This is a genomic window from Mycolicibacter engbaekii (assembly GCF_002101585.1).
In the GTDB taxonomy this organism is placed as follows: domain Bacteria; phylum Actinomycetota; class Actinomycetes; order Mycobacteriales; family Mycobacteriaceae; genus Mycobacterium; species Mycobacterium engbaekii.
Genome location: NZ_LQOT01000069.1, coordinates 1 through 228594, shown reverse-complemented (window position 1 = coordinate 228594; position 228594 = coordinate 1). Strand labels below are relative to the sequence as shown.

General features: G+C 68.1%; 221 protein-coding genes and 2 pseudogenes (1 of these 223 only partly in view). 85 read left to right on the top strand and 138 right to left on the bottom strand.

The features are described 5' to 3' along the window. Both AWC02_RS17650 and AWC02_RS17645 read right to left on the bottom strand, forming a co-directional pair. Positions 1 to 720, bottom strand: the 5' portion of a protein-coding gene (locus AWC02_RS17650) for an alpha/beta hydrolase (RefSeq protein WP_085129993.1). The gene continues 396 nt to the left of window position 1, outside the view; only the first 720 of its 1116 coding nucleotides appear in the window; it begins with the start codon at positions 718 to 720; the stop codon falls past the left edge of the window. Positions 721 to 726: 6 nt separating this feature from the next. Next, complete coding sequence (locus tag AWC02_RS17645) at positions 727 to 2340, bottom strand: flavin-containing monooxygenase (protein WP_085129992.1); 1614 nt, start codon at positions 2338 to 2340, stop codon at positions 727 to 729. Positions 2341 to 2427: 87 nt separating this feature from the next. Between AWC02_RS17645 and AWC02_RS17640 the strand changes: the two genes are divergently transcribed. The 3 genes and pseudogenes from AWC02_RS17640 (at position 2428) to AWC02_RS17630 (ending at position 5277) form a co-directional block, all read left to right on the top strand. Continuing rightward, a complete protein-coding gene (locus tag AWC02_RS17640; RefSeq protein ID WP_085129991.1) occupies positions 2428 to 3423 on the top strand; it encodes an aromatic ring-hydroxylating oxygenase subunit alpha in 996 nt (331 codons plus the stop codon). A gap of 43 nt (positions 3424 to 3466) precedes the next feature. Next, a pseudogene (locus tag AWC02_RS17635) lies at positions 3467 to 3640 on the top strand (cysteine hydrolase); the annotation flags it as partial. Continuing rightward, a complete protein-coding gene (locus AWC02_RS17630; RefSeq protein ID WP_085129990.1) occupies positions 3628 to 5277 on the top strand; it encodes an acyl-CoA synthetase in 1650 nt (549 codons plus the stop codon). The pseudogene AWC02_RS17635 and the gene AWC02_RS17630, both read left to right, overlap by 13 nt. Here the strand turns inward: AWC02_RS17630 and AWC02_RS17625 are convergent. Both AWC02_RS17625 and AWC02_RS17620 read right to left on the bottom strand, forming a co-directional pair. After that, positions 5274 to 6701: an aldehyde dehydrogenase family protein gene (locus AWC02_RS17625; protein ID WP_085130115.1), complete on the bottom strand. Its 1428-nt coding sequence runs from the start codon at positions 6699 to 6701 to the stop codon at positions 5274 to 5276. The two genes, AWC02_RS17630 and AWC02_RS17625, sit on opposite strands and share 4 nt — an antisense overlap. A 17-nt stretch (positions 6702 to 6718) precedes the next feature. Continuing rightward, positions 6719 to 7537, bottom strand: coding sequence for an NAD(P)-dependent oxidoreductase (locus AWC02_RS17620; RefSeq protein WP_085129989.1), 819 nt, complete (start codon positions 7535 to 7537; stop codon positions 6719 to 6721). A 119-nt stretch (positions 7538 to 7656) separates the two neighbouring features. On the opposite strand from AWC02_RS17620, the gene AWC02_RS17615 reads away from it, so the two are divergent. The 3 genes from AWC02_RS17615 (at position 7657) to AWC02_RS17605 (ending at position 11024) form a co-directional block, all read left to right on the top strand. Then, the gene (locus tag AWC02_RS17615) at positions 7657 to 8442 is read left to right on the top strand and encodes an SDR family oxidoreductase (protein WP_085129988.1); all 786 of its coding nucleotides are present in this window, start codon (positions 7657 to 7659) and stop codon (positions 8440 to 8442) included. 18 nt (positions 8443 to 8460) lie between these two features. Then, the gene (locus tag AWC02_RS17610) at positions 8461 to 9738 is read left to right on the top strand and encodes a cytochrome P450 (protein ID WP_085129987.1); all 1278 of its coding nucleotides are present in this window, start codon (positions 8461 to 8463) and stop codon (positions 9736 to 9738) included. A gap of 74 nt (positions 9739 to 9812) precedes the next feature. After that, the gene (locus AWC02_RS17605) at positions 9813 to 11024 is read left to right on the top strand and encodes a cytochrome P450 (protein WP_085129986.1); all 1212 of its coding nucleotides are present in this window, start codon (positions 9813 to 9815) and stop codon (positions 11022 to 11024) included. Positions 11025 to 11056: 32 nt separating this feature from the next. Here the strand turns inward: AWC02_RS17605 and AWC02_RS17600 are convergent, their stop codons facing one another. Next, positions 11057 to 12520 carry an aldehyde dehydrogenase family protein gene (locus AWC02_RS17600; protein WP_109561066.1) on the bottom strand — a complete coding sequence of 488 codons (1464 nt, stop codon included), beginning with the start codon at positions 12518 to 12520 and terminating at the stop codon, positions 11057 to 11059. A gap of 182 nt (positions 12521 to 12702) precedes the next feature. Between AWC02_RS17600 and AWC02_RS17595 the strand changes: the two genes are divergently transcribed. Beyond that, positions 12703 to 13917, top strand: a complete 1215-nt coding sequence (locus tag AWC02_RS17595) for a CaiB/BaiF CoA transferase family protein (RefSeq protein ID WP_085130113.1) — start codon at positions 12703 to 12705, stop codon at positions 13915 to 13917. Here AWC02_RS17595 and AWC02_RS17590 read toward each other — a convergent pair. After that, entirely contained in the window at positions 13914 to 14717 is an 804-nt protein-coding gene (locus AWC02_RS17590; RefSeq protein WP_085129984.1) for a thioesterase family protein, read from the bottom strand. The two genes, AWC02_RS17595 and AWC02_RS17590, sit on opposite strands and share 4 nt — an antisense overlap. Then, positions 14714 to 15730 (bottom strand): NAD-dependent epimerase/dehydratase family protein, encoded by a 1017-nt coding sequence (locus AWC02_RS17585; protein WP_085129983.1) that lies wholly within the window; start codon positions 15728 to 15730, stop codon positions 14714 to 14716. Before AWC02_RS17585 ends, AWC02_RS17590 begins: the two co-directional genes overlap by 4 nt. Before the next feature lie 82 nt (positions 15731 to 15812). Here AWC02_RS17585 and AWC02_RS17580 point away from each other — a divergent pair, with 82 nt between their 5' ends. From AWC02_RS17580 to AWC02_RS17570, 3 genes are all read left to right on the top strand, one after another. After that, positions 15813 to 16226: a Zn-ribbon domain-containing OB-fold protein gene (locus AWC02_RS17580; RefSeq protein WP_085129982.1), complete on the top strand. Its 414-nt coding sequence runs from the start codon at positions 15813 to 15815 to the stop codon at positions 16224 to 16226. A gap of 10 nt (positions 16227 to 16236) precedes the next feature. After that, positions 16237 to 17385 carry a thiolase family protein gene (locus AWC02_RS17575; RefSeq protein ID WP_085129981.1) on the top strand — a complete coding sequence of 383 codons (1149 nt, stop codon included), beginning with the start codon at positions 16237 to 16239 and terminating at the stop codon, positions 17383 to 17385. Positions 17386 to 17463: 78 nt separating this feature from the next. Continuing rightward, complete coding sequence (locus tag AWC02_RS17570; RefSeq protein WP_109561064.1) at positions 17464 to 18693, top strand: amidohydrolase family protein; 1230 nt, start codon at positions 17464 to 17466, stop codon at positions 18691 to 18693. Between the two features lie 66 nt (positions 18694 to 18759). Here AWC02_RS17570 and AWC02_RS17565 read toward each other — a convergent pair whose 3' ends face one another. Next, positions 18760 to 19533 (bottom strand): SDR family NAD(P)-dependent oxidoreductase, encoded by a 774-nt coding sequence (locus tag AWC02_RS17565; RefSeq protein WP_085129979.1) that lies wholly within the window; start codon positions 19531 to 19533, stop codon positions 18760 to 18762. An 82-nt stretch (positions 19534 to 19615) separates the two neighbouring features. On the opposite strand from AWC02_RS17565, the gene AWC02_RS17560 reads away from it, so the two are divergent. Further along, positions 19616 to 20851 (top strand): cytochrome P450, encoded by a 1236-nt coding sequence (locus AWC02_RS17560; RefSeq protein ID WP_085129978.1) that lies wholly within the window; start codon positions 19616 to 19618, stop codon positions 20849 to 20851. A gap of 11 nt (positions 20852 to 20862) precedes the next feature. Here the strand turns inward: AWC02_RS17560 and AWC02_RS17555 are convergent, their stop codons facing one another. Genes AWC02_RS17555 through AWC02_RS17525 form a run of 7 tightly spaced genes read right to left on the bottom strand, consistent with a single transcriptional unit; the run spans position 20863 to position 28282 of the window. Beyond that, positions 20863 to 21354 carry a nuclear transport factor 2 family protein gene (locus tag AWC02_RS17555; protein WP_085129977.1) on the bottom strand — a complete coding sequence of 164 codons (492 nt, stop codon included), beginning with the start codon at positions 21352 to 21354 and terminating at the stop codon, positions 20863 to 20865. After that, positions 21347 to 21769, bottom strand: coding sequence for a Zn-ribbon domain-containing OB-fold protein (locus AWC02_RS17550; RefSeq protein ID WP_085129976.1), 423 nt, complete (start codon positions 21767 to 21769; stop codon positions 21347 to 21349). Before AWC02_RS17550 ends, AWC02_RS17555 begins: the two co-directional genes overlap by 8 nt. 5 nt (positions 21770 to 21774) lie before the next feature. Next, positions 21775 to 22983, bottom strand: a complete 1209-nt coding sequence (locus AWC02_RS17545; protein WP_085129975.1) for a thiolase family protein — start codon at positions 22981 to 22983, stop codon at positions 21775 to 21777. Between the two features lie 11 nt (positions 22984 to 22994). Further along, entirely contained in the window at positions 22995 to 25214 is a 2220-nt protein-coding gene (locus AWC02_RS17540; RefSeq protein ID WP_085129974.1) for an acyl-CoA dehydrogenase family protein, read from the bottom strand. Next, the gene (locus tag AWC02_RS17535; protein ID WP_085129973.1) at positions 25211 to 26125 is read right to left on the bottom strand and encodes an IclR family transcriptional regulator; all 915 of its coding nucleotides are present in this window, start codon (positions 26123 to 26125) and stop codon (positions 25211 to 25213) included. The genes AWC02_RS17540 and AWC02_RS17535 overlap by 4 nt, the downstream gene beginning before the upstream one ends. Before the next feature lie 51 nt (positions 26126 to 26176). Then, entirely contained in the window at positions 26177 to 27001 is an 825-nt protein-coding gene (locus tag AWC02_RS17530; RefSeq protein ID WP_085129972.1) for an SDR family oxidoreductase, read from the bottom strand. Between the two features lie 18 nt (positions 27002 to 27019). Beyond that, positions 27020 to 28282, bottom strand: a complete 1263-nt coding sequence (locus AWC02_RS17525) for an amidohydrolase family protein (RefSeq protein ID WP_085129971.1) — start codon at positions 28280 to 28282, stop codon at positions 27020 to 27022. A 25-nt stretch (positions 28283 to 28307) separates the two neighbouring features. Between AWC02_RS17525 and AWC02_RS17520 the strand changes: the two genes are divergently transcribed. Next, positions 28308 to 29141: an AraC family transcriptional regulator gene (locus tag AWC02_RS17520; RefSeq protein WP_085129970.1), complete on the top strand. Its 834-nt coding sequence runs from the start codon at positions 28308 to 28310 to the stop codon at positions 29139 to 29141. Here AWC02_RS17520 and AWC02_RS17515 read toward each other — a convergent pair. The 8 genes from AWC02_RS17515 to AWC02_RS17480 form a co-directional block, all read right to left on the bottom strand. Continuing rightward, entirely contained in the window at positions 29128 to 30306 is a 1179-nt protein-coding gene (locus AWC02_RS17515) for an acyl-CoA dehydrogenase family protein (protein WP_085129969.1), read from the bottom strand. The two genes, AWC02_RS17520 and AWC02_RS17515, sit on opposite strands and share 14 nt — an antisense overlap. A 14-nt stretch (positions 30307 to 30320) precedes the next feature. Beyond that, on the bottom strand, positions 30321 to 31391 hold the full coding sequence (locus AWC02_RS17510) for an acyl-CoA dehydrogenase family protein (RefSeq protein ID WP_085129968.1): 1071 nt from the start codon (positions 31389 to 31391) through the stop codon (positions 30321 to 30323). Between the two features lies 1 nt (position 31392). Further along, a complete protein-coding gene (locus AWC02_RS17505; protein WP_085129967.1) occupies positions 31393 to 32235 on the bottom strand; it encodes an amidohydrolase family protein in 843 nt (280 codons plus the stop codon). Then, positions 32232 to 33857, bottom strand: a complete 1626-nt coding sequence (locus AWC02_RS17500; protein WP_085129966.1) for an acyl-CoA synthetase — start codon at positions 33855 to 33857, stop codon at positions 32232 to 32234. Before AWC02_RS17500 ends, AWC02_RS17505 begins: the two co-directional genes overlap by 4 nt. A 2-nt stretch (positions 33858 to 33859) precedes the next feature. After that, on the bottom strand, positions 33860 to 35110 hold the full coding sequence (locus AWC02_RS17495; RefSeq protein ID WP_085129965.1) for an amidohydrolase family protein: 1251 nt from the start codon (positions 35108 to 35110) through the stop codon (positions 33860 to 33862). Positions 35111 to 35124: 14 nt separating this feature from the next. Further along, positions 35125 to 35916, bottom strand: a complete 792-nt coding sequence (locus AWC02_RS17490; protein WP_085129964.1) for an enoyl-CoA hydratase — start codon at positions 35914 to 35916, stop codon at positions 35125 to 35127. A 160-nt stretch (positions 35917 to 36076) separates the two neighbouring features. Continuing rightward, positions 36077 to 36874 (bottom strand): SDR family NAD(P)-dependent oxidoreductase, encoded by a 798-nt coding sequence (locus AWC02_RS17485; RefSeq protein ID WP_085129963.1) that lies wholly within the window; start codon positions 36872 to 36874, stop codon positions 36077 to 36079. 16 nt (positions 36875 to 36890) lie between these two features. Further along, on the bottom strand, positions 36891 to 37652 hold the full coding sequence (locus tag AWC02_RS17480; RefSeq protein ID WP_085129962.1) for a crotonase/enoyl-CoA hydratase family protein: 762 nt from the start codon (positions 37650 to 37652) through the stop codon (positions 36891 to 36893). A 154-nt stretch (positions 37653 to 37806) separates the two neighbouring features. On the opposite strand from AWC02_RS17480, the gene AWC02_RS17475 reads away from it, so the two are divergent. After that, positions 37807 to 38562: a TetR/AcrR family transcriptional regulator gene (locus AWC02_RS17475; protein ID WP_085129961.1), complete on the top strand. Its 756-nt coding sequence runs from the start codon at positions 37807 to 37809 to the stop codon at positions 38560 to 38562. 6 nt (positions 38563 to 38568) lie between these two features. Here the strand turns inward: AWC02_RS17475 and AWC02_RS17470 are convergent, their stop codons facing one another. Genes AWC02_RS17470 through AWC02_RS17460 form a run of 3 tightly spaced genes read right to left on the bottom strand, consistent with a single transcriptional unit; the run spans position 38569 to position 41367 of the window. Next, a complete protein-coding gene (locus AWC02_RS17470) occupies positions 38569 to 39744 on the bottom strand; it encodes a thiolase family protein (protein WP_085129960.1) in 1176 nt (391 codons plus the stop codon). 49 nt (positions 39745 to 39793) lie between these two features. Next, positions 39794 to 40681 (bottom strand): enoyl-CoA hydratase/isomerase family protein, encoded by an 888-nt coding sequence (locus AWC02_RS17465; protein WP_085129959.1) that lies wholly within the window; start codon positions 40679 to 40681, stop codon positions 39794 to 39796. 11 nt (positions 40682 to 40692) lie between these two features. Next, positions 40693 to 41367 (bottom strand): hotdog family protein, encoded by a 675-nt coding sequence (locus tag AWC02_RS17460; RefSeq protein WP_085129958.1) that lies wholly within the window; start codon positions 41365 to 41367, stop codon positions 40693 to 40695. A gap of 68 nt (positions 41368 to 41435) precedes the next feature. On the opposite strand from AWC02_RS17460, the gene AWC02_RS17455 reads away from it, so the two are divergent. Genes AWC02_RS17455 through AWC02_RS17425 form a run of 7 tightly spaced genes read left to right on the top strand, consistent with a single transcriptional unit; the run spans position 41436 to position 49239 of the window. Further along, positions 41436 to 42275: an enoyl-CoA hydratase/isomerase family protein gene (locus AWC02_RS17455; RefSeq protein ID WP_085129957.1), complete on the top strand. Its 840-nt coding sequence runs from the start codon at positions 41436 to 41438 to the stop codon at positions 42273 to 42275. A gap of 17 nt (positions 42276 to 42292) precedes the next feature. Next, positions 42293 to 43099 (top strand): enoyl-CoA hydratase/isomerase family protein, encoded by an 807-nt coding sequence (locus AWC02_RS17450; protein WP_085129956.1) that lies wholly within the window; start codon positions 42293 to 42295, stop codon positions 43097 to 43099. Next, the gene (locus AWC02_RS17445) at positions 43096 to 43884 is read left to right on the top strand and encodes an enoyl-CoA hydratase/isomerase family protein (RefSeq protein WP_109561054.1); all 789 of its coding nucleotides are present in this window, start codon (positions 43096 to 43098) and stop codon (positions 43882 to 43884) included. The genes AWC02_RS17450 and AWC02_RS17445 overlap by 4 nt, the downstream gene beginning before the upstream one ends. After that, positions 43884 to 45353: a class I adenylate-forming enzyme family protein gene (locus tag AWC02_RS17440; RefSeq protein WP_085129955.1), complete on the top strand. Its 1470-nt coding sequence runs from the start codon at positions 43884 to 43886 to the stop codon at positions 45351 to 45353. Before AWC02_RS17445 ends, AWC02_RS17440 begins: the two co-directional genes overlap by 1 nt. Beyond that, complete coding sequence (locus tag AWC02_RS17435) at positions 45343 to 46863, top strand: class I adenylate-forming enzyme family protein (RefSeq protein WP_085129954.1); 1521 nt, start codon at positions 45343 to 45345, stop codon at positions 46861 to 46863. Before AWC02_RS17440 ends, AWC02_RS17435 begins: the two co-directional genes overlap by 11 nt. Then, positions 46856 to 48421, top strand: coding sequence for a class I adenylate-forming enzyme family protein (locus AWC02_RS17430; RefSeq protein WP_085129953.1), 1566 nt, complete (start codon positions 46856 to 46858; stop codon positions 48419 to 48421). Before AWC02_RS17435 ends, AWC02_RS17430 begins: the two co-directional genes overlap by 8 nt. Beyond that, positions 48418 to 49239, top strand: a complete 822-nt coding sequence (locus AWC02_RS17425) for a mycofactocin-coupled SDR family oxidoreductase (protein WP_085129952.1) — start codon at positions 48418 to 48420, stop codon at positions 49237 to 49239. Before AWC02_RS17430 ends, AWC02_RS17425 begins: the two co-directional genes overlap by 4 nt. Positions 49240 to 49757: 518 nt before the next feature. On the opposite strand, the gene dapA is transcribed toward AWC02_RS17425, so the two are convergent. Continuing rightward, complete coding sequence (gene dapA, locus AWC02_RS17415) at positions 49758 to 50717, bottom strand: 4-hydroxy-tetrahydrodipicolinate synthase (RefSeq protein ID WP_085129950.1); 960 nt, start codon at positions 50715 to 50717, stop codon at positions 49758 to 49760. A gap of 71 nt (positions 50718 to 50788) precedes the next feature. Here dapA and AWC02_RS17410 point away from each other — a divergent pair, with 71 nt between their 5' ends. Continuing rightward, positions 50789 to 51676, top strand: coding sequence for a LysR family transcriptional regulator (locus tag AWC02_RS17410; RefSeq protein ID WP_085129949.1), 888 nt, complete (start codon positions 50789 to 50791; stop codon positions 51674 to 51676). Between the two features lie 46 nt (positions 51677 to 51722). Here the strand turns inward: AWC02_RS17410 and AWC02_RS17405 are convergent, their stop codons facing one another. The 11 genes from AWC02_RS17405 to AWC02_RS17360 all read right to left on the bottom strand — a co-directional run bounded on the left by AWC02_RS17405 (position 51723) and on the right by AWC02_RS17360 (position 61321). Continuing rightward, on the bottom strand, positions 51723 to 52106 hold the full coding sequence (locus AWC02_RS17405; RefSeq protein ID WP_085129948.1) for a hypothetical protein: 384 nt from the start codon (positions 52104 to 52106) through the stop codon (positions 51723 to 51725). A 15-nt stretch (positions 52107 to 52121) separates the two neighbouring features. Continuing rightward, complete coding sequence (locus AWC02_RS17400; protein WP_237160511.1) at positions 52122 to 52820, bottom strand: hypothetical protein; 699 nt, start codon at positions 52818 to 52820, stop codon at positions 52122 to 52124. Next, entirely contained in the window at positions 52817 to 52945 is a 129-nt protein-coding gene (locus tag AWC02_RS22930) for a hypothetical protein (RefSeq protein ID WP_024441860.1), read from the bottom strand. The genes AWC02_RS17400 and AWC02_RS22930 overlap by 4 nt, the downstream gene beginning before the upstream one ends. 17 nt (positions 52946 to 52962) lie before the next feature. Continuing rightward, positions 52963 to 53748 (bottom strand): CbbQ/NirQ/NorQ/GpvN family protein, encoded by a 786-nt coding sequence (locus AWC02_RS17395; protein ID WP_085129947.1) that lies wholly within the window; start codon positions 53746 to 53748, stop codon positions 52963 to 52965. Positions 53749 to 53767: 19 nt separating this feature from the next. Continuing rightward, complete coding sequence (locus AWC02_RS17390; RefSeq protein WP_085129946.1) at positions 53768 to 55276, bottom strand: nitric oxide reductase activation protein NorD; 1509 nt, start codon at positions 55274 to 55276, stop codon at positions 53768 to 53770. A 138-nt stretch (positions 55277 to 55414) separates the two neighbouring features. Beyond that, positions 55415 to 56113: a hypothetical protein gene (locus AWC02_RS17385; protein ID WP_085129945.1), complete on the bottom strand. Its 699-nt coding sequence runs from the start codon at positions 56111 to 56113 to the stop codon at positions 55415 to 55417. A gap of 59 nt (positions 56114 to 56172) precedes the next feature. Then, entirely contained in the window at positions 56173 to 56802 is a 630-nt protein-coding gene (locus AWC02_RS17380; protein WP_085129944.1) for a TetR/AcrR family transcriptional regulator, read from the bottom strand. An 82-nt stretch (positions 56803 to 56884) separates the two neighbouring features. Further along, entirely contained in the window at positions 56885 to 57067 is a 183-nt protein-coding gene (locus tag AWC02_RS17375) for a (2Fe-2S)-binding protein (RefSeq protein WP_085129943.1), read from the bottom strand. A 6-nt stretch (positions 57068 to 57073) separates the two neighbouring features. Next, a complete protein-coding gene (locus AWC02_RS17370; RefSeq protein ID WP_109561053.1) occupies positions 57074 to 58543 on the bottom strand; it encodes a FadD3 family acyl-CoA ligase in 1470 nt (489 codons plus the stop codon). A gap of 1 nt (position 58544) precedes the next feature. After that, a complete protein-coding gene (locus AWC02_RS17365) occupies positions 58545 to 59735 on the bottom strand; it encodes an amidohydrolase family protein (protein WP_085129941.1) in 1191 nt (396 codons plus the stop codon). Positions 59736 to 59770: 35 nt separating this feature from the next. Next, complete coding sequence (locus AWC02_RS17360; RefSeq protein WP_085129940.1) at positions 59771 to 61321, bottom strand: AMP-binding protein; 1551 nt, start codon at positions 61319 to 61321, stop codon at positions 59771 to 59773. Positions 61322 to 61378: 57 nt separating this feature from the next. Between AWC02_RS17360 and AWC02_RS17355 the strand changes: the two genes are divergently transcribed. Beyond that, positions 61379 to 62122, top strand: a complete 744-nt coding sequence (locus AWC02_RS17355) for an enoyl-CoA hydratase/isomerase family protein (protein ID WP_085129939.1) — start codon at positions 61379 to 61381, stop codon at positions 62120 to 62122. Here AWC02_RS17355 and AWC02_RS17350 read toward each other — a convergent pair. Beyond that, positions 62119 to 62772 carry a TetR family transcriptional regulator gene (locus AWC02_RS17350; RefSeq protein ID WP_085129938.1) on the bottom strand — a complete coding sequence of 218 codons (654 nt, stop codon included), beginning with the start codon at positions 62770 to 62772 and terminating at the stop codon, positions 62119 to 62121. The genes AWC02_RS17355 and AWC02_RS17350 overlap by 4 nt on opposite strands. Positions 62773 to 62911: 139 nt before the next feature. Here AWC02_RS17350 and AWC02_RS17345 point away from each other — a divergent pair, with 139 nt between their 5' ends. From AWC02_RS17345 to AWC02_RS17330, 4 genes are read left to right on the top strand one after another with little or no spacing between them, the layout of a single operon-like run. Beyond that, positions 62912 to 64210 carry a cytochrome P450 gene (locus AWC02_RS17345; RefSeq protein ID WP_085130110.1) on the top strand — a complete coding sequence of 433 codons (1299 nt, stop codon included), beginning with the start codon at positions 62912 to 62914 and terminating at the stop codon, positions 64208 to 64210. Positions 64211 to 64244: 34 nt separating this feature from the next. Then, a complete protein-coding gene (locus tag AWC02_RS17340) occupies positions 64245 to 65447 on the top strand; it encodes a cytochrome P450 (protein ID WP_085129937.1) in 1203 nt (400 codons plus the stop codon). 36 nt (positions 65448 to 65483) lie between these two features. Further along, positions 65484 to 66323 (top strand): mycofactocin-coupled SDR family oxidoreductase, encoded by an 840-nt coding sequence (locus tag AWC02_RS17335; RefSeq protein ID WP_085129936.1) that lies wholly within the window; start codon positions 65484 to 65486, stop codon positions 66321 to 66323. A gap of 47 nt (positions 66324 to 66370) precedes the next feature. Then, positions 66371 to 67396: a phosphotransferase gene (locus AWC02_RS17330; protein ID WP_207568079.1), complete on the top strand. Its 1026-nt coding sequence runs from the start codon at positions 66371 to 66373 to the stop codon at positions 67394 to 67396. Positions 67397 to 67408: 12 nt separating this feature from the next. Here AWC02_RS17330 and AWC02_RS17325 read toward each other — a convergent pair whose 3' ends face one another. From AWC02_RS17325 to AWC02_RS17290, 8 genes are all read right to left on the bottom strand, one after another. Next, positions 67409 to 69811, bottom strand: coding sequence for a CaiB/BaiF CoA-transferase family protein (locus AWC02_RS17325; protein WP_085129935.1), 2403 nt, complete (start codon positions 69809 to 69811; stop codon positions 67409 to 67411). 4 nt (positions 69812 to 69815) lie between these two features. Continuing rightward, complete coding sequence (locus AWC02_RS17320) at positions 69816 to 70781, bottom strand: enoyl-CoA hydratase/isomerase family protein (protein ID WP_085129934.1); 966 nt, start codon at positions 70779 to 70781, stop codon at positions 69816 to 69818. Positions 70782 to 70844: 63 nt separating this feature from the next. Further along, a complete protein-coding gene (locus AWC02_RS17315; protein WP_085129933.1) occupies positions 70845 to 72026 on the bottom strand; it encodes an amidohydrolase family protein in 1182 nt (393 codons plus the stop codon). Positions 72027 to 72050: 24 nt separating this feature from the next. Then, entirely contained in the window at positions 72051 to 73229 is a 1179-nt protein-coding gene (locus tag AWC02_RS17310) for a cytochrome P450 (RefSeq protein ID WP_085130108.1), read from the bottom strand. Between the two features lie 47 nt (positions 73230 to 73276). Continuing rightward, positions 73277 to 73474: a ferredoxin gene (locus AWC02_RS17305; protein WP_085129932.1), complete on the bottom strand. Its 198-nt coding sequence runs from the start codon at positions 73472 to 73474 to the stop codon at positions 73277 to 73279. Further along, complete coding sequence (locus AWC02_RS17300; protein WP_085129931.1) at positions 73471 to 74163, bottom strand: TetR family transcriptional regulator; 693 nt, start codon at positions 74161 to 74163, stop codon at positions 73471 to 73473. Before AWC02_RS17300 ends, AWC02_RS17305 begins: the two co-directional genes overlap by 4 nt. 21 nt (positions 74164 to 74184) lie before the next feature. Beyond that, positions 74185 to 75015 carry an SDR family NAD(P)-dependent oxidoreductase gene (locus AWC02_RS17295; protein ID WP_085129930.1) on the bottom strand — a complete coding sequence of 277 codons (831 nt, stop codon included), beginning with the start codon at positions 75013 to 75015 and terminating at the stop codon, positions 74185 to 74187. Positions 75016 to 75097: 82 nt separating this feature from the next. Further along, entirely contained in the window at positions 75098 to 76018 is a 921-nt protein-coding gene (locus AWC02_RS17290) for a TIGR03619 family F420-dependent LLM class oxidoreductase (RefSeq protein ID WP_085129929.1), read from the bottom strand. A gap of 55 nt (positions 76019 to 76073) precedes the next feature. Here AWC02_RS17290 and AWC02_RS17285 point away from each other — a divergent pair, with 55 nt between their 5' ends. The 4 genes from AWC02_RS17285 to AWC02_RS17270 are packed head-to-tail and all read left to right on the top strand — an operon-like array spanning position 76074 to position 79973. Further along, positions 76074 to 76688, top strand: a complete 615-nt coding sequence (locus tag AWC02_RS17285; protein WP_085129928.1) for a TetR/AcrR family transcriptional regulator — start codon at positions 76074 to 76076, stop codon at positions 76686 to 76688. A 37-nt stretch (positions 76689 to 76725) separates the two neighbouring features. Beyond that, a complete protein-coding gene (locus tag AWC02_RS17280) occupies positions 76726 to 78210 on the top strand; it encodes an aldehyde dehydrogenase family protein (protein WP_085129927.1) in 1485 nt (494 codons plus the stop codon). Then, positions 78207 to 78647, top strand: a complete 441-nt coding sequence (locus tag AWC02_RS17275) for a nuclear transport factor 2 family protein (protein ID WP_085129926.1) — start codon at positions 78207 to 78209, stop codon at positions 78645 to 78647. The genes AWC02_RS17280 and AWC02_RS17275 overlap by 4 nt, the downstream gene beginning before the upstream one ends. 60 nt (positions 78648 to 78707) lie before the next feature. Further along, on the top strand, positions 78708 to 79973 hold the full coding sequence (locus AWC02_RS17270; RefSeq protein ID WP_085129925.1) for an HNH endonuclease signature motif containing protein: 1266 nt from the start codon (positions 78708 to 78710) through the stop codon (positions 79971 to 79973). A 28-nt stretch (positions 79974 to 80001) separates the two neighbouring features. On the opposite strand, the gene AWC02_RS17265 is transcribed toward AWC02_RS17270, so the two are convergent. From AWC02_RS17265 to AWC02_RS17230, 8 genes are read right to left on the bottom strand one after another with little or no spacing between them, the layout of a single operon-like run. Beyond that, positions 80002 to 80802: an alpha/beta fold hydrolase gene (locus tag AWC02_RS17265; RefSeq protein WP_085130107.1), complete on the bottom strand. Its 801-nt coding sequence runs from the start codon at positions 80800 to 80802 to the stop codon at positions 80002 to 80004. Positions 80803 to 80845: 43 nt separating this feature from the next. Continuing rightward, positions 80846 to 81835, bottom strand: a complete 990-nt coding sequence (locus AWC02_RS17260) for a cyclase family protein (RefSeq protein WP_085129924.1) — start codon at positions 81833 to 81835, stop codon at positions 80846 to 80848. Further along, entirely contained in the window at positions 81823 to 82662 is an 840-nt protein-coding gene (locus AWC02_RS17255; protein ID WP_085129923.1) for a coniferyl-alcohol dehydrogenase, read from the bottom strand. The genes AWC02_RS17260 and AWC02_RS17255 overlap by 13 nt, the downstream gene beginning before the upstream one ends. Then, the gene (locus AWC02_RS17250; protein WP_085129922.1) at positions 82659 to 83972 is read right to left on the bottom strand and encodes an LLM class flavin-dependent oxidoreductase; all 1314 of its coding nucleotides are present in this window, start codon (positions 83970 to 83972) and stop codon (positions 82659 to 82661) included. Before AWC02_RS17250 ends, AWC02_RS17255 begins: the two co-directional genes overlap by 4 nt. Next, positions 83969 to 85657 carry an FAD-binding protein gene (locus AWC02_RS17245; RefSeq protein ID WP_237160524.1) on the bottom strand — a complete coding sequence of 563 codons (1689 nt, stop codon included), beginning with the start codon at positions 85655 to 85657 and terminating at the stop codon, positions 83969 to 83971. Before AWC02_RS17245 ends, AWC02_RS17250 begins: the two co-directional genes overlap by 4 nt. Before the next feature lie 47 nt (positions 85658 to 85704). Beyond that, positions 85705 to 86634, bottom strand: a complete 930-nt coding sequence (locus tag AWC02_RS17240; protein WP_237160510.1) for a 3-carboxyethylcatechol 2,3-dioxygenase — start codon at positions 86632 to 86634, stop codon at positions 85705 to 85707. Further along, entirely contained in the window at positions 86591 to 88354 is a 1764-nt protein-coding gene (locus tag AWC02_RS17235) for a bifunctional 3-(3-hydroxy-phenyl)propionate/3-hydroxycinnamic acid hydroxylase (RefSeq protein WP_085129919.1), read from the bottom strand. Before AWC02_RS17235 ends, AWC02_RS17240 begins: the two co-directional genes overlap by 44 nt. Position 88355: 1 nt before the next feature. Continuing rightward, positions 88356 to 89219 (bottom strand): alpha/beta fold hydrolase, encoded by an 864-nt coding sequence (locus AWC02_RS17230; RefSeq protein ID WP_085129918.1) that lies wholly within the window; start codon positions 89217 to 89219, stop codon positions 88356 to 88358. A gap of 141 nt (positions 89220 to 89360) precedes the next feature. Here AWC02_RS17230 and AWC02_RS17225 point away from each other — a divergent pair, with 141 nt between their 5' ends. The 5 genes from AWC02_RS17225 to AWC02_RS17205 all read left to right on the top strand — a co-directional run bounded on the left by AWC02_RS17225 (position 89361) and on the right by AWC02_RS17205 (position 93647). After that, complete coding sequence (locus AWC02_RS17225; protein ID WP_237160509.1) at positions 89361 to 90047, top strand: IclR family transcriptional regulator domain-containing protein; 687 nt, start codon at positions 89361 to 89363, stop codon at positions 90045 to 90047. A gap of 20 nt (positions 90048 to 90067) precedes the next feature. After that, positions 90068 to 91684: an FAD-dependent oxidoreductase gene (locus AWC02_RS17220; RefSeq protein WP_085129916.1), complete on the top strand. Its 1617-nt coding sequence runs from the start codon at positions 90068 to 90070 to the stop codon at positions 91682 to 91684. Between the two features lie 125 nt (positions 91685 to 91809). Further along, complete coding sequence (locus AWC02_RS17215; protein ID WP_085129915.1) at positions 91810 to 92235, top strand: hypothetical protein; 426 nt, start codon at positions 91810 to 91812, stop codon at positions 92233 to 92235. 93 nt (positions 92236 to 92328) lie between these two features. Then, complete coding sequence (locus tag AWC02_RS17210) at positions 92329 to 93078, top strand: hypothetical protein (RefSeq protein WP_085129914.1); 750 nt, start codon at positions 92329 to 92331, stop codon at positions 93076 to 93078. Beyond that, positions 93075 to 93647, top strand: coding sequence for a twin-arginine translocation pathway signal (locus AWC02_RS17205; protein WP_085129913.1), 573 nt, complete (start codon positions 93075 to 93077; stop codon positions 93645 to 93647). Before AWC02_RS17210 ends, AWC02_RS17205 begins: the two co-directional genes overlap by 4 nt. Positions 93648 to 93662: 15 nt before the next feature. Here the strand turns inward: AWC02_RS17205 and AWC02_RS17200 are convergent, their stop codons facing one another. The 12 genes and pseudogenes from AWC02_RS17200 to AWC02_RS17150 all read right to left on the bottom strand — a co-directional run bounded on the left by AWC02_RS17200 (position 93663) and on the right by AWC02_RS17150 (position 105705). Next, on the bottom strand, positions 93663 to 94121 hold the full coding sequence (locus AWC02_RS17200; protein ID WP_085129912.1) for a hypothetical protein: 459 nt from the start codon (positions 94119 to 94121) through the stop codon (positions 93663 to 93665). A gap of 28 nt (positions 94122 to 94149) precedes the next feature. Beyond that, a complete protein-coding gene (locus tag AWC02_RS17195) occupies positions 94150 to 94560 on the bottom strand; it encodes a hypothetical protein (protein ID WP_085129911.1) in 411 nt (136 codons plus the stop codon). Positions 94561 to 94575: 15 nt separating this feature from the next. Next, positions 94576 to 95082, bottom strand: coding sequence for an Rv2253/PknI dimerization domain-containing protein (locus AWC02_RS17190; RefSeq protein WP_085129910.1), 507 nt, complete (start codon positions 95080 to 95082; stop codon positions 94576 to 94578). A 13-nt stretch (positions 95083 to 95095) separates the two neighbouring features. Beyond that, positions 95096 to 96670, bottom strand: coding sequence for an MCE family protein (locus AWC02_RS17185; protein WP_085129909.1), 1575 nt, complete (start codon positions 96668 to 96670; stop codon positions 95096 to 95098). Then, positions 96671 to 97834 carry an MCE family protein gene (locus AWC02_RS17180; RefSeq protein WP_085129908.1) on the bottom strand — a complete coding sequence of 388 codons (1164 nt, stop codon included), beginning with the start codon at positions 97832 to 97834 and terminating at the stop codon, positions 96671 to 96673. It lies immediately after the preceding gene. Further along, entirely contained in the window at positions 97831 to 99288 is a 1458-nt protein-coding gene (locus tag AWC02_RS17175) for an MCE family protein (protein ID WP_085129907.1), read from the bottom strand. The genes AWC02_RS17180 and AWC02_RS17175 overlap by 4 nt, the downstream gene beginning before the upstream one ends. After that, on the bottom strand, positions 99285 to 100379 hold the full coding sequence (locus AWC02_RS17170; protein ID WP_085129906.1) for an MCE family protein: 1095 nt from the start codon (positions 100377 to 100379) through the stop codon (positions 99285 to 99287). Before AWC02_RS17170 ends, AWC02_RS17175 begins: the two co-directional genes overlap by 4 nt. A gap of 40 nt (positions 100380 to 100419) precedes the next feature. Then, a complete protein-coding gene (locus tag AWC02_RS17165; protein WP_085129905.1) occupies positions 100420 to 101448 on the bottom strand; it encodes an MCE family protein in 1029 nt (342 codons plus the stop codon). After that, on the bottom strand, positions 101445 to 102743 hold the full coding sequence (locus AWC02_RS17160) for an MCE family protein (RefSeq protein ID WP_085129904.1): 1299 nt from the start codon (positions 102741 to 102743) through the stop codon (positions 101445 to 101447). The genes AWC02_RS17165 and AWC02_RS17160 overlap by 4 nt, the downstream gene beginning before the upstream one ends. Before the next feature lie 60 nt (positions 102744 to 102803). Beyond that, positions 102804 to 102982 (bottom strand): annotated as a pseudogene (locus tag AWC02_RS22670) (thiolase family protein); the annotation flags it as partial. 30 nt (positions 102983 to 103012) lie between these two features. Beyond that, the gene (locus AWC02_RS17155) at positions 103013 to 104218 is read right to left on the bottom strand and encodes a CaiB/BaiF CoA transferase family protein (protein ID WP_085129903.1); all 1206 of its coding nucleotides are present in this window, start codon (positions 104216 to 104218) and stop codon (positions 103013 to 103015) included. Continuing rightward, complete coding sequence (locus AWC02_RS17150; protein ID WP_085129902.1) at positions 104215 to 105705, bottom strand: aldehyde dehydrogenase family protein; 1491 nt, start codon at positions 105703 to 105705, stop codon at positions 104215 to 104217. Before AWC02_RS17150 ends, AWC02_RS17155 begins: the two co-directional genes overlap by 4 nt. A gap of 236 nt (positions 105706 to 105941) precedes the next feature. Between AWC02_RS17150 and AWC02_RS17145 the strand changes: the two genes are divergently transcribed. From AWC02_RS17145 to AWC02_RS17130, 4 genes are all read left to right on the top strand, one after another. Continuing rightward, positions 105942 to 106643, top strand: a complete 702-nt coding sequence (locus AWC02_RS17145; RefSeq protein WP_085130106.1) for an SDR family NAD(P)-dependent oxidoreductase — start codon at positions 105942 to 105944, stop codon at positions 106641 to 106643. 56 nt (positions 106644 to 106699) lie between these two features. Beyond that, positions 106700 to 107560 (top strand): mycofactocin-coupled SDR family oxidoreductase, encoded by an 861-nt coding sequence (locus AWC02_RS17140; protein WP_085129901.1) that lies wholly within the window; start codon positions 106700 to 106702, stop codon positions 107558 to 107560. A 78-nt stretch (positions 107561 to 107638) separates the two neighbouring features. Further along, positions 107639 to 107833 (top strand): ferredoxin, encoded by a 195-nt coding sequence (locus tag AWC02_RS17135; protein ID WP_085129900.1) that lies wholly within the window; start codon positions 107639 to 107641, stop codon positions 107831 to 107833. Beyond that, on the top strand, positions 107830 to 109224 hold the full coding sequence (locus AWC02_RS17130; protein ID WP_085129899.1) for a cytochrome P450: 1395 nt from the start codon (positions 107830 to 107832) through the stop codon (positions 109222 to 109224). Before AWC02_RS17135 ends, AWC02_RS17130 begins: the two co-directional genes overlap by 4 nt. Positions 109225 to 109263: 39 nt before the next feature. Here the strand turns inward: AWC02_RS17130 and AWC02_RS17125 are convergent, their stop codons facing one another. Continuing rightward, the gene (locus AWC02_RS17125; RefSeq protein ID WP_085129898.1) at positions 109264 to 110439 is read right to left on the bottom strand and encodes an acyl-CoA dehydrogenase family protein; all 1176 of its coding nucleotides are present in this window, start codon (positions 110437 to 110439) and stop codon (positions 109264 to 109266) included. Continuing rightward, on the bottom strand, positions 110423 to 111445 hold the full coding sequence (locus tag AWC02_RS17120; protein WP_085129897.1) for an acyl-CoA dehydrogenase family protein: 1023 nt from the start codon (positions 111443 to 111445) through the stop codon (positions 110423 to 110425). Before AWC02_RS17120 ends, AWC02_RS17125 begins: the two co-directional genes overlap by 17 nt. A gap of 265 nt (positions 111446 to 111710) precedes the next feature. On the opposite strand from AWC02_RS17120, the gene AWC02_RS17115 reads away from it, so the two are divergent. Genes AWC02_RS17115 through AWC02_RS17100 form a run of 4 tightly spaced genes read left to right on the top strand, consistent with a single transcriptional unit; the run spans position 111711 to position 115245 of the window. Further along, on the top strand, positions 111711 to 112799 hold the full coding sequence (locus AWC02_RS17115; RefSeq protein WP_085129896.1) for an amidohydrolase family protein: 1089 nt from the start codon (positions 111711 to 111713) through the stop codon (positions 112797 to 112799). 28 nt (positions 112800 to 112827) lie between these two features. Continuing rightward, entirely contained in the window at positions 112828 to 113970 is a 1143-nt protein-coding gene (locus AWC02_RS17110; protein WP_085129895.1) for an amidohydrolase family protein, read from the top strand. Further along, on the top strand, positions 113971 to 114363 hold the full coding sequence (locus AWC02_RS17105) for a Rieske (2Fe-2S) protein (protein WP_046315783.1): 393 nt from the start codon (positions 113971 to 113973) through the stop codon (positions 114361 to 114363). It abuts the gene before it with no gap. Between the two features lie 15 nt (positions 114364 to 114378). Beyond that, the gene (locus AWC02_RS17100) at positions 114379 to 115245 is read left to right on the top strand and encodes an alpha/beta fold hydrolase (RefSeq protein ID WP_085129894.1); all 867 of its coding nucleotides are present in this window, start codon (positions 114379 to 114381) and stop codon (positions 115243 to 115245) included. A 5-nt stretch (positions 115246 to 115250) separates the two neighbouring features. On the opposite strand, the gene AWC02_RS17095 is transcribed toward AWC02_RS17100, so the two are convergent. Beyond that, complete coding sequence (locus AWC02_RS17095; protein WP_085129893.1) at positions 115251 to 115721, bottom strand: hypothetical protein; 471 nt, start codon at positions 115719 to 115721, stop codon at positions 115251 to 115253. Between the two features lie 29 nt (positions 115722 to 115750). Here AWC02_RS17095 and AWC02_RS17090 point away from each other — a divergent pair, with 29 nt between their 5' ends. From AWC02_RS17090 to AWC02_RS17060, 7 genes are all read left to right on the top strand, one after another. Continuing rightward, a complete protein-coding gene (locus tag AWC02_RS17090; protein WP_085130105.1) occupies positions 115751 to 117064 on the top strand; it encodes an NADH-ubiquinone oxidoreductase-F iron-sulfur binding region domain-containing protein in 1314 nt (437 codons plus the stop codon). Beyond that, positions 117061 to 117270 (top strand): ferredoxin, encoded by a 210-nt coding sequence (locus AWC02_RS17085; RefSeq protein ID WP_085129892.1) that lies wholly within the window; start codon positions 117061 to 117063, stop codon positions 117268 to 117270. The genes AWC02_RS17090 and AWC02_RS17085 overlap by 4 nt, the downstream gene beginning before the upstream one ends. After that, complete coding sequence (locus AWC02_RS17080) at positions 117267 to 118916, top strand: thiolase C-terminal domain-containing protein (protein ID WP_085129891.1); 1650 nt, start codon at positions 117267 to 117269, stop codon at positions 118914 to 118916. Before AWC02_RS17085 ends, AWC02_RS17080 begins: the two co-directional genes overlap by 4 nt. A gap of 10 nt (positions 118917 to 118926) precedes the next feature. Continuing rightward, a complete protein-coding gene (locus tag AWC02_RS17075) occupies positions 118927 to 119808 on the top strand; it encodes an alpha/beta fold hydrolase (protein ID WP_237160508.1) in 882 nt (293 codons plus the stop codon). Beyond that, the gene (locus AWC02_RS17070; protein WP_085129890.1) at positions 119808 to 120626 is read left to right on the top strand and encodes an NAD(P)-dependent oxidoreductase; all 819 of its coding nucleotides are present in this window, start codon (positions 119808 to 119810) and stop codon (positions 120624 to 120626) included. Before AWC02_RS17075 ends, AWC02_RS17070 begins: the two co-directional genes overlap by 1 nt. A gap of 112 nt (positions 120627 to 120738) precedes the next feature. Further along, a complete protein-coding gene (locus AWC02_RS17065) occupies positions 120739 to 121941 on the top strand; it encodes a cytochrome P450 (protein ID WP_085129889.1) in 1203 nt (400 codons plus the stop codon). Between the two features lie 8 nt (positions 121942 to 121949). Beyond that, on the top strand, positions 121950 to 122159 hold the full coding sequence (locus tag AWC02_RS17060; RefSeq protein ID WP_085130103.1) for a ferredoxin: 210 nt from the start codon (positions 121950 to 121952) through the stop codon (positions 122157 to 122159). Here the strand turns inward: AWC02_RS17060 and AWC02_RS17055 are convergent. The 4 genes from AWC02_RS17055 to AWC02_RS17040 form a co-directional block, all read right to left on the bottom strand. After that, positions 122156 to 122464, bottom strand: a complete 309-nt coding sequence (locus AWC02_RS17055; protein ID WP_085129888.1) for a DUF1330 domain-containing protein — start codon at positions 122462 to 122464, stop codon at positions 122156 to 122158. The genes AWC02_RS17060 and AWC02_RS17055 overlap by 4 nt on opposite strands. After that, entirely contained in the window at positions 122464 to 122670 is a 207-nt protein-coding gene (locus tag AWC02_RS17050) for a ferredoxin (protein ID WP_085129887.1), read from the bottom strand. The genes AWC02_RS17055 and AWC02_RS17050 overlap by 1 nt, the downstream gene beginning before the upstream one ends. Beyond that, a complete protein-coding gene (locus AWC02_RS17045; protein WP_085129886.1) occupies positions 122667 to 123962 on the bottom strand; it encodes a cytochrome P450 in 1296 nt (431 codons plus the stop codon). Before AWC02_RS17045 ends, AWC02_RS17050 begins: the two co-directional genes overlap by 4 nt. A gap of 110 nt (positions 123963 to 124072) precedes the next feature. Next, positions 124073 to 125353: an amidohydrolase family protein gene (locus AWC02_RS17040; RefSeq protein ID WP_085130102.1), complete on the bottom strand. Its 1281-nt coding sequence runs from the start codon at positions 125351 to 125353 to the stop codon at positions 124073 to 124075. A gap of 265 nt (positions 125354 to 125618) precedes the next feature. Between AWC02_RS17040 and AWC02_RS17035 the strand changes: the two genes are divergently transcribed. The 7 genes from AWC02_RS17035 to AWC02_RS17005 are packed head-to-tail and all read left to right on the top strand — an operon-like array spanning position 125619 to position 131366. Next, a complete protein-coding gene (locus AWC02_RS17035) occupies positions 125619 to 126164 on the top strand; it encodes a carboxymuconolactone decarboxylase family protein (protein WP_085130101.1) in 546 nt (181 codons plus the stop codon). Between the two features lie 4 nt (positions 126165 to 126168). Further along, positions 126169 to 127446: an aromatic ring-hydroxylating oxygenase subunit alpha gene (locus AWC02_RS17030; protein ID WP_085129885.1), complete on the top strand. Its 1278-nt coding sequence runs from the start codon at positions 126169 to 126171 to the stop codon at positions 127444 to 127446. Next, entirely contained in the window at positions 127430 to 127753 is a 324-nt protein-coding gene (locus AWC02_RS17025) for a hypothetical protein (RefSeq protein WP_085129884.1), read from the top strand. The genes AWC02_RS17030 and AWC02_RS17025 overlap by 17 nt, the downstream gene beginning before the upstream one ends. Positions 127754 to 127755: 2 nt before the next feature. After that, complete coding sequence (locus AWC02_RS17020; RefSeq protein WP_085129883.1) at positions 127756 to 128985, top strand: metal-dependent hydrolase family protein; 1230 nt, start codon at positions 127756 to 127758, stop codon at positions 128983 to 128985. Beyond that, positions 128969 to 129391 (top strand): nuclear transport factor 2 family protein, encoded by a 423-nt coding sequence (locus tag AWC02_RS17015; RefSeq protein WP_085129882.1) that lies wholly within the window; start codon positions 128969 to 128971, stop codon positions 129389 to 129391. Before AWC02_RS17020 ends, AWC02_RS17015 begins: the two co-directional genes overlap by 17 nt. Continuing rightward, positions 129388 to 130560, top strand: coding sequence for an acyl-CoA dehydrogenase family protein (locus AWC02_RS17010; RefSeq protein ID WP_085129881.1), 1173 nt, complete (start codon positions 129388 to 129390; stop codon positions 130558 to 130560). Before AWC02_RS17015 ends, AWC02_RS17010 begins: the two co-directional genes overlap by 4 nt. Positions 130561 to 130562: 2 nt before the next feature. Continuing rightward, positions 130563 to 131366, top strand: coding sequence for an acyl-CoA dehydrogenase family protein (locus AWC02_RS17005; protein WP_237160507.1), 804 nt, complete (start codon positions 130563 to 130565; stop codon positions 131364 to 131366). A gap of 45 nt (positions 131367 to 131411) precedes the next feature. On the opposite strand, the gene AWC02_RS17000 is transcribed toward AWC02_RS17005, so the two are convergent. Continuing rightward, the gene (locus AWC02_RS17000) at positions 131412 to 132584 is read right to left on the bottom strand and encodes an acyl-CoA dehydrogenase family protein (RefSeq protein ID WP_085129880.1); all 1173 of its coding nucleotides are present in this window, start codon (positions 132582 to 132584) and stop codon (positions 131412 to 131414) included. Positions 132585 to 132805: 221 nt separating this feature from the next. On the opposite strand from AWC02_RS17000, the gene AWC02_RS16995 reads away from it, so the two are divergent. The 3 genes from AWC02_RS16995 (at position 132806) to AWC02_RS16985 (ending at position 136139) form a co-directional block, all read left to right on the top strand. After that, the gene (locus AWC02_RS16995; protein ID WP_085130099.1) at positions 132806 to 133492 is read left to right on the top strand and encodes a TetR/AcrR family transcriptional regulator; all 687 of its coding nucleotides are present in this window, start codon (positions 132806 to 132808) and stop codon (positions 133490 to 133492) included. Positions 133493 to 133593: 101 nt separating this feature from the next. Beyond that, positions 133594 to 135051, top strand: coding sequence for an aldehyde dehydrogenase family protein (locus tag AWC02_RS16990; protein WP_046318996.1), 1458 nt, complete (start codon positions 133594 to 133596; stop codon positions 135049 to 135051). Positions 135052 to 135053: 2 nt separating this feature from the next. Continuing rightward, positions 135054 to 136139 carry an NAD(P)H-dependent amine dehydrogenase family protein gene (locus tag AWC02_RS16985; protein WP_085129879.1) on the top strand — a complete coding sequence of 362 codons (1086 nt, stop codon included), beginning with the start codon at positions 135054 to 135056 and terminating at the stop codon, positions 136137 to 136139. Here AWC02_RS16985 and AWC02_RS16980 read toward each other — a convergent pair. The 10 genes from AWC02_RS16980 to AWC02_RS16935 all read right to left on the bottom strand — a co-directional run bounded on the left by AWC02_RS16980 (position 136127) and on the right by AWC02_RS16935 (position 144446). Beyond that, complete coding sequence (locus AWC02_RS16980) at positions 136127 to 136420, bottom strand: cytochrome C oxidase subunit IV family protein (protein WP_085129878.1); 294 nt, start codon at positions 136418 to 136420, stop codon at positions 136127 to 136129. The genes AWC02_RS16985 and AWC02_RS16980 overlap by 13 nt on opposite strands. Before the next feature lie 6 nt (positions 136421 to 136426). Next, a complete protein-coding gene (locus AWC02_RS16975; protein WP_085129877.1) occupies positions 136427 to 137020 on the bottom strand; it encodes a cytochrome c oxidase subunit 3 in 594 nt (197 codons plus the stop codon). 16 nt (positions 137021 to 137036) lie between these two features. Beyond that, complete coding sequence (locus tag AWC02_RS16970; protein ID WP_419179287.1) at positions 137037 to 137789, bottom strand: hypothetical protein; 753 nt, start codon at positions 137787 to 137789, stop codon at positions 137037 to 137039. After that, positions 137786 to 138541, bottom strand: coding sequence for a hypothetical protein (locus AWC02_RS16965; RefSeq protein ID WP_085129876.1), 756 nt, complete (start codon positions 138539 to 138541; stop codon positions 137786 to 137788). Before AWC02_RS16965 ends, AWC02_RS16970 begins: the two co-directional genes overlap by 4 nt. A 105-nt stretch (positions 138542 to 138646) precedes the next feature. Beyond that, complete coding sequence (locus tag AWC02_RS16960) at positions 138647 to 139243, bottom strand: TetR/AcrR family transcriptional regulator (protein WP_085129875.1); 597 nt, start codon at positions 139241 to 139243, stop codon at positions 138647 to 138649. 21 nt (positions 139244 to 139264) lie between these two features. Then, positions 139265 to 140134, bottom strand: coding sequence for a methylmalonyl Co-A mutase-associated GTPase MeaB (gene meaB / locus AWC02_RS16955; RefSeq protein WP_085129874.1), 870 nt, complete (start codon positions 140132 to 140134; stop codon positions 139265 to 139267). A 7-nt stretch (positions 140135 to 140141) separates the two neighbouring features. Beyond that, positions 140142 to 140909 (bottom strand): enoyl-CoA hydratase/isomerase family protein, encoded by a 768-nt coding sequence (locus AWC02_RS16950; RefSeq protein ID WP_085129873.1) that lies wholly within the window; start codon positions 140907 to 140909, stop codon positions 140142 to 140144. A gap of 138 nt (positions 140910 to 141047) precedes the next feature. Beyond that, complete coding sequence (locus AWC02_RS16945; protein ID WP_085129872.1) at positions 141048 to 142148, bottom strand: acyl-CoA dehydrogenase family protein; 1101 nt, start codon at positions 142146 to 142148, stop codon at positions 141048 to 141050. Further along, positions 142135 to 143040, bottom strand: coding sequence for an acyl-CoA dehydrogenase family protein (locus AWC02_RS16940; RefSeq protein ID WP_085129871.1), 906 nt, complete (start codon positions 143038 to 143040; stop codon positions 142135 to 142137). The genes AWC02_RS16945 and AWC02_RS16940 overlap by 14 nt, the downstream gene beginning before the upstream one ends. Next, the gene (locus AWC02_RS16935) at positions 143025 to 144446 is read right to left on the bottom strand and encodes a class I adenylate-forming enzyme family protein (RefSeq protein WP_085129870.1); all 1422 of its coding nucleotides are present in this window, start codon (positions 144444 to 144446) and stop codon (positions 143025 to 143027) included. Before AWC02_RS16935 ends, AWC02_RS16940 begins: the two co-directional genes overlap by 16 nt. 70 nt (positions 144447 to 144516) lie before the next feature. Between AWC02_RS16935 and AWC02_RS16930 the strand changes: the two genes are divergently transcribed. Next, positions 144517 to 145518: a ferredoxin--NADP reductase gene (locus AWC02_RS16930; protein WP_085129869.1), complete on the top strand. Its 1002-nt coding sequence runs from the start codon at positions 144517 to 144519 to the stop codon at positions 145516 to 145518. A gap of 16 nt (positions 145519 to 145534) precedes the next feature. Here the strand turns inward: AWC02_RS16930 and AWC02_RS16925 are convergent, their stop codons facing one another. From AWC02_RS16925 to AWC02_RS16905, 5 genes are read right to left on the bottom strand one after another with little or no spacing between them, the layout of a single operon-like run. Continuing rightward, positions 145535 to 146962, bottom strand: a complete 1428-nt coding sequence (locus AWC02_RS16925; RefSeq protein ID WP_085129868.1) for an aldehyde dehydrogenase family protein — start codon at positions 146960 to 146962, stop codon at positions 145535 to 145537. A gap of 17 nt (positions 146963 to 146979) precedes the next feature. Further along, entirely contained in the window at positions 146980 to 147939 is a 960-nt protein-coding gene (locus AWC02_RS16920) for an SDR family NAD(P)-dependent oxidoreductase (RefSeq protein WP_085129867.1), read from the bottom strand. A 49-nt stretch (positions 147940 to 147988) separates the two neighbouring features. Further along, positions 147989 to 149833 (bottom strand): flavin-containing monooxygenase, encoded by a 1845-nt coding sequence (locus AWC02_RS16915; protein ID WP_085129866.1) that lies wholly within the window; start codon positions 149831 to 149833, stop codon positions 147989 to 147991. Beyond that, positions 149830 to 151212, bottom strand: a complete 1383-nt coding sequence (locus tag AWC02_RS16910) for an aromatic ring-hydroxylating oxygenase subunit alpha (RefSeq protein ID WP_085129865.1) — start codon at positions 151210 to 151212, stop codon at positions 149830 to 149832. The genes AWC02_RS16915 and AWC02_RS16910 overlap by 4 nt, the downstream gene beginning before the upstream one ends. Further along, on the bottom strand, positions 151212 to 152087 hold the full coding sequence (locus AWC02_RS16905; protein ID WP_085129864.1) for an SDR family NAD(P)-dependent oxidoreductase: 876 nt from the start codon (positions 152085 to 152087) through the stop codon (positions 151212 to 151214). Before AWC02_RS16905 ends, AWC02_RS16910 begins: the two co-directional genes overlap by 1 nt. A 369-nt stretch (positions 152088 to 152456) precedes the next feature. On the opposite strand from AWC02_RS16905, the gene AWC02_RS16900 reads away from it, so the two are divergent. The 5 genes from AWC02_RS16900 (at position 152457) to phoU (ending at position 158386) form a co-directional block, all read left to right on the top strand. Continuing rightward, positions 152457 to 153041, top strand: coding sequence for a TetR/AcrR family transcriptional regulator (locus AWC02_RS16900; RefSeq protein ID WP_085129863.1), 585 nt, complete (start codon positions 152457 to 152459; stop codon positions 153039 to 153041). Positions 153042 to 153148: 107 nt separating this feature from the next. Next, positions 153149 to 154150: an acyl-ACP desaturase gene (locus AWC02_RS16895; protein WP_085129862.1), complete on the top strand. Its 1002-nt coding sequence runs from the start codon at positions 153149 to 153151 to the stop codon at positions 154148 to 154150. 41 nt (positions 154151 to 154191) lie between these two features. Next, positions 154192 to 155349, top strand: a complete 1158-nt coding sequence (dusB, locus tag AWC02_RS16890) for a tRNA dihydrouridine synthase DusB (RefSeq protein WP_109561051.1) — start codon at positions 154192 to 154194, stop codon at positions 155347 to 155349. 250 nt (positions 155350 to 155599) lie between these two features. Next, positions 155600 to 157663, top strand: coding sequence for an LCP family protein (locus AWC02_RS16885; protein WP_237160506.1), 2064 nt, complete (start codon positions 155600 to 155602; stop codon positions 157661 to 157663). 54 nt (positions 157664 to 157717) lie between these two features. After that, a complete protein-coding gene (gene phoU, locus AWC02_RS16880; protein WP_046321270.1) occupies positions 157718 to 158386 on the top strand; it encodes a phosphate signaling complex protein PhoU in 669 nt (222 codons plus the stop codon). On the opposite strand, the gene hrpA is transcribed toward phoU, so the two are convergent. The 7 genes from hrpA to AWC02_RS16845 all read right to left on the bottom strand — a co-directional run bounded on the left by hrpA (position 158375) and on the right by AWC02_RS16845 (position 167999). Beyond that, positions 158375 to 162289: an ATP-dependent RNA helicase HrpA gene (hrpA, locus tag AWC02_RS16875; protein ID WP_085129860.1), complete on the bottom strand. Its 3915-nt coding sequence runs from the start codon at positions 162287 to 162289 to the stop codon at positions 158375 to 158377. The genes phoU and hrpA overlap by 12 nt on opposite strands. 61 nt (positions 162290 to 162350) lie before the next feature. Continuing rightward, on the bottom strand, positions 162351 to 163127 hold the full coding sequence (gene pstB / locus AWC02_RS16870; RefSeq protein WP_085129859.1) for a phosphate ABC transporter ATP-binding protein PstB: 777 nt from the start codon (positions 163125 to 163127) through the stop codon (positions 162351 to 162353). Positions 163128 to 163175: 48 nt separating this feature from the next. Further along, entirely contained in the window at positions 163176 to 164090 is a 915-nt protein-coding gene (gene pstA, locus AWC02_RS16865) for a phosphate ABC transporter permease PstA (RefSeq protein ID WP_085129858.1), read from the bottom strand. Further along, a complete protein-coding gene (pstC, locus tag AWC02_RS16860; RefSeq protein ID WP_419179286.1) occupies positions 164087 to 165025 on the bottom strand; it encodes a phosphate ABC transporter permease subunit PstC in 939 nt (312 codons plus the stop codon). Before pstC ends, pstA begins: the two co-directional genes overlap by 4 nt. Before the next feature lie 85 nt (positions 165026 to 165110). Beyond that, positions 165111 to 166229: a phosphate ABC transporter substrate-binding protein PstS gene (gene pstS / locus AWC02_RS16855; protein WP_085129856.1), complete on the bottom strand. Its 1119-nt coding sequence runs from the start codon at positions 166227 to 166229 to the stop codon at positions 165111 to 165113. 109 nt (positions 166230 to 166338) lie between these two features. Beyond that, a complete protein-coding gene (mshD, locus tag AWC02_RS16850; RefSeq protein WP_085129855.1) occupies positions 166339 to 167241 on the bottom strand; it encodes a mycothiol synthase in 903 nt (300 codons plus the stop codon). Next, positions 167238 to 167999, bottom strand: coding sequence for a winged helix-turn-helix transcriptional regulator (locus AWC02_RS16845; protein WP_085129854.1), 762 nt, complete (start codon positions 167997 to 167999; stop codon positions 167238 to 167240). Before AWC02_RS16845 ends, mshD begins: the two co-directional genes overlap by 4 nt. 81 nt (positions 168000 to 168080) lie before the next feature. Here AWC02_RS16845 and lmeA point away from each other — a divergent pair, with 81 nt between their 5' ends. The 7 genes from lmeA (at position 168081) to AWC02_RS16815 (ending at position 172010) form a co-directional block, all read left to right on the top strand. Then, positions 168081 to 168851, top strand: a complete 771-nt coding sequence (gene lmeA / locus AWC02_RS16840; protein ID WP_085129853.1) for a mannan chain length control protein LmeA — start codon at positions 168081 to 168083, stop codon at positions 168849 to 168851. After that, entirely contained in the window at positions 168848 to 169267 is a 420-nt protein-coding gene (locus AWC02_RS16835; RefSeq protein ID WP_085129852.1) for a thioredoxin family protein, read from the top strand. The genes lmeA and AWC02_RS16835 overlap by 4 nt, the downstream gene beginning before the upstream one ends. Before the next feature lie 29 nt (positions 169268 to 169296). Then, on the top strand, positions 169297 to 169386 hold the full coding sequence (locus AWC02_RS23055; protein ID WP_372509022.1) for a putative leader peptide: 90 nt from the start codon (positions 169297 to 169299) through the stop codon (positions 169384 to 169386). A 92-nt stretch (positions 169387 to 169478) separates the two neighbouring features. After that, positions 169479 to 169934 (top strand): DUF4395 domain-containing protein, encoded by a 456-nt coding sequence (locus tag AWC02_RS16830; RefSeq protein ID WP_085129851.1) that lies wholly within the window; start codon positions 169479 to 169481, stop codon positions 169932 to 169934. 40 nt (positions 169935 to 169974) lie between these two features. Continuing rightward, entirely contained in the window at positions 169975 to 170808 is an 834-nt protein-coding gene (locus tag AWC02_RS16825; protein WP_085129850.1) for a sulfurtransferase, read from the top strand. Between the two features lies 1 nt (position 170809). Next, a complete protein-coding gene (locus AWC02_RS16820; protein ID WP_085129849.1) occupies positions 170810 to 171112 on the top strand; it encodes a DUF1416 domain-containing protein in 303 nt (100 codons plus the stop codon). Positions 171113 to 171332: 220 nt separating this feature from the next. Beyond that, complete coding sequence (locus AWC02_RS16815; RefSeq protein WP_085129848.1) at positions 171333 to 172010, top strand: heme-binding beta-barrel domain-containing protein; 678 nt, start codon at positions 171333 to 171335, stop codon at positions 172008 to 172010. Positions 172011 to 172050: 40 nt separating this feature from the next. On the opposite strand, the gene AWC02_RS16810 is transcribed toward AWC02_RS16815, so the two are convergent. Beyond that, positions 172051 to 172920 (bottom strand): aminodeoxychorismate lyase, encoded by an 870-nt coding sequence (locus tag AWC02_RS16810; RefSeq protein WP_085129847.1) that lies wholly within the window; start codon positions 172918 to 172920, stop codon positions 172051 to 172053. Positions 172921 to 172955: 35 nt separating this feature from the next. Between AWC02_RS16810 and ygfZ the strand changes: the two genes are divergently transcribed. Beyond that, positions 172956 to 174029: a CAF17-like 4Fe-4S cluster assembly/insertion protein YgfZ gene (ygfZ, locus tag AWC02_RS16805; RefSeq protein ID WP_085129846.1), complete on the top strand. Its 1074-nt coding sequence runs from the start codon at positions 172956 to 172958 to the stop codon at positions 174027 to 174029. 135 nt (positions 174030 to 174164) lie between these two features. Continuing rightward, positions 174165 to 174332, top strand: coding sequence for a DUF3073 domain-containing protein (locus tag AWC02_RS16800; RefSeq protein WP_085129845.1), 168 nt, complete (start codon positions 174165 to 174167; stop codon positions 174330 to 174332). Positions 174333 to 174395: 63 nt separating this feature from the next. Here AWC02_RS16800 and purM read toward each other — a convergent pair whose 3' ends face one another. The 8 genes from purM to AWC02_RS16760 all read right to left on the bottom strand — a co-directional run bounded on the left by purM (position 174396) and on the right by AWC02_RS16760 (position 181826). Next, positions 174396 to 175481 carry a phosphoribosylformylglycinamidine cyclo-ligase gene (purM, locus tag AWC02_RS16795; RefSeq protein ID WP_085129844.1) on the bottom strand — a complete coding sequence of 362 codons (1086 nt, stop codon included), beginning with the start codon at positions 175479 to 175481 and terminating at the stop codon, positions 174396 to 174398. 58 nt (positions 175482 to 175539) lie between these two features. Continuing rightward, positions 175540 to 176769, bottom strand: coding sequence for an acyl-CoA dehydrogenase family protein (locus AWC02_RS16790; RefSeq protein ID WP_085129843.1), 1230 nt, complete (start codon positions 176767 to 176769; stop codon positions 175540 to 175542). Then, positions 176766 to 177908: an acyl-CoA dehydrogenase family protein gene (locus AWC02_RS16785; RefSeq protein ID WP_085129842.1), complete on the bottom strand. Its 1143-nt coding sequence runs from the start codon at positions 177906 to 177908 to the stop codon at positions 176766 to 176768. Before AWC02_RS16785 ends, AWC02_RS16790 begins: the two co-directional genes overlap by 4 nt. Before the next feature lie 24 nt (positions 177909 to 177932). After that, complete coding sequence (locus AWC02_RS16780) at positions 177933 to 178778, bottom strand: TauD/TfdA dioxygenase family protein (protein ID WP_085129841.1); 846 nt, start codon at positions 178776 to 178778, stop codon at positions 177933 to 177935. Between the two features lie 40 nt (positions 178779 to 178818). After that, positions 178819 to 179154 (bottom strand): hypothetical protein, encoded by a 336-nt coding sequence (locus AWC02_RS16775; protein WP_085129840.1) that lies wholly within the window; start codon positions 179152 to 179154, stop codon positions 178819 to 178821. Further along, positions 179151 to 180383: an aromatic ring-hydroxylating dioxygenase subunit alpha gene (locus AWC02_RS16770; protein ID WP_085129839.1), complete on the bottom strand. Its 1233-nt coding sequence runs from the start codon at positions 180381 to 180383 to the stop codon at positions 179151 to 179153. The genes AWC02_RS16775 and AWC02_RS16770 overlap by 4 nt, the downstream gene beginning before the upstream one ends. Beyond that, on the bottom strand, positions 180380 to 181138 hold the full coding sequence (locus AWC02_RS16765; RefSeq protein ID WP_085129838.1) for an SDR family NAD(P)-dependent oxidoreductase: 759 nt from the start codon (positions 181136 to 181138) through the stop codon (positions 180380 to 180382). The genes AWC02_RS16770 and AWC02_RS16765 overlap by 4 nt, the downstream gene beginning before the upstream one ends. Before the next feature lie 85 nt (positions 181139 to 181223). Then, the gene (locus tag AWC02_RS16760; protein ID WP_085129837.1) at positions 181224 to 181826 is read right to left on the bottom strand and encodes a TetR/AcrR family transcriptional regulator; all 603 of its coding nucleotides are present in this window, start codon (positions 181824 to 181826) and stop codon (positions 181224 to 181226) included. A 101-nt stretch (positions 181827 to 181927) separates the two neighbouring features. Between AWC02_RS16760 and AWC02_RS16755 the strand changes: the two genes are divergently transcribed. From AWC02_RS16755 to AWC02_RS16745, 3 genes are read left to right on the top strand one after another with little or no spacing between them, the layout of a single operon-like run. Beyond that, positions 181928 to 183082: a spirocyclase AveC family protein gene (locus tag AWC02_RS16755; protein WP_085129836.1), complete on the top strand. Its 1155-nt coding sequence runs from the start codon at positions 181928 to 181930 to the stop codon at positions 183080 to 183082. A gap of 5 nt (positions 183083 to 183087) precedes the next feature. Beyond that, complete coding sequence (locus AWC02_RS16750) at positions 183088 to 183906, top strand: CbbQ/NirQ/NorQ/GpvN family protein (RefSeq protein WP_085129835.1); 819 nt, start codon at positions 183088 to 183090, stop codon at positions 183904 to 183906. Beyond that, entirely contained in the window at positions 183903 to 185591 is a 1689-nt protein-coding gene (locus tag AWC02_RS16745) for a nitric oxide reductase activation protein NorD (protein ID WP_085129834.1), read from the top strand. Before AWC02_RS16750 ends, AWC02_RS16745 begins: the two co-directional genes overlap by 4 nt. On the opposite strand, the gene AWC02_RS16740 is transcribed toward AWC02_RS16745, so the two are convergent. The 10 genes from AWC02_RS16740 to AWC02_RS16695 all read right to left on the bottom strand — a co-directional run bounded on the left by AWC02_RS16740 (position 185592) and on the right by AWC02_RS16695 (position 197210). Beyond that, positions 185592 to 186044, bottom strand: a complete 453-nt coding sequence (locus AWC02_RS16740) for a MarR family winged helix-turn-helix transcriptional regulator (protein ID WP_085129833.1) — start codon at positions 186042 to 186044, stop codon at positions 185592 to 185594. A 14-nt stretch (positions 186045 to 186058) separates the two neighbouring features. Continuing rightward, positions 186059 to 187318, bottom strand: a complete 1260-nt coding sequence (locus tag AWC02_RS16735; protein ID WP_085129832.1) for a metal-dependent hydrolase family protein — start codon at positions 187316 to 187318, stop codon at positions 186059 to 186061. Beyond that, entirely contained in the window at positions 187315 to 187653 is a 339-nt protein-coding gene (locus AWC02_RS16730) for a hypothetical protein (protein ID WP_207568075.1), read from the bottom strand. Before AWC02_RS16730 ends, AWC02_RS16735 begins: the two co-directional genes overlap by 4 nt. Then, entirely contained in the window at positions 187650 to 188915 is a 1266-nt protein-coding gene (locus tag AWC02_RS16725) for an aromatic ring-hydroxylating oxygenase subunit alpha (RefSeq protein ID WP_085130096.1), read from the bottom strand. Before AWC02_RS16725 ends, AWC02_RS16730 begins: the two co-directional genes overlap by 4 nt. 114 nt (positions 188916 to 189029) lie before the next feature. Then, positions 189030 to 190547 carry an amidophosphoribosyltransferase gene (gene purF / locus AWC02_RS16720; RefSeq protein WP_085129830.1) on the bottom strand — a complete coding sequence of 506 codons (1518 nt, stop codon included), beginning with the start codon at positions 190545 to 190547 and terminating at the stop codon, positions 189030 to 189032. Between the two features lie 51 nt (positions 190548 to 190598). After that, positions 190599 to 191003 carry a sterol carrier family protein gene (locus tag AWC02_RS16715; protein WP_085129829.1) on the bottom strand — a complete coding sequence of 135 codons (405 nt, stop codon included), beginning with the start codon at positions 191001 to 191003 and terminating at the stop codon, positions 190599 to 190601. Position 191004: 1 nt separating this feature from the next. Continuing rightward, positions 191005 to 191847 (bottom strand): alpha/beta fold hydrolase, encoded by an 843-nt coding sequence (locus AWC02_RS16710; RefSeq protein WP_085129828.1) that lies wholly within the window; start codon positions 191845 to 191847, stop codon positions 191005 to 191007. A gap of 78 nt (positions 191848 to 191925) precedes the next feature. Further along, entirely contained in the window at positions 191926 to 193617 is a 1692-nt protein-coding gene (locus AWC02_RS16705) for an alpha/beta hydrolase (protein WP_085129827.1), read from the bottom strand. 10 nt (positions 193618 to 193627) lie between these two features. Then, on the bottom strand, positions 193628 to 195934 hold the full coding sequence (purL, locus tag AWC02_RS16700; protein ID WP_207568074.1) for a phosphoribosylformylglycinamidine synthase subunit PurL: 2307 nt from the start codon (positions 195932 to 195934) through the stop codon (positions 193628 to 193630). A 10-nt stretch (positions 195935 to 195944) separates the two neighbouring features. Then, on the bottom strand, positions 195945 to 197210 hold the full coding sequence (locus AWC02_RS16695; RefSeq protein WP_085129825.1) for a M18 family aminopeptidase: 1266 nt from the start codon (positions 197208 to 197210) through the stop codon (positions 195945 to 195947). Positions 197211 to 197261: 51 nt separating this feature from the next. On the opposite strand from AWC02_RS16695, the gene AWC02_RS16690 reads away from it, so the two are divergent. Then, complete coding sequence (locus tag AWC02_RS16690; RefSeq protein WP_085129824.1) at positions 197262 to 198275, top strand: Dyp-type peroxidase; 1014 nt, start codon at positions 197262 to 197264, stop codon at positions 198273 to 198275. Further along, the gene (locus AWC02_RS16685) at positions 198272 to 199069 is read left to right on the top strand and encodes a family 1 encapsulin nanocompartment shell protein (RefSeq protein ID WP_085129823.1); all 798 of its coding nucleotides are present in this window, start codon (positions 198272 to 198274) and stop codon (positions 199067 to 199069) included. Before AWC02_RS16690 ends, AWC02_RS16685 begins: the two co-directional genes overlap by 4 nt. A gap of 34 nt (positions 199070 to 199103) precedes the next feature. Here the strand turns inward: AWC02_RS16685 and AWC02_RS16680 are convergent, their stop codons facing one another. From AWC02_RS16680 to AWC02_RS16660, 5 genes are read right to left on the bottom strand one after another with little or no spacing between them, the layout of a single operon-like run. Beyond that, a complete protein-coding gene (locus tag AWC02_RS16680; protein ID WP_085129822.1) occupies positions 199104 to 200093 on the bottom strand; it encodes an aromatic/alkene monooxygenase hydroxylase subunit beta in 990 nt (329 codons plus the stop codon). A gap of 3 nt (positions 200094 to 200096) precedes the next feature. Continuing rightward, positions 200097 to 200405, bottom strand: a complete 309-nt coding sequence (locus AWC02_RS16675; RefSeq protein WP_085129821.1) for an MmoB/DmpM family protein — start codon at positions 200403 to 200405, stop codon at positions 200097 to 200099. Further along, positions 200405 to 200737 (bottom strand): Rieske 2Fe-2S domain-containing protein, encoded by a 333-nt coding sequence (locus AWC02_RS16670; RefSeq protein WP_085129820.1) that lies wholly within the window; start codon positions 200735 to 200737, stop codon positions 200405 to 200407. The genes AWC02_RS16675 and AWC02_RS16670 overlap by 1 nt, the downstream gene beginning before the upstream one ends. Next, entirely contained in the window at positions 200724 to 200975 is a 252-nt protein-coding gene (locus AWC02_RS16665; RefSeq protein ID WP_046319159.1) for a toluene-4-monooxygenase system B family protein, read from the bottom strand. Before AWC02_RS16665 ends, AWC02_RS16670 begins: the two co-directional genes overlap by 14 nt. A 4-nt stretch (positions 200976 to 200979) precedes the next feature. Then, on the bottom strand, positions 200980 to 202488 hold the full coding sequence (locus tag AWC02_RS16660; protein WP_085129819.1) for an aromatic/alkene/methane monooxygenase hydroxylase/oxygenase subunit alpha: 1509 nt from the start codon (positions 202486 to 202488) through the stop codon (positions 200980 to 200982). A gap of 351 nt (positions 202489 to 202839) precedes the next feature. Between AWC02_RS16660 and AWC02_RS16655 the strand changes: the two genes are divergently transcribed. Next, a complete protein-coding gene (locus AWC02_RS16655; protein ID WP_085129818.1) occupies positions 202840 to 203358 on the top strand; it encodes a MarR family winged helix-turn-helix transcriptional regulator in 519 nt (172 codons plus the stop codon). 42 nt (positions 203359 to 203400) lie between these two features. Here AWC02_RS16655 and purQ read toward each other — a convergent pair whose 3' ends face one another. Both purQ and purS read right to left on the bottom strand, forming a co-directional pair. Then, the gene (gene purQ / locus AWC02_RS16650; RefSeq protein WP_085129817.1) at positions 203401 to 204075 is read right to left on the bottom strand and encodes a phosphoribosylformylglycinamidine synthase subunit PurQ; all 675 of its coding nucleotides are present in this window, start codon (positions 204073 to 204075) and stop codon (positions 203401 to 203403) included. Continuing rightward, a complete protein-coding gene (gene purS, locus AWC02_RS16645; protein WP_046319145.1) occupies positions 204072 to 204311 on the bottom strand; it encodes a phosphoribosylformylglycinamidine synthase subunit PurS in 240 nt (79 codons plus the stop codon). The genes purQ and purS overlap by 4 nt, the downstream gene beginning before the upstream one ends. Positions 204312 to 204394: 83 nt before the next feature. Between purS and AWC02_RS16640 the strand changes: the two genes are divergently transcribed. Further along, complete coding sequence (locus tag AWC02_RS16640) at positions 204395 to 205033, top strand: MBL fold metallo-hydrolase (RefSeq protein ID WP_085129816.1); 639 nt, start codon at positions 204395 to 204397, stop codon at positions 205031 to 205033. A gap of 11 nt (positions 205034 to 205044) precedes the next feature. On the opposite strand, the gene AWC02_RS16635 is transcribed toward AWC02_RS16640, so the two are convergent. From AWC02_RS16635 to AWC02_RS16610, 6 genes are all read right to left on the bottom strand, one after another. Further along, complete coding sequence (locus AWC02_RS16635) at positions 205045 to 206700, bottom strand: FAD-binding dehydrogenase (RefSeq protein ID WP_085129815.1); 1656 nt, start codon at positions 206698 to 206700, stop codon at positions 205045 to 205047. A gap of 19 nt (positions 206701 to 206719) precedes the next feature. Continuing rightward, positions 206720 to 207433, bottom strand: a complete 714-nt coding sequence (locus AWC02_RS16630) for a DUF2334 domain-containing protein (RefSeq protein ID WP_085129814.1) — start codon at positions 207431 to 207433, stop codon at positions 206720 to 206722. 68 nt (positions 207434 to 207501) lie between these two features. Next, positions 207502 to 208839 (bottom strand): DUF2254 domain-containing protein, encoded by a 1338-nt coding sequence (locus AWC02_RS16625; RefSeq protein ID WP_085129813.1) that lies wholly within the window; start codon positions 208837 to 208839, stop codon positions 207502 to 207504. Then, positions 208839 to 209327, bottom strand: coding sequence for a glutathione peroxidase (locus tag AWC02_RS16620; protein ID WP_085129812.1), 489 nt, complete (start codon positions 209325 to 209327; stop codon positions 208839 to 208841). The genes AWC02_RS16625 and AWC02_RS16620 overlap by 1 nt, the downstream gene beginning before the upstream one ends. 10 nt (positions 209328 to 209337) lie before the next feature. After that, a complete protein-coding gene (locus AWC02_RS16615) occupies positions 209338 to 211464 on the bottom strand; it encodes a S9 family peptidase (protein WP_085129811.1) in 2127 nt (708 codons plus the stop codon). Beyond that, the gene (locus AWC02_RS16610) at positions 211461 to 212357 is read right to left on the bottom strand and encodes a phosphoribosylaminoimidazolesuccinocarboxamide synthase (protein ID WP_085129810.1); all 897 of its coding nucleotides are present in this window, start codon (positions 212355 to 212357) and stop codon (positions 211461 to 211463) included. Before AWC02_RS16610 ends, AWC02_RS16615 begins: the two co-directional genes overlap by 4 nt. 128 nt (positions 212358 to 212485) lie before the next feature. Here AWC02_RS16610 and AWC02_RS22925 point away from each other — a divergent pair, with 128 nt between their 5' ends. Continuing rightward, a complete protein-coding gene (locus AWC02_RS22925) occupies positions 212486 to 214642 on the top strand; it encodes a cellulase family glycosylhydrolase (RefSeq protein WP_085129809.1) in 2157 nt (718 codons plus the stop codon). 47 nt (positions 214643 to 214689) lie between these two features. After that, a complete protein-coding gene (locus AWC02_RS16600) occupies positions 214690 to 215325 on the top strand; it encodes a hypothetical protein (protein ID WP_085129808.1) in 636 nt (211 codons plus the stop codon). A 14-nt stretch (positions 215326 to 215339) separates the two neighbouring features. Here AWC02_RS16600 and AWC02_RS16595 read toward each other — a convergent pair whose 3' ends face one another. The 6 genes from AWC02_RS16595 to AWC02_RS16570 form a co-directional block, all read right to left on the bottom strand. Then, the gene (locus AWC02_RS16595; RefSeq protein WP_085129807.1) at positions 215340 to 216563 is read right to left on the bottom strand and encodes a cytochrome P450; all 1224 of its coding nucleotides are present in this window, start codon (positions 216561 to 216563) and stop codon (positions 215340 to 215342) included. A gap of 5 nt (positions 216564 to 216568) precedes the next feature. Next, complete coding sequence (purB, locus tag AWC02_RS16590) at positions 216569 to 217987, bottom strand: adenylosuccinate lyase (protein ID WP_207568073.1); 1419 nt, start codon at positions 217985 to 217987, stop codon at positions 216569 to 216571. 76 nt (positions 217988 to 218063) lie between these two features. After that, positions 218064 to 218591, bottom strand: a complete 528-nt coding sequence (locus AWC02_RS16585) for a hypothetical protein (RefSeq protein ID WP_085129805.1) — start codon at positions 218589 to 218591, stop codon at positions 218064 to 218066. A 267-nt stretch (positions 218592 to 218858) separates the two neighbouring features. Beyond that, the gene (gene pntB, locus AWC02_RS16580) at positions 218859 to 220280 is read right to left on the bottom strand and encodes a Re/Si-specific NAD(P)(+) transhydrogenase subunit beta (protein ID WP_085129804.1); all 1422 of its coding nucleotides are present in this window, start codon (positions 220278 to 220280) and stop codon (positions 218859 to 218861) included. A 35-nt stretch (positions 220281 to 220315) separates the two neighbouring features. Next, on the bottom strand, positions 220316 to 221839 hold the full coding sequence (locus AWC02_RS16575; protein WP_085130095.1) for a Re/Si-specific NAD(P)(+) transhydrogenase subunit alpha: 1524 nt from the start codon (positions 221837 to 221839) through the stop codon (positions 220316 to 220318). 127 nt (positions 221840 to 221966) lie between these two features. Beyond that, positions 221967 to 222584, bottom strand: a complete 618-nt coding sequence (locus AWC02_RS16570) for a TetR/AcrR family transcriptional regulator (RefSeq protein WP_085129803.1) — start codon at positions 222582 to 222584, stop codon at positions 221967 to 221969. A gap of 134 nt (positions 222585 to 222718) precedes the next feature. On the opposite strand from AWC02_RS16570, the gene AWC02_RS16565 reads away from it, so the two are divergent. Then, a complete protein-coding gene (locus AWC02_RS16565) occupies positions 222719 to 223501 on the top strand; it encodes an alpha/beta hydrolase-fold protein (RefSeq protein ID WP_419179292.1) in 783 nt (260 codons plus the stop codon). A 37-nt stretch (positions 223502 to 223538) separates the two neighbouring features. Here AWC02_RS16565 and AWC02_RS16560 read toward each other — a convergent pair whose 3' ends face one another. From AWC02_RS16560 to AWC02_RS22050, 3 genes are all read right to left on the bottom strand, one after another. Then, positions 223539 to 224204: a hypothetical protein gene (locus AWC02_RS16560; protein WP_085129801.1), complete on the bottom strand. Its 666-nt coding sequence runs from the start codon at positions 224202 to 224204 to the stop codon at positions 223539 to 223541. A 29-nt stretch (positions 224205 to 224233) separates the two neighbouring features. Further along, positions 224234 to 225502: a phosphoribosylamine--glycine ligase gene (purD, locus tag AWC02_RS16555; RefSeq protein WP_085129800.1), complete on the bottom strand. Its 1269-nt coding sequence runs from the start codon at positions 225500 to 225502 to the stop codon at positions 224234 to 224236. A 116-nt stretch (positions 225503 to 225618) separates the two neighbouring features. After that, the coding region (locus AWC02_RS22050) for a PE family protein (RefSeq protein ID WP_165757928.1) at positions 225619 to 228594 on the bottom strand (2976 nt) is incomplete at its 5' end.

Below are 228594 nucleotides of genomic sequence, written 5' to 3'. Positions count from 1 at the left end.
CGGACTGCCCAGCGAGATGCCCGACACCGCCAGAGCGCTGGCCTGCGGACGCAGCCAGCGCACCACCGCGCGCACCTCGGAGATGGCCCGCATCATGCCGGCGACGTTGGCCAGTGGATCGTGGCCGGGGTAGGCGGGCCAGGCATGGCGACGCGGCCCGTGACCGGGCTGGATCGGCAACGCCACGTTGAACCCCAGCCGGTGCAGTCGCTGCGCCCGTGCCACCAGCAGATCCGGCCCGCCGCCCTGGCCCGCCCCGTGCACCCACACCAGCCAGGGCCGCGCGGCGTCGTGGTGGTGTTGATACAGGTGTACCGCCGCGGACGCCGGCCCGCCAAGGCCTTCGGCCTGCAAGGTTGCGGGCAGCAGCGGATCGTGGTCGAAGATCAGCCGCTGATAGCTCAGTCGACCGAACCGATGCGACCGGATTGACTTCTCCTGCAACGGTTGCGGCGCGGTATGTGCGCCGTCGATGCCCAACGCCGACAGTTCATCGGCGGCCGCGACGCAGGCACTCAGCGGCCGCCCGAGGACGGGCGCCGGGGCCAGCAGGGTCATCGCGGTCAAGGTGAGCTCGTCGGCGACCACCTCACCGAGTTGGCGTGCACCGCGCGGTGAGACCCCGGGCCAGTCCGCCGAAGAGCGCAGTGCGTCCAGCGAACGGGGCAGCACCCCGGTCAGACCACGCAGGATCTGCGGCACGCGGTGCGTCGTGGCCATCATCGATCACCCGAGCCGGAATCCGGTGTAGCCGGCGGCGGCGATCTCCGCGCAGCGCCGGCGGTATTCCGGGATACCGCCGGTGTAGCCCATGTACATCCGTTTCTTGCCGGGCACGTTGCCGCCGTTGTACCAGGAACTGCAGGTCGGGTGCGCCAGCACGGTCGGTGCGACCAGCGCGGTGGTGTGCTCGATCCAGTCGTCTTGGGCGGCCGGCGACGCCTCGATGGTCCGCACTCCCCTCGCCCGCAGATCGGCGATGCAGTCACCGATCCACTCCACGTGTTGCTCGAGTGCGGCGACGAAATTCGTGGCCGCACTGGGACTCCCCGGCCCCTGAACGGTGAACAGGTTGGGGAACCCGGCCACCTGCAATCCCAGATAGGATACCGGGCCCTGGTCGGCCCAGGTCTGACGCAGCGACACCCCGTCCCGGCCGCGGACGTCGATCCGGGACAGCGCCCCGGTCATGGCGTCGAACCCGGTGGCGTAGATGATCACGTCGAGGTCGTAATCATCTCGGCTGGTGCGGATCCCGAACGGTGTCACCTGTTCGATCGGTTCATGCCGCAGGTCGACCAGGTTGACGTTGTCGCGGTTGAACGTCTCGAAGTAGCCCTGGTCGATGATCGGCCGTTTGCAGGCGAACGGATGGGTGGGCACCAACGCGGCCGCCGTCTCGGGGTCGTGCACAATCCGGGCGATGGCCTCGCCGTAGAGCCGGGTGGCCCGCTGATTGGCCTCGATGTCGAAGAAGAGATCGCCCCAGTTGAGCGCCCCCAGCACGCCGTGTTCGTCGATGGCGCGCAGTTGGTCTTCACGGCTGGCGGACTTCAGCGGCGGGCGGCTGAGCATGTCGAGCAGCACCGAGAACGCCGAGAGACGCGCGGCGCCCACCGGGTGTTCGCGTTGCGCGGCACGGATCGTGTCGTAGTCCGCTTTGAGTTCGTCGAGTTCACCCGGCGCGAACGGGCGGACCTGCCACGGCAGCGTGTAGGCCGCCGAACGCTGAAAGACGTACAGCTGTGCGGCTTCTCGGGCGACCACCGGGATCAGCTGGACACCGGTGGATCCGGTACCGATCACCCCGACCCGTCGGCCGGCCAGTTCACAGCCCGCTTCGGGCCATCGGCTGGTGTGCAGCGAGGTGCCGGCGAAGTCCTCGATTCCGGCGATGTCGGGTTGCAGCGGCACCGACAGAATCCCGGTGGCCGCGACGACGAAGGACGCGGCGTAGCACTCCCCCGCCGCGGTCTGCACCCGCCATGCGGCGTCGTGCTCGTCGAAGCTGAGCGCGGTGACCTCGGTGTCGAAGGCGATGTCGCGGCGCAGGTCGAGCCGGTCGGCGACGAACCGCAGGTAGGCCAGGATCTCGGGTTGGGCCGGCATCGTTTCGGTCCAGCACCACTCCTGCTGGATCTCGTCGGAGAAGCTGTAGGAGTATTCGATGCTTTCGATATCGCAGCGCGCACCCGGATACCGGTTGACCAGCCAGGTTCCGCCGACGTCGCCGGCGGCCTCCAGCACGCGGGCGCGGATTCCCCGTTCGCGCAGGTAGTGCAGCGTGTACAGGCCGGAGAACCCAGCGCCGACGATCACCGCGTCGAGGGCCTCGGTCATCGTGCGGCCGCCTTCCCGGACTGACGGGTATTCCTATCGATGGGTTTACGGTACGTTATTCAGTTAGACGCCGCGGGAGGAAACGCGATGAAGGTTCCATTCACCTGGAAGGTCACCGGCTGGTTCATGATCGGCTGGTCACCGGAGTTCGTCGCCGGCCGGACCCGCGCCCTGCACTACTTCGGCGAAGACCTGGTCGCCTACCGGGACGACACCGGCGGCCTGCACGTCATGGAGGCGCACTGCAAGCACCTGGGCGCCCACCTGGGCCAAGGCGGCAAGGTCGTCGCCGACCGCGTCGAATGCCCGTTCCACGGCTGGCAGTGGGGCCCCGACGGGTGCAACAAATTCATCCCCTACCAGCCCGACCGGCCCAACAAGGCGTTGCGACTTCGGGTCTACCCGGTGCTCGAGCAACACGGCTGCGTGTTCATCTGGCATCACCCCGACGGCGCGGAACCGACTTGGGAGATGCCCGATATCTTCGGCAAGTTCCCGCAGTTCACCACCGGGCCGCGGGACTACTACCGGGCCTACCCGGAGTTCTCCCGGCGCCTGGAGGGTGAACCGGTGCACCCGCAGATCGTCGCCGAGAACGCCGCGGACAGTGCACATTTCCAGTACGTGCACCATGCCAGCGTGACGCCGCAACTGCTCGAGTGGGAGATGGCCGACCAGGAGTGGCATTTCGTCGCCGGCTTTCCCGACGCACGCGCCGACGACCCGGAACAGATGGCGCTGCGCTTCCACTCCCACCTGTTCGGGCTGGGCGGGGCGATCAGCATCTTCGAGGGCGTGCAACAGCACCGGCTGATCTTCACCTGCACGCCGGTCGACGAGGGCCGCTCGGATCTGTTCTATTCGATCTGGTGGCCGCGACTGCCCGGAGACGAGTCCGAGGCCCCGCCGGAGGAGGTGCGGGAACGGGTGGAGAAGCAGTTCCTGTCCACCGTCGAAGACGACCTGGGCATCTGGCGTTATCAGCGCTACATCGAGAATCCGGCATTGTCGAAGGTCGACGCAAAGCCGTTTATGACGTTGCGGAAATGGGCGACGCAGTTCTACGACGTGCCGCCGCACTGACATGAGGATGCCGCTGCCGGAACTGGCGGCGCCCGCGCACACCGCGATCCCGAACCTGGTCATGGATGCGGTCAACGCCGGCTACCGGGTGGTGCCACCCCGCGACGCGGTGGCCGGCGTACCCGCCTAGTACGGTGCTGCCATCATCGACAACACGCTGTCCCTGCTGGCGACGATCACCACCACCGAGGAGTTGATGCACACGTGGCGCCCCTGACCCAGTTCACCGTGCCGGAGGTCACCGCCGCGGTGGCCGCCGCGATTCCCGACCGCGATCTGATCGTCCAGGGCGACCGTCGCTTCACCTACGCCCAGATCGTGGAACGGTCGAATCGGCTGGCGTCGTATCTGCACGCGCGGGGACTGGGATGTCACACCCCCCGGTCGGAGCTGTCCCAGCACGAGACCGGCCAGGATCTGCTGGGGATCTACGCCTACAACGGCAACGAGTTCATCGAGACCCTGCTGGGCAGTTTCGCCGCGCGGGTGGCGCCGTTCAACGTCAACTACCGCTATGTGAAGAACGAATTGGCCTACCTGCTGGCCGATTCCGGCGCCACCGCACTGGTGTATCACGCCGCGTTCGCCCCCACCCTGGCCGAGGTGCTGCCCGAGCTGCCGCAGCTGAAGGTGCTCATCCAGATCGCCGACGACTCCGGCAACGCGCTGCTCGACGGGGCGGTCGACTACGAGACCGCGCTCGCCGAAAGCTCCCCGCAGCCGCCGCCGGTACAGCCGGACCCCGACGACCTGTATGTGCTCTACACCGGCGGCACCACCGGGATGCCCAAGGGTGTGCTGTGGCGTCAGCACGACATCTTCATGGGCTCGTTCGGCGGCCGCAACCTGATGACCGCCCAGGAGGTCAGCTGCATCGACGACATCGTCGGGCCGGCCACCGAGAACCCGGGCGTCAAGCTGATGATCCTGCCGCCGCTGATCCACGGCGCCGCGCAGTGGGCGGTGATGACCGCGCTCAACACCGGCCAGACCCTGGTCTTCCCCTCGGTGGTCGACCATTTCGACGCCGACGACGTGGTCCGCGCCATCGAGCGCGAGAAGGTGCTGTCGGTGACCGTGGTCGGTGACGCGATGGCCCGGCCGCTGCTCGACGCGATCCGCAAGGGCGACGCCGACGTCTCGTCGCTGATGGTGGTGGCCAACGGCGGCGCGCTGCTGACCCCCTACGTCAAGCAACAGATCGTGGAGACTCTGCCCGGGGCGATGGTGATCGATGGAGTCGGCTCCTCGGAGACCGGCGCCCAGATGCGGCACATGTCGACATCCGGGGCGGTCTCGACGGGCACCTTCGCCGGCGGCCCGGACACCTGCGTGGTGGCCGAAGACCTCAGCCACGTGCTCGAACCCGGCCACGACGGACTGGGCTGGCTCGGCCAGCGCGGTTATGTCCCATTGGGTTACAAGGGAGATGCCGCCAAGACCGCGGCGACGTTCCCGGTGATCGACGGCGTGCGCTGCGCGGTCCCGGGCGATCGGGCCCGGCACCTGGACGACGGCTCGATCGAGTTGCTGGGCCGGGATTCGGTGACGATCAACTCCGGCGGGGAGAAGATCTTCGCCGAAGAGGTCGAATCGGCACTGGCCTCACATCCGGCGGTGGTCGACGTGGTGGTCGCCGGCCGGCCCAGTGAGCGTTGGGGCCAGGAGGTGGTGGCCGTGGTGGCGCTGACCGAAGGTGCCGCTGCCACCGCCGCCGAACTCATCGAGCACGCGGGTGGGTCGCTGGCGCGTTACAAGCTGCCCAAGGCGGTCGTGTTCCGCCCCGTCATCGTGCGCAGCCCGGCCGGCAAGGCCGACTACCGGTGGGCGCGGGAACAGGCCGAGCAGGGCTAACCCCGTTTCAGCCGCCGCCGGGCCTTGTTGCGCGCCCGGCGCAGCATGGTGTCGGTATAGCGCTGCATCCCGGGTTTGAACGGCGGTGCGGCACTGCCGGTCAGGCTGAACGGCAGATCCGAGCCGACCACGGTCCGGTAGTGACTGAACGCGTCGAAGCCGGCCTTGCCGTGGTAGGCGCCCATGCCGCTGCGGCCCACCCCACCGAACGGTGCTCCGGACGGCACCATCTGCGCCGCGAAGTCGTTGCGGGCCACACCGCCGCTTCTGGTGCGCCGCACGAACTCTCGGAAGTCCCTGCCACCGGGTCCGAACCAGTAGGCCACCAACGGGGCCGGGCGCGCATTGATCGTCTCGATCGCGTCGTCGAGCCCGCGGTAGCCCTGCACCATCAGCACCGGGCCGAAGATCTCCTCGTCGGCGATGGCCATGCTCGCGTCGACGTCACGCACGATGGTGGGGGCGATCTTGCGGGATGCCCTGTCCGGCAACACTTCGCCGTCGGGCGCGACGGCCTCCACGACCGCGCCGCGGCGCCGGGCGTCGTCGATCAGTCCCACCACCCGGTCGAAGTTGGCGTCGTTGACACTCGAGCAGTAGTCCGGGTTGGCCAGGATCGTCGGGAACATCTCCCGCAGCGTCGCTCGGGCCACGTCGACGAAGGCGTCGACGTCGCGTTCGGGGACCAGCACATAGTCCGGGCAGACACAGACCTGGCCGCCGTTGACCATACGTGCCGAGGCAATGCGCCGTGCCGATCGCGTGATATCGGCGTCGGGTGCCACCACCACCGGGTTCTTGCCGCCCAACTCCAGAGTCACCGGGACCAGGTTGTCGGCGGCGGCGCGTTGCACCAGCGCCCCGACCGCCGGCGACCCGGTGAAGAACAGGTGATCGAAGGGCAGTCCGGCAAAGGCTGCGGCCACGTCCGCGCCGCCGGTGACGACGGCCAGTTCATCCTCGGCAAAGTAGTCCGGCGCCAGCTGCCGCATCAGTTCGCCGGTGCGCGCGGTGATCTCGGACATCTTGATCATCACCCGGTTGCCGGCCGCGAAGGCCGCCGCCGCGGGTACCACCACCAGTTGCAGCGGGAAGTTCCACGGGCCGATGATGCCCACCACGCCGAGCGGACTGGGCTGCACTTCGGCGCGCAGCCCGACCAGGCGGGCCGCCCGCATCAGCTTCCCGGACCGCATCCATTTCTTGAGGTTCGATCGGGTGTGCTCGATCACCGGGATCATGCCGACCATCTCGGTGGCCAGCGACGCCGCCCGCGACCGGGTGCCGAAGTCCTGCTCCATCGCCTCGGTGAAGGCGTCGATGTTGTCGAGCACCATCGCCACCAGCCGGTCGATGCGGTGGCGCCGGACGGCGACGCTGGGCGGCCCGTCGGCGACGAACGCCTTGCGTTGCCGCTCCAGCAGATCCGCCAGGTCGGTGGTCACGACAGGTCCAACGGCCCGTTCTCGGCCACGGTCCGCAGCTGCCCCAGGTCCACGCCTCGGTCGGCGGCGGCCTCGATACAGGCCGCGACGTCCTTGCGCATGAAGGGCGCCACCACCTTTCCGAACTTCTCCACCCCGCCGGCGGACTGCACATAACCGGCCGCCCGACTGCCGCCGCTGCAGTGGGACAGCGCCTCGAACAGGCTCGTGTCGCGTACCCCGAGATTGCCGGCCAGTTCGACCGCGGCGGCCACCAGTTGGGCGTTGGCGGCGAACAGCACGTTGTTGATCAGCTTAAGGTTGAGTGCGGTGCCCAGCTCTCCGGTGGTGATGATCGGGTCGGCGTAGGCCGCCAGCACCGATCGTGCCCGGGTCACCGCGTCGTCGGGCCCGCCGAGCAGCACCGTCAGTGTGCCGGCGGCGATGTCGTGGGCGCCGCCGCTGACCGGTGCGTCCACCAGCAACGGCCCGTTCGGGTATTCCGCCAGCAAGGTGGTCAGGGTGCTCACCGTTCCGGTGGTGTGCGAGACCACGACGGTGCCGGGGGCGGCGTTGGCCAACAGGCCGTCGGAACCGCGGGCGACCTCGAGCAGTTGGGCGTCGGAGAACAGGCAGCTGATCACCACACCGGCGTCGCGGGCGACCGCGGCCACCGAATCCACCGGCACCGCACCCGCGGCGGCAAGCCGATCGCGCACCTCGGGCCGCCTGGCATAGACCTGCACCCGGTATCCGGCGTCGGCCAGGCGCACAACCATCGGTTCACCCATCTGGCCGGCTCCGACGAACCCGACGACCGGGCTTGTTGTGGTCATTCTCGGCTCCTCATGGCGGCTTTCCCGTAGCGCCAACCGTAGCATTGTCCGTAGCCGCCGAATTCGTTACAGTCACGCTTACTGTCGCCTATTCGGGTACGCCGGAAGACTGGTGAGCGATGAACAACTCGCCACGCAGAGTCGTGGTCGTGGGCGCCGGCTCGGGGATCGGCGCGGCAACCGCCGCGCACTTCCACCGGCGCGGCGACTACGTGCTGGCCGTCGACGTGCGCCCGCAGGACACCCCGGCGTCCCAGCACGCCTGCTGCGACCTGCGCGATGCCGCCGCCATCACCGAGTTCACCGGGAGCATCGGGGCGGACTGGGATGTGCTGGCCCACGTCGCCGGCGTGCCGGGAACCGCACCGGCCGCCGATGTGCTCACGATCAATTACCTGGGGATGCGGCTGATGGCCGAAGCGATGCTGCCCCGCCTGCGCCGCGGCGGCGCGGTGGTCGCGGTGGCATCGACGGCCGCGCTCGGCTGGGAGCAGCGCGTCGAGACGCTCAACGGGCTGCTGGAGGCGACCGACGCCGACGCGGTGCTGCGCTGGCAGACCGGTCAGGATCCGGCTTTCCCGGTCTACACCACGTCCAAGCAGGCGATGATCCTCTACACCAAGCGGCGGGCGGCGACGGCCCGCGCCGAGTTCGACGTGCGGATGAACACGGTGAGTCCGGGCCCGGTCGAGACACCGATCCTGCCCGACTTCGAGCAGTCGATGGGCAAAGAGATGCTCGACACCGTGCGCGCCTCGGTCGGTCGACACGCCGGGGTCGACGACATCGTGCCGGTCATCGACTTCTTGGCTTCGCCGGCGTCCGGATGGATCACCGGCCAGGACGTTCTCGTCGACGGCGGATTCATCACCTCGATCACCGCCGGCACACCGATCACCGCATAGCGCCACCGAGAGGAAACCATGACCGCGGATTCATCGACCACCACGGCATCACCGCACGCCTACCACCGGCTGGACATCTCCGACACCGCCTTCTGGGGCAAGGAATTCCGGACCCGAGACGAAACCTTCGCGACGCTGCGCAGCGAGCCGGGGCTGACCTGGCACCGCCCGATCGACGCGGTGTTCCCGCACCAGGAGACCGGGTACTGGGCGGTGACCCGGCACGCCGACGTCAAGTTCGCCAGTCAGCACGAAGAGCTGTTCTGCTCCCGCGAGGGCGTCAGCGTCGACCCGATGCCCGCCGAGATCCAGCGCAACATGACGTTCTTCCTGGCGATGGACCCGCCCGAGCACACCCGTTACCGCAAGCTCATCAGCTCCGGGTTCACCCCGCGGCAGGTCCGCCGCATCGAAGAGCAGATCAAAGCCAACTCCCGCGACATCGTCGACAAACTGCTGGACCAGCTGCGCAGCGGTGAGCAGATCGATTTCGTCGCAAGCTGTTCGGGCCAGTTGCCGATGCGCACCGTCTCCGACATGATCGGCATCGACCCCGCCGATCAGGCAAAGGTCGCCTACGCCGCGGAGTGTCTGTTCAGCGGCAGCGACGACGAGTACGCGTCGCTGGAGGAGCGCGCCGTGCACGTCATGACGCAGCTGGGAGTACTGGCCGGCTCCGGGGTCGAGCTGGCACAGCGCCGCCGCGCCGAACCGCATGACGACCTGATGACCGGGTTGGTCAACGCCGAGGTGGACGGCCATCGCCTCACCGACGAGGAACTCGGTTCCTTCATGGTGCTGCTGGGTTCGGCGGGCAACGACACCACCAAGCAGACCACCACTCACGCGTTCAAGGCGCTGATCGAACATCCCGAGCAGCGCGCCTGGTTGCTGGCCGACTACGACAACCGGATCGGCGGCGCGGTCGAGGAATTCGTCCGCTGGTCCACCCCGGTCCTCGCGTTCGCCCGGCACGCGGTCACCGACACCGAGATTTCCGGCACCGAGATCAAGGCCGGTGAGAAGGTCGCGTTGTTCTACTGCTCGGCCAACCGGGACGAGACGGTCTTCGATCGGCCCCACGAGTTCGACATCACCCGCGACACCAACCCGCACCTGGCCTTCGGCGGCGGTGGTGCGCACTACTGCCTGGGTACCCATGTGGCCCGGATGCAACTGCGACACCTGTTCTACGAGCTGCTCACCCGCCTGCCGGAGGTACGGCTCGGCGAGCCGGAGTACCTGCAGAGCACCTTCGTGCACGGCATCAAGCGGATGCCGATCAGCCTGGCGTGACGCTGGCGCTACCATGACTTAGTCATTTACTGTAATCATTACAGTAACTAACTCCGCCGAACGGGAGGTCAACCGTGGACAGTCAGGTTGACGACGTCGCCGCCGCTCTCGACAAGCCGGCCGACTTCATCCGCAACCCCTACCCGTACTTCGCCGACAAACGCGGCGGGGCGGGGATCTTCCCCGGCACGGTCATGGACTTCTCCAAGACCCCGCCGGCGCTGCGGCCGAAAACACCGTTCGCCGCGGTCTCCTTCGAGGCGGTGAACCAGGTCTTCCGCGACTCCGATTCGTTCAACTCGCGCATCTACGACATGACGATCGGCCTGTTTCTCGGGCCGACCATCCTGGCCATGGAGGGCGAACCGCACCGCAAGCACCGCAACCTGGTCTCGTCGGCATTCAAGCGCAAGTCACTGGTGCACTGGGAACCCGACATCGTCCGGCCGGTCTGCACCGCACTGATCGACGAGGTCATCGACGCCGGCACCGCCGACCTGGTGTCCGACTTCACCTTCGAGTTCCCCACCCGGGTGATCTCCAAGCTGCTGGGCCTGCCCGAAGAGGATCTGCCGTGGTTCCGGCAACGGGCGATGGAACTGATCAGCTACACCGTCGACCACGAACGCGCGTTCACCGCCTCGACGGCTCTCAAGGACTACTTCCTGGCCCAGATGGACAAGCGCAAGTCGCGTCCCACCGCCGACATCATCGGCGATCTGGTCACCGCGGAGGTCGACGGCGAGAAGCTCACCGACGAAGCCATCTTCTCGTTCCTGCGCCTGCTGCTGCCGGCCGGACTGGAGACCACCTACCGGGCCACCAGCAACCTGCTGTTCCTGCTGCTCACCCACCCCGACCAGTTCGCCGCGGTGCGCGCCGACCACGATCTGATCGGCGCCGCCATCGAAGAGGGGCTGCGCTACGAGACCCCGCTGACCACGGTGCAGCGCACCGCGATCCGCGATACCCAGGTCGCCGGCGTGGCGGTTCCCGCCGGCGCCGTCGTCGATGTCTGCATCGGGTCGGCCAACCGCGACGAGAGTCGCTGGGAGCGCGCCGAGGAGTTCGACATCTTCCGCAAGTGGATTCCGCACATCACCTTCGCCGCCGGCGAACACACCTGCATGGGGCTGCACCTGGCCCGGATGGAGATGCGGGTCGCGATGGAATGCCTGCTGGAACGCCTCGACGAGATCACCCTGGTCACCGACGGCGACCCGCACATCTACGGCCAGCCGTTCCGCTCGCCGCGGTCGCTACCGGTGACGTTCAGCGCCAGATAACGTCCAGCGAAGGCCGAACCGCACGGTCCGCCTCACGCCCCGCGGGGCCTGCGGTGGCCGATCGTCTTGGTCTCCAGGTACTGCGAGAACCCCTCGATCCCACACTGTCTTCCCCAACCGCTGCTCTTGTAGCCGCCGAACGGCGCGTCGGCCCCGTAGTACATGCCGCCGTTGACACCGATCGCCCCGGTACGGACCCGACGGGCCACCGCCATGGCCCGCTCGGTGGATGCCGAGACCACCGCACCGGCCAGCCCGAAGGCACTGTCGTTGGCGATCCGCACCGCCTCGTCGTCGTCGGAGAACGGCAGCATCACCAACACCGGCCCGAACACCTCGTGCTGGGCGATCGCGGCGCTGTTGTCGACACCGGCGATGACCGTCGGCTGCACGTAGTGCCCCCCGGCCAGCTCCGGCGGAAGCCCGACGACTTCCCCGCCGCCGGTGGTGATCTCGGCACCATCCCGGCGGGCCTGGGTGTACGCGTCGAGCACACGTTGCTTCTGCGCGGCGCTGATCAGCGGGCCGACCAGGGTCTGCGGCAGTGCCGGGTCCCCCACCGATACCGCGGCGAAGGCCGCGGTCACCGCCGCCAGCAGCTCGTCGAAGAGCGAGACGTGGACCAGCATCCGGGTGGTCGCCGCGCAGGCCTGCCCGGCGTGGACGCACACCCCGATCGCCCCGGGCAGCACCTTGGCCGGATCGGCGTCGTCGAGCACGATCAACGCCGATTTGCCGCCCAGCTCCAAGAATGTGCGCTTCATGGTGTCGGCACCGTTGCGGGCCAACATCTTTCCGACCGCGGTGGATCCGGTGAACGAGACCATGTCCACTCGGGCGTCGGTGCCCAGCATCCCGGCGACCTCGTTGGACGGCGTGGGCACCACGTTGAGAACCCCCGCGGGAATGTCGGTGTGCTCGGCGACCAGCCTTCCCAGCCGGGTGGCGTTCCACGGGGTGTTCGGGTCCGGTTTGAGGACGACGGTGTTGCCGGCGGCCAGCGCCGGGCCGAGCTTGTTGAGGATCACCTCGACAGGAAAGTTCGACGGCGTGATCGCCGCGACCACACCGACCGGTTCCTTGACGACCGTGCGGACGTTGCGCTCACCGAACAGCCCGCCGCCCTCGAGTTGCCGCTCCCATTCGAACTCGTCGATCAGCTTTCCGGGGTAGCGCAGCCCGTCGACCAGCGGCCAATCCAATTGGGCCAGTTGCGTTGTCATGACCGGACAGCCGACCTCGGCGATCAGCTCGGTACGCAGCTCCTCCTGCTCGGACTCCAGCGCGGACTGCAGTTGCGCCAGGCAGCGCTTGCGCAGCTCCCGATTGGTCGACCAGTCGGTGTCGTCGAACGCTCGGCGCGCGGCGGCGATCGCCGAGTTCATGTCGACCGCATCGGCGGCCGCCGTGGTGCCCAGCAGTCGTCCGGTGGCCGGGCTGTGGTTGTCGAACTCCGCGCCCGAAGCCGCGGCAACCAGCTTGCCGTCGATCAGCATGCGCGACTCCGCCGCCGCGGCGGCACGCTCGCCGATCTCCACACTGGTGACCTGTTGCCGACCGTCGCTCACCTGGCCCCCAACCTTTTCGGATGCCCAACCGTAACCATTACAGTAGAATACTTCAATTGGTTCTGGATCGGTTCGCACGGCGGCAGGAGCACGCTGAGTTGATCAAAGTCATGGACGGCTTCCGGGTGCTGGAAGTCGCGCAGTTCACCTTCGTTCCGGCGGCCGGCGCCATCCTGGCCGATTGGGGCGCCGACGTCATCAAAGTCGAGCACCCGGTGCGCGGCGACACCCAGCGCGGGTTCATCAAAATGGGCGGGTTCGAACTCAACCCGGACCGCCATCCGCTGATGGAGCACCCGAACCGGGGCAAGCGCAGCGTCGGGATCGACGTGTCGACTCCCGGCGGGCAACAGGTGCTCTACGAACTGGCCGCCACCGCCGACGTGTTCTTGACCAACTATCTGCCCCGGGCACGGCAGAAGAACAAGTTCGACGTCGAGCACATCCGCGCCGCGAACCCCAACATCGTCTACGCCCGCGGCAGCGCGTACGGGGACAAGGGGCCCGAACGCGACATCGGCGGATTCGACGGCACCGCGTTCTGGACGCGCAGCGGGGTCGGCCATGCGCTCAGCCCCGAGGAACTGGGCGCGCCACTGTCGCAGGGGATTCCCGCGTTCGGCGATTCGGTCGGCGGGATGAACATCGCCGGCGGGATCGCCGCAGCACTGCTGCACCGCGAACGCACCGGGGAAGCCCTGGAGGTCGACGTGTCGCTGCTGTCGACCGCATGGTGGGCGGCCGGCGCCAGCGTCACCCAGGGCATGGACACCGGCGAGGCCATGCGGGCGACGATGCCGGAATCCGGTGGATCCCCGGCGAACCCGTTCCTGGGCAACTACACGACATCCGACGGCGGGACCATCAATCTGTGCATCGTCAGCCCGACCGGCTATATCCGCGACACCTTCGAGCACCTGGGCATCCCCGAGGCGGCCGATGATCCGCGCTTCTCCGAGGTGTTGCCGCTGATGCAGAACGCCGAGGCGGCCAGCGCGTTGATCGTCGATGCGATCGGCGCCAAGCCCTTCGAGTTCTGGCGCCAACACCTCAAGACGATGAAGGGCCAGTGGGCACCATTCCAGAGCCTGGTCGACCTGGGCTCCGATGAGCAGGCCATCGCCAACGACATGATCGCCGAGGTCGAGCCCGGCGACGGCGGGCCGCCGTTGAAGGTGGTGCGCGGCCCGGTGCAGTTCAACCACGAACCGCTGGAGACCACCCGCGCCCCGCAGGCCTCCGAGCACACCGAGATCGTGCTGATGGAACTCGGCTTGGACTGGGACCGCATCGAAAAACTCAAGGAGTCCGGCGACATCGCCTAACCGGCCGCGAGCCCATTGCCCTGGCCGGCGGCATCGAAGGTGAAGTTCGCGATCGCGGTGGACACCCCAGTGCCGATCGGGCCGCTGCCGTCGAACAGAGCGGCGCTACCGGTCGCGACGCCGGCGTCGCTGTAGTGGGTCAGCGCCGCCATCCCGATGTACGGGCCGATCGGCAGCCGGCTCAGCGTCAGGGTGTAGTCGGCGTTGATGAAGGCCAGCCCCTTGGTGCTGAAGTTCGTCATCGACGCGGTGACGTCCACGGCCATCGCCGCCCGCACGAACGGCGTCAACTCCTCGCCGTCGACCAGGTCACGGATCTCACGCAACCAGGCGTAACGCGGTCCGGCGGTCTGCCAGGGGATCCCGTTGCCGTCGTCGTCGCCGTAGGTCCGGATGAGCATCGGAACCGACTCGTCCAGCTGCGCGGGCTCTTCCGGAACCGGCGGTAGCGCAACCTCGGTGGTGAAGAAGTCCCCGTCGGGCTGGGTGCCGCGACGCAGGTACAGCGCCGAGGCACGGGCGACCCGCTCCCCGCCCTGGGTCATCTCGGCGTCGACTGCCCGCATCCGGGAACCCGAGCGCACCACCGACGCGCTGACCTGAAGCGGCGCACCGGCCACCCGACGCAGGATCTCCACGGTCAGGCGGGCCGGTTGCAGGTCGGCATCGGGCACCTGCTGCTCGACGGCACGGGCCAGCAGACCGCCGACCACCTGTCCGCCGAGTGTCGGCCCCCAGCCGCCGTGCGCGATCGGGTTGGGCACCAGGTCGTCACCGCGACGAACCACGAACGGGATCATGAGTTGCGCTCCACATAGAACCGGGCGGCACGGCAGATGGAATGCTCGGTCGGCTCCGGATGCCAGCCCAGTTCCCGGGTTGCCTTAGAATGATCGGCGGGCGACGTCAACGCCAGCAGTCGAGCGCCGGTCGCATTGAACGGGATGTCCCGGCGCAGCACCGCTCCGACCGCGCCGGCGAGGTGCCCCATGGCGTGCATGACCGCTATCGGTATGCCGATACGCGGCGGTTTGGCGCCGACGGCTTCGGCGGCGACGGTGAGCATGTCCCGTTGGGTCATGTAGCGCTCGGAGATGATGTAACGCTCACCGACTCGGCCCCGCTCGGCGGCCAGCAGCAGCGCCTGGGCGGCATCGTCGATACCCACCACCTCGGCACCGATCCCGCGCACGTAGCACGGCATCTTGCCCAGCGCCGCCGCCTGAATCAACGCGCCCTGCCGCGGTTGCCAATCGGGTGGGCCGTAGGGGTTCGACACATTGGCGACGACGGCCGGGACCCCCCGCTCGGTGACGTAGCGCAGCACCAGTTCCTCGGCGGCCCGGCGGGAGGCGATGTAGTCCCCGCCGCGGTCCGCCCAGTTGAACGGCGTCGTCTCATCGACCGTTTCGCCGTTGAGGCCGACGGCGATGGTGCCGATGGTGCTCAGGAACACGAACCGGTCCAGGTCGGCCTGCGCGGCCACCTCCAGCACGTTACGCAGCCCCTCGACGTTGGTGCGGTACAGCGGCGCGGAGTCGCGCAGCTCCATCCGGGTGTCGACGACGCAGTAGTAGACGACGTCGCGGTCGGCCATGGCGGCCGTCACCGCCTCGGTGTCGAAGATGTCGCCGTAGCAACGCTGCACCTCGAGCCCGTCGATACCCCGGGTGGAGCTGGACCGGCGCAGCAGCACCCGCACGTCGTCGCCGCGGGCCACCAGATGCCGGGTGACGCACGCGCCGACGTTGCCGCTGGCGCCCATCACCAGCGCGCGCCGTCGCGTAGTCGGCGATCCGTTGCTCGCAGTCATAACTGAACTCCCCGCCCGCTGGTCAAGTCCTGCGATCGTACATTACTGTAAGCATTACAGTTAGGACACACACGGAGGATCCATGCAGAAGGCGCTCGCACCAGAGATATCGACGTGGCCGGCCGAAGACCCGCAGTTGATCGGCAGTCGCTGCGGCGCCTGCACCGCCACGGTGTTCCCCGTGCAGCCGCGCTGCCCGAACTGCAGCGGCGATCAGATGAGCGAGGAATTGCTGCCGCGCACCGGCACGCTGGTGGCCTGGACCACCCAGGGTTTCCCGCCCGGGGCACCGTATGCGGGCCCCACCGGCAAGGATTTCGTGCCGTTCGGCGTCGGGCTGGTGCAGCTCGGCGACGTCATCCGCGTCGAAGGCCGACTCACCGAGAACGACCCGGAGAAGCTGGAATTCGGCATGCCGGTGGAGCTGACCATGGTGCCGTTCACCTCCGACGCCGACGGCAACGAGGTCATCACCTTCGCGTTCCGGCCGGTATAGGAGACAGACGATGGTCAACGACGTAGCGATCATCGGGGTCGGCCTGCACCCGTTCGGCCGGTTCGAGGGCAAGTCGGCGATGGAGATGGGGGTGGACGCCATCTTCGCCGCGGTGGCCGATGCGGGCGTGGACTGGAAGGACATCGGCGCAGCGACCGGCGGTAGTTGGACGGTGGCCAACCCGGACGCGATCGTCGGGATGGTCGGGTTGTCCGGTATCCCGTTCACCAACGTGTTCAACGCCTGTGCGACGGCGGCCAGCGCGGCCAAAGTCTGCGCGGACGGGATCCGGTTGGGCGACTACGACATCGGTATCGCCGTCGGGCTGGACAAGCACCCGCGCGGGGCGTTCACCGAGGATCCGGCACTGGTCGGCATGCCGCGGTGGTACGCCGAGAACGGCCAGTACCTGACCACGCAGTTCTTCGGCATGAAGGCCAACCGCTACCTGCACGACCACGGCATCTCCCAGCAGACCCTGGCCAAAGTCGCGGCGAAGAACTTCCGTAACGGCGCGCTGAACCCCAATGCGTTCCGGCGCAAACCGATCTCCGAAGAGGAGATCCTCGGATCGACGATGCTGAACTACCCGCTGACCCAGTACATGTTCTGCGCCCCCGACGAAGGCGCGGCGGCGGTGGTGATGTGCCGGGCCGACATCGCGCACCGCTACACCGACAAGCCGGTGTACCTGCGGGCGGTGGAGGTCCGTACCCGCCGCTACGGCGCCTACGAGGTCAACACCACCTTCGCCCCGGTCGCCGAGGATGTGGCGCCCACGGTGTACGCCGCGCGTGCCGCCTTCGAGAAGGCCGGCGTGGCACCGGCCGACGTCGATGTCATCCAGTTGCAGGACACCGACGCCGGGGCCGAGGTCATCCACATGGCCGAGTGCGGGTTCTGCGCCGACGGCGACCAGGAGAAGCTGCTGGCCGACGGGGCCACCGAGATCGGCGGGTCGCTGCCGATCAACACCGACGGCGGGCTGATCGCCAACGGCGAACCGATCGGCGCCTCCGGGCTGCGCCAGATCCACGAGCTGGTGCGCCAACTGCGCGGCGAGGCCGGCGACCGGCAGGTGCCCGGTGCACCCAAGGTCGGGTTTGCGCAGCTCTACGGCGCGCCCGGCACCGCTGCGGCCACCATTCTGACCCGCTGATTTTTCCCGGCGAGCAGACGCAGACTCGCATGTCGCGCAACCCGGAAAGTGTCTGCTCGCGGTAAGGAGATGAACCCGATGAACCAGTTCCGCGACGCACCGATCTTCGATGCCGACCAGCACATGTACGAAACCGCCGAGGCCCTGACCCAGTACCTCCCGGAGAAATACTCGCGGGCAGTCCAATTCGCCCAGATCGGCCGGCAGACCCGGATCATCATCAACAACCGGGTGAGCGACTTCATCCCCAACCCCACCTTCGAGCGGGTCGCCGCGCCGGGCGCACACGAGAAGTTCTTCGCCGGGGAGAACACCGAGGGGCTGACCCTGCGCGAGATGCAGGGTCCGGCGATCGAGGCGCCATCGGCCACCCGCAACCCCGCCGACCGGGTCGCCGAGCTGGACCGCCAAGGTGTGACCGAGGCGCTGAACTATCCGACGCTGGCCAGCCTGGTCGAGCACTCCAGTGCCGACGACCCCGAGCTCACGCTGGCCATCATCCACGCGTTGAACCAGTGGATGGCCCAGCACTGGAGCTACAACTACGACGGCCGGGTGTTCTCCACCCCGATCATCAACCTCTCCGAGGTCGACGCCGCGCAGCGGGAACTGGCCTACATCCTCGACCGGGGTGCCGCGGTGGCGTTGATCAAACCCGGACCCGTCAACGGTGTGCACGGCTGGCGCTCCCCCGCGCTGCCGGAATTCGACCCGTTCTGGCGCGACGTCGAGGCCGCCGGGCTGCCCATCGTGCTGCACGCCAGCTTCCCGCCGCTGGACGATTACGTCGGGAAATGGGAGCCGCCGTACACGCAGAACTTCATGACACAGAGCGCCTTCCGCTGGATGGTGCTGGGCCACCGGGAGATCGCCGACATGATCACCGCGTTGATCTGCCACGGCACGCTGACCCGCTTCCCCAAGCTGCGCATCGCCAGCGTGGAGAACGGCAGCTCGTGGATCCGGCCGCTGTTCGACGACTTCGGCGACCTGTACAAGAAGATGCCGCAGAACTTCGAAGAGCATCCGCACGAGGTGTTCCGGCGCAACATCTGGGTCAGCCCGTTCTGGGAGGGCTGCATCTCCGACGTGGTGGACACCGTGGGCTGGGACAAGGTGCTGTTCGGGTCGGACTACCCGCACCCGGAGGGCCTGGCCGAGCCGAAGGGCTTCTGGAAGTACGCCGAGGGCATGGATGTCCGGCGCACCTACGACTTCATGGGCGACAACGCCCGCCGGTTCATGGGGCTGCCGATCGCCAACCCGGACCCCTCGGCTTCGAAACCACCGGTTCCCGCCGGGTCCTGACCGGCGTTGCAGTCAGGGCGGTGTCGCAACGCGATTCACCGCCCTGACTGCAGCCTCAACGAGGGGTTACTTCGGGGCGAAGCGCTGGCCGGCGTCCAGCCGGATGCACTGGCCGTTGAGCATCGGGTTCTCCACCATGGCGGCGGCCAGTTTGGCGTACTCCTCCGGGCGGCCCAGCCGCTTGGGGAACGCCGCATCCTTGGTCAGCACCGCGGCGAACTCGTCCGGGATGCCCTGGGTCAGGCCGGTGGCGAACAGGCTGGGCGCGATCGCGAGCACCCGGATGCCGACGCCGCCGAGATCGCGAGCCATGGTCAGGCACATCCCGGCGATCGCGGCTTTGGATGCGGTGTAGGCGATCTGGCCGATCTGGCCCTCGAACGCCGCGATCGACGACGTATTGATGATCACGCCGCGCTCGTCGTCTTCGGGCTCGTTGGTGCTCATGTGCCAGGCGGCCAGACGGCTGACGTTGAAGGTGCCGACGACGTTGAGATCCTGGGTGGACCGGAACGCCTCCAGGTCGTGCGGGCCGTCGCGCTTGATGGTCCGCTCCCCGATCCCGCCGCCCGCGGTGGTCCCGCCGGCGGTGGTGACCGCGATGTGCAACCCGCCCAGAGCCTCGACCGCCTCGTTGATCACCTGTTCGATGCCGGCGAAGTCGGTGACGTCGGCTTCGAAGAACTGACCGCCGATCTCGGTGGCGACCTCGGCGCCCTTGGACTGCGGCCGGTCCAGGATCGCGACTTTCGCGCCGCGCTTGGCCAGCAACTCCGCGGTCGCCTTGCCGAACCCCGATGCGCCACCGACGATGATCGCGCCCTTGCCTTCGATCTCCACGAATACTCCCCTTGGTTGGATCGGTCACTTCCGGACTATCTCCCGGCGACTGTACTATAGCCCTTCCCGTAAGCTATTCGGGATGACCGCATCGCACCTGAACGACTCCGCCGATCTGCTCGCCGACCCGGTCGCCTACACCGACGAGCCGCGACTGCACGCGACGCTGGCCCGGCTGCGCTCGACAGCACCGGTGTCGCTGGTGAATGTGCCGTCCTACCGGCCGTTCTGGGCCGTCACCAAACATGCCGACATCCTGGCGATCGAACGCGCCAACGACGTGTTCATCAACGCCCCGCGCCCGGTGCTGATGCGCACCGAGTACGAGGAACAGCAGGCGCAGATCGGGGTGCGGACCCTGATCCACGCCGACGATCCCGAGCATCAGGCGATGCGATCCATCGGGGCCAACTGGTTCCGTCCCAAGGCGATGCGGGCGCTGCAGGGCCGGGTCGACGACCTCGCCAAGACTTACGTGGACAAGATGCGTGCGGCCGGAGGCAGCTGTGATTTCGCTCGGGACATCGCGGTCGATTACCCGTTGTTCGTGATCATGTCGCTGCTCGGGCTGCCGGAGGCGGATTTTCCGCGGATGCTCAAGCTCACCCAGGAACTGGTCGGCGCCGACGATCCCGAGATGCAGCGCAGCGGAACCCCCGAGGAGCAGATGTATGCCCTGCTGGAGATGTTCGAGTACTTCAACGCGCTGACCGCATCCCGGCGGGAGAACCCCACCGACGACCTCGCTTCGGCGATCGCGAACGCCCGGATCGACGGCGAGTACATGTCCGACATCGACACCGTGTCCTACTACGTCATCGTCGCGACCGCGGGCCATGACACCACCAGCGCGGCCATCTCCGGTGGGATGGGCGCCCTGATCGAGCACCCCGATCAGCGACAGCGGTTGCGCGACGATCCGGGCCTGATGTCACTGGCCGCCGAAGAGATGATCCGCTGGACCACACCCGTCAAGGGCTTCATGCGTACCGCGACCGAAGACACCTCGGTACGCGGCGTGCCCATCGCCGCCGGCGAGTCGGTGCTGCTGTCCTATGTCTCGGCCAACCGGGACGAAGACGTCTTCGACGAACCCTTCCGATTCGATGTCGGCCGCGACCCCAACCAGCATCTGTCCTTCGGGCACGGCGTGCACTTCTGCATGGGCGCGGCGTTGGCGCGCATGGAGATCCGCAGCATCTTCGCCGAACTGCTGCCGCGGCTGGAATCGGTCGACTTCGACGGCGAACCCGAACTGACCGCGACGACGTTCGTCGGCGGACACAAGCATCTTCCGCTGCGGTATTCGCTGCGGTGAGTGCTACGCGCTCACTTCATCAACCGCCCGGCGACTCTGCCCACCGCGGCCCGCACCCGCGGTGACAGATACACCGCGAACAGTCCGTTGAACACGTCCTCGCGTAGCCGGGTCAGCTTCGAAGATGAGATCCGCCACTCGCCGCCGGCCTTTTCGTAGGTCTCGCTGTAGTGCCCGTAGCCGCGCAGGTTCACCCCGGGGCCGAACCGGACCACGTCTTCCAGCGCCCACACCCCGTGCGCGGTGGTCGGCGAGTCCAGCTCGATGTCGGGGGCGTGCACCTGGTGCACGGTGGCCTGGTCACGCAGGCTCTTGCGGGTGAAGGCCACGAATTCGTCGGCGCCGGTGATGATCTTGCCGCCCGCACTCGCGGTGTCGCTGAGGAAGTCGTCGGTGAACAACCCCCGCCAGGCCGTCCAGTCCTTGGTGTCCAGATACCGGCAGTAGCGGGACTTGAGGCGTTTGATCGCTTCGATCTCGGCCAGTTCGGTCACATCAGACATCGCGCACCTCCGGTTCATAGCGCAACATCGTGACGTCGTGGTCGGGGTAGTCGCAGAACACCGGCCGCACCCGCATGCCGACCGTCAGGTCGGCGGGGTCGACGTTGACCAGTTCGGTGGAGAACCGGGGCCCCTCGTCCCATTCCACGATCGCCAGCAACTGAGGCACGGCGTCGGCGAAGTGCGGGCCGACGGGACGCCGGGCCACGGTGAACGAGTACAGCGTGCCCATCCCGGAGATCTCGCGCCACTCCAGGTCGTCGGCAAGGGTGCGCGGCGCCCGAACCCGCGGGTAGAACACGTAGCTGTCGCAAGACGGCGAGTACTGGATGACGATGCGGTGCTGGGCCAGCGCATCCCAGAACGGTGCGGTGGTAGGGGTTTTGACCGGCATCGGCCGTTCGAAGCTCAGCATCTGCGCTAGTCCCCTTCCAGGATGAGGGTGGTCTGTTCGCTCAGGATCCCGCCGTTGCCGGAGACGAACGCCCGGTTGCAGTCGGCGACCTGCGCGGCACCGGCCCGGCCCATGATCTGGCGGGTGGCGTCGCAGACGTGGTGCATGCCGCCGGCCAGGCCGGCTTGGCCGAATCCGAGTTGCCCGCCGGCGGTGTTGAGCGGGAAGTCGCCGCGGAAGGTCAGGTCGTGATCGGCTAGGAACTGCATGCCCTTGCCCTTTTCGCAGAACCCGGCGTCTTCCAGCGACAGCAGCACGGTGATCGTGTAGCAGTCGTAGATGGAGACCATGTCCATGTCGGCCCGGGTCAGATCCGTCATTGCGAACGCGGTGTCGGCGGCTTCGCGGATCGGGGTCGCCAACAGGTCGGCGGCATAGGTCGGGGTCTTGAACGGCACGTGCTCGCCGAATCCCTTGACCCATACCGGCCGGTTGCGGGCCCGCTTGGCGACCTCGGCGCTCGCGATCACCACCGCCGCTCCGCCGACACAGGGCATCACGATCTCGAGCATGTGCAGCGGGTCGGCGATCACCGGGCTGGCCAGTACGTCGTCGACGCTCAGCGGGGTGTCTCGCCAGATCGCACCGTCGGTGTGGTTGGCGTTGACCCGCTGGTCCACGACGAGTTTGGCCATCGCGCGCTCGTCGTAGCCGTAGACGGCGCCGTAGCGGGTGGCGACCTGTCCGTAGGGGCCGTTCTGCCCGAGGTTGCCGTAGGGAATCTCGAATTCGGCTTGCGGCGAGCCGTATTGGTTGCTCGACGATCCGAAGAACATCGCGTCGACCAGTGGCTTGGGTTTACGTTCCGACATCGGGGTGATGTAGCGGGCCGGCAGCGCGCACAGCACCACATCGCAGATGCCGAGTTCGATCGCGGCCGCCGCCCGCCAGACCATGGCCGCCGCGCTCGCCCCGCCCAGGTCGACGATCTCGGCGAACCGTGCCCCGACACCGAGGTATTCGGCGATGGTGGAGGGCACGAAGATCTCCGATTCGGCCAGGTGCGAGGTGACGATACCGTTGACCGATTCAGCCGACAGTCCGGCGTCGGCCAGTGCCGCGGCGCTCAGCTCGGCCCACTGCTCCAGGGTGAACGGGGCCGGGGTGGCCTTGTTCAGCCGTTCCGGCGGCAGTTCGACGTAGCCGACGATCGCGGCGTCTCCGCGTAATCCCATACCGGTGTCCTCTACTTTCGGGGCAGGCCGAGAATCATCTGGGCGATGATGTTCAGCTGAATTTCCTTGGTGCCGCCGCCGATCAGCTCCGCCGGCGACAGCAGGTAATGCTCGATGACGGCCGGATCGGAGTCGGCGACCATGGCCAGCCGGCCGACGGTGGCCAGGGTGGCCCGGAAGGTACGTCGCAGCAGCACGTTCATCGCCACCTTGGCGATGCTCGACGACGCCCCGAAGGCCTCGCCGTGCAGCATGCGGATGGTCTCGCGTACCCCGAGTGCCCGGATGGCGTTGGCGTAGGCGTCGAGTTCGCCCAAGGCACGCACCGCATCCGCACGTGACGGCCCCGAGACCCCGGCGATGGCCCGCAGCGCGACAGCCCGGTCGTTCTCGACATAGCCGCTGATCGCCGTGCGTTCCTCGGCCATGGTCGCGATCGCCAGTTGCCATCCGCCGGTCGGCTCCCCCAACAGCATCTCGTCGGGGATGAAGACGTCGGTGAGGAACACCTCGTTGAATTCGGCTGCGCCGGTGACGGTCACGATCGGCTGGACTTCGATGCCCGGCGAACGCATGTCCAGGATGAAATAGCCGATTCCGCGGTGCTTGGCGGCGGCGGGATCGGTGCGGGCCAGCAGCGCGCCGTAGTCGGCGCGCTGGGCGGCCGATGTCCAGATCTTGTGGCCGTTGATCCGCCAGCCGCCGTCGACCTTGACCGCGCGCGTGGTCAGCGAGGCCAGATCCGAGCCGGCGCCGGGTTCGGAGAACAGTTGGCACCAGGCGAGCTCACCGCGCTGGGTCGGCGGGATCAGCTGCCGGCGCAGCGCTTCGGGTGCGGCACGTATCAGCGACGGCAGGATCCACTCGGAGATGCCCAGTGACGGCCGGACCAGCGAGGGGCGTTTGGCGAACTCCTCGATGATGATCAGCTGCTGCAGCGGTGAGGCATCCAGTCCCCACGGTGCGGGCCACTGCGGGGCGATCAGCCCGGCGTCGGCGATCAGCGTGCGCTGCGGGCCGGTTTCGAAGTGCGGGTAGTCGCCTTGACGGCCCGGACCGTCATTGACCAGCTCCGTTGCCGCATCGAGCGTCTTGGCGACACCGGCCCGAAACTGCGCTTCGGCGTCGCCGAGGTCGACGGTGAAGTCCCGCTGCTGGGCGGCGGTGAGTTCGCCGAGCCGGCGTGCCCAGTCGGTGGCGGCGCCGATCGAGCCGGCGAGACTGGTGGCGCGCCGCCAGTACAGGTGCAGGTCGTGCTCCCAGGTGAACCCGATGGCGCCGAACATCGTCAAGGTGTCGAACACGGTGTCCGGGCACGGCGCGATCGCCGTCAGTGCGGCGGTGGCCGCGGCCATCCGGTGTTGTTCGACCGTGTCGGTCGTGGCGCGCAGCGCATCCCAGGCCGCGGCGCAGGCCAGTTCGGAGGTGACCAGCAGCATGGCGGCGTTATGCTGCAGGGCCTGGAAGGTGCCGATCGCGACGCCGAACTGTTCCCGGGTGCGCAGGTGGGCGGTCGCCGCCTCGACACACCATTGCGCGATCCCGGCGCACACCGCCGCGACGAGCCCGACAGCAAGGTATTCGGCGCGCTCGGAATCGATTCCGGTCAGCACGTCCTCGGCGCCCACCGGGTGATCGTCCAGGGTCACCGTGGCCAGGTCGGTGAGCAGATCGGTGCCGGCCACCGACTGGATCCGCGCCCGGTTGGTGTCGAGGGCCGCCCACACGTCGGTACCGTCGTCCCCGGTGGCGCAGACCAGCGCGAGCCGGGCCGAGCGGGCGCCGGAGATCACTTGAGAGGTGCCGCTGATCGACCAGCCGTCGCCGGTGCGGCACGCGGTGAAGTCGGACTGTCCGGGCAGTACGACGGTGGCCGGGGCGCCCTCGGCGACCGCCCGCAGGAACTCCTCGCGGGCCTTTGTGTCGTTCGCCAGCAGTCCGACGGCGCCGGCGGTCACCGTCGGCAGCAGCGGTCCCGCCAGCGATACGGTGCCGGCGGCTTCGAGCACCGCGGCGACATCGAGCAGCTCACCGCCCTGACCGCCGACCCGCTCGGGCAGGTGGATGGCGTGAAAGCCGTTCGCCACCAGTTCGTTCCACCAGTCCGGCAACTCGCCGGCCGCCAGCGCGTCGAAGGCGGTGCGGGTGTCGGCGATCGGTGCGTGCCGGGCGGCGAACTGCCGCAGGGACTCCCCGAGTTGGCGGTGTTCGGGGCTGAGCGTCACGCTCACGTGTTCTCCTCTGATTCTGTCCGGGCGGCGCTTTGGGCCTGGATACGTGCGGCGGCCTCGCGTACCGCCGCGCCGAGGTCGGCGACCTCCGTGGCGGTCAGGGCGGCGAACGGGGCCACCCCCACCGACATGGCGACGGTGCCGTCGAGGTCGCGGACCGGGGCCGAGACGCTGGCGATCGGATGCGCTGCGGTGCCGGCGAGTTCGTCGGGCAGGTAGTCGACCTCGGTGAGATCGGCGAAGGCGGTCGCGACCCGGGCGGTGATCTCGTCGGGCTCACCGTCGGCGGCCAGCGCTTGCAGTGCCGAGTACACCCGGACGTATTCGCGGCTCATCCGGTCGATCGCGTAGCCGCGTCCGCCGACTTCGTCGAGCACCGCGGTCAGCCGGCGTCGCAGCCGCGGCGACGGCGCGCCCAGGCCGGACAGCCAGTCCCTTTTGACCTGGCCACTCGCGCCGGCGATGAACTCACGGCAAAACGGTGCCACCAACGGCATCCGGAAGCCGGGTCCGAGCCGCAGTCCGGCGATCGACTCCCCGACCGCATCGGTCACCACCACTGTCGCGCCCTGCCGGACCCCGAGGATGACCTGTCTGCCGACCGCTGCGAAAAGCCGCTGCAGCTCGGGCCGGTACGCCTGCTTGTTGACCGGTCGCGCCAAGGCGGCCAGCGCCGGCCCCCAGGAGTATCCACCCGAGTGCCGGTCCCGCACGATCCACTGCCGGTTGGCCAGGGTGGTCAGGATCGCGTGGCAGGTACCGTGGCTGATGTCCAGGGTCTGGGAGATCTCCGACAGGGTGCAGTGCCGTTCGGGATCGGTGGCCAGCAACTCCAGGATCCGCATCACCCGTTCGGTGGGCGGCGACGAGACCGGGCGGGCCGTGCCGTCCCCGCCGATCGGTGCCGTCATACTTTCGAAAAGTACGTCGAATAATCGACGGTGGCAAATCGCCGGATCTGCTCAGCCGGCCGCGGCCGCCCGCGCCCGTTCCCGCACCGAGGCCACCACGCCGCCATCGTTGAGGATGTCGGTGCCGGTGAGGTAGCCCGCCTTGGCACTGACGCAGAACGCCATCAGTTCGGCCATCTCCTCGGGCGTGCCCCAGCGCGGGACGGCGGCGTCGGCAACCAGCGCCCCGGCGCCGGCCTGCTCCTCCAAGCGGCCCATCTCGGTGTCCACCGATCCCGGCGAGATCGAGACGATGCGCAGACCACGGCCGTTGAACCGCTCGGCCTGCGAGCTGGAGTACCAGCGCACGAACGCTTTACTCACCGCGTAGGCGATACCCGAGCGCACCTCGGCGGGCATCGGGGCGCAGACCGCGGCCAGCGCCTCGGTGAAGCCGTCGACGTCGTGGAGCGCCAACGGGAATCGGTCGGCGGGGATCATCTCCTCGGGCAGCAGGTGTGCGGCCATCGACGCCACGTTGACGATCGCGGCCCCCTCCGGGGCCACACCAAAGAAGACCTCGTTGACATGCAGCGTGCCCAGGGCGTTGGTACGCATGACATAAGGCGCATCGCCCATGCTGGGGCTCACCCCGGCGGTGTGGATCACCGCGGTGACGGGCCCGATGCCGGCGGCGACGTCGAACAGCTCGGCCACCGCCTGGCGGTCGGTGACGTCGCAGTGCACGCTCGTGACATCCAGGTCTTTCAGCGCGGCCACCGTGGCGTCCAGCCGATCTTGCCGGACATCGCAGAGCACGACCGGCGCGTCGCGCCCGACGATCTTCGCTGTGGCCGAACCCATCCCGCCGGCACCGCCGGTGATCACCGCAACCATCGCTGCAGACCCTTCCCGTCAGGCCTGCGCCAACTGCTTTTGCGCGTACCGCTGCGCCCATTCGGCGCGCGGCCGGATGGAGACGTCCACGTCGGTGGCCTGGGCCCGCAGCGCGCCCACCGTCGCCTGCTCACGCGGGGTGTGGGCGAACGGGTCCCAGCTGAAGAACCGGGCGGAGTTCTGCCAGGTGATCTTGTTGATGTCCGAGTCGTCGGCGCCGGCGGCCTGCAGTTCGGCGAGCACCTGTTCGGGGGCGTCCGGCCAGAAGCAGTCCGAGTGCGGGTAGTCGCACTCCCAGGCGATGTTGTCGATGCCGATCTCGTGGCGCAGTTTCAGCGACGTCTTGTCGGTGACGTAGCAGGCCAGCGAGTGCTCGCGGAACACCTCGGACGGGAGCTTGTCGCCGAAGTCGCGGCGCAGCCACTTCTGGTTGGTGTAGTGCCGGTCGGAGCGGTCGAGGTAGAACGGGATCCAGCCGATGCCACCCTCGGAGAACGCAAACTTCAGGTTCGGGTAGTTGCGCATCGCCGGGCCCCACAGCAGGTCCTGGGCGCACATCGCCGAGATCTGCGTGGCCAGGATGATCATGTTGTCGATGGGCGCGTTGGGGGCCATGCTGATCGCCCCGAAGCCGGTGCCGATGTGCAGGCACATCACCACGTCTTCTTCCGAGAGCGTGCGGAACACCGGCCCCCAGTAGTCCTCGTCGTGATAGCTGGGCAGGCCCTCCAGGTGCGGCAGTTCGGGCATGGTGACCGCCCGGCAGCCCTTGGCCGCCACCCGCCGGATCTCGGCGCACATGGCTTCCGGGTTCCAGGTCGGCAGGATCGCGATCGGGATGAACCGGCCCGGCGCCGAGCCGGCCCACTCGTCGATGTGCCAGTCGTTGTAGGCCGACACCATCACCAACGTGACGTTCTCCCGGGTCATGTTGAGGTGTCGGGCGGAGAAGCCGGTGAAGGTCGGGAAGCACATCGAGGCGAGAATGCCGTTGCGGTTCATGTCGCGGACCCGCTCGTGCACGTCGTAGACGCCGGGGCGCATCTCGGCGAACCCGGCGGGGTCGCGGCCCCATTCCTCGGCCGGCCAGGACACCACGGCGTTGAGCCCGCTGACGCCTTGCGGGCGGCCCTGGTACATCCACTGGTCGACGCCTTTGTCATCGGTGACGACGATCGGCGCCTCGTCCTTGTATTTGGCCGGGACGTGGCGCAGGAACATGTCGGGCGGCTCCACCACGTGATCGTCGATGCTGACCAGGATCAAGTCGTCGATGTTCATGCCTCTACTAGTACCCTGGAAAACCATGACCGTCTCCGCGCGTTCGGCCATAGATTTTGCCGAACCGGCCAACATCGATCTGCGGCGCGGTGGTCGAGCCCGGGCCGGCAGTTACCTCTACGAGGGGCGGGAGTTGGTCACCGGCTGGCACTCCCACGACATGCACCAGATCGAGTACGCCGTAGGCGGGGTGGTCGAGGTGCAGACCGCCACCGCGCACTACCTGCTGCCGCCGCAGCAGGCGGCCTGGATTCCGGCCGGTCTGCATCATCAGGCGGTGATGCGTCCCGAGGTGCAGACGGTGGCGGTGATGTTCGACCCGGAGCTGGTGGCGCACGCCGGCGACCGGGCCCGCATCCTGACCGTGTCGCCGCTGATCCGGGAGATGATGCTGCACTCGCTGCGCTGGCCGATCGAACGTCCCGACGGCGACGGCGTCTCCGACGACTTCTTCCGCACCCTGGGGCATCTGGTCGCCGGTGCGCTGGAGCACGAGGCGCCGCTGAGCCTGCCGACCTCCGATCATCCGATCGTCGGTCCGGCCATGGTCTACACCAAACAGCGCCTGGCGTCGGTGACCGCGGCCCAGGTCGCCCAGGCCGTCGCGGTATCCGAGCGCACCCTGCGCCGCCAGTTCGAGGCGGTGATCGGCATCTCGTGGCGCACCTATCTACTGCACGCCCGGATGTTGCAGGCGATGGCGCTGCTGGCCGCGCCCGATCAAGGGGTACAGCAGACCGCGGCCACCGTCGGGTTCGACAGCTTGAGCGCGTTCACCCGAGCATTCACCAGGTTCGCCGGCGAGACCCCGTCGAGTTACCAACGCCGGATCACCTCGACGCCGGTTAGGAGGTCTTGACCGCCGGCGGCGAGTAACTCGGCTTGCCCAGGCCCAGCACGTACTGGGCGATCATGTTGCGGAACACCTCCAGGGTGCCGCCGTAGATCCCAACCAGGGGCGCGAACCGGAAGATGTAGTCGCTGGCCCCGTTGTCGATGGAGCCGTCGGTGTCGATCGGTAGCGCCGACGCACTGCCCAGCAGGTCCATCAGGTCCGGGGAGATGTCGCGCATCGTCTGCGCGAGTGCGACGCGTCCGAAGATCGACGGCGCCGACAGCGACGCTTCCACCCGGGCGGCGGCCTTCCCCAGTCGGTAGGCCACCGAACGGTCCGCTATGCTGCCGGTGTTCCCGACGACGGCGCCGGCCTTGTCGACGGCCTCAGCCATGAAGTTCGCCTGATGCATCATGATCGAGACGTCGGCCAGCCCGTCCACGGCGGCTTCCACCGCGCCGTGTTCGACGTTGAGCGGCTCACGCAGCACGGTCCAGCCGCCGTTGACCTCACCGAGCCGGTACTTGTCGTCGACCCGGACGTCGCTGTAGTAGACGATGTTGGTGCGGTCGCCGTCGACGGTACGCAGCCCCTGGATCTCGATGCCCGGGGTGTTCAGCGGCACCAGGAACATGGTGAGGCTCTTGTGTTTCCGTGCCTCCGGGTCGGTGTTGGTGATCAGGAAGACGTACTGGCAGTTGTGCGCACCGGTGGTGAACATCTTGGAGCCGTTAATGATCCAGTGGTCGCCGTCACGTACCGCGCGGGTCTTGCAGGTGGCGACATCGGAACCGCCTTCGGGTTCGGTGTAGCCCAGGCAGAGCCGGATGTGGCCGCTGAAGACCCCGGGCAGGATCTCCTCGCACAGTTCCGGTGAGCCGAACGACGCCACCGAGCGGGCCACCATGGAGGTGGTCCCCCAGGTGACCCACGGGACGTGGGCGCGACGCTTCTCCAACTCCCAGATGCGTCGGCGCACCCGGGAGAAGCCACCGTCCTCCTCGGTTTTCCACTCCGCTTCCAGGTAGCCGGCGGCACCCAGCGCCAGGTGCACGCCCTCGTCGAAGTTGTCGCCGGTCTCGCGGTCGCGGCGTTTGACCTCCTCGGTCACGTGGGTGGCCAGGAACGTCCGTACCTCGTCGCGGAACGCCTGGTCGTCGTCGGTCAATTGCGGTCGGGAGAAGTCCATGATGCTCGTTGTCCTTAGTTGGCTGCGCGGTGGGCGGTTTCGCGGGCGGCGATCAGGTCGGCGATGCGGCAGGCACTGGCGCCGGGGTCGCCGCCGGCCAACGGCCAGCCGCGCGCCCGCACCAGGTAGGCCGTCGCCGCGGCTTCGGCCGACACCCCCAGGCCGCCCTGGATGTGGACGGCCATGGTGGCGGCCTTGGCGGCCTCCTCGGCCATGAACACGAACGCCGAAGGCGCCAGTTCGGGCCGTTCGTCGGGCTCGTTGTCCAGGAACCAGCCGGCGCGGTAGGCCAGGTTGCGTCCCGACGCGACGGTGATAGCCATGTTCGCCAGCGGGTGCGAGATGGCCTGCAGGGTGCCGATCGGCACCCCGAGGGTGTAGCGGGTCTTGGCGAACTCCGCGGCGATGGTCATGGTCTGCTCCACCAGGCCGACCAGCGCGGACGCGGTCAGCAGTCGCCATTCGTCCAGTGCCCGCTGGTATTTCGCCAGCGCTTCCGGACCGCGCGCCAGCACGGTGGCCGAGTCGGCGTCGGCCGGGTCGACCCAGGCCATCGGCAGCTTGCCGATGTTGTCGACCCGGGCCGGGCGGGCGCCGAACGACAGCCTTACCACCGAGTCGCCGTCGCGGACGATGAGCTCGTCGGCGACCGAACCGGTCGGCAGCAGTCGGGCCCCGTCCACGGGATCCTGATGCGGGTCGACGGCGACCAGTCGCGCGCCGTTGACGATGTCGGCGGTGTCGGCGCCGTCGGCCGGCAACCCACCCAGGCTTTCCAACAGCCGGGTCGCGCAGACCTGGTCGATCCAGGGCACCGGTGCCAGGCTGCGGCCGATCTCCTCGGCGACCAGGCAGAGGTCGACCAGCGTGGCGCCGTCACCGCCGACGGACTCCGGCAGTGCCATGGTGGTGGCGCCCATCGCGCACAACCGTTCCCAGAGGTTCTTGTCGAAGCCGGATCCCTCGGCGGCACGCACGGTTTCGATGTCGCAGTGCGTGGTGAAGAACTGTTTGTAGGCCGCCTGCAGAGCGACGTGGTCCTCGGTCAGGCTGTAGTCCAGCCTGCGCAGTTCGAATCGATCCATCTCAGCTCTCCTGTTCGGGTGCGGCGCCGCGTTCGGCGAAGAAGAAGTCGTGGGCATTGCGGTAGAGGTACTTGTCGAGCACGTCGGGGGGCAGGTCCAGCGCACGTGCTTCCGGCACGACGCGGTTCATCCGCAGCACCGGCCAGTCCGAGGCGAAGATGATCTTGTCGGCGCCGCGGGTGCGCAGGTAGTGCAGCAGGGACTCGGGCAGTCGCTTGGGCGACCAGGCCGAGGTCATCAACCGCAGGTTGCGGTATTTGATGAGCATCCGGATCGCGACGTCCCACCACGGGTCGGCGCCGTGGATCATGCACAGCCGCAGTTCGGGGAAGCGCACACAGACCCGATCCAGATGGATCGGATGCTGGACCTCGCCCGGGATCGGCGGTCCCGGGATACCGGTGTTGACGCACAACGGCAGATCCAGTTCCGCGCACTTGGCGTACAGCGGGTAGTAGACGGCGTCACTGGGCGGATACTGACCGTCGCCCCAGAAGCTCGGCCCCACCACCGCATAGACCACCGGGAGATCGCCGACGATCGCGGACAACTCCCGCAGCGCGGGCACCGGACGCAACAGGTTGATGCCGCCGATGGCCAGCGCGAACCGATCCGGCCGGTCCGCCACGAACTTCCGGGCGGTCACCGACGGCTTGACCAGGTTGTCCATTAGGACTGCCTTCTCCACCCCGTTGGCGTCCATCTCCTCGAGCAGCGCCGCCATCTCGACCGGCGCGAACATCGACTCGGGTCCCTTGAAGTAGTCGTCGCGCGCCCGGACCATCCACTCCGGCTGTCTGTTCTCGCCGAAGTGCACGTTGACCAGACAATCGATCGCCCTCATGACCCCGTCACCACCTCTTCGTTCACCCGCCGTTTGGCCCAGCGGTAATCCGCTTTGCCGTTGCCCAGTCGGCGCACCTGCTGCACCCGGACGAACTCCTTGGGCACCTTGAAACCCGCCAGCACCGTTCGGCAGTGCGCGGCCAGTTGTTCATCGCGTGCGTCCGAATCCGGTTGCAGTGCCACCACAGCGACCAGTTCCTCGCCCCACCGGTCGCTGGGTCGCCCCACCACCAGCGCATCGGCCACCTGCGGATGAGCGCGCAGCACGTTCTCGACCTCTTCGACGAAGACCTTCTCCCCGCCGGTGTTGACCACCAGGGAGTCGCGCCCGAACAGCCGCAGGGTTCCATCCGCGTCCAGTGCGGCGCGGTCGCCGGAGATCACGACCCGCTCACCGTCGATCTGCCGAAAGACCTGCTCGGTTGCGGCAGCATCCTCGAAGTAGCCCAGCGGGATTCGGCCGTTGCGTGCTACCCAGCCGATCGCGTCCTCCCCCGGTTCCAGGAACCGGGTGTAGTCGTCGGAGGCCACCAGGCCGCCGACCCGCAGCTGAAAGGTCTCGGCGGTGGGGTTGCGATGCTGAGTGTGGCCGAATGCCATGTTGCCGGTTTCCGACGAGCCGAAACCATTGATCACGGTGATCTGTGGCAGGTATTCCAGCAGTGCCTGTTGATGTTTGGCGTTGGTGGCCGCACCGCCGGTTCCGATGGCGAACAGCGAGGACAGGTCATACGGACGTCTGCCCAACTCCTCGACGATCGGGCCGGCGTAGGCATCGCCGACCATGGTCATCAGGCCGACCTTCTCGCGCTCTGCGGTCTCGAGCACAGTGCGCGGATCGAACCGGGATCTGGTGTCGTGCAGCACCACGGTCTGACCGGACAACAGCCCCGAGAACGCCGTCCACATTCCGGCGGCGTGCATCAACGGCGACACCGCGAACCACGGCGCACCGGCGTGGGCGACCTTGTCGTGGATCTCGGCGACGTCCCCGTGGTCGGCGCCGTTCATCGACGACACGTACAGATCGGCCTGTCGCCACATCACCCCCTTGGGGCGTCCGGTGGTTCCGCCGGTGCAGACCAACAGCACATCGTCGGGTGACGGCGTCAGCGCCTGATCGATCTCCCCTTGCGCCAGCGCGTCGTCCAGCGAGATCGACTCCAGTACCGGGGCATCGGCGGTGCCGTCGTCGATCCGGATCAGCAGATCGGCGCCGCACTCCCGCAGCGCGTCGGCGAACTTGGCCTCCAGGCCGGCGTGATAGATCACCGCGCGCGGCGCCAGATAGTTCAGCAGCTCGCCCGCCTCGGCCGGGGTGTAGTGGTAGTTGACGTTGGCCGGCGCCGTCCGCGCCTTGAGGCAGCCGATGACCATGTCGGGGTACAGGTCGTTGTGCATGAGCAGCGCGACCCGGTCCTGGCCGCACTCCCAGTTCTGCAGTGCGGCGCGTTCGGCGTGCACACCCAGCCCGCGACCCGCCAGGAAGTTGGCCAGCCGGCGGGTGCGCTCGGCGCTCTGCGCAAACGTGCTACGCCGGGCGCCGCATACCGTCATCTCACGATCGGGCACGACCTCCGCGATCGCGTCGACGACGCCGCCGATCGTCCATTCGCCCACCGTCAGACCGAAGCGGTCAGGTGGGCGGCGCCCGGTGCGACACGGTTCGGATCGCCGAGCAGAGTCAATGCGTTGTCCCGCATCACCATTCGGGTATCTTCCGCGCTGAACTCGGGGAACTGCGGGATGTCGGCGGTGAAGGTGGTCGGGTCGGCCAGGCCCTCACCGTGCGGCCAGTCCGAACCGAACAGGATCTTGTCGACGCCGATGGTGTCGGCCAGCAGCTTCACGTCGTCCTCGTAGTACGGGGCGATCCAGACGTTGTTGCGCAGCTGCTCGATCGGGTCTTCCTTGTAGTGGTAGGGCGCGTTGTTGGCCGACTTCTTCAGCCGCTTGATCAGCCGGTAGACGAAGTACGAGCCGTTCTCGATACTGGCCACCTTGAGCGTGGGGTGACGGGTGAACACCTGGTGCACGATCATCGAGGCGATGGTGTCGTGGATCGCGCGATCGTCCATGATCACCATGTCCAGCGGATCGCGTTTACCGAACCCCTTGAACACACCGCTGCCGCCCCACAGCGCCGGGATCGCCATATAGCCGGAGTCGGACAGGTGGAAGACGACGGTGACGCCCGCCTCGGCAAGCCGCGCCCACACCGGGTCGTGCACCGGGTCACCCAGGGACCGGGCCCGCACCTCGCCGGGCACCGGCGCCGGGCGCACACACACCAGCTTGGCGCCGCGGCCGATCACGAAGTCGACCTCCTCGACGGCCTTTTCGGGATCGGCCAGCGAGATGATCGGTGCGGAGACCACGCGCCCATCGGGACGGTCGAAGCCCCAGTCCTCGTCGAGCCACAGGTTGAACGCGTGCACCGACGCCATAGTGGCGGGAATGTCGTGCTTGAGTCCCTCCTCCACCCCGCAGGCGAAGGTCGGCAGCATGAACACCGTCTCCAGCCGCTGCCGGTCGAGCACCTGCACGCGGGCGTCGCGGTTCTGGTACTCGGGATGCTCGGAGAGCCGGTCGAGCTTCATCAACGACGCCGGGTCCACACCTTCGGGGATCTCGCCGCGGAACAGCAGATCCAGGCAGCCCGGTTCGATGATCGGATCGAAGCTCGGGTTCGGGATGAAGTGGTTGACGATCCCGCCGAACACCGCCAGGGTGCGATTGCCGTCCTGCACCATCTGGACACCGCGGCTGCGGAACTCCTTGGGCAGGTGCCGGGTGAAGGCGTCCAGCGGCTCGTAGTAGTGGTTGTCGACGTCCACGGCCAAGTACGGGAGCCGTTGGGGTGCGGCGGTCATGTGCTCAACCTTTCTCACGTGAGGGGCGGGAAGTTCGGCGGGCGTTTCTCGAAGAAACTGGTGATTCCCTCGATCAGGTCGGGTCGCGCCAGCGATTCGTACATCAGGGCTTCGGCACGCGCGCTGACCGCGGCGACGTCATCGAGCGCGTCGCGGTAGACCTGACCTTTGATCACCGCCAGCGAGGCCGGGGAGCAGTTCTCGGCGATGTCGCGCGCGTAGGCCATCGCGCGCTCCAGCAGTTGTTCGGGTGCCACGACGTGATTGACCAGGCCGAGTTCGCGGGCTTCCTCGGCGAGGAAGGTCCGCCCGGACAACAGCAGATCCATCGCCGCGCCCATACCGACCAGTCGCGGCAGCATCCAGGTGATCCCGTGTTCGGCGACCAGTCCGCGGCGGGTGAACGCGGTGGCGAACTTGGCGCCGGCCGCGGCAAATCGCACATCGCACATCAGCGCGTGGGTCAGGCCGATCCCGACACAGGAACCGTTGACGGCGGCGATCACGGGTTTGCGCAACTCAGTCAGGAAATGCGGCGGGCGGTCCCCGACCAGTTCGGACACGTCGGTGTCGGCGACGTCGGTGTCGGGGCCGGTCTGGGCGCCACCACCCAGGTCCGCTCCGGCGCAGAACCCGCGCCCGGTGCCGGTCAGCACGATCGCCCGCACCGCAGGATCCGCCTCGGCGCGATCGATCGCCGCATAGCAGCCGGCGGCGATGTCGGGCCCCCAGGAGTTGAGCCGCTCCGGACGGTTGAAGGTGATCAGCCCGACGCCGTCACGCACGTCGTAGAGCACCGCGGTCATCGACCCCGCAACCTCCGCCCCGAATCGACTCGGATTCCCGGTGGGGAATCCTACCGGAACAGTTCTTACTGTATACCTTTCGGTAGCGCATTCCGCAACCTGCGGCAGACCGCCAGAAAGTCAACATGTAGGCAGGTCAGAGAAGTATTTGCCCCGACAGTCAGGTGAAATCCGAGCCGCCGTCGACGTTGACGTTGGCGCCGGTCATGTAGGCGTTGCGACGCGAGGCCAGAAACGCCGCGACCGCGCCCACCTCGTCGGGCAGCCCGGCCCGCGGCAGTTGCGCCGGGTGCCCGAAGTGCTCGGTGATCGCCGCCATCAACCGGTAGGGGTCATCTCCGTCCACCCCGACCGAACGGGCCCACCCGACCAGCCCCTCGGAGGCGACACTGCCGGGCGAGACGACGTTGACCAGGATCTCCTCGGGCGCCAGCAGCAATGCCAGGTTCTTGGAGACGCTGTTCACCATGGCCTTGGCCGCGGTGTAGGCGACCAGGACGGTGCTCTGCCGCTGCGTCGACTGGGCCGAGAAGTTGACGATCCGGCCCCATTCGGCCTTGCGCAGCAGCGGCAGCGCCGCCCGGACCGCGTGCACCAGGCCCATCGCGCCCTGGTCGATGGCCCGGCGCCACTGTTCGTCGGTCAGCTCGTCGAAGGTGCCCTGCACGTCGGGGCCGGTGGCGTTGACCAGAATGTTGAGTTCGCCACCCCAACGGTCCCCGAGTTCGGCGAACGCCTCGTGCACCCGCTGCTCGTCGCAGGCGTCGGCGACCACGGCGACGGCCTCCGGACTGCCGCGCCCGCGCAGGTCCTCGCAGGCACGCTCCAGGACTGCGGCCGTGCGCCCGATGATCGCGACCCGGGCCCCGTCGTCGGCCAGACAACGGGCGGTGGCCAGTCCCATCCCCCGTCCGCCGCCGACGACGACGGCGCGGGCGTCACGCAAGCCCAGATCCACGGCTACGCGCCAGGACTCAGGCGCCGGTCCAGTTCGGGGCGCGCTTCTCGGCGAACGCGATCGCGCCCTCCTTGGCGTCGTGCGAGGTGAACACCGGCGCGATCAGTTCGTTCTGCTTCTGCCAGATCTCGTCCTGGCTCCAGCCGGCGGATTTCACCATGATCTCCTTGGTCACCGCGACGGCCAGCGGACCGTTGGCGGTGATCCGCTCGGCGAGCCCGATGGCTTCGTCCAGCGCCGCACCCGGTTCGGCGAGCACGTTGACGAAACCCCACTGCGCGCCCTGCTCGGCGGTGAAACTCTCACCCGTCAGCGCCAATTCGAGTGCCTTCTGATACGGGATGCGGTGCGGAAGCCGCAGCAGGCCGCCGCCGGCGGCCACCAGTCCCCGCTTGACCTCCGGGATGCCGAATTTCGCCCCTTTGGCGGCCACCACCAGGTCGGTGGCCAGCACCAGCTCGGTCCCGCCGGCCACCGCGTGGCCTTCGACGGCGGAGATGAGCGGCTTGCGCGGCGGGCGCTCGGTGAATCCGAGCCCGCGGCCCGGGACGTACGCCAGCTCTCCGGCGGCGAACGCCTTGAGGTCCATGCCCGCGCAGAAGTTGCCCCCAGCTCCGGTCAGCACGCCGACCGACAACTCCGGGGTGTCGTCGAGCTCGTCACAGGCGGCGGCCAGGCCTTCGGCGACGGCCTTGTTGGCCGCGTTTCGGGCCTCGGGCCGGTTGATCGTGATAACGAGGATGCGTCCACGACGCTCGCGAAGTACCGCTTCAGACACGGGTCACCCTTCAGGTGTTGCGACAAGGTATTACCAAAATGCTTACCATATGCTTTACGGTAAGAGAAGCTCAATGACCGGTGTCGGCGCCGGATACCGGTAGGTTTAACGGCGAAGAATCCGGCCGTATCGACCAGAACTGGAGGTATCCGCAGTGGCAAAGCAGCCAGTCGCCGAGAAACGGCAACGGCGCGAACGCGGATCGATCAATCCCGACGACATCATCGACGGCGCGTTCGAACTCGCCGAACAGATCGGTGTCGACAACCTGAGCATGCCGGTGCTCGGCAAACACCTCGGCGTCGGGGTGACCAGCATCTACTGGTACTTCCGCAAGAAGGACGACCTGCTCAACGCGATGACCACCCGCGCCCTGAAGCAGTACGTGTTCGCCACGCCCTACGTGGAGGCCAAGGACTGGCGGCAGACCTTGAGCAATCACGCACACAGCATGCGCTCGACGTTTCTGGGCAGCCCCATCCTGTGCGACCTCATCCTGATCCGGGCGGCGCTGAGTCCACGCGCCGCGCAGATCGGCGTGCAGGAGGTCGAACGGGCGATCGCCAGCCTGGTCGAGGCCGGACTGTCTCCCCAGGATGCCTTTGACACCTACTCCGCGGTCTCGGTGCACATCCGCGGTTCGGTGGTGCTGCGCCGGCTCTACGAGAAGAACCGGGCATCAGACGCCGAGGGGCCGTCCGATTTCGAAGAGGCGCTGGTCATCGACCCGACCGTCACGCCGCTGCTGGCGGAGAGCACCCGCCAGGGGCATCGGATCGGTGCGGCCGACGACGCCAATTTCGAATATGGGCTCAACTGCATCCTGGACCACGCCGAACGGCTGATCGAGGAGAACAACAAGCCGGCGCGGCGTCGCGCGGCGCCGGCTTCGTCGTCGAAGTCGCGTTAGCGACCCTTAGACCTCGATCACCACGGCGCCGCCCTGGCCGCCGCCGGCGCACATCGCGGCCACTCCGATGCCGCCGCCGCGCCGCTTGAGCTCGTAGAGCAAGGTGGTGACCATCCGGGCGCCGGAAGCTGCGATCGGGTGGCCGAGGCTGCAGCCGCTGCCGGAGAAGTTCACCCGCTCCTCGTCGATGCCGTACTCCTTGCACGCCGCGATCGGCACCGAGGCGAAGGCCTCGTTGATCTCCCACAGTGCGACGTCACCGACCGACAGCCCGGCACGCTCGAGCACCTTGCCGATCACCTTGACGCCGCCGAGGCCGGTGTCGCGCGGCGCGACGCCGACCGAAGCCCAGGCCTTGACCGTGCCCATCACGGTCAGCCCCTTGTCGCGGGCGTAGTCGGAGTCGACGATCGCCACGGCGGCCGCGGCGTCGTTGGTGCCGCTGCTGTTGCCGGCGGTGATCGAGAAGCCCTCGATCTCCGGGTGCAGCACCTTCAGGCCCGCCAGCGTCTCGGCGGTGGTCCCGCGCCGCGGGAACTCGTCGACTTTGAACTCGGTGACCGAACCGTCGGGCAGTTCGACCTTCAACGGGATGATCTCGTCGACGAACTTTCCGGCGTCGATCGCGTCGATGGCCCGCTGATGCGACCGCGCGGCCCAGGCGTCCATCTCCTCACGGGTGATGCCCGCGGCCTGTGCGGTGTTCCAGCCCACCGTGATCGACATGTCCCGGGTGGGCGCATCCGGGGTCTCCGGGTGCGTCGGCGGCATCCAGGGCTCGACGAAGGTCACCTCCGGGCCGGGCACCCGCCACTTGGTCAGCGGCGTCATCGACAGCGACTGCACGCCGCCGGCGATCAGTACCCGCTCCATACCGGAGCCGATCTGCGCCGCGGCGTTGCCGATCGCGGTCAGGCTGCCCGCACAGTGCCGGTTGACCGACTGGCCGGGCACCGATTCCATGCCGCACGCAGCTGCCGCGTAGCGAGCGAGATCGCCGCCGCCGTAGTGCGATTCGGCGAAGATGATGTCGTCGATCTCACTGGGCTCGATGCCGGCCCGGCGAACGACCTCGGGCAAAACCGTGGTGATCAGCGTCTCCGGCGGTGTGTTGACCAGGGTTCCCTTGAATGAACGTCCGATTGCCGTGCGAACGGCGCCGACGATGACAGGTGTGGGCACTTTTCCGACCTTACATTAATCGTTGTTTTTGTAAAGATATCTGGTTGTCTCACGGCTCCGGGACGTGGAAGTGTTCGTCGCGCAGCCGGAACGCCTCCTTGGTGCCGTACTGTGCCCGAGTCTTGACGAAGTTGAACTCCCCCGGCCCGAACTGCAGGTTGGTGCCGTAGGCGTGGAACAGGTAACTGGCCACCTCTTCGCCCTGATAGGCCTGGCTCTGTTCCACCAGCCGGAAGGCCTCCTTGGCGATCACCACACCGTCGGCGGGCATCTTGGCCGCCTTGGCCGCCCAGTACCGGGCCCGCGCGCCGACCGCCGCGGGATCGCAGGTCTCGGTGAAGACCCCCAAGTGCTCGACTGCGCCGGCGTCGATGATGTCCCCGGTCAGCAGCAGGCGTCGCGCCAGTACCGGCCCGAGCCGGTGGAAGAACATGTGCAGGCTGCCCAGCGCCGGCCCCAGGAAGCGCGTCGCGGGCATGCCGATCCGGGTATCACGGGCGATCACCGAGATATCGGTCATCAGGGCCATCTCGAAGCCGCCGCCGAGCGCGTACCCGCTGATCTCGCCGACGGTGACCTTCGGGAAGCCCATCAGGTTGTGGTAGAACCCGAAGGATTTGCGGTCCACGGTGAGCCGACGACGCTGACTCGGGCGGCTCTTGGCCGCCGGCTGCGGTTTCCCGTCCCGTTCGCCGTACCAGCCGTAGGCGTTGTTCATGTCCGCGCCGGTGCTGAACACCCCCTCGGCGCCGCGCAGCAACACCACCACCACGTCGTCGTCCTCGGCCACCCGGTCCAGGTAGCGGGCGACCGCGTCGCGCATCGCCGCGTCGTAGGAGTTGCGCTGCCCGGGATTGTTCAGCGTGATGGTGGCGATCCGACCGTCGGGATCGAGATCGAAGAGCACGCGGCCGTCGGTGCTGCCGGTGGGGCTCATCTGCAGGACTCCTAACCCGGCTGTCGCCGGCCGAATCGAATGGCGCTCAACTTGTTCGGCGGCGCCGCGACGGTATTGACCTCGCCGGTGCACAGCAGCTCGCCCCGATGGCTCAAACGCGCCGTGGAGGTGATGCCGCGTGCGCCCTCGCTTCGCGAGATGTCGAAGTGCAGTTCGGTGAGGATGGGCGTGGGACGCCGGTAGGTCACCAGCAGGGAGCGGGTGCGGCCGGCCGAACCGGCCGCACAGCTCTGGTGCTGGGTCACGCAGTCGAAGAAGACCCCGAGGAATCCGCCGTGCACCAGCCCCGGCGGGCCTTCATACGGCAGATCGAAAGTAACGGTGCCCGAGGCTTTCTCGGCGTCGAGATGCTCGAATCGGTATTCCGGGAAGCAGGGGTTGAACGCGCCGACGTCGAAGGCGTGTTCCAGATAGACCCGCCCGGAGTCCTCGGACTCCAGACGCGGCATCGCCGCCACCGGGGCGACGTCGGCCAGTTGCCGTTCCCAGTCGGCGAACCGGGTCAGCATCTCGTCGACGGCCGGGTGCGGATGCTCGGCGGCCAGCAGCAGGCCGGTCAGCCGCCGCATGGCCGTGGCCGCCGCGACGGTCTGCGGCAGCGGCAGTTCGCCGAAACGCGCCGCGTCACCAGCCGAAACCACCGAACTCCCCGAACCATCCGCCATAGGCCTTCCTCCACCGAATCGCGCCAATCGTATAGCCTACTGTAGCTATCACGATATAGCGTTGAAAGGTGGACACCACCGTGGCTGACTCCCCCGATTCCGGGCCCGGTTCCGACCCCGACGGCTCGGTGACGACGCTGCGTGACGGCGCGTTGCTCCGGCTCACCCTGACCCGCCCGGATCGCCGCAACTCGCTGAGCCCGTCGATGACCGCCGCGCTGATCACCGCTCTCACCGCGGCGGCCAGCGACGACACCCTGCGCGCCGTCCACATCCGGGGCGCCGGCGATCACTTCTGCGCGGGTTCCGACTGGGTGTCCACCAACGCCGGCGACCGGCGGCCCCGCACCGGTGACCTGGTCCGCCGTATCCCGCACGCCGGGCACCGGGTGATCGAACTCCTGTCCACCATCCAGCTGCCGGTGGTGTGCACCGTCCGGGGCTGGGCGGTGGGCCTGGGCTGCAACCTTGCCCTGGCCGCCGACTTCACCATGGCCGCCGACGACGCGGTGTTCTGGGAACCGTTTCTGGCCCGCGGCTTCAGCCCCGACTCCGGCGCGACCTGGCTGCTGCCGCGCCTGGTCGGGGTTGCCCGGGCCCGGCGCATGCTGTTGCTCGGCGAGAAGGTCAGCGGCGTCCACGCCGAACAGTGGGGCCTGATCCACCGGGCGGTGGCACCGGCAGAACTGGACTCCGCGGCCGAGGAACTGTTGGCGGCCCTGGTGAACGGACCCACAGCGGCGATCGGACTGGCCAAACAGGCACTGCATTACGCACAGCATGCGACCCTGCCGCAAGCCATGACCCAGGAGCTGTTCAATCTCGAACTCAGCTGCCGTACGGGAGATTTCAAAGAAGGGTTGGCCGCGTTCTCGCAGCGGCGCCCGCCGGACTTCACCGGCCGCTGAGAGGAAAGGGATCGGCCATGCCGACGTTCGACACCATCACCTACGAGGTGCGCGGGCACACCGCCACGATCACCCTGAACCGTCCGGACGCGCTCAATGCGCTGAGCCCGCACATGATCACCGAACTTCGAACCGCCTATGACCGGGCCGAGAACGACGACACGGTGTGGATGATCGTCGTCACCGGCAACGGTCGGGCGTTCTGCACCGGCGCCGACGTGAAGGAGATCCCCGGCGACGGCAAGGTGATCAACGAGCGGCCGTACCTGTCGACCTACGAGCAGTGGGAAGCCCCCCAGGAGGGCACCCCCCCGTTCCGCACGATGGCCAAGCCGGTGCTGGCGGCCATCAACGGAATCTGTTGCGGCGCCGGCCTGGACTGGGTGACCACCTGCGACATCGTGATCGCCTCGGACCGCGCCACGTTCTTCGACCCGCACGTCTCGATCGGCCTGGTCGCCGGCCGAGAGGTGGTCCGGCTCGCCCGGGTGCTGCCCCGATCGGTCGCCCTGCGGATGGCATTGATGGGCAAGCACGAACGGATGAACGCCCAACGCGCCTACGAGCTCGGCATGATCAGCGAGGTGGTCGAGCACGACCGACTGCTCGAGCGTGCCCACGAGATCGCCGAGGTACTGAACTCCAACGCACCGTTGGCGGTACGCGGGACCCGGCTGGCGATCCTCAAGGGGCTGGACCTGCCACTGCACGAGGCGGAGATGCTCGCCGAGTCCTTCCGGGAACGCAACCTGCACACCGCGGACTCGCTGGAGGGGCCGCGGGCCTTCGTCGAGAAGCGCGCACCGGAATGGCAGTGCCGATGAGTCCCGCGTTCACCACGATCCTGCTCGACGTCGACCGCAGCGACCGCGTCGCCACCATCACGCTGAATCGGCCGGAACGGCTCAACGCGTTCGACCGCACCATGTGCGAGGAACTGACCGCCGCATGGCGCATCGTCAAACTCGACACCGAAGTCAACGCCGTTGTGCTGCGTGCCGCCGGCGACCGGGCGTTCAGCGCCGGCCTGGACATCAAAGAGTCCTACGGCCAGCCCGACAATGTCTGGAATCACGAGGATCCCGGCGAAGCACTCAGTCCCAAATGGCAGAAGATGTTCAAACCCGTCATCTGCGCCGTGCAGGGAATGTGCACTGCGGGCGCGTTCTACTTCATCAACGAGGCCGACGTGGTGATCTGCTCGGAGGAGGCAACCTTCTTCGACTCCCACGTCTCGGCCGGGCTGGTCTGCGCACTGGAGCCGATCGGTCTGATGCGCAAGATCGGGTTGGGCGAGGCGCTGCGGATCGCTTTGATGGGCAATGACGAACGGGTCGGGGCGCAGACCGCCTTACGCCTCGGCTTGGTGTCGGAGGTGGTGGCCCGCGACCAGCTCTGGGAGCGCGCACACCAGATCGCCGCGACGATCGCGGCCAAGCCGCCGTCGGCCACTCAGGGCACGGTGAAGGCCATCTGGGAGTCGCTGGACAAGCCGTACCGGGCCGCCTTGGACCAGGGCCTGATCTACACCCGGCTGGGCAACCCCCTGGGCAAGGCCGAACTCGACGCACTGCCCCCGCGCCCCGCAACACCGCCACGGTTGCGCTGATGACCCATCCGCTGAGCCGGCGCATCACCGCCGTACTCGAACTGGCACCGCGGGAACCGGCCCTGCAGTACGACGGCCGGTGGCATTCGTGGGCGCAACTGGCCGAGCAGGCGCGGCGCATCGCAGATCTGATCCCGGCCGGGGCCCGGGTCGGAATCCTGCTGCGCAACCGGCCGCCACACGTGGCCGCCCTGCTCGGGGTGTTGGCGGCCGGCGGCTGCGTGGTGGTGCTCAATCCGTCCCGCGGCGACGACCGGATGCGCGTCGAGATCGCCGACCTGGAGCTTCCGGTGGTCATCGGCGCGACTGCGGATCTGGCCGCGCTGGTCACCGCGACATCGCGCACCACAGTGGTGACGCTCACCGATCTCGACACCGCCCCGCAGGTCACCGCGGCCACCGAACCCCGGGCCGACCCCGGGCATCCCGGGGTGGCGGTCTCGATGCTGACCAGCGGAACTACCGGACCACCCAAACGCGTCGACCTGCGCTACGACATGCTGGCGCACAGCGTCATCGGGCCCGACTATGCCGTCGCCCCGGCCCCGGAGCAGCTGCGCCGCGGCATCGCGATCGTCAACGCGCCGTTGGTGCACATCGGGGGCGTGTACCGGGTGCTGCAGTGCATCGCCGAAGCCAGATCCTTCCTGCTGCTGGAGAAGTTCGAACTGCAGTGCTGGGCGGACGCGGTCCGCACCTGCCGGCCGCGTGCGGTGTCGTTGGTGCCGGCCGCGCTGCGCACGGTGCTGCACTCGGAGCTGACCCGCGAGGACCTGGCCGGTATCCGCGCCGTCACGTCTGGAACTGCTCCGCTGTCGGCCGATGACGCCGACGCCTTCACCGCCAAGTTCGGGATACCCGTTCTGACGTCCTATGCGGCAACCGAATTCGGTGGTGGCGTGGCCGGCTGGACCCTGGCCGACTACGAGCGGTACTGGCAGGACAAGCGCGGCAGCGTGGGCCGGGCGAGCCTCGGTGCGCAGTTGCGGGTGGTCGGTGACGATGGTGCACCGCTGCCGCCGGATGAGCCGGGCCTGCTGGAGGCAAAACCGGGACAACTGGGCCCCGACGCGGACTGGATCCGCACCACCGACTTGGCGCGCATCGATGCCGACGGCTTCCTGTGGATTCTGGGCCGGGCGGATCAGGCGATCATCCGGGGTGGGTTCAAAGTGCTGCCCGACGACGTGCGGGTGGCCCTGGAGGCCCACCCGGCCGTCCACAGTGCCGCTGTGGTGGCCCGGGCCGACGAACGGCTCGGCCAGACGCCGGTGGCCGCTGTCGAACTGCGCGACGGAGCCCACACCGACCCCGAGACGCTGACGACCTTCCTGCGCGGGCGGCTGGCCCGCTATGAGATTCCCACCGAGATCGCGATCGTCGATGCCCTTCCGCGCACACCTTCGGGCAAGGCCGATCTGGGTGCCGTGCGAGAGCTGATCACGATGTCGAGCAGACATGCTCGCTGAAACCCTGCCGGCGCTGCTGCGCACTCAGGCACGCGCACGGCGCAGCCGTCCCCTGCTGATCTGCGACGGCGACCGGATCAGCTACGCCGAAGCCGAACAACACTCGGCCGCTCTGGCCCGTCGGCTCCTGGCGCTGGGCGCCGGCCCGGGCAGCCACATCGGGCTGTTGTACCCGAACGGCACGGCATTCGTCATCGGGATGCTCGCCGCGGGCCGGATCGGCGCCGTGGTGGTCCCGTTCGCCACCCTGGCGGCGACGGCGGAACTGCGGGCGCAGTTGGTGCACAGCGATGTCAGCATCCTGCTGGCCGCGCCCTCCTACCGATCGCACGACTACCGGGCCCAGCTGACCGAGATCCTCGCCGACGTGGATCTCGACGGCGGGGCTGCACTGCTGAGCAGCAATGCGCCGCAGCTGCGTCATGTGCTCTTCGACGCCGAGCACTCCGGCGCTGCCGGAGACCAGGACGCCGCCACACCGCTGCGCGCCCTGGAGGACACTGTTGCCGGCTCTGACCCGCTGGCGATCGTCTACACCTCCGGTTCGACCGGCGCACCCAAGGGCGCGGTGCACACGCACGCCGGTCTGATCGGCCATCAACGCGACCTCAATGCGATCCGGCGGCTGACCGCCGAGGACATCCTGTTCTGCAACTCACCGTTCTTCTGGATCGGCGGGTTCGCGTTCGCGCTGCTGGCAAGCATGATCGCCGGGGCGACGCTGCTGTGCTCCAACGCCACCGAACCCGGGCTCACTCTGGACCTGTTGGAGGCCGAGAAGCCCACGATGGCCAACGGTTTCCTCAACGGTATCGCCGCGCTGGCACAACACCCGAGCCTTCCCCACCGCGACCTGTCCAGCCTGCGCCGCGGGAATCTGTACCCGCTGATGCCGCCGGACGCACGGCCCGCAGACCCCGAACTGCGGCACGGCATGCTCGGGATGACCGAGTCCGGGGGCCCGATACTGCTCAGCGGCGACGACTCCGTTCAGCCCGAGCACCGGCGGGGTAGCTTCGGTAAACCGGCACCCGGATTCGAATGCCGGGTTCACGACGGGGAGCTGTGGGTCCGCGGCCGCTACATGATGCAGCGTTACCACAAGCGCAGCAGGGAAGAGTGTTTCGATGCCGATGGGTGGTTCCACACCGGCGATCTGGTCCGCACCGACGCGGAGGGCTTCTACTACTACCTCGGCCGGCGCGACCGGATGATCAAGACCGCGGGCGCCAGCGTGTTCCCGGCGGAGGTGGAACGAGCCATCGCCAAGGTGACCGGCGGATCGGTCGCGCACGTCTTCGGCGTCCCCGACCCCGACCGTGGCCAATTGGTCGCCGCAGTGATCGTCGCCGACGATGTCGACCAGACACACCTACGCGCCCGGCTTGCCGCCGAGCTCGCCAGCTTCAAGATTCCGCGCCGGATCACCGCAGTCCCGGCCGCCCGGCTCCCGCTGCGGCCCGGCGGGAAGGTCGACCTGGGCCGGCTGGCGGAGTTCATCGATGACTGACCCCGCCCCGGTCACGCTGACCGTCGATGCGGTGCTGCGTGCCCGGGCCGCCGCCGACCCGAACAAGCCGATGGTGATCGACCCGGCTCAGCGCCTCAGCTACCGCGATCTGGACGCATCGACGCAAGAGCTTGCCGCGGTCTTCGTCCAGGGCGGCATCGGCAAGGGCACCCGGGTGGGGCTGCTCATGCCCAACGGCGTCGACTGGGTCCGCATCGCGATTGCGCTGACCCGGATCGGGGCGGTGCTGGTGCCGCTGAGCACCTTGCTGGCGCCGCCCGAACTCGCGGCTCAGTTGCGAATCGCCGGTGTGTCGGTCCTGATCGGAGTCGAGGAGTTTCGCGGGCGCCGCCACCTCGACGGCCTGCACACCAGATCGGCTGAACTTCCTGCCTTGCATCAGGTTTGGCCATCCGGGCGGGTGGCCCGCGCCACCGCGGGGTCCGCTGCCCGCGGAATCGTCGACGCCATGGCCGCGACCGTGACTCCTGCCGACCTGATGCTGATCGTCTTCACCTCCGGCAGCAGCGGCACCCCGAAAGGGGTGTTGCATTCACACGGCAGTGCCCTGGGGGCTGTCGAATCCGGATTGGCTGCTCGCTGCATCACCGCGGACACGCGGCTGTACCTGCCGATGCCGTTCTTCTGGGTGGGGGGATTGGGCGGCGGAGTGCTGTCGGCACTGATGGCCGGGGCGACCCTGGTCACCGAGGCGCACCCGACACCCGAATCCACCTGCAGGTTGCTGGAAACCGAACGCGTGACGCTGTTTCGAGGTTGGCCGGATCAGGCTGCGGCGTTGGCAGCCCATGCCGGCGACGCCGACCTGTCCGCCCTGCAACCGGGCAGTCTGGACGCGCTGCTGCCGCCGGAACTGCGCGCCGAACCCGGAGCCCGGGCCAACCTTTTCGGGATGACGGAGTCCTTCGGTCCCTACTGCGGTTATGCCGCCGACACCGACCTGCCGCGCTCCGCCTGGGGAAGCTGCGGTAAGCCGTTCGCCGGCATGGACCTACGCATCGTCGACAGCCAGACCGGCGCCCCGGTGGCCGCCGAGACCGTCGGCACCATCGCGCTGCGCGGACCGCACACGCTGCGCGGCATCTGCGGACGCTCCCGGGAACAGACCTTCACCGCCGACGGCTACTACCCCACCGGGGATCTCGGCCGCCTCGACAAGGACGGATTCCTGTACTACCACGGACGATCCGATGACATGTTCAAAGTCAGCGGCGCCACGGTCTATCCCAGCGAAGTCGAGAAGGCACTGCGGAGCATCACCGGTGTGCGCGACGCGGTGGTCGTCAACCTCGCCGACCGAGCGGGAAACCGGGTGGCGGCGGTGATCGCCGGTGCCGGGCTGAGCGTCGAGATGTTGCGTGATCGCGCCCGGGATGTGTTGAGCCCGTTCAAGGTCCCGACGGTATGGCTGGTGGTTCCGGGCACCGACGCCATACCCCGTGGGCCGACGGGCAAGGTCGACAAACGCCGAATACAGGACATGCTGACGACACGCGACCGCGCTGACGCGGCAGAGCAACGGAGGGAACGCATATGACAGGCCGGCTGACCGACAAGGTGGCATTCATCACCGGCGCAGCGCGAGGACAGGGACGCGCCCACGCCGTGCGGATGGCCCGCGAGGGAGCCGACATCATCGCCGTCGACATCGCCGGCAAGCTGCCCGACTGCGTGCCGTACAACCCGGCGAGCCCCGAGGATCTGGCCGAAACGGTCCGGCTGGTGCAGGCCACCGGCCGGCGCATGGTGTCCGCGGTCGTCGACACCCGCGACTTCGACGGCCTGCGCGAGGCGGTCGCCGACGGGGTGGCGAGCCTGGGGCGCCTGGACATCGTCGTCGCCAATGCCGGCGTCGCAGCGCCGCAGGCCTGGGATGCCATCTCTCCGGAGAATTTTCGGGACGTCATGGAGATCAACGTGACCGGTACCTGGAACACCGTGATGGCAGGTGCCCCACACATCATCGCCGGCAAGCGTGGCGGCTCGATCATCTTGATCAGTTCCGCCGCGGGCATCAAGATGCAGCCCTTCATGGTCCACTACACCGCAAGCAAGCACGCCATCACCGGCATGGCCCGTGCATTCGCCGCCGAATTGGGCAAGCACGCGATCCGGGTCAACAGCGTGCACCCCGGCCCGGTGAACACCGACATGGGTACCGGCGACATGGTCAGCGCGCTGGGCCAGGCGATGGAGAGCAATCCGCAGCTCTCGCAGATGCTCACCCCGTTCCTGCCCACCTGGATAGCCGAGCCCGACGACATCGCCGGCACGGTGTGCTGGCTGGCCAGTGCCGACTCCCACCTGGTCACCGCGGCCGCGATTCCGGTGGATCAGGGCTGCACACAGTACTGAACGCCGGGGGCGTATCAGGCGGTGGCGTCGCCGGGTCGTGGTCAGCGCGGGTGGACCGTATCCTGGTGATCCACCTGTGTTTCCGCTGACGCACGACTAGGGTGAGCGGCTGACAGCGTCAGCAGCGCCCCGACGACAACAGAGATGAGGACGGCAATGAGTCCACTGGTCCGGCATCGCGCCACACTGCCGGTATTCGCCCTTGCTGTGACATCATTAGCGCTGATCGGTCTCGCCTCGCCCGCCGTCAGCCGGGCCGTGCCGCTTGATGGCTGCGGCTATGGCATGTACTTCAACACCGAGACGAATCAGTGCGAGCCCGGCGGTGTGGACCCGCATCCGTTCATCGGCCCCTTCGGACCGGTAGGTGTCGGTGTCGGTGGACCCGTCGGACCTGGCGGCGTTGTCGGCCCTGTCGGCGTCGGGCCGGTCGGACCCGGGCCGGTCGGACCCGGTCCGGCGGGCCCCGGCCCTGCAGGACCGGGCGGACCTGGCGGACCGGGCGGACCTGGCCGGCACTAGACGGTACGGCGGCCGCGACGTTCGTTACTCCGCGGAGCGTGGCTCGCTGAGACCCCGTGTGGCCCGAGACGAAATCGCTGCTCATGTGGTCGGATGGCACCGAGCGCGGCATCAAGGGCGCCGTCGGTCGCCGGGAGCAGCGGCAGGCGTACGTGGCGGCTCGGGATGCGGCCTTGGGCGGCCAGGACCGCCTTGATCACCACAGGGTTGGGTTCGGCGAACAGGCTGCGCGAGACCGGAGCCAACGCGTTGTGAAGCGACCGGGCCTCATCGATCGGCCCCTGTCGCCATGCTTGGAGAAGCTCGACATACTGGCGGGTGAGGATGTTGGCGCTCGCGAGGATCGCGCCGCGTCCTCCGAGCGCCATCAGCGGGCCCGCATATGCGTCGTCGCCTGCCAGTACCGCAACGTCGGGGCCGACCTGTCGCATGAACTCGATCGTGGCATCGTCGATACAGCCCACCGCGTGTTTGAACCCGGCGACATTGGGCAGCGCGGCGAGACGGAGCAGCGTGTCTGGCGTTAGAGACAGGCTCGTTCGGTACGGCACGTTGTAGACGATGACCGGCACCGGGCTCGCTGCCGCCACGCGACGAAAGTGCTCAACCACCCCGTCCTGCGAGGGGCGTGAGTAGTACGGCACCACGACGAGAAGCGCCGCCGCCTGCGGATCGACCTCGGAGATCATCTCAGTCGACGCGGCCGTGTCGTTGGATCCGGCACCAAGGAGCATCTGCTTGCCTCGTTCAGCACACACCCCAGCACAGGTGGCGGCAACGCGACGTTGCTCCTCGCGGGTCAGGGTCGCCGACTCCCCCGTCGTCCCCAACGCGACCACACCGGTCGCGCCCTCGTCGAGGACCGCCGCAGCCTGCGCGGCAAGCGCAGCAAGGTCGAGTTGCCCAGCGTCGGTAAACGGGGTGATCAGTGGGACATACAGGCCCGAGAGTTCCATGACAGCAACGATCGACCCCAACGACCATCAGGTCCAGTTCATATTCATAACGCTTCACGTAAGGTCCACTTATGCTGGACGTACGGAAGCTGCGCCTACTTCGCGAACTCTATTACCGCGGAACCATTGCCCCGGTGGCAGAGGTGCTGACCTATACACCGTCGGCGGTTTCACAACAGCTCTCGGCCTTGGAGCGCGAAACGGGAGTATCGCTCCTGGAGCGAACCGGCCGCACGGTCAGGCTGACCCCGGCCGCGGTGACCCTTGTCGAGCACACGGAGTCGATCCTCGAGATCCTGCACCAGGCATCGGCGGACCTGGCAGCGGCGGCTACAACACTGAGCGGCACGCTACGCATCGGCGTGTTCCCGACGGCGGTTCCGAGCATCATGACTCCCGCCGCCGTGGCCTTGAGCACTGACCATCCAGGGCTGAGCCTGCTGGTTTCCGAGCTCGACCCCGCCATGATGACCGGCGCGCTCCGCGGCGGCGCACTCGACATTGCCCTGGTTCAGGAGTACGACCACGTGCCGCTTGCCGAGGAGCCCGGTGTCGGGCGCGAACCGCTGATGAGGGAAACCGTCCACCTGGCCGCCCTGGGCTCAACCTCACTCAAGGACCAACGCAACGCGTCATGGATCGCCGGAACTCCGGGAACCCTGTGTCATGCCCTCACGGTCAGGGCATGCGAAGCCGTCGGCTTCACTCCGATCATCCGGCATCACACCGATGACTTCGGGGCGGTGCTCGCCCTGGTCGCCGCGGGTCAGGGCGTAGCCCTCGTCCCAGACCTTGCCGCCGGGACCGCGCCCGGCGGCGTTGTGTTTACTCCGCTCGCGATCGAGCGCAGAACGTACCTCGCATACCGCCGAGGTACACGTACGCACCCGGGGATCACTGCTGCGATCCAGGCCCTGCACGCCGCGGTCTCCCCGAACGGCCAAAGGGTGGATCCGTAGCCGGCTGTCGCGCCGGCGGGCCTTGGCGGCCAGCCACCGAGGCCGGCTAATCCTGTTGCGCGATCCGCTCGTTGTGAATGCGCACCAGTTCCCGGAAACGCAGCCGGTGGTAGTGGGGCACGGGCTGGATACCCCATTCGTCCTGTGCACTGGCCTTGCCGGCGGCCCCCTCGGGCGGACCGAGCGGCGGGTAGGGGTACTTGCACTCCAGGGTGTCGTCGGAGAAGCGGGTCTTGAGCAGTTCACTGCAGATCTGCGTCAGGCTCAGCGTCGGATAGCCGTAGTAGATCGCCATGAACGGCAGCGTGAAGGCGCCCTCGATCACCAGCGCCACCAAACACACCAGGGTGGCCCGCTTGATCCAGGTGTGCATCCGGGCGTAGTAGGGGGTGGTGCCGGGCGGCAGTGCCGCACCAGGAGGTGTTGTCATCGTTGGGCTCCTTGATCAGTCGGAGAAAATCTCCCGGTTGACGGTGTGCAGGTAGGGGATCGCCAAAAACGGTGTGATGTAGAAGATGTCGTAGAGCCACCAGCCGATCACCGGGAAAATGACGCCGGCGTAGCGCACATCGGCATACATGGTCATGTTGAACACGTAGAGAATCCAGATGAGCACGCCCATCCAGCAGGTCACCACCATCCACTGGTGACCCCAGCGCTTCATCTGCAGGAAGCCGATCGCCGCCGCGCAGCGCATCGCAAATACGGTGAGGATCATGCCGAAGACCATGGATTTCTCACCGGGCCCGGCCGAGCCCCCGATCCACAGTTCGTTGTAGTGCCAGAAGTATCCGGCATCGAACATGCCGCCCCAGCCGATCATCAGGACCCGGTTGATCAGGGTGTGGTTGGCCACCAGGTCCAGTGCCCAGCCGAGACTGTTGAGGGCACCGTCGATCAGCACCAGATATCCGATCAGGGTGACGATCATCGGCCGTACGGCCAAACCCGCCTGCAGCGACTGCCGCTGCAGCAAGGCGCCGCGCAGGAAGATCGGCAGACCGATGATGCCCGGTACCCACATTCCCATCAGCGCCGCGCCGGCGATCATCCAGCGGTCCGCCCGGCGTTGTGCGGCGCGGGATTGCGACTCGTGCTCCTCGATCCCGGCGAAGTCCGCGTTGGCGCCCTGCACGGCAGTCACAGCTGCCACCAACCCCGGGCGAACGACATGTAGAGCTGAATGCCGAACATGATCGCCAGATAGCCGTAGATGAAGATCTGAAAGACGATGAGGGCTCTTTTGCGATTGCGTTCCTGCTGATCCATTTCTGCGACTTCCTTTCCTAGGGGCGCTCGCTGAGCACGCCGGCTGCCACTTCACGTAGGCCGTCGTGAATTGCGCCATCGGTGGTCAGTGGCGCGAGGATGCACGCTTGCGCGGCTTCGAACTCGCCCGCGCCGGCGGCCACCAGTTCCGCGGCATTGACCAGCGTGCGGGTGGAGGGCGGTTCGAAATGAAACGCCCGGTCGGCGGTGCGCAGTGCGGTGGCGCACTGCACCAGACGGGCGGCGATCTGCGGCTCGACTCCGGTTTCGGCGACGATCACATCGGCTTCGCGTTCCGGTGGCAGATAGTCCATGGGCAGGGTGGCGAACCGCTGACGGAAGGACGGCTTGAGCTCCTTGAGCGAGCTCCGGTACGCCGGGTTGTAGGAGCAGACCAGCATGAAGGTGTCCGGGGCGTTGACGGTTTCGCCGGCCCGATCCAAGAACAAGGTGCGCCGATGATCGGTCAGCGAGTGCAGTACGGCCAGCGAGTCGTGCCGCGCCTCGACGACTTCGTCGAGATAGCAGATCGCGCCGGTCTTCACCGCCGTGGTCAGCGGCCCGTCGGTCCACACCACATCGCCACCGGCCACCATGAACCGGCCGACCAGATCCGAGCTGGTCAGGTCGTCGTGGCAGCTGATGGTGATCACCGGGCGCCCCAGCAGCTGGCCCATGTGCTCGACGAGGCGGGTCTTGCCGCAGCCGGTGGGCCCGGTGAGCATCACCGGGATGCGGCGCAGGTACGCCTTCTCGAACAACTGCACTTCGTTGCCGTTGGCGAAGTAGACATCGCTGCTCATCGGGCTCCTCGCAAGTCGGTCATGCTGCGGTCAGTTCGCGGTGCACGTGGGCCAGTACCCGCGGTAGTTCCGCGGCCCGCCGAATCCGTTGGGAGCGGCGCGGTCCGAACACCTCGGGAAGCGGGTCGACCCGCACGGGACCGACGCCGACGTAGTACACGCACACACCTGCCTGATCGGCTTCGCCGACGGCATGGGCCACATCGGCCCACGCATATCGGCCTTCGTAGCCCTCATCGGACATCAGCCCGTCACCGATCATCAGAAGTAGCCGCCGCTCGCCGGGCTGTGTCAGCAGCCGGCTGGTCAGATGGCGCAGCGGCGCACCCAGGCGGGTGTAACCACCGGCGAGCAGGCCCAGCCCGCTCGGCGCGACGAACCTGCGGTCGCCGAAGTCCTTGAGGCAATGCACCTCTACGCGGTGGCGCGTGTTGCCGGTGAACGCGAAGATGCCATGACGCTGCCGGGCACCGGTCATCGCTGCCGAGAGGGCATCGGCGCAGGCGAGCTCCAATCCGAACAACCGGCCCCCGTGCGCCCCCAGCGACGAACTCGCGTCCAGCAGCACCGCGGTGGTCACGTCCCGGCTCGCCGGCAGCAATTCCCGGAAGATCCGCGGCTCTCCGGCCTCCCCGGCCATTACGTCGAGGCGGTGGCTGACATAGGCGTCGACGTCCAGATCGCACCCGTCGACAAGGCGATTGGTCATGGCCCGAACCGTGGGTTGTTCGAACCACTTACGCAGGTCGGCCGCCGCTGCCAAGGGTTGACCGGCCGACGTCCGGCGGTTGAGTTCGATGACGGCCACGTGGTCGGGAAGCAGGCTGCCGGTGTGGGTGTTCCACTCCGGGTACGGGATGCCCGGTCGCCGGTGGCGGCCGATGGAGCGGTCGTCTTCGTCGGGCCGGCTGGGCGGCGGCAGAGCGGTGTTGCGGACTCCCCCGTCGCCGCCGACGGGAACCGAATAGGGCCGCGGGCGCCGCTTCTGGTTGCTGGACCAGGGCATCCGGCCGGCACGGCGCACCGATGAGCTCAAGGACTGCGGTGTCGTCCACGCCGACGGCAGGGCCCCCAGCAGGGGGTGGCCGGTCAATGGTTGCCGGGTACGTGCCAGCTCGATCGCGCGGTCGAACATCTGGTCAGCCGGCATGTCGGCATCGCCGGGATCGAGATCGGGCAGCACCCGCTGCAGCTCGCCCATCAGACCCGGCCACCGCCCGGCGATCCAGCCCACGGCGACCCGCGCCTCGATGAGCGTCAGCGCCCGGCGCTCGCGTGGCGAGAGGTCCCCCAGCCGATACTGCGCGATGCGCTCCTTGGACGGCGAACACTGCAGCGCCACCCCGCAGCTCACCGTCCTTCTGGTCCAGCCGGGTTCGGCCGGGTGGGGCACATAGACGGTGGACAGGTTCGGGTTCACGCCGAAACTTCGCTGCGCGCCGGTCATCAACCGCGCTCCGTCGCGGCGCCCGTCGCTGAGTGCGACGGCCGTCAGCGCGCAGCTGCTCTCCAGCGCCATGGGGTCCATGTCGGACGTCGGTCAGAAGGTCCCGATGCTGGAGAACATCCAGTACCAGAACGCGATGATCAAGCAGGTCCCGCCCCATGCGGCGACGTAGCGCAGAATCTCCCAGAGCCAGGTCATCGTCGTCTCCTTGGTGTCTTGTCAGTCGGAGAAGATCTCGCGGTTGACGGTGTGCAGGTAGGGGATCGCCAAAAACGGTGTGATGTAGAAGATGTCGTAGAGCCACCAGCCGATCACCGGGAAAACCACGCCCGCGTAGCGCACGTCGGCATACATGGTCATGTTGAACACGTAGCCGACCCAGATCACCACACCCATCCAGCAGGTCACCACCATCCACTGGTGACCCCAGCGCTTCATCTGCAGGAACCCGATTGCCGCCGCGATGCGCATGGTGAAGACGGTGAAGATCAGGCCGACTTCCCAGCCCTTCTCTCCCGGGCCGGCCGCCCCGCCGATCCACAGCTCGTTGTAGTGCCAGAAATAACCGGCGTCGAACATCGCACCCCAGCCGTTGAGCAGCACCCGGGCCAGCAGAGTGTGGTTGGCCACCGTGTCCAGGGCCCATCCCACGGCGTTGATCGCGGCATCGATGATGACCAGGTAGCCCAGCAACGTCACGAGCATCGGCCGCACGGTCAGCCCGTCGCGTTGAGCCTTGCGCTGCAACCAGATTCCGCGCAGGAACAGCGGCAGGCCGAAGACACCGGCCGCCGCGGTACCGATGAGCATGCCGCCGCTGATCAGCCAGCGGTCGGCACGGCGCTGGGCCGCACGGGACAGCTCCAGGTGCTCGTCGAGCCCGAGCCCGTCGTGGTGTTGCTGCGATGCGGTTCGCACGGGCCACCCCTCGCCGTGTTGGACAACGCCTACGACGGTAGGGCTCTCACTGACTTAAGTCAATGACTTTCGGGTGGCCTTCGCACACCCAGGCCCCGGAGCGTTCTGGTCAGGTAGTCGGCGACCAACTCCGGACGCGAGGGCCAGTCATGCGTGGTGATGAGCAGTGCGTACAGACCCAGCAGGTAAAACACCGCGCTGTTCATCGCGACGACGTCGCCGTCGACCTCGCCGCGCTGCCTGGCACCTTCGATGCATTCGGCGATCAGAACGATCAACGGATGATGCTCGCCGTTTTCGGCGGCCGGCCGGGTCGGCGAGAAGTGCAGTGCCAGAAACTCGGTGAACAACGGGTCGCCCAGCCGGCCCTCCAGGTCGATGACCAGGCGAGCAGATTCGGCCAAAATGCTCGAGAGGTCCTGGGGCGCAGACAGAAACTTTTCGAACTGCTTGGCGATTCGCTCTTCCTCCCGGCGTTCGAGCTCCAGCAGCACGTGCTCTTTGGTCGGGAAGTGGAAGAAGAACGTGCCGTGCGCGACGCCGGCGGCGGCCACAATGGCGCCGACGTCGGCCTGGGCCATCCCGGTTCGCTTGAATTCCGCGGTCGCCGCGCCGAGCAGTCGCTCCCGGGTCTGCAGGCGCCGGACCTCGCGCGCCGTCATCTTCTCCGGCTTGTCCGCCACGGCCATGTCCTGCCCCTCCGCCCGCCGACTCTGCACGCCTCGCAGTGATGACAGTATCGCCTCACCGCGAGCGGGTGCGTTCGATGACTTAAGTCAGCGGTACGGAATCTTGCAGGGTCCCCGCGATCAGCCCCCGGATGTTGTTACGGCACCGGCCGCACACCGTCCCCGCCCCCGTGCACTCCCCGACCTTCCTGGTGGTGGACGCACCGACGCGGGCTGCGTCGATCACCTGCTGGCTGGTGGCCCCGGTACACAGGCAGACGTACACGACGTGTCACGCCCCGGCCGCGGCGGACCTTGCCTGCAACTGCTGCTTGTCCACCTTGCCGGTGGCGTTCAGCGGCAGCGCATCCAGGAAGCACACCGAGCGCGGCACCTTGAATCCGGCCATTCGGTCGCGACTCCAGGCGATCACATCCGCCTCGTCGATCTGCGCACCGGTGGCCTTGACCACGAACGCCTTGCCCACTTCGCCGAGTCGCTCGTCGGGCACCCCGATCACCGCGACGTGCGAGATCTCCGGATGCTCCAGCAGAAAGCCCTCGATCTCCGCCGGGTAGGCGTTGAAGCCGCCGACGATGAACATGTCCTTCTTGCGGCCGACGATGCGCAACCGCCCGGCTTCATCGAGCGTGCCGATGTCGCCGGTGTGCAACCAGCCCGCTGCGTCGATCGCCTCGGCGGTCGCCGTGGGGTCGTCGAGGTAGCCGACCATCACGTTGTAGCCGCGCACCAGGACCTCGCCGATTTCCGCGTCGCCGGCGATACGGACCTCGATGTCGGCGCAGGCCTGGCCGGCCGTGGTCGCGATGTCCTCGAACGAGTCGCCGGGGCGCGATGCTGTCACCGTGCCGGCTTCGGTGAGGCCGTAACCGGTCATGATGGACCGGAACGGCAGTTCGCTGCGGATCCGGCGGATCAGGTCCACCGGGATGTCTGCAGCCCCGGTGACGGCGGCACGCAGCGACGACAGGTCTCGATTCCCGGCCGCCTCCAGCAGCGACTGATACAGCGTCGGCGGACCGGGCAGCATGGTGATGCGTTCGGACTCAACGAGTTCCAGCACGGTCTCGGCGTCGAAAACCCGCACCGGCACCATGGTGGCTCCGCGGATGCACGCGGCGATACAGCCCGCCTTGTAGCCGAAGGTGTGAAAGTACGGATTGACCATCAGGTACCGGTCACCCTGCCGCAGATCGGCCAGATCGCACCATTCGGCATACAGGCGCAGGTTCTGCCGGTGGGTCATCATCACGCCCTTGGGCCGGCCCGTCGTGCCGGAGGTGAAGATGATGTCGGCGACATCGCTGCCGTCGACCGGGCGGTGCAGGGGTGATCCGTTGCTCAGGAAGTCCGAATTCAGGTCGATCACCGGCACTCCGGGCGGGGCGCTGAAATCCACCCCGAGGAAGCCCTGCTCTGCCAGGACGAGCTTGGCGCCGCTGCGGCCGATGATGTCGTCGGCCTCGGCCTGCTTGAACCGGGTGCTGACCGGAACCAGCACCCCGCCCGCGGTGAGCAGCCCGAACGCCGCAATGATCCACGCCGCCGAATTCGGCGCCCAGACCGCCACCCGGTCGCCCTTGGCGACGCCCGCCTCCGCGAATGCGCCTGCGGCACAACGGACGCGGTCGGCCAACTCGGCGAAACTCAGGCGTGTCGAGCCGTCGACGATCGCCTCGGCGTCTCCGAAGCGATCGCCGACACTGAGGACCATCTCGGGAATGGTCTGCCAGCGCGGCACCCTAGACGGTGACGAGCCGACCGAGGTTTCCGCCCATGATCTTGGCCTGGTCCTCAAGAGGCAGATGCGACAGCGCGGTGATGTAGTGGGTCGGCTCCGCCAGGCCCTCCGGGTGTGGCCAGTCCGAACCGTAGAGCACCTGGTCCACGCCCACCAGGTTGATCAGGTCGTCGATGCCCTCCTCGTAGAACGGGCTGACGTAGATCCGGTTCTTGATCTCCTCCATCGGGTTGCCGAGGAACGCCTCGGGCGCCTTCCGGTAGACCTCGGCCATGGAGTCCAACAGCGGGAACATCCACTTGGAGCCGGCTTCCACAATGCCGACCTTGAGCTTCGGGTGCCGGAACAGCGCGCCGTGGATCACCCAGGAAGCGACCGCGTCCTGGATCGGGCGCCACTCGTTGAGGATGCCCATGGCGTTGGTCTGGAACGGCAGCATCTCTTCGACGGCGCCGTCCCATTCGGAGGTGTACCGGGAGTAGCCGCTGTCCGACGAGTGCATTCCGATGAAGACGTCGTATTCGACGCACTTCTCCCAGAACGGGTCGAACTCGGGCAACGCGAACGAACGCGGGCCGCGGAAGCCGGGCACCGGAGCCGGCCGGATCAGGATGGCCCGGGCGCCGCGCTTGACCACCCACTCCAGCTCTTCGATGGCTTTCTCGACGATCGGCAGGGTGATGACCGGTGTGGTGAAGATGCGATTCTGGTAGTTGAAGCCCCAGACCTCGTCAAGCCACTGGTTCAGCGAGTGGACGATGACGTGGATGGCGACCGGGTCGTCGCGCAGCCGTTCCTCGATGAGACTGGCCAGCGTCGGAAACATCAGCGAGCGGTCGATGCCCAGCTCGTCCATCAGCTTCAGCCGGGGGGCGGGCTCGAAGAACGCCGGGATGGACTTCATCGGCTCGCCGAACAGCTCACGCTTGCTCTTGCCGTCGGGGTTGCCGTACTTGAAGTACTCCTCCCACGCGCCCGGCTTGGCGACCACCGAGAACGTCGGGTTGGGAATGTAGTTGCTGATCTGGCCCCGGATGGCGATCTTGGTACGCCCATTGACCTCGACGTACTGGACGATGTCCTTGTATTCCTTGGGCAGGTACTTGGTCAGCGCTTCCGGCGGCTCGTAAAGGTGGTTGTCCGCATCAAACAAGGGGAACGGTACGTCGACGCGATGTGACAGTTGACCCATGAAATGCTCCTTTTCGACTTACGAGAATCATATTCTCATAGCGGTGTCGTTGCAACACGCTCGGCTAGCTGCTTGCGCACCAGGTACTTCTGCACCTTGCCGCTCGCGGTGCGCGGAAAGTCCTCGACCTCCTGCAGATCCTCCGGCCACTTCTGCCGCGCCACCCCCATGCGCTCGAAGTGCTCCCGCACGTTCGCCATGGTGGGTAAGGCGTGCCCCGGCTTGACGCGCAGGACCGCGACCGCGCGCTCCCCCAGTCGCACGTCCGGTGCCGCCACCACGATCGCCTCGGCCACAGGGGGCATGGCCAGCAGGACATCTTCGACCTCGACCGCACTGATGTTCTCGCCACCGCGAATGATCACGTCGGCCTTGCGGTCGGTGATGGTCAGATACCCGTCGGCGTCGAGCACCCCGATGTCCCCGGTGTGATACCAGCCCTCGGCGTCGAACGCCGCCTCGGTCAGCGCGTCGTCGGTGTAGCCCAGACACAGGTCCGGGCCCCGGCTCAGGATCTCGCCGTCGGGGGCCAGCCGCACCTCGACGCCGGGGCGGGCATCGCCGTCGGTGAACAGCCGCTTGTCCTCCGCCGCGCTGGGGCGCGAGCCGGTGATCGAGGGGTGCTCGGTGCTGCCGTAGGAGCGGAATACGAAGATGCCCAGATCGGCCAGCCGGCGGGTGACCGCGCTGGGCACCGTCGACCCACCGAGGCCGACGTGGCGGATATGCCGCAGATGCGCGTCGGTGAAATCCGGATGGTCGAGCAGGCTGGTGACGAAGTACGGCGGGCCGCCGCCGATCGACACCCCCTGCTCGGACATCAGCGCCAGCACCTTGGCCGGGTCCCAGACATCGGCAAGATCGATCGGCGCGCCCTCGAGCACCGGGATCAGAAACGCACCGACCATGCCGATGAAGTGTCCGACCGGGGTGGCGGTGAGCTGCCGCCCACGGTCTTTGGGGTAATTGGCCAGCAACTGGCGCGTCTCGCAGCACAGCGTCTGGTGACTGTGGATGACCCCCTTGGGGTCACGAGTGGTCCCCGAGGTGAACGCGATCAGGGCCGGCCCCGCCGGGTCGGTGTCGAGGGTGCCCGCCATCGGCTCGTCGGCGAGCAGATCCTCGAAGTTCTGACCCACCACCCCGACAATCGGGACGTCGGCGCACAGCTCGGGGCGGAAGCACATCCGCCCGAACCGCTCGGCGGTGATGAACACCCGCGGGCGGCTGGCGGCCAGAATGTAGGTCAGCTCCCGGGGGCCGTAGAAGTGCACGACGGGCACCACCACCGCACCCAGGAATGCCGCCGCCCAGAACGCCGCGGCGGCCTCCATCCAGTTGGGCAGCTGCAGCGCCACCACGTCGCCCGGACCGACGCCGCGGGCCCGAAGCCCCGCCGCGAGCCGGCGGGCGACACGCTCCACATCGCCGAAACTTCCCCGCCACGGGCGCACGGCCGAATGCACTTCGAACCCGGCATCTGCGTTGCCCGCCAGCCCTGCGGAGAGCAGGTCGCCAAGGGTTTCGTGGGTCCACCACCCTTGCTCTTCGTAGCGCTTAACCAGCTCGGCGGGAATCTTTCGCATATCGACCGTGATGATATTCTCCGTTTTTGAGAATGCCAATGTCTTGAGCGGAGAGCCATGGGCCACGACTGTCCGGATGAGCTGGACGTGCAACTGGAGGACGGCCTGGCCGTCATCACCATCAACCGGCCACAGGCCCGCAACGCGATCGCTCCCGAGACCATGGAGCAGCTCGACCGGGCGCTGGACAAAGTCGCCGGGGCGCAGGCGCTGGTGATCACCGGCGCCGGCGATCGCGCCTTCGTCTCCGGCGGGGATCTCAAACAGCTCGCCGCGCTGCGCACCGAGGCCGAAGCCGCGGCCATGGCCTGGCGGATGCGCACCCTGTGCGATCGGATCGCGGAGTTTCCGGCGCCGGTGATCGCCGCACTGAACGGCCACGCGCTGGGCGGCGGCGCCGAGGTCGCGGTCGCCGCGGACATCCGTATCGCGGCCGCGGACATCAAGATCGGGTTCAATCAGGTGTCGCTGGCGATCATGCCGGCCTGGGGCGGCGCCGAGCGACTGGGCGCCCTGGTCGGACGCAGTCAGGCGTTGCTGCTGGCCGGCACCGGAACCATGCTCGACGCCGCCGCCGCCGAACGGATCGGCCTGATCAACCGGGTGGTCCCCCGCGAGTCCTTCGACGCCGAATGGCGCGCCCTGGCGCGGTCATTGGCCAATCCCTCGGCCGGTGAGATCAAGCGGGTGCTCGGCGGGGCGTCGCCGGACGAGGCGGTGGACGCCTTCGCCCGACTGTGGGTTGCCGACGAGCATTGGGAAGCCGCTGATCGCCTCCAACAGGGCAGAAAACAACGCTAATGGCCGCTGCGACCCGAAGCCGGCACGCCGCCGAAGGGCTGCGTGTCCGGCGGCGGATCACCCTCGAGCCGGCGCAGCCAACGCTCGACGAACTCGACGGTCTCGGCATGGCCAAGGGTCATGCCCAACGCCTCGTGCTCGATGATCAGCATCCGCGAGGCGCTGGTCATCAGCACCATCAACACCGTCGGCGGGAACTCCGCATCGTCGATGCCGTACCGCTCCAGCAGGCCGGCGACCGCCGCGATCTGTTCGGCGCGCAGCCGTTCGGCATACGAGGCGATCTCGCTCCGCAGGGCCGCACGCTCGTTGGCGACGGTGATGAACTGCATGGTCAGCGCCGTCCACGCCGGATCGGTGTTGAATCGCCACAGCGCCCACAGCGGCTGCGGCGACGCCAACGCCGCCGCCTGTTCGGTCAACCCCTGATCGCCGCGCCGGCGGAACATCTCCAGGAACAGGTCGTCCATGGTGCGGAAGTAATAGTGCACCAGCTGATGCTTGAGCCCGGCCCGCTCGGCAACGCGACGCGAGCTGACGGCGCCGGCACCGGCGGTCAGCAGAAGCGCTTCGGCGGCGTCGAGCAACAGGGTCCGGTTTTTGGCGTCCGGGGCCCCAATTCTGCGCTGCCCCTTACCCGATTCGGACATCCCGTTCGCTCCGCATCATCGTCGGCACCTTTACACCTACGGCGGCCATCGTAGTGCCGCCGCAACGCTTGACCCCCAACTCCACCCATGCTAAGCAGGTGCACAGCAGCTGTCGGCCCGTTCTGCAGAGAGGTCCATGTTGACTGACTTCGCCACGATCGATTTCTTCACCGATCAGTCTTTGGTGCCCGATCCCCACCCGTACTTCGATTACCTGCGGGCCCAGAATCCGGTGACCCCACTGGGGGTGTACGACGTGGTCGCGGTGACCGGTCACGAAGAGGCCAACGAGATCTATCGCGACTCCGACACCTATTCCAATCTGGTTGCGGTGGGCGGGCCCTTTCCGCCTCTGCCGTTCACCCCTGAGGGCGACGACATCAGCGAGCAGATCGAGGCGCACCGCCATCTGATGCCGATGACCGAGCACATGGTCACCATGGACCCGCCGATGCACACCAAGGCCCGGTCGATACTGAGCCGGCTGCTCACACCCAAGCGGCTCAAGGAGAACCAGGACTTCATGTGGCAGCTGGCCGACCGCCAGCTCGACTACTTCATCGACAGCGGCCGCTGCGAATTCCTCACCTCCTACGCCCGGCCGTTCGCCCTGCTTGTGGTCGCCGACCTGCTCGGCGTGCCCGACGAGGACCGGCCGGCGTTCCAGCAGGTGCTCGGCGCGCCGCAGCCCGGTGCCCGCATCGGGTCGCTGGACCACGAAGAGCTGGCCCACGATCCCCTGGCCTGGCTGGACGACAAGTTCAGCCGCTACCTGCGCGACCGGCGGGAGAGCCCGCGCGGCGACGTGCTGACCGACCTGGCCACCGCCACCTACGAGGACGGCTCGATTCCCGAGATCGCCGACGTGGTCAAGAGCGCCACCTTCCTGTTCGGCGCCGGCCAGGAGACCACCACCAAGCTGCTCAGTGCCGCACTGCGTTTCATGGCCGAGGACCCGTCGCTGGTCGAGCAGCTGCGCAGTGACCGCAGCAAGATCCCGAACTTCCTCGAGGAAACCCTGCGCCTGGAGAGCCCGGTCAAGACCGACCCCCGGCTGGTGCGCAAGACCACCACCCTGGGCGGTGTCGAGCTCAAGGCCGGCACCGTGGTGGTGATGTTCCCCGGCGCGGTCAACCGCGACCCCCGCAAGTTCGAGAACCCGCACGAGCTGCGCATCGACCGGCCCAATGTGCGCGAGCACCTGGCATTCGCCCGGGGCAGCCACACCTGTCCGGGCTCACCGCTGGCACGCGCCGAGAGCCGCATCTCACTGGAGCGAATCCTGGACCGGATGACCGACATCCGGCTCGACGAGGCTCAGCACGGCCCGGCAGGCGATCGCCGGTTCACCTTCGAACCGACCTTCATCCTGCGCGGCCTGACCGAACTGCACCTGGAGTTCACCCCGGTGGCCGCACCTGTCAGCGCCGGCCTGTGAACCGCTGCGCTGCCGAGACGAGGGACGCAAAACCATGACGGTCACCACCACTGAGGACGTCCGTTACGACCCCTATGACGTCGAACTCAACAATGACCCCTACCCGATGTTTCGCCGGCTTCGCGAAGAGGCGCCGCTGTACTACAACGCCGAGCACGACTTCTACGCGCTGAGCCGGTTCGACGACGTCAACAAGGCGCTGGTCGATCACCAGACCTTCAGCTCGGCGCGCGGCGCGATTCTCGAACTGATCAAGGCCAACACCCCCATCCCCCCGGGTCTGATCCTCTTCGAGGATCCGCCGGTACACGACATCCATCGCAAACTGCTGGCCCGGATGTTCACGCCGCGCAAGATCGCCGAACTCGAATCCAAGATCCGCGAATACTGCGCCCGGTGCCTCGATCCGCTGATCGGAACCGGCAGCCTGGACTTCGTCGCCGACCTGGGCGCACAGATGCCCATGCGGGTCATCGGCATGCTGGTGGGCATCCCCGAGGCGGACCAGGAGATCATTCGGGACCGCTCGAACGACAACATGCGCACCGAGGCCGGAAAGCCGATGAGCATCGCCTCGGACGGGTTCGACGACGGCTCGATCTTCGCCGACTACCTCGACTGGCGTGTGAAGCATCCGTCCGACGACATCATGACCGAACTGCTCAACGTCGAGTTCACCGACGAGACCGGCGCCGCCCGCCGGCTGTCGCGCGACGAACTGCTGATGTACGTGATGCTGGTGGCCGGGGCCGGAAACGAGACCACCACCCGGCTGATCGGCTGGACCGGCAAGGTGCTGGCCGAGCATCCCGACCAGCGCCGCGACCTGGTGGCGAACCCGGCGCTGATCCCGCAGGCCATCGAAGAACTGCTGCGCTTCGAAGCCCCGGCGCCGCACGTCGCCCGCTACGTCACCCGCGATGTGCAGTACTACGGCCAGACCGTGCCCGAAGGCTCCGTGATGATGATGCTGATCGGGGCGGCCAACCGCGACCATCGCCGCTTCGCCCCCGACGGCGATGTCTTCGACATCCACCGCGAAGCCCGCCAGCACCTGACTTTCAGCGTGGGCGCGCATTACTGCCTGGGTGCCGCACTGGCGCGGCTGGAAGGGCGTATCGCGCTGGAAGAGGTGCTCAAGCGCTTTCCCGAGTGGGACGTCGACCTCACCAAGGCGGCACTGTCACCGACGTCCACGGTCCGCGGCTGGGAGTCCATGCCGGCACAAATCAGATGAATCCACTTCTACAACTTACGAATTGAGGTTAATGCCATGGCTGGACGTGTTGAGGGCAAGGTCGCATTCATCACCGGCGCGGCCCACGGTCAGGGCCGCAGCCACGCGGTGCGACTGGCCGAGGAGGGCGCCGACATCATCGCGATCGACGTCTGTAAGCCGATCGTGGAGAACTCGCCGATTCCGCCGGCCACCCCCGAGGAACTGGCCGAGACTGTCGACCTGGTCAAGGCTCGGGGCCGCCGGATCTTCACGGCCGAAGTCGATGTGCGCGACTTCGACGGCCTCAAGGCCGCGGTCGACGCCGGAGTGGAGGAGCTGGGCGGCCTGGACATCATCGTTGCCAATGCCGGCATCGGCAACGGCGGCGACACCCTGGACCAGTGCACCGAACACGACTGGCAGGAGATGATCGACATCAACCTGTCGGGCGTGTGGAAGACCGTCAAGGCCGGTGTGCCGCACCTGATTTCCGGCGGAAAGGGCGGCTCAATCGTCCTGACCAGCTCCGTCGGCGGGCTGAAGGCCTACCCGCACTGCGGCAACTACGTCGCGGCCAAGCACGGCGTCGTGGGCATCATGCGCTCCTTCGCCGTGGAGTTGGGACACCACAACATCCGCGTCAACACCGTGCACCCCACCCATGTCAGCACCGGCATGATCATGAACGAGGGCACCTGGAAGATGTTCCGTCCGGACCTGGAGAACCCGGGTCCCGACGACATGGCGCCCATCTGCCAGATGTTCCACACCTTGCCCGTGCCGTGGGTGGACGCGGTGGATATCAGCAACGCCGTGCTGTTCCTCGTCTCCGACGAGGCCCGCTACATCACCGGTGTCACCCTGCCCGTGGACGCGGGAAGCTGCCTGAAATAACCGCCTCGGCGATTCCCGACAGCTGGGAAGCGATATCCCCGGAGTGGATGAGCGCTGCCATCAGCGCTCACCACCCGGGGGCGGTCGTGGACGCGGTGTCGGTCGCAGCCCGCGACGACGGCACCAATCGGCGCGCCCGCCTGGCTCTGAGCTACGCCTCCGGCAGCGGGCCGGCCACCGTGTTCGCCAAAGCCGTCGACCCCGAGCACGCCGACTTGGTGGAGCTGACCAGCGGCCTCTACCACGAGCCGCGGCTGTTTCTCTCCGATGTCGCACTGCCCCTGGACCATCCGCGCGTCTACCGGGCGGTGATCGACGAACAACGTCGTGACTTCCTGCTGATCATGGAAGACGTGGTGGCGCGCGGAGCGCAACCGCGCGACGCCACCCGCCCGCTCACCATCGACGAGGCTGCCCACGGGGTGCGCGGCCTGGCCCGCCTGCACGCGCAGTTCTGGGGCGATCGCATCATCGCCAACCCCGCGCTGGACTGGGTGGAACCGTTCGTCCCCTTTGCCGGCCTGGAGCTGGCGCCCCTGGAGGTTGCCTACCAGAGGCTGGGCGACTCCGTGGCCGCCGAGATCACCGCGATGACCGGCGCAGAACTGTTCGGCGACATCTGGGCCCGCTACGTCAGCGGCCTGACCCGGGGACCGCAGACTCTGCTGCACGGCGACCCCCACATCGGCAACACCTACGTGCTGCCCGACGGCGACGTCGGCTTCCTAGACTGGCAGATGGTGCGGCGCGGCAACTTCTCGCTGGATCTGGGCTATTTCCTGCAGGGTGCACTGACCATCACCGACCGGCGGGCCGGCGAACGCGAGCTGCTCGCGGAATACCGCGGCGCCCTGGGGCTACCGGCCGGCCAGTTGCCGTCGGCCGACGAGGTCTGGCTGGGCTATCGGGCCTCCGCGGCGCACGGTCTGGCGATCTGGATCGCGACCCTGTCTGGTGGCGACAACTGGCAACGGCCGGACATCAGCCTGGCCTTCGCGCAGCGCTACGCCGCGGCGTTCACCGATCTGGACACCCGCGGGGCGCTGGACGCCCTCGACGCTGCTGCCGAATAACGAGCGCGCTGCCTAGGCAGGTGCATTGCCGATGATGCCGGCGGCTGCCAGCGCCGCGATCTCGGTCTCGCTGAGGCCCAGCTCGGTGAGCAACTGATTGTTGTGCTGACCGAGCAACGGTGCGGGGCAGGCGTGAACGCGGCGCGGCCCGCGCGAGAGCCGGGCCGGCAGCGTGCTGTGAGATGCGGGACCGTTGCGCGGGTGGTCCACCTGCTCGAAGAAGTCCCGGGCCGTCAGCTGCGGCAACTCGGCCTGGCGATGCGGCTGCATCACCTTGGCCACCGGAACCCCGGCGCCCCAGAGTGTCTCGACGACCTCGTCGGCGCTGCGGGTAGCGCACCAGGCGGACAGCTGTTGGTCGATGGCGTCGTGCTGGGCGCGCCGCCCGGCGGCGTCGGACAGGGCCGGGTCGGCGGCCCAGGACGGGTCGCCCAGCGCTGCGCACAGGCCCGCCCACTGCTCGTCGGTGGCGACTGCAATCGCGACCCAGCAGTCGTCACGCCCGAATTCGTCGACTCCGGTGGTCCGGTAGAAGTTCTGCGGAGCGGCCGCGGGTCCGCGGTTTCCGTCGCGCTGCAGCAGCGCACCGTTGACGGAGTATTCGATCACCTGCTCGGCGGCGATGTTGAGGGCGGCGTCGATCATCGCGGCCTCCACCAAGACTCCCTCGCCGGTCCGGCGCCGGTGCTCCAGTGCCAGCAGCAGGGCGGTCAGCGCGTGCACACCGGCGTTCGGGTCGCCGATCGAGTACGGCTCGTACGGGTTGCGGTCGGGGTAACCGGTCAGCCAGCTCAGCCCGGCGGCGTCTTCGATGACGTAGGCGAAGGCCGGGTTGTCCCGCCAAGGGCCGTCCAGACCGAATCCGGGCATCCGCAGCATGATCACGTCATTGCGCAGCGACTGCACGAACCCGAAATCCAAGCCGAGGTTCTCGATCACCCGCGGGGTGAAGTTCTCGACGACGACGTCACACTCCGCGATCAGACGGTGCAGCACGTCGCGGCCGGCTTCGGTCGCGAAGTCCAGTGTCAGGCTCTTCTTGTTGGTGTTCAGTGCGGAGAATATCGGTGAACCCTCCCACCATGACTCCTCGCTGACCGGTATTCCGGCGATCAGCCGGGTGCCGTCGGGGTGCCGGGTGGACTCCAGATGGATCACCTCGGCGCCGAGCATGGCGAGCAGGTGGGTGCACGACGGGCCGGCCCAGAAGGTGGTCATATCCAGCACACGTATGCCGTTGAGCGGCAGTCGATCATCAGTGGCGGGTGGGACCGGGGCAGCCCGCCGCCGCGGCGGCAGCCGCCGGTAGGTGTCGGTGTGTTCGCCCAGGTGCGGCGCCGGAGCCGGCTCGGCAGGCGCCACACCGTCCAGCCGGTAGGGCGGCGCCGGCTGGAGGAACCCGTCGCGCGGATTGCACGTGAACACCCGCCGATGCCGGAAGTGGTCGAAGCCCGCGACGTTGGCGCCATTGCCGACCGGCGAGTTCGGTATCCGGAACGCCGAGGCCAGGTCCCGGACCTCCTCGACGGTGTGGTTGCGCACCCACTCGTAGAGTTCGGGGGCGTGCAGGTTCGCCTGCTCGGTGATCGACAGCGGCGAGTCCTCGTCGATCCACTCGTCATGGCCGGTCATGACGCACAGGTCGAACCACTGCTGGGCGGTGCCGCAGCCCAGCGCGACCAGACCGTCGGCGGCCTGCGCCACACCCGGCACCGTCGGCCTGCGCTCGGACCGCCACGGGCGCCCCAGCATTTCGAAGTAGGTGACGGGATAGTAGGTGAGGCCGAGTATCTGGGCTTCCAGGGCCGACAGGTCGATCAGTTCTCCACAGCCGTCGCGCAGGGCGCGCAGCCGCGACGCCAAGGTCATGGCCGCGGCGTAGGCCCCGGCGAGCCAGTCGCCCACCTGCCCGCCGATGTGTACCGGTGCCCGATCCTGGGCTCCGCGGCCGAGACCGACCGCTCCCCCCGACCAGGCCTGCAGGGTGAACTCGGTGGCCGGGCGATCCCGCCACGGTCCGTCCAAGCCGAAGGGCGTGATGGCGGTGACCACCAGATGCGGATGGCGCCGGTGAATCTCGCCCGGCGCCAACGACGGGTGGCCGCCGACGACACCCTGGGGCGACCACACGACCGCGTCAGCGGAGGCCAGCAGGCCGTGGACCCATTCGATGTCGTCGGGATCGTCGGGATCGGCGACGACACTGTGCTTGGAACAGCCCAGGAAGCTGAACAGCGCTCCGCCGGCGCCGGCATCGACCACCGCATGCGAGGCCGACCAGCCGCGTAGTGCGTCCCCCTGCGGTGGCTCGACATTGATGACCAGTGCCCCGCCGTCGGCGAGCATCTTGGTGGCATACGCGCCGGAGATGCCGTCGGACAGATCGATGACGGTGTAGCCGTGCAGCGGCCCCACGGTGTCAGGATTCCGCGTCGCGGCTCGACTTGCTCAAGCGGAAGTCGGGCGGGAATCTGGAGTCGTTGTCCTTGACCGCTCCGGACAGACCGGATTCGATCGCGTCGTCGATCATCAGGTCGTCGACGTCGGGAGCAACGCCGGACCCCATCGACTCGAAGAACGCCGACAGCAGGCTGCCCATGTACTCGCCCTGATGTTGCTTGTAGACCTCGAAGAACATCTTCTGCATGAACACCGTGTCCACCGGGCGGTTACGGGCGCAGGCCAGCGCGTACTTGTCGACCTCGGCCTCGAGCTGCTCCCGCGGCACCACCTTGTTGAGGAAGTTGCACTTCTCCATGTCGGCGGCGGTGAACGGTCTTCCGGTGAAGACCATTTCGGAGAACTTGCGCAGCCCCATCATCTGCACCCAGGTCCACATCCGCGGTCCCCATCCGTAGTACCGGAAGGACGGGTGGCCGAACAGCGCGTCGTCGCTGGAGATCACCAGGTCGGCGTCTGCGGCCTGGTAGAAATGCCAGCCGTAGCAGTAGCCCTTGGCCTCGACAATGCTGATCTTCTTGAGCTCTTGGAGCGGCCGGTTGCCGGCCTGCACATTGGCGTACCACGCGCTGATGGTGGCGCCGTTGCGGAACGTGCCCTGGGGCGGGTAGTTGACGTCCATGCCCTCCAGGCGCAGTTCGGCCAGCCGCCTGTCCGGATCGGCTACGCCCTCCATGAATTCGGGAAGGTCGGCGCCGCTGCCCAGGTTGTCCCCGACCCCGCGGATCACCACCACTTTGACGTCGTTGTCGACGCTTGCGGCGCGCAACAGATCGGCGTAGCGCAGGCGCGCGGCCGACGTCGGCGCGTTGAGATATTCCGGCCGGTCGAAGGTGATGGTGGCGATCTTGGTGGCCGGGTCCTTGTGGTACCGGATGATCTCTTCCGCGGATGGCCGTCTCGAGTCCCCGGCTGTGTCTGACATTGGCGATCTGCTCCTTCGACTGGCGCTACGAATGCACCGGTGGACGTGATGTCGCGGGCGGTCTCACAGCCCGAGGAAGGCTCTGATGTTGCCGCTCACCACTTTCGCCGCATCTTCTGGTCCCAGGGCATTGACCACTCCGGCCAGTGACTTCTCCGAGTAGCCGAAGGTGCTTTCGTTGTGCGGGTAGTCCGACGACCACATCACCTTGTCCACCCCGATCTGGTCGATCAGCCGTAGGCCGAGCGGGTCCACCATGAACGACGCGCTCATGTGGGTGTCCCAGTAGTGCCGGATGTCGTGCCGGAGCTGGTGGGTGAACATGTGCTGGTAGGAGGCGAGCAGGTGCTCGGCGTCCTGCAGCGCGGTCGGAACCCAGGCGATCCCGCCTTCGAACCAGCCGATCCGCAGTCCCGGGTGGCGGTCCAGGATGCCGGAGAAGAGGTACTTGGCGAACTGCTCGCGGAACGAGTCGACATTGACCATCATGCCCACCACGACGCTGTTGATCTCGCAGGGCGTCTTCGGCGGGGTCTCCCCGATGTGGTGGGTGATCGGCAATCCGGCCTGTTCGATCTCATCCCACACCGCATCCATCGACCGGGCACCGAAGTCGATGATGTTGCCGTCATCGCCCTTCCCGGGATTCAGCGGCAGCAGGAACGTCTTGAGGCCCAGAGATTTCACCTCTTCGAGGGTTCGCCGGGTTCCGGCGGGGTCCCACCAGTTGATCAGGCCCACCCCGTAGAAGTGGCCGTTGGACTGCTCCTGCAACTCGGCCATGTACTCGTTGTAGATGCGAAAGACCCGTTCCCGCAGCTCCTTGTCGGGAAAATGGAACAGTGCCAGCACCGCATTGGGGAAGGCGAGTTCCTTGTCGACGCCGTCGGAGGCGAGCTCCTGGATGCGGGCTTCGATGTTGCTGCTGGCCGCACCGGCCAGATCGTCGTATTGCATCAGCACCGCCGAGAAGTCGCCCGGCAGGAACGACTGCCCCTTGCGGCCGACCATGTAGGCGCCGTCCTCGTACCAGATCCGCGGCGCCTTGTCCTTGAGGTCCTCGGGGAACCGCTGGTAGAAGATGTCGTCGGCGATGGAGATGTGGTTGTCGGCGGAGAACACCTCGGTGCCGGCCGGCAGGCCGACATCACCCAAGCCGGCACCGGCCTGCCCGTGCCGGTCCTTGGGAGCCCCGTAGCCGCCGGGGGGATAGAACGCGACGCCTTGAGTTGATGTGCTGGACATGTCAATCCACTTCCAATCGGGCGGTTACCAGGTGACGGGGAGTTCGTAGACGCCGTAGGCGAGCCGGTCGTTTTTGAAGGGGATCTGGTCGATGTCCACCGCCAGCTTCAGGGTGGGGATGCGGCGGAACAACGTGCGGAAGGCGATCACCATCTCCGCGCGGGCCAGCTGCTGGCCGACGCACTGGTGTGGACCGAACCCGAACGCCATGTGCTGCCGTGCCGGCCGCGCCAGGTCCAGCACGTCCGGTTCGGGGAAGACGGAGCCATCCCAGTTGGCCGGCGCCAGGTCGATGATGATCCCCTCACCGGCGCGGATGGTCTCGCCGGCGATCTCGATGTCTTCGAGGGCCACCCGGCGCTGGCCGGTGTGGATGATCGACAGGTAACGCAGCAGCTCCTCGACGGCGTTGGCGATCGCGGCGTCGTCGTCGCCACGGAACACCGCGGCTTTCTCGGGCTCGTGCAGTAGCGCCACGATGCCCAGGCCGATCATGTTCGCGGTGGTCTCGTGCCCGGCGATGAGCATCCCGGTGCCCAGTTGGGTGGCCTCGCGCACCGACAGCTCCTCGTTGCGCACCCGCTTGGCCAGATCGGAGACCATGTCGTCGGCCGGCTCGGCCATCCTGGCCTCCAGCAGCTGGACCAGATACTTGGAGAGTTCGGTGGCCCCGGCGGCCAGGTCGTCGGAGGTGGCGTTGCGGTCCACTCCCATGGTGGCGTGCTGCTGGAAGAACTCGTGGTCCTCATAGGGCACCCCGAGCAGTTCGCTGATCACCAGTGAGGGAATCGGCAGTGCGAATCCCTCGATCAGGTCGGCCGGTTGCGGTCCGGCCAGGATCGCATCGATGTGCTCGTCGGTGATCTGCTGCGTCACGGACTTCAGCGCCTCGACGCGCTTCATGGTCAGCCCCGGCGACAGGATTCGCCGGTACCGAATGTGTTCGGCGCCGTCGGTGGTGAAGACCGATTTCGGTCGGTGGTCGACGCTGGCGCGCATCATCTCGTTCCAGTGCGGAAAGCCGGGCTGGTGGTCGTCGACGCTGACGCGGGGGTCGGAGAACAGGGCGCGGACCGCCTCGTAGCCGGTGATCAGCCAGGGCGTGCTGCCGTCCCAGATCCGCACCCGGCTCAGCGGGGCCTGCGCGGCCAGCGCCAAGGTCTCCGGCGGCGGCGCGAAAGGGCACCGGCCGTCGCGGCTCATCGGGTATTCCGGCGTTGTGGTGGTGACAATGGTTGCGTCGGTCACGCTCACTCCTCGACGATCTTGATGGCTCCGGAAGGACAGGTGCGGGCCGCCTGCTGCACGGCGTCGGCCAGCTCCGCGGGCGGGTTGTGGTCGAGCACGACGACGACCCCGTCCTCGTCACGCTGGTCGAAGACTGCGGGGGCAAATCCGACGCACTGCCCCGACGAGGCGCAGATATCCTGGTCGGCGGTCACTTTCATCGCGGGCCTTCCGTCGTTTCGGTGACCGGGGCCAGCCACAGCCCGACGATCGCGTCGATGAGGTCAGATCCGGATTCCGCCCAGCTGGCAGCCGCCGAGACCCCCGCTGCGACCGCACGCTCGTGTTCGGCGCAGGTGTGCATCAAGAGATTTCGCGCCATCACGTTGCGGGCCTGGTGGACCCGGACCGGAAGGTCTGGCAGGCAGGCGTTGATGCCGTCGATGACCTGCACCAGAGACGGCGAACTCAGCGCGTCCTTGACGACGATGTTGTGGTAGGCCGGATCGGCCATCACCTGTGCGGCAAAGCGCGCATACCAGGTCGGATTGCCCGACGCAGCAAGGTGATCGGTGAGCGGCCGTACCAGGCACGACACCCAGTCGCGCAGGTCGGTGGACTGCGCGACCGCCGCAACCATCTCTTCGCGCAGCCGCTCGACCGGCACGCGGTGGCGTCGCTCGATCTCGCGCACCAGATCGGTCTTGGTGCCGAAGTGGTAGCCGACCGCCGCGTTGTTGCCCTGGCCGGCGGCCTCGCTGACCTGACGGTTGGAGACCGCGAATACCCCGTGTTCGGCGAACAGCTGTTCGGCCGCGGTGAGGATCGCCTCCCGCGTGCTGTTGGACCGGTCAGCGCGCGCGGCCCGATCAGCGGTGGTCACGGCGTCAGTCAACCGCGAACCACGCATTAAGTCAAGCGATTGATTTAATTAGTTCGGTGCCGCGTCCGCCGGCTTGGGGCGGCGCCGGATCGCCTTGCCCGCGACCGTCCCGCCGTCCACCGGCAGCACCACACCCGTGACGTACCGGGAGCGTTCACCGGCGAGGTACAACGCCGCCTCGGCGACGTCGGCCGCCGTGCCCTCCCGCTTCAGCGGCCGGTCGGCGCGCATGGTCTCGCGAATCGCCGCCTCGTATCGCGCCAGGCCGTCGGGGTCCAGGTTCGCTGCCGCAGAGGAGGCCACGAACGGTGTCGGAACATTGCCCGGGGCAATGGCATTGACCCGGATGTCATAGTGGGCCAGCTCGATCGCCGCCGACTTGGTGAACTGGATGACCGCGGCCTTCGAGGCGCGGTAAGTCATCACCCCGCCGCCGGCCTGGATGCCGCCAATCGAGGTCAGGTTGATGATCGCTCCGCCGCCGTTTTGCGACATCCGCCGGGCCGCGTCGCGGGTGCCGGCCATCACGCCGAGCACATTGACCGCCATGATCCGGTGGAAGTCGGCCAGATCGTCGTCGAGAAACCTGTTGTGCATGGTTCCGGAGACCCCGGCGTTGTTGACCATGATGTCCAGTCCGCCGAACGTCTCGACGGCCGATTCCACCAGCGCGCTCACCTGAAGCGGGTCGGCGACGTCGGTGACCCGAAATGTCGCCGCGGCACCGAATTCGGCCGCGAGCGCCTCCCCGCGGTCACGGTCGAGGTCGGCGATGACCACCCGGGCCCCCTCGGCGAGAAATCGCTCGGCGATCCCGCGGCCGATACCCGATGCGCCCCCGGTGACGATCGCCACCTTGCCGGCCAACTCGTTGCCCATCTGCACCCTTCCGCCGCCACCCGGCCTTCGACTCAACCCGCTTTGCCGGTTTCAGTCAAGCGACTGATTTAACGACAGCGGCTCAGGCCACCTGCGGCTTGATCTCCTCGATCACCCACTGCGCGTAGTCGAGGTATTCATCCACGTTCCGCACCGCCGGCAGCGGTACCGCGCTGACGGTCACGCCCTGTTCACCGAGCCAGCTGAGCCGGTCGACGATTTCCTGGCCGCTCATCCCGGAGCGGCCGTTGGGGTCGTCGCAGGCGACGTGGCCTTCCCCAACCCGGGTGGTCGCCATGCCGTGCACCACGTCGAACGGGCGTCCGTCGTACTCGGGTTGCGATTTGATGAAGTCCACCCGATCGGCAATCCGCTCGGGCGGCGTCAGGAAACTCCACCATCCCGACGCGAACTTCGCGGCTCGCCGCAGCGCCGCGTCCGCGTCACCGCCGATCCAGATCGGGGGGTGGGGCTTGCGCACCGGCTTCGGCTCGAACGCGACCTCGCCAAAGGAGACGTAGCGCCCATCGAACCGCGGCGATTCGCTGGTCCACAGTTCGATGATCGCCGTCAGGTACTCGTCAGCGATGCGCCCGCGCTCAGCGAAAGGAACTCCCATTAAATCGAATTCGCGCCGCAGCCACCCAACTCCGAAGGTGACCATCATCCGGCCGCCGCTGAGCCAGTCCGCGGTGGCCAGCGCCTTGGCCAGCACGATCGGTTGGTGAAGCGGCAGAACGGTGACGCATGAGTTGAGCATGATCCGTTGCGTCGCACCGGCAAGATACGCTTGAGCCACCGTCGACTGGAAGTAGTGCGGCCCGGAGAGTTCGACATGTTCTGCGGGAATGACGAAATGCTCCGGAACCGCGATCATGTCGTAGCCCCACGCATCCGCGCATCTGGCCATGCGAGTCTGGTCGGCGCCGGTGACCTCCGCCTCCCATGGCTGCATCATGGCTTTCAGCCGCAGCATATGAGGCAGGTTGAAGACCAGTTTCATGGTGCCGCTGACTCTACAACAATAGAGTCTGTCGTGACCTAGAATCAGCAGCACCATGCGACGCAAGCCCAATCCAGATCAGCGCCGGCGCGCGCTGTGCGACACAGCCATCCGGCTGCTCGCCTCCGACGGCGTCAAAGGGCTCAGCCACCTGAAGGTGGACCGCAAGGCCGGTGTCGCCGATGGGACCACCTCGTTCTACTTCCGCACTCGGTCAGCATTGCTGCAGGCCGTGGCGATCCGGGTATCGGAACTGGATCTCAAAGATCTGACCGCAGCGACGCGGACGCAGGCGCCGCCCGGGCTCGCCGCCCACGAACCCTCCGGACTGGCCACACTGGTGATGCGCACAGCGACCGGAGCGAGACTGATCCGCACCAAGGCTCGCCACGAACTCGCGCTGCAGGCCGCCCGAGATCCACTGCTCGACAAGGCACTCCGCAGCCATGACGACCGGTTTCGCACACTGATCACCGATGCGGTGCTGCGGTTGCAGGACAAGCCCGATCCGGCGCTGGCAGAGCGGCAGGCCTATGTGGTGATGATGTTCATCAGCGGCCTGATGCAGGCGTTCACCAACGGTGATCGCAGCATCAGCAGCGCCGAGGAGCTGGATGCGATCATCTCGGGCATCGTGGCCGGAATCAGCCCATCCACCGCTCTACGTTAGTAGAGTAGCGCTACCCGGCGGACGAAGGGATCTGGTGATGGCTGCGGTGCAAGAAGATTCTGGTGTCCTGGCAGGCTTTCCCCGCATGCTCGTCGACGGCGAGTTGATCGAGGCCAGCGATGGAGCGACGTTCGACGTCGTCCACCCAGCCAGCGAGCAGGTGGTCGGAGCAGCCGCCGACGGCACGATCGACGACATGGCACGCGCAGTAGGCGCAGCCCGGTCGGCATTCGACAACAGCGACTGGTCCCGTGATCTGGATTTCCGCTACCACTGCCTGATGCAGCTGCACTCCGCACTGGAAGCCGAGAAGGAGCGGCTGCGCCGGATTCTGATCACTGAGGTCGGCTGCCCGGTCAGTGTCACCGGCAGCCAGATCGAGTCGCCGATCGCCGAAGTGGAGCACTGGGCCGCTCACGCCCGCGGTTTCGAATACCTGGTGGACACCGGCCTGCACGACACGCCGCTGGGGCCGGCACGACGCAAGCTGCATTACGAGCCTCTTGGCGTAGTGGGTGCGATCACCCCGTGGAACGTCCCGCTGTATCTCAACGTCGCCGAGACCGTCCCGGCTCTGATGGCCGGGAACACCGTGGTACTCAAGCCCGCCCAGCTCACCCCCTGGTCTGGGAGCGAGCTGGGCAGAATCATCGCCGAGCAGACAGATATTCCCCCCGGGGTGTTCAACGTCGTGACCTCGAACGCCAACGAGGTCGGGGCGGCGTTGTCGGCCGATCCCCGGGTCGACATGATCACGTTCACCGGTTCGACGGCCACCGGGCGGGCCATTCTGGCCGCAGGCGCGCCCACGGTGAAGAAGACGCTGCTGGAACTCGGCGGCAAGTCGGCGCACATCGTGCTCGACGACGCCGACTTCAATTCGACATTGCCCCTGGCCGCGATGATGGCCTGCGTGATGTCGGGTCAGAGCTGCGTGTTGCCGTCTCGGATCCTGTTGCCCCGGGGTCGCTATGACGAAGGCCTGGCGGTCCTGAAGGCGTCGATGGAGAGCTTTCCGATGGGCGATCCGTGGACACCAGGCAATATGCAAGGTCCGCAGATCAGTGAGGCGCAGCGACGCAAGGTGCTGGGATTGATCGCCTCCGGCCTGGATTCGGGTGCCCGGCTGATCACCGGCGGCGGCATACCAGAGCACCTGCCCTCCGGGTACTACGTGCAACCAACCCTGCTTGCTGACGTCGACCCAGACAGCAGGATCGCGCAGGAAGAGATCTTCGGGCCGGTGCTGACCGTCACGCCGTATGACACCGACAGCGAAGCGGTAGCGATCGCCAACAACTCCATCTACGGCCTGTCCGGCGAGGTCAGCAGCGCAGATGTGGAACGGGCCCTGGCAGTGGCGATCCAGCTGCGCACCGGCAACGTCAGTATCAACGGCAAGAGCCACTTCGGCATCGACAGCCCGTTCGGCGGTACCAAACAGAGCGGCCTCGGATACCGCAACGGCGCACAGGGTTTCACCGAGTACCTGCACATCAAGACCATCGGGATGCCGCAATGACGCCACCGCTCCCGACCGACGACCAGCTGGCCATCGCCGCCCTGCTGCACCGCTACGCCCGCGCCGTCGACACCAAGGACTGGGTGCTGTACCGGTCGGTGTTCACCGAGGACGCCGTCATCGACTACACCTCGGCCGGCGCCATCTGTGGCACCCGCGAGGAAGTGGCCGACTGGTTGGCAGCAGGTTTTGCCGCTATTCCGATGTCCATGCACTACGTCACCAACATCGAAGTCCTGGAGCACTCCGGTGATGCCGCGACGGTGCGGGCGATGTTCTACAACCCTATGCAACTGCCCGGGATGACCGACCTGAGCTACTGCGGCGGCTATTACCAGCACGCACTGGTCCGCACTCCCGACGGCTGGCGCAGCCGCAACCTGCGCGAGGAGAACGTCTGGTTCACCAATCCGCCGGTCCGCCCCGACGCCGGTTGATCGCCGCGTGTGCGGATTCGGCGGCTCTGGGATGTCAGACCCTGCTGCGATGATGACGTCATGTCCTCGACGGCATCCACTGCTGCGCCGGGCCACGCTGAGTGGTCCCCCGATCAGCGTCTTGACGTGCTGTTCGACGAGTTGGCGGAGTTGACCGGTCAGCGCAACGCCATCGACGGGCGCATCGTGGAGCTCGTCGCAGAGATCGAACGCAACCGACTGTGGGAGAACACCGGCGCACGGTCGGTGGCGGCGTTGGTGGCCTGGAAAACCGGGGTGTCACCAGGCAACGCCCACACCATCAGCACGGTGGCACACCGGCTTGCCGAGTTTCCCCGTTGCGCCCAGGGCATGCGGGAAGGCCGCCTGTCGTTGGACCAGGTCGGCGTCATCGCCGGGCGGGCAGCCGACGGCTCCGACGAGCACTACGCCCAACTGGCAGGCGTCGCCACGGTCAACCAGCTGCGCACCGCGATCAAGCTCGAACCACGACCCGAACCCGAACCCGAGCCCCGGCCTGAGCCGGTGCGGTCGATCACCAAGACCACCGACGAGCAGGGGACCTGCTGGCGGATCAAACTCGACCACCTCGACGCGGCCAAGTTCGACGCGGCACTGCAGTCTCATCTCGATGCCCTGATGGCGCAATGGAAGCGCGACCACGACGATTCCGGCCGCGCAACAGAGCAAGCGCCGCCGTTGCCGACTACCGCGGACGCATTCATGCGCCTGGTCGAGGCCGGATGGGATGCCGAGGCCACCCGCCGACCCCACGGACAGCACACCACCGTGGTGGCACACCTCGACGTCAAGGACCGGGCCGCGGCACTGCATCTGGGCCCGCTGCTCTCCGACGACGAACGGCGATACCTGCTGTGCGACGCCAGCTTCGAAGTGTGGTTCGAACGCCACGGCGAGGTGATCGGAGCCGGTCGCGCCACCCGCGGAATCAGCCGTCGGCTGCGCCGGGCCCTGGAACACCGCGACCGCTCCTGCGTGGTCCCCGGCTGCGGGGCCACCCGCGGCCTACATGCCCATCACATCCGGCACTGGGAGGACGGCGGTGCCACCGAGCCCGCCAACCTGGTGCTGGTCTGCCCCTATCATCATCGGCTGCACCACCGCGGCATCATCACCATCACCGGGCCCGCTACCCGCCTCACCGTCATGGACAACGCCGACCGACCGCTGCGGGCCGCGTCGCTGGCCCGGCCACCCAAGCGGCCCCCGCCGGTAGTCGCACCGTGCCCCGGACCCACCGGCGAACGCGCCCAATGGTGGTGGTATCAACCGTTCCAACCACAAGCACCTCCGCTCGCCAATTAACTCCAATATTTCCAACGGATTCGGCGGATCAACCCGCAAGGAAGTCCAGCACCAGGCCGTTGACCTGCTCGCCCTGTTCGATCTGCGGGCAGTGGCCGGCGGCGTCCACGACGGCCGCGCGACCGTCGGGAATCTGATCCGCGATCTTTGCAGCCCAGCCCGGCGGCAGCAGCTTGTCGCACGCCCCTTCGATCACCAGCGTGGGCGCCGAGATCCGTTCGTAGGGGCGGCTACTCGATGCCGGCGGCGGGGGCTGCGCTCCGGGGCGGCGGAATCGCGCCGCCGCCACGGCCTCCCAGGCACCGGGTGCGGTACTCGAGGCGTAGCGGCGTCCCACGTAGTCGTCGTCGGCGGGATAGGCCGGGTCGCTGAACAGCGCTGCCACGATCCGGCGCATCGCGGGCACCGTCGCGTCGTAGTCGTAGAGCGCGGCCATGTGCTCGTTCTGCTGGATCTCACCGCCGCCGCAGATGGCGACCAGCCGGCGCACCGGCAGCACCGCTGCCTCCGACGTGGCGTCGACCAGAAGCATGATGGCGCCCATCGAGTTGCCCACGAAATCAGCTGACTGCACGCCCAGTTCCGCGCAGAATCGTGCCACGTGACGAATCCGCATACCGCGCCCGTCGTTGAAGTCGATGACTTTGGCCGACTCCCCGAACCCGAGGAGATCCGGCGCGAGCACCCGATGCCGTTCGGCGAGTGCGGGAATGGTGCGCTCCCATCCGATCTCGGCAGACGCACCGAACTCGCCGCCGTGCAACAGGACCACCGCGGGGGCAGCCGGGTCCCCCGCCTCCAGGTAGGACGTGTGCAGGCCGTCCACCATGACGGTCTTGCGGGACACCAACACAGGGACTCCTCCGACGGGGCTACTTGATCGCGATCGGGTTCACCGGCGAGCCGACTCCGCCGGTCACCCGCAACGGGGGTGCCACCAGCTGGAATTCGTAGCGGCCGTCGGCGGCACAGTCCGCGGCGAGCGCGCCGAGATCCCAGTACTCCCCGAGCATCAACCCCATGTCGCGCAGGCACAGCATGTGCATCGGCAGATAGGTTCCCTCGACACCGGAGACTGGATCCTCGACCATCACGTTGTCGGCGGCCACCGCCGCGACGTCGTGTTCGTGCAGCCAGCAGGCGCATCGCCAATCCAGTCCGGCACCGGGCTCGGCGCCGTCGCCGGTGGTGCGGAACCTTTCCCACCACCCGGTTCTGATCAGCACGATGTCGCCGGGTTCGACGGTGACCTGTTGGGCTCGGGCAACCTCGTCGAGTTCGTCGGGGGTGATCGGGGCGCCCAGGGGCAGGAAGGTGTCGGCGCCGCGGTGGGCGACCACATCCAGCAGCACGCCGCGCGAGACGATCCCTTTGCCGTCGACTTTGTCGATGCCGCAGTGGTAGGCGCCGAGGCTGGTCACCGAAGCCGCCGGGAATCCGTTGTAGAGCTGATCGTCGTAGTAGACGTGCGACAGCGCATCCCACTGGCTGGCGGCTTGCAGCGGCATCACGATCATGTCGTCGTTGAAGCGGAACGGGTTGTCGGTGAAGTACTCGCTGAGCTGCTGGGCCACCAGGTTTTGGCGCCACTGCGGGCCGTAGTCGGCCAGCGTGCTGACATCGCCGCCGTCGACGGTCATCACATGAATCGGGTTGTGCCGGAACTGGAACGCCCCCTGTGGACCGGACGATCCGAACTCCACCCCGAGCGGAAACACCTTGCCGTGCTTGGCCAGGCCCGCGGCCGCGGCGATCTTGCCCGGCGTGATGAGGTTGAGGGTACCCAGCTCATCGTCGTCGCCCCAGCGACCCCAGTTGCGGACGCTCTGCGCCACCCGCCGGAACTCGGTCAACCCGGCCATGACACCGTCCCCTTCGCCAGCGCAGCGGCGGCCCGGCTGCTGATGTTGCCGCCATCGACCCAGAGCACCTGGCCGGTGATGTATCCGGCTGCCGCACTGTTCAGGAACACCAGTGGTGCAGCCTGTTCGTCCGCGCCGGCGACCCGCCCCAGCGGCTTGGGAATGTCGTCGAGGAAGCCCTGTCCGTAGCTGCTGCGCAACTGATCGAGGATCGGCGTTTCGGTGACGCCGGGCGCGGTGCAGTTGATCCGGATCCCCCGGTGCGCCAGCGCTTCGGCGTTGAGCATGCCGTAGAGGATGATCGCCTCTTTGGACAATCGGTAGCCGCCGTCGGCGAGCGCGGCGGGATGGGCACGGCACCACTGTAATCCGCCGGCCATGCCCTGGGAGTTCACCAGGCCGACTGTGGTCTGCGCGTTCTCGCGGTAGGCCGCCGCGGCCAGCGAGGACACATTGGCGATGGCCGATCCCGGCGGCATCGCCGGCAGGAGCCCTTCGGCGAGCTGGCGCAGGCCCAGGAAGTTGATCGTGACCACCCGCTGCGGGTCCCCGATGCCCGAGGACACCCCGGCGACGTTGAACAACGCGTCGACCGGCCCGGCCGCCCTGATCGCGGTGGCGGCGCGATCGATGGATTCGGGATCAACCAGGTCGATCGGATGGAACTCGTCGACGCCCGCCACGGTCTCGATCCGGTCCAGGCCGGTGACGTGCGCCCCGAGTTCGCCGAGCTGCGCCACCAGTGCCGCGCCGATTCCCGACGCGCAGCCGGTGACCACGACTCGTCGACCGTCGTAGCGCCACAGCTCGGACGCTGCGGCGCTCACTGTCCGCCGCGTTCCCGTTCTTGCTTGGCCAGTTGAGCGGCCTGCACCCGGCCCTCGTTCATCTCGGCCATCGCCTCGGGGATCTCGGTGGCGGTGAACGTGCCGCCCCGACCGGTCGGCAGTCCGCCGAACGAGTAGGACTCGTCGAAGACCGGCGCGGTGGGCTTCGGCCGGCGGGCCTCGAGCTTCTCCAGAACCGGTTCCAGCCTCTTGGCCTTCTCGGCGACGGCCTTCTCGTCGCGCTCGATGAACTCCGGCAGCACCTGGGTGCCCATCAGCTCGATGGCCTCCATGGTGGCCTCATGGCTGCGCGGATTGAGCAGCAGGATGAGTTCGTCGACCCCGCTCTCCTCGTAGCCGCGCAGGAATTCCCGTGCCGTCGCGGGGCTGCCGATCGCCCCGCGGCCCGGGCCGTAGGCCAGCGTCGGATCCTTGTCCACCTCTTCGAGATAGCGTTGCCACACCCCGGTCCGGCCCGGCGTGTGCTCGCCGGTCATGTAGTAGTGCATGATCCCGAACGAGAAGAATCCACCGCCCACCCCCAGACGGGCGATCGCCTGCTCGTCGGTGGGAGCCACCATCATGGACAGGTCGCCGCCGATGGCCAGAATGTTGGGATTCACCTGGGGCGTCACCGGGACGCCGTTCTCCTCGAGTTCCTTGTAGTACCCGTTGACCCGCTCGGCCAGCGGACCGGGGCCGGTATAGGCGAAACTCAGTGCACCGATGCACTTCTGCGCTGCCATCTGGACTGAGGCAGGCCGGGTGCACGCCACCCAGACCGGCGGGTGCGGTTTCTGCAGCGGCTTGGGAATGACGTTGCGGGCCGGCATCTGCACGTGCTGGCCCTCGAATCCGGTGAACGGCTCTTCGGTCATACAGCGGATCGAGACCTCGAGGGCTTCTTCCCACTGGGCGCGCTTGTCGGCCGGGTCGATGCCGAAGCCGCCGAGCTCGGCGATCGATGATCCCTCCCCGGTCCCGAACTCCACCCGGCCGCCCGACAGCAGGTCCAGGGTGGCAACCCGCTCGGCCACCCGGGCCGGGTGGTTGACCACCGGGGGCAGGTGCATGATCCCGAAGCCGAGCCGGATGTCCTTGGTCCGCTGGCTGGCCGCAGCCAGGAACATCTCCGGCGCGGTGGCGTGGCAGTACTCCTCCAGGAAGTGGTGCTCGGTGAGCCACACGGTCGAGAAACCGGCTTTGTCTGCCGCCTCCACCTCATCGAGGCCGTCGCGGAACAGCAGGTGTTCGTCGTCGTCGGACCACGGGCGCGGCAGCGCGAATTCGTAGAAGAGCGAAATCTTCACGGTTTCCTCCTGGGCGGTTGTTGGGGTGTCTGTGATTCGGCGGATCGTTCTCGGGTGCAAAGGTGCTGGGCTGCCACATAGCCGAAGGTCATCGCCGGGCCGATGGTCGCTCCGGCGCCGGCGTAGCTGCGCCCCATCACCGGAGCAGCGGCGTTGCCCACCGCGTACAGGCCGCCGATCACCGAGCCGTCGGTGCGCAGCACCCGGGCATGCTCGTCGGTGGCCAGGCCGCCGGAGGTGCCCAGATCGCCGAGGATGATCCGGAACGCGTAGTAGGGCGGCCCGCCCAGCGGGTGCAGGTTGGGATTGGGCAGTGTCGGATCGCCGTAATAGTTGTCGTAGGCGCTGTCGCCGCGGTTGAAGTCGTCGTCGTGACCGGAGCGCGCGAGTTCGTCGAACCGGTTTGCGGTGCTGCGCAACCGTTCCGGCGGTACCCCGATCTCGCCGGCCAGCTCCTCGAAGGTGCCGGCGGTCTTGACCACCCCGGAATCCAGCCAGGCCTGGGGCATCCGGCGCCCGGTCGGCACCGGCGCGCCGGGAATCTTCGGGATCGGAAGGTGCCCGGCCACGACATAGCGGTGAAAGGAGCGCTGGTCGGTGATCAACCAGCACGGGATGTGGGTGACACCGGAGTTCTGCCCGGCGATCATGGCGTGCGCAAAGTCCATGTAGGGCGCAGCTTCGTTGATGAACCGTTCGCCGTCTCCGTTGACGATGAACTGCGACGGCATCATGCGTTCGTTGAGCATGAACTGCAGGCGCCCGTCCGGCCAGCACAACGCCGGGAACCACCAGGCCTCATCGAGCAGCTCGGTGGCCGCACCGACGCGCATCCCGGCCCGGATGCCGTCACCGGTGGCCAGCGGGTTGCCGAAGCTCCAGTCGTGTTCCAGCACGGGCTGATGCTGCTTGCGCCAGGCCAGGTCGTGGTCGAAGCCGCCGCTGGCCAGGATCACCCCGCGGCGCGCGATGATGCGCTGCGTGCGCCCGTCGCGCGCCACCACCGCACCGATCACCGCGCCGGAGTCGTCGGTGATGAGCTCGGTCATCGGTGTGTCGAGCAGCAGCGGTATGTCGCGCTCGACCATGGCGAGCCGGAGCCGGGCGGCCAGCGATTGGCCGATGGCGGCCATCCGGTCGCCGAACACCCGGGCGCGGAACATCCGCCACAGCAGCTTGATCAGGACCGCTTTGCCCCGCCACGATTGCCGGACCTGGTAGAAGAGCCGAAGATCTTTGGGCCCCAACCAGATCCCCCGCGGCGCCAGCGCCAGCGGGGCGAGGAGGTTCTGTTCCTCGTCACCGAGCTTGCGCAGGTCGATGGCGGGCACGTTGATGGTGCTGCCCAACGCCGACCCACCGGGAAGCTCCGGATAGTAGTCGGCGTAGCCGGGCTTCCAGACGAACTCGAACCAGGGGCTGGACTGCTCCAGGAACTCCATCATCCGCGGGGCGCTGTCGACGTATTGCCGCAGCCGTTCCTCGCTCACCAGCCCGTCGGTGATCGCGCGCAGATAGGTCAGCACGTCGTCGGGGTCGGGCGCATAGCCCTCCCGACGCTGCGCCGGCGCCCCCGGCACCCAGATGCCGCCGCCGGACAGCGCAGTGGACCCGCCGAAGTAGTGCGCCTTCTCCACGACCAGGGTGTCCAGGCCGTGGGCGTCCGCGGTCAAGGCAGCGGTCATGCCGCCGCCGCCGGAACCGACGACCAGCACATCGACGACCTGGTCGGTCACCGGATCACCTCCGTGGGTTGGGCGGTGCGGACGGCGAAACCGGCGATCAGGTCTGGGGCGGCCCGGTAGTAGCGGTGGGCCGTCCGGTAGCCGCCCTGGGCGGCGAGCGCCCCGAAAGCCGCGACCCAGCTGCGGATCTCGTGCGCGGACCCGCCGCCGGCCTCGGTGATGAAAGAGTTGGACCAGACGTCTAGTTCCTCGAGCGCTCCGGCGTCGACGATCGCCAGGAACCGCTCGTCGAACTCCGGGTTCAGTGGCGCCAGAGCCCCCGTGCCGGCCGCGAAGTCACGGGCCGCCGCGATCACCGTGTCCTGTCGGCTTTGACGCTGTTCGGCGGTCATGGCGGTGCCGTGCAGGATCCGGTCGCGGGTGCCGGGCGGCGCAGTGGCAAGGGTGGGGATGGGCGGATCGTGCGACAGCCCACCGGAACCCACCACCAGGATCCGCAGGTCCAGGCTTGCCAGGTATCGCCCGACCGCAGCCCCCAGTTCCCGGGCCCGGTGCAGCGGTCCCAGCGGGGCGGCTACGGCGTTGATGAAGATCGGGATGACCGGGCATGCCGTCGCGTCGCCGAACAGGCGCTCCAGCGGTTGCACGACGCCATGGTCGACATCCATCGATGCCGAGACCGCCAGATCCACACCCTGTTCCAGTACCGCCGCCGCACAGTCCGCGGCGAGGTCGGCGGGAACGTCGAGCGCCCCGAGGTGGGTCCCGTAGTCGCCGATGCCCTGGGCGGCGGTGCCGATGCAGAACGGCGGCATCAGGCGCAGGAAGAAGCCGTTGTAGTGGTCCGGCGCGAACACCACCGTCAGCTGCGGGTCGAAGTCGGCGACGAAGGCGGCGGCCTGCTCGATCGCTGACTCGACGTCGGCCATCACATCAGGGGGTGGTCCCGGCAGATTCAGCAGTGGGCTGTGGGACATGCAGCACAGACTCAGTGCCATCGGGGCGTTCACCCCCTTGCGGGCCGGGCGCCGTCGGCGTGAGCGACAAAGCCTCGAAGAGGCGCGCACTGACCTCCGGTGCACGCTGGGCGATACAGGCCGCGGCGATGCAGCGGTCCGGGCGCAGGAACAGCACCGACTGTTCGTGGCGGTCGAACCAGGCCTTCAACTGCCCGGTCCGGTCTCCCACGATGGTGACCGCGGGGTCGTCGGTCTGGCCGGGCGGCGTCCAGTGCAGCTGGGTCAAAGGCCGCAACGCGGCGAAGCCGGCCCCCAGCGCCTTCCACCGGGCGAACGCCTCCTCGCCGAGCAGCACCCGGGGGTTGTTGTTCCAGGCCAGCACCGCGAAGCCGGCGCCGATCACGTCGTCGAGCAGCAGGTCTGCGCCGTCTCGGGTATCGACTCTGGGCTGGATGAACAGCGTGCCCACCGGCGAGTCGGGGCGACGCGGCTCGTCATGGACGACCGCGCCCTGCTCGTAACGCGGCATCGGCTTGAACCGCATCTCCAGGATGTAGCGCTTGAGTGTCGGCACCGCCGACGCGGCGCGGATCACCCCGTCGCGCAGTCCCGCCACCTTCCGGTTGGTCGGGGAGATCACTTTGCCCACCATGGTGGAGAGGTCGATCATCGCGCGGGCGTGCTTGCGCCGCTCGGTGTCGTAGCTGTCCAGCAGGCTGGGACGAGCCTGGCCCCGTACCACCGCGGCCAACTTCCAGCCCAGGTTCATCGCATCGCGGATCCCGCTGTTGTAGCCCTGGCCCTGCCACACCGGCATCAGGTGGGCGGCGTCGCCGGCCAACAGCAGCCGGCCACGGCGGAAGGCTCCGGCGATCCGAGAGTGGTGCGTGTAGACCCGGTGGCGGATCACGTCGACGTCGTGCGGATGCGGCAGGAACGGGGCCAGCATGGCCGCCACGAATTCGGGGTCCTGCGCCTGCTCGTCGGTCTCGTGGGCGTGGATCATGAACTCGAACCGGCGGATGCCGTGGGCGATCGAGATCGACGCATAGGGGCGCGCCGGGTCGGCGCCGACCTCACTGTTGGGATGCCCCAGGGGGTCATTGGCGATGTCGACGACCAGCCAGCGCGTCGAGGAGGTGGTGCCCTCGAAGGACACTCCCATCAGCCGGCGGGTGGCGCTGCGGCCCCCGTCGCATCCGACGACGTAGCGAGCAGAAACCGTCTGCGGCTCCGCCCCGCCGATGTGCACGGCGACCGAGTCGGATTCATGCGGCGGTCCCAGCTTCGCCTCTCCTGCGTCGAGCCTTGCTGAACCGCCGGGGTTTTCCTCGCATCCGGTCATCGGGCGTCCCCACCACACCTCGACGTGGTCGAACCGCTCCAGCCCGCGCAGCAGTTCGGCGTCGACCAGCGGCTGCACGAAACCGTTGCGTTTGGGCCAGCCGAAGCCGGCGTCGGCAGGTGCCATTTCGGCCAGCAACCGCCGGCGGCGGTCGTAGAACCGCAGGATCTGGTTCGGAACGGTGTGCGGCAGTACAGCATCGACCAGACCGATCGCCTGGAAGGTGCGCAGCGACTCGTCGTCGAGCCCGACCCCTCTGGGATAGTCGATGAGCGTCTCGCGGTCCTCGATGACCAGAGTGCGGATCCCCTGCAGACCAAGGATATTGGCCAGGGTCAGGCCGACCGGACCGGCCCCGACCACGACGACGTCGACATCTTTGAGCGCGGCCACACTAACGCTCCAGCAGGAATTCCAGGTGCAGGCGATTGAACGTCTCGGGGTCCTCGTACTGCGGCCAGTGGCCGCAGCCGGGCATCAGTTCGAAGCGGGCACCCGGGATCATCGACGCGATCCGTTTGCCCTCTTCGACATCGGCCGTCGGGTCGTCGCTGGTCCAGACCACCAGCGTCGGGGCGGTGATCCGCGAGTAGTCGCCCGGGCCCAGCAGGTTGCGAGCTCGGATCTGCGGGTCCTGCAGCGCCATGATGTCGCGCATGGCGTCGACGAAACCGGGCAGCCGGTAGATGCGCCGGCGGCTGGCGACGATGTCGTCATAATCCTTGGTCTTGTCGGCCATCAGCCATTTGATGCGCGCCTGCACCGTTTCCCAGCTGGGGTTCTCGACCGCGGCCATCGACAGCGTGATGATGCGCTTCATCACCTCAGGGTCGGCCTGCGAGCCGCCCGCGGTGTTGAGCACCAGCCGATGGACCCGGTCCGGATGGTCGATGGCGGCACGAGCGGCAACCCACCCGCCGAGGGATTCACCGCTGATGCTGGCTGTGGTCGCACCGATCGCGTCCAGTACATCCATCAGGTGCGCCACATAGTGGGCGATCTCCATCCGATGACCGGGCTTGTCGGTGTAGCCGTGCCCGAGCATGTCCACCGACCAGGTCCAGAAGTGTTCGGCATGCGCGGCCAGGTTGCGGACGTAGGCCTCGGCATGCCCGCCCGAGCCGTGCAGCAGTATCAGCACCGGCTTGGCCGGGTCGCCGGCCCGCAGGTATCGCGTGCGCACGCCGTTCGCGTCGAGGTACCCCTGCTCGAACGCGACGCCCTGGAGATCGCTCCAGACGCTCTCGAACTCCGGCACCGGCCACCTCTTCCCCGGGGACTGTACGAGAACGGCGTTCTCGGTTTGTGACATACAACGCGTGCTTTTATCGCACACATATGTACGTTATATTCAAGAGCATCACTCTCACGCGGGTGGATGTCAAGGGAGGCCACACCCATGCCCGACGCCGCCGAGCCCGCGCGGGGTTCGCAGACACTGGCCCGGGGGCTGGCGGCACTCGAGGCGGTGGCCGCCGCGCCGAACGGGCTGACGGTGCAACAGGTCGCCGACCGCGTCGGCGTGCATCGGACCATCAGCTATCGGCTGCTCAACACGCTGAGCGGCTTCCGGCTGATTGCCAAGGGCGATGACGGCCGGTACCGCTCGGCGGCCGCGCTGGCCGTCCTGGGAGCCTCGTTCGACAACAACGTGCGCCAGCTGAGCCTGCCGACGCTGCGCACCCTTGCCGATGAACTCGGGACCACGGTGTCCCTGCTGGTGGCCGAGGGCGAGCAGCAGGTGGCCGTCGCCGTCATCGTCCCCACCCAGGTCGGATACCAGCTCGCGTTCCATGAGGGCAGCCGGCATCCGCTGAGCCTGGGCGCGGCCGGCATCGCGCTGCTGGCCGCAATGCCCCCGCGGCCCGGGGAACGCGACATCGTCCCGCAGACGCGGGAACGCGGGTGGGTGGTCACCCACGGCGAGATCGAGCCGGGAACCTTTGGGCTGGCGGTCCCGGTGCGTCGCCGCCCGCCGTCACCGCCGACCTGTATCAACCTGATCTCCCACCGCGAGGACGTGGTGCTGCGCGGCCGCGAAGCCGTGCTGGCCGCTGCCGGGCGCCTGGCGGAGGTCTTGAGCTGAATCCGGCCGAGAGGAAAACAATGACGACACCGGACTGGGACGACAGCGTCGATGTGGTGGTGCTGGGCAGCGGCGCAGCCGGGCTGACCGCGGCCCTCACTGCGGCGGTGCACGGCGCCTCGGTCGCCCTCTTCGAGAAGTCGCAGACCGTGGGCGGTACCACTGCGGTCTCCGGCGGGATCGCCTGGATCCCGGCGCACGACCGGATGCCCGGGCTCACCGTCGACGCCGCGATGGACTACCTGCGCGCCCAGTCGTTGGGGGCCATGGACGACGAGCTGGTTGCGGCGTTCGTCCGCACCGGTCCGGAGATGGTCGACTTCGTCGAGTCCCACAGCGACGTCCGCTTCGAGGTCGCCACCGGTTTCCCGGACTACAAGCCAGAGCTGCCCGGCGGGCGCCCCGCCGGAGGGCGCTCGCTGAGTCCGCTGCCTTACGACATCTCGAGGGTCGGCTGCTGGCGGGACCGGATCACCTCCTTCCCGGCTGACTACAGCAATGTGGGATTCGACGCCGAAACCCGCGCCCGGCTGCACGCCGACATCGAGGCGGACGCCGGCGGCGATGTGTGTGTGGCCGGCACGGCGCTGATCGCCGGGCTGCTTCGGGGCGCGCTGGACGCCGGCATCACGCCCGCGACCGGATGCCGCGGGATCGAGCTGCTCGCCGCCGACGACGGTCGTGTCGGCGGCGTCCGCGTCGAGGCTGGCGGCTTGTCGCGTCGGGTGCGGGCGCGACGGGCGGTGATCTTGGCAAACGGCGGCTTCGAGTGGGACACCGCGCTGGTGGAGGCGTTTCTGCGCGGTCCGATGCGTGGCGCGGTGTCCCCGCCGAACAACACCGGTGACGGGCTGCGCATGGCGATGGCGCGTGGCGCGGACCTGGCCAACATGGGCGAGGCATGGTGGGTTCCGATCGTGCGGATCCCCGGGGACACCATCGACGGTCACCAGCGCAGCCGCAGCGTGCGACTCGAGCGCACCCGCCCCCGCAGCATCATCGTCAACCGAGCCGGACGGCGGTTCGTCAACGAGGCATGCGACTACAACTCGATGGCCGGCGCCTTTCACTACCTGGAGCCGCGCGGTGGGTACGTCAACGATCCAGCGTGGATCGTCTTCGACGCCGAACACCTGCGCCGGTACGGATTCCTCGGCGTCGCGCCCGGCGGAACGGCACCCGACTGGTTCTGCCAGTCCCCCGACCTGGCGGCCCTGGCCGCCAAGACCGGCATCGACGAGCAGGGCCTGGCACAGACCGTGGCCGACTGGAACAGCGGCGTGGCAGCGGGCGGCGATCCCGAGTTCGGGCGGGGATCCAGCGCCTACGACGGCTATTGGGGCGACCCGCAGGCCAGCACCGTCGCCGGGCGCACGCTGGGGCCCATCGACACCGCCCCCTACTACGCCGTGCCGCTGTCGGTCGGAGCGATGGGCACCAAGGGCGGCCCCCGCACCGATTGCGACGGCCGGGTGCTGCACGTCTCGGGCGGGCCCATCCCGGGCCTGTACGCCGCGGGCAACGCGATGGCCGGTGTCACCGGCCGGGCCTACGGCGGGGCCGGCGGCACCATCGGCCCGGCGATGGTCTTCGGGTACCGGGCCGGCCGCGCGGCGGCCACCGACCGGGTGGACTGAGGAGGCGCCGCGGCTGTGACACCCCCGGACATCGGCGGCGGAAATGTTATTCTTCGCGTCAAAGAACGCCAGTCTTTGGCGGGGTGCCCTCCGCCGAACGCGTGCGCACAGCCGTGGAGGAGTCCATGAGAGCCACCAGGCGGTTCACCACACCCGTAGTGGTCGGCGCCGTGGTGCTCGGCGGCGCGCCGATCCCGGCGCCGGCCTCTGCCGACGGTCCGCATCGGGTCCGTTACTCGGTCAGCGCCACCCAGACAGCCCAGGCGCTGATCTACTACCGGGAGGTCCAACCCCCGAACTTCGGCGACTACAGCCACAACCCGTACGAATACAGTCCGCGTGCCGATGTCACGATCGGGCCGAACCAGCCCTGGATATTCGAGACCACGCTGGCCGACCCGCAGGACTGGGCGATGGTGGTGGTGTCGCTGCCCCCCCACCGTTCGGAGCTCGCCGCGCCCGGGTTCGTCTGCGAACTGCGTGTCGACGATGTCGTGGTCGCCACCGATGCCGGGACCAAGGGGGCGCTCTGTTCGCTGCGTACCTGGTGAGGTACCCCGGTGCTACCGTTTTAGGTCGGTCTTGTGCGGGCCCTTCTGAGGGAGGACCGGTCAGAGCCGGGTGGACAACGGACAGGAGGCCGTATGCCGTCGCGTGATCCGGCGAAGCCGGACGACACTGCCGACGCCTTGGCGCTGGCCGAGGCCGAGGCCAAGGCCGCCGAGGCCGAGGCGGCCGCAGCCCGCGCGCGCGCCAAGCTGCTGAAGCTGCAGCGCGAGAGCGGTTCGGCCGGCACCACCGGCGACGAGCCGGATGCCGACGAGCCGCTGTCCGCCGCGGCCGCGCCTGCCGCAGAGCCGGCGGGCTCAGCCGAGCCTGCCGAACAGTTGGCGCAGCCAGGTCGCCTCCGCAGCCGGCTGCGCTGGGCGGCGGCAACCCTGGCCGTACTGGCCATCGGCGGACTCATCGCGGCCGACGTCCTGATACTGGTCAACCACCGCGGTGTCGCCCAGCGGCAGCGCCAATCCGCCGAGTACGCCGCCGCTGCGCGCCAGGGCGTGGTGACGCTGATGTCGCTGAACTACGAAACCGTCGACGACGACGTCAAGCGCATCATCGACAACTCGACCGGAGAATTCAAAAAGGACTTCGAATCCCACCTCGAGGATTTCACCAAGACCGCACGCACGTCCAAGACCGTCACCGAGGCCACCGCCACCGTCTCCGGTGTGGAGTCGATGTCCGAGAACGAAGCGGTGGTGTTGGTCGCGGCCAGCACCAAGGTCACCAACACCGCGGGCGCCAAGGACGAACCACGCAACTGGCGACTCACCGTCCACATGACCCGAGAGGGAGACCAGCTCAAAATGTCGAAGGTGGATTTCGCGACATGAGCGAATCCGACGAGGCCGAGGTGACCGTCGAGACGTCCGACGACGACGCGGCCCCCGACAACGACCGGCGATCAGCGCCGCATTCCCGGATGCGCCTTATGGCGATCGGGCTCGCCGCCGCACTGGCGGTTCTGTCGGTGTTGACGTGCTGGCTCTACCTTTCGGTGTTCCGCACCGATCGGCAGCTCGGGCCCGAAGCCGAACAGGCGGTGCTGGCCGCTGCTGCCGAGGGCACCACCGCGGTACTGACCTATTCTCCGAAAACCCTCGAGAAGGACTTCGCCGCGGCGGAAAGCCACCTCACGGGCGACTTCCTGGCCTACTACACCGATTTCACCCAGAAAGTCGTGACGCCGGCCGCCAAGCAGAAGGACGTCCAGACCGCGGCCTCGGTGGTGCGCAAGGGCATCGTGACGCTGCAGCCCACGACAGCCGAAGTGCTCGTCTTCGTCAATCAGACCACGGTCAGCAAAGCCAATCCGGACGGATCCTTCTCGATGAGCAGCGTCAAGGTCGGACTGCAAAAGCACGACGGCCGATGGCTGATCGCAGCGTTCGACCCGGTGTGATGCGCTTTCGCGCAGCTACATCCGCACCAGCGCGAAGGTCCAGGTGTTCATGCCCGGGGGCCCGTTGAAACACCCGACGTCGAAACGTGATTCGACGACGCCCGACAGCGTGTTCTCGTCCCAGGTATAGGTGTCGCGGGTCGGCAGGTACGGACCCATCGGGCAGTGCAGGCCGTCGGCGACGTCGGTGGTGAACGAATACCTGCCGTCCACCAGGCGGGCCGTGCCCCCGTAGTACTGCCGGCCGAAGAAGTGCGGCCGGTCCACCGCACTGATGGTGATGCAGCCCGCCGGCATCTGGTCGAACTTCCCCGGCGTCTCGCAAGGGTAGGCCGCCCATACCCAGGAGGCGTCGGTCCAGCGATTACTGAGCACCTCGTAGTTGCCGTAGCGCATCTCCGCGCCGGCGCCGGGCGCCACAGCCGTGGCGAGGATCGCCAGGGCGACTGCCGAACCGGCAGCGCAACGTATCATCGCAAGCTCCCTCAAGTCACCTGTGCCGCTAGAGATCTCCGCGACGCCACAATGTCAGACCGTCGTCGCCGGCGCCGGCGACGCAGGTCAAGAACAGCCCATCCGGGGCCTGTGCCACCTCGCCGTCATAGGCGTCGCATCTGGCGCCTTCGATCTTGATCCCGTGCATCTCCGGGGACCGGAACCAGCGCGGGTCATAGCGGCGCGGCGAACCGCAGAACACCAGCCGGCCCCAGTCCGTCACCCCGAACGCGTAATAGGTGGTGTTCGAACACGGCGCACCCAGCACGACGTTCGGCATGATTCCCGGCGTGCAGGCCGGGTAATCGCAGGGCGGTGCCGATCCGTCCGGTTCCGCGGCCGACCGACCTGCCGCAGTCATGGCGCCGACGGCCAGGACCGCCGACCCGGCGGCCACGATCATGCGCGTGGTGTGCATCGCTACCCCCTACCGCTAGAGCCGTCGCACGCTGAGCGGTATCTGGATCACCGTGGGCTGATTTCGCCCACATGCACCCGAGACACCGATCGTTCGGACATAGCCGACCAGCAGGTCGGTATTGCGCTTGTCATATTGGCCGTTGAGATCGCTGCCCTGGAACTGGTAGCGCTGCCGGCCCGGCGAGGTGGTGCCGTCCGGGCAGGTCTGCCAATTCTCGTGGTACCGGTCGACCAGCCAGCGCGACGTGCGGAATTCCAGTGGCGCGGTCCAGCCCGCGTCACTGGTCACCTCGCCGGTGCATTGGGCTGCGTTGGCGCAGCTGGAGCGAAACGTCCACACCGATATCTCGCTCCGCTCGTTCATGAAGACCTCGTTGGTCTTCGCCCAGTCCCCGTTCGCAACGACCCGGTAGGCACCGTTGAGTTCGATGCCGAGATCGGCCCGGGCCGGCGGTGCGGGGGTCGCTCCCAGGGCCACGCCGACCACCGTTGCGGCAACGGCAAGTTCGCGGGTGCGCATGCCTATTCCTCCTTTAGGTCGGCATCAAATCCGTCCATGACGTGACCGATGCCCCCGACGCCAGGTTCGTCTGCTGCTCGTAGCGGCCGTCGCGCGTCATGTACTTTCCCGTCTTCGGGTCATAGGGCAGTAACGCGACCGACGGCCCCGTGCCGCCGTCGGCATACCCCGACGGCGCCACACCCGCCGCGGGCGGGCCCGGTGGAGCCTGCGGGGGCGGTGCCGGCACCACCGGCCGGGGAGCATCCGGTGGGGGCCCCGACCGCACAGCCCCCGGCGGCAACGGGGTCCCGCCGGTCGGTGCGAAGATCCGGTCACTGAAATCCACCCGGTCGTCGACCGCGATGCCCTGTTTGAGCAGGTTCGGATCGATCGGGCCCGGACCGGTGAGGTGCTGGCGCATCGCGATGGGGACGAAGCCCCTCGGGTCGTCGCAGAGTTCCACGGTGGGCGCGCGCTTACCCGGGTGCTCGATACACGGGAAATTGCGGGCGCCGCGCACCGAAATCGGGGAATCCTGCGGCAGTTTGCAGTACAGCCCGTCCGGGGTGTCGACCGTGGTGGTGTCGGCCGGGGATCGCCAGGCAGACGGCGGAAGGAAGCCCACCGTGCAGGCATTGGGGTCACCGAAGGTGAGGGTGAAGTCGCCCTGCGGCATCCCGGTCGCATTGTTCTTCGGCAGCCCGAAGGACTGCTGGACCGCGATGTAATCGGGCAGCAGCACCAGCATCTGCTGGAGCGAGGGGTTGTAGGTCAGCAGCACCTGCCCGACGGTGTTCATGTTCGCCAGCAGCAGCGGCAGCGTCGGCTTGATATCCCGCAGCAGGCCCGAGACCTCGTCGGCGAAGCCGGGACCGCGCTGCAGAATCGTGCGCAGCTGTGGGTCGTTGACCGCGACCTGCTCGCTGAGCCCGGCCATACTGCGCGCCCACGTCCGGATGGCGTCGGTGCTCTGGTCCTGGGAGTCGAGCAGCCGCGCACCGTGGTCGATCAGCGTGCGCATCCGGCCCGAAACGCCCTTGGCGTCGGCGCCGATGGTGGCCGCTGAGTCCAGCAGGGACTGGAAGTCATAGCCGGCACCGTTGAAGGCCAGATAGGTTTCATCGAGCAGGTTGCCGAGCCGGTCTTTGGGGATGCTGTCGACCAGCGCACTGACCTGGTCGAGCAGCGGCCCGACCTGTTGGGGGACTTCGGTGCTCGAGGCGGGAATCACCGAACCGTTCTGCAGGTAGGGCGCGCCGTCGCTGCGCGGCAGCAGGTCGACGTACTGCTCACCGATTGCCGACACACTGCGTACCGCGGCGCGCAGATCCGCCGGGACGCGCGGCGAGCGATCCAGCGACAGGGTGGCCCGCACGCCGGTGTCGGTGAGCGCGACATCGGTGACCATGCCGATCTGCACACCGTTGTAGGTGACATTGGAGAATCGGTAGAGCCCACCGGTTTCCGGCAGGTCCAGTTGGACGGTCAGTCTGCCGATTCCGAGCAGCGCCGGCACCTGCATGTAGCCGAAGAGCATCATCCCGACCCCGATCACCGAGGCGATCACGAACAGGATCAGCTGGATCCGGACAAAACGCGTCAGCATCTAGCCACCGCCTTCCGGTGCCGGCGGTCCCGGTGGGCCCGCCTGCCCCGAGGACTGCAGAAGCGGCTGCTGCAATGGGTCGAACGAATAGTTCAGATACCACGGATCCCCGGGTGCGGGAACCAGTTTGGCGTCCTCGTCGCCCCACTGCGTGCCGGCGAACAGTGCGCGCTTGAGCCGCGGCTTCGTCAGGTCGAAGATGGCGAACAGGTTCAGGAAGTCGCCGCGGACGGCGCGCTCGATGGCGTTGGGCCCGTAGGGGAACGCGGTGGCATAGGCAAGCGCGGCATTGAGGTCCGGGCCGATGTCGGCCAACGACTCCAGCGCGGGCCGCAGGTGCACGAGGTCGGAAACCAACTGGCTTCCCGCATCATCGACCAATCCGGCCGAGAGTTCGCCGAACCGGCCGAGTCTGGTCAGCGCGGCGGTGAAGTTCGGGCGCTGCTTGATCAGCACGTCGATGGCCGGTGGGATCTTGTCCAGGGCGTTGTCGATGGCGTCGCGCCCACCGGCGAAGGTTGCGGCCACCCGGTTCATCTCCTGAATCGAGGCGATGATGTTGGCCTGCTGACGGTCCAGCGTCGCAGTGAAACGGTCCAACCGCAGGATCAGATCCCGGATATCGCCTTCCCGGCCCGCCATCGTCGCGCTGAAGTTGTGGATGATGTCGCCGATCTGGCCCAGCCCACCGCCGTTGACCAGCACCGCCAGCGACGACAGGGTCTGCTCGGTGGACGGATACGTCGAGGAGTCACTGAGCGGGATGGTCGCTCCCGGCGCCAACCGACCCGATGGAGCCTGGCCCGCCGGCGGGTTGAGCGCCAGGTGCATGGATCCGAGCAGGCTGGTCTGGCCCACCGTCGCCACGGCGTTGGCAGGCACTTCCACCCCCGGGTTCACCGCTACGTCGACTGTGGCATGCCAATTGGTGACGGTCATTTTCCCGACGCTGCCGACTACCACATCGGACAGCAGGACCGGCGAATTGGATTCGAGCGTACCGACGTTCGCCAGCTCGACGAAGAAATGCTGTGCCCCGGCACTGCGGCCCTGCACTCCCGGCAACACCAGCGAGTTCAGGCCGCCGAATGCGCAGCCGGTGGCCGTACAGGCAACCAGGAAGGCGAGCGCCAGCGCGCGCCGGAGGGTGTGCAACCTGTTCATGGCGCGGGTACCCCTTCCGTGCCGTCCGCGGGCGGCGGACCCGGCTCGCCGGCGGGCGTGGCCGGGCCGCTGGGTAGCAGCATGCCGTCGGCCGTGGTGGGACTCGGCGCGGGTGCCCCGACGTAGACCGGTGGGGTGGGGATCGCGGGAAGTCCGTTGGGCACGTATGAGCCCCGCGGCAGCGCCGGATTCTCCCAGCCCGGTGGGGGCGCCACATCGCCGCGCAGTCCGGTGTAGGCCGAAATCGGCGGCTCCTGTTCGGGCAGGGTCGTCGCCGGCTGCTGATTTCCCGGCATCAATGCCGGGTCGGTGTAGATCAGCTTGTCCGGACTGGCCGACTTGGCCAGGACCGGGTGCACCGGAAACGGCAGTGCGTTGAAGTTGAGCAGCCGCAGGGCGGGGCCGAGGTACTGCGAGCACAGCTTGCCGGTCTCTGCCGACGTCGCGTTGCTGATCCCGCCGATCATCGCGCAGATCGCCTGGACCGGGTTGGAGAAGTTGACGAAGGCGAATGAACCGACCGGGGTCCCGCTGGTCACGTTGTACATGTTGAGGGTGTTGGCGACCGCGTTGGGCGTGACGTGCAGGATGTTGCGGATCGCGTCCTTGGCCTCGGCCAGCGTCTGGGTGACGTCGGCAAGACCATGCACAGCCTCGGCGGTCTCGGCGCGGGTGCCGGCCACGAAATCGCGCACCGTGTCCAGCGCCACGGAGAAGTCGTTCAGGGCCGCGTCCAGGCTCGAGCGGCTGTCGTTGACCACACTGGTCAGTGTGGCGAGCCGCGATTCGAAGGCGACGATCTGCTGGTCGCTGTCGCGCAGGGCGGTCACGAAGGTCTGCAGGCCGGAGATGATGTCGACGATGTTGCCGCTGCCCTCGGCGAAGATCCGAGCCACCCCGGACAGTTGCGACAGCGTCTGCCGCAGCTTTTCGCCGTTGCCCGCCATGGCATTGGCGGTGGATTCGATGAACCGGGAGGCCGAGGTTCCCGATACGCCGCTTTGCGGGCCCAGTTCGGTTGCCAGCCGGTTCAGCTGGGTTTTCACCTCGTCCCATTCGACCGGGACTGCGGTGCGCTCCCGCGGGATCTGCGCACCGTCTGCGATGGTGGGTCCGTCACCGCGGTGATAGGCCGGCGTCAGCTGAACGAATCGGGCGGCCACCAGGTTGGGGGCGACGATGACGGCTTTGACGTCGGCCGGAATCGGCACCTTGCGATCGACCCGCAAGGTGAGCTTGGCCTGGGTTCCCTGCGGTTCGATGCGGTCGATGGTGCCGACCTTCACCCCGGCGACCTTGACTTCGTCGCCGGGGTAGATGGCCGTCGCACTGGAGAAATAGGCCGTGATCGTGGTTGGCTTCAGCACGGCCTGGCCGATCACGGTCAGCGCCGCGATCGCCAGCACGGCCAGCAGTGCGCCGGCAGCGACGTGCCGTGGGTTCGGCTTCTTCATCGCGGCGGCAGATCTCCTGGTTGCGGAATCCCGTTGACCGGGAAGGGGATTTCGGCGCGCGGTCCGGCATTGTCCGGCGGCTGACCGGCATCGACACCTCGCCGGAACCCGAACATGTAGTCCAAGAATGGCTGGAAAAGCTGCGGCAGCAACAGGTTCGGGATATAGGCACTGTAGAACGCCCCATTGGACACTGCCTCGCCCTGGGTGAGCTCGTATTTGGCCAGTCCGGGCAGCGCTTTGGCGATGTTGTCGGAGTTCTTCTCCAGGATCTTGTTCAGCGAGTTGATCTCGTCCAGCGTGGGTTTGAGCTGCGCATTGTTCTGCGCGACGAGCTCGTTGAGCTGCCGGGAGACCGCCGAGGTGCTGGCCAGGAGGTTGACGATCGCCTGGCGACGGGAGTTGAGCACGTCGACCAGGCTGTCGGCGTCGAGGATCAGCGCGTTGATCTGCTGACTGCGGTCGGACAACACGCCGGTCAGGTCGGCAGCCGTCTTGAGCAGGTCGGCAAGACTTTCGTCGCGGTTGTTCAGCGAACGCGACATCCGGCTGAGTCCGTCGAAAGTGGGGCCCAGCTGCGGAGCGATCCGGTCGATGGTCTCCGAGAGGGTGTCCAGCGATCTGTTGAGGGACTCGGTGTCGGTTCCGGCGGTGTTGGAGGTCAACTCGCCGACCACGTCGGTCAGCGAATACGGCGACGCCGTGCGGGTGATCGGTATGACATCCAGCGGTCGCATCTTCGTGCTGCCGGCCGGTTCCACGGTCAGCACCCGCTCGCCGAGCAGGGAACCGGTGCGGATGTGTGCCGTGGTCTGCGAGCCCAGCGGGTATTTACCGGCCAGCGTGAAGGTCACCAGAGCGTCCCCGTCGTCCAGCCGGACATCGGTGACCGAGCCCACTTTGATGCCCGACAGGGTGACGTCCGCACCGGTGCTCAAGCCCCCGGCCTCGGCGAACCGTGCCTGGTAGCGCACGCAGGTGGCCCATTGGATCAGTTGTTCGGGCTGCAGCCCGATGGCGACGACGAGCGCGGTGAGGATGGCTCCGATGAAGCCCATCCGGAACAGGTGGTTGCCGCGGTACTTGAGCATCAGCGGCTACCGCTTCTTCCGGGTGCGGGCGGCGCGGCGATCATTCGTTGTCGCTGCATCTGCCCTCCTCGGATTTGATCCAGGGGAACACCGCCGTACGGCCCTGGGTGTCGCTGACCCGGACCTGCACGGCGCACAGGTAGTACTGGATGAAACCGCCGTAGGACCCCAGCCGGATGGCCTTGCGGAAATTCTCCGGCGCCTTCTGCAGCGAGGTGTCCAGGCCCGCCTGGTCGGCGTTGATGACCGTCACCAACCGGTTGACCTGGGTGATGGTCTCGGTGAGTGGATCGCGAGCCCTGCCCAGCAGGTCGGCCAGCGAAGCGGTACCGCGGTCCAGGGCCGTCACCGCCTCCCCGATCGGATCGCGGTCGGCCCGCAGTTCGCCGACCAGCTTGCCCAGTCGGTCGATCGCGCCGGTCAACCGCTTGTCGCCGCTGGTCAAAGTTGCCAGCACGGTACGCAACTGGTCGATCAGGGACTCGACCACAGCGTTGTTGTCGGCCAGGGAGTTCGAGAACGACGACGTCTGCGACATCAGCGAGTCGAGGGTCCCGCCCTGCCCCTGCATGATCTGGATGAGCGAAGCGGTGAGCGCATTGACATCCTGCGGATTGAGCCCGCGGATCACCGGCTTCAAGCCGTTGAGCAGCAGGTCCAGATCCATAGCCGGGGAGGTTCGTTCGACCGGTATCTGGGCACCGGCCGGCAGCAGGCGGGTCGAGCCCGGCCCGTCCACCAGCTCCAGGTAGCGGTCGCCCACCAGGTTCAGGTAGCGCACCGCGGCCTGGGTGCCGGTGGTCAGCGGGACGGCCCGGTCGGCGTCGAACTTCACCACCACCGTGCCGTCGTTGCGCAGGGCCACGCCACCGACAGTGCCGACCCGCACGCCGGCCACGCGCACGCTGTCACCGGATTTCAGCCGGGACGCATCGGAGAACACGGCGCTGTAGCCCACCGTCGGCCCGGTTCGTACCTCGCCGAAGATCGCGAACAGGAACACCGTCGCGAACAACATCACCACGGCGAAGACCCCGAACTTGACCAAAGTCGCCACAGAGCGCGTCATCCGGGCATCCCCACCTGGGCGCTGTTGCGCGGCGGCCCGCCGATCGGCCCGAACAACGCCTCCTTGAGACCGTCGGAGTTCAGCAGGATGCCCTGGTTGCCGTATTCGTACGGGTTGGCCCCGGTATCGGCGACCAGCACCGGCGGCCGGAACTCCGGCGGAATGTCGGGCAGGCCCAGCTCCGCACAGTAGGAACGCTCCGAGGTGGCCGCGACCTTCGGCAGGTGGTCGGGGTAGCGATAGCGTTCCTTACCGAAGGTGAAGCTGGCGGTGATGACGATGCCCGGCACCGGCATGGGCGGTGATTTCGCGAACGGCACCAGGCCGCCGATCGAGCAGCCGAGCTCGTCGTGGTAGCGGTCCAGCAACGCGGCGGTGGGCTCCAGCGTCCGCGTGAGGTCGGTCAGTCCCGCCCGGTTCTCCCCGATCACGTCGTTGCCGGTGTCGGCAAGGCCGATCGCGGCGAGCAGGAACGTGTCCAGGCTGTCGCGCTCGGCGACGATGCTCTCGCTCATGGTGGTGGCGTGTGCGGCGGTGGCGATGAGGTCCGGCGCGGCATCGGCGTACGCCCGGAACACCTGCGGCATCGTGGCGGCCTCATGTTCCAGCGTGGGCAGGCTGGGCTCGATCTCGGCCAGCAGTTTGTCGAAGTCGGTCAGAGCCTGTCCGATCTTGTGGCCCCGGCCGTTGAACGCCGTCGAGACCGCACCCAGGGTCTCGTTGAGTTTCATCGGGTCGATCTTGTCCAGCACCCGCACGAGCTGCTGAAACACCGTGTTGATCTCGACGGTGACATGTTCGCCCGCGAGCACTTGACCGGCGCGCAACCGGGCCGCCTCCGGGGCCGGCGGCGCCACCAACTCCACGGACTTGGCCCCGAACACCGTCGTCGAGGCGATCCGGGCGGTGACGTTGGCCGGGATCAGCCGCAGCTGGCCGGGCTCGATCTCCAGTCGCAGCGCGGCGGTGCCGTCCGGCAGCGGATCGATGGCCCCGACCTTGCCCACCTGAACGCCGCGCATCTTGACCTTGGCGTCGGGGTACATCACCAGCCCGGCTCGCGACGAGAGCACCGTGACCGACACGGTACGGGTGAAGCTTCCCCGGAACAGGCCGATCGGCAACGCGATTGCCGCCGCGATGATCAGTACGGTGGCCAGCCCGATCAGCGGACGCAGGTAGGCCGGCTGTTCGCGCCGCGCGCCGGCCGGCCGATGCCGGCCCGCAGCCGCCCCGCGGCTCGGACCGTCGAGAGAATCGCCCAACGGCGGATCCGCGGTCGCTCCCAGCACCATCAGCCCTCCGCCACCGCGGTGTTGCGGCAGACGGCATGGCGAGCTCCCGCACGGGCACCGCTACGCACCACCGCCCCCTTCCACAACGGTTACCGCCCACACCGCGGTCGGTCCCCGATGGTGTGCGCCAATCCGATCCGGGCACCAACCGGGTCTCCCGCGGTCCCGATCGCAAGCTCGAAGAGTTCTACGCACTGTGCCACACGCACGGCACCCGGCGGGTGGCCTTGCGAATTCAGGCAACACGGCATCGAAGAGCTCCTACTGGCCTAGGTGACCGCACCGACGGTCTTGAGTTCGATGATCCGGTCCCAGTCCAGACCGAGCTCCGCCAGGATCTCGTCGGTCTGCTCGGCGAATCCCGGCGCCGGGCCCGTCGACGGGGCGGTCACATCGAACTGCACCGGATTGGCCACCAACTCCAATTCCCCGGCAGTGACCAGGTATTCGTTGGCTCGGATCTGCGTGTCCTGCGCCGCCTGCAGGGTGTCCTGCACCGGAGCCCACGGGCCGGCCAGGGTGGCAAACCGCGCACTCCATTCGGGCAGCGTGCGCTTGGCCATCGCCTCGCGCAGGATCTCCACGGCGGCCGGGGTGTGCTCGGCAAACGACTGCGCGGTGGAAAACCGCGGATCGTCGATGTAGGCCTCGAGGTCCATGTGCTCGCACACGTCGGCCCAGAATTTGGTGGGCTGCATCATGACGAACGAGATGTAGCGTTCGTCGGCGGTCGCGTAAACACCCACCAGCGGGTTGATCGGCGAACCATGCACACCCGGCGGCTGTTGCACCAGGCGTTCGCCCAGATGACTGGTCAAGGCGACGGTATGCCCCATGGCCCACAGGCCGCTGCCCAGCAGTGACACGTCCACCACCGACGGCTCGCCGGTGCGCTCGCGCTTGAACAGAGCCGCGGCAATGCCGCCGGCCAGGTTGGTACCCGAGACGGTATCGCCGTAGGCCGGTCCGGGCGGGCCGATCATTCCCTCGATACCCGGCGGTGTGATCGTGGCGGCGGTGCCGGCGCGACACCAGAACGCGGTCATGTCATAGCCGCCCTTGTCCGCCTCGACGCCACGCGGGCCCAGCGCACTGCCCCGGGCGTAGACGATCGTGGGGTTGACCGCCCGGATGTCGTCGACATCCATGCCGAACTTCTGGCGGTGCCCGGGCAGGAAACTGGTGAGGAAGACATCGGCGCGCTTCGCCAGTTCGAGCAGTACCTCGCGACCCTCGGGCGTCGAAACGTCCAGGCCGATGCTGCGCTTGCCGCGGTTGGCGTGCTCGATATTGGGATTCGGATCGCCTTCCACCCGCAGCATCCCGGTCTGGCGCAGGCCCCGCTGCGGGTCGCCGGTCACCGCATGCTCGACCTTGATGACCTCTGCCCCCCACTCGGCGAGCACCGCACCGGCGGAGGGGACGAACCCGTACATGGCGACTTCCAGAACACGAACACCCTCGAGCGGCCTCATGCCGGGGCCCCGGCGACGGGCATGGCAAGGGTCTTGCTCTCCAGGAATTCCTCGAGCCCGGAGACTCCCATCTCGCGCCCGATGCCGGATTGCTTGTAGCCCCCGAAGGGGGCGTCCGGGCTGAAGTAGTTGCCGCCGTTGATCGAGAACGTGCCGGTGCGGATCCGGCGCGCCACCGCCAGCGCCCGGTCCTGGCTGCCGAACACCGCCCCGGACAGGCCGTAAATCGAGTTGTTGGCGATCCGGACCGCATCGTCGTCGTCGTCGTAGCCGATCACCGTCAGGACCGGCCCGAAGACCTCCTCCTGGGCGATCTCACTGTCGGGATCGACGCCGGTCAGAAGCGTCGGGGTGTAGAAGAAGCCGGGGTCGACCTTCTCCCCGCCGGTCACCAGCGTGGCGCCGGCGGCGACCGCGCGCTGCACCATGGCGTCGACCTTGTCGCGCTGCCTGGCGCTGATCAGCGGGCCCATGTAGGTCGTGGGGTCGGTCGGGTCGCCGTAACGCACGTGCGAGAAGTTCGTCTTGACCAGTTCGACGATCTCGTCGTGATGACTGTTGGGCACCAACAGCCGCGACGTCAGGGCACAACCCTGACCGGCGTGGGTGACCATCGAGAACGCCGCGAAGACCGCGGCCATGGCGAAGTCGGCGTCGTCGAGGATGATCGCCGCGGACTTGCCGCCGAGTTCCAGGAAGACCCGCTTGAGGGTTCCGCTGGCGGCGGCCATGATGGCCCGCCCGGTCGGGGTGGAGCCGGTGAAGGTGACCATGTCGACGTCTGGGTCGGTGGTCAGGGCCGCTCCGACCGCCGGGTCCGACGAGCTGATCACGTTGACCACCCCGGCCGGGATATCGGTGTGGTTGGCGATCAGCTCACCGAGCGCCAGCGTCACCAGCGGGGTGTCCGGCGCGGCCTTGAGGACCACGGTGCAGCCGGCTGCCAGCGCGGGGCCCAGCTTGGCCAGGGCCAGCTGGTTGGGGTAGTTGTAGGCGATGATCGCGGCGACGACACCCGCGGCTTCCTTCTCCACCCACCGGTGGTGCAGCATTCCCCGGCTCTCCACGTTGCCGAGATCTTCGGTCAGCGGATAGGTCTTGAGCAGATCGGCGTAGTAGCGGACGATCGCGATCGGCTGGTCGAGCTGCGCACCCTGGGTCAGCGCCGGGGTGGCGCCGACCTCGGCAATGGTGAGCGCGGCGAGTTCGTCGCGGTGCTCGACGAGCGCCCGGTGCAGCTGATCCAGGCAGCGCACGCGCAGCTCGGTGTCGGTGGCCCAGGCGCCTGCGTCGAAGGCCTCGCGCGCTGCCGCGACGGCTGCCCTCGCGTGCTCGACACCGGCCTCCGGCGCGTGGCCGAGCACTTCTCCGGTGGCCGGGTTGAGCGATGGGTAGGTGGTGTCGGCGCCCACCAGCTCGCCGTTGATCAGCAGTCGCCGGTCGACTCGCTCGTCGGCGGCGGTCTCGGCTGTGCCCAGCGAATGCATCCAAGCCTCCCGGCGGGTAACTAGATTCTCATCTGCGGCGAATCATACATCGCCTATACGAGAACTCAAGGGAGCGCGAAGAGCCTTGGGACTGAGATCGTTCCGTCGAGAGCGCAAGCGGTTACTGCCTTTTCGCTGCTGAGAAGCGGTCTGCATGCGCCTTGCCAGAAGCAGTTGTGCGAGAGTACGATTCTCAACGCTCGGAAAGGAGATTCTTTGTGACCGAGACGGGCCTCGTGAGGACTGCTGTCGTGACCGGAGGCGCCTCGGGCATCGGTGCGGCGGTCGTGGACCGCTTGCGCGCCGCCGGCCACCGGGTGGCGATCATCGACCTCCATCCGAACGACCTGGAGTCGGCCTTCGCCGCCGACGTGACCGATCGCGCCCAGATCGATGCCGCACTCACGCAGATCCGCGAGCAGCTCGGCCCGGTCACCATCCTGGTCAACGCCGCCGGCCTGGACGGCTTCAAGAAGTTCAGCCACATCAGCTTCGAGGACTGGCAGCGCGTCATCGACGTCAATCTCAACGGTGTCTTCCACACCGTTCAGGCGGTACTGCCCGACATGATCGACGCCGGCTGGGGACGGATCGTCAACATCTCCTCCTCCAGCACCCATTCCGGCACGCCCTATATGGCGCACTACGTGGCCGCCAAGTCCGCCGTCAACGGGCTCACCAAGACCCTGGCGCTGGAGTACGGCCCGGCCGGAATCACCGTCAATGCCGTGCCACCGGGCTTCATCGACACACCCATGCTGCGCCAAGCCGCGAGCCGCGGGTTTCTCGGCGACATCGACGACAACATCGCCCGCACCCCGGTGCGGCGCATGGGCAAGCCCGAGGACATCGCCGCGGCCTGCGCGTTCCTGGCGTCGGAGGAGGCCGGCTACATCACCGGACAGATCCTGGGCGTCAACGGCGGCCGGAACACCTGAACTTCCAACAAGTTCCGCCACATCACGGCGGATCCAGCGTAACGAAAGGAACAGCTGTGGGACGCGTTGCCGGAAAGGTCGCCTTCATCACGGGCGCAGCCCGCGGCCAGGGCCGCAGCCACGCGCTGCGCCTGGCCGAGGAAGGCGCCGACATCATCGCGGTCGACCTGTGCCAGGACATCGAGACAATCGGCTACCCGATGGCGCGGCCCGAGGATCTCGAGGAGACCGCCAAGCTGGTGGAGAAGACCGGGCGCAGCATCGTCACCGCCCAGGCCGACGTGCGCGACGCGGCGGCGCTCAAGACCGCGCTCGATGCCGGCCTCGCCGAGTTCGGCAAGCTCGACATCGTCGTCGCCCAGGCCGGCGTCGCCGGCATGAAGGGCAACCCGCCCCTGCAGGCCTGGACCGACGTCATCAACACCAACCTGGTCGGCACCATCAACGGCATTCAAGTCGCACTGCCCCACCTGGCCGAGGGCGCTTCGATCATCGCCACCGCCTCGGCCGCCGCCTTGATGGACGCCCACCAGAAGGCGAACCCGGGCGGCGACCCGGGCGGGATGGCCTACATGACCTCCAAGCGCCTGATCGCGCAGTACGTGCACGACCTGGCAACGGAGTTGGCGGTACGCGGCATCCGCGCCAACGTCATTCACCCGACCAACTGCAACACCGACATGTTGCAGAGCGAACCGATGTACCGCTCCTTCCGCCCCGACCTGGAACATCCGACCCGCGCCGACGCCGAGCCGGTCTTCTACGTCCAGCAGGCGATGAAGGTGCCGTTCATCGAGCCCGAGGACATCTCCAACGCGGTGCTGTGGCTGGCCTCCGACGAGGCCCGCTACGTCACCGGGATGCAGTTGCGGGTCGACGCCGGCGGCTACCTCAAGTGGTACGACTACCACGTCTGATCGTCGCGTGACCTGCACCCCGGCGGCCCCTGCGGACACGACCCAACGCACCGATAACGGTTGAAAGGACTACAGAACATGAAGGTCTCCGTTGACTCGCAGCGCTGCCAGGGTCACACGCTGTGCGCGATGATCGCGCCTGATTCCTTCGTACTCAACGACATCGACGGCACTTCGTCGCCGGTGTCGGAGACGGTTCCCGAAGACCAGCAGGACGCGGTCCGCGAGGCCGCACACTCCTGCCCCGAACAAGCCATCCTCATCGAGGAATGACGAGGGAGAATTCCTTGAGCGTCGACGATTCCCTGACCGCGGCCGGCGACACCGCCGACGATCGCAGGAAGAACTCGTTCTACTTCGATCGGCACACCCCGGAGTACCGTGACCGCTTCGAGGAGATCACCCGGGAGATGCACGCCAAATGCCCGATGGCGTGGAGCCCGACCTACAACGGGCACTGGGTGGCCGCCGACAGCAAGCACGTCTTCGAGCTCGCCCGCTGTCCCGCCGTGTCCAACCATCACGACATCAGCGGCGAGACCCCCTTCCAGGGCATCACCATCCCCAAGGCCAGCCGCGCGACGGTGGTGCGTGGCGGCATCCTCGAGATGGACGAGCCCGAGCACAGCGCCTACCGCGGTGCGCTGAACCCGTACCTGTCCCCCGCCGCGATCAAGCGCTGGGTGCCGTTCGTGGACGAGATCACCCGCGCCGCAGTCGATGAGCACATCGAGTCGGGGCGGATCGACTTCGTCGAGCACCTGGCCAACGTGGTCCCGGCGGTGTTCACCCTCGCCATGATGGGCATCGAACTCAAGAAGTGGAACGTCTACAGCGAACCCACACATGCCTCGGTGTACACCCCCGAGCACTCGCCGGATCGCGAGAAGATCAACGAGCAGCACCGCGAAATGGGCATCGACATCATCAACAACATGATGGAGATCCGGGAGAACCCGCGCCCGGGCCTGGTCAACGCGATGCTGCAACTGCGCATCGACGGTGAACCGGCGCCCGACATCGAGATCCTGGGCAATCTGGGCCTGATCATCGGCGGCGGCTTCGACACCACCACGGCCCTGACCGCGCATGCCCTGGAATGGCTCGGCCAGAATCCGCAGGAGCGCACCCGGCTCAGCACGCAGCGCGCAGCACTGCTCGACTCGGCGACCGAGGAGTTCCTGCGGTTCTTCACACCGGCGCCCGGCGACGGACGGACGTTCGCCGAGGACGTCGAGGTGGCCGGACAGCAGTTCAAACAGTTCGAACGCCTGTGGCTGTCCTGGGCGATGGCCAACCGCGACCCCTCGATCTTCGAGGAGCCCGATCGCGTCATTCTGGACCGTAAGGGCAACCGGCACTTCAGCTTCGGACTGGGGATTCACCGCTGCATCGGCTCCAACGTAGCGCGCACCGTCTTCAAATCCATGCTGACAGCGGTGCTCGACCGGATGCCCGACTACCAGTGCGACCCCGAAGGCACCGTGCACTACGACACCATCGGAGTGATCCAGGGCATGCGGAACCTGCCCGCCACCTTCACTCCCGGCAAACGGCTGGGGCCGGGCTTGGACGAGACCCTGGAAAAGCTGCAGCGCATCTGCGACGAGCAGGAGTGCGCCCGCCCGATCACCGAGCGCAAGGAAGCGGTCGTCATCGACTGACGCACGCGCGCCGGGTGTGCGGCGGGGCGACCTGGCGCGTCAGCCGCGGGGCAGACCCAGCCCCTGCTGGGCGATGATGTTGCGGTGAATCTCCGACGTGCCTCCGGCGATGGTGCCGGAGAAGCTGCGCGCGTGGCGCTCGAACCAGCTGGCGAAGTAGCTGTCGAGGTTCATGGGGGCATAGGGTCCCGAATTCGCCGGGTGCACCAGGCCTTGCGCGCCCGCCGCGTCCAGCGCATGGCCGGACGCGAACATCTCGGCCTCTGAGCCGAGCAGCTTGAGCACCGACAGCGCGGCCACGTCCTGCTCGCCGCGCGCAGCCCGCGCCAGCGCCGCCGACCCGAGCAGGCGCAGCGCCTGGTAATCCATGACCGCCGTGGCGAATCGGTCACGCTCGAGGGCGCCCTCGGGGTGGAAGTCGGCGATGACGTTGTCCAGCCTGTCGGCGAAACCCAGCCACATCATGGTTCGCTCGTGGCCCAGCGAGCCGTTGGCCACCCCCCAGCCGCCATGCAGCGGTCCGATCAGGTTCTCCGCCGGCACACGCACATCGGTGAAGAAGACCTCGTTGAAGTCTTTGTCATCGATTCCGCAGATGGTGGGGAACGGCCGCCGCACCACCCCCGGAGTGTCGGTGGGGATCACCAGCACGCTGATGCCTTTGTGTTTGGGCGCGTCGGGATCGGTGCGGACGAAGGTCAGCAGCACATCGGCGTCGTGCGCTCCAGAGGTCCAGACCTTCTGCCCGTTGACGACAAAGGAATCACCGTCGCGGTCGGCCCGGGTGCGCAATGACGCCAGATCCGACCCGGCGCTCGGCTCACTCATGCCCAATGAGGCGGTGATCTCGGCACGCAGAATCGGCACTGCCCAGCGTCGCTTGTGTTCGTCGGTGCCGAATGTCAGCAATGACGCGGCGATGATATTGACGCCCTGCGGATTGAAGCTGTGGTAAATCCTGCGCCGGCAGAGCTCTTCCAGATGTACGAACTGCTGCAGCAGGGTGGCGTTGCGACCACCGAACTCCGGCGGATTACCGGGCAACAGCCAGCCGTTGTCGAACAGCAGTCGCTGCCAGCGGCGCGCCCACGACGGCATGTGCGAGACCGAACGAGGCCGCTCCAGGGCCTGGGCCTCGGGCGGCAGGTGGGCGTCGAGAAACGCCGCGAACTCGGCGCGAAATTCCTCGACCTCGGCGTCAAATACGAGCTGCAAGGTACTCCTCGGCGATCGCGGCACGGTGCTGCGCGGCGCCCCCCAGCATCAGCTCACCGGCCTTGGCCCGCTTGAGCGCGAACTGCAGGTCGTTCTCCCAGGTGAATCCCATCGCCCCGAACAGCTGAAGCCCGTGCCGGAAGACCACCGACTGGCATTCGCCCGCCGAGGCCTTGGCCATCGCCGCCGCCATCCGCCGGCGCGGGTCGTCGACCGAGATGGTCAGCGCCGCGAAATACGCCAGCGCCCGGGCACGTTCGATCGCCACATGCATGTCCGCCGCCTTGTGCTGGACAGCCTGGAACGACCCGATCGGAACCCCGAACTGCTGCCGGCTGCGCACGTGTTCCAGCGCCAGGTCGAGGATGCGCTGGCAGGCGCCCACCATCGTCAGCGCCATCCCGCACAGCGCGACGTGGCGGGCCCGCTCGACATCGCCCCGGATCCGGGCCGTGTCGGCGACCTCGACCCCGGCGAAGGACACATCGCCGATGTGCAACGTCGGGTCGAAGACCGTCGCGTTGCGGGTGGTGACCGCGCCGGCGTCGACCACGAACACGCCCGCCGCGGTGACCACCGCCAACCGGTCGGCGCGGTCGGCGTCCAGCACACCCACGGCGGTGCCGTCGAGCACCCAGCCACTGGCGTTGCGATGCGCGGTCACCCCGCTGTACACCGCGGCACCGGTGGACCCGTCCGGCTGGTGCTGCTCGCCGACCAGCGGCGCGAACTGGGTCATAGTGGCCAGAAACGGCGTGGGATCGGTGGCGCGGCCCAGTTCTTCGAGCACGATCGCCAGCTCCACCGCGGTTTCCGGCTGGTGCAGCTCGGTCAACCCGAGGTCGACGTAGACCTTCCAGAGCGCGTCGACGTCCTTGCGCAGCGCCTCGGCGTCGCCCTGTCCCTCGGCGACCCTGCGCACCAATGCGGGCGAGCACTGCTTACCCACCACGTCGCGCACCGTGGCCTGCCACAGTCGCTGGTCTTCGTCGAACTCCAACAGCATCGCAGCCCACCTTCCCGAACGCCGGTTGAGAATAACATTCTCACTACCGGATGTAATGCTCTCGTCGCCGCCTGGCGCATCACCGCTGCGCAACCGGGCCAATCGGCTTGCGGCGGGGCCACCGGGACGTGCGAGGCGAACGCGGAATGAGAACCTTGTTCTTGCTTGAAAAGAATACAGCTATACAATGGGTCGCACCGGGGGTCGGGCGGCACCGTGACTGCGACACAGTGCCCGGCGGACAGTACGGCGAAGGGCGGCGTTGATGATCGAACACCCGGACGGCACCCGCACGCCCGTCATCGACGCCAGCGTGCACATCTTCGCGGCGTCCAACAGCGACCTTCGCAGCTTCATGCGGGAGCCGTTCAAGAGCCGCGGATTCCCCGACTACGAGATGGACTGGTACGGCGCGCCGGGCGGCGAGTACGCACCGCGAACCGACGGACCGCAGCGCCAATACCCGGGTTCGGACCCAGACCTGGTTGCCCAACACCTGTTCGCCGAAGGCGGGGTCGACATCGCGGTGCTGCACCCGATGACCCGCGGCGTCATGCCGGACCGGCATCTGGGATCGGCGATTGCCGCGGCGCACAACGAGATTCTGGTGTCGCGCTGGCTGGACCACGGCGAGCACGGGAACCGGTTTCGGGGCACCATCCGCGTCAACCCGGACGACATCGCCGGGGCCCTGCGCGAGATCGACCGCTGGAAAGACCACCCGCGGGTGGTACAGATCGGCGTTCCGTTGCAGTCCCGGGAGCTGTTCGGCAAGCCCCAGTTCTGGCCGCTGTGGGAGGCCGCCGTCGACGCCGGGCTTCCGGTGGCGGCACACATCGAGGTGGGTTCGGGCATCTCCGCCTCGCCGACGCCGTCCGGCGTTCCCAGGACCTACGAGCAGTACGTGAGCTTCATGGCGTGCAACTACCTATACCACCTGATGAACATGATCGCCGAGGGCGTGTTCGAGCGGATGCCGGAACTGAAGTTCGTGTGGGCCGACGGTGCCGCGGATCTACTCACCCCCATCATCTGGCGGATGGACACCTTCGGCCGGCCGCACCTGGAACAGACACCCTGGGCGCCGAAGATCCCCAGCGACTACCTGCCCGGCCACGTCTTCTTCATCCAGGGCGCCATGGACGGCCCCGGGGACACCGACTTCGCCGGCGAGTGGTTCGGCTTCACCGGTAAAGACGACATGGTGATGTACGGATCCAGCTATCCGCATTGGCAGCGCAACCAACTGACCGTTCCGCGGTCGTTCAGCGCCGAGCAGCGCGACAAGCTGTGCTGGCGCAATGCCAGTCGGCTCTACGGCATCGACGTTCCGGCCGTCGCGGGCGCACACTAGAGAGCATCAGGAACCGAGGGAGTTCGCCATGACTGCGACAACCACCGAGCGCCAGCCGGCCGCCGAGCGAATCGCCGTGCGGTGTGTGGATTCGGATGTTCACCCGGTGCCGCGCCGCGGCGAGTTGGTCCAGTACCTACCGGAGCCGTGGCGCAGCAAGTACTTTCTGCCCCGCCGGGTGGGCGAGCAGATCTACTACGACGCCCCCGACTACGCGCACGCGTTCGCCATGCGCGTCGACACGTTTCCCGCCGATGGCGAGTTCCCAGGCAGCGATCCGGAGTTGGCGTTCAAACAGCTCATCATGGAGGCGGGCGCGGATTTCGCGATCCTGGAGCCCGCCGCCTATCCGGCCCGATTTCCCGAAGCCCAGCAGGCGATGTCCTCGGCACTCAACGACTGGCAGGCCAATCACTGGCTCGACGCCAAGAACAACTGGCATCAGCGCTGGCGCGGGTCGATCTGCGCGGCGATCGAGGACCCCGCCGGCGCGGTGGCCGAGATCGAGAAGTGGGCGGGCCACCCCTACATGGCGCAGATCCTGATCAAGGCCGAACCCCGGCCCTCGTGGGGCGACCCGAAGTACGACCCGATCTGGGCGGCCGCCACCAAGCACGACATCACCGTGAGCTGTCACCTGTCGCGCAGCCATCACGAGGAGCTGCCGATGCCGCCGGTGGGAATGCCCAGCTACAACCACGATTTCATGGTCACCTACTCGCTGTTGGCGGCCAACCAGGTGATGAGCCTGGTTTTCGACGGGGTTTTCGACCGGCACCCCAACCTGCGCATTGTGCTCGTCGAGCATGCCTTCACCTGGATTCTGCCGCTGATGTGGCGGATGGACGCCATCTACGAAGCCCGCAGATCGTGGGTGGAGATCAAACGCAAACCCAGCGAATACGTCAAAGACCACATCAAGTTCACCACCCAGCCACTGGACTACCCGGAGGACAAGACCGAACTGTCGCGGGCTTTCGAGTGGATGGAGTGCGAGAAGATCCTGCTCTACTCCTCCGACTACCCGCATTGGACCTTCGACGACCCGCGTTGGCTGGTCAAACACCTGCCCAAGGCAGCCCGGGAGGCAGTGATGTTCCGTAACGGCCTGGCGACCTATCACCTTCCCGACACCGTCCCGGCCCTCGAGGGACAGGTGCGGGTGTTCTAGATGGGGCAGGAGGAAAAGCGGCCCCGGTTGGCCCAGGGCCGCGAGCATGTCGTTGCGACCGTCGATGAGATCCCGCCTGGGACACACAAGCTCGTGCCGATCGGCCATCACGGCGTCGGCGTGTACAACATCAACGGGACGTTCTACGCGATCGCGAACTTCTGCCCGCATCAGGGCGGGCCGCTGTGCGCGGGCCGGTTGCGCGGCCGTACCGTCGTCGACGAACAGAGCCCCGGTGATGCCGCCATGGTCCGCGACCTGGAATACATCTACTGCCCCTGGCACCAATGGGGTTTCGAGCTCGCCACCGGCACGACTGCGGTCAAGCCGGAGTGGAGCATCCGCACCTACCCCGTGCGGGTTGTCGGCAACGACGTCCTCGTCCAGGCCTAACGCACAGGAGTATCGGTGGCCGCTATCGAAGTCAACGGGGGAAATGTTGTCTACGAGATCCTCGGTTCCACCGGTGATCTGATCGTGCTGACCCCCGGGGGCCGGTTCTCCAAGGAGATCCCGGGGCTGCGCCCGCTGGCCGAAGCGCTCGTCGACGGCGGCTACCGGGTGCTGTTGTGGGACCGCCCCAATTGCGGTGCCTCCGACGTGCAGTTCTACGGCCAGTCCGAATCGCACATGCGCGCCGAGACCCTGCACGGGTTGCTCACCGCACTGGGGACCGGACCGGTCATCCTGGCCGGCGGGTCAGGCGGGGCGCGGGACTCGATCCTGACCACGATGCTCTACCCGGAACTGGTCACGAAGCTCGCCCTGTGGAACATCGTGGGCGGTATCTACGGCACTTTCGTGCTCGGCTCCTACTACGTGGTGCCCAGCATCCTCGCCGTACGCGGTGGCGGGCCGAAAGCACTGTTGGACATCCGCGAGTGGCAGGAGCGGATCGCGGAGAACCCCGGCAACGAAGCACGTCTGCTCGGCCTGGACGGCGACGCCTTCCTCAAGGTGATGTTGCGCTGGCTGAACGCATTCGTCTCCAAGCCGGGCCAGACGATCCCCGGCGTCGACGACGAGATGTTCGACCGGATCACGGTGCCCACGCTGATCATCCGGGGCGGCGAGAACGACTGGGATCACCCCAAGCGCACCTCGCTGGAGGTCAACTGCCTGATCAAGGGATCAGAGCTGATCGACCCGCCGTGGCCCGAAGACGCCTGGGAGCGCGCGGCCGAGGACCGAGCTTCGGGAAAGGTCAGTCATTTCAACATGTTCGACACGTGGGTGCTGGCCGCCCCGGCGATCCTGGAGTTCCTGGGGCGTTGATGCGGTCATCGGGTGTGAAGGTGAACCTCGCAGTTCAGCGACGCCTCCAGTGCGGTATGGACGCGGCTCTCGCCGACGCGCTGCAGATCCGGTTCGGCAAGGGTCACATGCACGACATCGAGACCATCGGACCCCGGGACCCGGACGATCTCGCCGGCGAGTCCCAGTCCGGCGAGTACCCCGTGCACGTCGTCGTCGGTGCCCCTGCTCAGATAGGTCACCACGCCGGGCTCCGGGGTGGTGCCGAATGCGCTGGCGCACAGTCGCATCCCCAGTTCCCGGACGTCGGCCTCGGATCCGCTGATCAGCAGTCGCACGTGGCGCCGGCCCGCCGGCATGGCCGCGACATCGGCATCGACCACGTCCGCACCGGCCTGGGCCGCCAGCTCGCGCAGTCGTGCCATTCCCGTCGTCACATGCTCGGGTGTCAGCTTCCCAGCAGGGTCGACGTCGAGGCGTACCACCGCTGTTCTCACGTCCGTGAGCCTAGTCAAACGAGGTGGCGATGACGACCAAGTGCACGGCTACCCCCGACCTGGCGGCCATCACCGTGGCCGCCTGGCCGGGCTGCGAGCCCCGGCTGCTGGGAGCGCGATCGGAGACTGAGTCCGCCTCGCAGTACCTGGCCGACGGCGGCTATCAGGCGCTGGATGACGCCGACGGATTGCTCGGCGAGGTGCAGCGCAGCGGCTTGCTGGGCCGCGGCGGTGCGGCGTTCCCCCTGGGGGTCAAGCTGCGCTCGGTTCGCGACGGCGGCCGGCGCGCCGGCGGCGCGGTGGTGGTGGCCAACGGCGAAGAGGGCGAACCGGCTTCGGCCAAGGACCGCTGGCTGTTGCGTCGCCGGCCGCATCTGGTGATCGACGGCCTTCGGTTGGCCGCCGCGATGGTGGCGGCCCGCAGTGCCTACGTCTATGTCTCCGATCCGATGTCCGCCCGCAGCGTCGAGAACGCGCTGGGCCAGCTCGGCCAGGATGTTCTCGGCGGGTTGTCGATCGAGGTGTTCGTCGTCGACCCGAGCTATGTGGCCGGCGAGGAGACCGCCGCGGTGCGGGCGATCAACGGCGGCCCGGCGAAGCCGACAGACAAGCCGCCCCGCCCTTACCAGCGGGGAGTCGCTGCGCTTCCGACGCTGGTGTCCAACGTCGAGACGCTGGCGAACCTTCCCTTTGTCCTGCGCCACGGCGCGGAGGCCTTTCGCGCACAAGGAACCTCGCTGTCCCCGGGAACTTTCCTGGCCACCGTGAGCGGCGGCGGGCGACCGTCGGTGCTCTACGAGCTGCCGCACGGCGTCGCGCTCTCTGAGTTGCTGCGCGTGCACGGGTTTGTGGGTGAGCGGGTCCGCGGTGTGCTGATGGGCGGCTATTTCGCCGGCCTGCTCGACCCCGACACACTGCAGGTCGGCCTCGACCACGAGTCGCTGCGTGGCGTCGGCAGCGGCCTGGGCTGCGCGGCGATCGCCGTCCTCACCGACGAGTGCCCCGTCGCGGTGGCGGCCTCGGTGTTGGCCTACTACGGCCGGGAGAACGCCGGGCAGTGCGGATCATGCTTCAACGGCACCGCAGCGATGGCGGCGGTTGCCGAGGCACTTCGGGACGGGGTCGCGACCTCCGAGGATGTTGAGCGGCTGCAACGGTGGGCCGGGGTGCTACCCGGGCGGGGTGCCTGCGGCACGCTGGACGGCGCCACCAATATCGCCGCCAGCCTGCTGAATCGGTTTCCGGCACTGGTGGCCGGCCATCTGGACGGCGCGTGCGACGCCTGCCGCGCCGGGGCTTTCGCGGCCGAGCGTCCTTACGCGATAGAGGAGGTGCCGGTATGAGGGTCCGCCTGGATCGCACGCTGTGCGACGGGTTCGGCTTCTGCGCCAAGCACGCACCCGGGTATTTCTCGCTGGACGACTGGGGTTACGCGTCCCTGACCGGCGACGGGACTGTGCCCGAAGCCGACGAGCACGACGTCAGGCGCGCCCTGCTGGACTGCCCGGTGCACGCCATCATCGAGGTCCCCGAGGAGGACGACGCGTGAGCGCACGCCCACTGCCCTTGGTCACGCCCGAGAACGAATTCTTCTGGACCGCTGGTGCTGACGGCGTACTGCGACTACAGAACTGCCTCGACTGCGCCGCGCTGATTCATCCGCCCCAGCCGGTGTGCCGGTACTGCCGGGGGACGAACATGGGGGTACGAGACGTCTCCGGGCGGGCGACGCTGGCCGGTTTCACCGTCAACCACCGGTTCAGCTTTCCCGGTCTGCCGGCACCGTATGTGGTTGCTCAGGTGGCGATCGACGAAGATCCCCGAGTTCGGCTGACCACCAACATCATCGATTGCGACCCCGACCGTCTCGAGTTGGGCCAGCAGGTCCAAGTCGCGTTCACCAACGTCGAGGACGTCTGGCTGCCGGTGTTTCGCCCGGTGGCCGACAGCACGGAGATCAGGCCTCTGCCGGCCGACGAGATCGCACCGCAGGACTACGGCCGGCACGTGCGCCCGATGGTGACGACGGCGAAGTTCGAGGACAAGGCGGCCCTCACCGGCATCGGTGCGTCGCGGCTGGGCCGTCGGCTCATGGCGACGCCGCTGGCCCTGACGATTGCGGCCTGCCAGGAGGCTGTCGCCGACGCCGGGCTGAGTTTCGACGACATCGACGGACTCTCCACTTACCCGGGCCTGGACGTGGCCGGTATGGGAGAAGGCGGCGTCGCGGCGCTGGAGGGCGCCTTGGGGCTGCGCCCGACCTGGATCAACGGCGGGATGGACACCTTCGGCCCCGGGGGCTCTGTCATCGCCGCGATGATGGCCGTGGAGACCGGGCTGGCACGCCATGTGCTGTGTTTCCGCACCGTCTGGGAATCGACCTTCGGCGAACTGCTCAAGGCGGGCAAAGCGTCACCGCCGGGCGGCAGGCGAACCGCGAGTTGGCAGGTTCCCTTCGGGGCGACCTCGGCGGCGCACACCCTGGCCCAGAACGCCCAGCGGCACTTCCACCGTTACGGCACGACCCGTGAAACGCTGGGCTGGATCGCGCTGAACCAGCGCGCCAACGCCGCGCTGAACCCCACGGCCATCTACCGCGAACCGATGAGCATGGACGACTACCTGTCCGCGCGGATGATCACCACCCCGTTCGGCCTCTTCGACTGCGACGTGCCGTGCGACGGCGCGGTGGCGGTGATCGTCTCCGCTGTCGACGCCGCCCGCGATCTGGCCAAGCCGCCGGTACTGGTGGAGGCGGTCGGCACCCAGATCATCGAGCGGCTGGACTGGGACCAGAGCACCCTGACGCACGAGCCGCAGGTCCTGGGCCAGGCCGCCCACCTGTGGTCGCGAACGTCGTTGCGGCCGGCCGACGTCGATGTGGCCGAGCTGTATGACGGCTTCACCTTCAACTGCCTGTCCTGGATCGAGGCCCTGGGCTTCTGCGGCATCGGTGAGGCCAAGAGCTTCTTGGACGGTGGCACGAACATCGCCCGGGACGGCGTGCTGCCGCTCAACACCCACGGCGGTCAGCTCTCACACGGCCGCACTCACGGGATGGGGCTGATTCACGAGGCCGTCACCCAGCTGCGCGGGGAAGCCGGTGCGCGCCAGGTCGCCGGCGCCAGGGTCGCCGTGGCCAGCAGCGGCGGGCTGACACCGAGCGGAGTCATGTTGCTGCGGACCGATTCCTGAGGAGGGGCGCATGGGTCGAACAGTGCGCCCGCGGATGATCAGCGCCGGCGGGGTGCCGATGTCGGCGCTGGTTGCCGAAGTCCCCGATCCGCGGGCGGTGGTGATCGCGCTGCACGGCGGCGGGACCACGTCGATCTATTTCGACTGCCCCGGGCAACCGAACCTGTCGCTGCTGCGAGCCGGGGCGGCACTGGGATACACGGTGATCGCACTCGATCGCCCGGGTTACGGCAGCTCGGCGCTGTACCCCGAGGAGACCGCAACGCCGCAGCAGCGGGTGCGGCTGGCCTACCTGGCCGTCGAGCGGATTCTCGGGGACCGGGCACGCGGCGCCGGCCTGTTCCTGCTGGGGCACTCCAACGGATGCGAACTGGCGGTACGAATGGCCGCCGATGAGCGCGGCGCCGACCTGCTGGGGGTCGAGCTGGCCGGTACCGGGCTGCGGTACCGGGACGCCGCCCGCGCCGCATTCAACGCACCCGAACCCGGCCAGCGCAACGCCGTCCTGCGCGAACTGCTCTGGGAGCCCGCATCGCTGTATCCCGAAGCGGTGCTGCGCGGGATCACCAAGGTGTCCTCGGGTGCACCCTATGAGGCGGACATGGTCGGCAGTTGGCCACGCCGGGACTTTCCCGCGCTGGCCGCACAGATCCGGGTCCCGGTGCGCTTCACCTTCGCCGAGCACGAGAAGGTCTGGGAATCCGGCGCGGAGGCCCGCAGACAGATCCGCGAGGTGTTCAGCGCGGCAAGCAGTTTCACCTGCAATGACCAAGAAGGCGCGGGCCACAATCTCAGCCTCGGCTTCAGCGCGGAGCACTATCACCGGTCGGTGCTGTCATTCGTCAACGACTGCGCGGCCGCGGCGCTCGCGCGCGACAAGGAGGTCAGCTGATGCGGGTCGGTTTCATCGGGCTGGGCAGCCAGGGCGCGCCGATGGCGCGACGCATCGTCGAGGGCGGGTACACCACGACGCTGTGGGCCCGGCGGGCCGGCACCCTGGAGCAGTTCGCCGACACCGAGGTCAGCATCGCCGACTCCCCCGCGCAGTTGGGCAGCCGAAGCGACGTGGTCTGCCTGTGCGTGGTCGGTGACGCCGACGTCGACGAGGTGGTTCGGGGCGATGACGGGGTATTGGCCGGTTTGCAGCCCGGCGGGATCATCGCGATTCACTCCACGGTGCATCCCGACACCTGCCGCCGGCTGGCGCAGCACTGCGAGCAGCACGGTGTTGCGGTGATCGATGCCCCGGTGAGCGGCGGCGGTCCGGCCGCTGCGGCCGGAACTCTGCTGGTGATGGCCGGCGGCGACCCGGAGGCCGTGGAGCGCTGCCGGCCGGTCTTCGAGACCTATGCGGACCCGGTGGTGCATCTGGGCGACCTCGGTGCCGGGCAGGTGACCAAGTTGCTCAACAATCTGTTGTTCACCGCCAACCTCGGGACCGCCGCCACGGCGCTGGCACTCGGCAGGCAGCTGGGTGTCGCCACCGAACAGCTTGCCGAGGTGGTGTCACGAGGCAGCGCGAGCAGCTTCGCACTCAACAGCATCCGGGGTTCCGGTGGAACCCTGGACCGGTTGGCCGGCCTGGCGGGTTCCTTGTTGCAAAAGGATGTTCGCTTGGTGTCCGACCTGGCGCAGCGGGCGGAGGCGGAACCGGGGGCTGTGCTCGACGCTGCCGACGCGGCCCTGTCGCTGATGGACCATCCCCGGTGACACCGGTCGGCGGCATTTGCCTCCGGCGGCTTGCCGTTTGACTTACAGTATCGATTATAGTCCGTCGTCTCATCGTCGCCCGTTGCAGCGTGCGGCGCCCTGAGGAGGTCCGATGACCCAGGCCGAACTCGTCTTCGATCCGTTCTCCGAAGAGTATTTCGACAACCCGTTCGAGATCTATCGGCGAATGCGCGAGGAAGCGCCGCTGTACTACAACGCCGAAGAAGACTTCTACGCCCTGACCCGCCACGAGGACGTGGCCGCGGCGCTCAAGGACTTCGCGACCTACTCGTCGACCCGCGGTTGCGACCTGGCGATGGTGCGCTCCGGTTCGGCGCCGGCGAAGATGATCATCTTCATGGACCCGCCGGACCACCGGCACATGCGCAGCCTGCTCAACAAGGCCTTCACCCCGCGCGCGATCCAGGCCCAGCGCGAGACTGTCATCGAACAGGTCGACCGGTTCCTCGCCGCCGTCGACCCCAACGGTTTCGACGTGGTGCAGGACTTCTCCGGGCCGTTCCCGGTGGAGGTCATCACGCGGATGGCCGGGGTTCCCGACGAGTACCGCCAGCAGGTGCGGCGCTGGATCGACACCGCGTTGCATCGCGAGCCGGGGCAGATCGAGACCAGCGAAGCCGGGATGCGCGCCAACATCGAGACCGCGACGTACTACTACGGACTGATCCAGGAACGGCGCGCCAACCCCCAAGACGACATGATCAGCAGGCTGATCGCCGCCGAAATGCCCGGCGAAGACGGCCAGATGCGTCGCCTCGACGATATCGAGATCACCGGCTTCGCCTCGCTGCTCGGGGCCGCCGGGGCCGAGACCGTCACCAAGCTGATCGGCAATGCCATGGTGATCTTCGCCCGCCAGCCCGATCAGTGGCAGAAGCTGCTCGACGACCGCAGCAAGATTCCCGCCGCGATCGAGGAACTGCTGCGTTTTGAGGGCCCGGTGCAGTACAACGTCCGGTACACCCTCAAAGAGGCCCACGTGGCGGGCGGAACGATTCCCGCCGGCAAACCGGTCTTCCTGATCAGCGCCGCCGCCAACCGGGATCCGGAGGCATTCACCGATCCCGACACCTTCGACATCGACCGGGACCTGACGCAGGCACAGCACCTCGGCCTGGGATACGGGATACACAGCTGCCTGGGCGCCGCACTCGCCCGCATGGAAAGCGCCATCGCCTTGGACCGGCTCTTGGACTTCATGCCCCGCTACGAGGTGGACTGGGACGGCCTGCAACGAGTGCACATGCAGAACGTCTCCGGATGGCACAGCGTCCCGGTCCGAGTGTTGAGCTAGGGGTGCCGATGCCTAAGCGCCAGGTGGTAGTGGATTACGGACTGTGCGAAGCCAATGCGGTGTGCATGGCCGTCAACCCCGAGGTGTTCCATGTCGACGACGACGACAACCTCTTCATCCTCAAGCCGGACGTCACAGCCGACACCGAAGGCGACATCGCCGATGCTGTCCGCCGATGCCCACGCCAGGCGCTGTCGATCGTCGAGGTAGCCGACTAGGCAGGTCGGGCCGGGAACCCCGACAGGATCACCGCATTGCACTCGGCCGCGGCCTGCCGCAACTTCGCAGCTTCCTGGTAACCCTCCGAGTGGTACCAGGCGCGAGCTGCGTCGACGGATTCGAATTCCAGGACGACGGTCTGGTTTCCGTGCCACTCGCCTTCCAGCACCTCATGCTGGGTCTCGACGGCCAGGATTGTGGCGTTGGCCATCGTCGGTCCCGCAGCCTTACCGTAGGCGATCATGCCCGCCGGGTCCTTGATGGCCTCGGTCAAGATGACATATCCCTTGGGCGCGTTCGCCATTAGCTCTCCTGAGTGTCGGTGACGTCGTCGATGGCACGTTCTGGGCATTGCTTGATGGCGTCGCGAACCGCGCCTTCGAACTGCGCCGGCACCTCGTCGCCGGCGGCCTCGGCATACCCGTCGTCGTTGATGGCGAACACCTCCGGGCAGATCGTGGTGCAGATTCCATGCCCGGCACAGCGGTCCGGGTCGACCCAGACCTTCATCGCACGGCCTGCTTGACCGGTGTGAATTCCAGGTTCAGCTGGATCAGCCCGCGCAGGATGTAGGTCGGGATGTAGTGGAACTGCCGCGCGTCCGCCGGGCCGTGCAACTCATCGGAGATCCTGATATCGGTGGTGCGGTCCAGCAGTCGCTCGAGGGCGATACGGGTCTCGGCGCGGGCCAGGGGCGCGCCGGGGCAGCTGTGGATGCCGCGGCCGAAGGTGATGTGTTGCCGGGCGTTGGAGCGTGCGGGATCGAAGGTCTCCGGGTCGGCGAACCGGCGCGGATCCCGGTTGGCCGCAGCAGCGAGCACCATCAGCGTTGTGCCGGCCGGGACGTGCACCCCACCGATCTCGGCGTCCACCCGCGCGAGCCGGAAATCACCCTTGACCGGGGTCTCGTAGCGCAGCACCTCCTCGATGAAGTTCGGGATGAGGCTGCGGTCGTCACGCAGACGCTGCTGGATATCGGGCCGTTCGCCGATGATCTTGAGCGCCGATCCCAACAGCCGCACTGTGGTTTCCTGGCCGGCGGAATACACGTTGGCGGCGACCTTGGCCACGTCCATCGGGTCGGGAATGGAGCCGTCCGGGAACGTCGCCTCCGCCATGCCGGTCAGCACATCATCGCGCGGCGCACTGCGGCGGTCGGCCACATAGCCGGCGAAGGTGGCGTAGAGGAACTCCAGGGGGCTGTGCGCCAGCGCCTTGGCCTCGGTGTTGCCGATCCCGCCACCGACGTTGCGGTGCATGTTCTTGACGAAGTTGTCCCGGTCTTCGTCCGGAACACCCAGCAGGTCCGCGATCACCAGCAGCGTGAACGGCACGGAGAACCCTCCGATGAACTCGCCGGCGCCGGGCGCAAGGAACTCGTCGAGCACCGCATCGGCGAGCTCCCACATGGCGTCCTCGTTCTCCTTAAGACGCTTGGGAGTCAACAGCCGCATCAGCAGCGCGCGATGATCGGTGTGCGTCGGCGGGTCGAGGGTCGGCAGCTGGTCGCTGAACGGCAGTTCGTCTCGATGCTTGTCGATCAGGCTCGCGACGGTCTCGCCGCCGAGGTCTCCGTCCAGTGGCACCGGGAAGCCCGGGAACGGCCCGGTTACCGCGATACACGAGGAGAACCGCTCGGCATCGCCGGCCACCGCGCAGGCCTCTTCCCAACCGGTCACCATCATCACGCCGTGGTGCGGTTCGCGGGTAACCGGCGACCGCTCGCGCAGGGCACGCAGATAGGGGTACGGGTCGCCTACCACGGCCTGGTCGGTGAAGAAGTCGATCGTGTCTGGATCCATCGAGCCGTTCCGCTCCCTCTCGCAACCGAGAATGGCATTCTCATCAACGGTGAACAGAATTTCATAACCCGATGCCGCCCGTCAATGGGCGCCCGGGCCACCCCGGCGGGTCAGCTGTTGGATCGCGCAGCGTCCATCAGCGCGTTCGCCTGCCGCTCGCCGCGCTTGTGCTGGCTCAGCGCCCGGATGGAGACGTCGTGCCCCTCGGCAGCCTGCCGTAATGCGCCCACAGTGGCCTGGTCGCGGGCAATGTGCGCGAAGGGATCGAAGGAGTACCAGCGCATCGCGTTCTCGTGCGTCATCTTGTTGATGTCCTCGTCAGAAGCGTTGTTGGCGCTCAGCACATCCCAGAGCTCCTCGGGCGCCGAGGGCCACATCGAATCGCTGTGCGGGTAGTCGGCCTCCCAAGCGATGTTGTCGATGCCGATGTCGTGCCGCAGCTTCACCCCGACCGGGTCGGAGATGAAACACGTCAAGAAGTGCTCCCGGAACACCCCGGAGGGCAACTTGGCGCCGAAGTCCTGACCGGTCCATCCCGAGTGCATCTCGTAGGTACGGTCCGCCCGCTCCAGAAAATAGGGGATCCAGCCGGTGCCGCCCTCGGACAACGCGATCTTGAGGTCCGGGAACTGCTTGATCGGCCGGGACCACAGCAGGTCGGCCGCGGCCTGAACGATGTTCATGGGCTGCAGGGTGATCATCACGTCCATCGGCGCATCCGGTGCGGTGATGGCGAGCTTTCCCGACGACCCGATGTGCACATTGAGCACCGTGTCGGTGTCGCACAGCGCCTCCCACAACGGATTCCAATACTCGTCATGGAAGCTCGGGTAACCCATCGCAGCCGGGTTCTCGGTGAAGGTCAGGGCGTGAACCCCCTTCTTGGACACGCGGCGCACCTCATCGGCGCACTTGCGGGCATCCCAGATGACCGGCAGCGCCATGGGAATGAAGCGCGCGGGGTATGCCCCGCACCATTCGTCGATGTGCCAGTCGTTGTAGGCCTGCACCAGCGCCACGGAGAAGTCCGGGTCGTCGGTGGCGAACAGCCGGCCGGCGAAACCGGGGAACGACGGGAAGCAGATCGACGCGAGGATGCCGCCGGCATTCATGTCTTTGACGCGCTCGTCGACGTTGTAGCAGCCCGGCCGAATCTCGTCGAGCCCCTGGGGTTCGAGCCCGTACTCCTCTTTGGGTCGGCCCGCGACCGCGTTGAGCGCGACGTTGGGGATCACCACGTCGCGGAACTGCCATGAGTCGGAACCGTCGGGATTGTGCACCAGGCGCGGTGCGTCGTCGAGGTACCTGCGCGGCAGGTGATTGGCGAACATGTCCGGCGGCTCCACCGTGTGGTCGTCGACGCTGATCAGGATCATGTCGTCCTTGTTCACGGCCATCCTCCGTTCCGGGCGCGGCAGCGTGGCCGGCCCCTGACGCTTCTGACGTCTCCGCTGAAAACTATCTTCCCCTTTTCGGAGAATCAACCTTCACCCAATCTCCGGGCGTTGCGGCGCCCGCGGCGCGACCGGCGGCGCCCAGCGCCGCTCCGCCAGGCGCCTCACCGGCGCAAACGGCGAAGTGTTGACCAATCGAACCAAACATGAAAATCTGTTGGTCAAATATGAGAATGCAATTCTCATACACGAGGAGGAACCGATGCGTCTGACTCCGCTGTCGGAGTCCCAGTGGGACGAGGAGGCGGTCCAGCGTGCGCTGGCCCAAGTGCTGACCGCGGACAGGCGCAACTCCCGCGACGCGGGCTCGGCGATGACCATGCTGGTTCACCACCCGAAGCTGGCCCGGGCGTTCCTCAAATTCAACGTCGAGCTGCTGTACCGCTCATCGCTGCCCGGAAACCTTCGCGAGCTCGCGATCCTGCGGACCGCCCACCGCCGCGCCTGCGAATACGAGTGGGTGCACCACATCACGATCGGCAAAGCGGCCGGCCTCACCGACGCCGACATCGAAAACGTTCAGCACGGCGCGGGACGCGACGAGCTGTACCAGGCCGTGGTGAACGCCGCCGACGAACTCGACGAGGCCTCCCGCCTGTCCCCTGCCACCGAGGCGGTCCTCGCCAAACACCTGGACGAGCAACAACTGATGGAACTCGTCTTCACGGTCGGTTGTTATTCCATGCTGGCCATGGCCTTCAACACCTTTGGCGTTGAACTCGACGAAAACCCGGAATCAGAGAGGTAAACCCGTGCCCCACTTCCCCAAGCCGGCTGCTGGCAGCTGGACACAGAACTATCCCGAACTGGGCACTGAGCCAGTCGATTACAGCGACTCGATCGATCCGGCATTCTACGAGGCCGAACGCGAGGCGGTCTTCAAGCGGATGTGGATCAACGTCGGTCGCGTCGAACGGCTCCCCAAGACCGGCAGCTACTTCACCCGGGAACTGCCCTCGGTGTGCAAGGGCACCTCCATCATCGTCGTCAAGACCAAGGATGGGTCGGTCAAGGCCTACCACAACATCTGCCGCCACCGCGGAAACAAGCTGGTGTGGAATGACTTCCCCAACGAGGAGACCTCCGGCATCTGCCGGCAGTTCACCTGCAAGTACCACGCCTGGCGCTACAGCCTGGACGGCGACCTGACCTTCGTCCAGCAGGAGGACGAGTTCTTCAACGTCGACAAGAGCGAGTACGGCCTGGCCGGCGTGCGCTGCGAAGTATGGGAGGGCTTCATCTTCGTCAACTTCGACGACCACGCGCAGCCGCTCGCCGACTACCTCGGCCCGCTGGCCAAGGGAATCGAGGGTTACCCGTTTGGCGAGATGACCGAGACCTACTCCTACCGCGCCGAAGTCGGCAGCAACTGGAAGCTCTTCATCGACGCGTTCATCGAGTTCTACCACGCGCCGATCCTGCACCAGGGGCAGTACACCAAGGAGGAGGCCGCAAAGATCCAGAAGTTCGGCTACGAAGCGCTGCACTACGAGCTGGCCGGCCCGCACAGCCTGCAGTCGACGTGGGGCGGCCAGGCGCCGCCGCCCGACATGTCGATGGTCAAGCCATTGGACCGGGTGCTGCGCAGCGGACTGTTCGGCCCGTGGGACAAGCCAGATGTCATCGCCAACCTCCAGGATCTGCCGCCGGGGGTGAACGTCAAGCGGGCGCCGCAGTGGGGCATCGACTCGTGGCTCTTCTACCCGAACTTCATGCTGCTGATCTGGGAGCCGGGCTGGTACCTGACCTACCAATATTGGCCGACCGCCGTGGACAAGCACACCTTCGAGGCCAACCTGTACTTCGTTCCGCCGAAGAATGCGCGCGAACGCCTGGCTCAGGAACTGGCCGCCGTCACATTCAAGGAGTACGCGCTACAGGACGCCAACACCCTGGAAGCGACCCAGACGATGATCGGCACCAAGGCCGTCAAGGACTTCCTGCTGTGCGACCAAGAGATCCTCATCCGCCACCTGCACAAGGTGAACCGCGACTTCGTGAAGGAGTACCACAGTGCCGCTACCGTCTGAATTCGCTGCCCTGGAGCCCTATTTGGACTGGGACCTGGCCCATGAGCCCGACCGCTACGCCAAGCGGCTGGCGTCGTCCATGGCCGAGATGCAGGAGTTCTACGATGTCGCATTCCCGATGCTGGAAGACGTTATCGCGTACTGCGACAAGTTCCCGCTCGACGACTTGCCAGATGAGGCAAGGACTCTGATGCATATCATGCAGTCCCTCGTCATGGTCTCGTTCCCCATCGAGGCCTGGAAGCAGCCGCGCGTCCCAGACAGTGGCGCGGCATGGGTGGAACTGCTCAGCGAGCCGGTGATCTAGGGGTGCTGACGCTCAAGGCGGCAGGGCTAGTCGACGTCGAATCCGGAGTCCTCATCCGGCCCGGCATCGTGCACGTCGACGGGGACCGGATCGTCGGAATCGGCGAACGTGCCCCAGGCGACGCCGAAGCCGACGAGGTGATCGACCTCGGCGACTCGATCCTGCTGCCCGGGCTGATGGACATGGAGGTCAACCTCCTGATGGGGGGCCGGGGTGAGAATCCCGGCCTGTCCCAGGTGCAGGACGATCCACCGACGCGGGTGCTGCGGGCGGTGGGCAATGCGCGCCGCACGCTGCACGCCGGGTTCACCACGGTTCGCAATCTGGGGTTGTTCGTCAAGACCGGCGGATATCTGCTCGATGTGGCGCTGGGCAAGGCGATCGACGCCGGTTGGATCGAGGGGCCGCGGGTGGTGCCGGCAGGGCACGCGATCACCCCCACCGGCGGGCACCTGGATCCCACGATGTTCGCGGCTTTCATGCCGGGCGTGCTGGAGCTCAGCATCGAGGAGGGTATCGCCAACGGAGTCGATGAGATCCGCAAAGCGGTCCGCTACCAGATCAAGCACGGTGCGCAGCTGATCAAGGTGTGCTGTTCCGGTGGCGTGATGTCGCTGACCGGAGAGGCCGGCGCGCAACACTATTCGGACGAGGAACTGCGGGCGATCGTCGACGAGGCGCACCGCAGGGGCCTGCGGGTTGCCGCGCACACCCATGGCGCCGAGGCCGTCAAACACGCTGTGGCATGCGGCATCGACTGCATCGAACACGGCTTCCTGATGGACGACGAGGCCATCAGGATGTTGGTCGACAACGACCGCTTCCTGGTCACGACCCGGCGTCTGGCCGAGGCCATGGACGTTTCCAAAGCACCCGCCGAACTGCAGGCCAAGGCGGCCGAGATGTTTCCCAAGGCCCGCACGTCGATCAAGGCGGCCTATGAGGCCGGGGTGAAGATCGCGGTCGGAACCGATGCGCCGGCGATCCCGCACGGCCGCAACGCCGACGAGCTGGTCACGCTGGTGGAGTGGGGCATGCCCCCGGCCGCCGTCCTGCGGGCTGCGACGGTGACCGCCGCCGAACTCATCAACGCCGGCGACCGCGGGCGCCTGGCGGAGGGCTTGCTGGCCGATGTCATTGCGGTTCCCGGGGATCCGCTGACCGATATCGGCGTCACCCGCAACGTGAACTTCGTCATGAAAGGCGGCAAGGTATATGTCAACAAGAATTGACGACTTGGTCGAGATCCAGCAGACGCTGGCCCGCTACGCGGTGACCATCACCCAGGGCGATATCGAGGGCCTGGTGGCGGTGTTCACCGAGGACGGCACCTACAGTGCGTTCGGCGAGACCTATTCGCTGGACCGGTTCCCGGTACTGGTCGAGGCGGCACCCAAAGGCCTGTTCATGACCGGCACCCCGGTGATCGAGCTGGACGGCGACACCGCGACCGGCACCCAGCCGCTGTGCTTCATCGACCACGCCAGCCACGACATGCGCATCGGCTACTACAACGACACCTATGTGCGTACCCCCGAGGGCTGGCGGCTGCGAACCCGGGCGATGACGTTCATCCGTCGCAGCGGGGCCCATGACGCCGGACGTCCGCACGCGGTCGGCCGTCCGTCCGCCCGATGACCACGCCGACCACAGCCGGGGGCGCCGCGGGCGCCCTCGGCGAAAGTCCGAGCTCCGAGGTCGATATCGCGCAGTTCCAGGCGGAGCTGTGCGCCTGGCTCGACGCCAACGACCTTCGTCCTGGCCCCGACACGTCGCTGCAGGGACACCTCAAACAGTTCGCCCGCGTCTCGGCCGCCCTCTACGAGGCGGGCTGGATGCGTTACGGCTGGCCCGTCGAGGCCGGTGGACTGGGCGGCCCGGCAATGCTGCGGGCCGTCGTCGGCGAAGAGGTCGTCGGTCGTGGGCTCGCCGAGCCCGGGCCGTACTCGATGCTGGAAGTGCTGGCGCCCACCATGATCGACTACGCGTCGCCCGAGCTCGCAGCAGAGATGGTGCCGCGCCTGCTCTCCGGCCGCGAGCAGTGGTGTCAGGGCTTCTCCGAACCCGGGTCCGGCAGCGACCTGGCATCGCTGTCCACCCGGGCCACGGCGCGCGGCGACCAGTGGGTGATCAACGGCCAGAAGGTCTGGACCAGCTTCGCCCAGTACTCCCACCGCTGCATCCTGTTGACGCGCACGGGTGGCGCCGATACGCCGAATCACCAGGCCATCACCGCCTTCTTCGTCGACATGGACACCCCCGGCATCGAGGTGCGCCCGCTGGGCACCATGCACGGCGTCGACGAGTTCTGCGAGGTGTATTTCGACGATGTCGTCGTGGACGGCTCCCGGATGCTCGGCCGCCCGGGCGACGGCTGGCAGCTGGCCATGGACCTACTGCCATTCGAACGTTCCACCTGCTTCTGGCAACGCATCGCCTACCTGTACTCGCGCTTCGATGCGCTGATCGCCGAGGTGAAGCGCCAGGGCGCAGCGGTCGACGACGAGCTGGGCGCGGTGTATCTGGCGCTGCACACCCTGCGCTGCCGCTCCCGCGGCACCCAGCACCGGCTTGCCGACGGGAACCGGCTGGGCCCGGACACCTCCATCGACAAGGTGCTGCTGGCCGGCGCCGAACAGCTGCTCTACGACACCACGCGCGACCTGCTTCCGGGCCTGATCGAACTGGACGACAGCAGGTGGCGCCCGGAGTACCTGTACTCCCGAGCGGCCACCATCTACGGCGGCACCGCCGAGATCCAGCGCAACATCATCGCCCGCCGACTGCTCGACCTCGGGAAGGAGTGACGATGAGCACCGCCATGGATGCCACCTCGCTGGCTCTGCTGGAAGACACTCTGCGTAAGACCATGGCGTCTGCATCCGGCCCCGCACTGGATCAGGCACTGGCCGAACTGGGCTGGGCAGAAATGCTCTCCGAGGACCCGGACGCGGCTATCCCCCTGGTGTTCCGGCTGCTCGGCGAGACCGGCGCGCACGCCTCAGTGCTCAACGACGTGGTACTGGAGACCATCGGCGGCCTGCCCGGCGGCACGCCGCCGATGCCCTACGCCGGTGGCAGCTGGGTGATTTGGGAACGCAGCGAGAGCGCGGGCAACACCGTGCTGGGCGGCCTGCCGCTGCGGCAGGTGCCCAACGGCGAACTGATGCGCCTGGGTGAGGCACGCCGCGCGGTGGGCTGGTGGCTGGTGGGCTCGGCTCGGGCCATGCTGGCCCTGGCACGCCGGCACGCACTGGACAGAACACAGTTCGGCAAGCCGATCGCGGGATTTCAGGCGATTCGGCACCGGCTTGCCGAGACACTCGTCGCCATCGAAGGGGCCGAGGCCACGCTCACCGTTCCCGTCGCCGAGAGCCCGGACCTGACCTCGATGCTGGCCAAAGCGGCGGCGGGCAGGGCTGCGCTGACCGCGGCCAAACACTGCCAGCAGGTGCTCGCCGGCGTCGGCTTCACCGCCGAACACGACCTGCACCGCCACATCGAGCGAGCACTGGTGCTCGACGGACTGCTCGGCAATGCCCGCGAACTGACCCGCCGCGTCGGCGGCGGCCTACGGGCCCGGGGCTCGGCGCCACGACTGGTTGAGCTCTAGGCGCGCAACGGGTTCCACCCCGACCGGCGCTTGGATCCCGGTGACCTAGCGCGGCAGGCCGAGCACGCGCTGGGCGATGATATTGCGCTGAATCTCCGAGGTTCCGCCGGCGATGGTTCCCGAGAAACTGCGCAGATACCTTTCGAACCAGCTTCCGGAGGCGAAGTCCTCGTTGAGCGGCATGTACACACCAGAGCTCGCGGGGTGGATCAGGCCGGCCGCGCCGGCATTGTCGAGTGCGTGTTCGGCAGCGTTCTGCACGGCCTCTGAACCGAGCAGTTTCAGCACCGACAGCGCGGGCACGTCCTGCTCCCCGCGGGCCGCCTGCGCCAGCGCCACCGAGCCGAGCAGTCGCAACGCCTCGTGGTCCATCAGCAGGGTGGCGAAATGGTCGCGCGCCAGCGCATCCCGCGGACTGAAATCGTGGATCTGATCGTGCAACCGGTCGGCGAAGCTCATCCACAGCAGCGTGCGTTCGTGCCCCAGCGAACCGTTGGCCACTGTCCACCCGCCGTTGAGCGGACCCACCAGATTCTCGGCGGGGACCACGACGTCGGTGAAGAAGACCTCGTTGAAGTCGACGTCGTCATAGGCGCAGGCCGACGCGAAGGGCCGTCGCACCACCCCTGGGGTGTCGGTGGGGATCAGCAGCACGCTGATGCCCTTGTGCTTGGGCGCATCGGGGTCGGTACGGACGAAGGTCAGCAGCACATCGGCGTCATGGGCGCCCGAGGTCCAGACCTTCTGGCCGTTGACCACGAAATGATCGCCCTCGAGCACCGCCCGGGTCTGCAGGCCCGCCAGGTCCGAACCGGCACCGGGTTCGCTCATGCCCAACGACGCGGTGATCTCGGCCCGCAGAATCGGTACCGCCCAGCGGTGTTTCTGCTCTTCGGTTCCAAACGACAGCAGCGACGCGGCGATGATGCCGACACCCTGCGGGTTGAAGCTGGGGTAGATACGCCGGCGCGACAATTCCTCGGAATGCACGTACTGCTGCAGGATCGTGGCATTGCGGCCGCCGAATTCGGGTGGATTCGCCGGCAGCAGCCAGCCATTGTCGAACAACAGTCGCTGCCATCGACGGGCCCACTCCGGTACGTCGGAGCACGACTGGGATCGTTGCACGGCCTCGGCGTCGGTCGGCAGATGTTCGTCGAGGAAGGCCGAGAATTCGGCCCGGAAGTTCTCGACTTCTGGATCGAAGGTCAGTTGCACTCCGGACTCCTCGGCTCGGGCGCCCCGGGAATTCCGGATTCGAAAAAGGGCGCCGATCTTGGGCGTCTGCTTCCCTAGACGCGAAGGTGAGAATATCATTCTCGAATGGAGAAGTTACGATCTCTGAATCGTCGGCCGCACGACACCGCGCCCCACCGGCGGCGCGCCTCCGTCCCGTGCGCCCGCTCCGCACCCCGGTCATCACGGCGTCCGGTACGCCGGTGACCACTCCCAGCGACGAACCCGCCTGGAAGCAGCGCGCGGTAGAACGCTCGATCAAGACCGCGAAGATCCGCGCCGGGCAACGTGTTCAGCGGTTTTTGGATGCCGCGCAGTCGATCATCATCGAAAAGGGCAGCACCGACTTCACCGTCCAGGAGGTCGTCGACCGCTCGCGCCAGTCCCTGCGCAGCTTTTATCTGCAGTTCGACGGCAAGCACGAGCTGCTGCTGGCGCTGTTCGAAGATGCCTTGAGCCGCGCCGCCGATCAGATCCGCGCCGCAACGGCCAGCCACTCAGATCCGCTGGAACGCCTACGGGTTGCCGTCGAGCTGCTGTTCGAGTCTTCGCGACCCGATCCCGCAGCCAAACGGCCACTGTTCACCGACTTCGCCCCCACGCTGCTGTTGACCCATCCCGCCGAGGTTCGCGTGGCTCACACACCACTGCTGGATCTGCTCACCGAGTTGACCCAGCAAGCCGCCGAGGCGGGCCGGCTGCGCACCGACACCCACCCCCGCCGGCTCGCGGCCATGGTGATGCAGACCGTCCTTTTCAACGCCCAGTCCAGCCCTTCTTCCGCCGATCCGGCCGTCAATCCGCTGACCGCAGAGGAGGTCTGGGACTTCTGCGCGCACGGCTTCGGGCACCCCGAGCCGGACGCATCCACAGTGGCCGCACGCAGCTGAGCTCCGGCGCCGGCAGCGCCGCCGCGAACCCTGGACATCGGCGGGGGAACCACCTAACCTCATGCGAACGGGATTTTCGCTAGATGAGAAGGGGATTATCAATGTCGGTGCAGGCGGTGTTGGACGACATCCGGAAGGTCCCCGGAACCGGCGACGTGATCCCGATCATCGATCCGGCCACCGAGGAGCAGCTGACCGAATTCACCGACTGCGGGCCTGAGGCGGTCAACGACGCCGTTGCGCGGGCCAAGGCCACCGCCGAGTCCGGGGTGTGGTCGCAGATGGCGGACTACGACCGGGCCCGGGTGCTGTGGAAGGTCGCCGACCTCATCGACGAGAACGCCGAACTCCTGGCCGAACTCGAGTCGGTCAACGCCGGCATTCCGGCCTCCCAGGCCGCGATCATCACCAAGGTCGGCTCGGAGTGGTTCCGCTACTACGCGGGCTGGTGCACCAAGATCGACGGCATCGCCCGCGACGTGAACACCGGCGGCCTGACCGGCATCGAGTCCCACCAGCACGTCTACACGCTGCGCGAGCCCTATGACGTCGTGGGGCTGATCTTCCCGTGGAACGGCCCGGTCTTCAACTTCTGCGCCAAGCTGGCACCGTCGCTGGCGGCCGGATGCAGCAGCGTCGTCAAACCGGCGGAGGAAACCCCGCTGTCGGCGCTGGTCCTCGACCGCATCCTGAGCGAGGCCGGCGTCCCCGACGGCGTGGTCAACATGGTGCTCGGCTACGGCCACACCGCCGGTGCTGCCATCACCGCGCACCCCGACGTGGACAAGGTCGCGTTCACCGGGTCCACCGAAGTCGGCCGCGAGATCGTACGGGCGTCTGCGGCAAGCAATCTCAACAAGGTGACCCTGGAGCTCGGCGGCAAGTCACCGGTCCTGATCTACGACGACGCCGACCTCGACATGGCTATCACCATGGCGGCGTTCGGCACCTTCGTGCACTCCGGCCAGGCTTGCGTGTGCGGTTCGCGCATCTTCGCCCAGCGCGGCGTCTACGAGCGCGTCGTGGAAGGCATCGCCAACATGGCCAACATGATGCAGCTCGGCGGCCCCAAGGACGAGGGCGTCATGGTCGGTCCGCTGATCAGCCAGAAACAGTTGAACCGGGTGCTCGGCTACCTCGAGCAGGGCCGGGCCGACGGCAACGAGCTCGTCACCGGCGGCCACCGGCTGGACCGCAAGGGCTACTTCGTGCACCCCACCGTGGTCACCAATGTCGACCCCGACTCCAGCCGACTGTTCCAGGAGGAGATCTTCGGCCCGGTGGTCACGATCCTGCCGTTCGACGACGACGACGAGGCCATCGCCCTGGCCAACAACAGCAGCTACGGACTGGCCGCAACGGCGTGGACTTCCAACCTGGGCCGGGCACACCGACTGGCCAAGCGGCTCAAGGCCGGAACGGTCGGACTGAACTGCCAGATGCAGTTCGACCACTCGATGCCCTTCGGCGGCTACAAGCAGTCCGGCTGGGGTTACGAATCCGGCAAGGCGGGCATTGAAACCTACCTGCAGACCAAGATCGTCTGGGCGCAGATGTAGCCGTGGACACCGTCACCGGCTCCGCCGGCGCCCCGTACCGGATCGTCCAGTGGACCACCGGAAATGTCGGAAAGAGCGCTGTTCGGGCGCTCACCGCGAACCCGAACTACGAACTCGTCGGCCTCTTCGCCTGGTCGCCGGAGAAGGTCGGCCACGACGCCGGTGAGCTCGTCGGCATCGACCCGCTCGGTGTGATCGCCACCGACGACGCCGAGGCACTGCTGGCCCTCAAGCCCGACTGCGTCGTCTACAACCCCATGTGGATCGACGTCGACGAGCTGGTGCACATCCTCTCCGCGGGGGTCAACGTCGTCACCTCGGCGTCGTTCATCACCGGGCACAACCTCGGAGAGGACCGGGACAGGCTCGAGGCGGCCTGCCGCAAGGGCGGGTCCACCCTGTTCGGGTCTGGTGTGAGTCCGGGATTCGCCGAACTGCTGGCGATCGTGGCCGCCACGGCCTGCGACCGGGTCGACAAGATCACCATCACCGAGACAGCCGACACCACGCTCTACGACTCGCCGGACACCGAGCGGCCGGTGGGCTTCGGCACCGCGATCGACGATCCGGACCTGGAGCCGATGGCCTCCCGTGGCACGGCGGTATTCGCCGAAGCGGTCCGCCTGGTTGCCGACGCGATGGGCGTCGAGCTCGACGAGATCACCTGCGTGGCCGAGTACGCCCAGACCACCGCGGACCTGCCGATGGCGTCGTGGACCATCCCCGCCGGGCATGTGGCCGGGGTGTTCGCCAGCTGGCGGGGAATCGCGGGCGGCCGGACCGTGGTCGACATCAACGTGCGGTGGCGCAAAGGCCAGACCCTGCAGCCGGACTGGCAGCTCGACGGTGAGGGCTGGAAGATCACCGTCGACGGCCGGCCCACGGTCAACATGCAGGTCGGTTTCACTCCGCCCCCCGACCTGATCGCCTCGGCCACATCCCTCGACGACTTCTTCGAACTGGGCCACATCATGACCGCGATGCCGCCGATCAACGCCATCCCGGCCGTGGTGGCCGCTGAACCGGGCATCGCGACCTATAACGATCTACCGCTGCCGCTGCCCCGGTTTCCCGCTCAGAACAGGTAGATCCCCAGAACGGCCAGCCAGAGCACGGCCAGCCAGGCGTCCGTGGCGCGGCGCAACCAGATCGGGGCGGTGCGCACCTCCATGAAATTGCGGATGATCAGCCGGGCTTTGACGGCCGACAGCGCGATCACGGTGACGGTGATGGGGATGCTCGGCTGCACGGGCCCGGCGGTGTGCCCCGGCGACAGCCACCAGGCCAGCACGGTGATCGCCACCAGGACAACCCAACTGCCGGTGAGCACCGGGTCGGGATGGAAGCGGGAAGGCTGCGGTGCGGTCACGGGCGATTACCTCATCACGTAGAGCAGAGCGAAGATGACGACCCACAGCAGGTCGACCATGTGCCAATAGGTGGCGGCCTGTTCGACCATGCCGACCCGCGCCCGGCGCGGGTTGCGCAGATCCCGGTATGCGACGCCCAGGATCAGCAGGCCGATGCCGACGTGGAACAGATGCACACCGGTCAGGACGTAGTAGAAGCTGAAGAACGTGCTGGAATTGGTGTAGCCGGCCTGTATTTCGCTGGACCACTCGTAGATCTTGAGCACGGCGAACAACACTCCGCACAACGCCCCGCCCCGGATCAATCCGAGCGCGCGGGCCCGATCACCGGTGCGGGCGGACTGCACACTTTGGGCCACCAGCCACGAGCTGGTGATCAGCACGATGGTGTTGACCACGCCGATGGTGATGTTGAGATGCTGCTGGTCGGCCAGGAACTGCTCGGGCGCGCGCGACCGGAAGATCAGGTAGGCGATGAAGTAGCCGCCGAAGATGATCAAGTCGCCGAGCACCATGAACCACATGTGGCCGTCACCGGGCAGGTGCGTCGCGCTCGTGGACTTCGGAACCGTACGGGCGGGTGTCTGCTGGTCAGTCATGGCTGATTCCCCGTCTTCAGGTGACCGGCGGCGAGCCGGGGACTTCCCGTCGGCCACTGAGATACATGATCGGAAAGATCAGCCCGATCCAGGCGGCGAAGATCACCACAGCGATGTAGAACGAGATGAGGCCGTTCCAGGCGAAGGCGCCCGATTCGAACAGCCACATCTGGGTCGCGATCACCTCGGTGACGATCTGCCAGACGCTCAGGTAGGCAAACCATTTCGGGAAGATCTTGTTCTTGTCATAGAAGATCGCCAGCGCCAGGCAGAAATAGGCGGCGGTGAAACACCCCAGCGAACCGTTGTAACTCAGCGTGCCCAGATCGTAGAAGAACCGCACCAGCTCGGGGTCGCGGTCCGCCCGGAATACCGCGAGCAGGTAGCACAGCATCATCAGCTGAAAGCCCGGGACCGCCCCGACCGCCATGGCGCCGATATAGCCGTAGGCCAGCACCGAACCGGAGCTCATCCGCTTCATGTGATACCCGATGAGCCCGTTGGAGATCGCGGCACCACCGGTGATCACCAGCAGCATCACGAAACCGATCTGGATCGTCAGCGCGTGCTGCTGATACCAGCCCTGGATCTCGGGTATGCCGACATCGGGGCGCGGCGGCGGCGTCACCCTGCCCAGCAGGCAGACGCCCAACCCCATCAACAGGTAGAACGCCACCGACACCCAGAACACCACCCGCACATCGGGTCTGCCGCCGGCCGGCGGTGGTTCTTCGACGTCGGTGCCGTAGAGCAGCGTGGCGATGCTCACCTCGCCGGTCCTTCGATCAGGCCTTCGCTGATGCCTTGCCGATACAGCGCGTCGCGCAGCGCGAAGAACATCGCGATGACGAATATCGCGAAGGCGCCGTTGCGGATCCAGAACGAGATCAGGCCGTCCCAGGCCAGCGGCCCGGTGGTGAACACCGAGGCCGCGGTGGAGGGCAGCATCGCCAGTGCGGTGAGCACCGACAGGTGCGCCACCCAACGCGGGAACACCGGATCCGGCCCCCGGTCGAAATAGACGGCGCAGGCCAGCATGGCGAACTGCGCCACGATCATGCCCACCGGCGCGATGAACGACAGCCACGCCATGTCGTTGAGGGCTTGGACGATCTCTGGATTGCGGTCCGTGCGAAACGCCGCGACCCCGAAGTAGATGTTGGACAGCGCGAACAGTGTCGCGCCGCTGACCACGGCCGCCAGGTAGGCGTAGGCGAAGACGTGACTTTGGGTCGACATCCGTTTCATCTGGCCGACGATCAGCACCAGGAACGGCACGATCATGATCCCGCACAGGTTGAAGCCGACCATGCTCAACCGGATCCAGGACCGATGCTCGTCGTAGAACCGCGCCACCTGTTCGGCGGACATGGTCGGCGACATCGGCGGAAAGAAGCCCGGGAACGCCACGAACATCGCCAGCAGCACCGCGGCGACCACCGGCCCCGACCACAGCAGTACCAGTTGCGCCCGGAATGCGCTGGCCTGCGGGGTTTCCTCCGCCTCGGCGATCATCTGCATGGTGTAGCCCCTTCGCTGCTCGCCCGGCGGTCCCGGCCACTCGCACCGGAATCGCCGCCGCTAGCCGATCGACTACCCGAAAATAGCCGAGCGGCTACCCCACGGTCAATGCCCCTCAGACGCCTCCGGCGCGTCGATGAATCGCTTAGTGAGCCGGAGCAATTGGGCGCGCAGCTTCTCATCGTCGATATCGCCCACCAGGGGGTGCATCACGCCGACGGCGATGGCGCCGGAGAGCATCGCCGCCGAGACCACCGCGTCGTCGCCGGCGTCGCCGACCAGCACCCCGTAGAGCCGCGCGATGAACTGCTGAAAGGGCTGATGCTCGGCCAGCAGCCGGACGATCACCGGATCGAACTGCAGGGTGCTGGCCACACCGCGCCGGCGCACCGCCATGTCGATGACCCCGTCGAGCAACACCTCGCGGGCCCGCGGGCGGCTCTGCTGGGCTTCGGCGGCCTCCAGGGCCTCCTCCAATGCACCCAACTCCCGCTCGGTGAGTGCGACCACGATCTCCTCTTTGGTCTTGAACTGGTGATAGACGGCCGCCTTGGTGACACCGATCGCATCCGCGATCATCTGCAGCGACGTTCCGCCCACTCCGTGCTCCCCGATCAGCACCAGCGCGGCATCAAGGATGCGGGTCTGCGCCGCGCTGCGGACGATGTGGCGGAATCGGCCGGCGGGCAGGGTGGAAGCCATGCGACGAGGGTAGCCATTCGGCTAGTCGGATAACAGCCGCTCCGCCGCCGAGTAGGGATCAAGGGTGCCGCCGGCGACCTGTTCGGTGAGGCCTTCCAGCGCGGGATGCGTGTGCAAACGGGTCTGTGCCAGGGACAGGATCAGGGCCCTCGCGCGCGCCAGGCGCCGCCGCGGACTGTCGGCGCGGTCGTGGACCTCGATGGCGGCCACCAGGTCGTCGAGCCCCTCGCCGCGCGCGGCGATCAGGGTGAGAATCGGTGCTCCGGTGTGGTGCAACTCGACCCGCAGTTCGCGAACCGTCTGCTCGGCTCCCTCGCGGTCGGCCTTGTTGACCACCACGATGTCGGCGACCTCCAGCAGTCCGGCCTTGGCGGCCTGCACCGCGTCGCCGGCGCCGGGATTGAGCACCACGACCGTCGGGTCGGCGATCGCGGCGATCTCGATCTCGGATTGGCCCACCCCCACCGTCTCCAGCAGCAGCACATCGAAGCCGAGGGCGGCGAGCAACTGGATGGCCGCGGGCACCGCTTCGGCCAGCCCGCCCAGGTGCCCGCGGGCCGCCACCGACCGGATCAGCACCGCCGGGTCGTGGATGTGCTCGGCCATCCGGATCCGATCACCCAACAGCGCGCCACCACTGAACGGCGACGACGGGTCCACGGCCAGCACCGCAACCCGCAGGCCGCGCTGCCGGTATGCCCCCACCAGCGCCCCGATCGTGGTGGACTTGCCCGCACCCGGCGGGCCGGTCACCCCGATGACGCGCGTGGCGGCGGGCCCGACCGCGGACAGCACCTCGGTACGCCGACCGCTTTCGACCAGGCTGAGCAGTCGTCCGGTGGCGCGCACGGAGCCGGCACGCGCCGCGGCGAGCAACTCGTCGATGGTCATCGGTGGATCAGTTCTTGTTGGCGGTGAGCCGATCGATGATGGAGGCGAAGTCGTCGGTCTTGAACGACAGGTCCTCGGCCATGTTCGCGAAATCCAGGGTGGCCAGCACCGCGCGCTCCAAGTGGATGTTGAGCAGCCGCTTGGTGCTCTCCACCGCCTGCCGGGGCAGCTCGCAGATGCGCCGGGCACACGAGATCGCCTCGGCCACCGGGTCGTCCACCACGTGGTTGGCCAGCCCCAGCTGCGCCGCCCGGGCGGCGGGAATACGGGCCCCGGTCAGGGCGTACTCCTTGGCCAACAACAGACTCATCTGCAACGGCCAGGTCAACGGGCCGCCGTCGGCGGCGACCAGGCCAACCTGGACGTGCGGGTCGGCCAGATAGGCCGATTCGGCCATGTAGACGATGTCGCTCAGCGCCACCAGACTGCAACCCAGCCCGACGGCGGGCCCGTTCACCGCGGCGATGACCGGCGTGCGGCAGCGCGCCATGCCCAAGACGATCTCGCGCCCGTGTGCGATGGTCTTGGCGCGCAGCTTGTCATCGCGCCGCAGTTCGTCGAGATAGGCGAAGTCGCCGCCGGCGGAGAACGCGCGCCCGCTGCCGGTCAGCACCGCCGCCCGGGCGTCGTCGTCCTCGTCGAGGAGCGGCCACAATTTTGCCAGGCCGGTGTGCAGCGCATCGTTGACCGCATTGAGCGCATCGGGCCGGTTGAGGGTGATGATCCGCAGTGGGCCGTCGGCGCGCACATCGATCTCAGCGGGCATGTCGTACACGTCAGACTCCTTTGTCGATACTGGCGATCACTGCCGAATTGGCCGCGACCCGCTTCACCCGGGCTGCGCCCGCGCTCGCGATCACGCCTGAATCAATAGCCGCGACCCGCTTCACCCGGGCTGCGCCCGCGCTCGCGATCACGCCTGCAATCCCAGAATGCGGCCGGCGATGATGTTCTTCTGAATCTGCGAGGTGCCACCCATCACGCTTTGGGCGCGGCTGTACAGGTAGGCGCTGAGCAGGTCCGGATCGTCGACGCCGCCCACCGCCAGCCCGGCATGGCCGACGGACTGCTCCACCCAGGTCATCAGCAGCTTGTCCAGCGAGCCTTCCGGGCCGTGGATGAGCCCGTCGAGCTGTTCGGAGAGCCGCCGGCGCACATGCAACCGCAGCATCTCGGTTTCCACCGCCGCCCAGGCCAATTCGTCGGGAACCTCGGCGCCGGTGGCGTCGACGCGTGCGGCCATCTGGCGGACCAGCTTGCCGTAGCGGGCCGAGTAGCCCAAAGTCGACGGCTCCCGCTCGTGGCCGACCACTGTCATCGCCAGCGCCCAGCCCTCCCCGGGCTGACCGATCATCTGACTCGCCGGAACCCGCGCTCCGTCGAAGAGCACCTGGCCGAACTCGGTGGTGACGCCGTTGATCATCCGCAGCGGCCGCTGCTCGATTCCGGGCTGGTGCATCGAGATGATGAATGCCGAGATGCCCCGGTGCCGTGGCGCGTCCTTGTCGGTGCGGGCCAGCAGCAGACACCAGTCGGCGACGTCGGAGTAGCTGGTCCAGATCTTGTGTCCGTGGATGACGTAGTCGTCGCCCTCCCGGGTCGCGGTGGTGGTCAGCGATGCCAGATCCGAACCGGCTCCGGGCTCGGAGAATCCCTGGCACCAACGTTGGCTGCCGTCGATCATGCCGGGCAGGAACCGTTGCTGCAGTTCCTTGCTCGCGTGCCGTCCCAGCCCCACGACCAGATACCCCAGGCTCGGACGCGGCGGCGCACCGGCGGCGGCGAGCTCCTCATCGACGATGACGTCGAAGACCGGCGGCAGCTCCTGGCCGCCGTACTCCCGCGGCCAGGAGACCCCGAAGAACCCGCCCGCATACAGTGCCTGGTGCCATTCGCCCTGGCGCGTCCAGTACTCGTCGTCGCCGGCGGCGGGAAAGGTGCCAGCCCGCTCGGCAAGCCAGGTCCGAAGCCTGCTGCGGAAGTCGGCCTCGGCGGGCGAGTCACGAAAGTCCATCTGCGATCTCCCTTATCGTCACGGGCCACAGGCCGGTCGAGGTCAAGGCGCGCCGCAGATACAGGTGCGCCGCGCACTCCCAGGTGTTGCCGATTCCACCGTGCACCTGGATCGCGGTCTCGCAGACCGTCCGGGCGGCCCGGGCGGAGTAGATCTTGGCGATCCGCGCGGCACGCACCGCCTCTGCCGCCGATGCCGCGTCCACCGCCCAGGCGGCATGCCGCAGCACACTCACCGATCCCTCGATGAGCGCCAGCCCTTCGGCGAGCAGGTGGGCGATGGCCTGATAGGAGCCGATGGGTTTGCCGTACTGCTCCCGGATCTTGGCGTAATCGCAGGCCAGGGCGTGGGCGCCGCGGGCGGCGCCGACCAGATCCGCGCAGGTCGCGACCAGTGCCAGCGCCTGCCAGCGCAGCGCGTCGTCGGCCCCGAGCTCGCCGAGTGGCTGCGCCGCACCGGCAAGGTCGGCGACGGGCCGGGTCAGGTCGGCTCCGGTTCGGACCGCGCCGAGCGGGACCGTCGCCACCTCGTGCTCGCGCACCCGCACAGCCTGCGCGGCACCGCGCGCGTCGATGGCGGTGTCGGCGACCGCAACGGTGGCAGGCCTCGTCCCCAGATCGACGTGGCGGCGAAGATCGTCGGCGAGCACCGGCCCTAAGAAGGCGACGTCGACCAGACCACGACCGAACTCCTCGGCGACGATGGCCACCTCGACCCCCGATGCGCCATCGGAACGCAACGCGCGCCAGCCGGTCTGGTCGACGGCACGTTCGAGCCTGGCGATCCGGTCGGCATCATCGAGTTCGGCCACCGAATCCGGCCCGAGATCGTCGGCAAGCTTGGCCGCTGCATCCCGCAGCTGACGCTGCTCGGCATTCAGCCGGACGTCCATAGGCTCTCCTTCAGTAGTCGGCGCAACAGCTTTCCGGACGGCAACCGGGGAATCTCGGGAACGAACACAACCCGGCGCAGGCGCTTATAGGACGCGAGGCGCTCGCCGACCAGTTCACACAGCTCCGCATCGCTGACCGGGGCGCGCAGCGCGACCGCGGCGACGACCGCCTCACCGTCACGCTCGTCGGGCACCCCGAACACGCCGCAGTCGGCGACCGCGGGATGTTCGTGCAGCACGGCCTCGATCTCGGCCGGGGCGACCTGAAAGCCGCGCACCTTGATCATCTCCTTGCAGCGGTCGGTGATCCGCAGCCAGCCGTCGCCGTCGAGGTATCCGACATCCCCCGTGTGAAACCACCCGTCGCGCACTACTTCTGCGGTCGCCGAAGCCGGAAGATAGCCGGCCATCAGCGACGCAGACCGCACCAGGATCTCGCCGGCGACGCCGGACGGCACCGGCTGCCCGGCGGTGTCGCCATCGAGGCCCACCACCTTCACCTCGACTCCGGGCACCGGCTTCCCGACACTGTCCAGGCGCGCGCCACCAACCGGATTGCAGGCGATCACCGGAAGTTCGCTGGTGCCGTAGGCCGGCACGAAGGGCACCCCGGTGCGCCGGGTGACGGTGTCGGCCACAGCTGCGGTCACCGGCGTGGCGCCCCACATGATGAACCGCAGCGAGGACAGGTCGAATGATTCCAGGCCGGGGTGCGCGGCGATGGCCAGGGCGATGGGCGCCACCGCCATCTCCACGGTGATCCGGTCGGTCTCGATCGATCGCAGCATCACGTCGATGTCGAACCGCCGGTGCAGCCGCACCCATGCACCGACGCTGAGCGCGGTCGCGATGTTGAGCAGTCCGAGGATGTGGGACGGCGGTGTCGCCACCTGCAGGCGGTCGGCGGCGCTCAGACCCAGCGCATCGCGCCAGTGCTCCACCGCTGCGGCCAGCGAGGCGTGCGTGTGCCGCACCGCTTTGGGCATCCCGGTGGTTCCGGAGCTGAACACCAGCAGCGCATCGGACTCGGCCGGCGGCGGGTCGCCGGCCCAGCGGCCGGCGGGGATGGTGGTGATGTCGTCCAGGTGCCGCATCGGCATCAGTTCGGCCAGCACCGGGTGGTCCCCGAGGGCATATCCGGGTTGCGCCAGCGCCAGGGCGTGGGCCGCCTCGTCGCGCTTCCAGGCGGGGCTGATCAGGGCTGCCACGGCGCCCAGACGCCAGATGGCGCGTACCGCGATGACGAACTCCGGCCGGTTCGACGACATCAGCGCAACCCGGTCCCCGGCCCGGACACCGTCGGCTGCCAGGACGGCCGCCAGGGCCTCGGCACGCGCGTCGATCTCGGACAGCTGCAACTGCCGGTCCTCGAAGGCGAGCACTGCGGTGGACGTCCCTGACAACATTTGAGAAGATCCTATCGGTTTGAGAGAATATTATTCTCTCAGGTGAAGAACGCAAACCGGAAGGGGTGGCATGGCGGTCCCTCATGTTTTCCAGCGGGCGACCGTGACGCGCATCGTGAAGGAGACCCCCGATGCCCACACCTTCGTACTGGCGCCCCATGAGACACCGTTCGCCTACCGGGCCGGTCAGTACTCGACCTTCCGGGTGCAGGTCGACGGCACGGACCTCTACCGGTCCTACTCGATGTCGAGCGCGCCCGAGGTCGACACCGAGCTGATGACCACGATCAAGCGGGTACCCGGCGGCAAGGCCTCGAACTGGTTGCTGGACAACGTCGCCGAAGGCGACGAGCTGGTCATGACGCGTGCGGCGGGGGTTTTCTGCCTGGAGGAGTCGACCGCCCCACTGCTGGCGTTCTCCGGCGGCAGCGGGATCACGCCGATCCTGTCGCTGGCCAAGAGCGCCCTGGCGACCACCGAGCGCACGGTGCGACTGCTCTGCGCCGACCGCGACGCCTCCGCGGCGATCTTCGGAAGCACCCTGGACGAACTGGTCGCCCGCTACCCCGGGCGGCTATCGGTGCAGCGCCACTATGACACCGACCAGGGCCTGCTCGACGCCGCCGCGGTCACCGCCTTCGTCGGGCAGGACACCGCAGCGGACTGCTACGTGTGCGGCCCGGCGGGTTTCATGGCGGTGGTGCGCGCGGCCTGGCCCGGTCCGGGCCGGCTGTTCGTCGAGGACTTCGACATCGCGACCGCGCCGGCGGCCCCCGCCCCGGTCCCCGACGCCGAGGTCACGGGGACGGTGACGATCCACCTGGGGCGCCAGAAGGCGACGGTGCCCCGAGTCGCCCGCGAGACCCTGCTGGAAAGCGCCCGGCGCGCCGGGCTCACTCCCCCGTTCTCCTGCGAGGCGGGCAACTGCGGCACCTGCATCGCGCAGGTCACCGACGGCAGCGCGACCATGCACAACAACACGGTGCTCGACGACGACGAGGTCGCCGACGGGTACATCCTGACCTGCCAGGGCGTACCCGACGGCGGCTCGATTACCGTGCGCTACGAGTGATTCGACGACGCGGCGCTCAGCCCGCCACGCCATAACCCAATGTGCTCTTGGTCTCCAGGTACTCGTGGAATCCGGCGTCGCTCCACTCGCGGCCGTTGCCGCTGCGCTTGTAGCCGCCGAACGGCGCATTGATGTCGAAGGCGTGGTTGATCGCCACCGAGCCGGCCCGGATCCGGCGAGCGATTCCCCGGGCGGCGTCGATGTCGGCGCCCGAGACGTAACCGGCCAGACCGTAGTCGGTGTCGTTGGCGATCTCGATGGCCTCGTCGAGGCTGTCATAGCCCAGAATGCACAACACCGGACCGAAGATCTCTTCGCGCGCGATCGCCATCTGGTTGGTGACGTTGCCGAAGACCGTCGGCCGGACGAAGTAGCCGGCGTCGAGTCCGTCCGGCCGGCCGGCGCCGCCGGCCGCGACCGTCGCACCTTCGGCGATGCCCTGCTCGATCAGACCCTGCACCTTGGCGAACTGTGCAGCCGAGGCAACCGGGCCGATGGCCTTGGGATCGGCGGGGTCACCCACCTTGACCTGCTCGGCCACTTCGCGGGCGATCGCGATGGCTTCCGGCATCCGTGAATTGGGCACCAGCATGCGCGACGGCGCATTGCAGCTCTGCCCGGAGTTGACCATCATGGCCCGCACCCCGGCGGTGACGCTGGCGGCGAACGCGTCGTCGTCGAGCACGATGTTGGGGCTCTTTCCCCCCAGTTCCTGGGTCACCCGCTTCACCGTCGGAGCCGCGTTCTGGGCCACGGCGATGCCGGCGCGGGTGGAGCCGGTGAACGACACCATGTCGACGTCGGGGTGCTGCGACAGCGCCACACCCACCCCGGGGCCGTCGCCGTTGACCATGTTGTACACGCCGGCCGGAACGCCGACGGCGTCCATGATCTCGGTGAAGATGTACGCCGAGAACGGTGCGACCTCAGAGGGCTTGAGCACCATGGTGCAGCCGGTCGCCAACGCCGGATAGACCTTCACCGCAATCTGGTTCAGCGGCCAGTTCCACGGCGTGATGAGCCCGCACACCCCGATCGGTTCGCGGACCACCAGGGTGTCGCCGCGCTGCTCTTCGAACGAGAAGTTCTTCAGCGCGTCGATCGCGGTCAGCAGGTGGCCGACGCCGAGCTGTACCTGGGCCCCGGCGGCCAGCGCCGGCGGCGCTCCGATCTCCTCGCTCACCGCATCCGCCAGATCGGCGCTGCGACGCTGGTATTCGGCGAGGATCGCCTGCAGCAGGTCCAGGCGCTCCGCCCGGGTGCTCTGCGACCAGCTGGTGAAGGCGCGGCGCGCCGCGGCCACCGCCAGGTCGACGTCTGCCGCCGAGCCGAGCGCGATTGTGCCGCGGACCTGCTCGGTGGCCGGGTTGTCCACGTCGAGCGTCACGGGCTCTACCGGGTCCACCCACCGGCCATCGATGTAGAACTGGGTGTACTCGCGCATCTTAAAGACTCCTTCGACTACTGGGTTTTCTCGGCATGGGGCGGGTTCTGCGTTGCTTGATCGGTCTGGGCCATCCCGAAGCTGTACCGGATGTGCGCGGCGTGCCCGTCGGGCACCACGGGGAAGAGCACCGGGTCGGCGACGTCGCGGATCTCTGCGATGCGCGCCCCGACGTCCTCGATCGTCCAGGACGGTTGGTACACCCCAGGGCTTTCCACCAACGCGGCCCGTGCCACCCGCCCGGCCAGCGCGATCAGTGCTTCTCCGGTGATCGAACAGGATTCGTGGGCGAGCCAGGCGACCACCGGCGCGACCAGTTCGGGCTGCATCGGCGGATAGCCGGAGGTGTCGATCCCCTCGGCCATCCGGGTGACCGCCGCGGGGACCACCACGTTGCACCGGACGCCGTGGGCTGCGCCTTCCAGCGCCGCGACGTTGCTCAGCCCGAGCACGCCGGCCTTGGCCGCCGCGTAATTGGCCACGTCGGCGTTGCCGTAGAGTCCGCCGATCGACGAGGTCAACACAATGCGACCGTATCGTGCGTCACACATCGCCGGGAAGGCCGCCCGCACCACATGGAACGCTCCGCGCAGGTGCACGTCGAGGACCGCGTCGAAGTCGGCGGCGCTCATCTGCCGCAATGCGGCCCGCCGGACGTTGCCGGCGTTGTGGATCACGATGTCGACGCGGCCGTAGTGCTGCTGTGCTGCCGCGATGATCGCCGCGCCCCCTTCGGCCGTGGCGACCGAGGCGGTACAGGCCACCGCGTCGCCGCCGGCGGCGCGAATCTCGGCCACGACGCGCTCGGCCGTGTCATCGCCCACGCCGTCACCAGTCAGGTCGGCACCGGTGTCGTTCACCACGACGGCCGCACCGCGCTGCGCCAGCAGTTGCGCATAGGCGCGGCCCAGTCCCCGCCCGGCGCCGGTCACGACGGCGACCCGGCCGTCGAAGCGCAACGGATATGGTGCGCTCAACCGACGGGTTCCTCACGCAGATTTCGTATCGGCAACGTCGTTGGGGTCGTCATCGCAGTTCCAGACCCTCCAGGTCACCGGCGTCGCGCCACTGCCTCAGCAGGTCGTCGAAGGCGTAGAAGCCCGGCGAGTAGACCTCACCGAGGAACGAGCGGCTGGCATCGCCGAATCCGCGGCCCTCGTTGTTGTAATAACCTGGCGTGCAGGACAAGTCGAATGCCGAGTTGTCGAAGGCCAGTTCTCGGATGGTGTTGACCCAGGCGGTCTGGCCCTCCTGACTGGGCTCGACGACCGTCGCCTTCCGTTTGAGAGCCTCGGCGATGATGTAGGCGATGTGCTCGGCCTGCTGCTCGAACATCGCGGTGGTGTTGGCCGACACGCCGCCCTGGATGAACCCGGTGTGGAACTGATTGGGGAACCCGCGACTGGTCATCCCGTGCAGGGTCTGGTACCCGTCGCGCCAGTGGTCGAACAGCGATACCCCGCCGCGGCCCTCGATGACGTCGATCGCATACCGACGGCTGATCTCCGTGGATATCTCGAACCCGCTGGCGAAGATGACGCAGTCGACTTCGTACTCGACGCCACCCGCGACAATGCCCTTCTCGGTGAGCTTGTCGACGCCCTTGGATTCAGCCACGTCGACCAGGGTGACGTTGGGCCGATTGAACGCGGGCAGGTAGGTGTCGCTGGAGGTCGGACGCTTACACATGAATCGGTAATAGGGCTTCAGCGCCTCAGCGGTCTGCGGATCCTCGACGATCCCGTCGATGCGGCGGCGCAGCCGCTCCATGATCTTGTAGTCCTCCTCCTCCCGCATCGCCATGATCTCCTCGACGCCCAGAGCCGTCGGGTCGGGGCAGGCGCCGATGCGAGCGGTCAGGTTGCGCCCCAACTCGGTCCAGAAGTCGCACACCATATCGGGGGCGTCGAATACCACGCCTTCGAACGGCGACCAGCGGTGGAAGTTGCGCTTGCGTTCGGCCTGCCAGCCCGGTTGCAGCGACGCGACCCACTGCGGGTCGGTGGGCTCGTTGCCACGAAAATCGACCGACGACGGGGTGCGCTGAAAAACGTAGAGGTGCTTGGCATCCCGCCCCAGGTGCGGGACCAGCTGCACACCTGTCGCACCGGTGCCCACCAGCGCCACGCGTTTGTCCGCCAGCTTGTGCAGGCCGCCGCTCGCGTCGCCGCCGGTGTAGTCGTAATCCCAGCGTGCCGAGTGGAAGACGTGGCCACCCGCCTGCATGAAGTCCTTGATTCCCTCGATCCCGGGAAACTTGGGCCGGTTGTAGGAGCCCTGTGCCATCACCACGAAACGCGCCCGCAGGTCGTCGCCCCGATTGGTCGTCAGCCGCCAGCGCTTGATCTCCTCGTCCCAGCGGGCGGTGCGCACCTGGGTCGAGAAGATCGCCCCGTCATAGAGGCCGAAGTGCTTTCCGATGTTCTGGCAGTGCTGAAAGATCTCGGCGCCGTCGGCGAATTTCTTGGACGGGATGAAGTCGAGCTCTTCGAGCATCGGGATGTAGCAATACGCGTCGTTGTCGCACTGGATTCCGGGGAACCGGTTCCAGTACCAGACACCGCCGAAGTCGCCGCCCATCTCGATGATCCGCACCTCGGGAACGCCTGCCTTCTTCAGGTAGGCGCCGGCGAGCAGCCCGGAGATGCCCCCGCCGAGGACGACGACCTCGATATCGGCATCGATGGGGTCACGCGGGGTCACCTCGGTGTGGGGATCGTCCTCGGCGAACTCCACGAAGTCATTCTTGAGTTCGAGGTACTGCTGGGCACCGTCGGAACGAACGCGTTTGGCGCGTTCGGCGGCGTACTTGCGCCGCATCGCCTCGATGTCGAAGTCGTCGGGGGTTTCGGTAGGCGAGCAGTTCGTCATCGATCAGTTCCTGTCGGGATTTCTTGAGGCGCACCGTCGCCCATGTATTTCGACAGCTGGTGGTGCAGGTTGACGATGGCGCGCTCCCGGTAGGGGTTGGGTTTGGCGCCGGGATAGCCGAGGGATTTCATCCCCTGCTGCACCGCTGCCATGTTGGAGAAGTCCTGTGGGAGAACCGAGCGCCAGCCCGGGTCGCCCACCGGCGTGTACTCCCATTCCGTCTGCGGTTCTTCGCCTTTGGGAAAGAGTTCGAACACCGAGACTTCGAAGATGCACTTGTCGGGGTTGTAGCTGGGGTGCGGCCGCGCGCTGTAGCACAGGGCGCTGGTGAGCCCCTGGCCGATCTGGAAGTTCGGGAAGATCTGCCAGGCGGTGCCGGCCTGACCGAGCACGTCGGCGGGAATCGTCGGCCAGATGACCCCGCGGGCGGCGTCGTCGCGGCGCGCCGACACGAGCCAGTGTTCGAGGACCTTGTCGGCCGGCGTGCCCTCGGGCAGCTCATCGACCAGTCGCTTGGCAGCGTTCACCAGGGTTGCGGTGGTGGTGGCGTTGGTCTCCTCCATGGTGTAGACCTGCATCTCCGCGGTCGACACCCGCGGATCGGCGCCGGTCCCCAGCCGAATCTTGGACTTGGTCGCCTCCAGATCGTCGGGCGCGTCGTAACCGAGGTTGCTGTGCTTGCCCTGCACCCGCGCCCAGCCCTTGAACTCACCGAACTTGTTGAACTCCGGATGGGTTGTATAGACGTGGTAGGTCTCGTTGAAGGCCTCCATGGCGACCTTCCAATTGCAGTCGAACTCCAGCCATCTGCGCCACTTGTAGCGCATGTTCTCCAGACCGAACGGCTCGAGGACCTTGGCGGCCGGATACAGGTAGTCGGCCAGCGATTCGCCGTCGGGATCCATGTTGATCCACAGCCAGCCGCCCCAGGTGTCGACCCGCACCGAACCCAGGTGGGTGTTGGCGGGTGTCAGCGTGCCCTGCCAGTCGTCCTGTTCACGAATGTGGGTGCAGGCCCCGTCGAGTCCGTAGGTCCAGCCGTGGAATCCGCAGACGAACGACTTGCGGGTGCGCGCACAGGCGTTCTTTGCCCCGGCGGGGGTGTCGACCAAGCGGCGGCCACGGTGCATGCAGACGTTGTGGTGAGCGTGAAACTCGTCGGGTCCGGTACGGACGACGAGGATCGAATCGTCGAGGATGTCATAGGTGAGGTAACTGCCCACCTCCGGCAACTCTTCGACCCGGCCGACCTGCTGCCATACCTTGCGCCACAACTTGTCTCGTTCGGCGCGGGCGTAGTGCTGCGACGTGTAGGCCTCGACGCCGATCGTGACCGGGTCGGCCAGCTCTTCGGCCGGCTCCTTGACCGGATCGGTCATCACATCCTCCTTATCGCCGCACGGAAGGTGTCGTCTTTGAGGAACAACGAGGTGTTGTCGGCATCGAGGTGACTCCATTTGAGGTTGAGGCCGCCGTCGACGAGCAAGGTCTGCCCCGTGATGTAGCCGGCCAGGTCGGACAGCAGAAACACGATGGGCCCGGCCTGTTCCTCGGGCCGCCCGCGCCGCCCCATGGCGATCGCCCGCAGGTCACGATCCGGATCCTCATCGACGTAGGCGGCCGAGGCGGCCGTGTTGGTGACGCCGGGCGCCACCGCGTTGACCCGGATTCCCGCCGCGGCCAACTCCACGGCCATGGTGCGGGTCATCGCGACGATGGCAGCCTTGGCGGTGCCGTAGGCGATGTGGAACGGCGCGGTGTTCATCCCGCTGATCGAGGAGATCGACACGATCGAGCCGGGCAGCTGCGCGGCCACCAACTCCCTCGCGACCGCGCTGCTCATGAAGAAGGCGGTCTCCAGGTTGTGTGTGAAGATCTGGCGCCAGTCGGCGCGGTCCACCCTGGTCGAAGGCATCCAGGTCGACGGCTCGGCTCCCCCGGCGACGTTGACCAGTCCGTAGAGCCGGCCGTCGGCGCGGCGCGCGGCATCCAGCACCGCGGCAACACCCTCGTCGGTCGACGCGTCGGCAGCCACCGGCAGCACGGAAAGACCCCGGTCGGCCAGCGGCGCGATGTGCTCGTCGAGATTGTCCCGCGAGCGACTCACCGCGATCACGGTCGCGCCGGCTTGCGCGGCCATCGCGACCACCGCCGTGCCGATACCACCGCCCCCGGCGCCCGAGACCACCACGATCCGGCCGGTCAGGCTCAGGAGGCCACTCGGCAGGGTGGGAGGAGTGGAGTGATCGGCCATGACCCGCTTTCACCTGGCACAGACCCGCAACCCGGCCCCCGGCTCGCACCGGGATCCCGGATTTGTCCGGACAACATATGGCATTCTTTTTTCCGAAGAACACTATTCCGCAGTAGCGAGCGCAGAGTCAAGAGCGCCGCACGCCGAGCAGCGGGCCTTATTGTCTGGACCAACACGGTCGCCGGGACGGGGCCGTCGACACGCCCCGGACGGGCGGCAAGGGCAGGAAGGGCGCCCTGGAGACTCGGGCAGTGATGCTGGTTACCTGCACGCCACGACCGGGTGGGCCATGGGTCATGATTGGAGATTCCCACCCCGCGTGGGCAACTTTGAATACAGCTGTTTTCAGAATTAACCCTAGGAGACGACTTGCCCCCCGGTCAACGCCGGGACCGCTGGTCCGGGGTCCCGCTGGCAGAGCGTCAAGCGCTGCGGCGAGACGAATTCATCGCCGCGGGGGTGCAGCTGCTCGGCGACGAGCGGGGACCCGCGTTGACCGTCCGCTCGGCGTGCCGCGCGGCCGGATTGACTGAACGCTACTTCTACGAGAGCTTCGCCGACCGCGACGAGTTCGTCCGCAGCGTCTACGACGACGTGTGTACCCGAGCGATGACGGCGCTGCTGGCGACCCGAACGCCGCGCGAAGCCGTGGAATGCTTCGTGTCCCTGATGGTCGACGACCCGGTGCGCGGCCGCGTGCTGTTGCTCGCCCCGGAGAGCGAGCCGGTGCTGACCCACTCCGGGGCCAGGTGGATGCCGACGTTCATCGCGATGGTCCAGCGGACTCTGACCCAGTGGAGCGAACCGGCGTTCCAGCAGATGGTCGCCACCGGCCTGATCGGGGCACTGACCGCCCTGTTCAGTAACTATCTGGCCGGAACCCTCGATGCCGACCGCACGCAATTCATCGACTTCTGCGTCGACATGATGCTCAGCACGCAGGCAGAACGGTAGGACCCCACCCGATACCCGCCGGAACACGCCCGGCGAAAACTTGATGCTACCGTCAGACACAGATATATTGCCTGCAACTAGTGGACACAGATACCTGGGGAGCTGGCATGGCACGGGAATTGACCGACCTGGAGTTGCTGCACGAGCTCGAACCGGTCGTGGAGGACTTGCTCAACCGACACCTCTCGATGAGCAAGGACTGGAACCCGCACGACTACGTGCCCTGGTCGGAGGGGAAGAACTACTACGCCCTCGGCGGCCAGGACTGGGACCCCGAGCAGTCCAAGCTGTCCGAAGTGGCGCGGACCGCGATGGTGCAGAACCTGCTGACCGAGGACAACCTGCCGTCCTACCACCGCGAGATCGCCATGAACTTCACCATGGACGCCCCGTGGGGTACCTGGGTCAACCGCTGGACCGCTGAGGAGAACCGGCACGGCATCGCCCTGCGCGACTACCTCGTGGTGACCCGCAACTGCGACCCGATCGAGCTGGAGACCCTGCGGATGGAGACCGTCAACCGCGGCTTCAGCCCCGGCCAGAACCACCAGGTCCAGGACGACCTGTTCGCCGAGAGCCTCTTCGACTCGGTCGTCTATGTGAGTTTCCAGGAACTGGCGACCCGGATCTCGCACCGGAACACGGGCCGGGCGTGCAACGACCCGATCGCCGACCAGATGCTCGCACGTATCTCGCACGACGAGAACCTGCACATGATCTTCTACCGCGACCTCAGCGCCGTCGGCTTCGATATCGCGCCGGATCGGGCGATGTACTCGCTGCACCGCGTGCTGGCCAACTTCCAGATGCCCGGCTTCGTGGTGCCGGAGTTCCGCCGCAAGGCCGTGATCATCGCCGTCGGCGGTGTCTACGACCCGATCATTCACCGCGACGACGTGGTGATGCCGGTGCTGAAGAAGTGGGGCATCCTCGAGCGCGAGTTCACCGGCGAAGCCGCCCGCTACCAGGACAAGATCGGCCAGATCGTCGCCGAACTGGACGAGACGTGCGCCAAGTTCGAGACCGCCAAGCAGCGCCGGCTCGAGCGGGAGGCCAAGATGGCCGAGAAACGCGCCGCCAAGAAGGTGCTGGAGCCATCAGCACCGTAGTCGGTAACGGCGGCCCGGGGGCACCTACCGCACGCGGTGACATGCGCCCGGGTGCGCGGCGCGCGCTGCGCATCGGCTCGATCGAGTTGGCCAGCCCCGTGGTGCTGGCCCCGATGGCCGGCGTGACCAACGTGGCCTTCCGAACGCTGTGCCGAGAGCTCGAGAGGTCCCGAGCCGGAACGGTCAGCGGGCTCTACGTCTGCGAGATGGTGACCGCGCGGGCACTCGTCGAGCGGCACCCCGCCACCCTGCACATGACGACGTTCGCGCCCGACGAGTCCCCCCGTTCGCTGCAGCTCTACACCGTGGACCCCGACACCACCTACGCCGCGGCGAAGATGATCGCCGAGGAGGGCCTGGCCGACCACATCGACATGAATTTCGGCTGCCCGGTGCCTAAGGTGACGCGTCTCGGCGGCGGGTCGGCGCTGCCCTATAAGCGTCGGCTGTTCGGCAAGATCGTCGCGGCGGCGGTCCGGGGCGCCGCCGGCGCCGGTATCCCGGTGACCGTCAAGTTCCGGATCGGGATCGACGACGCGACCCACACCCATCTCGACGCCGGGCGTATCGCGGAGGCCGAAGGGGCCGCGGCTGTGGCGCTGCACGCCCGGACCGCGGCGCAGCGGTACTCCGGCACCGCGGACTGGGAGCAGATCGCCGCACTCAAGGCGCAGGTGCGCTCGATACCGGTGCTGGGCAACGGGGACATCTTCGAAGCCGGCGACGCGCTGGCCATGATGGCGGCCACCGGCTGCGACGGTGTGGTCATCGGCCGCGGCTGCCTCGGACGCCCCTGGTTGTTCGGCGAGCTCTCAGCGGCCTTCGCGGGCCGGCCGGCCCCGACCCCGCCCACGCTGGGCGAAGTCGCCGACATCATCCGCCGCCACGGCCAGCTGCTGGCGCTGCATTTCGGCGAGGACAAGGGCATGCGCGAGATCCGCAAGCACATCGCCTGGTACCTGCACGGCTTCCCGGCCGGCTCCGGGCTGCGGCGCGAGCTGGCGCTGGTGACCACACTGGCCCAGCTCGACGAACTGCTGACGCAGCTGGACGCATCCATCCCCTTCCCGGCCGCTGCGACCGGGCCGCGCGGGCGCCAGGGGTCGCCGGCCAAGGTCACCCTGCCCGAAGGGTGGCTGGCGGACCCCGACGACTGTGCCGTACCGGCGGGAGCTGACATTATGCATTCGGGTGGCTGAAATGAGACTTTGTCGACATCGCGTGTCTAGAAGGTTCTCAGTAGAATAAGGAACTTGTTGTTCCGGCAGGGATCGTCCCTGCAGGAGCAGAAGCCGGTGCGGAACGCATGCCGACCATCCGCACCGCGCCGCAGTGCGAGCGACGCACCCCGGTACCGAGGACTCGGAGGCCCCTGAGGACATGAGTGACGGCGATAACGCCACTCCTGGCCCTGGGACGCCGGAGGGCCAAGACGGCGACCATCAGCTGATGACGATAACTCCGCCCGGACCCGCGCCGTGGGAACGCTGGCGGGACCCGGCGGACGCGCCTGCCTCGCATCGGCGCACCCCGGGGCGGCGACGCGACGCCGGCAACGGCTCGGTGAGCGTTGCCGACCTGATCGCCAAGGTCAACGCCGGCGCTCCACCGTCCGGCGGCCGCAGCCAGCGCCGGGCCGCCGCGGCCCTGCCTCCCCAGGCACCGCCGACGCAGACCGATGGGCCCGACCCCGCTTCCGAGCCGCCGGCCGCGCCCGCCCCGGCGCTCGAGCTGCCCGACGTGATGCCCGACATCGCCGCGGTGGCCTACCCCTCCGAGGTGCCCGACCTCGGCCGTATTCACGGCACGTCGCTGGATCCGGCCGACAGCCCCGATTGGGACGGGTTGTCCGCGACCACCGAGCTCCCCGACGTGGCACCGGAGATTCCGCTGGACCCGGTCGGCCCGCATCGCTACGCCGAACCGGACGAGGACGAACCGCGCGCGCCGCACCGTCGGGCCAAGGCCGCGGGCCGGGCCGCCGCGGCGATGCTGGCGATCCTTGCCCTGGTGTTGACCGGTTCGGCCTGGCAGTGGAGCAGCTCGAAGAACCGCAGCCTCAACCACATCAGCGCCCTGGATCCCGATTCGCACGACATCCTCGACGCGGCCGGCCAGTACGGCGATGAGAATTTCCTGATCGTCGGCGCCGACACCCGGGCCGGCGCCAACAGCAGCATCGGCGCCGGAACCACCGACGACGCCGAGGGCGCCCGCTCGGACACCATCATGCTGGTCAACATCCCGGCGAACCGTAAACGTGTGGTGGTGGTCTCCTTCCCGCGGGACCTGGCGATCACCCCGATCCAGTGCGAGGCGTGGAACTCCGCGACCGGTGTCTACGGTCCGGTCTACGACGAGGAAACCGGTAGCTACGGCAGTGAGCTGGTCTACACCGAGACGAAGCTGAACTCGACGTACGCCTTCGGCGGCCCGAAGTGTCTGGTCAAGGAGATCCAGAAGCTGTCCGGGCTGGCGATCAATCGCTTCATGGCGGTCGACTTCGTCGGATTCGGCAAGATGGTCGACGCCCTGGGCGGCGTAGAGGTGTGCACCCCGAGCCCGCTGTACGACTTGGTGCTGGGCAGTGTGCTGGAGAACACCGGACGCCAGCGGGTCAACGGCGCGACCGCGCTGAACTACGTGCGGGCCCGCCACGTCACCACCGAGGACAACGGCGACTACGGCCGCATCAAGCGCCAGCAGCTGTTCTTGTCGTCGTTGCTGCGCTCGCTGATCTCCACCAACACCTTCTTCTCCCCGACCAAGCTCAACAACGTGGTCAACATGTTCATCGGCGACAGCTCTGTGGACAACGTGACCACCAAGGACCTGGTGAACCTCGGCCAGTCGCTGCAGAAAGTCGCCGCCGGGCACATCACGTTCGTGACGGTGCCGACCAGCGAGACCGACGAGAACGGCGACGAGGTCCCGCGCATGGACGACGTTCGGGCCCTGTTCGACGCCATCATCAACGACGACCCGTTGCCGGGCGAGAACGACCACAACGCCACCTCCGTCCCCACCACCACGGCGCTGAGCCCGACAGCCCCATCCACGTCGGCGCCCGAGTCGCCGGCCAGGCCACTCAGCGAGCAGGTGCGCGCCGTCACCACCTCACCCGCCGAGGTCAACGTGCGGGTTTCCAACGCCACCGAGCAGGCCGGCCTGGCGGGCGGCACCTCCGAACGCCTGCAGCAGTGGGGCTTCAACGTCGACAACGCCGACGACTATCCCGGCACCGTCAAGGCCACCAAGGTGTTGTTCTCCCCCGGCAACGAGCAGGCGGCGGCGACGGTGTCCTCGGCGCTGTCAGACGCCCCCATCGAGCGGGTCAGCGGATTGGGCAACATCGTGCGAGTGGTCCTGGGATCGGACTTTCGCACCGTGACCAAGCCGGCGGCCAGCGGCTCGCAGATCAACGTCCAGCTCACCCGCAACACCAGCGCCGAGCCGACCGAACTCCCCGACGACCTGACCGTCACCAACGCCGCCGACACAACCTGCGAGTAGCATCCGGCTCCGCCCGATCCACGCGGACCGCCGTCCACGGCTAGTCTTGAGGGCATGCGAACCGCGTACCATGAGCAACTCTCGGATCTCGCCGAACAGCTCGGCACGATGTGCGGATTGGCCGGGGCAGCCATGGAACGCGCCACTCAGGCCCTGCTGCAAGCCGACCTGATGCTGGCCGAACAGGTGATCACCGATCACGAGAGAATCGCCGCGATGAGCACCCGCGCCGAGGAGAGCTCGTTTGTGCTCCTGGCGTTGCAGGCACCGGTTGCCGGGGATCTGCGCGCCATCGTCAGCTCCATTCAGATGGTCGCCGATATCGACCGGATGGGCGCCCTGGCCCTGCACGTCGCCAAGATCACCCGCCGTCGCCATCCCCAGCACGCACTGCCCGAGGAAGTGAACGGCTACTTCGCTGAAATGGGCAGGCTCGCAGTCGAGCTGGGTAACAGCGCACAGGAGGTGCTGTTGTCGCGGGACCCGGAGAAGGCCGCCCGGATCCGCGAAGAAGACGACGCGATGGATGACCTGCACCGGCATCTGTTCTCGGTGCTGATGGACAAGGAGTGGCGGCACGGCGTGGCCGCCGCCGTCGACGTCACGCTGCTCGGCCGGTTCTACGAGCGGTTCGCCGATCACGCTGTCGAGGTCGCCCGCCGGGTGATCTTCCAGGCCACCGGCAAGTTCCCGGACGAGCACACCCTGCCGTCAAGCGAGTAGCGCGTCGATCGCCCGGTAGATCCGCTGTTCGCTCACCGGGCGCGGGGTTCCGAGTTGCTGAGCCCACAGACTCACCCGCAGTTCTTCGATCTGGCGGGCGATCTCACGCACCGCGGCGTCCTGGCGACGTGCCGCGGGCAGAACCGCCAGCAGGTCCTGGTAGGCCTGTTGCACCCCCTGCACCCGCGCCATCCGGTCCCGGTCGGCCTGCAGCGCGCGGGGCAACTGCTCCAACCGGCGGCGAATCGCGGCGAGGTAGCGGGTGAGGTCCCCCAGATGTGCGCGCCCCGTGGCGGTGACGAACCCCGGTGCCAGCAATGCCTCCAACTGCCCGGTGATATCGGCGATCGACTCGGCCTGAGCCGCCGGCGGCTGCGCCGGCAGCGCCACCTGGGTTTCCCGGGCCGCGGCCAGCACCTGTGCCACCCGGGTGACGACGTCGGCCGTGGTCGCGACCAAGGCTGCAGCCACCCGCTTGCGCAGCGCGACGAACTCGTCTCGCGTCCACACCGGCGCGGGGACCAAGGCGTCGGTGGCAGCGTCGGCACAGTCCTCGATCAACGCCTGCAGTGACCCGTCCGGGTTGGCTTTGAGCATCAGGCGGGTCTGCGAATCAAGCTGACGCTCAACCGCTTTGACCGGCGACGGGATCTCACAACGCAACAGTCTGCGGATGCCCGGGCCGAGCGCGCCGCGCTGTTGTGCCTCGGTGGCGAACACCCGCAGCTCGGCATCGGCGCCGGCGTCGACGAAGGCGGGGAAACCGCGCACGGCGCGTCCGGCCACCACCCGCTGGACGGTCTGCGCAAGAGTGTCGAGGTCATCCGGCCAGCCGCGCAGCCCGGTGCGCTCCAACTCCGCGCCGACCGCATCGGCGATCGCCGCACGAGCCGATGCCGACAGTCGATCCTGCAGGGCAGCCAGATCCTTGCCGCGGGCCAGCTCGGTGCCGTCGGCGGCTTCCACGGCGAAGGTGACCCGCAGGTGCGCCGGCAACGTGGTCATGTCGAAGGCGTCGACCGGCACGAGCACCCCGGTGCGGCGGCGCAGTTCGCCGGCCAGGGCCTGCAACAGCGGTTCGGTCGACGTGCCGATGACCGACAGCACGGCGCGGGCGGTGTCGGGTGCCGGCACGAAGTTGCGCCGCAACTCCTTCGGCAAGGACCGGATCAGGGCGGTGACCAGCTCTTCTCGTAACGCAGGTACCTGCCAGTCGAACTCGTCGCCGTGAAGCCGGGCCAGGACGTCGATCGGCACATGGACGGTGACGCCGTCGTCGGCGGCGCCCGGCTCGAAGCGGTAGCTCAACGGCAACGCGAGATCCGCGGTCGCCCACCTGTCCGGCCGATCCGCGCCGAGCGTCTCGTCGGTGCGCAGCAGCTCGTCGCGGGTGAACGTCAGCAGTTCCGGTGTGTCCTGCCGCTGCCGTTTCCACCAGCTGTCGAAGTGTCGTGCCGACACCACCTCTGCGGGGATCCGGGCGTCGTAGAGGTCATAAACGGTGTCGTCGTCGACGATCAGATCACGGCGCCGAAGCCGGTCCTCCAACTCCTGCAGTTGGGTGCGCAACGCCGCGTTGTCGGCCAGGAAGCGGTGCCGGGCCGTCCACTCGCCCTCCACCAGCGCATGCCGGATGAACATCTCCCGGGCCACCACCGGTTCCACCCTCGCGTAGCCGACCCGCCGGCGCGTGACCAGCGGCAGGCCGTAGAGCGTCACCTTTTCGAAGGCCATCACTTCGCCGCGCTTGGCGTCCCAGTGCGGTTCGCTGTAGCTGCGCTGGACCAGATCGGCGGCCACCCGTTCGACGGTCTCCGGTTGGATGCGCGCGGCGGTCCGCCCGAACAACCGGCTGGTTTCCACCAGTTCGGCCACCATGGTCCAGCGCGGCGGCCGTTTGGCCAGCACCGAGCCGGGGGCGAGAACGAATTTCGAGTTCCGCGCGCCGGCGTATTCGCGGCCGTCGGAACGCCGCATCCCGACGTGCGACAGCAGACCGGCCAGCAGCGCGGCATGGATGGCCGCGGGTTCGGCCGGCTTGCCGGCTGTGTCACGGATGCCGACGTCGCCGGCGATGCTGCGCAACTGACCGACCAGGTCCTGCCATTCCCGGATTCGCAGGTAGTGCAGGAACTCATTTCGGCACATCCGGCGGAAGGCACTGCCGCTCAGCGTTTTGCGCTGCTCGGACAGATATGACCACAAGTTGAGGTAGGCGATGAAGTCGGAGTCGTCGTCGGCGAACCGGGCGTGTTTCTGCCGGGCGGCCTCCTCACGATCGATGGGCCGCTCGCGCGGGTCGGGGATGGTCAGCGCGGCCGCGAGCACCAGCACTTCGCGTACACAGCCCTCGGTCTCGGCCGCCACGATCATCCGGCCCAGTCGCGGATCCACCGGAAGCCGGGCGAGCCGGCGGCCGACGTCGGTGATCGCCCCGTTTGCGTTGAAGGCACCGAGCTCGACCAGCAGTTGGACGCCGTCGCGGATGCTGCGAGCGTCGGGTGGGTCGAGAAAACCGAAGTCTTCGACCGCGCCCAGCCGCAGCGACGCCATCCGAAGCAGCACCGCAGCCAGGTTGGTACGCAACACTTCGGGATCGGTGTAGCGCGGGCGGGCCTCGAAGTCCGCCTCGCTGTAGAGCCGGATGCACACCCCCGGAGCGGTGCGCCCGCACCGGCCGCTGCGCTGCGCGGCTGAAGCCTGCGAGATGGGTTCGATCGGCAGCCGTTGCACCTTCAGCCGGCGACTGTAGCGCGAGATCCGGGCGTTACCCGGATCGATGACGTAACGGATTCCCGGCACGGTCAGCGAGGTCTCCGCCACGTTGGTGGCCAGCACGATCCGCCGGCCGGTGCGCGCCGGTGCGAACACCTTCTGCTGTTCGGCGGTGGACAGCCGCGCATACAGCGGAAGAATCTCGGTGTTGGGCTGGCCGCCGAGGGCTTCTGCGGTGTCCCGGATCTCACGCTCACCGGACAGGAACACCAGGATGTCGCCCGGCGGTTCGGCGGAAAGCTCGTGCACCGCATCGACGATGGCCTCGATCTCGTCGCGGGTCTGGGTGCGAATGATCTCGTGGTCCGGGTCGTCCGGGTCGTCGTCGGCGTCACCCACCACGGGCAGTTCCAGTGGGCGGTAGCGGATTTCGACCGGATAGCTGCGGCCGGACACCTCGACGATCGGCGCGCTGGCGCCGTCGGGTCCGGCGAAGTGCGCCGCGAAACGTTGGGGTTCGATGGTGGCCGAAGTGATGATCACCTTCAAGTCCGGGCGGCGCGGCAGCAGCTCGCGCAGGTAGCCCAGCAGAAAGTCGATGTTGAGGCTGCGCTCATGGGCTTCGTCGATGATCAAGGTGTCATACCGCAGCAGCCGCCGATCGCGTTCCAGTTCGGCGAGCAGGATGCCGTCGGTCATCAACTTGATCAGGGTGCGGTCGGAGACCCGGTCGGTGAAACGGACCGCATAACCGACGACGTCGCCGAGCGGGGTGGCCAGTTCCTCGGCAACGCGAGCGGCGACAGTGCGGGCGGCCAGCCGCCGCGGCTGGGTGTGGCCGATGGTGCCCCGGATTCCGCGACCCAGTTCCAGGCAGATCTTGGGCAGTTGGGTGGTCTTGCCCGAGCCGGTCTCACCGGCCACCACCACCACCTGATGAGCACTGATCGCCGCGGCGATCTCGTCGCGACGGGCACTGACCGGCAGGTCGGGATAGCTGATGGGCGGTACGGCGGCGCGCCGCTGCGCGATCAGCGCCTGTGCGGCGCTCATCCGTTCAGCCAGCTGTCGGAGCTTCTCCGGTTGGTCGCCGCGCAGATCCTTGAGCCGTCGGCGAAAGTAGGCGGCATCGCGGATGGTGAGGCCGTCGAGCTGCGTGCGCAACTGTGCTACGGACGGCTCGGACACTCCGGCAAGGATAGGCGCGCCCAGCCTGCTCGGCCAAGCCGGCTACGCGACCGCGCCACGGTCAGCCGAAGCGGCCGGAGATGTAGTCCTCGGTTTCCTTGAAAGTCGGGTTGGAGAAGATCTTCTCGGTCCCGTCGATCTCGATCAAGCGGCCCGGCTTCCCGGCGCCGGACAAATTGAAGAACGCCGTCTGGTCGCTCACCCGCGCCGCCTGCTGCATGTTGTGAGTCACGATGACGATGGTGTATTCCTGCTTGAGCTGGGCGATCAGCTCTTCGATGGCCATCGTGGAGATGGGGTCCAAGGCCGAGCATGGCTCATCCATCAGCAGCACGTCGGGCTGGACCGCGATGGCGCGAGCGATGCACAACCGCTGTTGCTGACCACCCGACAGCCCGCCGCCGGGCCGGTCCAGCCGGTCCTTGACCTCGTTCCACAGGTTGGCGGCGCGCAGCGAGAATTCCGCGGTTTCATCGAGCGCACGGCGGTTGCGGATGCCCTGCAGTTTGAGGCCGGCCACCACGTTGTCCCGAATCGACATGGTGGGAAACGGATTTGGACGCTGGAACACCATGCCGACTGCCTGCCGAACGCCCACCGGGTCGATTCCGGGCAGGTAGATGTCCTCGCCGTCGAGCAGCACCGTGCCCTCGATCCGGGCCCCGGGAGTGGTCTCGTGCATCCGGTTGAGGGTGCGCAGCACCGTCGACTTCCCGCATCCCGAAGGCCCGATGAACGCGGTGACGCTTCGCGGCGCGACCGACAACGTCACGTCGGCCACCGCATGAAACGACCCGTAGTAGATGTTGAGGTCGGCCAGGTCCAACCTTTTAGCCACCGTGCAGCTCTCCTTGTTCGCCCACCGCGAGGTGTTGCCGAGTCAGATCTAGAACTTCTTGGGCGCGAAGATGCGCGCCCCGAACCTGGCCGCGACGTTGAGTATCGCGATCAGCAGGATCAGCGTCAGAGCAGCGCCCCAGAGACGGTCTGTCGGAACTGCACTGGCGCCGGCGCCCGCCGACGTCTGGTCGTACATCATCCCCGGCAACGATCCCATGAAGCCGTGGAACATATCGAAATTCATCGCCTGCGAATAGCCGACCAGAATCAACAGCGGCGCGGTTTCGCCCATGACCCGGGCCAGCGCCAGCAGAATCCCGGTGACGATCCCGGACAACGCGGTGGGCAGCACGATGCTGGTGATGGTCTTCCACTTCGGCGCCCCCAACGCGTAGCTGGCTTCGCGCAAGTCCATCGGAATGATCCGCAGCATCTCCTCGGTCGCCCGCACGATCACCGGCACCATCAGCAGCACCAACGACAGCGACACCGCGAAACCGGATCGCTGAAACCCGAGGGTGGCGACCCACAGGGCATAGATGAACAGCGCCGCGACAATCGACGGCACCCCGGTCAGGATGTCCACGGCGAACGTCGCAAGCTTGCCCAGCCTGGTGCCGGCGCCGTATTCGACCAGGTAGATAGCCACGAAGATACCGATCGGGATGGAGATTGCGGCGCACAGCAGTCCTTGCAGCAGCGTCCCGACAATCGCATGGTAGGCACCGCCGCCGGCCACGAATGCGGTCATGCCGGCCTGCGAGTGCGTCCACCAGTCGCTGGAGGACACGGCGCCCAAACCGAGTCGGAGCACTGAGTACATCACCCAGACCAGCGGCACCAGAGCCAAGGCCATCGCGAGGGTCACCAGCACCGTGGCAATCGCATTGGCCATCCGCCGGCGCGGGCCCACCCCGGCGAACGTGCGCGGTTTGACGGGCCGGTCCAGCAACGCGGTCATGACGGAACCTTTCGGGTGATCGCAATGCGCGCCAGCGCGTTGACGATCAGCGTCAGCACGAACAGCACCAGCCCGGCCGCGATGTAGGCGCCCGCCTTGTACTGGTCGTTGAACTCCGATGCGGTGGCGGCGATCTTGGTGGCGAAGGTGGAACCGCCGTCGAACAGCGACCAGTTGAACGCCTTCTGGGTGGAACGCAAGATGATCAGCAGGGCGACCGTCTCACCGAGCGCGCGGCCCAGACCGAGCATCGCGGCACTGATGTAGCCGGAGCGGCCGAACGGCAACACCACCATCTTGACCACCTCCCAGCGAGTCGCCCCCAGCGCCAGGGCGGCCTCGATCTGGCCACGGGGTGTCTGGGCCAACACCTCTCGGGTGACGGCGGTGATGATCGGCAGGATCATCACCGCCAGCACGATTCCGCCGGTGAAGATGGTGCCGCCGCCGGCAACCGAGGCGTTGCCGGTCGCGAACAGGAAGAACCCGCCGAGGTGTTCGTTGAGCCACAGCGCGGTGCCCCGCAACCGCGGAGCGAGCACGTACAGCCCCCACGCCCCGTAGATGATCGACGGCACCGCGGCCAGCAGTTCCACCATGTATCCCAGCGGCCCGACGAGGCGCCGGGGCGCGTATTCGGCGAGATAGACCGCCACACCCAGGGCAACCGGCATGGCCAGCAACAGGGCGAACAGCGAGACGAACACCGTCACCTGCAGCATCTCGGCGATGCCGAAATGCATGGCGGAGGTGTCGGTGGTGACCCAACTGCCGCCGTAGGTGAAGAAGTTCTCCCGGTTGCGCTGCAGCGCCGGTATCGCGCGCAGCAGCAGGAAACCCCCGACAGCCGTGATCACGACGATGATCAGCACCGCCGAGCCGGCCGCGGACAGCCGGAATATCCGGTCCTGAAGGCGGCTTGCGGCGGAACGCACCGTCCTCGATGTCACCGATGACGCAGGCGTTGACACAGACGAGTCGGCGATGCTTGACACCCCCTGATCGCTCGCGGGACGCCGCCTACTGGATCGCGTCGATGGCGGCACTCAAGCGCCGTTTCAACTGGTCCGGTAACCGAACGTATCCGGCAGCGGCCAGTTCGCCCTGGCCGCTGGTGGAGGCCGACCGCAGGAAAGACTTCACGCCGGCCGAGGTGTCGGCGTCGTAGCCCTTCGAACAGACGATCTCGTAGGTCACCAAGACTAGCGGGTAGGCAGCAGCCTGCTTGGTGCCATACAGCGACCTCAGGTCCAGGCGCATGTCGTTGCTGTCCTCGGAGAGGAATCCGGCGGACTGGATCGCGGCACCGGCCGTGTCATCGGTCGCCGCGACTGCTCCCGAGCCGGAGTCGATCAGCGCCGAGAGCAGGCCGGCCTGGTCGGCGAAGCCCTTCTCGACATAGCCGACGGCACCCGGCGTGCTCTGCACCGCCTGCACCACCCCGGCCGACTTCTGGGCGCCCTCGCCCACGCCGCCCTGGAATTCACTGCCCTCGCCCTTGGTCCAGGCCTGCGGCGCTGCGGCGCTGAGGTACTTCTGGAAGTTGTCGGTGGTGCCCGAGGAGTCCGATCGGTAGATCGGCGTGATGTCCATCGCGGGCAGCTGCGTTCCCGGGTTGAGGGCGACCAGCGCGGGGTCGTCCCAACGGGTGATGCCGCCGCTGAAGATGCCGGCGAGCACATCGCCGTTGACCACCAGGTTGTCCACCCCGTCGAGGTTGTAGGCGATGCTGACCGGCCCGAACACCAGCGGCAGATGCCACGCCGGGTTCTGGCCGCACCGGGCAGCGGCCTCGGCCACCTGCGCTTGGCTCAACGGCGAATCGGATCCGGCGAAGTCGACGTGCCCGGCGATGAACTGTTCGCGGCCCGCGCCCGAACCGGTCGGGTTGTAGGACAGGTTCTTTCCCGCGCACTGCTTGCCCCACACCTGGTTGAACACCGCGATCGCATTCTGCTGAGCGGTCGAGCCCTCGGCAGTCAACGTGCTCTTTCCGGAGCACTCAGCGGAATCCGCTGCGCCCGTGGTGATCCCGGTGCTCGTCGCGCTCGCACTGTTGTCGTCGCTGCCACAGCCGCTCAGCGCCAGCCCGGTCATAGCGGCTGCCACCAGCGCAAGACCCGCCGTCGTGCGTGTCATCAGTTCTCGCTTTCTCACTCGGCATTGAGATCACTCCGGAACGTATGCGGCACTCATGGATGGCAACCACCGGGCAGATGAACGGGTGGTGAATTGATTGGGCGAGTTGTCAGGCCTGGTCAACCGCGGCGTAAGCGGTGTCGACGCTGTACACGGCGAAACCCAACTGCTCGTAGGTGCGCAACGCCGCGGTGTTGTCCGCCTCGACATACAGCAGCACCATCGGCTGGTCGACATCGGCGAGCCGCTCGGCGAGATAAACCAGCCCCACCTCGGTGAGCACCCGACCCAGGCCGCGTCCCTGGGCAGCCGGATCGACCCCGACGACGTAGACCTCCCCCGCGCTTTCGGCACCCGGCTTGCCGCGGTGGATCTTCGTCCAGTGGAACCCGAGCAGCGTCGGTCCGTCGAACGCCAGAAACAGGCCGGCCGGGTCGAACCAGGCCTCGGCGCGCCGTTGCGCGAGATCGTCCGCCGTCCAGCCGCTCTGCTCCGGGTGCCAAGCGAACGCGGCATTGTTGACCCGCAGCAACTCGGCGTCGTCGGCGGGGCCCGCATAGCTGCGGATCGACACGCCCGGCGGAATCGCCGGCTCCGGTACGCCCCGCAGTGACCTGCGCATCTGCAGCAATTCGCGGACCGCGACCAGCCCCAGGGCGTGAGCGGTTGCGCGGGCGGCGGGCAGGGTGCCATGGGCCCAGAACCGGGTCTGGCCGCCGGTTCTGCCCAGCGCGGCGCGGGCCATCGTCGTCCCCAGGCCCCGGCGCCGGGCCGGCGGCGCCACCACCAGCTCGGCCATCGGGATCGCGTCGCCGGCAGCCAGATTCAGGTAACCCACCACGGCGGCACCGTCGGCGACGACCAAGTGTTCGGTGCGAGCGGCGGCGAGCTCACGCAGCACCTGCTCCCCCACCGGCGCGACGCCGTCGTGCTCGCCGGCGGCGGCGATCAGCTCACGAACCTGCCGCTGCTGGTCCGCGGTCAGTGCGCCATGCCAGTGCGGAGTGGTCACTGACTGGTCAGTGACTCGGGCGCACCGCCGTCGGCACCGTTGAGGTCGTCGAGCACTTCGTCATTCGCGGCGTCCGCGGCGTGTTGTCCCCGCGCCGGCCGGACCGCCTTGTAGCCGACATTGCGAACCGTGCCGATCAACGACTCGTATTCCGGCCCGAGTTTGGCGCGCAATCGCCGGACGTGCACATCGACCGTGCGTGTGCCGCCGAAGAAGTCGTAGCCCCACACCTCCTGCAGCAACTGCGCCCGGGTGAAGACCCGGCCGACGTGCTGCGTGAGGTACTTGAGCAGCTCGAACTCCTTGTAAGTCAGGTCCAGCGGCTTGCCCCGCAACCGCGCGGTGTAGGTGCCCTCGTCGATCACCAGCTCACCGAGCTTGGTCTGTCCGGACGCCTGCTCGGCGGCCGGTGCGCCGCGCCGGCCCGTCAACAGCCGCAGCCGGGCATCGGTCTCCGCCGGTCCGGTACCCGGAAGCAGGATCTCGTCGATGCCCCATTCGGCGTTGACCGCCACCAGACCGCCTTCGGTCACGACCGCGACCACCGGAACCGACCCCGCGGTGGCACTCAGCAGCCGGCACAGCCCACGTGCCCCCGCCAAATCGGTGCGCGCGTCCACCAGAACCACCTCGGCCGAACCGGCTTCAAGCAGCGCAGAGACCTCCGGCGCAGCCGTTCGCACGGTGTGTGCCAGCAGCGACAGGGACGGCAACACCCCGTCGGGGTGCATGTCAGCAGTCAACAGCAGTAGCTCCAACGAGGCCCTCCAGCGTCCCAGGTGCTCTAACGATAGCGTGCGACCTGCCAGAATGACTCGGTGCGCAGGGTGCTTATCGGGATGTCGGCCGCGATGGCGGCACTGGTCGTGGCGGTAGCCGGGTTCGATTTCGGAGCGGGCGTCTACGCCGAGTACCAATTATCCCGGGCCGTACGCCAGGCCACCGACCTCACCGCGGACCCGTTCGTGGCGATCCTGGGCTTCCCATTTCTGCCGCAGGCACGCCGTGATCACTACGACGAAGTGGAGATCAAGGCACCCGCCGTCGCGCAGCCGATGATCGGCAAGGCGATGCTCGAGGCCACCATGCACTCGGTCGACCTGACCGAGGCCACCTGGCGGTTCCGGCCCGACGCTCCGATCCCGGTGGCCAAACTGGAGAGCCGAATTATCATCGGCTCTGTGCATTTGGGCCGCTATCTGGGAATCCGCGACCTGATGGTGGAGGCCCCGCCGGCCGAGACCGACGACAACACCGGCGGCACCACCGAGTCCGGAATCTCCAGCAGCCACGGCCTGGTGTTCACCGGCACCCCCGCGGGCTTCGGCAAGCGGGTGAGCGTGGCGGTGGACCTGTCGATGGCCGGGCCGGACCACAGCACCTTGGTCATCACCCCGACGGGCATCCTCACCGGCCCGGACACCGCCGATCAGGATGTTCCCGACGAGCAGCGCGTCGCGGTGCTGACCGCGTTCCGTGGCAGCCTGCCCCAGCAGCGGCTGCCGTTCGGGGTGGTCCCGACCACCCAGGGCGCCCGTGGGTCCGACGTGATCATCGAGGGCATCGCCGACGACATGACGGTCACCTTGCCGGAGTTCCGCCCGCGATGAGCGTCATCGCGATCATCACCGCCCTGCTGGCCGCCGGGGCGATCGGATGGTGGCTGAACCGGCGCGGCGGAGTCTTGCGGGAACTGCCCGAGAGCAGCAGCGACTCCACCGCGGGCGCCGACGCCGCCTTCCTCGGCCTGGAGCCCGGCCGGCCGGCGGTGGTGCACTTCTCCGCGCCATGGTGCGGACCGTGCGCCGGGGTGCGCCGTGTGGTCGAGAAGGTCTGCGACGACCTCGGGGGTGTCCCCCATCAAGAAGTCGACATCGACGCCAACCCGGAGGCCGCCCGCAGGTTCTCGGTGTTGTCGCTGCCGACCACGGTGATCTTCGACACGAACGGCCGGCAGCGATACCGCGCCAGCGGCGTCCCGACGCTTGCGGACCTGCGTTCGGCCCTCGAACCCCTGTTGACCTGACCAGCCCTGCGTTGGGTAGGCTGTACGTCGTGTTCGCCCGCATTGAGCTTGTGCTCACCAAACGCCGCACAGTCGACCTGTGCCGCACCGCGGGCTGCTGCTGTTGTCGTTGTCGCTGAATCGCCGCGTTTTCGCGTCGCTATCGGAGTCGCCCGGAATGCCGTGGCATGCCTCCACCAGCCATTCGCAACGACAACACAGGGAGCATTGCATGCAGGACACTCACACCGACACTGCTCAGGTAGATGTCCGCGGTCCCCGATTCGCCGCCTGGATCACCACCGCCGTACTGGTGGCTGTGCTGCTCACCGCGCAGTTCAGCCCGGCGGCCGCAGCCGTTGCGCTGGGCGCCCAAGCCGCCGTCTTCGCGATCGGCGCGGCGCTGGGGCCCCGCGGCCACCCCTACGGGCGGTTGTTCGCCCGATTCATCGCGCCGCGACTGGGGCCGGTCAGCGAGCGTGAGCCGGTGGCGCCGCTGCGCTTCGCCCAGCTCGTCGGCCTGGTGTTCGCCGTGCTGGGCGTCGCAGGTTTCGCCTTCGCACCCACACTCGGTCTGATCGCGACCGCCTTCGCCCTGGCCGCGGCCTTCCTCAACGCCGCGTTCGGTATCTGTCTGGGCTGTCAGCTCTACCCCCTCATCGTGCGCCTGCGGCCGAACGCGGCGTGACCACCACTCTTTGCTCGTTGTAACCGAAAGGATTCCCACCATGGCACGCTCGGACGTCCTGGTCTCCACCGACTGGGCCGAGAGCAATCTCGACGCGCCCGGCATCGTCTTCGTCGAGGTCGACGAAGACACCAGCGTCTATGACATCAACCACATCCCCGGCGCCATCCGGCTCGACTGGCGCAAGGACCTGCAGGACCCGGTACGGCGCGATGTCGTCGACGCGGCCGCGTTCTCCAAGCTGCTCTCCGAGCGCGGTGTCTCCAACGACGACACTGTGATCCTCTACGGAGGCAACAACAACTGGTTCGCCGCCTTCGCCTACTGGTACTTCAAGCTCTACGGGCACGAGTCGGTCAAGCTGCTCGACGGCGGCCGCAAGAAGTGGGAGCTCGACGGACGCCCGTTGTCGAGTGAAACCGTCAGCCGGCCGGCCACGTCCTACACCGCCAAGCAGCTCGACGAGTCGCTCCGTGCCCGCCGCGACGAGGTGATCGCAGCGATCAACACCAAGAACCTCGTCGACGTGCGCTCCCCCGAGGAGTTCTCCGGCAAGATTCTGGCCCCGGCACACCTGCCGCAGGAGCAGAGCCAGCAACGCGGCCACGTCCCCAGCGCCATCAACGTGCCGTGGAGCCGCGCCGCAAACGAGGACGGCACCTTCAAGTCCGACGAGGAGCTGGCCAAGCTCTATGCCGACGCCGGCCTCGATGGCGAGAAGGAGTCCATCGCCTATTGCCGTATCGGTGAGCGCTCGTCGCACACCTGGTTCGTGCTGCGCGAGCTGCTCGGACATCGCAATGTCAAGAACTACGACGGTAGTTGGATGGAATACGGCTCCCTGGTGGGTGCCCCGATCGAATTGGGAAGCTGATATGTGCTCTGGACCCAAGCAAGGACTCGCCCTGCCGGCCAACGTCGACCTGGAGAAGGAGACCGTGATCACCGGGCGCGTGGTCGACAGCAACGGTGCCTCCGTCGCTGGCGCCTTCGTCCGGCTGCTGGACTCCTCCGACGAGTTCACCGCTGAGGTCGTCGCCTCGGCCACCGGCGACTTCCGGTTCTTCGCGGCGCCGGGGGCATGGAAGGTCCGGGCGCTGTCCTCGGCCGGCAACGGCGACGCCGTGGTGACGCCGTCGGGCGCGGGCCTGCACGAGGTGGACATCAAAGTCGCCTGATCGGTCAGGCGGCGGTGCCCCGCCACACCCGGCTTCGCCGGCCTCGCGAGCGCCGCTGGGTCTGATGGCGGTGCCCCGCCACACCCGGCTTCGCCGGCCTCGCGAACACCGCTAGAATTTCCCCCGTGGTGTTGTTCTTCGAATTGATGCTGGTGGCGGCAACTGGCCTGATCACCTGGTTCGCGCTGTACACGCTGTATCGGCTGATCACCGACGAGATGTGAGCGGTTCCGACGGGGGCACGCAGGCCGGCGGTGAGCGCCCGGTCGAGCGCGGCTCCGGCGACCGCGCGGTAGCCGCCGCTGCGGAGCGGGCCAAGCAGACCGCCGCGCGCAATATCCCGGTCTTCGACGACCTGCCGTTCGCCGACACCGCCAACCTGCGCGAGGGCGCCAATCTGCATGACGCACTGTTGGCGCTGTTGCCGCTGGTCGGTGTGTGGCGCGGCACCGGGCTGGGACACAGTGCGCAGGGCGACTACCGGTTCGGCCAACAGATCGTGGTATCCCACGACGGCGGCGACTACTTGAACTGGGAAGCGCGGTCCTGGCGACTCTCCGACGACGACGAGTCCACCGAACCGACCCTGCGCGAGACCGGCTTCTGGCGTTTCATCGACGATCCGGACGACCCCGACGAGTCCCAGGCCATCGAACTGCTGCTGGCGCACTCCACCGGCTACGTGGAGCTGTTCTACGGGCGTCCGCACGGCCCGGCCTCCTGGGAACTGGTCACCGATGCGCTGGCACGCAGCAAATCGGGCGCGTTGATCGGCGGCGCCAAACGGCTTTACGGGATCGTCGAAGACGGCGACCTGGCCTACGTCGAGGAGCGGGTGAACGCCGACGGTGAGCTGGTGCCGCACCTTTCGGCGCGGCTGTCCCGCTTCGTCGGCTAAGCACCGCACTGACGGGCTGCACCGGCCTGCAGCCGCGGGCTCAGCGCCCGATAGCGGTGTCGACCAGTCCGGCGAATTCGCGCTCGGACACCCGCGGGTTCAGCGCCCGGCCGTCGAGGGTATGCACCCTGGCCGCCAGCGTGATACTGGAGACCAGCCAGATGTCTTGCGCCGCGGCCAGATCCGCCTGCCGCAGCGGGACGTAGTCGCATTGGTAACCGGCGCCGCGGGCCACCTCGAACAACGCCTCCTGGGTGGTGCCGCGCAGAATCGGGTGCGACAGCGGCGGCGTGACCAGCCGACCGGGTTCCACCAGGACCACCGTCGAGCGCGGGCCTTCCAACACGTAACCGTCGGAACTGACGAAGATGACGTCGTCGGCGCCCTGTTTTGCGGCGTAGCGCAGCGCCGCCATGTTCACCGCGTAGGACAGTGTCTTGGCGCCGGCGAGCAGCCAGGGCATCTCCAGGCCCTGCGTGGACAGTCCGCGGTCCAGGATCACCGCCGCCACGCCGTCGCGACGGGCCGCGAGGATACGTTCGGGCAGCGGCGTCAGCATCACGTACTGGGTTGGCGCCGAGCCGCTTTCCCGGCCACGGCTGTAGATCAGCCGCAAGGCGCCCTCCCCGGCCCCCGCCCAGTGCTCCACCGCGGTCTCGGCCGCACGGCGCCATTGATCCAGATCCGGGACCGGCAGGTCCATCAGCTGGGCCGAACGCGCCAGCCGGTGCAGATGCTCGTCGAGGAGGCAGGCGGTGCCGTCGCGCACCAGCAGGGTCTCGAACACCCCGTCGCCGCGCAGCGCCGCCAGGTCGTCGGCGTACAGCAGTGGGGAGCCCGGCGCGGCCAGCCCGCCGCCCACGGTGACAATCGTCACGACGGTGTCGTCCACTTCGGCGTCGGCTGCCATGGACCGTGAGCGTAGCGGCTCCGTAGAGTTGGCATGTGTCCGCCGTCCCCGCACCCGATTCCGGCCCCGACGCCGGCGCTGTCTGGCACTATGGCGACCCGTTCGGCGAGCAGCGCAGCGCCGAAACGGGCGTTGTGCTGGTGGACCGGTCCCACCGCGCGGTGCTCGAGCTGAGCGGCTCGGACCGCAAGACGTGGCTGCACAGCCTATCCACCCAGCACGTCGCCGAACTTGCCGACGGCGCCAGCGCCGAGAACCTCACCCTGGACCCCAAGGGGCACATTCAGAACCACTGGGTCCAGACCGAGATGTCCGACCGGACCTACCTGGACACCGAACCGTGGCGCGGCACGCCGCTGACCGAACACCTGCGCAAGATGGTCTTCTGGGCCGATGTGCGCATCGAGCCCGCCGACTTGGCGGTGCTCTCGCTGCTGGGTCCCGGTCGCGACGGCCCGGAGGTCCTCGACGCGCTGGGGCTGGCCGCGCCCCCCGGGCCCGTCGCAGCGCCGATCCCCGGCGGTTTCGTCCGCCAGACAGCCGGCCAGGACGCGGTGGAGTTGCTGGTCCCGCGTGCCGACAAGGGCCAGTGGCAGCAGCGGCTGACCCGGGCCGGGGTACGGCCCGCCGGAGTGTGGGCCTATGAAGCCCGCCGGGTGGCAGCGGTGCGCCCCCGGCTCGGCGTGGACACCGACGAGCGCAGCATCCCGCACGAACTGAACTGGATCGGGGGGCCGGGCTCCGGCGCTGTGCACCTGGACAAAGGGTGCTACAGCGGGCAGGAGACCGTGTCCCGGGTGCACAACCTGGGCAAGCCGCCCCGCATGCTGGTGCTGCTGCACCTCGACGGATCGGTGGACCGGCCCGCGACCGGCGACCCGGTCACCTCGGGCGGCCGTCCGGTGGGCCGGCTGGGCACGGTGGTCGACCATTTCGAGCTGGGGCCGATCGCGCTGGCGCTGCTCAAGCGGGCGCTGCCGGCCGACACCGCACTGCTGACCGGCGGCGACGCCGAGGTCAGTGCGGTGATCGACCCCGAATCGATGCCGCCACCCGATGAGCGGGGTCCGGGTCGGCTCGCGATCGACCGACTGCATGGCCGCCTTTGATGGTGGTCACACGGGTGCGGGCCAGTCGGCAGCTCTGAGATCGGCACGGTAAGCTGTCGGCAGGACAATACACACATTCAGATCGGAGCCGCCTGCTCGTTGGGCCGCTCCGTTATTGCGCGAGGGGGTTCCCCCATGGGCCGCGGCCGGGCTAAGGCGAAGCAGACCAAGGTGGCACGGGAGTTGAAGTACAGCTCACCGACGACCGACTTCACCCAACTCCAGCGGGAGTTGTCGGGGTCTGACCAATCCAACCACGACGGCGACGACTCGTGGAACGGCGACGACGACTGGCGCCGTTGACCGCGCCGGTGTGACAGCCGATCCTGACCGGATCACCACCGGGCTCGGTGGCCCCGCCAGGGGCTAGAACCTCGGGTGCTCCCCGACGAGCCTGGCCCCGTCGCCCGGTTCGGCATCCTTGCCCGGCTTGGTGATGGTGCCGAGCGGCCAGCAGTCCACGTGGCGGGCGGTCAGAATGGCCAGTGCGCGGTCGGTGTCCTCCGGCGCGACGACGGCCACCATGCCGACCCCCAGGTTGAACGTCTTCTCCATCTCCGCACGACTGACCCGTCCGCGCTGGGCGATCATCGCGAACACCGGCGCCGGCGTCCAGGTGCCACGGTCCACCTCGGCGATCAGCCCGTCGGGGATGACGCGCGCCAGGTTGCCGGCCAGTCCGCCGCCGGTGACGTGACAGAACGTCCGCACCTGCGTCTCGGCGGCCAGCGCCAGACAGTCCTTGGCGTAGATGCGGGTGGGCTCGAGCAGCTCCTCGCCCAGGGTGCGGCCGAACTCCTCGACGTGGCCGGCCAGGTTCATCCGGTCGATGTCGAGCAGCACCGCCCGGGCCAGCGAGTAGCCGTTGGAATGCAGCCCTGAGGAACCCATCGCGATCAGCACGTCGCCGGGGCGGACCCGGTCCGGGCCGAGCACGTCGTCGGCCTCCACCACCCCGACGCCGGTCGCGGAGATGTCGTAGTGGTCGGGTTCCATCAGGCCGGGGTGCTCGGCGGTCTCGCCACCGAGCAGCGCGCAGCCGGCCTGCACACAACCCTCGGCGATCCCGGAGACGATTGCGGCGACCCGCTCGGGCACGGTGCGGCCCACGGCAATGTAGTCCTGCAGGAACAGCGGCTCGGCGCCGCAGACCACCAGGTCGTCGACGACCATCGCCACCAGGTCGATGCCGACGGTGTCGTGCTTGTCCAGGGCCTGCGCGATCGCCAGCTTGGTGCCCACGCCGTCGGTGGAGGACGCCAACAGCGGCTCACGGTAGTCGTTGCGCAGGGCGAACAGGCCGGCGAAGCCGCCTAACCCGCCCCGCACCTCTGGCCGGGTGGCCTTGGCGGCCAATGGCTTGAACAACTCGACGGCCCGGTCTCCGGCCGCGATGTCCACTCCGGCCGATGCGTAGGTAACGCCCTGGGAGCTCGATTCTGCTGAGGTCATCGCGGTAAAGGCTACCGGTAGCCGACAGTGGACGGTATCGCGCTCGACATTGGGGCCGTCACAGCCGGTTGTGGCGTACCTGATTGAACGGCACACCGCGGTCGGCGGCGTACTCGCGGGGCAGGCCCAGGACGCGTTCGGCGATGACGTTGCGCGCCATCTCGTCGCTGCCCCCGCCGAGTCCCACGGTCTGCCGCGACAGGTAGCGGCGACCCACTCTGAGCAGGTGCGTCTCGTCGTCCACCACACCCAGCGGTCCGGCGACCGCCATGGCGGTGTCGACCTCCAGGTAGGTCACGTCGGAGTGGAACAGCCGGATGATCGAGGCCGCGGCAGGCGGGAGCTCACCGCTGCGCATGCCCCGCCCGGCGTAGTCGATGAGCTTGTCGCGGACCATGCGCCGGGCGAGAACCCGGCCGATCTGATCCCGGGTCAGCGGATCGTCCGCGGTGCCGCAGTCCTGCGCCAGGGTCAGGAAGTCCGCGGCGGCCATCTCGGTGCGTTCGGCCCCCCGCCCGCTGGCGAACTCCGAGCCCTGGCCCACGGCCCGGCGCTCGTGGTAGAGCAGCCGCGATGCGACATCCCAGCCCTTGTTGACCTCACCGACCACCGCGTCGGGCCCGAGCCGCAACCCGTCGAAGAACTCCTCGCAGAACTCGTTGGAGCCGTCGACCTGCTCGATGCGGCGCAGTGTGACGCCGGGCGCGTCGATCGGCACCAGGAACATGGTCAGGCCCTCGTGCTTGGGCACCGTCGAATCGGTGCGCACCAGCAGCAGCCCGAAGTCCGCCGCGAAGGCGCTGGTGCTCCACGTCTTGGCCCCGGTGACCACCCAGTCGTCCCCGTCCCGCTCGGCGCGGGTGATCAGCCCGGCCAGATCGGATCCGCCGCTGGGCTCGGAGAGCAGCTGCACGAGCACCTCGTCGCCGCGCAGCGCCGCGCTGATGTGGCGGCGCTTCTGTTCCTCGCTGCCGGTGTCGAGCAGAGTGGCGCAGCAGATGGTGAACGTGGGGACGTTGAGGATCAACGGCATCTCGTAGCCGGCGCACTCGGCGTCGAACGCCTTCTGGTAACGGATGTCCAGGCCGAGACCGCCGTATTCGCGGGGGAAGCAGATGCCGGCGAAGCCGCCGCCGTACAGGCGCCGCTGCAGCTCGCGTGCGCGTTGCCAGGCCCCCTCGTCGTCGCGGCCGTTGCGCGGGGGGTGCTGCGGGTCCAGGCGCGGCATGTTGGCGGCCAGCCAGTCGCGTGCCGACGCGGCGAAGGATTCCACGGAGATGTCGGTCATGCGGCGGGCTCCGTGCTGCTGGCGGCCGCGAAGATGGCCTGGTGATGTTCGGCGGGGGTGCCGAGCAGACCGCGGTACAGGGTGGCCCGACGCAGATACAGGTGCAGGTCGTGTTCCCAGGTGACGCCGATCCCGCCGTGCAGTTGCACGCATTCCTGAATCAGCCGGCCCGCGTGCTCGCCGAGATAGGACTTGGCCGCCCCGGCCCACATGGCCGCGTCGGCGTCGCGTGCGGCCACTTTGTCCACGGCGCCGCCGGCTATCGCGCGGCAGGCGTGCAGCCACATGGTCATGTCGGCCAGCCGGTGCTTGATCGCCTGGTAAGACGCCAGCGGCCGGCCGAAGCTGTACCGATCCCGGACCCAGTCCACCGTCATGGTCATGACGGCGTCCAGGATGCCGGCGACTTCGGCGCAGACCAGTGCGATGCCCACCTGCGTCTGCCGCTCGATGAGGGCGCCGGTCTGTGCCGCGGTGCCGACCACCGCCGAGGCGTCGACTTCGGCATCGCTGAACTCGATGCGGGCAAACCGCTTCACCAGATCCAGGCCGGGCTGCGGGGTCACCCGCACGCCGGGTGCGTCGGTACGGATCAGGAACTGGCGCAGCGCGCCGTCGTCGGTGCGGGCGCCGATCAGCACCAGGTCCGCCCGGTCCCCGGCCTCTACCCGGTCTTTGACTCCGTTGAGCCGGTAGCCGCCGCCGGTGGCGGTCGCCGCCAGCCCCGGCTGATCGGGGTGAAAGCCCCGGCCCGGTTCGTCGGCGGCCCAGGTCGCCACCAACTCTCCGGAGAGCAGCGCGGCGATGCTGTGCGCGTGTGCCTGCCGGTTGTCGGCGTCGACCAGACCGGCCAGCACCATGCTGATCGGATACAGCGGGCCCGGTGCCACGGTGCGTCCGATCTCGGTGGCGATCGCAGCCAGGTCCCGCAGACCGCAGCCAGAGACGCTGCCGCCGCCGAGTTCCTCGGGCACCAGCAGCCCGGCCCACCCCAGTTCGGCCGCCTGCCGCCACCAGTCCGCGTCATAGGATTCGCCGCGCGCGTGCAGGTCGCGCTGGTCGCTCAGGGCTGCGGTCTTGTCCAGAAAGGCACGGGCCGTGGCAACGAAAAGCTCGGTTTCGGTAGAGAGTTCGCTCATCTCATCTCCTCGTGGCCGCCAGGATCACCGGATCGGCTCGTCGCCGAGCACCGTGGTGCGCAGCATCTCCCGGGGGGAATCGGGGTCATAGGGCGCAGCCCGGTGCAAGACGCCGCGGTTGTCCCAGATGACGGTGTCGCCCACCGACCACTGGTGACGATAGACCCGGTCGGCCACCGTGGCGCGCGCCAGCAGTTCGTCGAGCAGTGCGCGCCCCTCGTCGAGGTCCATCCCGACGACGTAGTCGGCGGAAGCGCCCAGCACCAGGGATCTGCGACCGTTGCGGTGAGTCCATACCAGCGGGTGTTCGTGGGTGGGTCGTGCGCGCCACCGGGCCAGCTCCTCCGGTGCCGGATCGGGGGTCACCCGGCGCTGGGACGCCTCCAGCGAGTGCACCACGCGCAGCTGCGCGAATCGGCGCTTCTCGTCGTCGGTGAGCTGGTCGTAGGCGGCATAGGAGCTGGCGAACTCGGTCTCACCGCCGCGTTCGGCGACCTGCACCGCCGAGAGCACGGTGGCTTTCTGCGGATACTGATCCCCGGTGGGCGTGCACCCGTCGATGTGCCAGTCGAACGTGGCGCGCAAGTAGCTCGCCGACGAGTTCTTGGCCCGGTTCAGGGTGACCGGGTAGATGCCCGCAACCTCGTGGTGGCCGTCCGCCGTGTAGTCGACACTGCCCAGGCGCTCGCAGAACGCCACCTGGGAGCCGGGGTCGATGTGCAGGTTGCGAAAGACCAGGACACCGTTGTCCTCCAACGCCTCGAGGATGGCAGCACCGAGACTGTCGTCGGAGGCCAGGCGCTGCGGGTCCACACCGAGGACCTCCGCGCCGACCGATGCGGTCAGCTTGCTGACGGTGAGCAGACTCATTGGCCTGTCCTTCCTGACACGGGTTTGGTTCCTGGCAGCGCTAGGGAACGGGCCAGCCGGTGCGGACCATGACGGCGTCCGCGGCGTCGACGGGGGCGGGCTGCCCCATGATCTCGACGGCCATCGCCACCATCACCAGGGAATAGATCAGCTGCAGCAGATTGAGAGCGTCCTCGGGAAGTTCGTCCAGGGCGAACTTGTCGCAATAGTCGATCGCCTCTTCCAGCCGCGGAAAGAACGCGTCATAGAACTGCCGCAGCTCCAGGATGCTGCTGGCCAACCTCTGGTTGTAACGCTCGGTTTCGGTTGCCAAACACCAGGTTTCGGCGAAGGGCTCCAGTTCGGAGAAGGCACTGGGAAGCCGTGCGGCGCTCATCGCTGCGCTCCCGCGCCGGCCGCCTCGCGCCGGTAGGCGTCCACCCAGTCACCGACTGCCTTGTGCAGGTGGCGAACCAGGATCTCCTGGTCGTTGAGCGGGAAGTCGTCGACGACGCCGTACTCCAGGGCGGCCTGGGTGCCGCCGAGCATGCCGGCGTCCTGCAGCGCAAACTCTTTGAGCACCACTGCCGCCACCTCGTGCTGAACGCGTTCACGCACCGTTTGGGCCGGATAGAAGTAAGTGTGCGCCTCGAACCGGTGGGTGTTGTACGAGGTCGGCCAGTACCGGTAGAGCAGGTACCAGCCCCCGTAGATGAGGATCTCGGTGTTGGGGAAGATCTGGAAGTTGCTGATCCCCCACGGCTGGATGCCGCCCGGGTTCAATCCGGCGGGCAACTCGCCGAGGTCGGGGGTTTCCCAGGGGCCCACCAGGCCGCTGCGGGTGGCCCGCTCGATCGGATACATGTACTCCGGCGGTAGCAGCCAGCGGCGCCGGCCGGCCGTCGAGACCAGGCGGTGCGGACCGTCGAGCTGGAAATGGCCGCAGGTGAATCCGGCGCCGGGAACCCGGACTTGGGCGGGAACCTGCTGGGAGTGCAGCGCCGGAACGTGGTAGTACTCCTGGAAGGCGTCGGCGAAGATCTTCCAGTTGCTGTTGTTGTGCGCCACCCAGTCATAGCGTTCGGTCAGTTTCTCGAACGGGTAGTCGTCGAGTCCGGTGATCATCGGCCCGAGGAACTCCCGCAGGCCCTGGCGTGGCGTGGCGTCGAGGTTGACGAAGATGAAACCGTTCCAGGTGTCGCAGTGCACCGCGACCAGATGGGCGTCGGCTTCGTCGCACCGATAGGTGTGCCGACAGCGCTTGCAGGCGATCTCCTCGCCCTGCCCGGAGGCCTCGCGATCGGGGAACTCGTGCCAGACCAACGTGGTCGCGCACCGTGGGCAGATGTTGTGGAACGCCCCGATTCCGCGGTCGGTGTGAATGAGAAGGATGCTGGCGCGGGCGACCTCGATCCGTTTGGTGGCATAGCTGCCGGGATCGGCGACTTCCTCGATCCGGCCGATGTTCAGCCAGGCCCGTTTGAACACCGCCTCGCGTTCGAGTTCGTAGAACTGCGGCGACGTCGAGTCGGCGAACGAGACCGGACCGGTGCCCAGTTCGGGGTAGTACTCGGTCCACGAGCCCGCCGGGGTCCTCCCGGATCGCACTGAAGACTGTTCTGTCACAGCACCGCTCCTCCGTTGACGCCCAACACCTGGCCGGTGATGAAGCCGGCTTCCTCCGAGCACAGGAATCCCACCGCCGCGGCGATGTCCGCCCCGGTGCCCAGCCGGCCCAGGGGGATGTTCGCGGCGATCTGCTCGTTGGACGGCAGGAACCCGGCCGCTTGACCCTGATGCTGCATGGGCGTCTCGATACCCGACGGCGGGATGTTGTTGACCGTGACGCCGCTCGCGGCGTACTCGCGGGCCAACGACTTGGTCAACGTGATGACCCCGCCTTTGGCGGCCGCGTAGTGCGCGGCGAACGGCGATCCCCGCTGGGCGCTCGACGACGAGATCATCACGATGCGCCCCCAGCCGGCGGCGACCATATCCGGCAGGGCCGCCTGGCAGCAGTGGAACGTCCCGGTCAGGTTGACGTCGATGATCTGGGCCCACGCCTGTGCGGTGATGTCGGCGAACGCGCAGTAGCCGAAGAGACCGGCACTGGTCACCAGCGCGGCGACCGGCCCGAGCTCTCCGCGCACCGATGCGAAGGCCTGGTCGACAGCGGCCCGGTCCGTGACGTCGGCCTCGAGGCCCAGCGCGGTCAGGCCCCGGGCGCGCAGGTCGCCGGCAACGCGTTGCGCCGCTTGGCCGTTGACGTCGAGAACACCGACGCGGTAGCCGCGCCTGCCCAGTTCGTGGCAGGTGGCCTCGCCCATGCCCGAGCCCCCGCCGGTGACCACCGCGACTCGTTGCGGCAGCTCTGCGGTCATCGCATCCCCTTCGGACGGCACCGGCAGATATTATCAAGTACTTGTCATTAATCTCAAGTGCCGACCCCGATCACCGCGCAGACGCTCAGGGCAGGGCGATCATCGCGACATACATGGCCACCACCGGCCGGTAGAGGTCGATGCCGTCGAGTTCACTGGCCAGCACCGCGGCATCACTGGTGGCGACGAGCACCTGCGCCAGGGTCAGGGCCGGGATCCGCAGGGTTCCCCCGAGGCGTTCGACGCCTTCGACGATGAAGGCCGCCAACTGCTCGACGACCTCGGCGCGCTTGGCGGCGACCCGGGCGCGGGCTTCGGGGTTGCGCAGCAGATACAGGGTGAACTCGTAGCCCAGCGCGGCATGCTCGGCGCCGCGGTCACGGCTCAACCGCTGCCAGCGCTCGGCGATGTCGTCGAGTTCTCGCACGCCCACTTCGGTGGCGTTCGCCATCACCTCGGCGAAGTTTTCGAAATAGCGCTGCCAGTACCGTTCGCTGACCGCCAGAAAGAGCTCGTCCTTGGCGGCGAAGTGCTTGTAGATAGCGCCCTTGGTGTAGCCGGCGGCTTGCGCGATGTCATCGAGAGTCGCCGTGGTGAAGCCTTTTTCGGCGAACACCTCCTCAGCGGCGTCCAGCAGTAACGAGCGTGTTCGCTCCAGTCGCCGCTCACGCGTCCACCGCTCCACCACGACGGCGATTGTCCCACAGGATCTGCGATACCTATTGGCATCACAGATACTGATGAGTATATTTCGGCACACAGTGCGTCATCCGGGAAGGGGACCGCAACATGGGTAGCGGCTTGCCGAGCCAGCAGAACGTGTCAGTGGCCGCGCGGCCGGAAGCCGCCGGACCTCAGAGCGGCGGGGCCATCCGGATCTGGGCCGCCGCCGGCGGGGCACTGCTGGCGCTGCAGCTGTATGTGTGGGCGCGCTGGATCACCGGCCCGTACTTCGAACGCGTCCCGGTCGGGCCGAACGATCCGCCGATGTACATGAAGGTGCCACTGATGGCCAACGCCGTCGTGCTGTGGGTCGGCCTGCCGTTCGCCATCTGGTGGTTCTTCATCCGCCCCTGGCGCCGCGAACGGCGAATCACGCTGGACGGCATGCTCTTCCTGTCGATCGGCCTGATGTTCTTTCAGGACCCGCTGCTCAACTACTTCAACACCTGGTGCACCTACAACACCTGGCTGTTCAACCGGGGATCCTGGACATCGCACATACCGGGATGGTCCTCACCGGAGGAGCCCGGCCGCCAGGTCGCCGAACCGCTGTTGACGAACCTCCCGGGCTACGCCTACGGGGTACTGCTGATCACCATCGTCGGCTGTGCCGTGATGCGAAAGATCAAGGCGCGCTGGCCTTCCATCAGCAACCTTCGCCTGATCGCCGTGACGTATGCGATCGCCTTCGTCTTCGACTTCGTGATGGAGGGCCTCGTCCTGCTGCCGATCGGCATGTACACCTACCCCGGCGCCATGCGTTCGGTGTCGATCAATGCCGACACCTACTACCAATGGCCCGTCTACGAGGGACTCATGTGGGGAGCCGTGCAGGCGGCGCTGTGCTGCCTGCGTTACTTCACCGACGACCGCGGCCGCACCGTCGTCGAACGCGGATTGGACGGCATCCGGGGCGGATTCGCGCGACAGCAGTTCACCCGGTTCCTGGCGATCTTCGCCGGGGTCAGCGCGTGCTTCTTCGCCTTCTACATGGGCCCGGCGCAGTGGATCGCCCTGCACGCCGACCCGTGGCCGCAAGACCACCAGAAGCGCTCCTACTTCACCGGTGGCATCTGCGGGGACGGCACCGACAAGCCGTGTCCGCATCCGGCCCTGCCGATGCCCTCCAACCGGTCCGGCTACATCAATGTCGACGGTCAACTGGTGCTGCCCGAAGGCGTTTCGGTGCCCCCGATCGTGCCGTTCGAGCGGGGGAACTGACCAAGGTGCTCCAGCACAGCCACGCAGCGGCCGAAAGTCGTTCCGGGGCGCCCTTTTACCGTGCGATCGGCGATGAGATCGAAGTCTTCCGGGCGGCGGCGCGCCGGGGGCTGCCGGTGCTGTTGAAGGGCCCCACGGGATGCGGGAAGACGCGGTTCGTAGAGGCCATGGCCGAGCAGTCGGGTCGCGATCTGATCACCGTCGCCGGACACGAGGACATGACGTCGGCGGACCTGGTGGGCCGGTTCCTGCTCCAGGGTTCGGAGACGGTCTGGGTGGACGGGCCGTTGACCCGGGCGGTGCGCGAAGGCGCCATCTTCTATCTGGACGAGGTGGTCGAGGCGCGCCAGGACACCACGGTGGTCATCCATCCGCTCGCCGACCACCGCCGCGCGCTGCCGGTCGACCGGCTCGGCACGACCGTGCCGGCGGCACCGGGGTTTCAGCTGGTGATCTCCTACAACCCCGGGTATCAGAGCGTGCTGAAGAACCTCAAGGAGTCGACCCGTCAACGGTTCGTCGCCATCGAGCTCGGCTTCCCTCCCGCGCAGACCGAGATCGACATCGTCGCGCACGAAACCGGCGTCGATCCGCAGACGGCGCAGTCACTGGTGGCACTGGGCAACGCGATCCGCAACCTGGACGGCTCACCGCTGCGCGAGGGCGCCTCCACCCGGATGCTGATCCTGGCCGGCGGCCTGGTCGCCGAAGGCCTCGGCCTGCGCAGCGCTGTCCGGGCCGCCATCGTCTCAGTCCTCTCCGACGACGCCGATGTCATCCGTGCACTCGGTGAACTCGCCGACGCCGTGCTTCCCCCGATGTGACCGCGCCGGATCCGGCCACACCCGACCGGTTCAGGTTCCTCGCCGGCTACCTCGCGGGCCGGTCGGTCGAGGTGTCGCAGGCGTCCGCGGGCGAGGCCGCACACACCAACGGGCACGCCATCTTCGTGTCGGCCGGCGCTTCGGCGGCCACCCAGCGTCGCGAGGTCCTGGTCCAGGGCGCGCTGCTGGGCGCCGGGAGCCTGGAACCTCGGCTGGTCAAGGCGCTACGGGCACGCCCCTCGGTGACCCGGCGCTACCTGGCGCTCGAGGGCGACCGGGCGCTCAGCGAGGTCGCCGCCCGGCTGCCGCTGGCGGCGACGCTGCGCCCGGGGTCGCCGCCGCGTACCACCACGGCCGACGAATCGCTGCGGCTGGCCCGGGGCCGGCTGACCGTCGCCGACCCACCGGAGTGGTTCGGCGTCATCAGACCCGCCCGGCTGCTGCGGTCGGCCGGTGCCGCCGGTGGGAAGGCCACCGATGCGGACCTGCGTTTCGAGGTCAACGTCACGCAGGCACCGGCCGACGATGACGATGACGAGGTGCACGCCGGCGCGAGCAGAATCCTCAAGCTGTTCGACAACCCGGTCTTCCACTTCCCAGCCCTCTCGGACTTGCTGCGAAACCTGCTCGGCGGCTCGCGGTCCGGCGACAGCAGCTCCGGCGGTGAGCTGCCGTCCCGCGCACTGCGCCGCGGGCGGCCGGCCGGGCCGAACGCCCGCCCGCTGCCCAGCCGGATCCGCTTCACCGACGCGAAACCGGCCGCCACCGCGGGTATCGGCGGAGCCTGGTATCCCGAGTGGGACGTCTTCGCCAACAGCTACCGGCCCGACTGGTGCCGCGTCGTCGACTTCCCGCTCACCGCCGCCGCAGCCGGCTCCGCCGCCGGGGTGCTCCACGACGACGTGCTTCGCCGACGACTGTCGCGGGTCGGATTGGGCCCCAAAGCCTTACGCGGCCGACCCGACGGGGACGAGCTGGACCTCGAGGCGCTCATCGATGTGTTCGTCGACCTGCGCTCCGGGCATTCGCCCCCGGAACACGTCTACACCGAACGCCGCAAGCTGGCCCGCAATCTCGGTGTCCTGATCCTGCTGGATGCGTCCGGGTCCTCGACCGACACCGATCCGGCCGGCCTGGCGGTGCACGACCATCAGCGACGGGCGGCCGCCACGCTGGCCGTCACGCTCGAGGAGCTCGGCGACCGGGTGGCCGTCTACGGGTTCCGGTCACAGGGCCGGCACTGTGTTGAGCTGCCGGCCATCAAGACCTTCGAACAGCGTTTCGGCGCCATCGGGCGCGCCCGGCTCGACCAGCTGCAACCGTCGGGCTACACCCGGCTCGGCGCTGGGATCCGCGGCGCCGGGGAGATTCTCAAGACCCGGGCGGGCACCCCGAATCGGCTGTTGCTCGTGCTGTCCGACGGTTACCCCTACGACGTCGGTTACGAAGGCCGTTACGCCGAGGCCGACGTCAGCAAGGCCATCGAGGAACTCCGCTGTGACGGTCTCGCCTGCCTGTGTCTCACCATCGGCGCCAGCGGACCGACCCATCGGCCGGCCTTCGGCACCGCCGGCCATGCCGGCGCCATGACGCTGGCCGAGTTGAGCCCGCAGATGGACGAGTTGTTCTCGGCGGCACTGGCCGAACTCGCCGCGCCGCGACCCGGCCCCCGACGGTCTGGCTAGTCAGGACTCGACGTGGTCGTCGAACAGCGTGTGACCGGTGCCCTGTTCGACGACCCGCGACAGCAGGGTCCGCAGCGTCTCCTGCTCGTCGGCGGTCAGCACGCCGAACACCTGGTCGTGGGCGGCGATCGCATCGGCGACCACCGCCGACGTCACCGCGCGTCCCTCGTCGGTCAGGTAGGCACGCAGGATGCGGCCGTGATGGGGATCTTGCTTACGCTCCACCAGGCCGCGGCGCTCGAGCGCGCTCAGCGCCAGTTGCACACCCTGCGGCGTGATGAGCAGCCGGCGCGCCAGTTCGGCGCCGGACAACCCCGGTTCGCCGGCCAGTTGGCGCAACAGACCGATCTGCGCGGTGCTCACGCCGTGCTCGCTGATCGCCTCGTTCACGGTGGTCAGCGAGTAGTAGAAGGCCTGCTTGAGCAGCCACAGGATGTTGCTGGTCAGATCCATGTCCTGCTTCCCTGTCACCTGCGTGTGTAGACCTGGCCGTCCTTCATGACAAATCGCACGTCGAGGGTGGCGCTGATGTCGCGGGTCGGATCACCCGGTACGGCGATGATATCGGCGCAGTAGCCCGGCGCCAGCCGTCCCAGTTCCTGCCCGGCGTCGATGAGTTCTGCGCTGACGACCGTGGCCGCCCGCAACGCCTGCACCGGTGTCATGCCGCGCTCGACCAGCGCGCACAGTTCCTTGGCGTTCTGGCCGTGCGGGATGGCCGGCGCGTCGGTGCCACAGGCGATGCGCACGCCCGCCTCGATCGCCCGGGGCAACATGGCTTTGGCCCGCGGGAACACCTCGGCCGCCTTCTTGCGTAGCTCCGGAGCGATCCGGTCGACGGCCAACGCGTCGGTCAGGTAGGTGGTGGAGACCAGGAAGGTGCCGTGGTCGGCCATCATCTGCAGGGTTTCGTCGGTGGCCAGGAAGCCGTGCTCGATGCAGTCGATGCCCGCCCGGATGCATGCCCGGATCGCGGTGTCGCCGATCGCGTGTGCGGCCACCCGCACCCCGGCACGATGTGCCTCGTCGGCGATCGCGGCCAATTCGGCGTCGGAGTACTGCTGGGCGCCCGGGGCCGTACTGTGCGACATCACCCCGCCGGAGGCCGACACCTTGATCAGTTTGGCGCCGTGGCGAATCTGGTAGCGCACGCAGGCGGTCACATCCGGCACCCCATTGGCGATACCCTCGGCGACCGACAGCGGCAGCACGCCGGGGGCGAGCCGCTGAAAGACGGTCGGATCCAGGTGGCCGCCATACGGCGTGACGGCATGACCGGCCGGGTAGATCCGCGGACCGACGTGCCAGCCCTGGTCGATGGCGCGCTGCAGGGCGACGTCGAGCAGATAGCCGCCGGTCTTGACCATCAGCCCCAGATTGCGCACGGTGGTGAACCCGGCCTCCAGCGTGGTACGCGCGTTGACCGCGGCGCGCAGCGTGCGGTAGGCGGGGTCGTCCTGCACACCGTGCAGCGGCGAGGGCAGCCCCTCTGGGCCGCCCGGCCCCCCGATGAGCAGGTTGAGTTCCATGTCCATCAGCCCCGGCAGCAATGTCACATCGCCCAGGCGGATTTCCTCTGCTGAAACCGGGAGCGGCGTTTCGGGATTGATGGCGGTGATGCGGCCGTCCTCGACCACCACGACGGCCGGGGAGCGCACCACGCCGGCATCGATGTCGAGCCACCGGTCGGCATGCAGGATGCAGACCTTGCCGTCGGGGCCGCTCACGGGTACGGCTCGGCGATGCACTCGATGACCGCCGCTCCGGAGTCGGGAACACGCGGCTGCTTCCAGGCCTCGGCCGGGAAAGCCACCGTCACCATGGAATACAGCAGATGCATCAGGTTCAGCACATCCTCGGGCAGGTCGTCGAGGCTGAACTTGTCGCAGTAGGCCAGTGCGTCTTCGGCCCGGGCCGTGACGGCATCGTAGAACTGCTGCATTTCGAGCATGGAACTGCTCAGGCGCTTGGCGTAGCGCTCCGGCTCCGACGGCAGGCACCAGTCGCTGAACGGTTCGAGGTCGGCGAATTCCTTCGGCAGCTTGGCGCTCACAGCACTCATGCTCCAGCCCCCGCGCGCTCGTATTCGGCTATCCACGCGGCGGTCTCGGCATGGAAGTGCCGGATCAGGATCTCTTGATCGTTGAGCAGGAAGCGGTCCACCGCTCCGGTCCCGATCATGGTGTGGGTGGCTTCCAGGGTGCTGGCGTCCTGCAGCCCGTATTCCTTGAACGACACCGCCGCGAGTTCCTGGGCGACCCGCTCGCGAGGGGTCCGCGGCTGCGGAAAGTACAGCGTGCCTTCGAAGATGTGGGAGTCATGGGCAGTCGGCCAGTAGTGATAGGTCAGATACCAGCCCTGCCCCCAGAACAGAATCGTGAAGTTGGGGAAGATCTGGAACGAATCCAGGCCCCACGGATCACATTTCGCCGGATTGAGGCCGGGGGGCATCGGGCCGACGTCCGGCGGGTCCCAGGGCCCGAACAGCCCGCTCTGGCAGATGTCCTCGATCGGCTTGCGCATCTCCGCCGACATCTCCCAGGCACGCACCCCGGAGGTGCTCACCAGGCGATGCGGACCCTCGATCTGGTAGTGCGGCGCCTCGAAGCCGGCCTGTTCGGCGGCCACCCGAAAGGCGGTCGGCGTCTGGTTTCCGTGCAGCACCGGTGCGTGATAAAACTCCTGGAACGCGTCCAGGAACAGTTTCCAGTTGGCGTTGACCGCGGAGCGGTATTGCCACCGCGAGGTCATCCGCCCGAAGGGGTAGCCCTCCAGCGCCGTCACCATCGGGCCCAGGAATTCGCGTAACGACTGCTCCGGGGTGGCGGCGAAGTTGACGAAGATGAACCCCTCCCAGACCTCGCAGTGCACCCCGACCAGTCCGTAACGGCTCTTGTCGAGGCCGAAGAACTCTTCCTCCTGCTGGACGAAGGCCAGATTGCCGTCGAGGTCGTAGCGCCAGGCGTGATATTTGCAGGTGAACTGGCGGCAGGTTCCGCTGGACTCCTCCAACGGCATGGTGTCCCACACCAGCTTGTTGCCCCGGTGGCGGCAGACGTTGTGAAAGGCCTTGATCTCGCCGGATCCGGTCCGCACCACGATGATCGAGGTGTTGACGACCTTGAGCTCTTTGGTGAAGTAGCTGCCTTTGCGCGGAATCTGCTCCACCCGGCCGACATTGAGCCAGGCCCGCCGGAAGATGGCCGCACGCTCCTTCTCGTAGACGTCAGGGCTGACCGAATCCCGGTAGGACACCGGTCCGGTCCCGAGCTCGGGGTAGTGCTGGGTCCAACTGCCCTCGGGAGGCTTGGGAAATCGCGCCACCGCCACTCCTGTCCTGCGACCTCGTGTTGGCGCCGACGCTAGCGAGCAGCACCCCAAGTGTCAAGTAGTTGATACTGAAGCGGTCGTGCAGGGCCGGCGTGGTATGACGGGGGCTCAGGGCTGACTGAGGGCGGGGTCGTTGCCGCTTTCGGCTTTGAGCGCCGTGTTGGTCAGCATCTGCTCGATGACGTTCTTGCCCAGGGCACTGTCGTCGGGCAGCTCGATCGGGTAGTTGCCGTCGAAACACGCGCAGCACAGCCGCGAGGTGGGCTGTTCGGTGGCCGCGATCATGTCGTCCTGACCGACGTAGCCCAGGCTGTCGGCGCCGATGGTGCGCCGCACCGCCTCGACCATCCCCTCCTCGTCATCGACGGCGTTGGCGATCAGCTCCGCCCGCGACGCAAAGTCGATGCCGTAGAAGCACGGCCACTTCACCGGCGGGGACGCGATGCGCACGTGCACCTCCACCGCGCCGGCCTCCCGCAGCATCCGCACCAGGGCACGCTGGGTATTGCCCCGCACGATCGAGTCGTCGACGACGATCAGCCGCTTACCGCGGATGATCTCCCGCAGCGGGTTGAGCTTGAGCCGGATGCCGAGCTGGCGGATGGTCTGGGACGGCTGGATGAACGTCCGTCCGACGTAGGCGTTCTTGGTCAGGCCCTGCCCGTAGTCGATGCCGGACTCCTGGGCATAGCCCACCGCGGCCGGGATGCCGGACTCCGGCACCCCGATGACCAGGTCGGCATCGACCTGGTGGGCGCGGGCCAGCCGACGGCCGATCTCCACCCGGGTGGCGTGCACCGACCGGCCGCCGATCGTGCTGTCGGGCCGTGCCAGGTAGACGTACTCGAAGACACAGCCCTTGGGGGTGGGGTTGGCGAACCGGCTCGAACGCACACCGTCGGCGTCGATCGCCAGCAGCTCACCGGGCTCGATGTCGCGGACGAACGAGGCGCCGACGATGTCGAGTGCTGCGGTCTCCGATGCCACCACCCAGCCGCGGTCCAGCCGGCCCAGCGACAGCGGCCGCACGCCCCACGGGTCACGGGCCGCGTAGAGCGTGTTCTCGTCCATGAAGGTCAGGCAGAAGGCGCCGCGTGCCGTCGGCAGCAGCTCCAGCGCCGCCTGCTCCAACGATGTGTCGGCGGCACCGTGCGCCAGCAAGGCGCCCAGGATGTCGGAGTCGGTGGTGGCCACGCCGGGCTGGCGGGTGTCGATCAGTCCCAGTTCGCGGGCTCGACCGGCCAGTTCCGCGGTGTTGACCAGGTTGCCGTTGTGACCGAGGGCCACGCCGGTGCCGGCCGCGGTGTGACGAAACACCGGCTGGGCGTTCTCCCAGGTGGTGTCGCCGGTGGTGGAGTAGCGGCAGTGGCCGACCGCCACGTGGCCGGGCATGGCAGCCAGCGTCTGCTCCTCGAACACCTGGCTGACCAAGCCCAGGTCCTTGAAGACCAGGACCTGCGAGCCGTCGCCGACTGCGATCCCGGCGGCCTCCTGGCCGCGGTGCTGCAGCGCATACAAGCCGTAATAGGTGAGTTTCGCCACGTCTTCCCCGGGCGCCCAAACCCCGAAGACGCCGCACTCTTCCCGGGGTGCGTTCTCAAGGTCTACTACCTGCTGGTCCGGCACGTTTCAGCTGCTCCAGGGGGACGGGCCTTAAGTGACGCGTTCAGTCTACGGTCAACACGCGTCAAGTTTCACCAACGGCAGCCATTCGGCGATCTCACCGGCCCGAGAACCCGACAACCGCAGCTTGGCCGCGGCGGTCGCGTCGGCCGGATCGAGCAGTCCGGCGACCATCAGCAGCCAACTGCGCGGATCGGTCTCGACCACGTTGGGCGGGGTGCCGCGCGTGTGCCGCGGCCCGGCGATGCACTGCACCGCGACGAACGGCGGGATCCGCACCTCGACGCTGGCACCGGGAGCCAGCTCGGCCAGCGTCCGAGCCGTGAGACGGACCGCAGCCGCCAACTCGGCGCGGTCGGGGGCCGGCAGGCTCTCATCGCGCAGCCACGCCGCCAGCGCCTGCACGGCTGCGCGGGTCTGCGCCGGGTCCGGCTGCCGGCGGGAGCGGGCGGTGGCCATGTCAGTCCGTCGGATGTGCGGCGAACCAGTCGAGCAGCAGGTCGGCGAGCCGGTCCGGCTCGGTGTCGGGGATCCAGTGCGAGACACCCTCCAATACCTCGAACCGGTAGGCGGCGTCGACATACCGGGCCGTGTCGTGAGCCGCTTTGGGTTTCAGCGCCATGTCGCGGTCGCTCCACACATACAACGTCGGCACCGCGATCTGCTGGTTGCTGTCTCCCAGGTTCGACAGCGGCATACCCCGGTACCAGTTGAGCCCGCCGGTCACCGCACCCGGCTCGGTCAGGGCCCGCACATCCCGCTCGGCCGCATCGGTGGTCTGGCCGCTGCGCCGCAGCGCCTTGGCGGCCAGCGCGCCCTGCCGGCGCGTCAGCAGCCACTCCGGAAGCCAGGGCAACTGGAAAAAGCCCATGTACCACGAAGCCAGTCCCTGGCTGCTGGTGACAAACGACTTCAGGAAGGCGGCGGGATGGGGCACCGACACCGGCGACACCGTGGCGAGCCGTTCGGGCAGTTCGGCTGCCACGCCCCACGCAACCCCGGCGCCCCAGTCATGTCCCACCAGGTGCACCCGCTGCGCGCCACTGGCGTCGATCAGCGCTGCGACGTCGGCCACGAGTTCCGACATCCGATAGTCGCGGCGCCGGCGGGGCCGGGCACCGGGCGAGTAGCCGCGCTGGTTGGGCGCCAGGCATCGGTAGCCGGCGGCGGTGAGCCGATCGATGACGGCGTTCCAGCTGTCGTTTCGCTGCGGGAAGCCGTGCAGCAACACCACGACGGGCCCCTCGGGCGGCCCGGCGTCGCGGACATCGAAGACCAGGCCGTCACGGGTGTAGCGATCCATCGGTGAAGCATCCCGCATCTCGCCGCCCAGCGGTACGCGACCCCCAACGAAAGGGAGCCGCATCCACCCCGCAAGTGTCTATCGGTGCAGCGCAGCTCGGACCCGCTCGGTGTCGGCCGCCGTCCAGCCGTCGGGTGGCAGCACTGCCACGAGTCCGTCCAGGACCGTGCCGGAGTAGTTGTGGCCGTGCCCCGCGGGCATCTGCTCACCGTGAAACAGGTCCGCGCTGACCTGCCAGAACGTCACCACCGGATACCAGCGCATGGACGCGGTGCGATCCGGTCCGGGGGGTTCGGTCAGCCAGTCGGGCCGCGCGAACAGCAGATCCGGTGTCCACCAGACCACCGGGTCGGAGGCGTGCTGAAGGAACAGCACGCGAGGGCCAGGCCACTCCGGCGCGGCAGTCTCGGCGATCTCGGTCGGCCGTGTGCCCTGGGCGAAGCGCACCGTGCGGCCGTTGTCGTAACGCGGAAGGACGGCGGTGCTGCCGGGGTCGCGCCGCACCAGCAGGGCATGCCAGAGCGGGCTGGCATGCGGCGGCCCCACCCACAGCACGGCCTCATAGCCCATGTCGGCGATATCGGGCAGCCACTCGAACGCGGCCTGCCCGGCCATCGATCCCAGACTCTCGCCGTAGAGCATCAGTTTGGGCCGATGCGCGACGGGCAGGCTTCGCCAGCGCTCGGCGATGGTCTGCACCAGCAGGCGTCCGGAGTCCATCGACTTGCGCTGATCGGCCAGGAACGAGATCCAACTCGGCAGGTAGGAGTACTGCACACCGACGATTGCGGTGTCGCCGTTGTAGAGCATCTCCACCGCGTCGGCCGCAGCCGGGTTGATCCACCCGGTTCCGGTGGTGGGCACCACCACCAGCACCCGCCGGTCGAAGGCGTGGGTGCGATCGAGCTCGTCGAGCAGCAGCTGCATGCGCGCCTGGTCGTCGTCGGCGCTGTTCAGACCGGCGTACACCCGGATGGGTTCGCGGGCGGGCCGGCGGTTGACCCGGGTGAGCTCGTCGGCGTGCAGTCCCCCGGCGACGAAGGTGCGGCCCTGACTGCCCAGGCTGGCCCAGGACGCCAGCGAATCCGGGCTGCCGGAGCGCTCCGGCTGCTGCGGCTGGGTCGTCCCGGGCACCGTGCCGCGGTCCTCGGGCTGGAACACCGCGCTGGCGCCGGCGAAGAATCCGCGGATCAGCACCCCGTTGATCAACATGGTCAGCACGACGACGACGATCGCGCTGCCGATGAACATGGCGACTTCGCTGTTCAGATGCCACCGCCGGATCAACGCCCGGGCCACCAACCGGCTGGCGTCGATCAGTACCCGCACGGTCGCGACGAGTGCGGCCGCCACCCCGATCGCCACGCCCAGGGTGCGCAGGTAGCCCAGGGTGCCGGGACCCTGGATGCCCAGCAGTTCGGAGACCTGGCGTTGCCAGCCCGCGGCCGGGACCAGCATCACGACGCACGCGGCGGGGGCCCCCACCACCACTGCTGCCTTCAGCGCCACCAGAACCCGGTGGGGCGGCGGCCACCAGTTGGCGCCGCGCAGCACCAGCCGGTCCACCGTTGCGCCGATCAGCACGCCCAGCCCATAGCCGAAGGCCGCGTTGATGCCGCCGATCAGGCCCTGGAACACCCAGTCGCGGGGCAACAGCGACGGCGTCAGCGACAGGCAGAAGAACAGCGCCCCGAACGCCATTCCGACGAAATTCAGGCGCAGCAGGCTCCACGCCCACACCAGCAGCGGGTGGCTCGCGGGCGCCTGCATGCCGATCTGGTTATCCGAAGATCCCCGGCAGCACTGCTTCCGAAGTGCTGCGCAGCTCGGCCAGCGACACTGTGAACTGGCCCTGGACGTCCAGCTCCTGCGACGCCTGGTCGACCACGCCGACGCGGGTGGCCGGCAGGCCGCGCGCCTCGCACATGGAACGGAACCGGCTCTCCTCGGTGCGCGGCACCGCCACCAGCACCCTGCCCGCCGACTCGGAGAACAGGAAGACGAACGGATCGGCGTCTTCGGGAAGCAGGATGCGGCATCCGGTCTCACCGGCGATCGCCGATTCGACCACGGCCTGGATCAGCCCGCCTTCGCTCAGGTCGTGGGCGGCCGACACCAGACCGTCGCGCGATGCCGCGCTGAGAACTTCGGCGAGCAGCTGCTCGCGCGCGAGGTCGACCTTGGGCGGCAGTCCTCCGAGATGGTCGCCGGTCACCTGCGCCCAGATCGATCCGTCGAACTCGTCGCGGGTGTCGCCGAGCAGGATCAGCGTCTCGCCGGGCTCGACGCCGAAGGCGGTCGGAATCCGCCGGGCGACGTCGTCGATGACGCCGAGCACCCCGACCACCGGGGTGGGGTGGATGGGGGTGGCGCCGGTCTGGTTGTAGAAGCTCACGTTGCCGCCGGTCACCGGAATACCCAGTGCCGCACAGCCGTCGGCCAGACCGCGGACGGCCTCGGCGAACTGCCACATCACCCCGGGGTCTTCCGGCGAGCCGAAGTTCAGGCAGTTGGTGACGGCGATCGGCGTGGCGCCGGTGACGGCCACGTTGCGGTAGGCCTCGGCCAGCGCCAGCTGCGCGCCGGCGTAGGGGTCGAGCTTGGTGTAGCGGCCGGAGGCATCGGTGGAGATCGCGATACCGCGCCCGGACGTCTCGTCGATCCGCAGCATCCCGCCGTCGGCATGCTCGGCCAACACGGTGTTGCCGCGCACGTACCGGTCGTACTGTTCGGTGATGAACGCCCTGCTGCACAGGTGCGGACTGCCCAGCAGGGCAAGCAGCGTCGCGCGCAGCTCCTCCCCGGTCGCCGGGCGCACCAGGCGCGCGGAGCGGTCCGCGTTCAGGGCGTCCTGGGTCTCCGGGCGCTCGACCGGGCGGTGATAGATCGGGCCTTCGTGGGCCACCGTGCGCGGCGGCACGTCCACGACGGTCTGTCCGTGCCAGGTGATCTGCAACCGGTCGCCGTCGGTCACCTCGCCGATGACCGTGGCGAGCACGTCCCACTTGGCGCAGACCGCCATGAAGGCATCCACGTTCTCCGGGGCGACCACGGCGCACATACGTTCCTGCGACTCGCTGGACAGCACTTCCGCCGGGGTCATGTTCGCCGCGCGCAGCGGCACCTTCTCCAGCTGAATCGCCATGCCGCCGTCACCGGCAGAGGCCAACTCGGAAGTCGCGCAAGACAGTCCGGCCCCGCCGAGGTCCTGAATGCCGACCACCAGCTTGGCGGCGTACAGCTCCAGGCAGCACTCGATGAGCACCTTCTCGGTGAACGGATCGCCGACCTGAACCGACGGGAGCTTCTTGCGGCCCGCACCGCTCTCGTCGCCACCGAAAGTGTCCGATGCCAGCACCGACACCCCACCGATGCCGTCCAGGCCGGTCCGCGCCCCGAACAGGATGATCTTGTTGCCGGCGCCGGAGGCGAACGCCAGGTGCAGGTCTTCCTTCTTCAGCACGCCGACGCACAGCGCGTTGACCAACGGGTTGCCCGCATAGCAGGGGTCGAAGACCGTCTCGCCGCCGATGTTGGGCAGACCCAGCGAGTTGCCGTAGCCGCCGATGCCGCGTACCACCCCGTCGAGCACCCGGCGGGTGTCGGGCGCGTCGGCGGCGCCGAAGCGCAGCTGGTCCATCACCGCGACCGGGCGGGCACCCATGGCCATGATGTCGCGCACGATGCCCCCCACGCCGGTGGCCGCTCCCTGGTAGGGCTCCACGTAGGACGGGTGGTTGTGCGACTCCACCTTGAAGGTGACCGCCCAGCCGTCGCCGATGTCGACGACGCCGGCGTTCTCGCCGATACCGGCCAGCATCGCCTGGCGCATCTCGTCGGTGGTGGTCTCCCCGAAGTAGCGCAGGTGCACCTTGGAGGACTTGTAGGAGCAGTGCTCGCTCCACATCACCGAGTACATGGCCAGTTCGGCGTCGGTGGGGCGGCGGCCCAGGATGTCGCGGATGCGCTGGTATTCGTCGTCTTTGAGGCCCAGCTCGGCGAACGGTTGCGGGTGATCTGGCGTCGCCGCGGCGTGTTCGACGGTGTCCGGCGTGGTCAGGGACGTCACGGGCTCAGTGTATGGCACTGATTTCGGCTCACTGCGGCGCCAGGAAGGCCGTCAGAGCCGCGGCGTAGGCGGCCACGTCACTGGCACCCATCAGCTCCCGCGCCGAATGCATGGCCAGCTGCGCAGCGCCCACGTCGACAGTGGGTATGCCGGTGCCTGCGGCGCTCATCGGACCGATGGTCGAGCCGCAGGGCAGGTCCGCGCGGTGCTCGTAGCGTTGCAGCGCCACCCCGGCCTGGTCGCAGGCCAGCGCGAAGGTGGCCGCGGTACGGCCGTCGGTGGCGTAGCGCAGGTTGGGCTGCACCTTCAGAACGGGGCCGGCGTTGACCGCGATCAGATGACCCGGTTCGTGACGGTCCGGGTAGTTGGGGTGGGTGGCATGTGCCATGTCCGCCGAGGCCATGGTGGAGGCGGTCAGTCGGCGCAGGAAGTCCTCACGGTCCCCGCCGGCGGCCAGGGTGATCCGCTCCAGGACCGTGGGCAGCAGATCCGATTGCGCACCGTGATCCGAGGTCGACCCCACCTCCTCGTGGTCGAACAGCGCCAGCACCGGAAGGTAGCGCCCGGGCCGGGCGGCCAGCAGGGCTTCCAACCCGGCGTAGCAGCTGGCCTGGTTGTCCAACCGGGGCGCACTGACGAACTGCCGGTCCACCCCGGTCACCGTCGCCGGCGCCAGATCGTGGGTCATCAGGTCGAAGCCGAGCACGTCGGCGCGTTCGACACCGGCGCGTTCGGAGACGTAGCGCAGGAAGTCGCGGGCCGGGCCGCCCGCGCCCCACACCGCGTTGAGGTGGCGTTGCGGGTCCAGCGCGACCGCGGCGCGGTCGGCGGCCAGGTGGATCGCCAGCTGGGGAACCCGCAGAATCGGTTCGTCGATCCGGACCAGGTGCTGGCTGATCGCCGAGCCTGCGCCGCGCACCGAGAGCCGCCCGCTGACGCCCAGGTCGCGGTCCAGCCACGAGTTCAGCCAGGCGCCGCCGTAGGGCTCCAGCGCCACCAGATGCCAACCGGCGACCTCCCGGTCGGGATGTTGCTTGACCCGCAGGTTGGGGCTGTCGGTGTGCGCACCCACCACGCGGAACGGCGCCCCGGGATCCGTCGCCCCGCCGTCCCAGGCGATCAGCGAACCGGCCCGGACGGTGAAGTACCGCCCGGGCTGGGCGGGCCATCGGTCGGTCTCGGCGATCTCGGTGTAACCGGCGGCCCGCAGGCGTTCGGCGACGCTCGCACAGACATGGAACGGCGAGGGTGAGGCATCGATGAACTCGCACAATCCGGTCGCGGTGGCAGCCATGGCTCAAGTCTTTCCCATCGCAACGCCGATTGGGGCGTTAGGGTCGATACTGTGCCGACTGCTCAGCCCGTCACCACTCCCCTGACCTGTGCGGCCATTTTCCTGGTGTCCACCATCGACGAGGGTGGCGAGGCGGTGGTGCATGACGCGTTGCCGGCGGTGGCGGGCTTCGCCCGGGCGATCGGCTTCCGCGACCCGACCAAGCGGCTGTCGGTGGTGACTTCGATCGGGTCCGACGCCTGGGACCGGCTGTTCGCCGGGCCCCGGCCGGCGCACCTGCATCCGTTCGTCGAGCTGGCCGGTCCCCGTCACACCGCGCCGGCCACCCCGGGGGACCTGCTGTTCCACATCAAGGGCGAGACCCTCGACGTCTGCTTCGAGCTGGCCGGACGAATCGTCAAGGCGATGGCCGGTGCGATCACCGTGGTCGACGAGGTGCACGGCTTCCGGTTCTTCGACAACCGCGATCTGCTCGGCTTCGTCGACGGCACCGAGAACCCGGTCGACGAGGCGGCCTGCGAGGCCACGGCAATCGGAGACGAGGACCCCGACTTCGCCGGCGGGTCCTATGTCCACATCCAGAAGTACCTGCACGACATGGCGGCCTGGGAGGCGTTGCCGGTCACCGAGCAGGAACGGGTGATCGGCCGCACCAAGGCCGACGACATCGAGTTCGACGAGGCGGACAAGCCGGCCAACTCCCACATCGCGCTGAACGCGATCACCGACGACGACGGCAACGACCTGGACATCGTGCGGCACAACATGCCGTTCGGCTCGGTGGGCACCGGCGAGTCCGGCACCTACTACATCGCCTATTCCCGCAGTCCAGCGGTGACCGAGCGGATGTTGCACAACATGTTCTTCGGGGACCCGCCCGGCAATACCGACCGCATTCTGGATTTCTCGACCGCCGTCACCGGCGGCATGTTCTTCACTCCCACCGCAGATTTCCTCGACGGTCCGCCGCCGCTCCCGGGCCGGCCGGCCCCGAGCCCGGCGCAGCCCGCCGAGCCCGCGTCTGGGGGCTCCCTGAATATCGGCAGCCTGAAAGGAATCTCATGAACAACCTGTATCGCAATCTGGCCCCCGTCACCGACGCGGCCTGGGCCGACATCGAGCAGGAGGCGGCCCGCACGTTCAAGCGACACATCGCCGGGCGTCGGGTGGTCGACGTCAGCGAGCCGGCCGGCCCCACAGCGGCGGCGGTGGGCACCGGCCGGCTGACCGGCATCGGCGCCCCGGCCGACGGGGTCCAGGCAGCTCTGCGGGACAGCAGACCGCTGGTGCGCCTTCGGGTTCCGTTCACCCTGTCGCGGGAAGAGATCGACGACGTGGAGCGGGGCTCGCAGGACGCAGACTGGGACCCGGTCAAGGCCGCGGCCAAGAAGCTGGCCTTCGCCGAGGACCGGATCGTCTTCGGCGGCTACCCGGACGCCGCCGTGGAGGGCATCCGCAGCGCCAGCTCGAACCCGGAGTTGACGCTGCCCGAGGACCCGCGCGACATCCCGGATGTGGTCAGCCAAGCGCTCTCCGCGCTGCGGCTGGCCGGGGTGGACGGTCCCTACTCGGTGCTGCTGTCGGCCGACACCTACACCAAGGTCAGCGAGACCTCCGATCACGGTTATCCGATCCTGGAGCACCTGCGCCGGCTGGTGACCGGCGACATCATCTGGGCACCGGCGATCGACGGCGCATTCGTGTTGACCACGCGTGGCGGCGATTTCGACCTGCGGTTGGGCACCGACGTGGCGATCGGCTACCTGTATCACGACGCCGACAACGTGGAGCTCTACCTGGAGGAGACCTTCACGTTCCTGTGCTACACCGCCGAGGCCGCTGTCGCGCTGACCGGCTAGCCGGGTCCCGGCCCGCCGACTGACCCTCTCGCGGTCAGTCGGCCCACGAGGCGGTGAATGCGGCCACCGAGCGCGCGGTGCGCTCGACGGCGCCGTCCGGATCGGGCAGTGCGGCAGCCAGGCCCTGCACCGCACGGTCGGCGAGCGGGCGCCAGTGCTCGATCCAGCCCTCGATGACAGCGCGGTTGGCGGGATTGGCGGCCAGCGCGTAGCGGGCGAGTGCGGCGTTCCAGGCCTGATTGCGGGTGGTGTCCACCCGGGATTCCTGCAGCAGCGCCGCGGTGAGCCCGTCGCCGCGAAGGTTGGCCACCTCGGCGAAAGCCTCCTTGAACAGCGCGTCGAGCGCCGGCTTGATCACCAGGTTCAGCGCGGTGAAGGCCTCTCCCCAGTCATAGGCCAGCAGCAGGCGTTCCAGCGCTTCCCGGGCCGGCTGCCAGGCCTCGTCTGTCTCCCAGATTCGCCGCGTCGCTTCGATATTGGCCAATCCGACGTCGTGGCTCAGCGACAGCGACTTGGCGCGGTAGGCGATCCACTGCAGAGCACGCAGCTCGTCGGCGGCCTGGAAGAACGCCGCATTGGTGATGTAGGCGCTCGGCGCCAGTTGCCCCACGTAAAGGCTGGTGATCTGCAGCACGTGGAACAGATAGCGGGCGGGCAGGTAGATGCGGCCCAGTGTTTCGACCCAGTCGGGCGCCAGGGCGTGATCGGCATCGAGTGCCTCGTAGTGGTCGACCACGCCTTCGGCGTAGACCTCGCGGTCGTGCTGCAACGCGATGTAGCGGCGGTAGTTCAGCGCGGCCGGATCGCGGAAACCCTCCCAGCTTTCGGCCTGCAGCGGCGAGCCCTCGCGGTGCTTGAGATACCACCGGTTGATCGGGCTGCCGGGGTCGAGGTCGAAAGGTGCCGGCTGGCGGTTGAAGTGATAGTGGAACTGGCCGGTGACGGCCTCGTATTCGGTGGGTTTGCGGCGGGTGTCGCCGGCGATGCTCCAGGTCTTGAGCTGCCGGGTTTTCGCGGTGGTCATGTGTCAGTCCTCTCGGTCCAAGTACCAGTGCAGTTCGTCGTCGCCGACGTAGCGGATCCGGCCGGCAAAGCCCACCAGCGCCGGCTCCAGGGTGGCCAGCGGGAATGCCTGGCCGGCAGCCGATTCCAGGCTCGCCCGGGTGACGCGCAAAAACCGCGGGGCGTGGATGCGGACGTATCCGGCGTGGTCCTCGATGGCGATGTCCGCATCGGGGTTGTCGGCGTAGATGGCCTCGGTGAGGGCGGCGACGACGTCAGGGTCGAAGCCGCGCACCACCGGACCGACGAGCTTGTCCTGTTCCACGGCGGTCATCAGTGGTCTCCTTCGGTGAGCAGGATGGCGATCTGGTCGCCTTCGAGGCGAACGGGATGGCTACGCAGCCGGCAGTTGGCGGGATTGACCCCGGCGCCGGTGGACAGGTCGAATTCCCAGCTGTGCGCACCGCACGTCAGGATCTCGTCGTCGACGTCGCCGTCGGCCAGCGGGAATCCGGCGTGCGGGCACAGTCCGTCGTAGGCACGGATCTCTCCGCCGCGCAGGTGCGCGATCAGGATCGGCCGATCGCCCACCTCGAATTCGGCCACCTCGCCCTCCCAGAGCTCGTCGAGGCTGGCCACCGGGGTCCAGGTGCTAACGCTGGTCATAGAAGACCTCGACGTGGTCCAGTGGACCGACACCGGCGGCACCGATCGCCAACGCCGGGTCCAGCACATTTCCGTTGTGCCGCAGTCGGATCGGGGCATCGCGTTTGGCGACGCGGTGTCCGACCACATGGTGGGCGATCGCCGCGCTGACGGCGTCGACGGTGTCGGCGTCGTCGACGGGGATGAGCAGTTCGAGCACGTCGCCCTCGAACAGCGCGGTCAGGGGAAGCAGCGCCATGGTCTCAGCCCTTCGATCCTGGGCGGGCACCCTGCTGTGCCCACCGGTAGTTGTCGGCGTCTTGGCCCTGTTCTTCGGCCGAGAGCCCGAAGTACTGCAAGACGGTCCCCAGGTCGGGAGGGCTGATCTCACCGGAGAGCACCCGGTCGATCAGCGACTGGTGACCGGCGAAGCGGTCGGGCCGCTGGGTGAAGACCCACCGGCAGGGCTCCGAGCAGAACAGGTACTTGCGGTCGTTGTGCACGTGCGTCAGCGGGGCCGCATCGGTGTGGGCGCCGACGATCACCCCGGCGGCGCGCACGATGGGCAGTTGGCACAGGTTGCAGGTGATCGGCAGGGTTTCGGGCAACGTGGCGGCGATGTCGCCGTTGCGGATGTTGTCGGTAATGACGTCCCAGTGCTTGCCGAAGTCACGGTTCCAGCCGGGGTACTTCTCCTCCAGCCACAGCCGCTCCTCCTCGGAGACCCCGGCGTCGGGGTTCCACCACACCGTGGGTCGGTAGTACCACACGCCCAGATGGATAGCGTGGTGGTACCAGGTCAGTTCGTTGATGAATTCTTCCCAGTACCAAGGCAATTCGAGTCCATAGTCACGGAACTGGTCGGCGAACTGCTTGACCACCCAGTCTTCGATGAACTCTTTGAAGCTCATTCGCCGGCTTTCCAGCGGGGTGTAGTAATCCATCGACAGACCCGTCAGCAGCGCGAAGACGCGCCACGACCGCCAGAACATGTGGTCGATCAGGAACTGCCCCCAGGCACCCTCGCCGCTATCGGTGAGCACCTTGATCGTCGGCTCGCCCTGCTGGGCGTGGCGCGCCTCGTCGGTCTGGATGGAACTGATCAGGGCGCCGAACTCCAGGTCGCCGACGTCGATGGCGTCGGCGGCCATCCCGAGGAACTGCAGGTTGGTGAATCCGGTCTCCAGGGTGAAGGTCAGCTGCAGCGCGATCGACAGCGCGTCGTTGGCCACGAACATGTCGTCGAACAGGTAGCGCACCGCCAGCACGATCCAGTTGTTGGTGTGGAACGCCTTGAGCGCCCAGTCACCGCGCGGCTCTTTGTCGAGCAGGCCGTAGGGGAAGAACGCCTGGATCTGACCGTGCCGGACCTCGTCGAGGGTGCCGAAGGTCGCGGTGTTGCGCCACGCCGCCGAGCGACCGAACCGGCCCATTCGCGCTTCGCCGATGGAGGCCAGGTATTCGGGCATGGTGATGGCGCCGTAGTGCGCCACGATGACCGACTTCCAGCCCGGGTCGAGCTGTTCGAACAGCTTGGACCGCCCGATGGCGTTTTTCAGCGAGTAGGTGGTGGTGTCCTTGGTCACCTGGTTGTGCACGTACTCGCGGTAGCCGACTTTGTAGGGCTCGTCCCACTTGAGCCAGGCCTCCGCGGGAACCCGGTGGGTGCCGGAGAGGTCTTCGGGGAACACCTCCTCCTCGGTCACATAGCGAAACGTCCAGTTGGTGTCGCGGGCTAGGTCGTACCAATCGCTGCGAGAAAGTTTGGGCATGTGTCGTCCTCGGTCGGGCATGAGCTGCGAACTGAGCTGTCGCTCACGGATCGAGACCCATGATGCAGTAATTGCCCAGGACTCCTAAGTATTAGGATCAGCCTGATTCGCACCATTCGGTACGACGCGGGCAGCGGCTACGCTGCGATCCCGGCGGCAACGCGCGAAGCAGCGGGCAGGGGAGGTCACGATGACGGGCAGCGACGAACACCCGGCGAACGCGACCGCGATGGCCGCCCCCGCCGCCGGCACGCGCGCGGAGGTCGTGCCCTGAAATCCGGGAGCGAGCGCCACCGCAGCCTGGACTCCAAGATCGTCGCCGCGCTCGACAGGATCGGCGACGCCCTGCACGTGCTGGCCCGGCGAGCCGCCGAAAACCACGATCTGTCGAGCACCCAGATGCGGGTGCTGGGCTGGCTGCACGTCGGCCCGCCGCCGGCCGCCCACCCGACCACGCTGGCCCGCGAGCTCAACGTCACCGATTCCACCGTGAGCGACGCCATCGCCGCGCTGATCCGCAAGGGCCTGGTGGTGCGCACCCCGGCCCCCCATGACCGCCGCCGTCACGATCTGTCCCTGACCCCCGAGGGACTCAAGACTGCTGCCCAGATCTCTCGCTGGACCGCACCGGCAGAGATCGCCACATCCAAGCTCGAGCGCGCCGAAGCCGAACAACTGCTGGACACGCTGCTGGCCGTGCTGGCCCGACTGCACGACGCACAGATGATTCCCGTCACCCGCGCCTGCAGCACCTGTACGCAACTGGAAACCGTGCACGCCGACCGGCGCAGCTACCGCTGCAAGGTCTACGACACTGCGATGGCGATCCCGGATCTGCGGGTCGACTGCGCCGACCACGTCCCGGCATAGCAGACGCCCCGCGCGAGTCCGATCGCAGCGCGGGCCGGAAGGTCAGGCGGCCAACACCGCGTCCAGCGCAGAGTAGAACAGGCCCAGTCCGTCATCGCTGGGCCCGGTCAGCGCCTCGATGGCGTGCTCCGGATGCGGCATCAGCCCGACCACCCGGCCATTGGCCGAGCTGACCCCGGCGATGTCACGCAGCGAGCCGTTGATGTTGTCGAGGTAGCGGAAGACCACCCGGCCCTCGCCCTCCAACTCGTCGAGCACCGCCTCGGAGGCGACGTAGCGGCCCTCACCGGACTTCAGCGGCACCAGCAGGTCGGCGTCGGCCTCGAACCGCGAGGTCCAGGCCGTGGAGGTGGAGGCCACCCGCAGCCACACGTCGCGGCAGACGAAGTGCAGGCCCACGTTGCGGGTCAACGCGCCCGGCAGCAGACCCGCCTCGCAGAGCACCTGAAAACCGTTGCAGATGCCGAGCACGGGCATTCCCCGGTTGGCCGCGGCAACCACCTCACCCATCACCGGGGCGAACCGGGCGATGGCGCCGGCCCGCAGGTAGTCGCCGTAGGAGAAGCCACCGGGTACCACGACGGCGTCGACACCCCTGAGGTCGGCGTCGGCGTGCCAGAGGCTGACGGCCTCGGCGCCGACGAACCGCACCGCGCGGGCGGCGTCGACGTCGTCGAGGGTGCCCGGGAAGGTGATGACGCCGACCCGCGCGCTCACGGCGTCTCCCGGCTGACGGTGAAGTCCTCGATCACCGTGTTGGCCAGCAGCGACTCGGCGATCTCGGCCAGCGCGGCGTCGTCGACCGAGTCGTCGACCTCGAGCTCGAAACGCTTGCCCTGCCGGACGTCCGACACGCCGGTGTGCCCGAGGCGAGAAAGCGCTCCGAGGATGGCCTGACCCTGCGGGTCGAGGATCTCGGCTTTGGGCATCACGTGCACAACCACCCGGGCCACGCGCGCTCCCTACTGTCGACGGGGAATCGGTCGGGTCAACAATACCGATGCCTGTCCGCGGCGCCGGAGCGCACAATCAATCCATGCAACTGACGCACTTCGGCCATTCCTGCCTGCTCGCCGATTTCGGCGATGCCTCGGTGCTGTTCGATCCGGGCAACTTCTCGCACGGGTTCGAGGGCATCACGGGTCTGGCCGCCATTCTGGTCACCCATCAGCACCCCGACCATGTCGACCTCACCCGGCTTCCGGCCCTGCTCGACGGCAACCCCGACGCCGCGCTCTACGCCGACCCGCAGACCGCCGCCCAGCTGGGTCCGCCCTGGCAGCCGGTGCACGTCGGGGATGCTTTCGACGTCGGCCCGCTGCGGGTCCGCGGGGTGGGCGGGCGGCACGCCGTGATCCATCCGGAGCTGCCGATGATCGACAACATCTCCTACCTGGTCGGCGATGCCGAACATCCGGCGAGGCTGATGCACCCCGGCGACGCGTTGTTCGTGCCCGGGGAACCGGTGGACGTGCTGGCGACGCCGGCCGCCGCGCCGTGGATGAAGATCTCCGAGGCGGTCGACTACCTGCGCGCGGTGGCGCCGCGCGTCGCGGTACCCATCCACCAGGGCATCATCGCCGCCGATGCCCAGGGGATCTATCACGGGCGCCTGGCCGAGATGGGCCGCGCCGACTTCCGGGTCCTGCCGCAGGAGAACGCCGTCACCCTCTGACGGGCCTGCAGCTAGGCGATGTCGCCGGCGGCGCCTCGCCCGGCGGCCCGGCCGGAGAAGATGCAACCGCCCAGGAACGTGCCTTCCAGCGCCCGGTAGCCGTGCACACCGCCGCCTCCGAATCCAGCCACCTCGCCGGCCGCGTACAGTCCGTCGATCGGCTTGCCGTCCGCGCCCACCACCCGGGAGTCAAGGTCGGTTTCCAAGCCCCCCAGCGTTTTCCGGGTCAGGATGTGCAGCTTCACCGCGATCAGGGGTCCCGCGGACGGGTCGGTCAGGCGGTGCGGGGCCACCACCCGACCCAGCCGGTCGCCCAGGTAGGCCCGGGCGCCGCGGATCGCGGTGATCTGACCGTCCTTGCTGAATCGGTTCACCACCTCGCGGTCGCGCGCGGTGACCTCGGCCTCGACGGTGGCGTAGTCCAACGGCAGCACGTCGGGCAGGTCGTTCATCGCCGCCACCAGATCCCGCAGCGTCGTCGCCTGCACGAAGTCCACCCCGCGGTCGATGAACGCCTGCACCGGTGGGGGCGGCCCCGAGCTGACCCGCGATCGGACCAGCTGACGCACGCTGCCGCTGGTCAGGTCGGGGTTCTGCTCTTGGCCCGACAGCGCGAATTCCTTCTCGATGATCTGCCGGTTCAGCACGAACCAGGTGTAGTCCTGACCGGAGCGGGCGATGTGCTCCAGCGTGCCCAGGGTGTCGAAGCCGGGATACAACGGCCCGGGCAGTCGCACGCCGGATGCGTCCAGCCACAGCGGTGAGGGACCGGGGATGATCCGGATGCCGTGGCCCGGCCAGACCGGGTCGTAGTTGGTGATGCCCTCGGTGTAGTGCCACATCCGGTCCCGGTTGATCACCCGGGCGCCGGCGGCCTCGCTGATCCCGATCATCCGGCCGTCGACGTGGGCGGGCACCCCGGCCAGCAGTTGCGCGGGGACCCGGCCCATGCGCTGCGGCCAGTTCTGCCGGACCAGGTCGAGGTTGCCACCGATACCGCCGCTGGTCACCAGGACCGCGGCGGCACCGAACTCGAACTGCCCGATCACTGTCCGCGAGGAAGCCACCCCGCGGGCCGCGGTGCAGGGTTCGAGCACGCTGCCGCGCACCCCGCTCACCCGGCCGGCCTCGACGATCAGTTCGTCGACCCGGTGCCGGTGGGCGAACCGGACCTTCGGGTTGCCCCGGAGCCGACGGGCGAAGATCTCCACCAGGGCGGGACCGGTCCCCCACGTGATGTGGAAGCGCGGCACCGAGTTGCCGTGCCCGATCGCACCGTAGCCGCCCCGTTCGGCCCAGCCCACCAGCGGGAAGATCTTCAGGCCGCGGTCCCGAAGCCAGCTGCGCTTCTCGCCGGAGGCGAAGTCCACGTAGGCGTGCGCCCATTGCCGCGGCCAGTGATCCTCGGGCCGGTCGAAGCCCGCGGTGCCCAGCCAATCCTGCAGTGCCAGTTCATGACTGTCGCGAATCCCGAGCCGGCGCTGCTCGGGGCTGTCGACGAAGAACAGCCCGCCGAAGGACCAGAACGCCTGTCCCCCGAGGTTGGCGCTGTTCTCCTGGTCGACGATGAGCACGCTGCGGCCCCGGTCCACCAGTTCGCAGGCCGCGACCAGGCCCGCCAGCCCCGCCCCGACGACGATCGCGTCAGCGTCCGCCCTATCGCTCATGGCGTGACAGCGTAACGAGTCAGGCGCTCAGCTCAGAGGCCACGTCGACCGGCGGGAGGGGCCAGCGATAGCGATCCGGCCGGCAGCCGTGCCCCAACGCCGCGTCCACCGCGTCCAGCATCGCCTCGGCCACGCCCGGCTTGGCCAGCGCCCGGGCACCCACCGACAGCCGCACCATGCCGCCCCGGCGCGCGATGCGCTCGCCGCTCGCCACGACCATCCGGCACCACCAGGGCGCGGTGAGGAATCCTCCGCCGATGCCGAGGACGCGCGCCCGCACGGTGTGCTCGGGCATCAGGTCGGTCACACCGTGCAGACCGGCCAGCAGCCTGAAGCCGTTACGCGGCAGCGCCCTGACGGTTCCCGGCGACACGGTCCAGCCGGGGGCGGCGAACAAACGGGTGCGAAGTCCCAGGTGCTCGAGCACGCGGTCGGCTCCGAGCAGCCGCAGATTGGCCTCGTGGGCTGCCAGCGTGGCGAACTCGCCGCGCCGCTTCTTGGTGGCCGCCTCGTCGAAACCGTGCAGCACGATCGCTGCCCCCGCCGCGCGCCGCTGCGTCAGCCACGCCACCGTGTCGGGGTCGCGGTCCAGCCGGTAATCGGCGCCCAGCCGCGGCGCCACCAGCAGCGACACCGGCACTTCCCGGGCGTCGAGTTGCGCGCAGAAGTCCTCGGCGTCGGCCCGCGTGTGCGCCCCGATCCCGGAGACGGAGACGATCAGCTGTCCGGCCACGCCTTCAGTGTGACCAGCGCAGGTGTCCGGCCGGTGACGCCGAGGAGGACACCAGATAGCGCTCTGGGTTACCCCCGGCGGCGGCTGTGGTCGGCCGGGTCGGTGCTGTCGGCGGCAATGGCCTTGAGCCGGGCCAGGTCGCGGGGGTGCAGGCCGGGCGTGGCCTCCAACGATTCCAGCAGCAGGTCGGTCTGCTCCCGCAGGGCGGGCAAATGCTCCGGCCGACCGTATTCCTTGACGTGGGCGATCAGCATCCGCAGCACCCGCAGGATTGCCGCCGCGACCAGCGGCTGACTGGGCGCAACCTGGCGCAGCTGGTCGAAACCGTGTCCGATGTATTCCTTCGGGTCGAGGTCCCAGGGCCGCAGGAGTATTCGACCGTCCGGACCGGCCACCGCACGCGGTCGCGGCTGCACGGTCAGCACCCGGCGCAGTAGGCTGCCCACCCGCAACGTCGCCTCCACCGCGGTGGTCGGGTCGTTGATCGCCGAGCTGAGTGCGCGCAGCCCGATGTCGACCAGCTGACGGAAGGCGAAGTCGACGTCCTCCTGCATGGTGCGGCTGTCACTGACGACGACAGCCCGGGGCAGCTTGTGCCGCACCCGATCCGGATTGGCCGGCACCGGCCAGATGGTGACCAATGGTTGGCCCAGGTGGATGTAGGCACCGACCCGGGTGTCCAGGCGGATGGTGGTGCCGGGCGGAATGGCCGCCAGCAGCCGCTCGGCGTCGACTTGGCTGACCCAGCCGTTGCCCGGTGAGGTCAGCCGCAGCGCCTCCACCGGGACGTCCATCTCGGCGTCGGGGGCGGGCTGCTCGTGGGCGGCGGCGGCCGCGACCGCATCGATCACCATGGAGCCCTCGGCCGCGATCTCGCGCACCACCTGCCCGACCTCCAGCCGGTGGGCCAGGTGATCGACGTGGGCGATGATCGTGACCACCGTGGCGATCGTCAGCACGATCGCCACCGTCACGGTCAGCGGCGGAGCCGGGACGGGCGAGGATCCGTCGAGGTCGGGCAGGCTCAGCACGCAGTACACGAACGTGGCGACCAGCAGGCCGATCACGACCTGGCTGAGCCGGTCGCGGATGAACCACCGCATCACCCGCGGCGACAGCTGCGAACTCGCCAGCTGCAGACTGACGATGGTCAACGAGAAGATGACGCCGGCCGTGGTGATCGTGGCACCGGCGATGGTGGAGAGCAGCGTGGTGGCCACGCCGCTGTCCATCTTCAGCAGAAAGCGCGGCGACGGGCCGAGGTTGCGGTCTGCCACGCGGGTGATGACGGCCAGCGCCATCCCGCCGAAGACGATCAACAACGGCAGCGCGAACAGGCTCTCCCGGAACCGGTACGCCAGCGCCGCCGCCCGCACGCTGGGGAAGCGTTCCGACCGGGTGCTCATCAGCCAGGCAGGACGGCTTCGATTGCGGCGATCACCTCGGGAGCGTCCGGCACGGTGGTCGGCCGGAAGCGGTTGACCACGGTGGCACCCGGGGCGAGCAGGAACTTCTCGAAGTTCCACTGCACATCGCCGGCCGCACCTTCGGCGTCGGCGGCTTTGGTCAGCTCGGCATACAGCGGGTGGCGATCCGCTCCGTTGACGTCGGTCTTGGCCAGCAGCGGAAACGTCACGCCGTAGGTGGTGGAGCAGAAGGTCTGGATCTCCTCCGCCGTTCCGGGCTCCTGACCCATGAACTGGTTGCAGGGCACGCCAAGGACCGTCAGTCCCCGGTCGGCATAGTCGCGCGCGAGCTTCTCCAGGGCGCCGTACTGCGGGGTCAGCCCGCACTTGGAGGCGACGTTGACGACCAGGACGGCACGGTCGGCGAAGTCGGCCAGCGAGGTGGAACGGCCGTCGAGGGTGGTCAGCGGGATTTCGGCGAGGCTCATGGCCGCGACGTTACCCGCAGTCCACCACCGCCAGCAGCCAGGCGTAAGAGAACGCGATCTCCTTCCAGCGTTCGTATCGCCCGGAGATGCCGCCGTGACCGGCGTTCATCTCTGTTTTCAGCAGCACCGGGTTGCCGTCGGTCTTGGTGTGTCGCAGTGCCGCGATCCACTTCGCCGGCTCGACGTAGTACACGCGGGTGTCGTGCAGCGAGGTCATCGCCAGGATCGGCGGGTAGTCGCGTCGAGCTACGTTCTCGTACGGCGAGTAGGACTTCATGTAGTGGTAGACGTCCTTGTCGTCCAAGGGGTTTCCCCACTCGTCCCACTCGGTGACGGTCAACGGCAGCGACGGGTCCAAGATGGTGGTCAGCGGGTCGACGAACGGCACCTGGGCCACCACTCCGGCGAACAGTTCCGGCGCCAGGTTGGTCACCGCGCCCATCAGCAGCCCACCGGCGCTGCCCCCCATGGCCACCAGGCGTCCCGGCCGGCAGATGTCCGCGTCCACCAGGTGGCGACCCACCGCGACGAAGTCGGTGAAGCTGTTCTTCTTTTCCAGCAGCTTGCCGTGCTCGTACCACAGCCGGCCCAGTTCACCACCGCCGCGGACGTGGGCCACGGCATACACCATGCCCCGGTCCAGCAGCGACAACCGGGCGATGGAGAACTGGGGATCCTCGCACATCTCATAGGCGCCGTAGCCGTAAAGCAGAGTGGGAGCGGGAAGTTCGATATCCGCCCGGTGCACGACCGACACCGGGACGCGGGTGCCGTCCTCGGCATAGGCCCAGTCGCGGTACTCGACGTAGTCGGTGCTGCGGTACTCGCCCAGCACCGGTTGCTCCCGCAGCAGGGTTCGCTCACCGGTGGGCAGGTCGATGTCGTAGATCCGCACCGGGGTGATGAACGAGGTTGCGCCCACCCGCAGTTTCGGGGCGTCCCAGTTCGGGTTGGCCGCCAGACCCGCAGACGTCAACTCGGTGTCGAACGTGATCTCCTGCGGCGGTCGGACATCGCCGTCGGCGCCGATCGGCCACAGCTGGAGGCGAGGCAGGCCCTCGGCCCGGTAACCCACCACTAGATGGCGTGCGAAGGCATCCACGGAGTCGAGCCGAACGTCGTCTCTTCCGGCGATCAGCGTCTGCTGCGCGCCCGGGTCGGCGGCCGCCGATACCGGCACCTGCACCAGCGTGAAATTGACTGCCCCATCGTTGTGCAGGATCAGGAAACGGTCTTGACCGCCGATGACTGCGTGTTCCACCGAGTACTCGACACCCTCGCGGCGGGGCAGGACCACGGTGAACTCTGCAGCGGAGTCCGCGGCGTCGGCATAACGCACCTCGGAGGTGATCGACGACCCGGCGGCGATCAACACGTAGGAGTCGCTGCGGGTTCGCCCTACCGCCAACCAGAATCGCTCGTCGGCCTCGTGGTAGACCTGTTCGGCGGAGTCCGCCGGGTCGCCGACCCGGTAGCGCCACACGGTGTCCGGCCGCCAGGCTTCGTCGACGGTCACGTAGTAGACGGTCCGGTTGTCGGTCGCCCAGGTCACCCCGGCGCCGATCCCGGCGATCTCCCCGGGCAGCAGCTCGCCGGTGGATAAGTCCTTGAACCGCAGGGTGTATCGCTCGTCGCCGACGACGTCGACAGAGTAGGCCAGGATGTTGCCGTCCGGGCTGACGCTGGCGGCACCGAGCGCGAAGAAATCGTGCCCGTCGGCCTCGGCGTTCTGGTCGAGCAGCACCTGCTCGCCCGGGATCGCGGTGTTCTCGTCGAGTTCCGGCGGCGTCCAGTCGTCGGGGTCGGTGACCGGGCAGCGGCACTGCACGCCGTACTGCTTGCCTTCGAAGGTCCTTGCGTAATACCACCAGTCGCCGCGACGGGAGGGTACCGACAGGTCGGTCTCCTTGGTACGGGCTTTGATCTCGTCGAAAATGCTGCTCCGCAAGGAGTCCAGACGCGCGGTGACCGCCTCGGTGTAGGCGTTTTCGGCTTCCAGGTGGGCGATCACCTCGGGGTCGGATTTGTCCCGCAGCCACTCGTAGGGGTCGACGAAGACGTCGCCGTGGTGGGTGCGGATGCTATCGACTCGTTTGGCCGTCGGCGGGGCGGGAAGACTCTGCTGCTCGGCGGTCATGCTCCGGGACCGACCCAGTCATCGAAGGACAGGCCTGAAATACGTTCGTAGGCCTCGACGTAACGGGCGCGGGTAGCGGCGATGATGTCGTCGGGAAGTGGCGGGGGCGGCTGGTCCCCGGATCGGTCCCACCCGGATTCCGGGCTGGTCAGCCAGTTGCGGACGAACTGCTTGTCGAAGCTCTCCTGCACCACCCCGGGCCGATAGTCGTCGGCGGGCCAGTACCGCGACGAGTCGGGAGTGAACACCTCGTCGGCGAGCACCAGGTTGTCGTGCTCGTCGATGCCGAATTCGAACTTGGTGTCGGCGATGATGATTCCCTTGGTCAGGGCATGGTCTGCGGCCTGCACATACGTTGCCAGGGTGCGGTCGCGCAGCTGGCCGGCCCGGACCGGGCCCACCAGGTCGATCACCTGAGCGAACGAGATGTTCTCGTCGTGCGCGCCGATCTCGGCCTTGGTCGCCGGCGTGAAGATCGGATTGACGAACTTGCTGGCCTCCACCAGCCCCTCCGGCAGGGGGATGCCGCACACGGCGCCAGTGCGCTGGTAGTCCAGCAGGCCGGAGCCGGTCAGGTAGCCACGTGCGACGCACTCGACGGGCATCATCTGCAGCTGACGCACCACCAGGGCGCGGCCGAGTACCTCGTCGGGGATGCGCGGGTCGTCGGGAGGGCCGGCCAAATGGTTGGGAGCCTCGACGAGGTCGAAGAAGAAGACACTCATCGCGGTCAGGATGCGGCCCTTGTCGGGGATCTCGCTGTCGAGGACGTAGTCGAATGCGGAAATCCGGTCGGTGGCCACGAACAGCAGGTGCTGGTCGTCGATCCGGTAGAGCTCGCGGACTTTGCCGCTGGCCAGGTGCTGGTAATCGGTGAGCGCGGGTCGCGACATTGCGTCAGCCTAATGGGCGGCGCATGGCCGACCCCAATCCAGCGCAGCGCACCACATATGACTTACAGTGAATTGTCAGATTTTTCATACCTAACGCATAGCAGCATCGGCCCCAAGGTAGCGCCCTGATGACATACGCACACACCGCCAGCTCCAACCGCCCACGGCCGCGTCTCACCGGGCGCGCCCGCCTGACCGGCGTTGCCCTGGCGGCCGGGGTGGCCGTCGGCTTCAGCCTGGCACCGGTGAGCGCACCTGCCGCCCAGGCCGACGCCGTCGACGACGTCTTCGACCAGTTCCTGGCCGGTATCGCCGCCGACTGGGGCGACTCGCTGGGCGCGTCCGCGGCCAGTTCGTTCGACCTGGCCGAATGGTTCCAGCAATCGATCTACCTGCCCGTCTACAACGGGCTCGATCAGTGGTTGGACACCCAGGCGGGCCAGCAGGTCGCCGACTTCCTCAACGGGTTCGGCTCGTTTGTGATCGGTGACGGCGCCACAGGCACCGAGGCGAACCCCGACGGCGGAGCTGCCGGTTGGCTGTTCGGCACCGGCGGGGCCGGCTGGGACAGCGACCAAGCCGGCGTGGCCGGCGGGGCCGGCGGCGCGGCAGGGCTTATCGGCAACGGTGGCGCGGGCGGTGCGGGCGGTGAAGACGCCGCCGGCGGCGCAGGCGGCGCAGGCGGCTGGTTGCTGGGCAACGGCGGTGTCGGTGGCGACGGCGGCGAGGGCGGCTACGGCGGCGACGGCGGCCACGGCATCGGCCTGTTCGCCGCCGGCGGTCACGGCGGGGACGCCGGCGACGGCATCAGCGCCGCGGCGGCTGCCGACTTCCCGCGCCCGGCACTGGGCGGGGCGGGCGGCAATGCCGGACTGTTCGGCACCCACGGCTCCGTCGGCGCCTTCGGCACCCTGGACAGCGGCCCGCCGATCGGCAGCGGAGCTTTCAGCACCGCCGGCACCTGGCTCATCGACGCCGACGGCCGGGTGCTGATCCTGCACGGCGTCAACGAGGTCAACAAGTACGCGCCCTTCAGCCCGGCGGCCGACCACTTCGACGAGCAGGATGCGGCGTACCTGGCCGCCAACGGCTTCAACTCGGTTCGCGTCGGCGTCATCTGGGCCGCGGTGGAGCCCAGCCCGGGCCAGATCGACTACGAGTATCTGGCGTCGATCAAGGGCACCGTGGACCTCCTCGGCTCCTACGGCATCGTCAGCGTCATCGACATGCATCAGGACCTGTACAGCGATGTCATCACCGGCATCGGCGACGGCGCGCCGGAGTGGGCGGTGCAGACCGGCGATGCGATCAACATCAACTTCGGCTGGCCGTGGAACTACCCGCTCAATGCGGCGGTGAACCATGCCTGGGACGCGTTTTGGACCAACTCCCCCGGACCCGACGGCATAGGCCTGCAGAACCACTACGCCGGGATGTTCCAGGCCGTCGCCGGCTACCTGAACGGCAATCCCCACGTCGCGGGCTACGAGATCATGAACGAACCCTGGCCGGGCTCGGGCTACCTGTCGACGGCGTTCGGCAACCCGTTCTTCGACACCCAGCAGTTGTCACCGTTCTACGAGCAGGTGACGGCGGCGATCCGCTCGGTCGACCCGAGCACCCCGGTCATCTTCGGGTCCAACACGCTGTTCGGCAACCTGCCGGTGCCCACCTTCGTGAAGCCGCCGGATGACGAGAACACCATCTTCGCCTTCCACAGCTACTGCCCGTGGTACGAGGTCTTGGGCAGCGACTTCGGCTGCGGGGCCTACGAGGGCTACATCATGCACCACGCCGCGGCGTACTCACAGGCACACGGGGTGCCGGCGCTGCTCACCGAGTTCGGCAACACCACCAACCCCGGCGTCATCAACGGCGCCACCGGTGCCGCCAACCAGCACGGCTTCGGCTGGCTTTTCTGGGACTACAACCACGTCCTCGTCCGTGACATGGAGCAGCCGCCGGCCGGTGACAACGTGGCGACCGACGCGGTGAACGCGCTGGCGGCGCCTTACCCGCAGGCCGTGGCCGGTATCCCGGGCAACTGGTCGTTCAACGACGGCACCTTCGCGTTCAGCTACTCCACCGAGATGGCTGACGGCTCCGGTCAGTTCGCCGCGGGGGCGCACACCAACATCTCGGTGCCGCCCAGCCTCTATCCCGACGGCTATCAGGTAGCGGTCACCGGCGGGCAGGTGGTCTCGGCCGCCAACGCCCCCGTGCTGGTGATCGCCTCCAACGCCGGGGCGGCCACCGTCACGGTGACGGTGACGGCCAACGGCTGAGTTCGCTTCGGCCGCCGGACGGGCTTCGGTGTGCTGGGATCGCAGGTATGACGTCCCGCCTGCTGCCCTATGCCACCTCCCCCGGCCGCTTGCTGGCCCAGCTGTTCAGCGATCTGATGGTCGCGGCGTGGACCTGCCTGTGGGTGCTGGTCGCGCTGGCGGTGCACGGGGCCGTGACCACGATCGCCGGTGTGGGCCGGCAGTTCGAGCGCGGGGCCACCGGTGTGGCCGACAGCCTGGCCTCGGCCGGCAAAAGCGCGGACCGTATCCCGCTGGTGGGCGACGCGGTGAGCAAGCCGCTCACCGCCGCCGGTCATGCCGCGGTCGACATCGCTGGGGCCGGCCACAACCTGAACACCACCGCCGGTTGGCTGGCCTATGTGCTCGCATTCGCTGTCGCGGCCCCGCCGGTTCTGGCGGTGGCCATGCCGTGGCTGGCCTTGCGGCTGCGTTTCTTCCTGCGTAAACGAGCGGTGCTGGGCCTGTACTCCAGCCCGGCCGGGCAGCAGTTGCTGGCGCTGCGTGCGCTGACCAATCGCCCGCTGGGGAAGCTGACCGCGGTCAGCCCCGACCCGGCCGGAGCCTGGCGGCACGCCGACCCGACGGTCATCGGCCGTTTAGCCGCCTTGGAACTGCATGCCGCAGGCTTGGCCCGGCGATCCCGGGGAGGTCCCGCCGCCTGAGCGACCGGCATCCGCTAGGGCCGCAGTTCCACCATCATGTGCCGCATCCCGGTGTGCCGGTTGCTGCGGGTCCACTCCACCGGCGCCACCACCGCCACCTCGCCGAACCGGCCCAGCAGCTCCTCGTAAAGCACCCGCAGTTCCAATCGCGCCAGGTGGGCGCCCAGGCAGAAATGTGCGCCGTGACCGAACCCGATGTGCGGGTTGGGTTTGCGGGTGATGTCGAACTGATCGGCCCGGTCGAACGCCGCCGGATCGCGGTTGGCCGAGCCCTCCCACACCAGCACCTTCTGGCCGGCGTCGACGGTCTGCCCGCCCAGCACTGCGCGCCGGGTGGCGGTGCGCCGTTTCGACGGAGCCGGTGAGGTCCAGCGCAGGATCTCTTCGATGGCGGTGGGCAGCAGCCCGTAATCGCTGCGCAGCAACCGATATTGGTCCGGGTGCTGGGCCAGTGCCAGCAGCCCGCCGGCGATCGCGTTGCGGGTGGTCTCGGCGCCGGCACTGAACAGCAGTTGGAAGAACAAATACACTTCGAGATCGCTGAGTTCGGGGTCGGTGGAGTTCGCCACCACCGACAGCATGTCGTCGGCGGGGGCCGCGCGCTTGGCCGCGATCAACTCGAGCCCGAAGTTGTAGACGCGGTTGCCGGCGTCCTCGATGGACAAGCGCGACACCACCGCTTTGCGGGAGCCGCGGAAGTCGAAGCTGGGCTCGATCGCCTCGAAAAGCCAGTGCCGGTCTGCCTCGGGGACCCCCAACAGGATGCAGATCATCTGCATCGGGATCTCGGCGGCGACGTCGACCAGGAAATCGAAGGGCACCCCGGGCTCCACCGCGTCCAGCAGCGTCCGGGCCCGCTGCCGCAGGTCGGTCTCGACGCGGCGGATCATCCGTGGCGTCAGCCCGGAGCTGACCAGCCGCCGGACCTGCGCGTGCCGCGGGTCGTCCATCATGTTCAGCAGCTGGCCCGCGATCGGCAGGTCCTGCAGCACGGTGCCGCCGAACGGCCGGTCGCCACCGGTGACCGATGAATACGTTTCGGCATCACGCAGCACTTCCAGGGTTTCGGCGTGCGTGGCCACCGACCAGAAGCCCTCGCCGTCGGGGGTGTGTGCGGTGGGTTCGTGCCAGAACACCGGGGCGACGCGGCGGTGCAGCGCGAACAGCTCGTGTGGGAAGCCGTTGGCGAAATTGTCCAGATCGGTGAAGTCGATGCTCGCGAGTTGCCGGGCCTGCATGAGGGCTACAGAATCGCGCCCGGCTGGTAGGCGGCAGCACCCGGGTAACGCTCGACCAGTTCGGCGACTTCGGCGGCCACCCGATCGACCTGGTCGGCGGCGGCCCCGGTGAAGGCCTGCCGGTCGGCGACCGCCTCCTCCAGTGCCGCGCGGTCCAGCGGCAGCCGCTCGTCGGCGGCAAGCCGGTCCAGCAGGTCCGGTTCGGCGCCACGTTCTCGCATCGCCAGCGCCACCGCGACAGCGTGCTCTTTGATGACTTCGTGGGCGGCTTCGCGGCCCACGCCGGCGCGCACCGCCGCGATCAGCACCTTGGTGGTGGCCAGGAAGGGCAGGTAGCGGTCCAGTTCGCGGGTGATCACCGCCGGGTACGCCCCGAACTCGTCGAGCACGGTCAGAAACGTCTCGGTCTGTCCGTCGACGGCGAAGAAGGCGTCCGGCAGCGCGACGCGGCGCACCACCGAACAGAAGACGTCGCCCTCGTTCCACTGCGCGCCGGCCAGCTCGGCGGCCATCGAGGCGTAGCCGCGCAGCACCACCTGCAGGCCGTTGACCCGCTCGCAGCTGCGCGTGTTCATCTTGTGCGGCATCGCCGAGGACCCCACCTGGCCGGGCGCAAATCCTTCGGTGACCAGTTCGTGGCCGGCCATCAGGCGAATCGTCTGAGCCAGCGAGGAGGGGCCGGCACCCAGTTGCACCAGGGCCGAGACCACGTCGTGGTCCAGCGAGCGTGGGTAGACCTGTCCGACGCTGGTCAGGACCGTGGAGAACCCGAGGAAGGCGGCGACGCGGCGCTCGAGCTCGCTGAGCTTGGCGGTGTCGCCGTCGAACAGGTCCAGCATGTCCTGTGCGGTGCCCATCGGCCCCTTGATGCCGCGCAACGGGTAGCGGTCGATCAACTCACGTACCCGCTGCAGCGCGAGCAGCGTCTCCTCGGCCGCCGAGGCGAACCGCTTGCCCAGCGTGGTGGCCTGCGCGGCGACATTGTGGCTGCGCCCGGCCATCACCAGGTCGCGGTAGGCCAGCGCATGCCTGACCAGGCGGGCCGCGACGGCGACCCCGTGCTCGTGCACCAGCTGCAGGGACTGGCGGATCTGCAGCTGCTCGACGTTTTCGGTCAGGTCCCGGCTGGTCATCCCTTTGTGGATGTGCTCGTGGCCGGCCAGCGCGTTGAACTCCTCGATGCGGGCCTTGACGTCGTGACGCGTCACCCGCTCGCGATCGGCGATCGATGCCAGGTCCACGTCGCCGATCACGGCCTCGTAGTCGGCGATCGCCTCGGCCGGGACCGCGACTCCGAGTTCGGACTGCGCACGCAACACCGCCAGCCACAGCCGCCGTTCGGCGACGATTTTGGCCTGCGGCGACCAGATCTCCGTCATCGCGGTGCTGGCGTAACGGGTGGCCAACACATTGGGGATGCTCACGAGCAGCTAGCTTACGGTCGCCCGGTAAGCCCCGGGCCGGCTGGCCCGCGCAGCCCGGACCGGTCCGCTGCCGGCGTCACCAGCCGGTCGGTGCCAGCGCTCGCTCGACGACGGGGCCACGGCCTTCCGACAGCGATATCGCGGCGTCGATGAGGTACTGCGCCACGATCTCGACGGCCTGCCGGGCCGGCAGCGGCTCGCAGAGGAAAGCGGGATTGCGTCGGGTGGCACGACGCAGCACGTTGTGACATCCCGGCGCGAACTGCACCCGCACGACCGTCCGGTCGTCGGCCCGATTGATCAAGGGGTATCGATTCTGCATGTAGCGCACACAGGTTCCGGTGCGGTCGATGCCGTACCCGGCCGCCATGGCATCGGAGCGGTCGACGGTGAGCGGCCAGAACGGCGGCGCCAGGTCGAAGGACCGCACGATCTCTTGCCGGGGCCCCACCGCCACATGCCTGGTCAGGGTCCGTTCCCGGCATCGGGCGGCGATCTCATGCGGGCGCACTCGATTGATCCGCATGATGTCGAGGAACACCTCGACCGCTATCCGGGCTGCGGGCGCCTGCTGCTCGACCGTGAGCTGATGCTGCACAGACATCTGGCCGACCCTATGACCGACCGGTTCGTTTCTTATTTCGGACGTTGGTCCACGATATCGCCGTGAAATGTGCGCATCCTGCGCTATGGCAACGAAGCGTCAACACCGAGACTCCATATGTCGATAAAAACGGACCGAACGGAGTCTGACACAGCCCGATGGGTGATGACGGTGCTTTCCCCCAACGAGGCGCGGGGAGTTCAGCCGGCACCGGCCGGGGCACCACGGGGCGCGGACCGCGACCCGCTCGTGGCGGCAGCGAGCGTTCTACAGCGCGTGCAGGATGTCCTCGACCCGGTCCTTGGCATCGCCGAACAACATGGCGGAGTTCTGCCGGAAGAACAGCGGGTTCTGCACGCCCGCGTAGCCCGAAGCCATGGAGCGCTTGAAGACGATCACGTTGTCGGCTTCCCACACGGTGAGCACCGGCATGCCCGCGATGGGGCTCGACGGGTCTTCGGCGGCGGCCGGGTTGACGGTGTCGTTGGCGCCGATCACCAGCACCACGGAGGTGTCGCCGAAGTCGTCGTTGATCTCGTCCATCTCCAGCACGATGTCGTAGGGCACCTTGGCCTCGGCCAGCAGGACGTTCATGTGTCCGGGCAGCCGGCCGGCCACCGGGTGAATGCCGAAGCGCACGTTGACGCCGCGGTCCCGCAGCTTGCGGGTCAGCTCGGCGACTCCGTACTGGGCCTGCGCGACGGCCATGCCGTAGCCGGGGGTGATGATCACCGACTCGGCGCCGCTCAGCAGTTCGGCCACTCCCTCCGCGGTGACCTCCCGGTGCTCGCCGTAGTCCTTGTCTTCGGCCGGGCCGGCTTCGATCCCGAAGCCGCCGGCGATCACCGAGATGAACGAGCGGTTCATCGCCTTGCACATGATGTAGGAGAGGTAAGCACCCGAGGAGCCGACCAATGCACCGGTGATGATCAGCAAGTCGTTGGAGAGCAGGAAGCCCGACGCCGCGGCCGCCCAACCGGAGTAGCTGTTGAGCATCGAGACGACCACCGGCATGTCCCCGCCGCCGATAGAAGCCACCAGGTGCCAGCCCAGCGCCAGCGCCAGCACCGTCACGGCGATCAGCAGCCACAACTGCGGCTCGTAGACGAACCACACCGTCAGCGCGACGAACCCGACCAGGGCGCCGACGTTGAGGAAGTTCTTGCCGGGCAGCATCAGCGGGTTGGACTTCATCCGCCCCGACAGTTTGAGGTTGGCCACGATCGAGCCGGTGAAGGTGACCGCACCGATGAACACCCCGATGAAGACCTCGGCCGAGTGAATGCCCAGCAAGCCCGCCGCCGCCAGCTCCTGCGCGTCCGGCCCGTTCCGGGCCGCCTCGACGTGCAGGTAGCCGTTCCAGCCGACCAGCACGGCGGCCAAGCCGACGAACGAGTGCAGCAGCGCGATCAGCTCGGGCATGCCGGTCATCTCGACGACCTTGGCCCGCCACAGCCCGATCGCCGCGCCCACCACGGTCGCGCCGATCAACAGCGCCAGGCCCACCGACGGGATGCCGTGGTGCACCGCCAGGGTGATGGTTGCGGCCAGCGCAACCGCCATCCCCAGGATGCCGAAGCTGTTGCCGGCCTTGGACGTCTCGTGCTTGCTCAACCCGGCCAGGGCCAAGATGAACAGCAGGGCCGCGACGATGTACGCCGCCGAGGCGGCGGTCTCAACTGAAAACATAAGCGGGGTCTACTCCAAGTCGGGGTGCGCAGCGCCTAGCTGCGGGAGAACATGGCGAGCATGCGGCGGGTCACCGCAAAACCACCGAAGATGTTGATGCTGGCCAGCAGGATCGCCGCGGCGGCCAAACTCGTGATGACCGGGTCTTCGTGGCCGATCTGCAGCAGCGCTCCCACCACGATGATTCCCGAGATCGCATTCGTCACCGACATCAGCGGGGTGTGCAGCGCGTGGTGCACATGCCCGATGACGTAGTAGCCGATCACGATCGCCAGTGCGAAGACGGTCAGATGCACCTGCAGCGCCGCGGGCGCCAGGGCGACCAGGGTGAACAGCACCGCCGCAGCGCCCACCACCAGACCCAGCCGACGGCCGGCCGACATCGGCTCCTTGGCCGCCTGGGCGGGCACCGGGGCTTCGGCGGCCTTGGCCGGTGCGGCCGAGACCTGAACCGGTGGCGGCGGCCAGGTCGACTCGCCGTCGCGCACGACGGTCATCGACCGCTGCACCACGTCGTCGAAGTCCAGCACCAGCTGGCCGTCCTTGCCGGGGGTCATCAGCTTCATCAGGTTGACCAGGTTGGTGCCGTAGAGCTGCGACGCCTGCGCGGGCAACCGGCCGGCCAAGTCGGTGTAGCCGATGATCGTCACGCCGTTGTCGGTGACGATCGCCTGGTCTTTGACCGTGCCCTCCACGTTGCCGCCGTTGGCCGCGGCCATGTCGACGATCACGCTGCCCGGCTTCATCGACGCCACCATGTCGGCGGTGATGATCCGCGGCGCGGGCTTACCCGGAATGAGCGCCGTGGTGACGATGATGTCGACGTCGGCGCACTGCTCGGCGTAAAGCTGTGCCTCGCGGGCCTTGTAGTCGTCGCTCATCTCCTTGGCGTAGCCGGTGGCCGACACCTCGGTCTCGGTCGACTCGATCGACAGGTACTCACCGCCGAGCGAGCGAACCTGGTCGGCGACCTCCGGGCGTGGGTCGGTGGCTCGGACGATTGCGCCCAGGCTGCCGGCGGCGCCGATCGCGGCCAGGCCCGCCACCCCGGCACCCACCACCAGAACCTTGGCCGGCGGCACCTTGCCCGCCGCGGTCACCTGACCGGTGAAGAACCGACCGAAAACGTGGGCCGCTTCGACCACGGCACGGTAGCCGGCGATGTTGGCCATCGAGCTCAGCACGTCCAGCGACTGCGCACGCGAGATCCGGGGCACGGCGTCCATCGACAGGGCGGTGATGGGCCGGCGAGCCAGATCCTCGACCCGGTCGGGGTTCAGCGCCGGCGCGAGCAGGCTGACCAGGGTTGCGCCCGGCTTCATCCCGTCGAGCTGCTCGGCAGACGGGGCGTTGACGCCGAAAACGATGTCTGCGCTGCGCGCATCGCCGATGGTGGCGCCGGCTTCGATGTAGGCCGCATCGGAAAACGACGACGCCTCACCGGCACCGGAATCCACTACGACGTCATAACCGAGCTTGGTCAGTGCAGCGACCGTCGTCGGCGTCGCCGACACACGCGTCTCACCGGGCTGCGCCTCGGATAGGACACCGATAATCATGACGTAGCTCTCCACATTCACATCTCGTCGCCGTCTTCGGGCGCTTCCAGGCGTCTCCTGCCCCCCTGTTACCCGCCAGTAGCTAAGGAGGCACAAAGGGATCGAGGCAGCATACCGTGTGCGCTTCTCAGGCTGACACCGCGCGCTGATCCAGGGGCACCAGCACGTCGATGACGTCGATGACGGCAGCTCTGGCGGCCGCCCGCGGCCCCTGGAGGTCATCGACCAGCGCCGCCATCACCGCGCCATCGACCATGCAGACCAGGGCATATGCCATCTCTACCCGCGCGATCCGGCCGGATCGTTCGACGGCTTCGGTGACCGCCTCGGACCGTTGATGCAGGATGCGGCGCTGAATGTCGCGAAGCGCCGGGTGCCGCGAGCACACGATGTAGCGCTCGTAGCGGGAGATCAGTTGCTCGTCGATCTGCCCGTCCCCGTCGTGACCGACCAGCAACTCCACGAGGATGTCCGCGGTGGTTTCGGCGCTGCGCCGGCGCCGGGACAGGTCGGTGATCCGGGCGCGCAGTTGGGCGAGTTCCAACATCCCGATGTGTTCCACCGCGTGGGCGATCAGGTCGTCGAGCGAGGAGAAGTAGTACGTCGTCGATGCCAGCGGCAGACCGGCCCGGCGCGCCACGGCACGGTGGCGTACCGCTTCGAATCCACCTTCGCGCAGCAGCTCGGCGGCGGCGCTGATCAGCGCGTACCGTCGCCGTTCACCCTTGGGCGTCACTGCTGTCATCACGCCTAAAGATGCTGCCAGCCCGGCTGGTGCCGCATCATGCGTTTCGACTTTTCGAATCAAACCGCACCCGCTGGCATGATGACCCAATGCCGGAGTTGAACCGACGCGCGGTGCTGCGCATGGCGGCCACGATGGGCACGGCGGGCGCGCTGGGCGCGAGCCCGCTGTTGCAGGCACGGTCATGGGCGGCCCCGCTGCAGAGCGCACCGACGATGGTCCGGGGTTCGTTCACCTCGGCGGCGCGCGGTGGGGTCACCACCAACTGGGCGATCGCCCGACCGCCCGGTCAGACCGGCGCGCTGCGTCCGCTGATCGCCCTGCACGGCAAGGGAAGTGACGCGGAAACCGTGATGGCCGGCGGCGTCGAGCAAGGGCTGGCACAAGCAGTCGATGCGGGGCTCCCCCCGTTTGCGGTGGTAGCCGTCGACGGCGGAGGAAGCTACTGGCATCGCCGCGCGTCCGGGGAGGACTCCGGGGCGATGGTGACCGACGAGTTGTTGCCGTTGCTGGCCGAGCAGGGCTTAGACACCTCTCGGGTGGGTTTCATCGGCTGGTCGATGGGCGGTTACGGCGCCTTGTTGCTGGGCGGCCGACTCAGCCCGCGCCGGACCGCGGCCATCTGCGCGGTCAGCCCCGCGCTGTGGCTGACACCCGGGGCCAGCGCCCCGGGCGCGTTCGACGGCGCAGCGGACTTCGCCGCGAACTCGGTGTTCGGAATGCCGGCGTTGGGTTCGATCCCGATCCGCGTGGACTGCGGCTACGACGACCCGTTCTACGCGGCCACCCAGGCCTTTATCGCCCAGCTGCCCAACCCGCCGGCCGGGGGTTTCTCCCCCGGCGGCCACGACGGGTCTTACTGGAGTTCGCAGTTGCCCGCCGAATTGATCTGGCTGGCACCGCTGCTGGCCGTCTAACCGGTTTCCGGTCTGGCGGCCTGCGGATCACCGGGCCCTACTGGCAGAGCTTGCCCAGGGCGGTGATGTGCGAGTCGAGGTCATGCCCGAGCTGCTCGCGTTCGGCGTTGGGCTGCCCGACGAGGTAGCTGAGGTTGAGACGCTCAAGCCCTCCGGCCATCTTCTGGGCCTGGTCGGCAACGTCTTCCGGCGTCGCGGGGTTGGCCTCCAACCGGCCGCGCAGGTAGGCGGCGCTCGCGGTCAGCGACAACCTCGCGTTGGCGGCCACCGCGAGCTGGGCCACCGGGTTCTCCGGCTCCGGGTTCTTCATGTGCATGTTGTTGGCCACCGCTTGACGGGAAAGCACGACCGCACTGCAGACGTCCTTCTTCGCGTCGTTGGCCTGCTGATCGCTGAACTTGGCAGAATCACCACCCGATGACGGATGCCACACGGCGGCCACCGCCGCGCCACCGATCAGCCCGGCGGCCAATCCGACCGCCGCGGCGATCAGCAACGGGCCGCGGCTCGGCTGCACCGGGGCGGGAAGGGGAGCCGACCGCCGCTTCTCCGCGGTTTCGCTTTTCTTCACCGCGGTTTCGCTTTTCTTCTCCGCGGTTTCGCTCTTCTTCTCCGCGGCTTCGCTCTTCGCCGGAGGAGACTGCTCTACCGGTTCATCCGGCTTCTCGGATTCAGTGGACTCCGGTTCAGTTTGGTCAGCCATGCCCCAAGGATAGCGGTAGGCAACCTGCGTCAGATCTGTATCGCGCCCTGCGCGGCAGCTGCGCCGATGTCGCTGCGAAAGTGACTCCCCGGCAGGCGGATTGAATTGAGGATGCGATAGGCCTCGGCGCGTGCGGCACTCAGATCGGCTCCGACGCCCACGACCGAGAGCACGCGCCCCCCAGACGACACCACCGCGCCGTCCTCGCGGCGTGCGGTACCGGCGTGCAACACTCCGTCGCCCTCGGCCCCCACGATCACGTCGCCGACGCGTGGCCGGCCGGGGTAGTTCTCCGCAGCCAGCACCACCGTCACCGCCGCGGCATCGCGCCAGCGCAACGCGCCGAACTCGCTCAGTCCGCCGGTGGCTGCGGCGTGCAACAACTGCCCGAGTGGCGACTCCAGCAGCGCCAGCACCGCCTGCGTCTCGGGATCGCCGAAGCGGCAATTGAATTCGACCACCGCCGGCCCGGTCGAGGTCATCGCCAGACCGGCATAGAGCAGCCCGGTGAATCGGCTGCCCCGCCGCAGCAGTTCGGCCGCGACGGGTTCGACGATGTCAGAGACGATCGCGGCGGCGGCCTGCGGAGACAACCACGGCAGTGGGGCGTAGGCGCCCATGCCGCCGGTGTTGGGTCCGCTGTCGCCGTCGCCGACACGCTTGAAGTCCTGCGCCGGCAGCAGCGGCACCACGGTCGCACCGTCGACGATGCAGAACAACGACAGTTCGGGCCCGTCCAAGAAGGACTCCAACAGCACCGGATGGCCGCTGTCGAGCAGGCCGGCGGCATGGGCCCGGGCGGCCGCCCGATCCGCCGTCACCACCACGCCTTTGCCCGCGGCCAGGCCGTCGTCTTTGACCACCCAGGCCGCCTCCCCGGCGTCGGGGCCGAACCGGCTCAGGGCGGCGTCGAGGTCAGCGGGACTGTCGACGATCTCCGATCGAGCGGTGCGCACCCCGGCGGCGGCCATCACGTCCTTGGCGAACGCCTTGGAACCCTCGATACGAGCGGCGTCCTGCGACGGCCCGAAGCACGCGATTCCTGCGGCACGTACCGCGTCCGCGACGCCGAGGACCAGCGGCACTTCCGGTCCGATGACCACCAGGTCCGCCTCGACCTCGCGTGCCAAGGCGGTGACCGCCGACCCGGAGGTGATGTCGATGTCGCGCTGCTCGGCCACCGCAGCGGTACCGGCGTTGCCGGGGGCGATCACCAGGTGATCGACCTGGGGGTCCTTGCGCAGGGCGAGGAGTAACGCATGTTCCCGGGCGCCGGAACCGATCACCAGGACGCGCATGGGCGCCACTCCTCTCTGTTTCGCCTCGCTGTTCATCGGCGGGACGCGACACAAAGGATATATAAGGTACGAACCGGTTTCGGGCCCGAGATCCCGCCCGCGCCGGCGGCTCCGGCCTACCCCGCGGGGCTCGCGGGGTAGCCGGGCTGGCCGCTTTGGCCGGACGCGCCGCCGGTACCGCCTTGACCAGCAGCACCGGCGGATCCCCCGGCACCGCCCACGCCTGCGACGCCGCTGTCGCCGGGGTCGCCGCCTCTGCTGGTGGGGGAGTCGAGGACCGCCCCGTTGCCACCGTTGCCGCCGTTGCCGCCGTCACCGTTCAGGCCGCCGGGTTCGCTGTTGCCGCCCGCACCGCCGTCACCGCCGGCACCGCCGTCGCCGTTGTTGACGTCGATCACGCCGTCTGCGCCGGCGGCGCCGTCGCCGCCGTGGCCCCCGTTTCCGATGACACCGCTTCGACCGAGGGCGCCGGTGCCGCCGCCGTCACCGCCGTGCCCGCCGTTGCCGCCGTAGCCGTTGTTGTAGCCGATCATGCCGGCGGTGCCGTGGCCGCCGTGACCGCCGTTTCCACCGGATCCGGCCTGCCCGGTGGCGCCTCCGGCGCTGCCACCCAGGCCGCCATGGCCGCCGTTGCCGCCGTAACCGTTGTTGAACGTGATGAAACCGTGGGCGCCGGCACCACCGTCACCGCCGTCACCGCCGTTACCCACCCGACTGGCGATGCCGACGGTCCCGGTCCGGCCGCTGTTGCCGCCGTAGCCTCCGTTACCGCCGTAACCGTTGTTGTAGCCGATCTGCCCCTCACTGCCATGGCCGCCGCGTCCGCCGTTGCCGCCGGCGCCGGCGCGACCGCTGAGGTCACCGGCGTTGCCACCGGCACCACCGTGACCGCCGTTGCCGCCGTAGCCGTTGTTGAACTTGATGACGCCATGGGCGCCGGCACCACCATCACCGCCGTCGCCGCCGTCGCCGACCGCACCGGCGCGACCGACCGACCCGGCCTGCCCGCCGGTACCGCCGTTGCCGCCCGCTCCACCGTGGCCGTTGTTGTAGTCCACCTGGCCGGCCGCACCGGTACCGCCGACACCACCGGCGCCACCGTTACCGGCCCGACCACTGGAGTCACCGGCATTGCCACCGACACCGCCATTGCCACCGTTGCCGGCCTGGCCGTTGTTCGACGTGACCACACCGGTCGCACCCATCCCGCCGACGCCACCGTCGCCGCCGTCACCGACCGCACCGGCACGACCGACCGACCCCGCCAACCCACCGGTACCTCCACGACCACCCGTACCGCCGTAGCCGTTGTTGTAGCCCACCTGACCAGCCGCACCGGTACCGCCGACACCACCGGCGCCACCGTTACCAGCCCGACCACTGGAATCACCGGCATTGCCCCCGACACCACCGGTGCCACCGGTCCCGCCGTAGCCGTTGTTCGACGTGACCACACCGGTCGCGCCCATCCCGCCGACGCCACCGTCGCCGCCGTCACCGACCGCACCGGCACGACCGACCGACCCGGCCAACCCACCGGTACCCCCACGACCACCCGTACCGCCGTAGCCGTTGTTGTAACCCACCTGACCGGCCGCACCGGTACCGCCGACACCACCGGCGCCACCGTTACCAGCCCGACCACTGGAGTCACCGGCATTGCCCCCGACACCACCGGTGCCACCGGTCCCGCCGTAGCCGTTGTTCGACGTGACCACACCGGTCGCGCCCATCCCGCCGACGCCACCGTCGCCGCCGTCACCGACCGCACCGGCACGACCGACCGACCCGGCCAACCCACCGGTACCCCCACGACCACCCGTACCGCCGTAGCCGTTGTTGTAGCCCACCTGACCAGTCGCACCCGTACCGCCGACACCACCGGCGCCACCGTTACCAGCCCGACCACTGGGGTCACCGGCATTGCCCCCGACACCACCGGTGCCACCGGTCCCGCCGTAGCCGTTGTTCGACGTGACCACACCGGTAGCACCGGTACCGCCGACGCCACCGTGGCCGCCGTCGCCGCCCGTTCCGCGGGTGCCGGCGAACGCCCCGCCCGCACCGCCCTTGCCGCCGGTGCCGCCATTGCCGCCGTCGCCGCCTCGGCCTCCGGCGTCCATGCTGGTGGCTGCGCTGCCTGCGGCGCCGTCGCCGCCGTTGCCGCCGCGGCCGCCGTTTCCGTGGTCACCGCCGTTGCCGCCGGTGCCGCCGTTGCCGCCGTGGGCGCCACCGGTTGCCCGGCCGTCGGCGGCGGCGTTGTAGCCGTCGCCACCGTTGCCTCCGTTGCCCACCACACCGGTCACGCCGTTGCCGGCCGTGCCGTTGCTGCCGGCGGTGCCGGTGCCGGCGGCCCCGCCGGTCCCGGCCTCACCGCGGCCCCCGGCGGATCCGGCAGCACCGACGTTGCCGCCGTGGCCACCGTTGCCGCCGGCGTGGTGGGTGGCGTCGCCATCCTTGCCGTCACCACCGTCACCGGGGGTTCCCGCATCTCCGCCGGTGCCGCCGTTGCCGCCGTTGCCGTTGGTCCCAGCTGTACCGCCCGGCACGGTGGATGCACCGCCGTTACCGCCGGCGCCGCCGGTACCGCCATTGCCGCCATCGCCGCCATTGCCTGCGTTTCCGCCGTGGGCGCCGGCTGCGGCGGTCGCGTCGGTTGCCGCGTCGTAGCCGTTGTGGCCGGCACCGCCATTGGCGCCCTGGCCGCCGTGACCACCGTTGCCGCCGGCCCCGCCGACAAGTCCGGAGCCGCCGTTGCCGCCGATTCCGGCGGCGCCGCCGTGTCCGCCGCGCTCTCCGTCATCACCGGCGTTCGCGCCGTTGGAACCCTGGTAGCCGTTGCCGCCGTTGCCACCGTTGCCGCCGTTGCCGCCGTTGCCCTGCGTCCCGTCGAGCCCGCTTGCGCTGCCGTCGGCATGCAGACCGCCCTTGCCGGCTGCGCCGCCGTTGCCGCCGTGACCACCGTTGGTGCCGGCGACGCCGTCGCTGCCCGGTGCGGTCGCGTGATCGCCATCGGCACCATCGGCGCCGGCGCCCCCGGCGCCACCATTGCCCCCGACCCCGGCACTGCCATCAGCACCGGCAGCGGCCTG

Coding starts and splice junctions, on each gene's coding strand:
- AWC02_RS17620 (WP_085129989.1), bottom strand. CDS start 7,537: ATGACCACAACAAGCCCGGTCGTCGGGTTCGTCGGAGCCGGCCAGATG.
- AWC02_RS17130 (WP_085129899.1), top strand. CDS start 107,830: ATGACGAGGGAGAATTCCTTGAGCGTCGACGATTCCCTGACCGCGGCC.
- AWC02_RS17355 (WP_085129939.1), top strand. CDS start 61,379: ATGGGCCACGACTGTCCGGATGAGCTGGACGTGCAACTGGAGGACGGC.
- AWC02_RS17175 (WP_085129907.1), bottom strand. CDS start 99,288: ATGAAGAAGCCGAACCCACGGCACGTCGCTGCCGGCGCACTGCTGGCC.
- AWC02_RS17520 (WP_085129970.1), top strand. CDS start 28,308: ATGACCGTCTCCGCGCGTTCGGCCATAGATTTTGCCGAACCGGCCAAC.
- AWC02_RS16825 (WP_085129850.1), top strand. CDS start 169,975: ATGGCACGCTCGGACGTCCTGGTCTCCACCGACTGGGCCGAGAGCAAT.
- AWC02_RS17150 (WP_085129902.1), bottom strand. CDS start 105,705: ATGCATTCGCTGGGCACAGCCGAGACCGCCGCCGACGAGCGAGTCGAC.
- AWC02_RS17555 (WP_085129977.1), bottom strand. CDS start 21,354: ATGTCTGATGTGACCGAACTGGCCGAGATCGAAGCGATCAAACGCCTC.
- AWC02_RS17180 (WP_085129908.1), bottom strand. CDS start 97,834: ATGAACAGGTTGCACACCCTCCGGCGCGCGCTGGCGCTCGCCTTCCTG.
- AWC02_RS17220 (WP_085129916.1), top strand. CDS start 90,068: ATGACGACACCGGACTGGGACGACAGCGTCGATGTGGTGGTGCTGGGC.
- AWC02_RS16625 (WP_085129813.1), bottom strand. CDS start 208,839: ATGAGCACCCGGTCGGAACGCTTCCCCAGCGTGCGGGCGGCGGCGCTG.
- AWC02_RS17490 (WP_085129964.1), bottom strand. CDS start 35,916: ATGACCGCGGTGCTCTACGACGTGCGTGACGGCGTCGGGCTGATCACC.
- AWC02_RS17365 (WP_085129941.1), bottom strand. CDS start 59,735: ATGGGTCAACTGTCACATCGCGTCGACGTACCGTTCCCCTTGTTTGAT.
- AWC02_RS17330 (WP_207568079.1), top strand. CDS start 66,371: ATGAGCGCTGCCATCAGCGCTCACCACCCGGGGGCGGTCGTGGACGCG.
- AWC02_RS16615 (WP_085129811.1), bottom strand. CDS start 211,464: ATGACCGCCGAGCAGCAGAGTCTTCCCGCCCCGCCGACGGCCAAACGA.
- AWC02_RS17640 (WP_085129991.1), top strand. CDS start 2,428: ATGAAGGTTCCATTCACCTGGAAGGTCACCGGCTGGTTCATGATCGGC.
- AWC02_RS17115 (WP_085129896.1), top strand. CDS start 111,711: ATGATCGAACACCCGGACGGCACCCGCACGCCCGTCATCGACGCCAGC.
- AWC02_RS16680 (WP_085129822.1), bottom strand. CDS start 200,093: ATGACCACCGCGAAAACCCGGCAGCTCAAGACCTGGAGCATCGCCGGC.
- AWC02_RS17090 (WP_085130105.1), top strand. CDS start 115,751: ATGACGACCAAGTGCACGGCTACCCCCGACCTGGCGGCCATCACCGTG.
- AWC02_RS17185 (WP_085129909.1), bottom strand. CDS start 96,670: ATGCTGACGCGTTTTGTCCGGATCCAGCTGATCCTGTTCGTGATCGCC.
- AWC02_RS17105 (WP_046315783.1), top strand. CDS start 113,971: ATGGGGCAGGAGGAAAAGCGGCCCCGGTTGGCCCAGGGCCGCGAGCAT.
- phoU (WP_046321270.1), top strand. CDS start 157,718: ATGCGAACCGCGTACCATGAGCAACTCTCGGATCTCGCCGAACAGCTC.
- AWC02_RS17430 (WP_085129953.1), top strand. CDS start 46,856: ATGACTGACCCCGCCCCGGTCACGCTGACCGTCGATGCGGTGCTGCGT.
- AWC02_RS17600 (WP_109561066.1), bottom strand. CDS start 12,520: ATGCTGATCGACGGCAAGCTGGTTGCCGCGGCTTCGGGCGCGGAGTTC.
- AWC02_RS17205 (WP_085129913.1), top strand. CDS start 93,075: ATGAGCGAATCCGACGAGGCCGAGGTGACCGTCGAGACGTCCGACGAC.
- AWC02_RS17580 (WP_085129982.1), top strand. CDS start 15,813: ATGCAGAAGGCGCTCGCACCAGAGATATCGACGTGGCCGGCCGAAGAC.
- AWC02_RS16730 (WP_207568075.1), bottom strand. CDS start 187,653: ATGAGTGCTGTGAGCGCCAAGCTGCCGAAGGAATTCGCCGACCTCGAA.
- AWC02_RS16925 (WP_085129868.1), bottom strand. CDS start 146,962: ATGCGCGAGTACACCCAGTTCTACATCGATGGCCGGTGGGTGGACCCG.
- AWC02_RS16830 (WP_085129851.1), top strand. CDS start 169,479: ATGCAGGACACTCACACCGACACTGCTCAGGTAGATGTCCGCGGTCCC.
- AWC02_RS16675 (WP_085129821.1), bottom strand. CDS start 200,405: ATGACCGCCGTGGAACAGGACAAGCTCGTCGGTCCGGTGGTGCGCGGC.
- AWC02_RS17285 (WP_085129928.1), top strand. CDS start 76,074: ATGCGACGCAAGCCCAATCCAGATCAGCGCCGGCGCGCGCTGTGCGAC.
- AWC02_RS17405 (WP_085129948.1), bottom strand. CDS start 52,106: ATGACAACACCTCCTGGTGCGGCACTGCCGCCCGGCACCACCCCCTAC.
- AWC02_RS17510 (WP_085129968.1), bottom strand. CDS start 31,391: ATGGATCGATTCGAACTGCGCAGGCTGGACTACAGCCTGACCGAGGAC.
- AWC02_RS17425 (WP_085129952.1), top strand. CDS start 48,418: ATGACAGGCCGGCTGACCGACAAGGTGGCATTCATCACCGGCGCAGCG.
- AWC02_RS17305 (WP_085129932.1), bottom strand. CDS start 73,474: ATGAAAGTGACCGCCGACCAGGATATCTGCGCCTCGTCGGGGCAGTGC.
- AWC02_RS17465 (WP_085129959.1), bottom strand. CDS start 40,681: ATGAGCCCCACCGGCAGCACCGACGGCCGCGTGCTCTTCGATCTCGAT.
- AWC02_RS17155 (WP_085129903.1), bottom strand. CDS start 104,218: ATGAGGCCGCTCGAGGGTGTTCGTGTTCTGGAAGTCGCCATGTACGGG.
- AWC02_RS17615 (WP_085129988.1), top strand. CDS start 7,657: ATGAACAACTCGCCACGCAGAGTCGTGGTCGTGGGCGCCGGCTCGGGG.
- AWC02_RS17395 (WP_085129947.1), bottom strand. CDS start 53,748: ATGAGCAGCGATGTCTACTTCGCCAACGGCAACGAAGTGCAGTTGTTC.
- AWC02_RS17245 (WP_237160524.1), bottom strand. CDS start 85,657: ATGACCGCTGCCTTGACCGCGGACGCCCACGGCCTGGACACCCTGGTC.
- AWC02_RS16945 (WP_085129872.1), bottom strand. CDS start 142,148: ATGGACTTTCGTGACTCGCCCGCCGAGGCCGACTTCCGCAGCAGGCTT.
- AWC02_RS17545 (WP_085129975.1), bottom strand. CDS start 22,983: ATGGGATTACGCGGAGACGCCGCGATCGTCGGCTACGTCGAACTGCCG.
- AWC02_RS22925 (WP_085129809.1), top strand. CDS start 212,486: ATGACATACGCACACACCGCCAGCTCCAACCGCCCACGGCCGCGTCTC.
- AWC02_RS16600 (WP_085129808.1), top strand. CDS start 214,690: ATGACGTCCCGCCTGCTGCCCTATGCCACCTCCCCCGGCCGCTTGCTG.
- AWC02_RS16710 (WP_085129828.1), bottom strand. CDS start 191,847: ATGGATCGCTACACCCGTGACGGCCTGGTCTTCGATGTCCGCGACGCC.
- AWC02_RS17590 (WP_085129984.1), bottom strand. CDS start 14,717: ATGATCCCGTTCGTGGTTCGTCGCGGTGACGACCTGGTGCCCAACCCG.
- AWC02_RS16560 (WP_085129801.1), bottom strand. CDS start 224,204: ATGGCTGACCAAACTGAACCGGAGTCCACTGAATCCGAGAAGCCGGAT.
- AWC02_RS17240 (WP_237160510.1), bottom strand. CDS start 86,634: ATGTCCCACAGCCCACTGCTGAATCTGCCGGGACCACCCCCTGATGTG.
- AWC02_RS17315 (WP_085129933.1), bottom strand. CDS start 72,026: ATGTCCAGCACATCAACTCAAGGCGTCGCGTTCTATCCCCCCGGCGGC.
- AWC02_RS16990 (WP_046318996.1), top strand. CDS start 133,594: ATGTCGGTGCAGGCGGTGTTGGACGACATCCGGAAGGTCCCCGGAACC.
- AWC02_RS17190 (WP_085129910.1), bottom strand. CDS start 95,082: ATGCGCACCCGCGAACTTGCCGTTGCCGCAACGGTGGTCGGCGTGGCC.
- dusB (WP_109561051.1), top strand. CDS start 154,192: ATGCGCCCGGGTGCGCGGCGCGCGCTGCGCATCGGCTCGATCGAGTTG.
- AWC02_RS16960 (WP_085129875.1), bottom strand. CDS start 139,243: ATGGCTTCCACCCTGCCCGCCGGCCGATTCCGCCACATCGTCCGCAGC.
- AWC02_RS16635 (WP_085129815.1), bottom strand. CDS start 206,700: ATGAGCGATAGGGCGGACGCTGACGCGATCGTCGTCGGGGCGGGGCTG.
- AWC02_RS17595 (WP_085130113.1), top strand. CDS start 12,703: ATGGACGGCTTCCGGGTGCTGGAAGTCGCGCAGTTCACCTTCGTTCCG.
- AWC02_RS16570 (WP_085129803.1), bottom strand. CDS start 222,584: ATGACAGCAGTGACGCCCAAGGGTGAACGGCGACGGTACGCGCTGATC.
- AWC02_RS17075 (WP_237160508.1), top strand. CDS start 118,927: ATGGGTCGAACAGTGCGCCCGCGGATGATCAGCGCCGGCGGGGTGCCG.
- AWC02_RS16740 (WP_085129833.1), bottom strand. CDS start 186,044: ATGGATCTGACCAGCAACATCCTGTGGCTGCTCAAGCAGGCCTTCTAC.
- meaB (WP_085129874.1), bottom strand. CDS start 140,134: ATGACCATCGACGAGTTGCTCGCCGCGGCGCGTGCCGGCTCCGTGCGC.
- AWC02_RS17265 (WP_085130107.1), bottom strand. CDS start 80,802: ATGGTGGACGGCCTGCACACGTCCTACCTGGAGGCGGGGGACCCGGCT.
- AWC02_RS17170 (WP_085129906.1), bottom strand. CDS start 100,379: ATGCTCAAGTACCGCGGCAACCACCTGTTCCGGATGGGCTTCATCGGA.
- AWC02_RS16715 (WP_085129829.1), bottom strand. CDS start 191,003: ATGGCCACCGCCCGCTCCCGCCGGCAGCCGGACCCGGCGCAGACCCGC.
- pstA (WP_085129858.1), bottom strand. CDS start 164,090: ATGACCGCGTTGCTGGACCGGCCCGTCAAACCGCGCACGTTCGCCGGG.
- AWC02_RS17195 (WP_085129911.1), bottom strand. CDS start 94,560: ATGCACACCACGCGCATGATCGTGGCCGCCGGGTCGGCGGTCCTGGCC.
- AWC02_RS16775 (WP_085129840.1), bottom strand. CDS start 179,154: ATGAGCGCCGCACGGCTTCCCAGTGCCTTCTCCGAACTGGAGCCCTTC.
- AWC02_RS17120 (WP_085129897.1), bottom strand. CDS start 111,445: ATGCTGTTGGAGTTCGACGAAGACCAGCGACTGTGGCAGGCCACGGTG.
- AWC02_RS17225 (WP_237160509.1), top strand. CDS start 89,361: ATGCCCGACGCCGCCGAGCCCGCGCGGGGTTCGCAGACACTGGCCCGG.
- AWC02_RS17320 (WP_085129934.1), bottom strand. CDS start 70,781: ATGTCAGACACAGCCGGGGACTCGAGACGGCCATCCGCGGAAGAGATC.
- AWC02_RS16565 (WP_419179292.1), top strand. CDS start 222,719: ATGGGCACGGCGGGCGCGCTGGGCGCGAGCCCGCTGTTGCAGGCACGG.
- AWC02_RS17110 (WP_085129895.1), top strand. CDS start 112,828: ATGACTGCGACAACCACCGAGCGCCAGCCGGCCGCCGAGCGAATCGCC.
- AWC02_RS17535 (WP_085129973.1), bottom strand. CDS start 26,125: ATGACGGCACCGATCGGCGGGGACGGCACGGCCCGCCCGGTCTCGTCG.
- AWC02_RS16575 (WP_085130095.1), bottom strand. CDS start 221,839: ATGATTATCGGTGTCCTATCCGAGGCGCAGCCCGGTGAGACGCGTGTG.
- AWC02_RS17570 (WP_109561064.1), top strand. CDS start 17,464: ATGAACCAGTTCCGCGACGCACCGATCTTCGATGCCGACCAGCACATG.
- AWC02_RS16640 (WP_085129816.1), top strand. CDS start 204,395: ATGCAACTGACGCACTTCGGCCATTCCTGCCTGCTCGCCGATTTCGGC.
- AWC02_RS16935 (WP_085129870.1), bottom strand. CDS start 144,446: ATGTTGTCAGGGACGTCCACCGCAGTGCTCGCCTTCGAGGACCGGCAG.
- AWC02_RS17065 (WP_085129889.1), top strand. CDS start 120,739: ATGACCCAGGCCGAACTCGTCTTCGATCCGTTCTCCGAAGAGTATTTC.
- AWC02_RS17050 (WP_085129887.1), bottom strand. CDS start 122,670: ATGAAGGTCTGGGTCGACCCGGACCGCTGTGCCGGGCATGGAATCTGC.
- AWC02_RS17165 (WP_085129905.1), bottom strand. CDS start 101,448: ATGACGCGCTCTGTGGCGACTTTGGTCAAGTTCGGGGTCTTCGCCGTG.
- pstS (WP_085129856.1), bottom strand. CDS start 166,229: ATGACACGCACGACGGCGGGTCTTGCGCTGGTGGCAGCCGCTATGACC.
- AWC02_RS17160 (WP_085129904.1), bottom strand. CDS start 102,743: ATGGTGCTGGGAGCGACCGCGGATCCGCCGTTGGGCGATTCTCTCGAC.
- AWC02_RS16965 (WP_085129876.1), bottom strand. CDS start 138,541: ATGCAGATGATCGCCGAGGCGGAGGAAACCCCGCAGGCCAGCGCATTC.
- AWC02_RS16685 (WP_085129823.1), top strand. CDS start 198,272: ATGAACAACCTGTATCGCAATCTGGCCCCCGTCACCGACGCGGCCTGG.
- AWC02_RS17445 (WP_109561054.1), top strand. CDS start 43,096: ATGAGTCCCGCGTTCACCACGATCCTGCTCGACGTCGACCGCAGCGAC.
- pntB (WP_085129804.1), bottom strand. CDS start 220,280: ATGTTTTCAGTTGAGACCGCCGCCTCGGCGGCGTACATCGTCGCGGCC.
- AWC02_RS17290 (WP_085129929.1), bottom strand. CDS start 76,018: ATGAAACTGGTCTTCAACCTGCCTCATATGCTGCGGCTGAAAGCCATG.
- AWC02_RS17495 (WP_085129965.1), bottom strand. CDS start 35,110: ATGACCGCCGCACCCCAACGGCTCCCGTACTTGGCCGTGGACGTCGAC.
- AWC02_RS16905 (WP_085129864.1), bottom strand. CDS start 152,087: ATGGCCGATCACTCCACTCCTCCCACCCTGCCGAGTGGCCTCCTGAGC.
- AWC02_RS17335 (WP_085129936.1), top strand. CDS start 65,484: ATGGCTGGACGTGTTGAGGGCAAGGTCGCATTCATCACCGGCGCGGCC.
- AWC02_RS17060 (WP_085130103.1), top strand. CDS start 121,950: ATGCCTAAGCGCCAGGTGGTAGTGGATTACGGACTGTGCGAAGCCAAT.
- AWC02_RS17275 (WP_085129926.1), top strand. CDS start 78,207: ATGACGCCACCGCTCCCGACCGACGACCAGCTGGCCATCGCCGCCCTG.
- AWC02_RS16915 (WP_085129866.1), bottom strand. CDS start 149,833: ATGACGAACTGCTCGCCTACCGAAACCCCCGACGACTTCGACATCGAG.
- AWC02_RS17200 (WP_085129912.1), bottom strand. CDS start 94,121: ATGATACGTTGCGCTGCCGGTTCGGCAGTCGCCCTGGCGATCCTCGCC.
- AWC02_RS16790 (WP_085129843.1), bottom strand. CDS start 176,769: ATGACCGACATCTCCGTGGAATCCTTCGCCGCGTCGGCACGCGACTGG.
- AWC02_RS16585 (WP_085129805.1), bottom strand. CDS start 218,591: ATGTCTGTGCAGCATCAGCTCACGGTCGAGCAGCAGGCGCCCGCAGCC.
- AWC02_RS17360 (WP_085129940.1), bottom strand. CDS start 61,321: ATGCGAAAGATTCCCGCCGAGCTGGTTAAGCGCTACGAAGAGCAAGGG.
- AWC02_RS17210 (WP_085129914.1), top strand. CDS start 92,329: ATGCCGTCGCGTGATCCGGCGAAGCCGGACGACACTGCCGACGCCTTG.
- AWC02_RS17300 (WP_085129931.1), bottom strand. CDS start 74,163: ATGCGTGGTTCGCGGTTGACTGACGCCGTGACCACCGCTGATCGGGCC.
- AWC02_RS17340 (WP_085129937.1), top strand. CDS start 64,245: ATGACGGTCACCACCACTGAGGACGTCCGTTACGACCCCTATGACGTC.
- AWC02_RS17135 (WP_085129900.1), top strand. CDS start 107,639: ATGAAGGTCTCCGTTGACTCGCAGCGCTGCCAGGGTCACACGCTGTGC.
- AWC02_RS16780 (WP_085129841.1), bottom strand. CDS start 178,778: ATGAGTCTGCTCACCGTCAGCAAGCTGACCGCATCGGTCGGCGCGGAG.
- AWC02_RS16620 (WP_085129812.1), bottom strand. CDS start 209,327: ATGAGCCTCGCCGAAATCCCGCTGACCACCCTCGACGGCCGTTCCACC.
- AWC02_RS16705 (WP_085129827.1), bottom strand. CDS start 193,617: ATGCAGGCGCCCGCGAGCCACCCGCTGCTGGTGTGGGCGTGGAGCCTG.
- AWC02_RS17005 (WP_237160507.1), top strand. CDS start 130,563: ATGAGCACCGCCATGGATGCCACCTCGCTGGCTCTGCTGGAAGACACT.
- AWC02_RS17015 (WP_085129882.1), top strand. CDS start 128,969: ATGTCAACAAGAATTGACGACTTGGTCGAGATCCAGCAGACGCTGGCC.
- AWC02_RS17390 (WP_085129946.1), bottom strand. CDS start 55,276: ATGGACCCCATGGCGCTGGAGAGCAGCTGCGCGCTGACGGCCGTCGCA.
- AWC02_RS17525 (WP_085129971.1), bottom strand. CDS start 28,282: ATGAACATCGACGACTTGATCCTGGTCAGCATCGACGATCACGTGGTG.
- AWC02_RS17550 (WP_085129976.1), bottom strand. CDS start 21,769: ATGCTGAGCTTCGAACGGCCGATGCCGGTCAAAACCCCTACCACCGCA.
- AWC02_RS17575 (WP_085129981.1), top strand. CDS start 16,237: ATGGTCAACGACGTAGCGATCATCGGGGTCGGCCTGCACCCGTTCGGC.
- AWC02_RS16755 (WP_085129836.1), top strand. CDS start 181,928: ATGGGTAGCGGCTTGCCGAGCCAGCAGAACGTGTCAGTGGCCGCGCGG.
- AWC02_RS16800 (WP_085129845.1), top strand. CDS start 174,165: ATGGGCCGCGGCCGGGCTAAGGCGAAGCAGACCAAGGTGGCACGGGAG.
- AWC02_RS17260 (WP_085129924.1), bottom strand. CDS start 81,835: ATGGCCGGGTTGACCGAGTTCCGGCGGGTGGCGCAGAGCGTCCGCAAC.
- AWC02_RS16785 (WP_085129842.1), bottom strand. CDS start 177,908: ATGAGCGAACTCTCTACCGAAACCGAGCTTTTCGTTGCCACGGCCCGT.
- AWC02_RS17530 (WP_085129972.1), bottom strand. CDS start 27,001: ATGGTTGCGGTGATCACCGGCGGTGCCGGCGGGATGGGTTCGGCCACA.
- AWC02_RS16940 (WP_085129871.1), bottom strand. CDS start 143,040: ATGGACGTCCGGCTGAATGCCGAGCAGCGTCAGCTGCGGGATGCAGCG.
- AWC02_RS17460 (WP_085129958.1), bottom strand. CDS start 41,367: ATGGCGGATGGTTCGGGGAGTTCGGTGGTTTCGGCTGGTGACGCGGCG.
- AWC02_RS17085 (WP_085129892.1), top strand. CDS start 117,061: ATGAGGGTCCGCCTGGATCGCACGCTGTGCGACGGGTTCGGCTTCTGC.
- AWC02_RS16910 (WP_085129865.1), bottom strand. CDS start 151,212: ATGACCGATCCGGTCAAGGAGCCGGCCGAAGAGCTGGCCGACCCGGTC.
- AWC02_RS16610 (WP_085129810.1), bottom strand. CDS start 212,357: ATGTCGCGACCCGCGCTCACCGATTACCAGCACCTGGCCAGCGGCAAA.
- AWC02_RS17380 (WP_085129944.1), bottom strand. CDS start 56,802: ATGGCCGTGGCGGACAAGCCGGAGAAGATGACGGCGCGCGAGGTCCGG.
- AWC02_RS17560 (WP_085129978.1), top strand. CDS start 19,616: ATGACCGCATCGCACCTGAACGACTCCGCCGATCTGCTCGCCGACCCG.
- AWC02_RS16670 (WP_085129820.1), bottom strand. CDS start 200,737: ATGACCAGCGTTAGCACCTGGACCCCGGTGGCCAGCCTCGACGAGCTC.
- AWC02_RS16975 (WP_085129877.1), bottom strand. CDS start 137,020: ATGACTGACCAGCAGACACCCGCCCGTACGGTTCCGAAGTCCACGAGC.
- AWC02_RS16660 (WP_085129819.1), bottom strand. CDS start 202,488: ATGCCCAAACTTTCTCGCAGCGATTGGTACGACCTAGCCCGCGACACC.
- lmeA (WP_085129853.1), top strand. CDS start 168,081: ATGTCGGCCGCGATGGCGGCACTGGTCGTGGCGGTAGCCGGGTTCGAT.
- purM (WP_085129844.1), bottom strand. CDS start 175,481: ATGACCTCAGCAGAATCGAGCTCCCAGGGCGTTACCTACGCATCGGCC.
- AWC02_RS17435 (WP_085129954.1), top strand. CDS start 45,343: ATGCTCGCTGAAACCCTGCCGGCGCTGCTGCGCACTCAGGCACGCGCA.
- AWC02_RS17610 (WP_085129987.1), top strand. CDS start 8,461: ATGACCGCGGATTCATCGACCACCACGGCATCACCGCACGCCTACCAC.
- AWC02_RS16930 (WP_085129869.1), top strand. CDS start 144,517: ATGGCGGTCCCTCATGTTTTCCAGCGGGCGACCGTGACGCGCATCGTG.
- AWC02_RS17410 (WP_085129949.1), top strand. CDS start 50,789: ATGCTGGACGTACGGAAGCTGCGCCTACTTCGCGAACTCTATTACCGC.
- AWC02_RS17585 (WP_085129983.1), bottom strand. CDS start 15,730: ATGACTGCGAGCAACGGATCGCCGACTACGCGACGGCGCGCGCTGGTG.
- AWC02_RS17310 (WP_085130108.1), bottom strand. CDS start 73,229: ATGAGCCGCGACGGCCGGTGCCCTTTCGCGCCGCCGCCGGAGACCTTG.
- AWC02_RS17215 (WP_085129915.1), top strand. CDS start 91,810: ATGAGAGCCACCAGGCGGTTCACCACACCCGTAGTGGTCGGCGCCGTG.
- AWC02_RS17045 (WP_085129886.1), bottom strand. CDS start 123,962: ATGGATCCAGACACGATCGACTTCTTCACCGACCAGGCCGTGGTAGGC.
- AWC02_RS17010 (WP_085129881.1), top strand. CDS start 129,388: ATGACCACGCCGACCACAGCCGGGGGCGCCGCGGGCGCCCTCGGCGAA.
- AWC02_RS16835 (WP_085129852.1), top strand. CDS start 168,848: ATGAGCGTCATCGCGATCATCACCGCCCTGCTGGCCGCCGGGGCGATC.
- AWC02_RS16885 (WP_237160506.1), top strand. CDS start 155,600: ATGACGATAACTCCGCCCGGACCCGCGCCGTGGGAACGCTGGCGGGAC.
- AWC02_RS16595 (WP_085129807.1), bottom strand. CDS start 216,563: ATGCAGGCCCGGCAACTCGCGAGCATCGACTTCACCGATCTGGACAAT.
- AWC02_RS17645 (WP_085129992.1), bottom strand. CDS start 2,340: ATGACCGAGGCCCTCGACGCGGTGATCGTCGGCGCTGGGTTCTCCGGC.
- AWC02_RS17270 (WP_085129925.1), top strand. CDS start 78,708: ATGTCCTCGACGGCATCCACTGCTGCGCCGGGCCACGCTGAGTGGTCC.
- AWC02_RS16665 (WP_046319159.1), bottom strand. CDS start 200,975: ATGGCGCTGCTTCCCCTGACCGCGCTGTTCGAGGGCGACGTGCTCGAA.
- AWC02_RS16695 (WP_085129825.1), bottom strand. CDS start 197,210: ATGGCTGCCACCGCGACCGGATTGTGCGAGTTCATCGATGCCTCACCC.
- AWC02_RS22930 (WP_024441860.1), bottom strand. CDS start 52,945: ATGGATCAGCAGGAACGCAATCGCAAAAGAGCCCTCATCGTCTTTCAG.
- AWC02_RS16820 (WP_085129849.1), top strand. CDS start 170,810: ATGTGCTCTGGACCCAAGCAAGGACTCGCCCTGCCGGCCAACGTCGAC.
- AWC02_RS16765 (WP_085129838.1), bottom strand. CDS start 181,138: ATGACCGCAGAGCTGCCGCAACGAGTCGCGGTGGTCACCGGCGGGGGC.
- AWC02_RS16810 (WP_085129847.1), bottom strand. CDS start 172,920: ATGGCAGCCGACGCCGAAGTGGACGACACCGTCGTGACGATTGTCACC.
- AWC02_RS17280 (WP_085129927.1), top strand. CDS start 76,726: ATGGCTGCGGTGCAAGAAGATTCTGGTGTCCTGGCAGGCTTTCCCCGC.
- AWC02_RS17035 (WP_085130101.1), top strand. CDS start 125,619: ATGCGTCTGACTCCGCTGTCGGAGTCCCAGTGGGACGAGGAGGCGGTC.
- AWC02_RS16895 (WP_085129862.1), top strand. CDS start 153,149: ATGGCACGGGAATTGACCGACCTGGAGTTGCTGCACGAGCTCGAACCG.
- AWC02_RS17440 (WP_085129955.1), top strand. CDS start 43,884: ATGACCCATCCGCTGAGCCGGCGCATCACCGCCGTACTCGAACTGGCA.
- AWC02_RS17055 (WP_085129888.1), bottom strand. CDS start 122,464: ATGGCGAACGCGCCCAAGGGATATGTCATCTTGACCGAGGCCATCAAG.
- AWC02_RS17070 (WP_085129890.1), top strand. CDS start 119,808: ATGCGGGTCGGTTTCATCGGGCTGGGCAGCCAGGGCGCGCCGATGGCG.
- AWC02_RS17505 (WP_085129967.1), bottom strand. CDS start 32,235: ATGAGGGCGATCGATTGTCTGGTCAACGTGCACTTCGGCGAGAACAGA.
- AWC02_RS17450 (WP_085129956.1), top strand. CDS start 42,293: ATGCCGACGTTCGACACCATCACCTACGAGGTGCGCGGGCACACCGCC.
- purD (WP_085129800.1), bottom strand. CDS start 225,502: ATGCGCGTCCTGGTGATCGGTTCCGGCGCCCGGGAACATGCGTTACTC.
- dapA (WP_085129950.1), bottom strand. CDS start 50,717: ATGGAACTCTCGGGCCTGTATGTCCCACTGATCACCCCGTTTACCGAC.
- AWC02_RS17295 (WP_085129930.1), bottom strand. CDS start 75,015: ATGGGCAACGAGTTGGCCGGCAAGGTGGCGATCGTCACCGGGGGCGCA.
- AWC02_RS17515 (WP_085129969.1), bottom strand. CDS start 30,306: ATGGACTTCTCCCGACCGCAATTGACCGACGACGACCAGGCGTTCCGC.
- AWC02_RS17350 (WP_085129938.1), bottom strand. CDS start 62,772: ATGTCCGAATCGGGTAAGGGGCAGCGCAGAATTGGGGCCCCGGACGCC.